This is a genomic window from Streptomyces sp. NBC_01618, assembly GCF_045209435.1.
GTDB lineage: Bacteria > Actinomycetota > Actinomycetes > Streptomycetales > Streptomycetaceae > Streptomyces.
In genome coordinates this window covers 5,836,416-6,067,101 of sequence record NZ_CP109297.1, presented here as the reverse complement: position 1 = coordinate 6,067,101, position 230,686 = coordinate 5,836,416, and the positions used below count along the sequence as shown (strand labels likewise).

The 230,686-nt window shown below is 69.6% G+C and carries 191 protein-coding genes, 1 tRNA gene, 3 rRNA genes, 6 pseudogenes and 1 riboswitch (2 of these 202 only partly in view); of the genes and pseudogenes, 65 read left to right on the top strand and 136 right to left on the bottom strand.

All coding sequences use genetic code 11. From position 1 onward, the window contains the following. A pseudogene (locus OH735_RS28165) lies at window positions 1-335 on the top strand (transposase) (its annotated part extends 29 nt beyond the left edge of the window); the annotation flags it as partial. A gap of 96 nt (window positions 336-431) precedes the next feature. Then, window positions 432-806 carry a hypothetical protein gene (locus OH735_RS28160; RefSeq protein ID WP_406384424.1) on the top strand — a complete coding sequence of 125 codons (375 nt, stop codon included), beginning with the start codon at window positions 432-434 and terminating at the stop codon, window positions 804-806. 35 nt (window positions 807-841) lie between these two features. Here OH735_RS28160 and OH735_RS28155 read toward each other — a convergent pair whose 3' ends face one another. Next, window positions 842-1,816 carry a DUF6602 domain-containing protein gene (locus OH735_RS28155; protein WP_406384423.1) on the bottom strand — a complete coding sequence of 325 codons (975 nt, stop codon included), beginning with the start codon at window positions 1,814-1,816 and terminating at the stop codon, window positions 842-844. Window positions 1,817-2,561: 745 nt separating this feature from the next. Then, complete coding sequence (miaA, locus tag OH735_RS28150) at window positions 2,562-3,500, bottom strand: tRNA (adenosine(37)-N6)-dimethylallyltransferase MiaA (RefSeq protein WP_406384422.1); 939 nt, start codon at window positions 3,498-3,500, stop codon at window positions 2,562-2,564. A 272-nt stretch (window positions 3,501-3,772) separates the two neighbouring features. Here miaA and OH735_RS28145 point away from each other — a divergent pair, with 272 nt between their 5' ends. After that, window positions 3,773-4,033, top strand: a complete 261-nt coding sequence (locus OH735_RS28145) for an antitoxin (RefSeq protein WP_406384421.1) — start codon at window positions 3,773-3,775, stop codon at window positions 4,031-4,033. Window positions 4,034-4,127: 94 nt separating this feature from the next. Here OH735_RS28145 and OH735_RS28140 read toward each other — a convergent pair whose 3' ends face one another. Both OH735_RS28140 and miaB read right to left on the bottom strand, forming a co-directional pair. Next, window positions 4,128-4,841, bottom strand: a complete 714-nt coding sequence (locus OH735_RS28140) for a class III extradiol dioxygenase subunit B-like domain-containing protein (protein ID WP_406384419.1) — start codon at window positions 4,839-4,841, stop codon at window positions 4,128-4,130. 85 nt (window positions 4,842-4,926) lie between these two features. Beyond that, window positions 4,927-6,420: a tRNA (N6-isopentenyl adenosine(37)-C2)-methylthiotransferase MiaB gene (gene miaB / locus OH735_RS28135; protein WP_406386774.1), complete on the bottom strand. Its 1,494-nt coding sequence runs from the start codon at window positions 6,418-6,420 to the stop codon at window positions 4,927-4,929. A gap of 183 nt (window positions 6,421-6,603) precedes the next feature. Here miaB and OH735_RS28130 point away from each other — a divergent pair, with 183 nt between their 5' ends. Next, entirely contained in the window at window positions 6,604-7,602 is a 999-nt protein-coding gene (locus tag OH735_RS28130) for a TAXI family TRAP transporter solute-binding subunit (RefSeq protein WP_406384418.1), read from the top strand. Window positions 7,603-7,713: 111 nt separating this feature from the next. Here OH735_RS28130 and OH735_RS28125 read toward each other — a convergent pair whose 3' ends face one another. Then, window positions 7,714-9,108: a sensor histidine kinase gene (locus OH735_RS28125; RefSeq protein WP_406384417.1), complete on the bottom strand. Its 1,395-nt coding sequence runs from the start codon at window positions 9,106-9,108 to the stop codon at window positions 7,714-7,716. Between the two features lie 15 nt (window positions 9,109-9,123). Then, a complete protein-coding gene (locus OH735_RS28120) occupies window positions 9,124-9,816 on the bottom strand; it encodes a response regulator transcription factor (protein ID WP_406384415.1) in 693 nt (230 codons plus the stop codon). A 318-nt stretch (window positions 9,817-10,134) separates the two neighbouring features. Here OH735_RS28120 and OH735_RS28115 point away from each other — a divergent pair, with 318 nt between their 5' ends. The 9 genes from OH735_RS28115 to OH735_RS28075 all read left to right on the top strand — a co-directional run bounded on the left by OH735_RS28115 (window position 10,135) and on the right by OH735_RS28075 (window position 17,471). Then, entirely contained in the window at window positions 10,135-10,920 is a 786-nt protein-coding gene (locus OH735_RS28115) for an amino acid ABC transporter ATP-binding protein (protein ID WP_406384414.1), read from the top strand. Between the two features lie 69 nt (window positions 10,921-10,989). Beyond that, entirely contained in the window at window positions 10,990-11,835 is an 846-nt protein-coding gene (locus tag OH735_RS28110) for a glutamate ABC transporter substrate-binding protein (RefSeq protein ID WP_406384412.1), read from the top strand. Between the two features lie 75 nt (window positions 11,836-11,910). Then, complete coding sequence (locus tag OH735_RS28105; protein WP_406384410.1) at window positions 11,911-12,576, top strand: amino acid ABC transporter permease; 666 nt, start codon at window positions 11,911-11,913, stop codon at window positions 12,574-12,576. Next, window positions 12,573-13,472 (top strand): amino acid ABC transporter permease, encoded by a 900-nt coding sequence (locus OH735_RS28100; RefSeq protein ID WP_406384409.1) that lies wholly within the window; start codon window positions 12,573-12,575, stop codon window positions 13,470-13,472. Before OH735_RS28105 ends, OH735_RS28100 begins: the two co-directional genes overlap by 4 nt. A 209-nt stretch (window positions 13,473-13,681) precedes the next feature. Next, window positions 13,682-15,295, top strand: a complete 1,614-nt coding sequence (locus tag OH735_RS28095) for an FAD-dependent monooxygenase (RefSeq protein WP_406384408.1) — start codon at window positions 13,682-13,684, stop codon at window positions 15,293-15,295. An 11-nt stretch (window positions 15,296-15,306) separates the two neighbouring features. Then, on the top strand, window positions 15,307-15,414 hold the full coding sequence (locus OH735_RS28090; RefSeq protein WP_406384407.1) for a putative leader peptide: 108 nt from the start codon (window positions 15,307-15,309) through the stop codon (window positions 15,412-15,414). A 103-nt stretch (window positions 15,415-15,517) separates the two neighbouring features. Next, the gene (locus OH735_RS28085; protein WP_406384406.1) at window positions 15,518-16,039 is read left to right on the top strand and encodes a cysteine dioxygenase; all 522 of its coding nucleotides are present in this window, start codon (window positions 15,518-15,520) and stop codon (window positions 16,037-16,039) included. Further along, window positions 16,036-16,443 (top strand): rhodanese-like domain-containing protein, encoded by a 408-nt coding sequence (locus tag OH735_RS28080; protein ID WP_406384405.1) that lies wholly within the window; start codon window positions 16,036-16,038, stop codon window positions 16,441-16,443. Before OH735_RS28085 ends, OH735_RS28080 begins: the two co-directional genes overlap by 4 nt. Window positions 16,444-16,829: 386 nt before the next feature. Further along, complete coding sequence (locus OH735_RS28075) at window positions 16,830-17,471, top strand: hypothetical protein (protein ID WP_406384404.1); 642 nt, start codon at window positions 16,830-16,832, stop codon at window positions 17,469-17,471. 93 nt (window positions 17,472-17,564) lie between these two features. Here the strand turns inward: OH735_RS28075 and OH735_RS28070 are convergent, their stop codons facing one another. After that, the gene (locus OH735_RS28070) at window positions 17,565-18,212 is read right to left on the bottom strand and encodes a TetR/AcrR family transcriptional regulator (protein WP_406384403.1); all 648 of its coding nucleotides are present in this window, start codon (window positions 18,210-18,212) and stop codon (window positions 17,565-17,567) included. A gap of 195 nt (window positions 18,213-18,407) precedes the next feature. On the opposite strand from OH735_RS28070, the gene OH735_RS28065 reads away from it, so the two are divergent. From OH735_RS28065 to OH735_RS28055, 3 genes are all read left to right on the top strand, one after another. Beyond that, on the top strand, window positions 18,408-19,835 hold the full coding sequence (locus tag OH735_RS28065) for an MFS transporter (protein ID WP_406384402.1): 1,428 nt from the start codon (window positions 18,408-18,410) through the stop codon (window positions 19,833-19,835). A gap of 165 nt (window positions 19,836-20,000) precedes the next feature. Continuing rightward, a complete protein-coding gene (locus OH735_RS28060; protein ID WP_406384401.1) occupies window positions 20,001-20,480 on the top strand; it encodes a MarR family winged helix-turn-helix transcriptional regulator in 480 nt (159 codons plus the stop codon). Window positions 20,481-20,702: 222 nt separating this feature from the next. Continuing rightward, window positions 20,703-22,295 (top strand): MFS transporter, encoded by a 1,593-nt coding sequence (locus OH735_RS28055; RefSeq protein WP_406384400.1) that lies wholly within the window; start codon window positions 20,703-20,705, stop codon window positions 22,293-22,295. Here OH735_RS28055 and OH735_RS28050 read toward each other — a convergent pair. From OH735_RS28050 to OH735_RS28030, 5 genes are all read right to left on the bottom strand, one after another. Continuing rightward, on the bottom strand, window positions 22,246-22,635 hold the full coding sequence (locus OH735_RS28050; protein WP_406384399.1) for a hypothetical protein: 390 nt from the start codon (window positions 22,633-22,635) through the stop codon (window positions 22,246-22,248). The two genes, OH735_RS28055 and OH735_RS28050, sit on opposite strands and share 50 nt — an antisense overlap. A 101-nt stretch (window positions 22,636-22,736) precedes the next feature. Continuing rightward, a complete protein-coding gene (recX, locus tag OH735_RS28045) occupies window positions 22,737-23,468 on the bottom strand; it encodes a recombination regulator RecX (protein WP_406384398.1) in 732 nt (243 codons plus the stop codon). A gap of 3 nt (window positions 23,469-23,471) precedes the next feature. Beyond that, window positions 23,472-24,599 carry a recombinase RecA gene (gene recA / locus OH735_RS28040; protein WP_406384397.1) on the bottom strand — a complete coding sequence of 376 codons (1,128 nt, stop codon included), beginning with the start codon at window positions 24,597-24,599 and terminating at the stop codon, window positions 23,472-23,474. A 368-nt stretch (window positions 24,600-24,967) separates the two neighbouring features. Next, window positions 24,968-26,140: an AI-2E family transporter gene (locus OH735_RS28035; RefSeq protein WP_406386772.1), complete on the bottom strand. Its 1,173-nt coding sequence runs from the start codon at window positions 26,138-26,140 to the stop codon at window positions 24,968-24,970. A gap of 181 nt (window positions 26,141-26,321) precedes the next feature. Beyond that, window positions 26,322-26,516 carry a DUF3046 domain-containing protein gene (locus OH735_RS28030; RefSeq protein ID WP_406384396.1) on the bottom strand — a complete coding sequence of 65 codons (195 nt, stop codon included), beginning with the start codon at window positions 26,514-26,516 and terminating at the stop codon, window positions 26,322-26,324. Window positions 26,517-26,595: 79 nt separating this feature from the next. On the opposite strand from OH735_RS28030, the gene OH735_RS28025 reads away from it, so the two are divergent. Then, a complete protein-coding gene (locus OH735_RS28025) occupies window positions 26,596-27,510 on the top strand; it encodes a hypothetical protein (protein ID WP_406384395.1) in 915 nt (304 codons plus the stop codon). A gap of 225 nt (window positions 27,511-27,735) precedes the next feature. Here the strand turns inward: OH735_RS28025 and OH735_RS28020 are convergent, their stop codons facing one another. The 3 genes from OH735_RS28020 to OH735_RS28010 all read right to left on the bottom strand — a co-directional run bounded on the left by OH735_RS28020 (window position 27,736) and on the right by OH735_RS28010 (window position 29,820). Then, window positions 27,736-28,041: an AzlD domain-containing protein gene (locus OH735_RS28020; protein WP_406384394.1), complete on the bottom strand. Its 306-nt coding sequence runs from the start codon at window positions 28,039-28,041 to the stop codon at window positions 27,736-27,738. Then, window positions 28,038-28,838, bottom strand: coding sequence for an AzlC family ABC transporter permease (locus tag OH735_RS28015; protein WP_406386771.1), 801 nt, complete (start codon window positions 28,836-28,838; stop codon window positions 28,038-28,040). Before OH735_RS28015 ends, OH735_RS28020 begins: the two co-directional genes overlap by 4 nt. Before the next feature lie 112 nt (window positions 28,839-28,950). Then, window positions 28,951-29,820 carry an AraC family transcriptional regulator gene (locus OH735_RS28010; protein WP_406384393.1) on the bottom strand — a complete coding sequence of 290 codons (870 nt, stop codon included), beginning with the start codon at window positions 29,818-29,820 and terminating at the stop codon, window positions 28,951-28,953. 91 nt (window positions 29,821-29,911) lie between these two features. Here OH735_RS28010 and OH735_RS28005 point away from each other — a divergent pair, with 91 nt between their 5' ends. From OH735_RS28005 to OH735_RS27995, 3 genes are all read left to right on the top strand, one after another. Next, on the top strand, window positions 29,912-34,594 hold the full coding sequence (locus OH735_RS28005) for a DEAD/DEAH box helicase (RefSeq protein ID WP_406384392.1): 4,683 nt from the start codon (window positions 29,912-29,914) through the stop codon (window positions 34,592-34,594). 105 nt (window positions 34,595-34,699) lie between these two features. After that, window positions 34,700-35,500 carry a DNA-formamidopyrimidine glycosylase family protein gene (locus tag OH735_RS28000; protein ID WP_406384391.1) on the top strand — a complete coding sequence of 267 codons (801 nt, stop codon included), beginning with the start codon at window positions 34,700-34,702 and terminating at the stop codon, window positions 35,498-35,500. 36 nt (window positions 35,501-35,536) lie between these two features. Next, window positions 35,537-36,301: an SDR family NAD(P)-dependent oxidoreductase gene (locus tag OH735_RS27995; RefSeq protein WP_406384389.1), complete on the top strand. Its 765-nt coding sequence runs from the start codon at window positions 35,537-35,539 to the stop codon at window positions 36,299-36,301. A gap of 942 nt (window positions 36,302-37,243) precedes the next feature. On the opposite strand, the gene OH735_RS27990 is transcribed toward OH735_RS27995, so the two are convergent. From OH735_RS27990 to OH735_RS27955, 8 genes are all read right to left on the bottom strand, one after another. Continuing rightward, entirely contained in the window at window positions 37,244-37,627 is a 384-nt protein-coding gene (locus OH735_RS27990; RefSeq protein ID WP_018105285.1) for a helix-turn-helix domain-containing protein, read from the bottom strand. Between the two features lie 109 nt (window positions 37,628-37,736). Beyond that, entirely contained in the window at window positions 37,737-38,246 is a 510-nt protein-coding gene (locus OH735_RS27985) for a CinA family protein (RefSeq protein ID WP_406384388.1), read from the bottom strand. Then, window positions 38,243-38,914, bottom strand: a complete 672-nt coding sequence (gene pgsA / locus OH735_RS27980; protein ID WP_406384386.1) for a CDP-diacylglycerol--glycerol-3-phosphate 3-phosphatidyltransferase — start codon at window positions 38,912-38,914, stop codon at window positions 38,243-38,245. Before pgsA ends, OH735_RS27985 begins: the two co-directional genes overlap by 4 nt. After that, a complete protein-coding gene (gene rimO / locus OH735_RS27975; protein WP_406384385.1) occupies window positions 38,911-40,389 on the bottom strand; it encodes a 30S ribosomal protein S12 methylthiotransferase RimO in 1,479 nt (492 codons plus the stop codon). The genes pgsA and rimO overlap by 4 nt, the downstream gene beginning before the upstream one ends. A 155-nt stretch (window positions 40,390-40,544) precedes the next feature. Beyond that, window positions 40,545-41,345, bottom strand: coding sequence for a helix-turn-helix domain-containing protein (locus OH735_RS27970; protein ID WP_406384384.1), 801 nt, complete (start codon window positions 41,343-41,345; stop codon window positions 40,545-40,547). 203 nt (window positions 41,346-41,548) lie between these two features. Continuing rightward, on the bottom strand, window positions 41,549-44,332 hold the full coding sequence (locus tag OH735_RS27965) for a DNA translocase FtsK (protein ID WP_406384383.1): 2,784 nt from the start codon (window positions 44,330-44,332) through the stop codon (window positions 41,549-41,551). Window positions 44,333-44,626: 294 nt separating this feature from the next. Next, window positions 44,627-45,301, bottom strand: a complete 675-nt coding sequence (locus OH735_RS27960) for a two-component system response regulator (RefSeq protein WP_406384381.1) — start codon at window positions 45,299-45,301, stop codon at window positions 44,627-44,629. Between the two features lie 247 nt (window positions 45,302-45,548). Beyond that, on the bottom strand, window positions 45,549-51,014 hold the full coding sequence (locus OH735_RS27955) for a HAMP domain-containing protein (protein WP_406384380.1): 5,466 nt from the start codon (window positions 51,012-51,014) through the stop codon (window positions 45,549-45,551). Window positions 51,015-51,427: 413 nt separating this feature from the next. Here OH735_RS27955 and OH735_RS27950 point away from each other — a divergent pair, with 413 nt between their 5' ends. After that, a complete protein-coding gene (locus OH735_RS27950) occupies window positions 51,428-54,043 on the top strand; it encodes a SpoIIE family protein phosphatase (RefSeq protein WP_406384379.1) in 2,616 nt (871 codons plus the stop codon). 58 nt (window positions 54,044-54,101) lie between these two features. Here OH735_RS27950 and OH735_RS27945 read toward each other — a convergent pair whose 3' ends face one another. The 3 genes from OH735_RS27945 to OH735_RS27935 all read right to left on the bottom strand — a co-directional run bounded on the left by OH735_RS27945 (window position 54,102) and on the right by OH735_RS27935 (window position 56,611). Continuing rightward, window positions 54,102-54,287 carry a hypothetical protein gene (locus tag OH735_RS27945; RefSeq protein ID WP_266905223.1) on the bottom strand — a complete coding sequence of 62 codons (186 nt, stop codon included), beginning with the start codon at window positions 54,285-54,287 and terminating at the stop codon, window positions 54,102-54,104. A 183-nt stretch (window positions 54,288-54,470) separates the two neighbouring features. Beyond that, on the bottom strand, window positions 54,471-55,736 hold the full coding sequence (locus OH735_RS27940) for an FAD-dependent monooxygenase (protein WP_406384378.1): 1,266 nt from the start codon (window positions 55,734-55,736) through the stop codon (window positions 54,471-54,473). Between the two features lie 17 nt (window positions 55,737-55,753). Next, window positions 55,754-56,611, bottom strand: a complete 858-nt coding sequence (locus tag OH735_RS27935; RefSeq protein WP_266749058.1) for an alpha/beta fold hydrolase — start codon at window positions 56,609-56,611, stop codon at window positions 55,754-55,756. Between the two features lie 77 nt (window positions 56,612-56,688). Between OH735_RS27935 and OH735_RS27930 the strand changes: the two genes are divergently transcribed. Continuing rightward, window positions 56,689-57,594 carry a helix-turn-helix domain-containing protein gene (locus tag OH735_RS27930; RefSeq protein ID WP_266749056.1) on the top strand — a complete coding sequence of 302 codons (906 nt, stop codon included), beginning with the start codon at window positions 56,689-56,691 and terminating at the stop codon, window positions 57,592-57,594. A gap of 205 nt (window positions 57,595-57,799) precedes the next feature. Here the strand turns inward: OH735_RS27930 and OH735_RS27925 are convergent, their stop codons facing one another. The 10 genes from OH735_RS27925 to thyX all read right to left on the bottom strand — a co-directional run bounded on the left by OH735_RS27925 (window position 57,800) and on the right by thyX (window position 68,648). Continuing rightward, window positions 57,800-58,129, bottom strand: coding sequence for a hypothetical protein (locus tag OH735_RS27925; protein ID WP_266749055.1), 330 nt, complete (start codon window positions 58,127-58,129; stop codon window positions 57,800-57,802). 4 nt (window positions 58,130-58,133) lie between these two features. Next, window positions 58,134-58,598 (bottom strand): Tn3 family transposase, encoded by a 465-nt coding sequence (locus OH735_RS27920; RefSeq protein WP_266749054.1) that lies wholly within the window; start codon window positions 58,596-58,598, stop codon window positions 58,134-58,136. A gap of 18 nt (window positions 58,599-58,616) precedes the next feature. Then, window positions 58,617-58,778, bottom strand: coding sequence for a hypothetical protein (locus tag OH735_RS27915; RefSeq protein ID WP_266749052.1), 162 nt, complete (start codon window positions 58,776-58,778; stop codon window positions 58,617-58,619). A 190-nt stretch (window positions 58,779-58,968) separates the two neighbouring features. Further along, window positions 58,969-59,041, bottom strand: a tRNA-Thr gene (locus OH735_RS27910). Between the two features lie 232 nt (window positions 59,042-59,273). Next, window positions 59,274-59,390, bottom strand: a 5S ribosomal RNA gene (gene rrf / locus OH735_RS27905). 77 nt (window positions 59,391-59,467) lie between these two features. Beyond that, a 23S ribosomal RNA gene (locus OH735_RS27900) occupies window positions 59,468-62,591 on the bottom strand. Window positions 62,592-62,890: 299 nt separating this feature from the next. Beyond that, window positions 62,891-64,416 (bottom strand): 16S ribosomal RNA (locus OH735_RS27895). The 16S, 23S and 5S rRNA genes sit together here with 1 tRNA gene alongside, the layout of an rRNA operon. Window positions 64,417-65,043: 627 nt before the next feature. Further along, complete coding sequence (locus OH735_RS27890; RefSeq protein WP_406384377.1) at window positions 65,044-66,729, bottom strand: ribonuclease J; 1,686 nt, start codon at window positions 66,727-66,729, stop codon at window positions 65,044-65,046. Between the two features lie 129 nt (window positions 66,730-66,858). Further along, on the bottom strand, window positions 66,859-67,758 hold the full coding sequence (gene dapA / locus OH735_RS27885) for a 4-hydroxy-tetrahydrodipicolinate synthase (protein WP_406384376.1): 900 nt from the start codon (window positions 67,756-67,758) through the stop codon (window positions 66,859-66,861). A gap of 152 nt (window positions 67,759-67,910) precedes the next feature. Further along, window positions 67,911-68,648, bottom strand: a complete 738-nt coding sequence (gene thyX / locus OH735_RS27880; protein WP_406384375.1) for an FAD-dependent thymidylate synthase — start codon at window positions 68,646-68,648, stop codon at window positions 67,911-67,913. Window positions 68,649-68,835: 187 nt separating this feature from the next. On the opposite strand from thyX, the gene OH735_RS27875 reads away from it, so the two are divergent. Together OH735_RS27875 and OH735_RS27870 are read left to right on the top strand one after the other, a co-directional pair. Next, a complete protein-coding gene (locus OH735_RS27875; RefSeq protein WP_406384373.1) occupies window positions 68,836-69,075 on the top strand; it encodes a hypothetical protein in 240 nt (79 codons plus the stop codon). Between the two features lie 94 nt (window positions 69,076-69,169). Next, window positions 69,170-69,721 carry a hypothetical protein gene (locus OH735_RS27870; protein ID WP_406384372.1) on the top strand — a complete coding sequence of 184 codons (552 nt, stop codon included), beginning with the start codon at window positions 69,170-69,172 and terminating at the stop codon, window positions 69,719-69,721. Between the two features lie 44 nt (window positions 69,722-69,765). Here the strand turns inward: OH735_RS27870 and OH735_RS27865 are convergent, their stop codons facing one another. The 6 genes from OH735_RS27865 to eccD form a co-directional block, all read right to left on the bottom strand. Beyond that, entirely contained in the window at window positions 69,766-70,251 is a 486-nt protein-coding gene (locus tag OH735_RS27865; RefSeq protein WP_406384371.1) for a hypothetical protein, read from the bottom strand. Between the two features lie 13 nt (window positions 70,252-70,264). Beyond that, window positions 70,265-71,017: a 4-hydroxy-tetrahydrodipicolinate reductase gene (gene dapB / locus OH735_RS27860; protein WP_406384370.1), complete on the bottom strand. Its 753-nt coding sequence runs from the start codon at window positions 71,015-71,017 to the stop codon at window positions 70,265-70,267. A 23-nt stretch (window positions 71,018-71,040) separates the two neighbouring features. Continuing rightward, window positions 71,041-72,420, bottom strand: coding sequence for a M16 family metallopeptidase (locus OH735_RS27855; protein WP_406384369.1), 1,380 nt, complete (start codon window positions 72,418-72,420; stop codon window positions 71,041-71,043). Beyond that, the gene (locus tag OH735_RS27850; RefSeq protein ID WP_406384368.1) at window positions 72,417-74,630 is read right to left on the bottom strand and encodes a polyribonucleotide nucleotidyltransferase; all 2,214 of its coding nucleotides are present in this window, start codon (window positions 74,628-74,630) and stop codon (window positions 72,417-72,419) included. The genes OH735_RS27855 and OH735_RS27850 overlap by 4 nt, the downstream gene beginning before the upstream one ends. Before the next feature lie 346 nt (window positions 74,631-74,976). After that, the gene (gene rpsO / locus OH735_RS27845) at window positions 74,977-75,267 is read right to left on the bottom strand and encodes a 30S ribosomal protein S15 (protein ID WP_189546018.1); all 291 of its coding nucleotides are present in this window, start codon (window positions 75,265-75,267) and stop codon (window positions 74,977-74,979) included. Window positions 75,268-75,546: 279 nt separating this feature from the next. Further along, window positions 75,547-77,049 (bottom strand): type VII secretion integral membrane protein EccD, encoded by a 1,503-nt coding sequence (gene eccD / locus OH735_RS27840; RefSeq protein ID WP_406386769.1) that lies wholly within the window; start codon window positions 77,047-77,049, stop codon window positions 75,547-75,549. 235 nt (window positions 77,050-77,284) lie between these two features. On the opposite strand from eccD, the gene eccCa reads away from it, so the two are divergent. The 4 genes and pseudogenes from eccCa to OH735_RS27820 all read left to right on the top strand — a co-directional run bounded on the left by eccCa (window position 77,285) and on the right by OH735_RS27820 (window position 84,603). Then, a complete protein-coding gene (gene eccCa, locus OH735_RS27835) occupies window positions 77,285-81,259 on the top strand; it encodes a type VII secretion protein EccCa (protein ID WP_406384367.1) in 3,975 nt (1,324 codons plus the stop codon). A 269-nt stretch (window positions 81,260-81,528) separates the two neighbouring features. After that, window positions 81,529-81,974, top strand: a pseudogene (locus tag OH735_RS27830) (hypothetical protein). Then, window positions 81,974-84,055 (top strand): hypothetical protein, encoded by a 2,082-nt coding sequence (locus OH735_RS27825; RefSeq protein ID WP_406384366.1) that lies wholly within the window; start codon window positions 81,974-81,976, stop codon window positions 84,053-84,055. The pseudogene OH735_RS27830 and the gene OH735_RS27825 overlap by 1 nt, the downstream one beginning before the upstream one ends. Before the next feature lie 119 nt (window positions 84,056-84,174). Further along, window positions 84,175-84,603, top strand: coding sequence for a hypothetical protein (locus OH735_RS27820; RefSeq protein WP_406384365.1), 429 nt, complete (start codon window positions 84,175-84,177; stop codon window positions 84,601-84,603). Window positions 84,604-84,723: 120 nt separating this feature from the next. Here the strand turns inward: OH735_RS27820 and OH735_RS27815 are convergent, their stop codons facing one another. The 6 genes from OH735_RS27815 to eccB form a co-directional block, all read right to left on the bottom strand. Beyond that, window positions 84,724-85,026 (bottom strand): WXG100 family type VII secretion target, encoded by a 303-nt coding sequence (locus OH735_RS27815; protein ID WP_406384364.1) that lies wholly within the window; start codon window positions 85,024-85,026, stop codon window positions 84,724-84,726. 64 nt (window positions 85,027-85,090) lie between these two features. Then, window positions 85,091-85,450 carry a WXG100 family type VII secretion target gene (locus tag OH735_RS27810; RefSeq protein ID WP_406384363.1) on the bottom strand — a complete coding sequence of 120 codons (360 nt, stop codon included), beginning with the start codon at window positions 85,448-85,450 and terminating at the stop codon, window positions 85,091-85,093. A gap of 79 nt (window positions 85,451-85,529) precedes the next feature. Beyond that, window positions 85,530-86,786, bottom strand: coding sequence for a S8 family serine peptidase (locus OH735_RS27805; RefSeq protein ID WP_406384362.1), 1,257 nt, complete (start codon window positions 86,784-86,786; stop codon window positions 85,530-85,532). Between the two features lie 1,767 nt (window positions 86,787-88,553). After that, window positions 88,554-89,015, bottom strand: a complete 462-nt coding sequence (locus tag OH735_RS27800) for a hypothetical protein (protein WP_406384361.1) — start codon at window positions 89,013-89,015, stop codon at window positions 88,554-88,556. Between the two features lie 169 nt (window positions 89,016-89,184). Continuing rightward, complete coding sequence (mycP, locus tag OH735_RS27795; RefSeq protein ID WP_406384360.1) at window positions 89,185-90,441, bottom strand: type VII secretion-associated serine protease mycosin; 1,257 nt, start codon at window positions 90,439-90,441, stop codon at window positions 89,185-89,187. Between the two features lie 13 nt (window positions 90,442-90,454). Continuing rightward, window positions 90,455-91,987 carry a type VII secretion protein EccB gene (gene eccB, locus OH735_RS27790; protein ID WP_406384359.1) on the bottom strand — a complete coding sequence of 511 codons (1,533 nt, stop codon included), beginning with the start codon at window positions 91,985-91,987 and terminating at the stop codon, window positions 90,455-90,457. Between the two features lie 183 nt (window positions 91,988-92,170). Between eccB and eccE the strand changes: the two genes are divergently transcribed. From eccE to OH735_RS27745, 9 genes are all read left to right on the top strand, one after another. Then, window positions 92,171-93,511 carry a type VII secretion protein EccE gene (gene eccE, locus OH735_RS27785; protein ID WP_406384358.1) on the top strand — a complete coding sequence of 447 codons (1,341 nt, stop codon included), beginning with the start codon at window positions 92,171-92,173 and terminating at the stop codon, window positions 93,509-93,511. Further along, the gene (locus OH735_RS27780) at window positions 93,508-94,218 is read left to right on the top strand and encodes a hypothetical protein (RefSeq protein ID WP_406384357.1); all 711 of its coding nucleotides are present in this window, start codon (window positions 93,508-93,510) and stop codon (window positions 94,216-94,218) included. Before eccE ends, OH735_RS27780 begins: the two co-directional genes overlap by 4 nt. An 85-nt stretch (window positions 94,219-94,303) precedes the next feature. Then, window positions 94,304-94,537: a DUF397 domain-containing protein gene (locus OH735_RS27775; RefSeq protein ID WP_406384356.1), complete on the top strand. Its 234-nt coding sequence runs from the start codon at window positions 94,304-94,306 to the stop codon at window positions 94,535-94,537. A 329-nt stretch (window positions 94,538-94,866) separates the two neighbouring features. After that, entirely contained in the window at window positions 94,867-97,545 is a 2,679-nt protein-coding gene (locus OH735_RS27770; RefSeq protein WP_406384355.1) for an SCO5717 family growth-regulating ATPase, read from the top strand. Window positions 97,546-97,742: 197 nt separating this feature from the next. Further along, window positions 97,743-99,611, top strand: a complete 1,869-nt coding sequence (locus tag OH735_RS27765; protein WP_406384354.1) for an ABC transporter substrate-binding protein — start codon at window positions 97,743-97,745, stop codon at window positions 99,609-99,611. A 92-nt stretch (window positions 99,612-99,703) separates the two neighbouring features. Next, window positions 99,704-100,786 (top strand): ABC transporter permease, encoded by a 1,083-nt coding sequence (locus tag OH735_RS27760; protein ID WP_406384353.1) that lies wholly within the window; start codon window positions 99,704-99,706, stop codon window positions 100,784-100,786. Then, window positions 100,783-101,718 carry an ABC transporter permease gene (locus OH735_RS27755; RefSeq protein WP_406384352.1) on the top strand — a complete coding sequence of 312 codons (936 nt, stop codon included), beginning with the start codon at window positions 100,783-100,785 and terminating at the stop codon, window positions 101,716-101,718. The genes OH735_RS27760 and OH735_RS27755 overlap by 4 nt, the downstream gene beginning before the upstream one ends. Further along, window positions 101,715-102,743 carry an ABC transporter ATP-binding protein gene (locus OH735_RS27750; RefSeq protein ID WP_406384351.1) on the top strand — a complete coding sequence of 343 codons (1,029 nt, stop codon included), beginning with the start codon at window positions 101,715-101,717 and terminating at the stop codon, window positions 102,741-102,743. The genes OH735_RS27755 and OH735_RS27750 overlap by 4 nt, the downstream gene beginning before the upstream one ends. Then, window positions 102,740-103,735: an oligopeptide/dipeptide ABC transporter ATP-binding protein gene (locus tag OH735_RS27745; protein WP_406384350.1), complete on the top strand. Its 996-nt coding sequence runs from the start codon at window positions 102,740-102,742 to the stop codon at window positions 103,733-103,735. The genes OH735_RS27750 and OH735_RS27745 overlap by 4 nt, the downstream gene beginning before the upstream one ends. Before the next feature lie 96 nt (window positions 103,736-103,831). On the opposite strand, the gene OH735_RS27740 is transcribed toward OH735_RS27745, so the two are convergent. The 9 genes from OH735_RS27740 to rimP all read right to left on the bottom strand — a co-directional run bounded on the left by OH735_RS27740 (window position 103,832) and on the right by rimP (window position 115,876). Then, window positions 103,832-104,785: a bifunctional riboflavin kinase/FAD synthetase gene (locus OH735_RS27740; protein WP_406384349.1), complete on the bottom strand. Its 954-nt coding sequence runs from the start codon at window positions 104,783-104,785 to the stop codon at window positions 103,832-103,834. Between the two features lie 43 nt (window positions 104,786-104,828). Beyond that, window positions 104,829-108,596, bottom strand: coding sequence for a trypsin-like peptidase domain-containing protein (locus OH735_RS27735; protein ID WP_406384348.1), 3,768 nt, complete (start codon window positions 108,594-108,596; stop codon window positions 104,829-104,831). A gap of 198 nt (window positions 108,597-108,794) precedes the next feature. Continuing rightward, complete coding sequence (gene truB, locus OH735_RS27730; protein WP_406384347.1) at window positions 108,795-109,694, bottom strand: tRNA pseudouridine(55) synthase TruB; 900 nt, start codon at window positions 109,692-109,694, stop codon at window positions 108,795-108,797. Beyond that, the gene (gene rbfA, locus OH735_RS27725) at window positions 109,691-110,143 is read right to left on the bottom strand and encodes a 30S ribosome-binding factor RbfA (RefSeq protein ID WP_361456037.1); all 453 of its coding nucleotides are present in this window, start codon (window positions 110,141-110,143) and stop codon (window positions 109,691-109,693) included. The genes truB and rbfA overlap by 4 nt, the downstream gene beginning before the upstream one ends. Before the next feature lie 25 nt (window positions 110,144-110,168). Continuing rightward, window positions 110,169-110,465, bottom strand: a complete 297-nt coding sequence (locus OH735_RS27720) for a DUF503 domain-containing protein (RefSeq protein WP_406386768.1) — start codon at window positions 110,463-110,465, stop codon at window positions 110,169-110,171. Window positions 110,466-110,632: 167 nt separating this feature from the next. Beyond that, window positions 110,633-113,719, bottom strand: a complete 3,087-nt coding sequence (gene infB, locus OH735_RS27715) for a translation initiation factor IF-2 (RefSeq protein WP_406384346.1) — start codon at window positions 113,717-113,719, stop codon at window positions 110,633-110,635. Between the two features lie 147 nt (window positions 113,720-113,866). Further along, window positions 113,867-114,145, bottom strand: coding sequence for a YlxR family protein (locus tag OH735_RS27710; protein WP_406384345.1), 279 nt, complete (start codon window positions 114,143-114,145; stop codon window positions 113,867-113,869). Between the two features lie 190 nt (window positions 114,146-114,335). After that, window positions 114,336-115,376: a transcription termination factor NusA gene (gene nusA, locus OH735_RS27705; protein ID WP_384464155.1), complete on the bottom strand. Its 1,041-nt coding sequence runs from the start codon at window positions 115,374-115,376 to the stop codon at window positions 114,336-114,338. A 2-nt stretch (window positions 115,377-115,378) separates the two neighbouring features. Beyond that, on the bottom strand, window positions 115,379-115,876 hold the full coding sequence (gene rimP / locus OH735_RS27700) for a ribosome maturation factor RimP (protein ID WP_406384343.1): 498 nt from the start codon (window positions 115,874-115,876) through the stop codon (window positions 115,379-115,381). Between the two features lie 176 nt (window positions 115,877-116,052). On the opposite strand from rimP, the gene OH735_RS27695 reads away from it, so the two are divergent. The 3 genes from OH735_RS27695 to OH735_RS27685 are packed head-to-tail and all read left to right on the top strand — an operon-like array spanning window position 116,053 to window position 117,990. Then, window positions 116,053-116,580 (top strand): hypothetical protein, encoded by a 528-nt coding sequence (locus OH735_RS27695; RefSeq protein ID WP_406384342.1) that lies wholly within the window; start codon window positions 116,053-116,055, stop codon window positions 116,578-116,580. Continuing rightward, window positions 116,577-117,059 (top strand): ferritin-like domain-containing protein, encoded by a 483-nt coding sequence (locus tag OH735_RS27690; protein WP_406384341.1) that lies wholly within the window; start codon window positions 116,577-116,579, stop codon window positions 117,057-117,059. Before OH735_RS27695 ends, OH735_RS27690 begins: the two co-directional genes overlap by 4 nt. Before the next feature lie 28 nt (window positions 117,060-117,087). After that, window positions 117,088-117,990, top strand: coding sequence for an aminoglycoside phosphotransferase family protein (locus OH735_RS27685; RefSeq protein ID WP_406384340.1), 903 nt, complete (start codon window positions 117,088-117,090; stop codon window positions 117,988-117,990). Between the two features lie 58 nt (window positions 117,991-118,048). On the opposite strand, the gene OH735_RS27680 is transcribed toward OH735_RS27685, so the two are convergent. The 10 genes from OH735_RS27680 to OH735_RS27635 form a co-directional block, all read right to left on the bottom strand. Beyond that, on the bottom strand, window positions 118,049-119,749 hold the full coding sequence (locus tag OH735_RS27680; protein WP_406384339.1) for a proline--tRNA ligase: 1,701 nt from the start codon (window positions 119,747-119,749) through the stop codon (window positions 118,049-118,051). 36 nt (window positions 119,750-119,785) lie between these two features. Next, window positions 119,786-120,409: a GNAT family N-acetyltransferase gene (locus tag OH735_RS27675; protein ID WP_406384338.1), complete on the bottom strand. Its 624-nt coding sequence runs from the start codon at window positions 120,407-120,409 to the stop codon at window positions 119,786-119,788. A 63-nt stretch (window positions 120,410-120,472) separates the two neighbouring features. After that, a complete protein-coding gene (locus OH735_RS27670) occupies window positions 120,473-121,318 on the bottom strand; it encodes a GNAT family N-acetyltransferase (RefSeq protein WP_406384337.1) in 846 nt (281 codons plus the stop codon). 245 nt (window positions 121,319-121,563) lie between these two features. After that, window positions 121,564-122,718 (bottom strand): flavodoxin-dependent (E)-4-hydroxy-3-methylbut-2-enyl-diphosphate synthase, encoded by a 1,155-nt coding sequence (ispG, locus tag OH735_RS27665; protein WP_266752503.1) that lies wholly within the window; start codon window positions 122,716-122,718, stop codon window positions 121,564-121,566. Window positions 122,719-122,899: 181 nt separating this feature from the next. Beyond that, window positions 122,900-124,210, bottom strand: a complete 1,311-nt coding sequence (locus OH735_RS27660; RefSeq protein WP_406384336.1) for a M50 family metallopeptidase — start codon at window positions 124,208-124,210, stop codon at window positions 122,900-122,902. Beyond that, a complete protein-coding gene (gene dxr / locus OH735_RS27655) occupies window positions 124,207-125,460 on the bottom strand; it encodes a 1-deoxy-D-xylulose-5-phosphate reductoisomerase (protein ID WP_406384335.1) in 1,254 nt (417 codons plus the stop codon). The genes OH735_RS27660 and dxr overlap by 4 nt, the downstream gene beginning before the upstream one ends. A 157-nt stretch (window positions 125,461-125,617) precedes the next feature. Next, the gene (locus OH735_RS27650) at window positions 125,618-127,564 is read right to left on the bottom strand and encodes an acyl-CoA dehydrogenase family protein (RefSeq protein WP_406384334.1); all 1,947 of its coding nucleotides are present in this window, start codon (window positions 127,562-127,564) and stop codon (window positions 125,618-125,620) included. Window positions 127,565-127,931: 367 nt separating this feature from the next. Further along, complete coding sequence (locus tag OH735_RS27645) at window positions 127,932-129,377, bottom strand: aldehyde dehydrogenase family protein (RefSeq protein ID WP_266749005.1); 1,446 nt, start codon at window positions 129,375-129,377, stop codon at window positions 127,932-127,934. Between the two features lie 159 nt (window positions 129,378-129,536). Then, window positions 129,537-131,135, bottom strand: a complete 1,599-nt coding sequence (locus tag OH735_RS27640) for a PucR family transcriptional regulator (protein WP_406384333.1) — start codon at window positions 131,133-131,135, stop codon at window positions 129,537-129,539. A gap of 144 nt (window positions 131,136-131,279) precedes the next feature. Next, entirely contained in the window at window positions 131,280-133,634 is a 2,355-nt protein-coding gene (locus tag OH735_RS27635; RefSeq protein ID WP_406384332.1) for an ATP/GTP-binding protein, read from the bottom strand. Between the two features lie 301 nt (window positions 133,635-133,935). On the opposite strand from OH735_RS27635, the gene gabT reads away from it, so the two are divergent. Together gabT and OH735_RS27625 are read left to right on the top strand one after the other, a co-directional pair. Further along, window positions 133,936-135,276 (top strand): 4-aminobutyrate--2-oxoglutarate transaminase, encoded by a 1,341-nt coding sequence (gene gabT / locus OH735_RS27630; RefSeq protein ID WP_384454111.1) that lies wholly within the window; start codon window positions 133,936-133,938, stop codon window positions 135,274-135,276. A gap of 382 nt (window positions 135,277-135,658) precedes the next feature. Continuing rightward, complete coding sequence (locus OH735_RS27625; protein ID WP_406384329.1) at window positions 135,659-136,234, top strand: phosphatase PAP2 family protein; 576 nt, start codon at window positions 135,659-135,661, stop codon at window positions 136,232-136,234. A gap of 42 nt (window positions 136,235-136,276) precedes the next feature. Here the strand turns inward: OH735_RS27625 and OH735_RS27620 are convergent. From OH735_RS27620 to OH735_RS27585, 8 genes and pseudogenes are all read right to left on the bottom strand, one after another. Further along, a pseudogene (locus OH735_RS27620) lies at window positions 136,277-136,531 on the bottom strand (chitinase); the annotation flags it as partial. Between the two features lie 206 nt (window positions 136,532-136,737). Next, entirely contained in the window at window positions 136,738-137,199 is a 462-nt protein-coding gene (locus tag OH735_RS27615) for a hypothetical protein (protein WP_406384328.1), read from the bottom strand. A 135-nt stretch (window positions 137,200-137,334) separates the two neighbouring features. Further along, window positions 137,335-138,750: an NAD(P)/FAD-dependent oxidoreductase gene (locus OH735_RS27610; protein ID WP_406384327.1), complete on the bottom strand. Its 1,416-nt coding sequence runs from the start codon at window positions 138,748-138,750 to the stop codon at window positions 137,335-137,337. 22 nt (window positions 138,751-138,772) lie between these two features. Beyond that, entirely contained in the window at window positions 138,773-139,576 is an 804-nt protein-coding gene (locus OH735_RS27605; RefSeq protein ID WP_406384326.1) for an ABC transporter permease, read from the bottom strand. Next, on the bottom strand, window positions 139,576-140,502 hold the full coding sequence (locus tag OH735_RS27600; protein WP_406384325.1) for an ABC transporter permease: 927 nt from the start codon (window positions 140,500-140,502) through the stop codon (window positions 139,576-139,578). Before OH735_RS27600 ends, OH735_RS27605 begins: the two co-directional genes overlap by 1 nt. Beyond that, window positions 140,499-141,647: an ABC transporter ATP-binding protein gene (locus tag OH735_RS27595; RefSeq protein WP_406384323.1), complete on the bottom strand. Its 1,149-nt coding sequence runs from the start codon at window positions 141,645-141,647 to the stop codon at window positions 140,499-140,501. Before OH735_RS27595 ends, OH735_RS27600 begins: the two co-directional genes overlap by 4 nt. A gap of 55 nt (window positions 141,648-141,702) precedes the next feature. Next, the gene (locus OH735_RS27590; RefSeq protein ID WP_406384322.1) at window positions 141,703-142,953 is read right to left on the bottom strand and encodes a PotD/PotF family extracellular solute-binding protein; all 1,251 of its coding nucleotides are present in this window, start codon (window positions 142,951-142,953) and stop codon (window positions 141,703-141,705) included. A 42-nt stretch (window positions 142,954-142,995) separates the two neighbouring features. Then, on the bottom strand, window positions 142,996-144,510 hold the full coding sequence (locus OH735_RS27585) for a gamma-aminobutyraldehyde dehydrogenase (protein ID WP_406384321.1): 1,515 nt from the start codon (window positions 144,508-144,510) through the stop codon (window positions 142,996-142,998). A gap of 216 nt (window positions 144,511-144,726) precedes the next feature. Here OH735_RS27585 and OH735_RS27580 point away from each other — a divergent pair, with 216 nt between their 5' ends. After that, window positions 144,727-145,266 (top strand): NADAR family protein, encoded by a 540-nt coding sequence (locus OH735_RS27580; protein ID WP_406384320.1) that lies wholly within the window; start codon window positions 144,727-144,729, stop codon window positions 145,264-145,266. Between the two features lie 181 nt (window positions 145,267-145,447). Here OH735_RS27580 and OH735_RS27575 read toward each other — a convergent pair whose 3' ends face one another. Beyond that, window positions 145,448-146,197, bottom strand: a complete 750-nt coding sequence (locus OH735_RS27575; protein WP_406384319.1) for a DUF4190 domain-containing protein — start codon at window positions 146,195-146,197, stop codon at window positions 145,448-145,450. 133 nt (window positions 146,198-146,330) lie between these two features. Between OH735_RS27575 and OH735_RS27570 the strand changes: the two genes are divergently transcribed. The 5 genes and pseudogenes from OH735_RS27570 to OH735_RS27550 all read left to right on the top strand — a co-directional run bounded on the left by OH735_RS27570 (window position 146,331) and on the right by OH735_RS27550 (window position 150,356). Next, complete coding sequence (locus OH735_RS27570) at window positions 146,331-147,365, top strand: adenosine deaminase (RefSeq protein WP_406384318.1); 1,035 nt, start codon at window positions 146,331-146,333, stop codon at window positions 147,363-147,365. A 24-nt stretch (window positions 147,366-147,389) separates the two neighbouring features. Then, window positions 147,390-148,094, top strand: a complete 705-nt coding sequence (locus OH735_RS27565; protein ID WP_406384317.1) for a glycerophosphodiester phosphodiesterase — start codon at window positions 147,390-147,392, stop codon at window positions 148,092-148,094. A 66-nt stretch (window positions 148,095-148,160) separates the two neighbouring features. Beyond that, window positions 148,161-148,964 (top strand): SAM-dependent methyltransferase, encoded by an 804-nt coding sequence (locus OH735_RS27560; RefSeq protein ID WP_406384316.1) that lies wholly within the window; start codon window positions 148,161-148,163, stop codon window positions 148,962-148,964. Between the two features lie 10 nt (window positions 148,965-148,974). Continuing rightward, window positions 148,975-149,166, top strand: coding sequence for a hypothetical protein (locus tag OH735_RS27555; RefSeq protein WP_406384315.1), 192 nt, complete (start codon window positions 148,975-148,977; stop codon window positions 149,164-149,166). After that, window positions 149,163-150,356 (top strand): annotated as a pseudogene (locus OH735_RS27550) (serine hydrolase domain-containing protein). Before OH735_RS27555 ends, OH735_RS27550 begins: the two are co-directional and overlap by 4 nt. A 1-nt stretch (window position 150,357) precedes the next feature. Here the strand turns inward: OH735_RS27550 and OH735_RS27545 are convergent. From OH735_RS27545 to OH735_RS27535, 3 genes are all read right to left on the bottom strand, one after another. Next, complete coding sequence (locus OH735_RS27545; RefSeq protein WP_406384314.1) at window positions 150,358-150,903, bottom strand: hypothetical protein; 546 nt, start codon at window positions 150,901-150,903, stop codon at window positions 150,358-150,360. A 54-nt stretch (window positions 150,904-150,957) separates the two neighbouring features. After that, the gene (locus OH735_RS27540; protein ID WP_406386766.1) at window positions 150,958-152,118 is read right to left on the bottom strand and encodes a PotD/PotF family extracellular solute-binding protein; all 1,161 of its coding nucleotides are present in this window, start codon (window positions 152,116-152,118) and stop codon (window positions 150,958-150,960) included. Window positions 152,119-152,289: 171 nt separating this feature from the next. Next, a complete protein-coding gene (locus OH735_RS27535; RefSeq protein WP_406384313.1) occupies window positions 152,290-153,729 on the bottom strand; it encodes a gamma-aminobutyraldehyde dehydrogenase in 1,440 nt (479 codons plus the stop codon). Between the two features lie 163 nt (window positions 153,730-153,892). Here OH735_RS27535 and OH735_RS27530 point away from each other — a divergent pair, with 163 nt between their 5' ends. The 5 genes from OH735_RS27530 (at window position 153,893) to OH735_RS27510 (ending at window position 159,388) form a co-directional block, all read left to right on the top strand. Next, the gene (locus OH735_RS27530; RefSeq protein WP_406384312.1) at window positions 153,893-154,399 is read left to right on the top strand and encodes an Lrp/AsnC family transcriptional regulator; all 507 of its coding nucleotides are present in this window, start codon (window positions 153,893-153,895) and stop codon (window positions 154,397-154,399) included. Beyond that, window positions 154,384-155,763 (top strand): aspartate aminotransferase family protein, encoded by a 1,380-nt coding sequence (locus OH735_RS27525; protein ID WP_406384311.1) that lies wholly within the window; start codon window positions 154,384-154,386, stop codon window positions 155,761-155,763. Before OH735_RS27530 ends, OH735_RS27525 begins: the two co-directional genes overlap by 16 nt. 334 nt (window positions 155,764-156,097) lie before the next feature. Continuing rightward, window positions 156,098-156,835, top strand: a complete 738-nt coding sequence (locus OH735_RS27520) for an ABC transporter ATP-binding protein (protein ID WP_406384310.1) — start codon at window positions 156,098-156,100, stop codon at window positions 156,833-156,835. Beyond that, complete coding sequence (locus OH735_RS27515; protein WP_406384308.1) at window positions 156,817-158,019, top strand: hypothetical protein; 1,203 nt, start codon at window positions 156,817-156,819, stop codon at window positions 158,017-158,019. Before OH735_RS27520 ends, OH735_RS27515 begins: the two co-directional genes overlap by 19 nt. 268 nt (window positions 158,020-158,287) lie before the next feature. After that, window positions 158,288-159,388, top strand: coding sequence for an LOG family protein (locus tag OH735_RS27510; protein ID WP_406386765.1), 1,101 nt, complete (start codon window positions 158,288-158,290; stop codon window positions 159,386-159,388). A gap of 23 nt (window positions 159,389-159,411) precedes the next feature. Here the strand turns inward: OH735_RS27510 and OH735_RS27505 are convergent, their stop codons facing one another. From OH735_RS27505 to rpsB, 10 genes are all read right to left on the bottom strand, one after another. Then, window positions 159,412-159,864: an SRPBCC domain-containing protein gene (locus OH735_RS27505; RefSeq protein WP_406384307.1), complete on the bottom strand. Its 453-nt coding sequence runs from the start codon at window positions 159,862-159,864 to the stop codon at window positions 159,412-159,414. A 146-nt stretch (window positions 159,865-160,010) separates the two neighbouring features. After that, a complete protein-coding gene (locus tag OH735_RS27500; RefSeq protein WP_406384306.1) occupies window positions 160,011-161,036 on the bottom strand; it encodes an ABC transporter ATP-binding protein in 1,026 nt (341 codons plus the stop codon). A gap of 2 nt (window positions 161,037-161,038) precedes the next feature. Continuing rightward, window positions 161,039-162,652, bottom strand: a complete 1,614-nt coding sequence (locus tag OH735_RS27495; RefSeq protein ID WP_406386763.1) for an ABC transporter permease — start codon at window positions 162,650-162,652, stop codon at window positions 161,039-161,041. 161 nt (window positions 162,653-162,813) lie between these two features. Further along, window positions 162,814-163,926, bottom strand: a complete 1,113-nt coding sequence (locus OH735_RS27490; protein WP_406384305.1) for a thiamine ABC transporter substrate binding subunit — start codon at window positions 163,924-163,926, stop codon at window positions 162,814-162,816. A 73-nt stretch (window positions 163,927-163,999) separates the two neighbouring features. Next, a riboswitch (TPP riboswitch) is annotated at window positions 164,000-164,116 on the bottom strand. A 55-nt stretch (window positions 164,117-164,171) separates the two neighbouring features. Continuing rightward, window positions 164,172-165,278, bottom strand: coding sequence for a 23S rRNA (adenine(2503)-C(2))-methyltransferase RlmN (gene rlmN, locus OH735_RS27485; protein WP_406384304.1), 1,107 nt, complete (start codon window positions 165,276-165,278; stop codon window positions 164,172-164,174). Window positions 165,279-165,380: 102 nt separating this feature from the next. Further along, a complete protein-coding gene (locus OH735_RS27480) occupies window positions 165,381-166,466 on the bottom strand; it encodes a phosphatidate cytidylyltransferase (RefSeq protein ID WP_406384303.1) in 1,086 nt (361 codons plus the stop codon). Continuing rightward, entirely contained in the window at window positions 166,466-167,023 is a 558-nt protein-coding gene (gene frr / locus OH735_RS27475) for a ribosome recycling factor (RefSeq protein ID WP_384459900.1), read from the bottom strand. The genes OH735_RS27480 and frr overlap by 1 nt, the downstream gene beginning before the upstream one ends. A 180-nt stretch (window positions 167,024-167,203) precedes the next feature. Further along, window positions 167,204-167,980 (bottom strand): UMP kinase, encoded by a 777-nt coding sequence (gene pyrH / locus OH735_RS27470; RefSeq protein WP_406384302.1) that lies wholly within the window; start codon window positions 167,978-167,980, stop codon window positions 167,204-167,206. A gap of 159 nt (window positions 167,981-168,139) precedes the next feature. Beyond that, window positions 168,140-168,976 (bottom strand): translation elongation factor Ts, encoded by an 837-nt coding sequence (gene tsf, locus OH735_RS27465; protein ID WP_406384301.1) that lies wholly within the window; start codon window positions 168,974-168,976, stop codon window positions 168,140-168,142. Window positions 168,977-169,077: 101 nt separating this feature from the next. Further along, on the bottom strand, window positions 169,078-169,986 hold the full coding sequence (rpsB, locus tag OH735_RS27460) for a 30S ribosomal protein S2 (protein ID WP_406384300.1): 909 nt from the start codon (window positions 169,984-169,986) through the stop codon (window positions 169,078-169,080). Between the two features lie 277 nt (window positions 169,987-170,263). Between rpsB and OH735_RS27455 the strand changes: the two are divergent. After that, window positions 170,264-170,749, top strand: a pseudogene (locus OH735_RS27455) (peptidoglycan DD-metalloendopeptidase family protein); the annotation flags it as partial. 215 nt (window positions 170,750-170,964) lie between these two features. Here OH735_RS27455 and OH735_RS27450 read toward each other — a convergent pair. From OH735_RS27450 to proS, 18 genes are all read right to left on the bottom strand, one after another. Beyond that, window positions 170,965-171,531, bottom strand: a complete 567-nt coding sequence (locus OH735_RS27450; protein ID WP_406386761.1) for a TetR/AcrR family transcriptional regulator — start codon at window positions 171,529-171,531, stop codon at window positions 170,965-170,967. 118 nt (window positions 171,532-171,649) lie between these two features. Further along, window positions 171,650-172,486, bottom strand: coding sequence for an RNA polymerase sigma factor WhiG (gene whiG, locus OH735_RS27445; protein WP_266748964.1), 837 nt, complete (start codon window positions 172,484-172,486; stop codon window positions 171,650-171,652). 242 nt (window positions 172,487-172,728) lie between these two features. Further along, window positions 172,729-173,883 carry a DNA-processing protein DprA gene (gene dprA / locus OH735_RS27440; protein ID WP_406386759.1) on the bottom strand — a complete coding sequence of 385 codons (1,155 nt, stop codon included), beginning with the start codon at window positions 173,881-173,883 and terminating at the stop codon, window positions 172,729-172,731. 110 nt (window positions 173,884-173,993) lie between these two features. Continuing rightward, on the bottom strand, window positions 173,994-175,619 hold the full coding sequence (locus OH735_RS27435; protein WP_406384299.1) for a YifB family Mg chelatase-like AAA ATPase: 1,626 nt from the start codon (window positions 175,617-175,619) through the stop codon (window positions 173,994-173,996). Beyond that, the gene (locus tag OH735_RS27430) at window positions 175,619-175,978 is read right to left on the bottom strand and encodes a YraN family protein (RefSeq protein ID WP_406384298.1); all 360 of its coding nucleotides are present in this window, start codon (window positions 175,976-175,978) and stop codon (window positions 175,619-175,621) included. Before OH735_RS27430 ends, OH735_RS27435 begins: the two co-directional genes overlap by 1 nt. A 244-nt stretch (window positions 175,979-176,222) precedes the next feature. Continuing rightward, window positions 176,223-176,531, bottom strand: a complete 309-nt coding sequence (locus OH735_RS27425) for a DUF2469 domain-containing protein (RefSeq protein ID WP_003965949.1) — start codon at window positions 176,529-176,531, stop codon at window positions 176,223-176,225. Window positions 176,532-176,595: 64 nt separating this feature from the next. Next, window positions 176,596-177,084: an NUDIX hydrolase gene (locus OH735_RS27420; RefSeq protein ID WP_406384297.1), complete on the bottom strand. Its 489-nt coding sequence runs from the start codon at window positions 177,082-177,084 to the stop codon at window positions 176,596-176,598. Next, complete coding sequence (lepB, locus tag OH735_RS27415) at window positions 177,074-177,829, bottom strand: signal peptidase I (RefSeq protein WP_406384296.1); 756 nt, start codon at window positions 177,827-177,829, stop codon at window positions 177,074-177,076. The genes OH735_RS27420 and lepB (OH735_RS27415) overlap by 11 nt, the downstream gene beginning before the upstream one ends. 50 nt (window positions 177,830-177,879) lie before the next feature. Beyond that, window positions 177,880-178,776: a signal peptidase I gene (lepB, locus tag OH735_RS27410; protein WP_406386758.1), complete on the bottom strand. Its 897-nt coding sequence runs from the start codon at window positions 178,774-178,776 to the stop codon at window positions 177,880-177,882. Continuing rightward, on the bottom strand, window positions 178,727-179,749 hold the full coding sequence (gene lepB, locus OH735_RS27405; protein WP_406384294.1) for a signal peptidase I: 1,023 nt from the start codon (window positions 179,747-179,749) through the stop codon (window positions 178,727-178,729). Before lepB (OH735_RS27405) ends, lepB (OH735_RS27410) begins: the two co-directional genes overlap by 50 nt. After that, the gene (lepB, locus tag OH735_RS27400) at window positions 179,742-180,512 is read right to left on the bottom strand and encodes a signal peptidase I (RefSeq protein ID WP_406384293.1); all 771 of its coding nucleotides are present in this window, start codon (window positions 180,510-180,512) and stop codon (window positions 179,742-179,744) included. Before lepB (OH735_RS27400) ends, lepB (OH735_RS27405) begins: the two co-directional genes overlap by 8 nt. A 45-nt stretch (window positions 180,513-180,557) precedes the next feature. Continuing rightward, window positions 180,558-180,908: a 50S ribosomal protein L19 gene (rplS, locus tag OH735_RS27395; protein ID WP_093899094.1), complete on the bottom strand. Its 351-nt coding sequence runs from the start codon at window positions 180,906-180,908 to the stop codon at window positions 180,558-180,560. Between the two features lie 165 nt (window positions 180,909-181,073). Then, the gene (gene trmD, locus OH735_RS27390) at window positions 181,074-181,895 is read right to left on the bottom strand and encodes a tRNA (guanosine(37)-N1)-methyltransferase TrmD (protein WP_406384292.1); all 822 of its coding nucleotides are present in this window, start codon (window positions 181,893-181,895) and stop codon (window positions 181,074-181,076) included. Next, window positions 181,895-182,491 (bottom strand): ribosome maturation factor RimM, encoded by a 597-nt coding sequence (gene rimM, locus OH735_RS27385; protein WP_406384291.1) that lies wholly within the window; start codon window positions 182,489-182,491, stop codon window positions 181,895-181,897. Before rimM ends, trmD begins: the two co-directional genes overlap by 1 nt. A gap of 92 nt (window positions 182,492-182,583) precedes the next feature. Next, window positions 182,584-182,823, bottom strand: a complete 240-nt coding sequence (locus OH735_RS27380) for an RNA-binding protein (protein ID WP_005311361.1) — start codon at window positions 182,821-182,823, stop codon at window positions 182,584-182,586. A 2-nt stretch (window positions 182,824-182,825) separates the two neighbouring features. Then, window positions 182,826-183,269: a 30S ribosomal protein S16 gene (gene rpsP / locus OH735_RS27375; protein WP_406384290.1), complete on the bottom strand. Its 444-nt coding sequence runs from the start codon at window positions 183,267-183,269 to the stop codon at window positions 182,826-182,828. Window positions 183,270-183,426: 157 nt separating this feature from the next. Further along, window positions 183,427-184,020 carry a hypothetical protein gene (locus OH735_RS27370; RefSeq protein WP_030928573.1) on the bottom strand — a complete coding sequence of 198 codons (594 nt, stop codon included), beginning with the start codon at window positions 184,018-184,020 and terminating at the stop codon, window positions 183,427-183,429. 228 nt (window positions 184,021-184,248) lie between these two features. Continuing rightward, window positions 184,249-185,664 (bottom strand): proline--tRNA ligase, encoded by a 1,416-nt coding sequence (gene proS, locus OH735_RS27365; RefSeq protein ID WP_406384289.1) that lies wholly within the window; start codon window positions 185,662-185,664, stop codon window positions 184,249-184,251. A gap of 239 nt (window positions 185,665-185,903) precedes the next feature. Here proS and OH735_RS27360 point away from each other — a divergent pair, with 239 nt between their 5' ends. Continuing rightward, on the top strand, window positions 185,904-186,764 hold the full coding sequence (locus OH735_RS27360; RefSeq protein WP_406384288.1) for a methyltransferase domain-containing protein: 861 nt from the start codon (window positions 185,904-185,906) through the stop codon (window positions 186,762-186,764). Window positions 186,765-186,795: 31 nt separating this feature from the next. Here the strand turns inward: OH735_RS27360 and ftsH are convergent, their stop codons facing one another. From ftsH to OH735_RS27330, 6 genes are all read right to left on the bottom strand, one after another. Then, window positions 186,796-188,709 carry an ATP-dependent zinc metalloprotease FtsH gene (gene ftsH / locus OH735_RS27355; RefSeq protein ID WP_406384287.1) on the bottom strand — a complete coding sequence of 638 codons (1,914 nt, stop codon included), beginning with the start codon at window positions 188,707-188,709 and terminating at the stop codon, window positions 186,796-186,798. A gap of 199 nt (window positions 188,710-188,908) precedes the next feature. Continuing rightward, complete coding sequence (gene ffh / locus OH735_RS27350) at window positions 188,909-190,459, bottom strand: signal recognition particle protein (protein ID WP_406384286.1); 1,551 nt, start codon at window positions 190,457-190,459, stop codon at window positions 188,909-188,911. 240 nt (window positions 190,460-190,699) lie between these two features. Then, window positions 190,700-193,159: a [protein-PII] uridylyltransferase gene (locus OH735_RS27345; protein ID WP_406384285.1), complete on the bottom strand. Its 2,460-nt coding sequence runs from the start codon at window positions 193,157-193,159 to the stop codon at window positions 190,700-190,702. 417 nt (window positions 193,160-193,576) lie between these two features. Next, the gene (locus OH735_RS27340) at window positions 193,577-193,915 is read right to left on the bottom strand and encodes a P-II family nitrogen regulator (RefSeq protein WP_406384284.1); all 339 of its coding nucleotides are present in this window, start codon (window positions 193,913-193,915) and stop codon (window positions 193,577-193,579) included. Continuing rightward, on the bottom strand, window positions 193,912-195,267 hold the full coding sequence (locus OH735_RS27335; protein ID WP_406386756.1) for an ammonium transporter: 1,356 nt from the start codon (window positions 195,265-195,267) through the stop codon (window positions 193,912-193,914). Before OH735_RS27335 ends, OH735_RS27340 begins: the two co-directional genes overlap by 4 nt. A gap of 384 nt (window positions 195,268-195,651) precedes the next feature. After that, window positions 195,652-197,127: a hypothetical protein gene (locus OH735_RS27330; RefSeq protein ID WP_406384283.1), complete on the bottom strand. Its 1,476-nt coding sequence runs from the start codon at window positions 197,125-197,127 to the stop codon at window positions 195,652-195,654. Between the two features lie 442 nt (window positions 197,128-197,569). On the opposite strand from OH735_RS27330, the gene OH735_RS27325 reads away from it, so the two are divergent. Then, window positions 197,570-198,229 carry a bifunctional DNA primase/polymerase gene (locus tag OH735_RS27325; protein WP_406384282.1) on the top strand — a complete coding sequence of 220 codons (660 nt, stop codon included), beginning with the start codon at window positions 197,570-197,572 and terminating at the stop codon, window positions 198,227-198,229. 127 nt (window positions 198,230-198,356) lie between these two features. On the opposite strand, the gene ftsY is transcribed toward OH735_RS27325, so the two are convergent. Beyond that, entirely contained in the window at window positions 198,357-199,565 is a 1,209-nt protein-coding gene (gene ftsY / locus OH735_RS27320) for a signal recognition particle-docking protein FtsY (protein ID WP_406384281.1), read from the bottom strand. A gap of 31 nt (window positions 199,566-199,596) precedes the next feature. Between ftsY and OH735_RS27315 the strand changes: the two are divergent. After that, window positions 199,597-201,079 (top strand): annotated as a pseudogene (locus tag OH735_RS27315) (purine-cytosine permease family protein). 58 nt (window positions 201,080-201,137) lie between these two features. After that, the gene (locus tag OH735_RS27310; protein WP_406384280.1) at window positions 201,138-202,112 is read left to right on the top strand and encodes an LLM class flavin-dependent oxidoreductase; all 975 of its coding nucleotides are present in this window, start codon (window positions 201,138-201,140) and stop codon (window positions 202,110-202,112) included. A gap of 10 nt (window positions 202,113-202,122) precedes the next feature. Here OH735_RS27310 and OH735_RS27305 read toward each other — a convergent pair whose 3' ends face one another. The 4 genes from OH735_RS27305 to OH735_RS27290 all read right to left on the bottom strand — a co-directional run bounded on the left by OH735_RS27305 (window position 202,123) and on the right by OH735_RS27290 (window position 208,673). After that, on the bottom strand, window positions 202,123-203,541 hold the full coding sequence (locus OH735_RS27305; RefSeq protein ID WP_406384279.1) for a sugar porter family MFS transporter: 1,419 nt from the start codon (window positions 203,539-203,541) through the stop codon (window positions 202,123-202,125). Window positions 203,542-203,766: 225 nt separating this feature from the next. Beyond that, window positions 203,767-207,411, bottom strand: coding sequence for an AAA family ATPase (locus OH735_RS27300; protein ID WP_406384278.1), 3,645 nt, complete (start codon window positions 207,409-207,411; stop codon window positions 203,767-203,769). A 327-nt stretch (window positions 207,412-207,738) separates the two neighbouring features. Next, a complete protein-coding gene (locus OH735_RS27295) occupies window positions 207,739-207,951 on the bottom strand; it encodes a hypothetical protein (protein ID WP_018551753.1) in 213 nt (70 codons plus the stop codon). A 440-nt stretch (window positions 207,952-208,391) separates the two neighbouring features. After that, entirely contained in the window at window positions 208,392-208,673 is a 282-nt protein-coding gene (locus OH735_RS27290) for an acylphosphatase (RefSeq protein WP_406384277.1), read from the bottom strand. A 144-nt stretch (window positions 208,674-208,817) separates the two neighbouring features. Between OH735_RS27290 and OH735_RS27285 the strand changes: the two genes are divergently transcribed. Continuing rightward, window positions 208,818-209,759 (top strand): CAP domain-containing protein, encoded by a 942-nt coding sequence (locus OH735_RS27285; RefSeq protein WP_406384276.1) that lies wholly within the window; start codon window positions 208,818-208,820, stop codon window positions 209,757-209,759. 62 nt (window positions 209,760-209,821) lie between these two features. Then, on the top strand, window positions 209,822-210,226 hold the full coding sequence (locus OH735_RS27280) for a winged helix-turn-helix transcriptional regulator (protein ID WP_406384275.1): 405 nt from the start codon (window positions 209,822-209,824) through the stop codon (window positions 210,224-210,226). On the opposite strand, the gene mutM is transcribed toward OH735_RS27280, so the two are convergent. The 9 genes from mutM to OH735_RS27235 all read right to left on the bottom strand — a co-directional run bounded on the left by mutM (window position 210,223) and on the right by OH735_RS27235 (window position 220,625). After that, window positions 210,223-211,092, bottom strand: coding sequence for a bifunctional DNA-formamidopyrimidine glycosylase/DNA-(apurinic or apyrimidinic site) lyase (gene mutM / locus OH735_RS27275; RefSeq protein ID WP_406384274.1), 870 nt, complete (start codon window positions 211,090-211,092; stop codon window positions 210,223-210,225). The genes OH735_RS27280 and mutM overlap by 4 nt on opposite strands. 81 nt (window positions 211,093-211,173) lie before the next feature. Continuing rightward, entirely contained in the window at window positions 211,174-211,998 is an 825-nt protein-coding gene (gene rnc / locus OH735_RS27270; RefSeq protein WP_406384273.1) for a ribonuclease III, read from the bottom strand. A gap of 19 nt (window positions 211,999-212,017) precedes the next feature. Then, the gene (rpmF, locus tag OH735_RS27265; RefSeq protein WP_003965982.1) at window positions 212,018-212,191 is read right to left on the bottom strand and encodes a 50S ribosomal protein L32; all 174 of its coding nucleotides are present in this window, start codon (window positions 212,189-212,191) and stop codon (window positions 212,018-212,020) included. A 2-nt stretch (window positions 212,192-212,193) separates the two neighbouring features. Further along, complete coding sequence (locus tag OH735_RS27260) at window positions 212,194-212,865, bottom strand: YceD family protein (RefSeq protein WP_384451508.1); 672 nt, start codon at window positions 212,863-212,865, stop codon at window positions 212,194-212,196. A 181-nt stretch (window positions 212,866-213,046) separates the two neighbouring features. Then, complete coding sequence (locus OH735_RS27255; protein ID WP_406384272.1) at window positions 213,047-214,126, bottom strand: cell division initiation protein; 1,080 nt, start codon at window positions 214,124-214,126, stop codon at window positions 213,047-213,049. 109 nt (window positions 214,127-214,235) lie between these two features. Then, window positions 214,236-214,715 carry a pantetheine-phosphate adenylyltransferase gene (gene coaD, locus OH735_RS27250; protein WP_266752491.1) on the bottom strand — a complete coding sequence of 160 codons (480 nt, stop codon included), beginning with the start codon at window positions 214,713-214,715 and terminating at the stop codon, window positions 214,236-214,238. 26 nt (window positions 214,716-214,741) lie between these two features. After that, window positions 214,742-215,326, bottom strand: coding sequence for a 16S rRNA (guanine(966)-N(2))-methyltransferase RsmD (rsmD, locus tag OH735_RS27245; RefSeq protein WP_406384271.1), 585 nt, complete (start codon window positions 215,324-215,326; stop codon window positions 214,742-214,744). Window positions 215,327-215,599: 273 nt separating this feature from the next. Beyond that, window positions 215,600-218,830, bottom strand: coding sequence for a helicase-related protein (locus tag OH735_RS27240; protein WP_406384270.1), 3,231 nt, complete (start codon window positions 218,828-218,830; stop codon window positions 215,600-215,602). A 169-nt stretch (window positions 218,831-218,999) separates the two neighbouring features. Next, complete coding sequence (locus OH735_RS27235; protein ID WP_406384268.1) at window positions 219,000-220,625, bottom strand: DAK2 domain-containing protein; 1,626 nt, start codon at window positions 220,623-220,625, stop codon at window positions 219,000-219,002. 260 nt (window positions 220,626-220,885) lie between these two features. Here OH735_RS27235 and rpmB point away from each other — a divergent pair, with 260 nt between their 5' ends. Continuing rightward, window positions 220,886-221,071 carry a 50S ribosomal protein L28 gene (gene rpmB, locus OH735_RS27230; protein ID WP_030928661.1) on the top strand — a complete coding sequence of 62 codons (186 nt, stop codon included), beginning with the start codon at window positions 220,886-220,888 and terminating at the stop codon, window positions 221,069-221,071. A gap of 86 nt (window positions 221,072-221,157) precedes the next feature. Here rpmB and thiD read toward each other — a convergent pair whose 3' ends face one another. Continuing rightward, window positions 221,158-221,964, bottom strand: coding sequence for a bifunctional hydroxymethylpyrimidine kinase/phosphomethylpyrimidine kinase (gene thiD, locus OH735_RS27225; protein WP_406384267.1), 807 nt, complete (start codon window positions 221,962-221,964; stop codon window positions 221,158-221,160). Between the two features lie 9 nt (window positions 221,965-221,973). After that, complete coding sequence (locus tag OH735_RS27220) at window positions 221,974-222,945, bottom strand: thiamine-phosphate kinase (RefSeq protein ID WP_383751448.1); 972 nt, start codon at window positions 222,943-222,945, stop codon at window positions 221,974-221,976. Between the two features lie 325 nt (window positions 222,946-223,270). Between OH735_RS27220 and OH735_RS27215 the strand changes: the two genes are divergently transcribed. After that, window positions 223,271-223,504: an Lrp/AsnC family transcriptional regulator gene (locus OH735_RS27215; protein ID WP_093899132.1), complete on the top strand. Its 234-nt coding sequence runs from the start codon at window positions 223,271-223,273 to the stop codon at window positions 223,502-223,504. 20 nt (window positions 223,505-223,524) lie between these two features. Continuing rightward, the gene (locus OH735_RS27210) at window positions 223,525-224,013 is read left to right on the top strand and encodes a DUF3515 domain-containing protein (RefSeq protein ID WP_406384266.1); all 489 of its coding nucleotides are present in this window, start codon (window positions 223,525-223,527) and stop codon (window positions 224,011-224,013) included. Window positions 224,014-224,062: 49 nt separating this feature from the next. Here OH735_RS27210 and OH735_RS27205 read toward each other — a convergent pair whose 3' ends face one another. From OH735_RS27205 to OH735_RS27195, 3 genes are all read right to left on the bottom strand, one after another. Then, a complete protein-coding gene (locus tag OH735_RS27205) occupies window positions 224,063-225,220 on the bottom strand; it encodes a D-alanine--D-alanine ligase family protein (RefSeq protein ID WP_406384265.1) in 1,158 nt (385 codons plus the stop codon). A 104-nt stretch (window positions 225,221-225,324) separates the two neighbouring features. Further along, complete coding sequence (locus OH735_RS27200; protein ID WP_406384264.1) at window positions 225,325-226,335, bottom strand: NAD(P)H-dependent glycerol-3-phosphate dehydrogenase; 1,011 nt, start codon at window positions 226,333-226,335, stop codon at window positions 225,325-225,327. Beyond that, a complete protein-coding gene (locus OH735_RS27195) occupies window positions 226,332-227,084 on the bottom strand; it encodes a lysophospholipid acyltransferase family protein (RefSeq protein WP_406384263.1) in 753 nt (250 codons plus the stop codon). The genes OH735_RS27200 and OH735_RS27195 overlap by 4 nt, the downstream gene beginning before the upstream one ends. A 149-nt stretch (window positions 227,085-227,233) precedes the next feature. On the opposite strand from OH735_RS27195, the gene cofC reads away from it, so the two are divergent. Continuing rightward, entirely contained in the window at window positions 227,234-227,917 is a 684-nt protein-coding gene (cofC, locus tag OH735_RS27190) for a 2-phospho-L-lactate guanylyltransferase (protein WP_406384262.1), read from the top strand. Between the two features lie 10 nt (window positions 227,918-227,927). Continuing rightward, window positions 227,928-228,131, top strand: coding sequence for a hypothetical protein (locus OH735_RS27185; RefSeq protein ID WP_406384261.1), 204 nt, complete (start codon window positions 227,928-227,930; stop codon window positions 228,129-228,131). A gap of 95 nt (window positions 228,132-228,226) precedes the next feature. Here the strand turns inward: OH735_RS27185 and OH735_RS27180 are convergent, their stop codons facing one another. The 4 genes from OH735_RS27180 to leuC all read right to left on the bottom strand — a co-directional run. After that, window positions 228,227-228,880: an HU family DNA-binding protein gene (locus tag OH735_RS27180; RefSeq protein WP_406384260.1), complete on the bottom strand. Its 654-nt coding sequence runs from the start codon at window positions 228,878-228,880 to the stop codon at window positions 228,227-228,229. A 143-nt stretch (window positions 228,881-229,023) separates the two neighbouring features. Further along, window positions 229,024-229,251 (bottom strand): hypothetical protein, encoded by a 228-nt coding sequence (locus OH735_RS27175; RefSeq protein ID WP_093545158.1) that lies wholly within the window; start codon window positions 229,249-229,251, stop codon window positions 229,024-229,026. Window positions 229,252-229,355: 104 nt separating this feature from the next. Further along, entirely contained in the window at window positions 229,356-229,949 is a 594-nt protein-coding gene (leuD, locus tag OH735_RS27170) for a 3-isopropylmalate dehydratase small subunit (protein ID WP_406384259.1), read from the bottom strand. A 5-nt stretch (window positions 229,950-229,954) separates the two neighbouring features. Further along, window positions 229,955-230,686, bottom strand: the 3' portion of a protein-coding gene (leuC, locus tag OH735_RS27165) for a 3-isopropylmalate dehydratase large subunit (RefSeq protein ID WP_406384258.1). The gene runs 693 nt beyond the window's last position; the window shows 732 of its 1,425 coding nt (coding positions 694-1,425); its start codon lies off the right edge, out of view; its stop codon occupies window positions 229,955-229,957.

Here is a 230,686-nt window from a genome sequence, read left to right as displayed (position 1 = left end):
AGAATCCGTTTGCGGGACTGTCACGCTTCCGGGGTGAGTTCTACTCTTGTCTGACCAGGCGTGCGGACGCGCTGTTCGAACTCGCCGACGCGGTGTTGCGCGCGGACGGTCCGGTCCGGTCGCTGGTGGAACTGTCGCTGGTCGGTGAACCCCGTCGCGGGCACGGCGGGCTCTACGACGCCCTGTCAGCAGGCCGGGTCGATGTGGCCCGACTGCGACGGGCCCTGGCCGCGGTGCCTCTGCCGCGGGCGGCGGACGGCCGGCTGGTCCTGGCCGCCGACCTCACCTGCTGGCTGCGGCCAAACGCTCACACCTCACCGCAGCGGATCCTGTGCGTCGGGAACAAGGTTCTTGGTCACGCTGCTGAACGCTGCTGAAGCCTGCCAGAGAATCCGGTTGAGCCCTCCGGGCCAGCTCGACACACTCCCCGCATGACCAGCAACGGGACCGAAGCCGCTGAGCAGGGATGGGACGCTCCCTGGTATCGCGTCCGAACAGAACGGTTCCAGGCATCATTCCTGCCCAGCGCGAACGAGCCCCTGGACGCCGTCTGCAACGTCGACGTCGAGGTCCGGCTGACAGCGGACGAGTCACGCTGGAGCGCGACCGTCTTCACACTTGCTGAGGTCGAACGCCTCATGGAAAAAGACTCCCGAACCGGTGAGTCCCTGAACGGCCGCTACTTCTGGTGCTCTGACGGCCTCATCGTCCGAGACCCAGGCATCGACAACATCACGCACGTGCTGACCGGTCTGCTCGATTGTGGTGACTTCACGCAGGTCCTTCAGCGGCTCGACGACGACTGACCGTCCGCCCCATTCTGAAACGATCAGTTAGTCCTCTAGAATATGATCCGTGCCCACTCATCGCCGGTACGCCAGCGCCTGTCGTCAACTATCCAACTGGGACCGGTAATTACCTTCCGGACGCCCTCGCTGTAGATCTCTTCCCCCCAAAGCCTCCCCGACCCGTTACCGCCGAGTGGGGCCACCTCATGAAAATAGTTGGCGATCGGCAGCAGTCTCGGCTCCTCCCACGCCAGGCGTCGCATGAGGCCGGTCATGAAGGCCATTAGAGGCGTTGCCCTCGTCTGCCGAAGCATATGTGTCAGCGCATAAGCCGCAGGAATCTTTATGTGTTCATCGATCTGGCTCCAGTCGCCTCTCCGCGCCTCGCGGGTTACCCACGGCACCTTCACGGGCAACCAGGTGCCAAGGTCCGCCACGCACACCATATCCAGCATCTCCCGCGGGTGACCCAGCCCTTGGATGCCCTTGTACAGGGCATTCTCCACGTTGCGAATCGGGTCGGAATTCTCCTCCTTCCAGTCGTGCGAATGCGCCAGGACGCCGTAGATAGGCGTACCGAACAGCTCTCGATATGGAGTCCCGGTCCTCGGCGCCGTGATCCTCCGCACGATGGCGGCTGTGCGTGCAGCCTCGGCTAGATGCTTGGCCTTCAGAGTGTTCTTGCACTCGAAGGCCGCTACCACGCCGTCGGCAAGGTAGGTCTTCACCTCGCTGTCAACCAGGAACTTCGGGTAGTAGGGCGAGAGGATCAAAACGTCGATCTGCGGACTGATCTCGGGCGAGCCGTGCGGGTCCCCTCCACGATGCTTGGCGCTCAGGATTCGCCCCTTGGTCACGACGCGATAGCCCTCGGGAAGCCAGTGTTCCAGCACAACGCGAGCCCAGTTGGCCTCACCCTCATCGCCGGACGTTCCGTGGTCGTCGTTTCGCTTGCGGATGCGCTGATACTCGGACGCCAACCGGGCTGCGGTCTGTTCGAAGAAGTCTTCCAGGTCGTGAGTGCCCACGAAGTGCCCCCTAACGTCATCTCGGCTCGCTGTTCCTTCAAGTGGTTCCGGCCCTCCCCCATACAAGACGGTCGGCCCCGGCGGTACTACCCATGGGGACCCTCGTGTAGCGGGCCTGACCCACGCACGCCATATCGGCGCGGGCTGACACCAACCCTAACGAGTTGGTACGTGATGGACTGACGACATGCGACCTGGTCGTATGCACGACGCCAGCGGACGAGCCTCCTACGGGCCGACCTTCAGCCGCCCCGACGGCCCCTGGGTCTGGGAAGGCGACGTGCCCTGACGATCGCAGCGCCCGTGGGCTGCTCCCCTCCGAACGCTCCGCCGGCCTTCACACGCGGGGCCCCATCGCGCGAGGGTCTGTGCACTTCACCAGCGCCATGGCCGGCCCCCGCCGCCAGCCGCATAGGCTGACCACCCATACCTCAGAGCGGGGCAACATAGCGCGGGATCCCCGGTTAGCCAAACCGGCGATCCCGCGCACCATCGTTAATGCACCGCCACAACCCAGGGCTGAGAGTCACAGTCAGATCGCACAGCTATGTCCAGGACCCCACCCGCAGCCAACCCCGCCCAACTGATTGCCCATCAGAAAAGTCAGCAAGAGGTCAGCACCCATCCGCAAGGGCTGCTCCAGATTGTCGAAGCCTGATAAAGCCCCGCAACCCAGGACTCTCTCTGAGCTGCGTCGATGCAGCACTGAAGGTTCCAGCTACACGTCGTTCTCCTGGTCATGCGATCAGGCTGTAACCGCTCGTTCGACCAACGCCAGCGCCTGCTGCGGGAGTTCCCCGCGGTGCTCCGCGGCGCCATTGAGCCAGTGGACCCGCGGGTCGCGGCGAAACCATGAGTCCTGGCGGCGCGCGAATCGCTTGGTGGCGCGAATGGTCTCGGCGCGTGCCTCGTCCTCGGTGCACTCCTGGGCCAGTGCGGCCAGCACCTGCTGGTAGCCGAGCGCCCTGGACGCGGTTCGTCCCTCGCGCAGGCCATGCGCCTCCAGGGCGCGCACCTCGTCCACGAGTCCGGCAGCCCACATCCGGTCGACTCGCAGGGCGATCCGTTCGTCGAGTTCGGGGCGGGCCACGTCGACGCCGATCTGGACGGTGTCGTACACCGCATCGTTACCGGGGAGGTTTGCGGTGAAGGGCTTGCCGGTGATCTCGATGACTTCGAGGGCCCTGACGATGCGGCGGCCGTTGCTCGGCAGGATGGCCCGGCCCGCTTCGGGGTCGGCGGCGGCGAGCCGGGCGTGCAGGGCCCCGGAGCCGCCGTCGACCAGTTCCTCCTCCAGCCGGGCCCTGACGTCCGGGTCCGTGCCGGGGAACTCCAGGGCGTCGATGGCGCCCTTCACGTAGAGCCCGGAACCGCCGACCAGGATGGGGGTGCGGCCCGCGGCGAGCAGCCGGTCGATCTCCGCCCGGGCCAGCCGCTGGTACTCGGCGACGCTGGCGGTCTCGGTGACGTCCCAGATGTCCAGCAGGTGATGCGGAACGTTTCCGCGCTCGGAGAGCGTCAGCTTCGCGGTGCCGATATCCATCCCCCGGTAGAGCTGCATGGAGTCGGCGTTGACCACTTCGCCGTCGAGCTGCTGAGCAAGAAATACCCCCAGATCGGACTTTCCGGCTGCAGTGGGACCGACGACGGTGATGACCCGCGGTGCGGGAGCTGAACTTCTCACCGCCCCAGTCTCGCAAACCTCCGGGCCTCTTCTCGAATGAGTGACGTGACCGGCCGCGAACGGGGGTCGTCCGGCCTTCCCGCTTCTGCTCCACCCCCGCCCCGTCTCCGCTCCGGACGGCGCGGATCTCCGGCGGTACCAGTAGAATTCGTAAGTGAATACGGGCGTTATCTCACGGTTTGCCGTTCGCCCCCAGGGCTGCCCTACGAGGCGGCCGGCAGCGAGGCCGCAGGAGGACGCCCGACCAAGTCCCCCAGCAGGGAAGGTGCCCGATGGGCTTCCTGGACAATTTGAAGGCCAAGCTGAGCCCCGCCAAGGAAAAGGTCGGCGACCTCGCGCATCAGCACGGGGGCAAGATCGACCAGGGGCTCGACAAGGCCGCACGGACCGTCGACCAAAAGACCAAGGGCAAGTACAGCGACAAGATCGAGTCCGGCACGAAGAAGGCCAAGGACGTGGTCGAGCGCCTGTCCCACAAGCACGACGAGGGTGGCGCCAAGAACGACGAAGGCGGCACGCCGCCCGCCTCGTGAACACGAACCGAATCAAGTCCGACGGACGGCCGTGGAGCGACGACGCTGCACGGCCGTCGTCCGTATCCGCCCGGATTCGAGTCCGGGCGGGCGGTCAGGACCAGGTGGCGACCAGGTAGCCCACGCCGTACGGGGCGTTCTCGTACAGCAGCTGTCCGCGCAGGCCCGCTCCCTCGCCCGCCCCCGCAAGCACCTGCCAGGGTGCCCGGCCCGCCGCTTTCAGCTCGTACGCCAGCAATTCGTCGAGCGCGATCAGCGCGCCGGGATCGGCGGTGCCCAGCGCGTGAGCGGCCGCCGCGTCGAACGCCTCGGCGCGGTCGTCCAGATAGCCCGGGGCCTTGACCGTGCGACAGGCACTGCCGTCGCCCATCACCAGCAGCGCCACCCGTTCCGCCCTGGCTGCCAGGTCCTGTCCCGTACTCGTACAGCGGTCGGTTTCGAGCGGCTCCCCCACACCGAGACCTGCGACCGGCGCCTCGGCCCATTGCGCACGGGCGAGCAGCCAGGCACCGACGGCCAGGGACGGCGGAAGGGGGCGGTCCGCCACGGTTCCGAGGTCGCGCCCGAGCCGTACGTCGAGGTCGACTCCGAAGCCCTTGAAGGAGCCGGTGGCCCCCTCGGGGTGCGGCCCTCGGCCCGCGAGGTCCGCGGGCCCGATCACCAGCAGCACATCGGGCCGGGCCGCGGCGAGCACGCCGAGGGCGTCGGCGCAGGCGTCCCGCAGCGCGTCGAGCTCGGGCGCGGCACCGGCGGCGACCTCGGGTACCAGCAGGGGCGGACAGGGGCAGACAGCGGCGGCGACAAGCATGGTGGGCAGCGTACTGGTTGAGCGCGACGCGCCCGTCTCCCGCAGGCGCCCGTCCTGCCGCCGCGGCCCGTTCCCTCCGCCGGTGTCAGTCGCAGCCGCAGCCGGGGGCCGCCGCGGCCGGCAGGGGCGCCGGGGCGCCGATACCGGGCAGGCCCAGCATCACTCCGGCCGGCTTGGCGGCCTCGGTGGTGGTGCGCTTCTCCCACGCGTCCCCGGCCCTGGTCCGCCGTACGCCCAGCGGGGCGCCCTCGGCGAGCAGGTGGTGCGGGGCTGCGTAGCTGATCTCGACGGTGACCACATCGCCGGGACGCACGTTCTCGTCCGGCTTGGTGAAGTGGACCAGGCGGTTGTCGGGGGCGCGGCCGGAGAGGCGGTGGGTGGCGCCGTCCTTGCGGCCCTCGCCCTCCGCGACCATGATCTCCAGCGTCCGGCCGACCTGCTTCTTGTTCTCCTCCCAGGAGATCTCCTCCTGGAGGGCGGACAGGCGCATGTACCGCTCCTGGACGACCTCCTTGGGGATCTGCCCCGCCATCTCGGCCGCCGGGGTTCCGGGGCGCTTGGAGTACTGGAAGGTGAAGGCGTTGGCGAAGCGCGCCTCGCGGACCGTGTGCATCGTCTGCTCGAAGTCCTCCTCGGTCTCGCCGGGGAAGCCCACGATGATGTCGGTGGAGATGGCGGCGTCCGGCATCGCGGCGCGCACCTTCTCGATGATGCCGAGGAAGCGCTCCTGCCGGTACGAACGCCGCATCGCCTTGAGGACGGTGTCCGAGCCCGACTGCAGCGGCATGTGCAGCTGAGGCATCACGTTGGGCGTCTCGGCCATGGCCGCGATCACGTCGTCCGTGAAGTCGCGGGGGTGCGGCGAGGTGAAGCGGACCCGCTCCAGGCCCTCGATCCTCCCGCAGGCGCGCAGCAGCTTGGAGAAGGCCTCGCGGTCGCCGATGTCGGCACCGTACGCGTTCACGTTCTGGCCGAGCAGGGTGATCTCCGAGACGCCCTCGGCGACCAGGGCCTCGATCTCGGCGAGGATGTCGCCGGTGCGGCGGTCCTTCTCCTTGCCGCGGAGCGCCGGGACGATGCAGAAGGTGCAGGTGTTGTTGCAGCCGACGGAGATGGAGACCCACGCCGCGTAGGCGGACTCGCGACGGGTGGGGAGCGTGGAGGGGAAGGCCTCCAGGGATTCGGCGATCTCGATCTGCGCCTCTTCCTGGACGCGGGCGCGCTCCAGCAGCACGGGCAGCTTGCCGATGTTGTGCGTACCGAAGACGACATCCACCCAGGGGGCCCGCTGGACGATGGTGTCGCGGTCCTTCTGCGCCAGGCAGCCGCCGACGGCGATCTGCATGCCGGGGCGCTTGGTCTTCATCGGGGCGAGCCGGCCGAGGTTGCCGTAGAGCTTGTTGTCGGCGTTCTCCCGGACCGCGCAGGTGTTGAAGACGACGACGTCGGCGTCGCCGTCGCAGCCCTCCGCGGCACGTACGTAACCCGCGTCCTCCAGCAGCCCGGACAGCCGCTCCGAGTCGTGGACGTTCATCTGGCACCCGTAGGTGCGCACCTCGTACGTTTTCAAACCGTCCACTACTCCACCAGCCACGTCGTTGCCGCTCACCCGTCCAGGGTAAGGGCTCCGGCCGGGCCGCAATGATGAGTACCTCAGCGGCCGGGGGCACGGCCTCCCAGGCGATGTTACGGAGGCCGCGGCCCGGGACCGCCGGGGGGCCTGCCCTGGTCATCGCCGGGACGGGCTGGCAGGATCGCCGCCATGCTCCAGGCACTGTCCCGTATCGGCCGACGGCGCGCCCTGCAGGCGTGCGCCGCCCTCGTCGTCGTGCTCGGGCTGCTGCTGTGGTGGCTGCTCCCGCTCGGGAAGCCCGCGCCGAGCGGCACGCTGACCTTCAGCACCGGCGTACGCAGCGGGGTCTACCAGCGCTACGGCGAGCGGCTCAAGGGGGACCTGGCCAAGGACCTGCCCCATGTGTCGATAAGGCTGCAGACCAGCGAGGGCTCGCAGCAGAACATCGCACGGGTGGCGACCGGGAAGGCCGACTTCACCATCGCCACCGCCGATGCCCTCGCCACCTATCTGCACGGCGGCGGGCCCGGCGCCGACCGGCTGCGGGGCTGTGTGCGGCTGTACGACGACTACATACAGCTGGTCGTGCCCCGCGGCTCGAAGGTGCGGAAGGTCTCGGACCTGGCCGGCCAGCGCGTCGGCGTGGGGCAGCCGGGTTCCGGCGTACGGCTGGTCGCCGACCGGCTGATGACAGCCGCCGGTCTCGATCCTGCGAACGATGTGACGCCGGTTCCCAACGGTATCGACACCACGCCGCAGCAGTTGGAGAACGGCCTGCTCGACGCCTTCTTCTGGTCCGGCGGACTGCCCACTTCCGCCGTGCAGGAGTTGTCGGACCGGTTCGCGATCCGGCTGGTCCCGCTGGAGGCCGCGCTGATCAAGGAGCTGCAGGCCGTGGGCGGGTCCGCCCGCTACTACCGGTCGGCCATGATGCCCGCCGACGCGTACCACGGGACACAGCAGGGACAGGCGGTGCCGACGGTCGCGATCGCCAACGTGCTGGTGACCACCGACCGTACGGATCCGGCGATGACCGAGGCGTTCACCCGGACCGTGATCGACAGCCGGGACCGGATCGGGCGCGAGGTGCACGCGGCCCAGCTGGTGGATCTGCGCACGGCGATCTACACCGATCCGCTGCCGCTGCACGAGGGGGCCAAGCGCTACTACCGCTCGGTCAAGCCCTGATCCGCACGCCCAAGCCCTGATCCGCACGCCCAAGCCCTGATCCGCACGCCCAAGCCCTGATCCCCACGCCCAAGCCCTGATCCCCACGCCGCCGGCCGCTTCCCCGCCCGCTCAGCCCTGTGGGCCCCGGCGCGGCACCGACACCGTCACCCGCAGCCCGTGCGGCTCGTGGGCGGCATAGCCGATGGAGCCACCGCCCGCCGCCAGGAGGGCCTGGGAGATGGAGAGCCCGAGGCCGGAACCCTGCACGTTCTGATGCTGGGCGCTGCGCCAGAAACGGTCGCCGACGCGCTCCATTTCCTGTGCGGTCAGGCCCGGGCCCCGGTCGGCGACGACGACCGTGACGTCATCACGACCGGCGGCGACCGTGACGAGGACCTCTTCGTCGGCCGGGGTGAACTTCAGGGCGTTGTCGATGATGGCGTCGAGGGAGCTCGACAGTGCGATGGGGTCCGCCCAGGCCGTCACGGCGGACGAGCCGTCCGCCCTGAGCCGTACTCCTTTCTCCTCGGCGACCAGCCGCCAGGACGCGACGCGTTCCGCGGTGAGCGCGCCTATGTCCGTGAGCTGCAGGTCTGCCGCGGCGTGTTCGGCCAGCGCCAGGTCGAGCAGGTCGTCCAGAACCTGCGCGAGGCGTTTGCCCTCCGTGCGTACGGAGGCGATCTCCTCGTTGCCCTCGGGGAGTTCGAGCGCGAGGAGCTCGATCCGCAGCAGCAGCGCGGCAAGGGGGTTGCGCAGCTGATGCGAGGCGTCGGCGACGAAGGCGCGCTGCTGCTCCAGCACATCCTCGACGTTGTCGGCCATCTCGTTGAACGAACGGGCCAGGCGCCTGAGTTCCGGCGGTCCCCCGGAGGCCACGACCCGGGATCTCATCCGGCCGCTGGCGATGTCGTGGGTGGCCGCGTCGAGGGTCCGTACGGGCAGCAGTACCCAGCCGGTGAGCCGGATCGCCGCGCCGACCGCCACCAGCATCGCGACCGCTTCGCCGGCCGCGATGAGCAACCAGCCGCGCAGCGTACGCGCACGCATTTCGTCGGTGGGCGAGTCGATGACCACGACGGCGACGACATCGCCGTCCCGTACGACGGGTGAGGCGACGACGACCCTGCCCCGCTGCCAGGGCCAGACCTGCGGCGGATCGTGGCTGCGCCGCCCCAGGAGCGCCTCCTTGAAGGCCTCTCGCCCCTCTCCCTCGATCGGGAGCTGCCAGGTGGCCGGGGCCTTCGCCATGGCGCTGTTGTCGCGGTAGAAGACACCGGCGCGGATGCCGTACACCGATGCGTACGTGTCGAGTTCGCCGCGCAGGATGCGGCGCCGCTCCTCGTGACCGGGGGTCCGCTCGGCGATGAACTGGGCGAGCGCGGCGAAGCGCGCCGTGTCGTCGATGCGGTCGATGACGACGCTCTGCTGCCGGGCGGCGGCGACGCTGACGGCCAGCGGGAAGCCGAGGGCGAGCAGCACGCTCGCCATGAGAATGATGAGCAGGGGAAGCAGCCGGGTGCGCACCTGGGACGTACGCCTCTACGAGGACGGGGCGACGAGGCGGTAGCCGACCCCGCGCACCGTCTCGATCAGTGCGGGCAGCCGCAGTTTGGAACGCAGGGACGCGACGTGCACTTCGAGCGTGCGCCCCGTCCCCTCCCAGTTCGTGCGCCACACCTCGCTGATGATCTGCTCCCGGCGGAAGACCACACCGGGGCGCTGGGCGAGCAGCGCGAGCAGGTCGAACTCCTTGCGGGTGAGTTGGACTTCCGATCCGTCGACGCTGACCCGGCGGGTGGGCAGCTCGATGTGGACGTGTCCGAGGCGCAGCGCGGCGGCGGGCGTGGGTGCGGTGTCCTCGCCGGCCGATTTGCGGCGGCTGACGGCATGGATCCGGGCGAGGAGCTCGCCGGTGTCGTACGGCTTGACCACGTAGTCGTCGGCCCCGAGGTTGAGACCGTGGATCCGCGACCGGACATCGGCGCGCGCGGTCACCATGATCACCGGGATCGAGGCGCGCTTGCGGATCTTCCCACACACCTCGTAGCCGTCCTGGTCGGGCAGCCCGAGGTCGAGGAGCACGACGCCGAAGGGCTCCGTGTCCGCGGGCAGCAGGGCCTGCAGCGCCTCCTCGCCGCTGCGGGCGTGCACCACCTGGAAGCCGTGCCGGGCAAGGATCGCGGACAGGGCGGCCGCGACGTGGTTGTCGTCCTCGACGAGCAGCAGTCTCATGACCCCCCTTTCCGAAGGTGCGATGTCGGTGCGGTTTCTCGTACGCCGTTCGTCACTTCCCCGTTCCGAGGTGTTTCACGTCATGACGTACCAGGGCATCCACTCCGATGACGGGTACATCAGTCAAGGGCCCGCCCTTGCATCGAGCCATCTGTTATCCACCCGGTACGCCCCGGGTATCTCACCTGCCGCCCCCTTCACACGGAGTGTCCGGTTGCCGCCGGATCGTTATGCTCAATTTCCGCTCAGATGTAATGACGCTGGTCGCACTGCGTGACTATGGTCCTTCCCAACCGAGGAGGACGGAGCAAGAAGCCGATGAGCGCAGTTTCAGTAACCAAGGGCGCCGAGGACGCCGCACCTGCGGCGAACGACCTTGTCGTACTGAGCAACGTCAACAAGCACTTCGGCGCGCTGCATGTGCTCCAGGACATCGACCTGACCATCGCCCGTGGCGAGGTCGTGGTCGTCATCGGGCCCTCCGGGTCCGGGAAGTCCACGCTGTGCCGCACGATCAACCGCTTGGAGACGATCGACTCGGGCGCCATATCGATCGACGGCAAGCCGCTGCCCCAGGAGGGCAGGGAGCTGGCCAGGCTGCGTGCTGATGTCGGCATGGTCTTCCAGTCGTTCAATCTTTTCGCGCACAAGACGGTGCTCGAAAACGTGATGCTGGGCCAGCTCAAGGTCCGCAGGACGGACAAGAAGGCCGCCGAGGACAAGGCCCGTTCGCTGCTGGACCGGGTGGGCGTGGCGACGCAGGCCGACAAGTACCCCGCCCAGCTCTCCGGCGGTCAGCAGCAACGCGTGGCCATCGCCCGCGCGTTGGCCATGGACCCCAAGGTGATGCTCTTCGACGAGCCGACCTCCGCGCTCGACCCGGAGATGATCAACGAGGTGCTGGAGGTCATGCAGCAGCTCGCCCGGGACGGCATGACGATGGTCGTCGTCACCCACGAGATGGGCTTTGCTCGCTCGGCGGCGAACCGCGTCGTCTTCATGGCGGACGGAAAGATCGTCGAAGAGGCCACGCCCGACCAGTTCTTCAGCAACCCGCGCAGTGACCGGGCCAAGGACTTCCTGTCGAAGATCCTTCACCACTGACTGATCCTTCACCGCCGGTCCTCGGACCGGTCGATCACTCACATCGCGTCAATTCTAGGGAATTTCACCATGCAGCTTCGTAAGGTCACCGCCGCCTCGGCCGCCGTGCTCGCCCTCGCCCTGACCGCCACCGCCTGTGGTTCCGACAAGAAGGACGGCGGCTCGGACAGTGCGGGCGGCGGCAAGAAGATCACGATCGGCATCAAGATCGACCAGCCGGGCATCGGCCTGAAGACCCCCGACGGCAAGTACACCGGCTTCGACGTCGATGTCGCCACGTACGTCGCCAAGGAACTCGGCTACGACGCCAAGGACATCGTCTTCAAGGAGACCAAGAGCGCCGACCGCGAGACGGCGATCGAGCGCGGCGACGTGAAGTTCATCGCCGCCTCCTACTCGATCAACGACGAGCGACAGCAGAAGGTCGACTTCGCGGGCCCGTACCTGCTGGCGCACCAGGACATCCTCGTCCGCGCCGACGACGACTCGATCAAGTCGCCGGAGGACCTGAACAAGAAGAAGCTGTGTTCGGTCACCGGCTCGACCTCGGCTCAGAACGTCCACGACAAGCTGGCACCGAAGGCGCAGCTCCAGGAGTACGGCGGCTACTCGGAGTGTCTGACCGGCCTGGAGAACAAGGTCATCGACGCGCTGACCACCGACGACTCCATCCTCGCCGGCTACGCGTCGCAGCAGCAGTTCCAGGGCAAGTTCAAGCTGGCCGGCCTCAAGATGACCAACGAGAACTACGGCATCGGCCTGAAGAAGGGCGACGCCGATCTCAAGAAGAAGATCAACGACGCGCTCACCAAGATGGTCTCGGACGGTTCCTGGGACAAGGCCGTGAAGGACAACTTCGGCCCGGCGAACTACAAGAACGACCCCGCCCCGAAGATCGGCAACATCGTCAAGTGAAGCAGGGCCGACCCGGCGCGCCGTCCATGAACGGCGGCGCGCCCTGCCCTCCTACACGCGGAAGCGCGGGAGATCGTGTTCGACTTTCTTGAAGGTTACGACCTGTTGGGGGCCTTCTGGGTGACGGTGCGGCTCACCGTCTACTCGGCCCTCGGCTCCCTCATATGGGGAACGCTGTTGGCCGGCATGAAGGTCAGCCCGGTCCCCCTGATGCGTGGCTTCGCCACCGCTTATGTGAACGTGGTCCGGAACATTCCGCTGACCGTGATCATCGTGTTCTCGTCGTTGGGCCTCTTCCAGACGCTGGACGTCAAGCTCGGCGCCAGCGATTTCACCGACATCAACTTCCGCCTGGCGGTGCTCGCCCTGATCGCCTACACCGCCGCCTTCGTGTGCGAGGCCGTGCGCTCCGGCATCAACACCGTCCCCGTGGGCCAGGCAGAGGCGGCGCGTGCCCTCGGGCTGAGCTTCACTCAGGTGCTGCGGCTGATCGTCCTCCCACAGGCGTTCCGCGCGGTGGTCAACCCGCTGTCCAACGTGCTGATCGCGTTGACGAAGAACACCACGGTCGCCTCGGCGATCGGGGTCGCCGAGGCCGCGTACCTGATGAAGGGCATGATCGAGGCCCAGGCCCAGCTGATCCTGATCGCGTTGGTCTTCGCGTTCGGCTTCATCGTTCTGACCCTCCCGACCGGCCTGATCCTCGGCTGGGTGAGCAAGAAGGTGGCGGTGAAGCGATGACTTCCGTCCTCTACGACGCCCAGGGACCGCGCGCCAAGCAGCGCAACATCCTGTACACGGTGCTGTTCGTCCTGTGCGCCGCGGCCGTGGTGTGGTGGGTGTACGCCGGCCTCGCCGAGAAGCACCAGCTCGACTGGATCAAGTGGGAGCCCTTCTTCACCAGCCCCCAGCCCTGGCAGACGTACATCTGGCCGGGCCTCCAGAACACGCTCAAGGCGGCGTTCTTCGCCCTGATCATCGCGCTGCCGCTCGGGGCGCTGTTCGGCATCGGCAGGCTGTCGGACCACCGGTGGATGCGGGTTCCGTCCGGCGTCGTCGTGGAGTTCTTCCGCGCCATCCCCGTGCTGATCCTGATGATCGTCGCGAACGCGGTGTACTCGGAGTACACCGACATCAGCACCGATGTCCGCCCCCTGTACGCCGTGGTGACCGGTCTGGTGCTGTACAACGCCTCCGTGCTCGCCGAGATCGTGCGGGCCGGAATCGAGTCCCTGCCGAAGGGCCAGGCGGAGGCGGCCAAGGCGCTCGGCATGCGCAAGAGCCAGATCATGGTGTCCGTGCTGCTGCCGCAGGCGGTGACGGCCATGCTGCCGGCGATCGTCAGCCAGCTCGTCGTCATCATGAAGGACACCGCACTCGGTGGCGCCATGATGACCTTCCCCGAGCTGCTGGCCTCGATCCGCCCGATGAGTGCGAACTACGGCGCGAACACCATTGCATGCTTCACCATCGTGGCCGTGATCTTCGTCGCGCTGAACTTCACGCTCACCTCGTTCGCGAGCTGGCTGGAGCGGTATCTCCGGCGCACCAAGAAGAGCAAGGGCACCGCGCCCGGGGGCGCACCGGAGACCGTCGGTGAGCCGGCGCTCGTCGTTGACGACGGACGCGCCGTCTGACGGCTCGTCGCATCGTGTGCCCGAGGGGCGGTGGCACATCCGCCACCGCCCCTCGCCGCGTTCCGGGGGCGCTTGACGCAAGCACCGGCAGTAGGTTGCATACGTTCTGTGATCGCGCACCGAGCCCCCGCCGCCACACCTCCTCCGCCCCCTGAGCCCGTTTCGCTCCCTTCGCCTGCATTGCCTGCACGCATTCGAGGAGCCTCGTCGTGGATCCGGTGATCGTCGTCGGCGCCGGGCCCGTCGGCCTGACGCTGTCGCTCGCCCTCGCGGCGCAGGGCGTCCCCTCCGTCCTTCTCGACGAGGATCCGGCCAGGGACGAGACGCGTCCGGCCCGTACGGTGGTGCTGCGCGAGGACACCGCCGCCCTGGTGGAACGGCTCGGCTGCAAGGCGCTGCGGAACGAGGGCATCCGGTGGTCCGGCTGGCGGTCCATGCGGCGCAAGCAGTTGGTGCGTGAGCTGACGCTCGGCGGGGACTCCCCCGACGGCGATCCGTTGCCTGCCCCGATTCATCTGCCGCAGCACGCCCTGACGCGCGGGCTGCGGGACGCGGTGGCCGCTCAGGAACTGGTGCAGGTGGCCCCGTACAGCCGGATCGACACGCTGGAGCAGGATCCGGCCGGGGTCACGGTGCACACCAGGGAGCCGAACCCGACCTGGTGGCGCGGGAGTTACCTGGTGGGCTGCGACGGTGCCAGATCCACCGTGCGCAAGCTCCTCGACATCCGTTTCCCCGGGCGTACGGCGGTGGAGCGGCATGCCGTCGCGGCGCTGCGCACCGAGCTCCCCTGGCCGGGACAGGCCGTGCTGCACCGGCTGCCGCCGTGGCGGACCGGCGGCGCCGAGGTGACCGCACGGCCGCTGCCGGACGGCGCCTGGCGACTGGACTGGCTGCTGCCGCCGCGCGGCGAGCTCGTCACGCCGGACGCCCTGATCGCCCGGATCCGGGACACCCTGGCGGGCTGGTGCGGCGAGACACCGCCGTACGAACTGCTGGACACGGGTGTGTACACGCTGCACCACCGGCTCGCCCTGCGCTGGCGGGCCGACCGGGCCTTCCTGGCCGGGGACGCCGCCCATCTGCTGGGCGCGCTCGGCACCCAGGGGCTCGACGAGGGGCTGCGGGACGCCGAGAACCTGGCCTGGAAACTCGCCCACGCCTGGCACCACGGCGCCTCCGACGTACTGCTCGACAGCTACCAGGCCGAGCGCCGGGCCGCGGTCGCCGCACGGCTGCGCGCCGCGGACCAGTCGCTGCCGATACTGCGGGGCGGCGGAGGTCTGCGGGCCCTCGTCCCGGGGAGCGCACGGGGGCACGACTCACTGCTCACCGACGGACATCTGGGCTGTGGCCCCCTCGGTGCGCCCCCCTCGTACTCGCACTCGCCCCTTGCGCCCCCACGCGCCGAGGCGCACACCTCCGTGAGTACGCCCCCCGGTGCGCCGGTCACCGATGTGCGGGTGACGGCTCCGGACGGCACGACCGTGCGGCTGCGCGAACGGCTGGGTCAGGGGCATCTGCTGGTGGTCCTGGTGGCGCCCGGTACGGGCGTGTGGGACCGGCGTCACTGGATGAGCGCCGGGGTCATGCCGCGGCTGGTCGCGGCTGTCGACACACTGCCGGTGAAGGGCGAGCTGCTGGTGACCGAGAGCTATCCGGGGGCGTCGGCCCACACCGTGCTGCTGATCAGGCCGGACGGTCACCTTGTGGCGTCGTTCGGCGGGGTACGGCCGCGGGAGCTCTTCGCGGCGGCGGACGCGGTGCGGGGCGGGGCGGCGCGCGCCTCCGTACGCTCCGACCGGACTGCGGGCATCAATTGACCGATGCGGACGTGCATGGTCTACTCCGGAACGTGATCGACACCGATGTGCGCCTGTGGCGGAGGGTCCACATGGACCTCGTCCGCTATGCGGGCTGCGTGTGTCGCCCGTCCCGCTGAATCGCCTTTTCCTGCCACGCCGTGCGCTCTGCCGCACGGTCGTGCGTCCGCGCGAACCCTCAGGACGGTCTCTGTGTCTGCCCCTTCGTCACCCTCTGTACGCATGTCCTCCTCCGCCGCCGATGGTGCTTCCGGTCCGACGGCCGCGGAGCTGCTCGTTTTCGTCCGCCGCGTCGCCGCCGACGCCGAAATCATCGCCTCGCTCCCGCTCGATCCCGAAGGCCGCACCTGGGTCCAGCTCGAAGGGCCGAGCGGCAGCGAGGCCTGGTTGATCGGCTGGCCGCCGGGTACCGGCACCGGCTGGCACGACCACGCCGACTCGATCGGCGCCTTCACCACCGCGGCCGGCGCCCTCAAGGAACTGTCGCTCGCCGCCCGGCTGCCCACCGACGGCTGGAAGACGCTCGAACTCACCGAAGGCATCGACCGTTCCCGGGAGTTGGCCACCGGCCAGGGCAGGGCGTTCGGCCGCCACCACGTCCACGAGGTGCTGAACGAATCGGGCACGGAACACGCCGTCTCCGTCCATGCGTACTACCCGCCGCTGCCGCAGATCCGGCGCTACAGCCGCATCGGTGCGGTGCTCCGTCTCGAACAAGTCGAACGGCCGGAGGACTGGCAGTGAGCGACGGCCCTCGGCGCGGTACGGCACCGGTCGGGATCGACGAACTGCTGGAACGGGTCCGGGCCGGGTTCGTCCGGGTCGGCCCGCGGGAAGCGCTCGCCGCCACCGCGGACGGGGCGCTTCTCGTGGACATCCGCTACGCGGAGCTGCGAGAACGGGACGGACTGATTCCGGGGGCGCTGGTCGTCGAACGCAACGAGCTGGAGTGGCGGCTCGACCCGCAGGGCAGCCACCGGGCTCCGGAGGCGGTCAGCCACGACCTCCAGGTCGTGGTGGTCTGCAACGAGGGCTACGCGTCGAGCCTCGCCGTCGCGTCCCTGCAGCGACTGGGGCTGCACCGGGCGACCGATGTGATCGGCGGGTTCCAGGCGTGGCGTGCGGCCGGGCTCCCGGTCGAGGCCTGACGGACGGGGCCGACGGCGGGACGGACGGGGCCGGCCTCGGACGGACGGAGGACGGACTTGGCCGGCGGCGGAGCATCCGGCTGAGAACGGCCCCTTCCGGCGCCGGGAATGGCCCCTCCGGCTATGGGCGTACCCGGACTGCACGCGTCGTACGGAAGCATCCGCTCGGGTTGCGAGTGGGCGCACCGTCGCAGAGCAGGCCTGCCGCTTCATGAACTCGGTGCCAGCGGGCTCCGGGGTGCGATGGCCAGCCCCCGCCTGCCCGCTCGCCGGTGCCCCGCATCCGCCCCGAAACACCCGAACGCCACGCTCCGGTGGAGCAATCTCCGCACCCGACGGACATTCGGCTCAACGCCAAGGACCGACGTGACGGAGACTTCGCACCCATGCCGACGCCCGCCTTGACCCCCGACCAGCTCGATGCCCAGGCAGTTCGCCTCCACGACACCGAGGCCTGGCAGCAGATCGTCACCGGCTGGGACCTCACCGCCGCCGAACCCGTCCCCCCGTCCTCCTCCCCCGGCGCCGCGGATCGGCAGGCGGGCCGTCAGCCGGCCGACTGGCGCGATCTGCTGTCCGTACCGGTCGATCAGCTCATCGCCGAGTCCGTGCGCGCCCTGCCGGCCACCGCGCCGCGCGAGCGGCCCCTTCCCGGGCGGCTCGGCGCGATCCTCCCCGACCGGCTCCACTCCTGGCGGCGCATCGGTCAGCCCGAAGTGCAGCCCTCCACCCATCTCGCCTACGCACGGCAGATCCTGACCGAGTGGGGCTGGCAGAACACCCCGTATCGGCTCCGCAACGCCCGCGGCGCCCGGTGCGTCTGCGGCGCTCTGCTCACCGCCCACCGGCTGGGCTACGGCTCCCTCGACACCGTGGACCGGGCGGGCGCCTGGCTCGTCGCAGAACTCCGGTCCCGGGGCTGGACCGGTCTGATCGGACCGTGGAACCGCTGCCCCGGCCGCACCGCCGAGGATGCGCTCGCGCTGATCGACGCCACCATCGCCCGCGCCGCCCGCGCCGGGCAGTGAGGCGCCCCCGGAAACGCCCCGGGCGTGGCATTCGATGAGGGAGTGAGGGGGCTGTGGCCCGGCCCGTGACCGGGACGGACGCGGCGCCGCGCCTCAGTGGCGGGTGAGCAGCGCGTCGACCAGATCGCGCAGTGGGCCCGTGAGGTCCTGCGACGTGGCCGACGCGAGCGGCTCCAGACCCGGAGAGGCGCGCAGCACCGTGATGCCGAAGGCCACGGACAGAACGAGTTGGGCCCGCAGGAGGAGCCCGTCACCGTCGGAGTCCTCGGACCGCCAGCCGGCCGCCGAGGCGAGCCGCTCGCTGAACGTGCGCAGCAGGCCGGTGCGCATCTGCTCGGTGCGCTCGTCGCCGGAGGAACGCAGCAGCAGCAGGAGGGCGCCCCTGGGGCCGTCGGTGGCGAGCACACCCGCGGTGTGACTGACGATGATCTCCGGAATCTGTTCCAGGTCGGCCACCGTGCCCGCCGCGTGGACGAGTTCGTCGATGACCGCCCTCAGACAGGCTTCGAAGAGGCCTTCCTTGGACTGGAAGTAACGGTTGATGAGCGCGACGTTGACACCGGCGTCATCGGCGATGTCGCGCACGGTCGTGGCCGCGTATCCGTCATACGCGAAGCGCCGGCGGGCCGAGTCGAGCAAGAGCCCACGGGTCCTGGCGCCGGCACCTCGCCGGGAGGGCGGCGGGCTGTTGTCCGTCGGCGCCAGGGGCGCGGGAGCTGCCTGGGAACTGCTGGCTTTCATGGCTGTCCTCTCTCTGCTCGAACGGTACCGCCCGGGCCGCGGTGTAAACAGATGTTGACCTCACTCTCCCGACTGCCCTAGCGTCTGGGTAAGCACATGTTTACCTTTGGCTCCGGGCGAGCGAATGATGCCCGGCAGCCCCTCACTTACGGAGTCCCGAATGGACGCCCCCAGCCCACGGCCCGCACCGGTGGCGTGGTCGCCACGCTGGCCCTCGCCGGCATCACTGCCGCGATCATGCAGACACTGGTCACGCCGCTCATCGCGGAGCTGCCCCAGATCCTGCACACCTCGCCGTCGAACGCGGCATGGGTGATCACCGTCACCCTGCTGGCGGGGGCGATCTGCGTACCGATCTCCGGCCGCCTCGGCGACCTGATCGGCAAGCGCCGCATGCTCCTGGCGTGCTCGGTGCCGCTCGTGGCCGGCTCGCTGGTCTGCGCCCTCGCCTCCTCCGTCGTCCCCATGATCATCGGGCGTGGACTGCAGGGCATGGGCATGGGCATGGGCATGGTGCCGCTGGGCATCGCCCTGCTGCGCGATGTCGTCCCGGCGGAGAAGCTCAGCTCCTCCATCGCGCTGGTGAGCGCCTCCATGGGCATCGGCGGCGGGCTCGGCCTGCCGATCGCCGCGGCAGTCGCCCAGTACGCCAACTGGCGGGTGCTGTTCTGGGGCTCCACCGTCCTGGCCGTGGTGATCGCCCTCGCGATCTGGTTCGTCATCCCCGACGTCCCGGCCGGCGCCAAGGGTCAGCGCTTCGACGCCCTCGGCGCGGTCGGGCTCGGCGCCGGACTGGTCTGCCTGCTGCTCGCCGTGTCGAAGGGCGCCAACTGGGGCTGGTCCTCGGCGACGACCCTCGGACTCTTCGCCGCCGCCGTCGTGACCCTGCTGGCCTGGGGCGCCTGGGAGCTGCGCATGCGGGATCCGCTGATCGACCTGCGCACCACGGCCCGCCCCCGGGTGCTGCTCACCAACGTCGCCTCGATCTTCGTCGGCTTCGGCATGTACGCGAGCATGCTGGTCGTGCCGCAGTTGCTCCAGTTCCCGGAGGCCACCGGCTACGGCCTGGGCCAGTCGATGCTCGCCGCCGGCCTGTGGATGGCACCCGGCGGCATCATGATGATGATCGTCTCGCCGCTCGGCGGAAAGCTCACGGACGCCCGCGGCCCGAAGCTCACCCTGATCAGCGGTGTCCTGGTGCTGGCCGCCGGGTACGGCCTGTCGCTCGCCCTCATGGGCTCCGCGTGGGGCCTCATGCTGGCCCTCATGGTCATCAACAGCGGCGTGGGCCTCGCCTACGGATCGATGCCCGCGCTGATCATGAGCTCGGTACCGCTCTCCGAGACCGCCGCCGCCAACGGGTTCAACACCCTCATGCGTTCACTGGGCACCTCGGTCGGCGCCGCCGTGATGGGCGTGGTCCTCTCCCAGATGACGGTCACCATGGGCGGACACAGCTTCACCTCCGAGAGCGGCTTCCGCACGGGCCTGATGATCGGCTGCGGCATCGCGCTGGTCGCCGCGGTCATCGCGAGCGTCATCCCGGCCGCCCGCGCCGCCTCGGGCGCCGACGGCAGGAGCAAGACCGCCGCCGCACCCGAGCAGGCCGCGGCCGAAGTCTGATCCGGCGGGCCGACGCCGCCCCGGGGGACGACGCCCGCCGGGGCGGCGTCTGCCGCCCCGCATCACCCGCCGCACCGGGAAAGGTTTCCGTTCGTCGCCGTGCGTGGGCTGCCCGACAGAAACATCCTTTGACATACCTATATTTTCAGATCTACCATTCGGGCCATGCCCGATTCCCGCGCGTCCGCCCAGGACCTCGACCGTGTGGCCGCCGCGCTCACGGCGTGCCTGCCCGCGCTGAACCGGGCTCTCGACCGGCGGGTCGCCCAGGACTTCGCGCGGCCCAAGCCGCCCGAGGGGCAACTCGCGCTGCTGCGCTTCGTATCGCAGCAGGAAGGCGCCACCGTGCGCCAGGCCGCCGACGCCCTGCTGATGCGGCCGAACAACGTCAGCGCCCTCGTCTCCCAGCTCACCGAGCAGGGACTGCTGGAGCGCCGGCAGGACGCCGGGGACAAGCGGATCGCCCATCTGTATCCGACCTCAAGGGCACGGCGGGAGCTGGCCGAGGTCCGGCGCCTGGAGGGCGCCCACATGTCCCAGGCTCTCCAGTCCCTCACCGATGGTGAGTTGGACGCACTGGGTTCGGCACTCGGCGCGCTGACGTCTCTCACGCGCCATCTGCGCCCCGTGCCCGCCGCCGAGTAACCCCGCGATCCCCCTGTCGGGGGACGCGACCGAGCGCGCGCACGGCTGTCTCCGTGCCCGGAGGGATCTCCCGTGCCCGGAGACAGATCCGCTCCGTCCGGCCCGGCGGGCCGGATGGAGCGCGTTCCGGTTCCTTCCCTGTTTCCCGGAGCACTCCGGATCCTTCCCTGTTTCCCGTAGCGCTCCGGATCCCACCGCACTCCCGACAGACAAGGCACCTCCATGCCGTCCACCACCGTGGATCACTCGTCCCTGCCCGCCGCCTCCCCACCGGAGTTGTCGCAGCCCCGCAGCAGGCGCTCCAACCCCTGGCTGACCCTCCTCGCGGTCGCCTTCGGCCTCTTCATGGTCCAACTCGACGCGTCCGTCGTGGCGATCGCCAACCCGGAGATCGGCCGCGCGCTCAAGGCGTCCACCCCGGACCTGCAGTGGGTGACCAACGCCTATCTGCTCGCCCTGGCGGCCTCGCTGATTCTGGGCGGCAAGCTCGGCGACCGCTTCGGGCGGCGTACGTACTACGTGGCCGGTGTCGTCGGGTTCACCCTGGCATCGGTCGCCATCGGTCTGTCCGGCTCCGTCGAGGGCGTCATCACCTTCCGGGCGGCACAGGGCTTCTTCGGAGGTCTGCTGATGCCCAACACGCTGGGCCTGCTGCGTGCGGTGTTCCCGCCGCGCAAGTTCGGCATGGCGGTGGGCATCTGGGCCATGGTCTCGGCGGTCTCGACGGCGCTCGGGCCGATCGTCGGGGGCCTGCTGATCGAGCACGTCAACTGGGAGTCCGTGTTCTACATCAACGCCCCCATCGGCGTGATCACGGTGCTGGTCAGCGCCGCTGTGCTGCCGCAGAGCAAGAACTCGACCGGCCGACACCGCTTCGACATCGCCGGTGTCATCCTCCTGGCACTGGGACTGCTCTGCGTGATCTTCGGCGTCGTCAAGGGCGAGACGTGGGGCTGGTCCTCGGCGGGCACCCTGGGGTCGGTCGTGGCGGGTGTGCTGATCCTGGTCGCCTTCGGCTGGTACGAGACCCGTGTCGCGCACCCGTTGCTGCCGATGCGGCTGTTCCGCAGCCGCGCGCTGACCACCGGTACGGTCGTCGCCGCGCTCAACTTCTTCGTGATGCTCGGCCTGATCTTCTTCGTGATGCTCTACCTGCAGAACGTACGAGGCTTCACCCCCGTCGAGGCCGGTGTGCGCACACTGCCGCTCAGCCTCGCCTCCCTGGTGGCCTCTCCCTTCGGGGCTGCGCTGACCGCCCGTTTCGGACCGCGGCTCTCCATGCCGCTGGGCATGCTGCTCCAGGCCGCCGCCGCCTTCACCATGCTGACCTGGGACACCGGCTCCTCCTACGCCACGATGTGGCCGCCGTTCGTCGCGCTCGGCCTCGGTGTCGGCATGGTGATGTCCGCCTCCTCCGCCGCCATCGTCGGCCAGGCCCCTGTCGAGGACGGCGGCGTGGCGGGCGGCATCCAGGCCACCGCCCTGCAGATCGGCGGCGCGCTGGGGACGTCCGTACTCGTCTCGCTGATCAGCAGCCGGGTCGGCTCGACGCTGACCGGGGAACTGACCGGGGCGGGCGTCCCGGCGGGTGTGGCTGCCGGGATGGCGGAGGCCAAGGACGCGGTGGCGATGGGCGTCGCTCCGGTCTCGCCCGACATGCCTGACCGGCTCCGGGCAGCTGTCGTGGAAGGCAGCGGCCAGGCGTTCATGAACGGTGTGCACACGGCCGTCACCGTCACCGGTGTGCTCTGCCTGCTGGGCGCCGTCATCGCTGCCGTCGGCCTCCGGCGTGCCTCGCTGGCTCCGCAGCACTGAACGCCGACGTACGGTGCCCGGCCCGCGCGGGCACCGTACTTTCCTCGGGCGGCCACTGTCCGGCCGGCCGGCGCCGACGGGTCGTCGAGCACCCCCGGCAGCGCGGTGAGGATGCCGTCGATCGACTCGGCCGCCAGTGCGTCGATCGCGGCCGTCGCGTCCGGGCCCAGAGTCCGTCGACCGCATGGGCCAGGGCGTTCAGCGAACTCGTCAGGGTGAGTCCCCCGTGGCATCGTCGACGCGTCAACTCCGGGTCGTACACCACGGTCCGGGGCGCGATCGACGCATCGCAGCGCGTCGTCTTCCCCCCGTCCTCCGTCTCGCCCAGGACCGGTGTCACCTCGGATCCGGCGTATGCGGTCCGCCCTGCGCAAACGCCTCTCGCACGAACGCCACCCCATGCGTCCGCCACCCCGCGCGAGCGTCCGTCGGAACCGCCGGTCAGAAGGGGACGTCCAGGCCTTCCGTGTCCTCGCCCTCCTCTTCCAGCGCCCGCCGCACCACGCGCAGGGCCATTCCCTCCCCGTACCCCTTGCGGGCGAGCATGCCCGCGAGGCGGCGCAGCCGCTTGTCGCGGTCCAGGCCGCGCGTGGACCGCAGCTTGCGCGCGACCAGCTCGCGGGCGGTCGCCTCCTCCTGATCGGAGTCGAGCTGCCCGACAGCCTCGTCGATCACTGCGGAGTCCACCCCCTTGGTGCGCAGCTCACGGACGAGAGCGCGGCGGGCCAGCCCTCGGCCGTGATGCCGGGACTCCACCCAGGCGTCCGCGAAAGCGGCGTCGTCGATCAGCCCGACGTCCTCGAAGCGCGACAGCACTTCTTCGGCCGCCTCATCCGGGATCTCCCGCTTGCGCAGGGCGTCCGCGAGCTGCTTTCGGGTGCGCGGTGTCCCGGTGAGCAGCCGCAGGCAGATGTTGCGCGCCTGCTCGACCGGGTCTCGCGGCTCCCCCTTCTCGGCCCTCGACGAGAAAGGGGAGCCGCTGCTCCTGGAGCGGGAACGGGCACGACCACCCGCCCCCTCGCCGAATCCGGCGTCCGAGCCGCCGTGACCGGGCCCACCGGCCTCCGGCTCGTACGCGCCCTCGGACCCGGCCGTGTGTCCGGCGACGAATTCGGGACCGGGACCGGCGCCATGTTCGTCGGCGCTGACCGGCCACTCCGTACGACGCGTCACGGTCTAGCTCTTGGCCGCCGCGGCCTTGGCCGGCTTGCTCTTGCCGGCCGGAGCGGGCACCGACTTCGCGCTGTCGGCCGCAGCCATGGCGCCACCCGCCGCATCCGCACCGGCCTCGGTGGCATCGGCATCCGGCCTGACTCCGACGCCCAGCTTCTCAAGGATCTTCTTCTCGATCTCATTGGCGAGATCGGGGTTGTCCTTGAGGAAGTTGCGAGCGTTCTCCTTGCCCTGGCCGAGCTGGTCGCCCTCGTACGTGTACCAGGCGCCCGCCTTGCGGACGAAGCCGTGCTCCACGCCCATGTCGATCAGACCGCCCTCGCGGCTGATGCCCTGGCCATAGAGGATGTCGAACTCGGCCTGCTTGAAGGGCGGCGCGACCTTGTTCTTCACGACCTTGACGCGGGTGCGGTTTCCGACGGCGTCGGTGCCGTCCTTCAGCGTCTCGATCCGGCGGATGTCGAGGCGCACCGAGGCGTAGAACTTGAGCGCCCGGCCACCGGTCGTGGTCTCCGGCGAGCCGAACATCACACCGATCTTCTCGCGGAGCTGGTTGATGAAGATCGCGGTGGTCTTGGACTGGTTGAGCGCGCTGGTGATCTTGCGGAGTGCCTGGCTCATCAGGCGGGCCTGCAGACCCACGTGCGAGTCGCCCATCTCGCCCTCGATCTCCGCGCGCGGCACGAGCGCCGCGACGGAGTCGATGACGATCAGGTCGAGGGCGCCGGAGCGGACCAGCATGTCCACGATTTCGAGCGCCTGCTCACCGTTGTCCGGCTGGGACAGGATGAGGCTGTCGATGTCGACGCCGAGCTTCTTCGCGTACTCGGGATCGAGGGCGTGCTCCGCGTCGATGAAGGCCACCGAACCGCCGAGCTTCTGCGCGTTCGCCACGGCGTGCAGCGTCAGAGTCGTCTTACCGGAGGACTCCGGTCCGTAGACCTCCACCACACGGCCGCGCGGCAGGCCGCCGACGCCGAGGGCCACGTCGAGGGCAGTCGACCCGGTGGGGATCACCTCAATGGGCTCGTTCGGCCGCTCACCGAGGCGCATCACCGCGCCCTTGCCGAATTGCCGTTCAATCTGTGCGAGTGCGGCGTCCAACGCCTTCTCGCGGTCGGTTCCTGCCATGGGTTCCACCCGATTTGCTTGAGTCGATCGCTTCACGTCAAAGACGCTAACCCCTGCCACTGACAATGGGCCTCGACGTCCTCCCGGCCTGTGGACAACTCCACGGTCGGGCCCGGGAAAACCCGGCCAGGATCCCATGAGAATAGATGTTCGATTTTGCTGTCAAGCGCACCGTGCCGGGCCGGTCGACCCTGAAGGATTCCGAACCGGCACGCCCCTGCGACCGGCATGCCCCTGCGACCTGAGAGGGGATGAGAGGGCCACTGCGGCGGCGGCGCGGAGGGGAACAGGTCCGTCCACAGATCCAGGACCCGGGCGGCCCGCCGGCGTGATGGGCTGTCGCCGAGGCGACCCCACCGGTGAGGTGGTCAGGCGCGTTCCGGAGTCTCCGGCTCAGGAGTCCTGCCCTGTCCGCCGCGGGCCCCACTGCTCTCGTCGGTCCGCCAGGACCGGCGCAGCCGAGCGAACGCCGACTCGCCACGCTGCTGGTGGCGGCCGTGCACCCGCGGGTCGTCCGTCACGTCGTACCGCTTCACGTAGGCGACGAGGAACGCCTGGAGCGTGGCGACGGCCGGGATCGCGATCAGCGCTCCCACGGCGCCCATGAACGCCGTACCCGCAATCACCGATCCGAAGGCGACCGCCGGATGGATGTCGACGGTCTTGGAGGTGAGCTTGGGCTGCAGCGCATAGTTCTCGAACTGCTGGTAGATCACGACGAAGCCGAGCACCCATAGCGCGTACCAGGGGTCGACGGTGAACGCGATCAGCATCGGCAGTGCGCCCGCAAGGTACGTACCTATCGTGGGGATGAACTGGGAGACCAGGCCGACCCAGATGGCGAGCGCGGGCGCGTACGGCACGCCGAGGATCACCAGCAGGATGTAGTGCGCGATCCCGGAGATGAGTGCCATCAGGGTGCGCGAGTAGAGGTAGCCACCCGTCTTGTCGACCGCGATCTCCCAGGCCCGCAGCACCTCGGCCTGTCTGGCGGGCGGCAGTACGGAACACAGGGCCCGCCGCAGCCGGGGGCCGTCGGCGGCGAAGTAGAACGAGAACAGGAAGATCGTCAGGAGACGGAACAGCCCGCCGAGCACAGTGGTGGAGATGGCGAGCACTCCCGTCGCACTGTTCTGGACGTACTTCTGCAGCCAGTCGGAGTGCAGCAGACTGTCCTGTACCTCGACCCGGGAGAGCTCGGTGTGGAAGTTCTGGTTGACCCAGTTGATCACCGAGTCCAGATACTTCGGGAACTCCTCGACCATGTCGACGATCTGGCCCGCGAGCATCGAGCCGAGCAGCACGACGAAACCGGCTGCGGCTATCAACACCACGAGGAAGACCAGGAAGGTGGCGAGGCCGCGGCGCATGCCGCGCGCCGACATCCGGCTCACCGCGGGCTCGATGGCGAGCGCCAGGAAGAACGCGATCAGCACGTTGATCAGCAGCGCGATGAGCTGGTCGAACGCCCAGCTGCCGAGCCTGAAACAGGCGTAGAGCGCCAGTGCGAGCACCATCGCGCGCGGCAGCCAGGCCGGCATTCGGGCAGGCCCGGTGCCGGACGGCGCGGCCGACGGGGCGGCCGGGGTGGGCTGGGTGAGCGGCGTCCGGGTCTGGTCTGTCTCGTCTGTCGGTGACACCGCTCCAGTCTCGCCTACGGCTGTGACAAGCAGCCGCCCGCCCCGGACAACAGCACAGGTCCGGCCGCTGACGAGCCGGGGGTCAGCGCTTGTCTGCGGGGATGTCGACTGCCGTGCAGACTGCTCGCCAGACGTCCTTGGCGTCCCAGCCGGTGGCCAGCGCCTGGTGCACCGTCTGCCCGCCGAGCTCGGCCATCACATGATCGCGCGCGAAGGAATCGGAGTACCCCGCGCCGAAGTGGTCCGCCATCCGTTCCCAGAAAATCGTCAACCGCATGACCTCAGTATCCCGCTCCTGAGAGTGCAGCCGGGCCGCTACGTCCTGCCGAGAGCGCTTACCGCCCTACGGTCGGTCCATGGCTGGAACCGGAGCAAGTCCCCTCAACCGTGCCGAGCAGTTCATCTGGCTCACGGCCCGTGTCCTAGAACAGCGGCGGTTCGCGCATCACTTCCTGAAAGGAAGTGCGGACGCCGTGGAGACCGCACTCGCCGCCTATCTGAATGAGGACGGCGGATACGGGCATGCTCTAGAACCCGATCTGCGTGGCCCCGTAAGTCAGCCACTGCACACCGCCCACGCGCTCAGTGTCCTCGACTCCATCGGCCGCTGCGACGGGCCGCGGGTGGAGCGGATCTGCCGCTTCCTGACCGAGGTGTCCACGAAGGAGGGGGCGCTGCCCGCTCTCCTGCCGTCACAGCGCGGCTATCCGGCCGCACCGTTCATCCCGATCGTCGACGACCCGCCAGCGGAACTGTTGGCCACCGGTCCCGTCGTCGGGCTCCTGCACCGCAACGCGGTGTGGCATGCCTGGCTGTTCCGGGCGACCGACTTCTGCTGGGCGGCGGTCGACGCCCTGGAGCGGTCGCATCCGTACGAGATCGAGGCGGCGCTCGCCTTCCTGGACGGCGCCCCCGACCGGGCCCGTGCGGAGGCGGCGGCCGACCGGCTCGGGCGGCTGGTGCGGGAGCAGCGGCTCGCCGTGCTGGATCCGGAGCGGCGCGCGGAGTACCCGGTGGCTGCCGGATACGCACCGGGTGAGCAGCACTTCCCGTACGACTACGCCCGCACACCCGATTCGCTCGCCCGCAACTGGTTCACCGACGAGGAGCTGGCCCGCTCGCTCGACCATCTCGCGGCCGAGCAGCAGGCGGACGGCGGTTGGCCGGTGACCTGGCGGCAGTGGGCGCCGGGGACGGCGCTGGAAGGGCGGCCCATCGTGACGCTCAAGGCGCTCCTGACGCTGCGGGCCCATGGACGCAGCGTGGACTGAGAACGTGCGCCTTCCGCGTCCATGCCCGTATCCCTGCCCATGTCGGTGTCGGTGTCGGTGCCGGTGTCAGCACGGCGGGCTACAACGCCTGGATCAACCGCAGGCACGGCTGGACGTGGCCGAGGCCGCGCCGATGGGCCTCGCAGTGCACTGAGCCGGCCGACGGGATCTGTTCACGTCGCACAGAGGGACCTCAGACGTGCCTCAGACGGACCTCAGCGGAGTCTAACCGAGGGCGCGTACCCCTGCTGTGACGAGCACGGCGGCCCCGACGACCACGAGGAAGGGCGCGCGCAGGACCAGTGCGAGCGCCGCCGCTGCCAGCCCCGCGCCCCTGGCGTCCAGCACCAGGTGCTGGCCGTCGCCGAATGTCTGCTGGGCGGTGAGAGCGGCCAGGAGCGCCACGGGCAGGAGCGCGGCAAGTCGCTGAGCGAGCGGGCGTTCCAGCACACCGTCCGGCACCAGCAGGCCGATCAGTTTGGCGAGGTAACAGCCAATGGCGGTCAGTCCGATGGCGATCCAGATGTTCATCGGTTCTCCTCCGTCGCGGCCGTACACCGACTCGTTTCCGCGTCCCGGCTCGTCTCCGCGTCCCGGTGCGTTCCCTTCCGGCGTCCGCTCAGAAACAGAACAGCGGGTGCGGCGAGCGCGGACACCAGGACGGGGACGCCTGCGGGCAGTACGGGCAGCAGTCCGAGCGCGAGCAGGACCGCGATTCCGGCGGTGATGCGCTCCGTGGTGCTCTTCAGCATCGGCGCGAGCAGGGCGAGGAAGACCGCGGGCGACGCCGCGTCCAGGCCCCAGGCGTCGGTGTCGCCGAGCGCCTTGGCGCCGAGGGCCCCCAGCAGCGTGGTCAGGTTCCACAGCACGTAGAGGGTGAGCCCGGTGACGGCGAAACCGATCCGCGCGGCCCGCCGGGTGGGCTGCGGCAGTGTCACGGCGGTGGTCTCGTCGATGACCCACTGGGCGGCGAAGGGACGGAGTGCGCGCGGAAGCGCGAGGAGCTGTGAGAGCCGCAGGCCGTAGAACGAGTTGCGTACGCCGAGGAAGAAGGCCCCGGCAGCCGCGGTGTACGGATTGCCGCCCGCCGCGAGAGCGCCGACGAGGGCGAACTGCGAGGCGCCGGTGAAGACGGCGAGGCTGAGCACACAGGTCTGCAACAGGCTCAGTCCGGAGCCGGCCGAGGTCACGCCGAAGGCGAAGCCGGAAAGCCCGACGGCTATACCGACACCGAGCGCGTCGCGCACGACGGCCGCGTCCGACTTCTCAGTGCCGGCCCCCGACTTCGCCGCGGCCTCGTCCGATGTCGCCCCGGCAGCCTCCGACATTGTTTCTGCCGCTTCCTGCCGCACTGCGGGGACGGTCGTGCTGCCGTCGGGTGCGCCGGCCGCTTCGCCGACGCCCTCTGGGAGTGTTATCTGTTCTGCCACGACCGGAACGCTACGTGAGCAGATCCCGACCGGTCTTGTACGTTCTTGCACGTTCGCGCTGGTACGCGCCCGGCGGCACTCCCACGATCCGGGTGAAGTGACGATTGAGATGCGGCTGATCGGTGAAACCGACCTCGGCGGCCGCCTCAGCGGGCGCCGTCCCCGCATCGAGCATCCGTCGTGCGGCCCGCACCCGGGCATCGGTGAGCCAGGCGTGCGGCGGCATCCCGTACTGCTTCTTGAAGGCCCTCAGCAGCGCGAACGGGCTGGTGCCGAGTTCCGCGGCCAACGCGTCCAGCGTGGGCGGCTGCGCGAGGCTGCCCTCCAGTACCGCGCGGGCCCGCGCCGCGTCCCGTGCACCCGCCGAGCGGGGCTCCCGGAGGCTGAGCACACTGCCGTGCCGGCTGAGCAGCCGCGCGACCATGACCCGCAGGACGGTGTCGGCGGCGAGTGCGTTGCCCTCCTCGGCGGCCCTATGGACCTCGCCGATCAGCCGGGCCGCGTACGGGTCCACGACGCTGGTCTCGGTGAAACCGACCGTGCCACGCAGACTCGTCGTATCCGCCGCGATGTCGTTGATCACCCGCGCGGACGGGTACAGCGTGGCGTACACCCAGCCCTCGGGAACCCCCGCGCGGGCGGTGTGCGGCACCTCCGGATTGATCATGACGACGTCGCCGGGGCCCGCGTGGACGGTGCCTCCCGGCAGCCCGACGTCCTCCACCCCGCGGGTGATGGTGCCGAAGACATAGCCCTCGTGGCTGTGGCGCGGAAAGGTGTGGCGAACGTACCGGGCACGCAGCAGGTCGAGGTCGGGCAGCTCCGCGTGCTGCCAGTGCCTCGCCCACTCCCCCGATCCCGACTCCGGTATGGCCACCATGGCCGAATTCTCGCAGCTCCGGAACGTGGTCGCCGCCGGTCTCCACCGGCCGTCACGGCCGTTGTCAGTGGTGGGGTGCACGATGGGGGACATGGCCGGCTCTGCGCTCGACTCGTTCTCCCCTGCGACCCGCAGCTGGTTCGCGGGTGCCTTCAGCGCACCCACGGCCGCGCAGGAAGGCGCCTGGCGCGCCATCGGCGAGGGTTCGGACGTGCTGGTCGTCGCGCCGACCGGTTCCGGCAAGACCCTGGCCGCGTTCCTCGCCGCGCTGGACGGGCTGGCGTCCGTCCCGCCGCCCGCCGAGGCGAAGAGGCGCTGCCGCGTGCTCTACGTCTCGCCCCTCAAGGCCCTCGCGGTCGACGTCGAGCGTAACCTCCGCTCACCACTGACCGGCATCCGCCAGGAGTCGGTGCGTCTGGGACTGCCCGAGCCCGAGGTCCGGGTGGGAATCCGCTCCGGCGACACCCCGCCCGCCGAGCGCCGCTCGATGGCGACCCGGCCGCCGGACATCCTGATCACCACACCCGAATCACTGTTCCTGATGCTGACCTCATCGGCCAGGGAAGCACTGTCCGGCATCGAGACGGTGATTCTCGACGAAGTGCATGCCGTGGCGGGTACGAAGCGGGGCGCCCACCTCGCCGTATCGCTGGAGCGTCTCGACGAACTGCTGCCCCGCCCCGCACGACGGATCGGCCTGTCGGCGACGGTCCGGCCGGTCGACGAGGTGGCGCGCTTCCTCTCGCCGCAGCGGAAGGTGGAGATCGTCCAGCCGCCGTCCACCAAGCAGTTCGACCTGTCGGTGGTCGTGCCGGTTGAGGATCTGGGCGAGCTCGGCGGATCCCCCGCCACCGACCCCGACCAGGCAGGCCAGGCGGACAAGCCGTCGATCTGGCCCCATGTCGAGGAACGCATCGTCGATCTCATCCAGGAGCACCGCTCCACCATCGTCTTCGCCAACTCCCGCCGCCTCGCGGAGCGGCTGTGCAACCGGCTCAACGAGATCGCGTACGAGCGGGCCACCGGCACCGTGCTCGACGAGCACACCTCCGACCCGTCGCTGCCGGAGGCACACTCCCCGGCCGAGATCATGGCCCAGTCGGGCTCGGCGAAGGGCGCCCCCGCGCTGCTCGCCCGCGCCCACCACGGTTCGGTCTCCAAGGAGCAGCGCGCCCAGGTCGAGGAGGACCTCAAGGCGGGGCGGCTGCCCGCCGTGGTCGCCACCTCCAGTCTGGAGCTGGGCATCGACATGGGGGCGGTCGACCTGGTGGTCCAGGTCGAGTCGCCGCCGTCGGTGGCCTCCGGGCTGCAACGGGTCGGCCGGGCCGGGCACCAGGTCGGTGCGGTCTCCACCGGAGTGGTCTTTCCGAAGTACCGGGGCGATCTGGTGCAGGCGGCCGTGGTCACCGAGCGGATGCGCGAGGGCTCCATCGAGGCGCTCCGGATCCCGTCCAACCCTCTCGATGTGCTGGCCCAGCAGCTCGTCGCCATGGTCGCCCTGGACAGCTGGCAGGTGGACGATCTGCTGGCCGTGACCCGCCGCGCGGCCCCCTTCGCCTCCCTGCCCGAGTCGGCGTTCACCGCCGTGCTCGACATGCTCGCCGGCCGATATCCGTCCGACGCCTTCGCCGAGCTGCGCCCGCGTGTGGTCTGGGACCGCGTGGCCGGTACGGTCACGGGCCGCCCCGGCGCCCAGCGGCTCGCCGTCACATCCGGGGGCACCATCCCCGACCGCGGGCTCTTCGGGGTCTTCCTCGCCGGCGCCGACCCCAAGAAGGGCGGCGGCCGGGTAGGTGAGCTGGACGAGGAGATGGTGTACGAGTCCCGGGTCGGCGACGTCTTCACGCTGGGCACCACGTCCTGGCGGATCGAGAACATCACCCGCGACCGGGTCCTGGTGTCGCCCGCACCCGGGGTTCCCGGCCGGCTGCCGTTCTGGAAGGGCGACCAACTGGGCCGTCCACTGGAGCTGGGGCGTGCGCTGGGTGCGTTCCTCCGCGAGATCGGCGGGCTGTCGCCGGAGGACGCCCGACAGCGTCTGCTCGCCGCGGGGCTCGACACCTGGGCCGCCGACAACACCCTGTCGTACATCGACGAACAGCGCCGCGCCTGCGGTCACGTGCCGGACGACCGGACCATCCTCGTCGAGCGTTTCCGTGACGAGCTGGGTGACTGGCGCGTCGTCGTCCACTCCCCGTTCGGCGCACAGGTGCACGCCCCGTGGGCGCTGGCACTGAACGCCCGCCTCGCCGAGCGGTACGGCATGGACGCCCAGGTGATGCATGCCGACGACGGCATAGTGCTGCGGCTGCCCGACGCCGATCTGATGGGCCTGGACCTCCTGGACTTCGATCCGGCGCAGGACCCCGCCCAGGATCCGGCACCGCTGCCGGGCACCTCGTACGACAGCGGGCAACCACCCGTCGGCGCCGCGGATGTGACGTTCGACCAGGGCGAGATCAGTCAGATCGTCACCGACCAGGTGGGCGGTTCAGCCCTGTTCGCCTCCCGGTTCCGCGAGTGCGCGGCGCGCGCCCTGCTGCTGCCCCGGCGCAGCCCCGGGAAACGCACCCCGCTCTGGCAGCAGCGCCAGCGCGCCGCTCAACTTCTCCAGGTCGCATCCGAGTTCGGCTCGTTCCCGATCGTCCTGGAAGCGGTCCGCGAGTGCCTCCAGGACGTCTTCGACGTCCCGGGGCTCGCGGAACTCATGGGCGACCTCGAAGCACGCCGCGTCCGGCTGGTCGAGGTGACCACGCCGGAGCCCTCGCCCTTCGCCCGCTCCCTCCTGTTCGGCTACGTCGCCCAGTTCCTGTACGAGGGTGACTCGCCCCTCGCCGAGCGGCGGGCCGCCGCTCTCTCCCTCGACTCCCACCTGCTGGCCGAGCTCCTCGGCCAGGCAGAACTGCGCGAGCTGCTCGACGCCGACGTCCTGTCCGAGCTGGAACAGGAACTCCAGTGGCTGACCGAGGACCGCCGGATCAAGGACGTCGAAGGGGTCGCGGATCTTCTCCGGGTTCTCGGACCGCTCACCGAACGGGAGTTGGTCGCGCGCGGCGCCCGGCCGCCCTGGGCTTCGGAGCTGTCCGCCACCCGCCGCGCCATCCGGGTCCGGATCGGCGGAGCGGACCACTGGGCCGCGATCGAGGACGCGGGACGGCTGCGCGACGCGCTGGGCACCGCCCTCCCGGTCGGCGTCCCCGAGGCGTTCACCGAACCGGTGAAGGACCCCCTCGGCGACCTCCTCGCGCGATACGCCCGTACGCACGGCCCGTTCACCTCCACCGAGGCCGCCGGCCGTTTCGGCCTCGGCACCGCTGTCACGGACGGGGCACTGCAGCGGCTCGCCGCGACCGGTCGGCTCGTCCAGGGCGAGTTCCACCCCGCCGGCATCGGCCAGGAGTGGTGCGACGCCACCGTGCTGCGCCGGCTGCGCCGCCGTTCCCTCGCCGCGCTCCGCCATGAGCTGGAGCCGGTGCCGCCCGCCGCCCTCGCCGGTTTCCTTCCCCAGTGGCAGCACATGGGCAACAACAGCCTGCGCGGAATCGACGGACTGGCCCGCGCCATCGAACAGTTGCAGGGGGCGCCGGTCCCGGCCTCGGCCCTGGAGAAACTGATCCTGCCCGGCCGGGTCACCGGCTACACCCCCGCGTTGCTGGACGAGCTGACGACCACCGGCGAGGTCGTCTGGGCCGGCGCGGGTGCCCTGCCCGGCAAGGACGGCTGGCTGTCCCTCTACCTCGCCGACAGCGCGCCCCTGCTCCTCCCGCCCCCGCACCCGCTCGAACTCAGCGCGTTGCACGAATCCGTCCTGACGGCCCTGAGCGGCGGGTACGGACTCTTCTTCCGGCAGATCGCCGACCAGGTCCGTGCCACCACGCACCCTGACTGCACCGATCCACAACTGGCCGATGCCGTCTGGGACCTGGCCTGGTCCGGCCGACTCACCAATGACACGCTCGCCCCGCTGCGTTCACTCCTCGGATCCGGGCGCACGGCAGGGTCGACCGCCCACCGCGCCAAGCGGAGCGTTCCGCGAGGGCGTTACGGCTCGCTCACCGCCGCCGCCCGGCCCGCGTCCCGCACCGGCCCGCCCACCGTCTCGGGCCGCTGGTCCCTGCTGCCCGCCACCGAACCCGACCCCACGCACCGCGCGCACGCCCTGGCGCGCACGCTCCTCGACCGCCACGGGGTGGTGACCCGCGGTGCGGTCCAGGCCGAGGGCGTCGAGGGCGGCTTCTCCGCCACGTACCGCGTCCTCTCCGCCTTCGAGGACAACGGGCAGGCCCGGCGCGGCTACGTCGTCGAGGGCCTGGGAGCGGCGCAGTTCGCGATGGACGGCGCAGTGGACCGGCTGCGTGCCACGTCCACCGCCCGCGACCGTACGGAACCGGGCGCCGCACCCCATGCCCTGGTCCTCGCGGCTGCGGACCCGGCCAACGCCTATGGTGCGGCGCTGCCCTGGCCGGAGCCGCCGGACGGCGCCGGGCACAAACCCGGCCGCAAAGCGGGCGCACTGGTGGTGCTGGTCGACGGCGAACTGGCGATGTACATGGAGCGCGGCGGCAAGACGCTGGTGGCGTGGCCCACCGACCCGGAGGACCCGGCGCTCCTCGCGGCGGCCGGGGCCCTGGCGACAGCCGCCCGCGCGGGAGCACTCGGTACGGTCACGGTGGAGCGCACCAACGGCGCCTCGTCCCTGACCTCCCCGCTCGGCCGCACGCTGGAAGCGGCCGGCTTCCTGGCCACCCCGAGGGGACTCCGTCTACGCGCCTGACCACCAACGCGCCCGGCCCCCGTACACCGCACCGCACCACCACACCACGCCGCACCACCCACGCCCACCACCCACACTCCCCACCCAACCCCCCATCATGGAGGCATGCCCGAGGGAGACACCGTCCGGCAGACCGCCAATCGTCTGCACAGCGCACTCTCGAGCCGGGTCCTCACCCGCTCCGACCTGCGCGTACCCCGTTTCGCCACCGCCGACCTCACCGGCCGGACGGTTCTGGACGTCATCTCGCGCGGCAAGCACCTCCTCACCCGCATCGAGGGCGGCCTGACCCTCCACAGCCATCTGCAGATGGAGGGCGCCTGGCGCGTCTACGCCCCGGGTGAGCGCTGGCGCGGCGGCCCCGCACACCAGATCCGCGCCGTCCTCGCCAACGCAAAGCACACGGCCGTCGGCTACCGGCTCCCCGTCCTCGAACTCCTCCGCACCCGGGACGAGGAGCAGGCGGTCGGCCATCTGGGCCCCGATCTGCTGGGCCCCGACTGGAACGCCGACACCGCTCTGCACAATCTGCTCAGCGACCCCGCCCGCCCCCTCGGCGAAGCCCTCCTGGACCAGCGCAATCTGGCCGGAATCGGCAACATCTACAAGGCCGAGCTGTGCTTCCTCGCCCGCGCCACCCCCTGGCTGCCCGTCGGCGACCTGGCCTCCCCCACCGTCGCGCGCCTCATCACCACGGCCAAGCAGCTCCTCGAAGCCAACCGCGACCGCCCGATGCGCACGACCACCGGCGCCGTGCCCCGCAGATACGGCCCGAGCGAACGGCTCTGGGTATACGGCAGGGCCAACCGTCCCTGCCTGCGCTGCGGCACGCCCATCCGCACAGCGGACCAGGACGAGCGCCCGGCCTACTGGTGTCCGCGCTGCCAATCGGGCCCCACAAGCTAGTTGACGGTTCGTCAGATCCGGTCGTACCGTCCGGTCATGTCCCTCACCGCGTACGACCTCACCGGCCGCTCCGCGTTCATCACCGGCGCCGCGGGCGGCATCGGCCGCGCGAGCGCCGTCCTGCTCGCGGCGGCGGGCGCGACCGTTCACTGCGCGGACCGCGACGAGAAGGGCCTGTTGGAGACCCGGGACCTGATCGCCGAAGCGGGTGGAACGTCCCACGTCCACACCCTTGATGTCACCGACCGCGGTCAGGTCGGGGCTGCGGTGGCCGCCGCGGGCGACCTCGACATCCTGGCCGCCATCGCCGGAATCATGCACACGAGCAGCGTCCTGGAGACCACGGACGACGATCTCGATCGCGTGCTCTCCGTCAATTTCAAGGGCGTCTTGTACGCCTGTCAGGAAGTGGCCCGCACCATGATCGCGCGCGGCGCACCCGGCTCACTGATCACCATGGCCTCGGGAGCGGTCGACGCCGCGAGCCCGGGACTGCTCTGCTACAGCACGGCCAAAGCGGCGGTCGTCCAGTTGACGAAGACCCTCGCGGCCGAGTTGGGACCGCGTTCCATCCGCGTCAACGCCATCGCTCCTGGCTGGATCCGTACGCCCATGACTGCCCGCCACGACGCGGACCGGCAACACCGGGCAGAGACCACGATGGCGCGGATGTCCCCGCTCGGCCGGGTCGGCGAGCCCGAAGACATCGCCCACACCGTGCTCCATCTCGCTTCCGATGCCTCGGCCTTCATGACCGGCCAGATCCTCCGCCCGAACGGCGGCGTATCCATGCCCTGGTAGTAGCCCGGACCCGGCCCACGTACGGCATCAGGACGGCGGACCACCGGCTCACGCGCAGCATCCCGAGAGCGAACCACCGCCCCAGCCACCGCCTCCCGGCCCCGGACCACCAACCCGCACACCGCAACGCCGGAACAGACCACCGCCCCGCCCCCGCATCCCCATCCGCCCCGCTCGCCCCCGTCGGCCCAGTGGTCGCGGCGACATGCACGGGCAGGAGACTCAGCCCCCATCCGCCCGCCGCCACCGCGCCCTCGACAAGCCCCGCATGGGCCGGTTCCAGCACGAGCCGCAGCACGGCCCACCACCACACCCCGCCGAGAACAAGCGCCGGCACCCATCGCCGTACCATGGCTGCCTCCTCCGGCCGAACCTAGTCCGGCGTGCTCGCCCGGCGGGAGGGCGCACCGGTGCACCACCGGCGCGCAATGCGCAGCCGCAGACCGTTGTGCGCTCTCCACCTGACAGATCCGGGCTTGCTCCGGATCACGGCTCCGCCTGAGCCAGAGGCACTCGGGCACCCCGGTACAGGACAGTGCGGCCCGCATCAGGCCGCTCAAGAGACTTCAGGTGAGTCACGACAGGCTGTTGTCGGACCATCTCCGACCGTGCAAGGCCACCTCGGGCCGTGTGAAACCACCTCGGACCATGCGAACCCACCTCAGATCATGCAAGGCCGTACGGTGTCGGACCACCCGGAACCGTGTCGGACCACCCGGAACCGTGTCGGACCACCGCGATCCTCCTGACCTCCTGACCTCCTGATCCGGGCCTCTTGTTCGCAGTCTCGCCCAGACACTCCCGGGCCGCATCCAGAACGGACCGTGCCCCCTTCCAGAGCACGCACCGGAGTACATCCGGAGCACAACCAGGGCACGCAAAAGCCCCGGCCACCCGCTGAGGGGCCGACCGGGGCTTCCGCTTCACACCGGACCGCGAGGGTCAGGCGGCGACCACATCCACCGCTTCCGCAGGCGCCTTGATGGTCACCCGTCCCGTCGGCACACCTGCCACCGACGTCACGGAGACGGAATTGAGCATGGGGCGTACCGGCACTGGCACCGGATCGCTGGCTGCTGCCGACTCGGCCAGTTCGGCCAGCGACAGCTCATCGCTCACTTCACGCATGAGCTCGGACATCCGTACGTCAAGCGCGTCGCAAATGGCGGAGAGCAGTTCGGAGGATGCCTCCTTCTGCCCCCGCTCCACCTCGGAGAGATAGCCGAGCGAGACTCGGGCGGACGAGGAGACTTCGCGCAGAGTACGGCCTTGGCGCTGGCGCTGCCGACGCAGCACGTCACCAAGCAGGCGACGGAGCAGAATCATCGGTGGCTCCCTCCTCGGACCGCGTAGCCGCATCCTTCACGCCCCACCGTACCGCCTTGCGCCGCGGCCGTGCGGGGAGCGATGTCGTGTTCACTCAGGGCTGCAAACATCAATTCCCCCCGTTCCGTTCCGTATCCTGTGCCCTTGCATTCTTGCCGAGTTCGGCACAGAGCAGTGCGAGTACGCTCCGTACACTCTCACTACGGATGTCCGCGCGCCCGCCGTTCAACCGCAACGCAGTCACATTCTCCGCGCCGTCCGGCCCGGCCACCGCAACATAGACGGTGCCCACGGGCTTGCCGTCCTGCGGCTCGGGGCCGGCGACCCCCGTGGTGGCCAATCCCCAGTCTGCCCCGAGAACGCGGCGCACACCTGTCGCCATCTGCCGCGCCACATCGGGATCGACCGCGCCGCGCGCCGCCAGCAGGGCGCCGTCCACACCCAGCAATTCGCGCTTCAAGGGCGTTGCGTACGCCGTCACAGACCCGCGGAAGGAGTGCGAAGCACCTGGTACGGACGTCAGCTCCGCCGCGACCAGACCGCCGGTCAGTGACTCGGCAACGGCAAGAGTCTCACCGCGCTCCACGAGCAGCTCCAGCACCCGGGCCGCGGCCGTCACCGCTCGACCTCCGCAGCAGCGGCCCGCTCCGCCGCGAGCCCCTTGCGCCGCAGCACGACAGCCTGGCGCACATAGTCGAGCCCGGTGACGACCGTCAGCACCACAGCCACCGCCATCACCCAGAAGCGCAGGGTGGCAAGTGGACCGGTCAGTGCCAGGACGTACATCCCGACGGCCGTCCCCTGCGCCAGAGTCTTCATCTTCCCGCCGCGACTGGCCGGAATCACCGCATGCCGTATCACCCAGAACCGCATCAGCGTGATGCCGATCTCGCGGAAGAGGATCACGCCCGTGACCCACCAGGGCAGATCACCGAGATACGACAGGGAGACCAGCGCCGCACCCATGATCGCCTTGTCCGCGATCGGGTCGGCGATCTTCCCGAAGTCGGTGACCAGGTTGTATGTGCGTGCGAGATGACCGTCGAACAGATCGGTGATCATCGCGATGGCGAACGCGGCCCAGGCGAACGACCGCCAGGCCGGGTCGTAGCCACCGTTGTGCAGCAGCAACAGCACGAAGCCGGGCACCAGCACCAGCCGCAGCATGGTGAGCAGATTGGCGATGTTCCACAAGCTGGCCTGGTTGACGGCCGCAGTGCCCAGCTTGCCGCCGCGGACCGGCTTCGCGCCGGAGCCACCTGCCGCGGATGCCGGGACTCCCGTCATCTGGCCGCCTCCACAAGTTCGGAACACTCGGCCACCAGGTCCACCCCTTCGGTCCCCACCACCTTTGCCTCGACCATACGGCCGGGCACGAGGCCCTCGCGTGCGGTGAACAGCACCTGGCCGTCCGTTTCGGGGGCCTGGTGCGCCGCGCGCCCCACCGCCCGAGGCTCGTCCTCGGTGGAGTCGACGGACTCGACCAGCACCTGAAGGGTCTCCCCGAGGCGCTCCTCCGCACGCTGCGAGGTCAGCTCCTCGGCCAGCTGGGAGATGTGCGCGAGCCGCTCCGCGATGACGTCGGCGTCCAGCTTGTTCTCGTAGCCGACCGCCTCTGTCCCCTCCTCGTCGGAGTAGCCGAAGACGCCGATGGCGTCGAGCCGGGCACCGGTGAGGAAGCGTTCCAGCTCCGCCAGGTCGGCCTCGGTCTCGCCGGGGAAGCCCACGATGAAGTTGGAGCGGGCACCGGCCTGCGGCGCCTTGCCCCGGATGGTGTCCAGCAGTTCCAGGAAGCGGTCGGTGTCTCCGAAGCGGCGCATCGCCCGCAGCACACCGGGGGCCGAGTGCTGGAAGGACAGGTCGAAGTACGGCGCGACCTTCGGGGTCGAGGTCAGTACGTCGATGAGGCCCGGCCGCATCTCCGCAGGCTGCAGATAGCTGACCCGGATCCGTTCGATCCCCTCGACGTCGGCGAGCTCCGGCAGCAGCGTCTCCAGGAGCCGGATGTCGCCGAGGTCCTTGCCGTACGAGGTGTTGTTCTCGGAGACCAGCATGACTTCCTTCACGCCCTGCTCGGCCAGCCAGCGGGTCTCCCCCAGCACGTCCGAGGGGCGCCGCGAGATGAAGGAGCCGCGGAAGGACGGGATGGCGCAGAAGGAGCAGCGGCGGTCGCAGCCGGAGGCGAGCTTCACCGAGGCGACGGGGCTGGTGCCCAGCCGGCGGCGCAGCGGTGCGCGCGGCCCGGAGACCGGAGCGACACCTTCGGGAAGGTCCTCGGGGGCGGGCGCGGCCTCCTGCGCGTGTCCCGGCAGCGCCACGGCGGCGTCCTGCCGCTCGGCGGGGCTGATCGGCAGCAGCTTTCGGCGGTCGCGCGGGGTGTGCGAGGCGTGGATGCCGCCGTTGAGGATGGTCTGGAGGCGGTCGGAGATGTCGGCGTAGTCGTCGAATCCGAGAACGCCGTCCGCCTCGGGCAGGGCCTCGGCGAGGTCCTTGCCGTAACGCTCGGCCATGCAGCCGACGGCGACCACGGCCTGTGTTCTGCCGTGGTCCTTCAGATCATTGGCTTCGAGCAGGGCATCGACGGAGTCCTTCTTAGCGGCCTCGACGAATCCACAGGTGTTGACGACGGCGACGTCCGCGTCGGAGGCGTCCTCGACGAGCTCCCAGCCGTCCGCTGCCAAGCGGCCTGCGAGCTCCTCCGAGTCCACCTCGTTACGGGCGCAGCCAAGAGTGACAAGGGCGACGGTACGGCGTTCGGGCATGGGCTCAAGACTACTTTGTCCCGGCACCCGCCCCGGCGTGCAGGGTTCCACCGTTACACCGAGTAACAAAGACGGCGAGCGCCCGGCAGATCGCCGGGCGCTCGCCGTGTTGCTGATACCGCTGCCGGTACCGCTCGGGAATGTGTGTATACGGGTCAGCCGACCGCCGGGTCGCCCTTCGTGTACGAGAGCCGCTCGACCTGACCGGGCTGGAACTTCTCCTCGACCTTCTTGCCGTTCACGAAGAGCTCGATGGCCCCGGCGTTGCCCAGGACGAGGTCGACCCGCTCCTGGTCCTGGAAGGTCTTGGACTGGCCCCGGGCGAGCAGGCCGTCGAAGAGCAGCCGCCCGTTGTGGTCCTTGGCGGAGATCCAGCTCTTGCCCTGACTGGCGCTGAGCTTCACCGTCACCTTGTCCCGGGGCGCCGCGGCGATGGCACCGTCGGAAGGCACCGACTTGGGATCGACGGGCTTGCTGGTCTTCTGCTCGGGGCTCTTCGTATTGGGCGTCGAACCCTCCGCGACCTGTGTGGTCGAGGGGCCGTCGTCGCCGCCCTTGAAGAAGGTGAAGCCGACGAAACCTACGACGGCGACGATCGCCGCGACCATGGCCGCCGTCCAGTTGGGCCGACGGGGTTCGGAACGGATTCTCTCGGCCTCGAACAGCGGCGCCGCGGGCGTGGGTGCCGGACGGCCGCCGTGCTCGGCGTCGTACTGCGAAACCAGCGGTTCCGGATCGATGCCGACGGCACGCGCCAAGGTACGGATATGACCGCGCGCGTACACGTCGCCGCCACAGCGGGAGAAGTCGTCCTCTTCGATCGCGTGCACGATGGGGATGCGCACCCGGGTTGACGAACTGATCTCTTCGACCGTGAGACCTGCGGCGATACGAGCCTGCTGAAGCACTCGACCGATCGAAGGCCGGTCGTCTTCGGGGGAGTTGCCGATGGACACGGGGGCGCCTTTCGAGCGTGAGCCACCTGCTGGGTATTCAGTCTAGGGGGGGTACGAAAGGGTGAGGCAACCGGGAGGAAGGACTTTGTACGCCATCGGACTCGAACGCTTTCCGATGTTCCGGGCCACCCCTGGAAGGACAATCCTGCCGTCCCTCCCTCCAACTTGACGTACGACCCGGCGAAACGGTTGCCCGACTTCACCTACGAAGCGGTTTCCCCGCGGATCAGTGCCAACACCCCGTCGAGCTCGTCCGGTTTCACCATGACGTCGCGCGCCTTGGATCCCTCGCTCGGCCCGACGATGTTCCGCGACTCCATCAGGTCCATCAGCCGACCGGCCTTGGCGAAGCCGACCCGCAGCTTGCGCTGGAGCATCGAGGTGGATCCGAACTGGGTGGAGACGACCAGCTCGGCGGCCTGGCAGAGCAGATCCAGGTCGTCGCCGATGTCCTCGTCGATCTCCTTCTTCTTGGCGGTGCCGGCCACCACGTCCTCGCGGAAGACCGGCGCCATCTGATCCTTGCAGTGCTGGACGATGGCCGCCACCTCGTCCTCGGTGACGAAGGCGCCCTGCATACGGGTGGGCTTGTTGGCGCCCATCGGCAGGAACAGACCGTCACCCTTTCCGATGAGCTTCTCGGCGCCTGGCTGGTCGAGGATGACCCGGCTGTCGGCCAGCGAGGACGTGGCGAAGGCGAGCCGGGAGGGCACGTTCGCCTTGATCAGGCCGGTGACGACGTCGACCGAGGGACGCTGGGTCGCGAGCACAAGGTGGATACCGGCGGCGCGGGCCAGTTGGGTGATGCGGACGATGGCGTCCTCCACATCGCGCGGAGCGACCATCATCAGGTCGGCGAGCTCGTCGACGATCACCAGCAAATACGGGTACGGCGAGAGCTCGCGCTCGCTGCCCTCCGGCGGTTTGACCTTGCCATTGCGGACGGCCTGGTTGAAGTCGTCGATGTGCCGGTACCCGAACGCAGCCAGGTCGTCGTACCGCAGGTCCATCTCCCGTACAACCCACTGGAGCGCCTCGGCGGCACGCTTGGGGTTGGTGATGATCGGCGTGATCAGGTGCGGGATGCCCTCGTACGCGGTCAGCTCGACCCGCTTGGGGTCGACCAGCACCATCCGGACATCGTCCGGCGTCGCCCGCACCATGACCGAGGTGATCAGGCAGTTGATGCAGGACGACTTGCCGGAACCCGTCGCGCCGGCCACCAGCACGTGCGGCATCTTCGCCAGGTTGGCCATCACATAGCCGCCCTCGACGTCCTTGCCGAGCGCGACCAGCATCGGGTGGTCGTCCTCGGCGGCGTCCGCGAGGCGCAGCACATCGCCGAGGTTGACCATCTCCCGGTCGGTGTTGGGGATCTCGATGCCGACCGCCGACTTGCCCGGGATCGGGGAGATGATCCGGACGTCGGGACTGGCGACGGCGTACGCGATGTTCTTGGCGAGCGCGGTGATCCGCTCGACCTTCACCGCGGGGCCGAGCTCCACCTCGTACCGGGTGACCGTCGGTCCGCGGGTGAAGCCGGTGACGGCGGCGTCGACCTTGAACTCGGTGAAGACGTTCGTCAGGGCCGCGACGATCGCGTCGTTGGCGGCGCTGCGGGTCTTGCCCGGCCCGCCGCGTTCCAGCAGGTCGAGTGAGGGCAGCGCATAGGTGATGTCGCCGGACAGCTGCAGCTGTTCGGCGCGAGCCGGCAGCGGCTGGGACTGCGAGCGGTCGGGGGCGGGCTTCGTCAGATCGGGTACGCCGCCCGAGGGCGCCGCCGCCTTCTCCGGCTTCCCTCCCCCAGTGGCGGGCTCGCCCTCCCGGGCGCCCGGCACCGGCGAGCCCGGGCGTTCGCGCTCGACGGAGACGCCCTGGGTGAGGTCGGCGACGATCGGCGAGGGCGGCATGCCGTTGAGCACGGCCCCGTCGAGCGCGGCGGCTGCGGCCGCCGCGACGTCCACCGCGTCCATGGTCCGGTTCATCGCGGGCTGCACGGAGGGCCTGCGCGGCCGGCGGCGCTTGGAGAGCGCGTCGGTCTCCGCCTCGTCGGGGTCGTACTCCGCGGGTGCTTCAAAGCGGCGTGCGGAGGAGCGGCGGGAGCGGGCGGGCAGCGCCTCGCGCCACTGCTCGTCGTAGCGCTCGTCGTCGTTCTCCTCGTCCGCCTCGGGGTCGTACACCGGGTCGAGGATGCCCAGCTTGGTGCCGAGCAGCCGGAGCCGTTGCGGAATGGCGTTCACCGGGGTCGCCGTGACGACGAGCAGCCCGAAGACAGTGAGCAGCAAGAGCAGCGGTACGGCGAGGACCTCGCCCATGGTGTAGATCAGCGGTTTGGAGGCCGCCCAGCCGATGAGCCCGCCCGCGTCCTGCATCGCCGTGGTGCCGTCGCCCCGGCCGGGCGATCCGCACGCGATGTGGACCTGTCCGAGCACCCCGATGACGAGGGCGGAGAGTCCGATGACGATGCGTCCGTTGGCCTCGGGCTTCTCCGGGTAGCGGATCAGCCGTACGGCGATGGCGCCGAGCAGTATCGGCACGAGCAGATCGAGCCGGCCGAAGGCTCCGGTGACGAGCATCTCGACGAGATCGCCGACGGGGCCGCGCAGATTCGACCAGGTGCCCGCGGCGACGACCAGCGCGAGACCGAGCAGCAGCAGTGCGACTCCGTCCTTGCGGTGTGCTGGGTCGAGTCCCTTGGCGCCGCGCCCTATGCCGCGGAACATCGCGCCGACGGCGTGGGCCGCGCCGAGCCAGACGGCGCGCGCCAGGCGGTACACACCGCCGGTGGGCGACGGTGCCGGTTTGGGCGCGGCCGCCTTCTTGGCGGGGGCCTTCTTCGCGGGCGCGGTCTTCTTCGCGGCGGTCTTCCTGGCAGGCGCGCTCTTCTTGGCGGGCGCGGCTTTCCTGGCCGGCCCCGCGGTACCGCCGACGCGCTTCGCGGTGCCCGCCGTGCCCTGGGAACCCTTGCCGGACGTACGTGAGGCCATGGTGCCGAGGTTACCGGTGTCGGCGGCCGTGAACACGTGCGCCTGCCGCTTCACCCGACCGTGTCGCTGGACAGAGGCCGGAAACTGACGCGCCCTCACGCCTCCACGCCACCGGACGCCCTGACCGGCCCACCGAGCCGCCAGAACATGAACCCACCAAACCGACGAACCGTCAAACCGCCGAACGCCACGGACAGCGGGACAGTTGGGCCGAGATCCGGGCAACCACCCTTACCCCGCCGGAGGTCGGACCGTCGGGACCGCTCCCGTGGTGGAGTCGCGCGCGGTACGACGTTACGAGGGAAGCACCGTCGCGCCGCTCCCGGTACCGGGCTCCAGTGCGTCGAGTGCCCGGCGCAGGCCGGTCAGTTTGCGTTCCAAGTGGGCGGCGGTGGCCACGGCCGCGGCGTCCGCCGACTCGTCGTCGAGCTGCTTGGAGAGCGCTTCGGCCTGCTCCTCGACGGCCGCGAGCCGCGCCGAGAGTTCGGCCAGCAGCCCTGCGGGCTCCTTCTCGTGGCCCGCGCCGCCGTTGCTGTCGCCCTCCAGCTGGAGCCGCAGCAGCGCCGCCTGCTCACGCAGCTTGCAGTTCTTCGAGTACAGCTCGACGAAGACCGAGACCTTGGCCCGCAGTACCCACGGGTCGAACGGCTTCGAGATGTAGTCCACCGCGCCCGCCGCGTAACCCCTGAAGGTGTGATGCGGGCCGTGATTGATCGCGGTGAGAAAGATGATCGGGATGTCCCGCGTCCGTTCCCGCCGCTTGATGTGCGCGGCGGTTTCGAAACCGTCCATTCCCGGCATCTGGACGTCCAGCAGAATGACCGCAAAGTCGTCCGTGAGCAGCGCTTTGAGCGCTTCCTCCCCTGACGATGCCCGTACCAGTGTCTGATCGAGCGCAGAGAGGATGGCCTCCAGCGCCAGCAGATTCTCCGGCCGGTCATCGACCAGGAGGATCTTGGCCTTCTGCATCCTGGCCCGCCCTCCTCGCCCCGGAATTGCACCGGGCGCCGCCCCAGGGGACGACTCCCTTACGCCGTCCGTCCTTGTGCCGGTCATGGTAGCCGCACCCCGCCCGTCACCACACCCTGTCACCGCGATGTCACTGTGCACACAGCAGAAACGCGGCGGGGGACGAGAAGGTTCCCCGTACAGCGCGTTCTCACACTCCTGTGAGCACAGTCGATCAACGACTCATGGCGATTCTCGCAACTAATGATCACTCTCCGCGCATCCACTGCTCCATTACGGAAAGGAGGTGATCAGGATCGACGGGCTTGGTCACGTAATCGGAAGCGCCTGATTCGATCGCCTTCTCCCGGTCGCCCTTCATGGCCTTCGCGGTCAGCGCGACGATCGGCAGACCGGCGAACTGCGGCATCCGGCGGATCGCCGTCGTCGTGGCATAGCCGTCCATCTCCGGCATCATGATGTCCATAAGTACGACCGTCACATCGTCGTGCTGCTCCAGGACTTCGATGCCGACGCGTCCGTTCTCCGCGTACAGCACCGAAAGACCGTGCTGCTCCAGCACGCTGGTGAGCGCGAAGACGTTACGGATGTCGTCGTCGACGATCAGCACCTTCTCGCCGTGGAACCGGAACGCCCTGCGGACCTCCGGTTCCTCCTGCCCGCCGAGCGCCCACGGCTCCTGCGGATCGGCGGCGCGGGACGGCAGCACGGGCCATCGCTCCGCGCCCCCCAGGGTCATGCGGCGTCGCCGCATCAGCCCGGCGGCACCAGCGGCACCGGCGCCACCAACGGCATCGGAGCCACCCGGCGCACCGGCGGAATCCTGCGCGACGGCCGTCGGGTCAGCACTCGGACCAGCCTCCGCTAGCAGACCCTCCTCGGCTGCGGCAGCATGTGCCTCACCCGGCCCCGGGCCGATCTGCGGATACCCCTGGGGCGGCAACTCGCTCGGGTGCAGCGGCAGATACAGCGTGAACGTCGAGCCGCGGCCCGGCTCGCTCGCCGCGTGGATCTCGCCGCCCAGCAGCCGGGCGATCTCCCGGCTGATGGACAGGCCGAGCCCCGTACCCCCGTACTTGCGACTGGTCGTACCGTCCGCCTGCTTGAACGCCTCGAAGATCACCAGCATCTTGCTGGACGCGATCCCGATACCGGTGTCGGTGACCGAGAAGGCGATCAGATCGGCGTCGGCGTCACGCAGCGAGCCTGCCTCCAGGAGCTGTTCGCGAATGGCGTTCGGCACATCCTCGCCCGCCGGCCTGATCACCAGCTCGACCGCCCCGCTGTCGGTGAACTTCACCGCGTTGGAAAGGAGATTGCGCAGCACCTGGAGCAGCCGCTGCTCGTCCGTGTGCAGGGTTGCGGGAAGCTCCGGCGAGACCCGTACGGAGAAATCGAGCCCCTTCTCCGCGGTGAGCGGCCGGAAGGTCGCCTCCACGTAATCGACGAGCTGGACCAGCGCGATCCGGGTCGGGCTGACATCCATCTTGCCCGCCTCGACCTTCGTCAGATCGAGGATGTCATTGATCAGCTGAAGCAGATCGGAACCAGCCCCGTGGATCGTCTCGGCGAACTCCACCTGCTTCGGCGAGAGATTTCCCTCGGCGTTGTCCGCGAGCAGTTTGGCGAGAATGAGCAGCGAGTTGAGCGGTGTACGCAACTCGTGCGACATGTTCGCCAGGAACTCCGACTTGTACCGCATCGAGACCGCGAGCTGCTCAGCGCGCTCCTCCAGGACCTGCCGGGCATCCTCGATCTCGGTGTTCTTGACCTCGATGTCCCGGTTCTGCTGGGCCAGCAGCTCGGCCTTCTCCTCCAGTTCGGCGTTTGAGGCCTGGAGCGCCTTCTGCCGGTTCTCCAATTCCTGTGACCGGTCCCGCAATTGCGCGGCCAGCTCCTGCGACTGCTCGAGGAGTTTCTCGGTCTTCGTATTGACGCTGATGGTGTTGACGCTCGTCGCGATCATCTCGGCGAGCTGGTTGAGGAAGTCCCGCTGAATATGCGTGAACGGCTGGAACGAGGCCAGCTCGATCACACCGAGAACCTTCCCCTCGAACAGCACCGGCAGCACGATCACATGCGCGGGCGGCGCCTCGCCGAGCCCGGAGGAAATCTTCAGATAGCCCGGTGGAACGTTGTCCACCTGGATGGTCCGCTTCTCCTCCGCCGCCGTGCCGATGAGGGTCTCACCGGGCCGGAAGGATGTCGGCATCGATCCCGCCGAATATCCGTAGCTGCCCCTCATACGGAGTTCGTACGCGCTGTCCTTGTCGCTGTCCGATCCCACCGCGTCGGTGTCACCGGTCGGCAAGGCCAGGAAGAACGCACCGTGCTGCGCGGAGACGACCGGGGTCAGCTCGCTCATGATCAGCGAGGCCACGTCGTCGAGATCGCGCCGCCCCTGCATCAGGCCTGAGATCCGGGCGAGGTTGCCCTTCAGCCAGTCCTGCTCCTTGTTGGTGGCCGTGGTGTCGCGCAGGTTGGCGATCATCGTATTGATGTTGTCCTGCAGGGCCTGGATCTCGCCGGCCGCGTCCACATCGATCTTGAGGTTGAGATCGCCGCGAGTCACCGCGGTGGCGACGGCCGCGATCGCCCGCACCTGACGGGTGAGGTTCCCGGCCATCTCGTTCACGGACTCGGTGAGGTCGCGCCAGGTACCGTCGACGTCCCGGACCCGGGCCTGGCCGCCCAGCTGGCCCTCCGTACCCACCTCGCGCGCCACTCGGGTCACCTGCTCGGCGAACGAGGACAGCTGGTCGACCATCGTGTTGATGGTGTTCTTCAGCTCCTGGATCTCGCCGCGCGCGTCGATGTCGATCTTCTTGGTGAGGTCGCCCTTGGCGATGGCCGTGGTGACCGTGGCGATCTGCCGCACCTGCCCCGTCAGATTGGACGCCATCGAGTTCACGGACTCGGTGAGGTCCTTCCACGTACCGGAGACCCCCGGAACGCGTGCCTGGCCACCCAGCTCACCTTCCGTACCCACCTCGCGGGCGACCCGCGTCACCTCGTCGGCGAACGACGACAGCGTCGTCACCATCGTGTTGACGGTGTCGGCGAGCTCGGCGACCTCGCCGCGCGCCTCGACGGTGACCTTCTTCGTCAGATCGCCGTTGGCGACGGCGGACGAGACCCGGGAGATGTTCCGCACCTGGCTGGTCAGGTTGTTGGCCATCAGGTTGACGTTGTCGCTGAGGTCCTTCCAGATACCGGTCGCACCGCGCACCCTGGCCTGGCCGCCGAGGATGCCCTCGGTACCCACCTCGCGGGCGACCCGCGTCACCTCGTCGGCGAAGTTGAGCAGCTGGTCCACCATCGTGTTGACGGTCGTGACCAGTTCGAGGATCTCACCCTTGGCATCGACCGTGATCTTCTTGGAGAGATCGCCGTTGGCGACCGCTGTGGTGACCTCGGCGATGTTGCGGACCTGCAGGGTCAGGTTGTTCGCCATGCCGTTGACGGACTGGGTGAGGTCCTTCCACGTACCGGACACCCCCTGCACCTCGGCCTGGCCGCCGAGGATGCCTTCCGTACCCACCTCGCGGGCGACCCGCGTCACCTGCTCGGCGAAGTTCGAGAGCTGGTCCACCATCGTGTTGAGGGTGTTCTTCAGTTCCAGGATCTCGCCGCGCGCGTCCACATCGATCTTCTGCGACAGGTCACCGCGGGCCACCGCCGTGGCGACCTGCGCGATGTTACGGACCTGAGCGGTGAGGTTCCCCGCCATGCCGTTGACCGAATCGGTCAGATCACGCCACACACCGGCCACACCCGGCACCTGCGCCTGGCCGCCGAGCCGCCCGTCGGTGCCCACCTCACGGGCCACCCGGGTCACCTGGTCGGCGAACGCGGAGAGCTGGTCGACCATCGTGTTGATGGTGTTCTTCAGCTCCAGGATCTCGCCGCGCGCGTCCACATCGATCTTCTGCGACAGATCGCCCCGCGCCACCGCCGTGGTCACCTGCGCGATCTGGCGCACCTGGGAGGTCAGGTTCCCCGCCATGAAGTTGACGGAGTCGGTGAGCTCCTTCCACGTACCGGAGACGCCGTCGACCCGCGCCTGGCCGCCGAGCCGGCCCTCCGTGCCCACGTCACGTGCCATCCGCGTCACCTGATCGGCGAACGACGACAGTTGCGCCACCATCGTGTTGACGGTGTTCTTCAGCTCCAGCATCTCGCCCGCGACATCGACGGTGACCTTCTGCGAGAGATCACCGTTGGCGACCGCCGTCGTCACCTGCGCGATGTCGCGCACCTGCCCCGTCAGGTTCCGGAACGCCGTGTTCACCGAGTCCGTGAGGTCCTTCCAGGTCCCCGCGGCCCCCGGCACCTCCGCCTGACCACCGAGCCGGCCCTCGACGCCGACCTCCCGGGCCACCCGGGTCACTTCCGAACCGAAGGACTGGAGCTGGTCCACCATCGTGTTGACGGTGTTCTTCAGCTCCAGCATCTCGCCGGCCACGTCGACGGTGACCTTCTGCGTCATGTCACCGCTGGCCACCGCCGTGGTCACCTGCGCGATGTCGCGCACCTGGGTCGTCAGGTTCCGGAAGACCGTGTTCACCGAGTCCGTGAGGTCCTTCCAGGTCCCGGCGGCCCCCGGCACCTGTGCCTGGCCGCCGAGCAGCCCCTCGCCACCGACCTCGCTGGCCACGCGGGTCACTTCGTCCGCGAAGGTGCGCAGCGTCTCGGTCATCTGGTTGATGGTCTCGGCCAGCTGCGCGACCTCGCCCCGGGCACTCACCGTCACCTTCTGTGACAGGTCGCCGTTGGCGACGGCCGTGGTCACCTCGGCGATCCCGCGCACCTGGGAGGTCAGGTTGCCGGCCATCGTGTTGACGGAGTCGGTGAGGTCCTTCCACACCCCGGCCACACCGGGCACGGTCGCCTGCCCGCCCAGCTCGCCCTCCGTGCCCACCTCCCGGGCGACCCGGGTCACCTCGGAGGAGAACGACGACAGCTGGTCGACCATCGTGTTGACGGTGTTCTTGAGCTGCAGCATCTCGCCGGCCACATGGACGGTGACCTTCCGCGACAGGTCCCCCTTGGCGACCGCCGTCGTCACCAGGGCGATGTCCCGCACCTGCGCCGTGAGCCGGTACGCCATGGTGTTCACGGAGTCCGTGAGGTCCTTCCACGACCCGGACATCCCGCGCACCTGGGCCTGCCCGCCCAGCTTGCCCTCGGTACCCACCTCGACGGCGACCCGCGTCACCTGCTCGGTGAACGCCGACAGTTGGTCGACCAGGTTGTTGACCGTACGGGCGACCTTCAGGAACTCGCCGCGCAGCGGCCGCACCGTCTCGTCGGCCGTGTGCGACCGCAGCTCCATGCGCTGATCGAGATCACCGTCGGCGACCGCCGACAGCACCCGGCCGACCTCCGAGACCGGCCGGGCCAGATCGTCGACCAGCTCGTTGGAGGCGTCGATGGCGGCGGCCCAGGAACCCTCGCAGGCGCCCGTTTCCAACCGCTCGGTGAGTTTCCCCTCACGTCCGACCACCCGCCGCACCCGGGCCAGCTCGCCGGTGAGGTGGAGGTTGCGGTCGGCGACTTCGTTGAAGACCGCCGCGATCTCCGCCATCACTCCGTCGCCCGAGACGGTCAGTCGCCTGCGGAAGTTCCCGTCGCGCATCGCCACCAGACCCGCCAGGAGTCTGTTGAGCGCCGCGGCGTCGACGTCCATGGTTCCATTGCGCTGTTTCTTCACGGACTGTCCGCCTTTTGTGCGCGTGCCTGTTCCCCGCGCCGCCACGCCAGACTCCACCGTGATCCCTCCCGCAGGGGTTGACCGTATCGTTCGGGCCTTGTCTGGGACCCTGCCCAGTTCCTCATTGACTACCGCCACTGCCCACCGTCGACGGGTGACTATGCAGACGTCAAATCGTTGAAACGTACCAGGCCCGGCCCGATCGGAGTGCAGCCTCCAACGGTTGTTCCACATACCCCTGTTGGGAAGCCCACACTTGTACAGTCCCGTGACAGTTCCTGGTCGTTGCTGCCCGAAGTCGGCCCTCGTGTACCCGGTACCGAGACCGAGCGTCTAGCCTGGCAAGCGAATCGAAGCGGCGAGAAACGGGCACAGGACTCGGGGAAGCGACGAGACACCATATGGGGAGTGCTGTGATCACCGCGCGCGCGGCTGCCACCTTCGACCCGGTCGGGCGCTCCGTCGCGACCGCCCGCGCCTTCGTCCGTGACACCCTCCAGGGCTGGGGATACACGGACGTCGTCGACGACGCCGTCGTCCTCACCAGCGAACTCGTGACCAACGCCGTGGTGCACGCGGGCACGGCAGCGGACGTCCTGTGCCTGCGCACGGAGGACGGCGTGCGGGTCGAGGTCTCCGACCACTATCCGGAACGCGAGATCCCGCTCCAGAGCACAGGCCTGGACTTCGGCAGCCCGGACCGCGAGAACGGCCGCGGGCTGCTGCTCTGCGCGGCGCTCGCCTCCCGGTGGGGCGTCGAGTACTCGCCCATCCACAAACACGTCTGGTTCCAGCTCGATCTTCCCGAACGCCCGGTGGGCATCCGCTCCGCCGGCCCGCTGCTCCCCGTCGGGCTGCTCCCGGTCGCGGACGAGCGCGTACGGGTGGCCGTCGTCCAGATCGACAGCACCGGTTCCATCGCCGCGTGGAACGAGGACGCCGCGTTCCTCTTCGGATACACCGCCGACCAGGTCACCGGGAAACAGCTCACCGACTTCACCGCCTGGCCGCAGACGCCCGGCACCAACACCGGAATCGTCGAGGCCCTGCGGCTCTCGCGCTGGGAGGGCAGTTACGGAATCCGGGGCGCCGACGGCCGCACCATCCCCGTCTACGCCTCACACCTCCGGGTCCGCGACACCCGCGGCGAACCGTCCACGGTCTGTCTGCTCGTCCGCGACTACGAACGCGCCGTGCTCCAGTCCCCGGTCCGCGCACCGGTGTCCGACACCAACGCCGACAGCCACAAGACGGATCCGTTCGAGATCTTCATCGGCTCCCCGGCCCCCGACGACCTCGACGGTCTGCTCCAGCGCACCGTCGAGCGGGCCCGCGACATGCTCGACGCCGATTCGGCCTTCCTGCTGCTGGCGACGGACGACGAAACGGAACTCGAGGTACGGGCCACGACCGGCCTGCCCTCCGCCCGCCAGCGTTTCGCCCGGGTCCCGGTGGAGGCAGGCACAGGACGTTACGGCTCCGCCCGGATGCCCGCCGTCCACGAAGACCTCGACAACGTTCCCGGCGCCGTCCCCCTGCTCAGCGGGACCGGGATGCGCTCCGTCGTCACCGTCCCGCTGAAGGTCGAGGGGCGCCTCACGGGCTCGCTGGGCATCGCCGCGGAAGCGTCCGGCCGCTACTCCAACGAGGAGGCCCTGCGCCTCCAGTTCGCCGCGGACCGCATCGCGCTGGCCGTCGAGTCGGCCCGCCTGGGCGAGCTGGAGCGTCTGCGCCGCGGTTCCCTGTCGTTCCTCGTCGAGGCCTCCGACCTGCTCGCGGGCACCCTCGACCGGGACCAGACCCTGGCCCTGATGGCCCAGATGACGGTCCCCACCCTGGCCACCTGGTGCGCCGTCTACACGATCGCCGACCAGTCCTCGGAGCCGTACCTCTCCTACGTGCTGCACGAGGACGAGGAACGCATCGACGGCCTCAAGGCCCTGCTCTCGAAGATCGCTCCTCCCGACCCGGTCCCGACCCCGGGAGCCCGCGTCTGGGCGGCCCCGTCCGAGGCCGCCCACCAGGCTGCCCTGCGTACCTCGATGCGTACGCTCGGCCTCGGCGAACCCGGCGGGCTCGGCACCGGCATCCATACGACGCTCGCCACCGCAGCCGCGGTGGGCGGAGAGACCGTGGTCCTGCCGCTCGTCGCCCGAAACCGCGTCATCGGCATGCTCACGCTCGGGAAGCCCTCCGACGACCACTTCCGGCAGGAGATCCTGGAACTGGCCGAGGACCTCTCCCGACGCGCCGCCCTCGCACTCGACAACGCCCGCCTCTACTCGGAACGCATGGCGATCAGTCAGTCCCTCCAGCGCAGCCTGCTGCCGCCGGGGCTGCCCGATGTCCCCAATGTCGAGATCGAGGTCATCTACCGCGCGGCAGGCGAGGGCAACGAGGTCGGCGGCGACTTCTACGACGTCTTCCCGATCCGCGACGGCGCCTACGGATTCGCCATCGGTGACGTCTGCGGTACGGGTCCGGAGGCCGCGGCCGTCACGGGTCTCGCCCGCCACGCCCTGCGCCTCCTCGCCCGCGAGGGCTTCGGCGGCCCGGCCGTTCTGGAGCGCCTCAATGCCGCCATCCTGGACGAGGGCGCCCGCAGCCGCTTCCTGACCCTCCTGTACGGGGAGTTGTGGCCGCAGGAGGACGGCAGCGCGCTGCTGAAGGTAGTCTGCGCGGGGCACCCCCTGCCGCTGCGCCTGCGCCAGGACGGCTCGGTCGAGGCAGCCGCCGAACCTCAGCCGCTGCTGGGCGTCATCGAGGACCTCGAACTGTACGAGCAGACGGTCACCCTGGCGCCGGGCGATGTCCTGCTGTGCGTGACCGACGGCGTCACGGAACGCCGTGAGGGCACCCGCATGCTCGGCGACGACGGCCTGGCGGACGTGCTGGCCACCTGTACGGGGCTCACGGCCGGTGCGGTGGCAGCACGCATCCTGCGCGCGGTCGAACGCTTCGCAGCCGAGCCGGCCTCCGACGACATGGCCATCCTCGCCATGCGCGTCCCCGAACCGCCCACCGCCTGACCGCACTTCATGGCCCTGGTGTCCTAGCTCAGACACCAGCCGCAAAGTAGCGGTGTGATCACGCGCTCACCGCCGTGTTGGTCTGTTCGTCGTGTTCGCGCAGCATCCGCATGACGGCGGCGGGTGCGGGGCGCTGGCCCTTCTTCGCGCCCGTGGCGATGACGAGCCGCTTGGCGATGTCGCGCAGGCTCATCTCCTGGTCGCGCTGCTGGAGGGCCATGGACAGCATGGAGTCATCGGTCACGCCCGCGCCGCCGATGGTCTCGCCGCGCTTGCGGGCGGACTCTTGGCCCTCCGGAGTGAGGTCGCGGATTTACCCGCGGTCCATGCCGGACATGGCCGCCGGCACGGTGAACACGATGCCGGACGGATCGTGTGAGCCCTGGAGTTCGTCGGTGAGGAACTCCCCGGCCGACATCGTTCGCCTTCAGCTCCTCGGCCGGCCGCCTCCGGGGTCGCCCGCGAGGCCGCCCCGACCTCCTGATGCGGCTGGCGACGGCGGGTAGTCGTCGACGGTCACGGAGTTGTAGAAACGTGCGCTCTTTGTGGCGAGGCGAACGATGGCGCGGCTGGGGCCCGCGGGCAGGGCGGAGATCAGGCGGGCGCCCTGGGCCAGTCCCCACACGCCGAGGCGGGACGTGGGGATCAGGGTCTTCGCCGCGCTCAGCGCGACCGCGCGGCTGCCGCGCACGTGCTGCGCCATCACGCGCTCGTAGGCGGGGAAGGCGCGCTCATGGTCGCCGCCCGCCCGTGCCAGCTCTCCGGCGAGGACGTACGCGCCGACGACGGCCAGGCTGGTGCTGCCGCCGACGGCCGGACCGGAACAGTAGCCCGCGTCGCCGACGAGCGTCACCCTCCCCTGCGACCAGGTGTCCATGCGGAGCTGGGTGATCGAGTCGAAGTAGAACGCCGGGGTGCGGTCGAGCTCGTCCAGCCAGCGGTCCACATGGGCGTGCATGCCGGCGAACGCACCGCGCAGCAGCTCCTTCTGCCGGGGCACGTCGCGGTGGTGGTAGTCGAGCTCGCACTCGCTCCGGAACAGGAACAACGCCCGCGCGTCGCCGAGGTGCCGCGCGCCGTACATGCCGGCAGTCCGGCCGACGCCGACGTGGATGAGGAGCTCGCCGTCGAGGTCGGAGACATTCGGCAGGGTCAGCACCCCGAGGTAGGCCCCGATGAAGGCGTTGAAGCGGGACTCCTCGTCGAAGACGAGGCGGCGCACGTTGGAGTGCAGCCCGTCCGCACCGACGACGAGGTCGAAGCGGCGCGGCGCGGCGTTTTCGAACCGCACCTCGCCGTCGGGCGAGATCGCGGTGATCGAGTCGCCGAAGACGTACTCGACGTCGTCGCGTGCGGCGTCGTAGTAGATTTCGCTCAGGTCGTCGCGCATGATCTCGACGTGCCTGTCGGAGGTGGCGCTGAAGATCTTGGAGAGGTCCGCCCGGATGGGATGCCGTGAGCCCTCCCGGTAGACGGTCATTCGGTTCGTGCCGGTGGCCCGCTCCTCGACACGCGGGAGCACGCCCATCTTCTCCGAGATGTTCATCGCGGGCCGAAACAGGTCGACCGCGTGGCCGCCAGTCTTGCGTAGAGTCGGCGCGCGCTCGACGACGGTGACGGAGAAGCCGTGCCTGGTGAGCCAGTAGGCCAGAACCGGACCGGCGACGCTGGCGCCGGAGACGAGAATCCGCATGGCACCCCTTCTTTTCATCAGTCCACCCGTACGGCGTGGATCGTGGTGAAGGCCAGCAGGGGGGTGGCGGTCCGCGGCGGATCCTCGAGCAGGGGCGAGTGCCCGAGTCCGGGTAGCAACTCGACCTCCGCGCCCGGAACGGCGCGGTAATCGGAGGCGGATGAGGATCGCCATCTGCGGTCGTCCTCGCCGAAGATCACCAGTAGCGGCTTGCCCAGGACCGTCAGCCGATCCGGCAGCACTTGCTGCTCCAGGTAGGAGCGGGTGGCCCGCATCGTCGTGGTGAACGTGTGGTGAGTCATAGCGCGCACGTCGTCCAGGAGCTCTTCCGGGATCTGGTAGCCCGCGCGGCTGAAACCCGTGCTCGCGAACCGCCGGAGCTGCTCGTCGGTCGGCGGCCACTGCGAGGGGCCGGTTGCGGCGGACTCCGGTGCGATGAAGGCGTCCAGGCTGGGTCCGGTGTTGACGAGCGCGAGCGCGGTCACGAGGTCGGGCCGCTGTTCGGCGAGGGCGGTGGCGACCACGCCACCGCTGGAATGACCGACGACCACGGCGTGCTCGACGCCGAGCCGGTCCAGTGCCACGCCGGCCCGACGTGCCTGGTCCGGGATCGCGTAGCTGCGGTCGGCCGGTTTGGCCGACCGGCCGTGCCCGAGCAGGTCGATCCGGATGACGCGGTGAGTTCCGGTCAGCAGTGGAACCATCGAGTTCCACGAGCGGGTCGAGGACGCGGACCCGTGGATGAGCAGGAGTACGGGGGCGTCGCGGGGGCCGTCCTGGCACACGTAGATGTCGCCGTCGTCCAGCGACAGGGTGGAACTCTCGGTGGCCTCGGCGCCGCCGTTCACGTAGGGATCGCCGTCAGAAACAGTCATGAGCCCACTGTCTCCGCGGGTACGCGCCGGTGGATTGGACGAATGTTCCCCTTAGCCGGCTCACGTAGCATGGGGTGATGCGGACCTTCGTGCGCGGTGCGGCCATGTGGGGCGTTGAGTGCCCGCGGCGGCCCAGCCGGGTGGCCGGTGTCACCATGGCCGGGTTCCGTGCCCGTGACCTGGAAGCGCTCCGGATAGTCCCGTACCCGGCCGTGACGCTGCTCCTGGAGTTCGGCGCCGGTTCGCCCGTCCTTGAGTGCGCCGCAGGACGGCAGCAGCGGGGAAGCTTCGTCGCCGGGCCCGGGCTCGGGTCCGGAGGCGCGGTCCGGGCACGGGGGGAGAACGTCGAGTGCGTGCAGGTGCGCCTGTCCCCGGTGATCGCACGCGCGATTCTGGGCGCCTCCCCCGCCGACCTCGACGGCGCCGTCGTTTCGCTGGGCGACCTGTGGGGCCGGGAGGCGTCACGGATCCGCGAGCAACTCGGCGATCTCTCGTCGTGGCAGGATCGCTTCGTGTTGACGGACGCTCTGCTCGCCCGCCGACATGAGGCGGGGCCGCTGGTGGACCCGGAGGTGGCCTGGGCCTGGCGCCGGATCGTCGTCAGCCGTGGCCTGGCCCGGGTCGACGGACTCGCGGCCGAGGTCGGGTGGAGCCGTAAACGGCTGTGGTCCCGGTTCCGGTCGCAGCTCGGCCTGCCGCCCAAGCGCGCCGTGAAGCTGGTCCGCTTCGACCATGCCGCCCACCGCCTGGTCGCGGGTGAAGGCGCGGCCCAAGTCGCAGCCGAAACCGGCTACGCCGACCAGTCCCACCTGCATCGGGACGTCATGGCGTTCACCGGGGCAACCCCCGCGACCGTGGCCGGCGAGCCGTTTCTCGCCGTTGACGACATCGCATGGCCCAGCCGCGGAACAACCGCCATACCTCACGTCTCCAAGGAGCTCCGGCTCGGTCGTCGGCCGGAGGTGAGACGGCTACCGCTGTGAACGTCGCCGGCCGCCGGACTTCTGCAGCTGCGCGTCGTGAAGCTCACTTTCACCGCCGACACCTGGTAGAGCCGCAGGATCACCGGCGTTTGTGGCCTGGTGACACGGAGCAGTGATCACAGGAGCCGCGCTGCTCGGCCCGGCGGTGGTGACCGGGACGGCGGCGATGGTGGCGGCAGTGATCTCGCGCCGAGGACGCGGCGGCTCATGACGCTGAGTCAGCCAGGCGGGCGGCCGATGTCCCCCGCCACGCGGCCTCGTTGATACCGGGGTCGGTGAGGTTCTGGAAGTCCTTCATCGCGCCTCCATGGTTGATCGGTTGGCGGTGTCCGCCGGGTGCGGAGGCGACCAGCCCTAGGTCGAGGCGCTTGTCCATGTCCAGACGGAAGGTTCCGTACGGGTTGACGTTCGACCAGAACAGGGCGGTCAGCCCGCGCCGGTCCTCGTCGGTGAGCTTCTTCGCCCACGCCGGTTCGACCAGGACCTGCTGCACCAGCAGGGTCTCGAGCCGTAGCGCGGTGGCGTACCTGACCATCTGGTCATGCTGCTGCTCGATCAGGTCCCAGCGGGTCGGCCGGGGCAGTGAGCCGACGAGCGCGGGCCAGCCGGGCGGCGCTTCGTCGGGGCCGTACAGGCGGAAAGCTGCCGATGTTCTTCAACCGGGGCAGCCGACGGAAGTTGAGCAGCTCGGTGAAGGCGAACCGGACCACGCTCGCGCCGTGCGTGTCGACGTAGTTCGACTCGATCGCGGCGCCCGTGCAGTGCCACAGCAGGCCCTCGATCACCGCCACGCCCTTCGACGACGAACAGGACTTCAGCTGCGAGTAAATGCAGACGTTCTTCCGCTGGACGTGCCAGTAGAACACCACGCCGTTGCCGCCGTAGCCGCCGTGGTACTCGGTCATGGAGTTCGAGGACCAGGACCCGAACTTCTTCGAGTCCGAAGCGCACGCGATGCCTTGGCCCCACCATGCGGCGTCCCGGGCGGCACAGGTACCGTTCACCAGCTTGGTGGCGGCGGCTCACAGGTTGTCCACGGTGATGAAGTGCCGACGCACGTGCCGCAGCGCGGCCTCGCGCTCGCCGTGCTCGCCGGTTGCCATGATCGCGCGGATGCCCAGGTCGGTGCCCCAGCGCGAACAGCGCGAGCAGCAGGCGCCGCCAGCAACTCCTCCAGCGACCACTCTTGGCGCACGCCCAGCCCCTTCGCCCGCTGATCATTCGACCAGACCAACGACGGGCGCCGGGCCCAGGAAATGGTGGGCCCCTGCTCCCCCGCACCTACTTTGCGGCTGATGTCTGGGCTAGGACTCCAGAGCCTTCATCACATGCGAAAGGCCCTCACCGGATGGTGAGGGCCTTTCATCTTGCCTGAGCCCCAATGCGGAATCGAACCGCAGACCTTCTCCTTACCATGGAGACGCTCTACCGACTGAGCTATTGGGGCCTGCTGCGCTGTGGCAACGAGGTAAAGCATACCCTGAGATCAGGGGTGCTCAGAACCACTGCCCACACATGTTTCTGACGGAGTCCCACTGTTCCAGCCGCCTCTCTCCCTTCGACGCAGGCCGGCCAGGCCGGCCTTGCCGAGTCGGGCGCGACGATGCGGATCGAGCCTAGACGCTCCGAACGCAGAAAAGCCCCGTGCCACAAGGGCACGGGGCTTTCCCGTAAAAGGAGTTCGGCGGCGTCCTACTCTCCCACAGGGTCCCCCCTGCAGTACCATCGGCGCTGAAAGGCTTAGCTTCCGGGTTCGGAATGTAACCGGGCGTTTCCCTAACGCAATGACCACCGAAACACTATGAAATTAACCAACACCGGAACAACACGGCCGTTCGTTATTTCAGAACAAACACAGTGGACGCGAGCAACTGAGGACAAGCCCTCGGCCTATTAGTACCAGTCAGCTTCACCCGTTACCGGGCTTCCACATCTGGCCTATCAACCCAGTCGTCTACTGGGAGCCTTAACCAATCAAGTTGGTGGGAATACTCATCTCGAAGCAGGCTTCCCGCTTAGATGCTTTCAGCGGTTATCCTTTCCGAACGTAGCCAACCAGCCATGCCCTTGGCAGAACAACTGGCACACCAGAGGTTCGTCCGTCCCGGTCCTCTCGTACTAGGGACAGCCCTTCTCAATATTCCTACGCGCGCAGCGGATAGGGACCGAACTGTCTCACGACGTTCTAAACCCAGCTCGCGTACCGCTTTAATGGGCGAACAGCCCAACCCTTGGGACCGACTCCAGCCCCAGGATGCGACGAGCCGACATCGAGGTGCCAAACCATCCCGTCGATATGGACTCTTGGGGAAGATCAGCCTGTTATCCCCGGGGTACCTTTTATCCGTTGAGCGACAGCGCTTCCACAAGCCACTGCCGGATCACTAGTCCCGACTTTCGTCCCTGCTCGACCCGTCGGTCTCACAGTCAAGCTCCCTTGTGCACTTACACTCAACACCTGATTGCCAACCAGGCTGAGGGAACCTTTGGGCGCCTCCGTTACTCTTTAGGAGGCAACCGCCCCAGTTAAACTACCCATCAGACACTGTCCCTGATCCGGATCACGGACCGAGGTTAGACATCCAGCACGACCAGAGTGGTATTTCAACGACGACTCCACAACCACTGGCGTGGCCGCTTCAAAGTCTCCCACCTATCCTACACAAGCCGAACCGAACACCAATATCAAACTGTAGTAAAGGTCCCGGGGTCTTTCCGTCCTGCTGCGCGAAACGAGCATCTTTACTCGTAGTGCAATTTCACCGGGCCTATGGTTGAGACAGTCGAGAAGTCGTTACGCCATTCGTGCAGGTCGGAACTTACCCGACAAGGAATTTCGCTACCTTAGGATGGTTATAGTTACCACCGCCGTTTACTGGCGCTTAAGTTCTCAGCTTCGCCGACCCGAAAGTCGGCTAACCGGTCCCCTTAACGTTCCAGCACCGGGCAGGCGTCAGTCCGTATACATCGCCTTACGGCTTCGCACGGACCTGTGTTTTTAGTAAACAGTCGCTTCTCGCTGGTCTCTGCGGCCACCCCCAGCTCGGAGAGCAAGTCTCCTCACCAGTGATGGCCCCCTTCTCCCGAAGTTACGGGGGCATTTTGCCGAGTTCCTTAACCATAGTTCACCCGAACGCCTCGGTATTCTCTACCTGACTACCTGAGTCGGTTTAGGGTACGGGCCGCCATGAAACTCGCTAGAGGCTTTTCTCGACAGCATAGGATCATCCACTTCACCACAATCGGCTCGGCATCAGGTCTCAGCCTTAACGTGTGACGGATTTACCTACCACACGGCCTACACCCTTACCCCGGGACTACCACCGCCCGGGCTGGACTACCTTCCTGCGTCACCCCATCGCTTACCTAGTACAAGTCTGGTTCGTCGGCTCCACCACTACCCTCAACTCCGAAGAGATCGGGCCGGCTTCACGGACTTAGCATCGCCTGATTCAGTATTGGGCGTTTCAAAGCGGGTACCGGAATATCAACCGGTTGTCCATCGACTACGCCTGTCGGCCTCGCCTTAGGTCCCGACTTACCCTGGGCAGATCAGCTTGACCCAGGAACCCTTAGTCAATCGGCGCACACGTTTCTCACGTGTGTATCGCTACTCATGCCTGCATTCTCACTCGTGAACCGTCCACAACTCGCTTCCGCGGCTGCTTCACCCGGCACACGACGCTCCCCTACCCATCCCAGCAGGCGTTGGCCCTATACGCTGGAATGACACGACTTCGGCGGTACGCTTGAGCCCCGCTACATTGTCGGCGCGGAATCACTTGACCAGTGAGCTATTACGCACTCTTTCAAGGGTGGCTGCTTCTAAGCCAACCTCCTGGTTGTCTCTGCGACTCCACATCCTTTCCCACTTAGCGTACGCTTAGGGGCCTTAGTCGATGCTCTGGGCTGTTTCCCTCTCGACCATGGAGCTTATCCCCCACAGTCTCACTGCCGTGCTCTCACTTACCGGCATTCGGAGTTTGGCTAAGGTCAGTAACCCGGTAGGGCCCATCGCCTATCCAGTGCTCTACCTCCGGCAAGAAACACACGACGCTGCACCTAAATGCATTTCGGGGAGAACCAGCTATCACGGAGTTTGATTGGCCTTTCACCCCTAACCACAGGTCATCCCCCAGGTTTTCAACCCTGGTGGGTTCGGTCCTCCACGAAGTCTTACCTCCGCTTCAACCTGCCCATGGCTAGATCACTCCGCTTCGGGTCTTGAGCGTGCTACTAAAACGCCCTATTCGGACTCGCTTTCGCTACGGCTTCCCCACACGGGTTAACCTCGCAACACACCGCAAACTCGCAGGCTCATTCTTCAAAAGGCACGCAGTCACGACTGTTGCTCCGAAGAACAACAGCGACGCTCCCACGGCTTGTAGGCACACGGTTTCAGGTACTATTTCACTCCGCTCCCGCGGTACTTTTCACCATTCCCTCACGGTACTATCCGCTATCGGTCACCAGGGAATATTTAGGCTTAGCGGGTGGTCCCGCCAGATTCACACGGGATTTCTCGGGCCCCGTGCTACTTGGGAAATTCTCAAACGAGCCGTTAATGTTTCAGCTACGGGGGTCTTACCCTCTACGCCGGACCTTTCGCATGTCCTTCGCCTACATCAACGGTTTCTGACTCGCCGACCAATCGGCAGATTGATCAAGAGAACTCCCGCAACCCCGCATGCGCAACCCCTGCCGGGTATCACACACATACGGTTTGGCCTCATCCAGTTTCGCTCGCCACTACTCCCGGAATCACGGTTGTTTTCTCTTCCTGAGGGTACTGAGATGTTTCACTTCCCCTCGTTCCCTCCACACTGCCTATGTGTTCAGCAGCGGGTGACAGCCCATGACGACTGCCGGGTTTCCCCATTCGGACACCCCCGGATCAAAGCTCGGTTGACAGCTCCCCGGGGCCTATCGTGGCCTCCCACGTCCTTCATCGGTTCCTGGTGCCAAGGCATCCACCGTGCGCCCTTAAAAACTTGGCCACAGATGCTCGCGTCCACTGTGCAGTTCTCAAACAACGACCAGCCACCCACCACCCCGCCCAAACAGACGAGTTCACTGGGGCCGGCAACTGAAGGCGACCTCACGGCCGTACCCTCAGATACCCAACAACGTGCCCGACCCGACAAGCCATCACCCACGTTCCACGCCGAAGCAGTACTAGTGAACAACAACCCATCGTGCCGAATAGTCAACGTTCCACCCATGAGCAACCACCGTCGGACATTTGCCGACGTAGTGGCCTCTGACCAGGCAAAGCCCGGTAAGAAGTGCTCCTTAGAAAGGAGGTGATCCAGCCGCACCTTCCGGTACGGCTACCTTGTTACGACTTCGTCCCAATCGCCAGTCCCACCTTCGACAGCTCCCTCCCACAAGGGGTTGGGCCACCGGCTTCGGGTGTTACCGACTTTCGTGACGTGACGGGCGGTGTGTACAAGGCCCGGGAACGTATTCACCGCAGCAATGCTGATCTGCGATTACTAGCAACTCCGACTTCATGGGGTCGAGTTGCAGACCCCAATCCGAACTGAGACCGGCTTTTTGAGATTCGCTCCGCCTCGCGGCATCGCAGCTCATTGTACCGGCCATTGTAGCACGTGTGCAGCCCAAGACATAAGGGGCATGATGACTTGACGTCGTCCCCACCTTCCTCCGAGTTGACCCCGGCAGTCTCCTGTGAGTCCCCATCACCCCGAAGGGCATGCTGGCAACACAGAACAAGGGTTGCGCTCGTTGCGGGACTTAACCCAACATCTCACGACACGAGCTGACGACAGCCATGCACCACCTGTACACCGACCACAAGGGGGGCACCATCTCTGATGCTTTCCGGTGTATGTCAAGCCTTGGTAAGGTTCTTCGCGTTGCGTCGAATTAAGCCACATGCTCCGCTGCTTGTGCGGGCCCCCGTCAATTCCTTTGAGTTTTAGCCTTGCGGCCGTACTCCCCAGGCGGGGAACTTAATGCGTTAGCTGCGGCACCGACGACGTGGAATGTCGCCAACACCTAGTTCCCAACGTTTACGGCGTGGACTACCAGGGTATCTAATCCTGTTCGCTCCCCACGCTTTCGCTCCTCAGCGTCAGTAATGGCCCAGAGATCCGCCTTCGCCACCGGTGTTCCTCCTGATATCTGCGCATTTCACCGCTACACCAGGAATTCCGATCTCCCCTACCACACTCTAGCCTGCCCGTATCGACTGCAGACCCGGGGTTAAGCCCCGGGCTTTCACAACCGACGCAACAAGCCGCCTACGAGCTCTTTACGCCCAATAATTCCGGACAACGCTTGCGCCCTACGTATTACCGCGGCTGCTGGCACGTAGTTAGCCGGCGCTTCTTCTGCAGGTACCGTCACTTTCGCTTCTTCCCTGCTGAAAGAGGTTTACAACCCGAAGGCCGTCATCCCTCACGCGGCGTCGCTGCATCAGGCTTTCGCCCATTGTGCAATATTCCCCACTGCTGCCTCCCGTAGGAGTCTGGGCCGTGTCTCAGTCCCAGTGTGGCCGGTCGCCCTCTCAGGCCGGCTACCCGTCGTCGCCTTGGTAGGCCATCACCCCACCAACAAGCTGATAGGCCGCGGGCTCATCCTTCACCGCCGGAGCTTTCAACCCCGTCCCATGCGGGACAGAGTGTTATCCGGTATTAGACCCCGTTTCCAGGGCTTGTCCCAGAGTGAAGGGCAGATTGCCCACGTGTTACTCACCCGTTCGCCACTAATCCACCCCGAAGGGCTTCATCGTTCGACTTGCATGTGTTAAGCACGCCGCCAGCGTTCGTCCTGAGCCAGGATCAAACTCTCCGTGAATGTTTTCCCGTAATCGGGACAACACAACACGAGAGCGGAACGATCAGCCGGAATAAGACCGATCGTTCACAGCGTCCTCGCTGTGTAATTGCCTACCGGAACCGTGAGGCCCGGCAGGACTTTCAAAGGAACCACCAACCTGCCGAAGCAGGCCGGGGTATCAACATATCTGGCGTTGACTTTTGGCACGCTGTTGAGTTCTCAAGGAACGGACGCTTCCTTTGTACTCACCCGCAGAACATTTTCTGGGGCTTTCCTCCGGGCTTTCCCTTCGGTCTTGCTTTTCCGACTCTATCAGACTCTTTCGTGTCCGATTCCCGGCCGAAGCGGGTTTGCTTTCCAGTTCTTCGCTTTCGCGTTTCCCTTTCCGGCGGTTCCAACCTTACCAGACTCTTTTCCGTTCCGTTTCCGGTTCGAATTTGAATTCTGATGGCCTTTGGAGTGACCTTGCCTTTCGGCGGATCCGACTTTATCAGAAGTTCTGAGTCGGAATTCCCGCCCCTATCGGGGTGGCCACGACGCACGAGTGCGCGGGATCGTTCCCCGTCAGGCGGAGCCGTAAACGTACTGGAGCGGGGCGCCCGATGCAAATCGGGGGCCCCGCTCCGCAGTTCACGCCTGTCGGGGTCAGACCTCGACGACGACCGGAAGGATCATCGGGCGTCGGCGGTAGGTGTCGGAGACCCACTTGCCCACCGTGCGGCGGACCAGCTGCTGGAGCTGGTGGGGCTCCAGCACACCGTCCTGGGCGGACCTGTTGATCGCTTCCTCGATCTTCGGCACGACGGCGCTGAACGCCGAGTCGTCGATGCCGGAGCCGCGGGCATGGATGTCCGGGCCGCCCGTGATCTTGCCGGAGGAGCTGTCGACCACGATGAAGACGGAGATGATGCCCTCCTCACCGAGGATCCGGCGGTCCTTGAGGGAGGTTTCGGTGACGTCCCCGACCGAGAGGCCGTCGACGTACACGTAACCGGCCTGGACCTTGCCGACGATCTTGGCCTTGCCGTCGATGAGGTCGACCACGACGCCGTCCTCGGCAATGACGATGTGGTCCTTAGGAACACCGGTGAGGGCGCCTAGTTCGGCATTGGCCCTGAGGTGGCGCCACTCGCCGTGGACCGGCATCAGGTTCTTCGGCTTGCAGATGTTGTAGAAGTACAGCAGCTCGCCGGCCGAGGCGTGGCCCGAGACGTGGACCTTGGCGTTGCCCTTGTGGACGACGTTGGCGCCCCAGCGCGTCAGCCCGTTGATCACGCGGTAGACCGCGTTCTCATTGCCCGGGATCAGGGAGGACGCCAGGATCACCGTGTCGCCCTGGACGATCCGGATCTGGTGGTCGCGGTTGGCCATACGGGACAGTGCGGCCATCGGCTCGCCCTGGGATCCCGTACAGACCAGCACCACCTCGTCGTCCGGCAGGTCGTCGAGGGTCTTGACGTCGACCACCAGGCCCGCGGGGACCTTCAGATAGCCCAGATCACGGGCGATGCCCATGTTGCGGACCATCGAGCGGCCGACGAAGGCGACCCGGCGGCCGTACTCGTGAGCCGCGTCGAGGATCTGCTGGATGCGATGCACGTGGCTGGCGAAGCTCGCCACGATGATGCGCTTCTGGGCGTTGGCGAAGACCGTACGCAGGACGTTGGAGATGTCCCGCTCGGGCGGTACGAAGCCGGGGACCTCCGCGTTGGTGGAGTCGGAGAGAAGAAGGTCGATGCCTTCCTCGCTCAGCCGGGCGAACGCGTGCAGGTCGGTGAGCCGGCCGTCCAGCGGGAGCTGGTCCATCTTGAAGTCACCGGTCGCGACGGCCATGCCCGCAGGCGTGCGGATGGCGACCGCGAGTGCGTCCGGGATCGAGTGGTTGACCGCGACGAACTCGCAGTCGAAGACTCCGATGCGCTCGCGCTGGCCCTCCGCGACTTCGAGGGTGTACGGGCGGATGCGGTGCTCCTGGAGCTTCGCCTCGATCAGCGCGAGGGTCAGCTTGGAGCCGATGAGGGGGATGTCCGGCTTCAGGCGCAGCAGGTAGGGGACACCACCGATGTGGTCCTCGTGGCCGTGCGTGAGGACGATGCCCTCGATGTCGTCGAGACGGTCCCGGATCGTGGTGAAGTCCGGCAGGATCAGGTCGATTCCGGGCTGCTCCTCCTCCGGGAAGAGAACCCCGCAGTCGACGACGAGCAGGCGGCCGCCGTACTCGAAGACCGTCATGTTGCGGCCGATTTCGCCGAGGCCGCCGAGCGGGGTGACCCGGAGGCCGCCCTTCGGGAGCTTCGGCGGGGTGCCGAGTTCGGGATGCGGATGACTCAAAAGACTCTCCTTACCACACGCGCCACGTACCGCTTGGGCACGTGGCGCGCATGTCATTCGTGCACTTGCTGTTGTCTGTGTTGTCGCTCTTGCGAGTGTTCTTCGCATATTCAGTTGTGAAGTCTGTGGTTACAGCTGTACCCCACCGGCGGCGAGATCGATCTTGAGCTGCGCCGTTTCCTGTGCGGTGAGTTCCACCAGGGGGAGGCGCAGCGGGCCTGCGGGGAGGCCCTGGAGGGCCAGTGCCGCCTTGGTGGTGATCACGCCCTGAGTGCGGAACATGCCGGTGAAGACCGGCAGGAGCTTCTGGTGGATCTCCGTGGCCTTCTGGACGTCGCCGCCGAGGTACGCCTCGATGAGGGCGCGCAGGTCGGGGGTGACGACGTGGCCGACGACGGAGACGAAGCCGATGGCGCCGACCGAGAGGAGCGGCAGGTTCAGCATGTCGTCGCCGGAGTACCAGGCCAGGCCGGACCGGGTGATGGCCCAGCTTGCGCGGCCGAGGTCGCCCTTGGCGTCCTTGTTGGCGACGATACGCGGGTGCTCGGCGAGCCGTACCAGCGTCTCAGTGTCGATCGGCACACCGCTGCGCCCGGGAATGTCGTAGAGCATCACCGGCAGCCCGGTGGCGTCGGCGATGGCCGTGAAGTGACGGAAGATACCTTCCTGCGGCGGCTTGTTGTAGTAGGGCGTCACCGCGAGGAGGCCGTGGGCACCGGAGCGCTCGGCCGTGCGGGCGAGCTCGATGCTGTGCCGGGTGTCATTGGTGCCGATGCCGGCGACGACGTGGGCCCTGTCCCCCACTGCTTCCAGTACAGCCTTGACGAGCTGGTCTTTCTCCGCGTCGCTGGTGGTCGGGGACTCGCCGGTGGTGCCGTTGATGATCAGGCCGTCATTGCCTGCGTCGACCAGATGGGTGGCGAGCCGCTGGGCACCTTCGAGGTCGAGTGCGCCGTCCGCCGTGAAGGGCGTGACCATAGCGGTGAGGACCCGCCCGAAGGGGGTCTGCGGAGTGGAGATCGGAGCCATGGGTAACACGCTACTCGTTGCTCAGCGCCCAATGCCCCCTCGGGGGGACACGCGGTAGGAGCCCGGCACTGCCTGCTCGGGGGTTCAAGCAGTGCCGGGTCCGTTTGATCAGCCTAGATGAACTTCACGAAAGGCCGCAATACGGACACCGCTTACGGGGCTACGCGTCCGTTTTTGTTGAAGGCTGCATGGGTGAGCGGCATGAGACGGGCCCAGTGCTCCTCCATCTGCTGGCCGACCATCTCGATCTCCCGCTGCGGGAACGAGGGCACCTTGGCCAGCTCGTGCTGGGTGCGCAGGCCGAGGAAGTGCATCAGCGACCGGGCGTTGCACGTGGCGTACATCGAGGAGAACAGGCCGACGGGGAGCACCGCGCGGGCGACCTCGCGGGCCACTCCTGCGGCGAGCATCTCCTGGTAGGCCTCGTACGCCTGGCGGTACGAGTCCTCCATGACGCGGCCGGTGAGCTCCTGCTGGGCCTGGGTGCCCTCGACGAACTCATACTTCCCCGGGCGCCCCTGCTGGACGAGCTTGCGGGACTCCCCCGGGACGTAGAAGACCGGTTCCAGCTCCCTGTAGCGGCCCGATTCCTCGTTGTACGACCAGCCGACGCGGTGGCGCATGAACTCGCGGAACACGAAGATCGGGGCGCTGATGAAAAAGGTCATCGAGTTGTGCTCGAACGGGCTGCCGTGCCGGTCGCGCATCAGGAAGTTGATGAGCCCCTTGGAGCGCTCGGGGTCCTTCGTGACCTCCTCCAGGGACTGTTCACCGGCCGTGGAGACACGGGCCGCGAACAGGACGTCGGAGTCGCCTGCGGCATGTTTCACCAGCTCAACGGTGACATCGCTGCGGAAGCTGGGCTTTGCGGGCTCGGGGGTCTCGGTCACCGGCGGGGTCCTTCCAATTGCGTCGCTCGGGCGGCGCCCACTCTACGGGCCGCCACTGACAACGAGGGCTGGAAGGGCCGTGCCGGGATTTCTTCGACCAATTCGGCGATTCGGGGCACCGAACGGGTCTGTCGAGCGTCTGACTCAGTAGGAGCATCCGCACCAAGGTTCTAAGGAGAGTTTCCTCATGTTCCGCCGGCGTGAATCCGTCCCGTTCGCGTTCGTAGCCGAGGCCGACCGATTCCGCAGTAACGTCACCCCGCCCCCGCGTGAGCGCACCAGCGTCTCGCAGCTGGCCGACCGTACCCTCGTCGGGCTGACGGTCGTCGCAGGTCTCGTAGGGTCGCTGATCCTCGGCCTGCCCGCGCTGAGCACCGCCCAGGACCCGTCGCACTCCCAGCAGACGGAGGCCGCCCACGAGCACTGACTCGTACAGGCCCCCTGGGGTGGTCGGGGCGGTGACCTCCTCGGTAGCCTCACCGAGCACAGCAATCGAGCGTGCTTGTGAGTGAGGATCAGTCGTGCCCCTGCCCTTTCTGACGGCCGACCGCGCGTTTGACGCGAGCGCTGAGGACATCGCGCTGCCGTACGACGACCACGACAAGTGGCGGCGTCCGTACCGCCCCGGGCCCTGGCGGGTCGCGGCTGCGGCCTCCATGCTGCTGCTCGCGTCGTTCATCCTGCTCGCGGGGATGGTCATCGCGTTCGCCGGGGAGATGCCGGGGGCCGCCGCGTGTCTGGGACTCGCGCTCGTGGTCATCGCCTGTGCCCTGCGCCTGCTGCGGCTCGGTGCCTGGGTGAGCAGGCACGGCGTGCGGCGGGTGGGCTTCTTCACGACGTCGACCGTGCCGTGGAATCGGGTCACGGCCGTCCGTACCGTGCAGCAGCCGGTGAAGTGGCTCGGGTTCCCGCGCACAGTGCAGGGGCAGGCGCTGATCGTCGTACGGCAGGGCGGCGAGGCGATTCCGCCCCTGCTCACCGACAGCAATGCGGATTTTCTGGCGCGGGGCGAGGCGTTCGACCGCGCCGCGGACACGGTCGAGGCGTGGGGGGACGAGTATCGGCGGCGCTGAGGTCGGAGACGGTTACCGGGCGGGCCCGGTAACCGTCTCCGACCTCAGTCGCCGGCCGGACCCGATCCGGCCGGTGTGACCCGTCCGGGGACGCGCCTCGTGTGCAGGGCGATGGCGCGTTGCATGGCCTTGCGGGCCCGAGGGGTGTCCCTGGCGTCCTGGTAGGCGACGGCCAGGCGGAACCAGCAGCGCCAGTCGTCCGGGGCGTCCTCGGCCTCCTCGCGGCGCCGTGCGAACACGGCGTCGGCCGAGGCGCGGTCGATGCGGCCGGACGGGGTACGGACCAGTTCATCGACCGGCAGGCCGCCCTCCGCGTCGAGTTCCGCGGCCAGCGCGTTGGCCCGCGCCACGAACTGGGTGTTCTTCCAGAGGAACCAGACCCCGATCAACGGCAGGATCAGCACCGCGACCCCGAAGGTGACCGTCAGCAGGGTGCCGTGCTTGATGAGCAGGACGCCACGGCTGCCGACCAGGACGAAGTAGAAGACCAGGACGGCAGCGGTGACGAAGTAAGTGATCTTTGCGCGCATGGCGGGGGCTCAGTCAGTTCAGGTCGAGGAAGTTTTCCAGGCCGAACGTCAGGCCGGGAGTGGTCACCACGCGGCGCGCGCCGAGCAGGATGCCCGGCATGAAGCTGCTGTGGTGCAGGGAATCGTGGCGGATGGTGAGGGTCTCCCCCTCGCCGCCGAGCAGCACTTCCTGGTGGGCGAGGAGACCGCGGAGCCGGATCGCGTGGACGGGGACCCCGTCGACGTCCGCGCCGCGGGCCCCGTCCAGGGCCGTGGTGGTGGCGTCCGGCTGCGGGGCGCAGCCGGCCTTGCGCCGGGCGTCGGCGATCAGCTGGGCGGTGCGGGTGGCGGTGCCCGAGGGCGCGTCGACCTTGTTGGGGTGGTGGAGTTCGATGACCTCGACGGACTCGAAGTAGCGGGCGGCCTGCTCCGCGAACTTCATCGTGAGGACGGCGCCGATGGAGAAGTTCGGCGCGATGAGCACACCGGTCTCCGGGGAGCCGGAGAGCCAGGTGTTCAGCTGCGCAAGCCGTTCGTCGGTCCAGCCCGTCGTACCGACGACGGCGTGGATGCCGTGCCGTACGCAGAAGTCGAGGTTGCCCATCACCGACGCGGGGGTGGTGAGCTCAACGACGACCTGGGCGCCGGTTTCCGCGAGGGTCTCCAGCTTGTCGCCGCGGCCCAGGGTGGCCACCAGCTCCATGTCGTCGGCGGCCTCGACGGCTCGTACCGCTTCGGATCCGATCCGGCCCTTGGCGCCGAGAACGGCCACACGCAGCTTGCTCATTGCTCTGCTTCCTTACGGGTGGGTTAGGAGACCGCTTCGTCGAGGCGGTCGGCCTGCTTGTCCTTGAGCGGGCCGATGACGGAGAGCGAGGGGCGGTGTCCGAGGACCTCGCCCGCGACCGCGCGGACGTCATCGGGGGTGACCTGCGCTATCCGGGCCAGCATGTCGTCGACCGACATCTGGTCGCCCCAGCACAGTTCGCTCTTGCCGATGCGGTTCATCAGCGCGCCGGTGTCCTCCAGGCCCAGGACCGTGGAACCGGAGAGCTGCCCGATGGCGCGGCCGATCTCCTCGTCGTTCAGTCCTTCGGACGCTACCCGGTCGAGCTCGTCCCGGCAGATCTTGAGGACGTCGTGGACCTGGCTGGGCCGGCAGCCCGCGTACACGCCGAAGAGTCCGCAGTCGGCGAAGCCCGAGGTGTACGAGTAGACGCTGTAGGCGAGACCGCGCTTCTCCCGTACCTCCTGGAAGAGGCGTGAGCTCATGCCGCCGCCGAGGGCGGTGTTGAGGACGCCGAGCGCCCAGCGCCGGTCGTCGGTACGGGCCAGGCCCGGCACGCCGAGGACGACATGGGCCTGCTCGGTCCGGCGGTTCAGCAGCTCGACGCGGCCGGCGGTGCGCACCGTGCGGGAGCCCGCGCGCGGGCCGACCGGGACGGCGTCGGTGCGGGACAGGGCGCCCGCGCGCTCGAAGGCCTTGCGGACCTGGCGTACGACCGTGGCGTGGTCGATGTTGCCCGCGGCGGCGACGACCAGGTGTGTGGGGTCGTAGTGCTTCTTGTAGAAGCGGGTGATCCGGCCGCGGTCGAGCGCGTTGATGGTGTCGACGGTGCCGAGGACCGGGCGGCCGAGGGGGGTGTCGCCGAGCAGTGTGTGCGCGAACAGGTCGTGCACGCAGTCGCCCGGGTCGTCCTCGGTCATGGCGATCTCTTCGAGGATGACGCCGCGCTCGGCGTCGACGTCCTCGGCGGTGATCAGCGAGCCGGTCAGCATGTCGCAGACGATGTCGATGGCCAGCGGCAGGTCGGTGTCGAGGACCCGCGCGTAGTAGCAGGTGTACTCCTTCGCCGTGAAGGCGTTCATCTCGCCGCCGACCGCGTCGATGGCGGCGGAGATGTCGAGGGCGCTGCGCTTGGCGGTGCCCTTGAAGAGGAGGTGTTCGAGGTAGTGCGTCGCGCCGTTCAGGGTGGGGGTCTCGTCGCGTGATCCGACGCTGGCCCAGATCCCGAAGGTGGCGGAGCGGACGGAGGGCAGGGTCTCGGTGACGACGCGGAGGCCGCCCGGAAGGACGGTCCGCCGGACCGTACCGATGCCGTTGGTGCCCTTGAGAAGCGTTTGGGTACGGGCGACGGCCCGCGCCTCGGAAGAGGCGCGGGCCGTCGTCACGGAACTACGGGACGTCACTTGGAGGCGTCGTCCTTCTTCTCGTCTTCTTCACCCTCGATGACCGGGATCAGGGAGAGCTTGCCACGGGAGTCGATCTCGGCGATCTCGACCTGGACCTTGGCGCCGACGCCGAGCACGTCCTCGACGTTCTCCACGCGCTTGCCACCGGCGAGCTTGCGGATCTGCGAGATGTGCAGCAGGCCGTCCTTGCCCGGCATGAGGGACACGAACGCACCGAAGGTGGTGGTCTTGACGACCGTACCCAGGTAGCGCTCGCCGACCTCCGGCATGGTCGGGTTGGCGATCGAGTTGATCGTGGCGCGGGCGGCCTCGGCGGCCGGTCCGTCGGCGGCACCGATGTAGATGGTGCCGTCGTCCTCGATCGTGATGTCGGCGCCGGTGTCCTCCTGGATCTGGTTGATCATCTTGCCCTTGGGGCCGATGACCTCACCGATCTTGTCCACCGGGATCTTGACGGTGATGATCCGCGGGGCGTTCGGGGACATCTCGTCCGGGACGTCGATGGCCTCGTTCATCACGTCGAGGATGTGGAGGCGGGCGTCGCGGGCCTGCTTCAGCGCGGCGGCCAGGACCGAGGCGGGGATGCCGTCGAGCTTGGTGTCGAGCTGGAGCGCGGTGACGAACTGCTTCGTACCGGCGACCTTGAAGTCCATGTCGCCGAAAGCGTCCTCCGCACCGAGGATGTCGGTGAGGGCGACGTAGTGGGTCTTGCCGTCGATCTCCTGGGAGATCAGGCCCATGGCGATACCGGCGACGGCGGCCTTGAGCGGCACACCGGCGTTCAGCAGCGACATGGTGGAGGCGCAGACCGAGCCCATGGACGTCGAGCCGTTGGAGCCCAGCGCCTCGGAGACCTGGCGGATCGCGTAGGGGAACTCCTCGCGCGTCGGCAGCACCGGCACGATGGCGCGCTCGGCGAGCGCGCCGTGGCCGATCTCGCGGCGCTTGGGCGAGCCCACGCGGCCGGTCTCACCGACGGAGTACGGCGGGAAGTTGTAGTTGTGCATGTAGCGCTTGCGGGTCACCGGGGAGAGGGTGTCCAGCTGCTGCTCCATACGGAGCATGTTGAGGGTGGTGACGCCCAGGATCTGGGTCTCGCCACGCTCGAACAGCGCCGAGCCGTGCACGCGCGGGATGGCCTCGACCTCGGCGGCGAGCGTACGGATATCCGTGACGCCACGGCCGTCGATGCGGACCTTGTCCTTGATGACGCGCTCGCGGACCAGCTTCTTGGTCAGCGAACGGTACGCGGCGGAGATCTCCTTCTCGCGGCCTTCGAAGGCCGGGAGCAGCTTCTCGGCGGCGATCTCCTTGACGCGGTCCAGCTCGGCCTCGCGGTCCTGCTTGCCGGCGATGGTGAGCGCCTGGGCCAGCTCGGACGTCACGGCGGCGGCGAGCGCCTCGAAGACGTCGTCCTGGTAGTCCAGGAAGACCGGGAAGTCACCGGTGGGCTTGGCGGCCTTGGCGGCGAGGTCCGACTGGGCCTTGCAGAGCGCCTTGATGAAGGGCTTCGCGGCTTCGAGACCGGCGGCGACGACCTCTTCGGTCGGGGCCTCGGCGCCGTCCTTGACGAGCTGGATGGTCTTCTCGGTGGCCTCGGCCTCGACCATCATGATCGCGACGTCGCCGTCCTCCAGGACGCGACCGGCGACGACCATGTCGAAGACAGCGTCCTCGAGCTCGGTGTGCGTCGGGAAGGCGACCCACTGGCCCTTGATCAGGGCGACACGGGTGCCGCCGACCGGGCCGGAGAAGGGCAGGCCGGCCAGCTGCGTGGAGCAGGAGGCGGCGTTGATCGCGACCACGTCGTAGAGGTGGTCGGGGTTGAGCGCCATGATCGTCTCGACGATCTGGATCTCGTTGCGCAGGCCCTTCTTGAAGGAGGGGCGCAGCGGGCGGTCGATCAGGCGGCAGGTGAGGATCGCGTCCTCGGAGGGCCGGCCCTCACGACGGAAGAAGGAACCGGGGATCTTGCCGGCGGCGTACTGCCGCTCCTCGACGTCCACCGTGAGGGGGAAGAAGTCGAGCTGGTCCTTGGGCTTCTTGGACGCGGTGGTGGCCGACAGCACCATGGTGTCGTCGTCCAGGTACGCGACGGCGGAGCCGGCGGCCTGCTTGGCCAGGCGGCCCGTCTCGAAGCGGATGGTGCGGGTGCCGAAGGTTCCGTTGTCGATAACGGCCTCGGCGTAGTGGGTCTCGTTCTCCACTAGCGTTTTCTCCGATACATATCGTCTTCTCGCCCCCACGCCCGTGTGGCGGGGGACGGTAGCGGAGAAGCCCTCCATCGGCGGGCCGGTCTTCGATCGAAGCACCCGGGTCGATGAGTCCGGGGGCCACTACCGAGGACCGGCGGCGGGGAGGTCTGCTTCTCGCTCGTCCGTGGTTCGTTCTGCTGGTCGTTCTACGACCAGGTTACTGAGATTCGGCTCAGCTTGGCATTCCGGGCGTGCGGGCGGACCCGGCACGTCCCGTACATGCGTACGTACGCACAATCGTACGTACAACAAAGGGAGCGGTCCCCTCAGTAGTGGGAACCGCTCCCTTCACGGCGTTTTACTTGGCGCCGCCGGCCGCACCGCGGCGGATGCCGAGGCGGTCGACCAGGGCGCGGAAGCGCTGGATGTCCTTCTTGGCCAGGTACTGCAGAAGGCGGCGACGCTGGCCGACCAGGATCAGCAGACCACGGCGGGAGTGGTGGTCGTGCTTGTGCGTCTTGAGGTGCTCCGTCAGGTCCGAGATCCGGCGAGAGAGCATCGCGACCTGGACCTCGGGGGAACCGGTGTCACCCTCCTTGGTGGCGAACTCGGCCATGATCTGCTTCTTCGTAGCGGCGTCGAGCGACACGCGGTACTCCTCTTTGATGTTCGATGCGTCCGCGAGTGCCCCTGGTCTGTTCTCAGGGGGGCTTCCGTTACTCGGGGGCGAAGGTCCGATGAGCGCAGCTCCCAGGATGATCCGGGAGGGCGTACACAAACGGCCGTCACACAGCGTACCAGTCCAGCGGAGCCGGTTCGGTCGGGGGTGAGGCGGCCCCTGGCGCCGGGGCACGACCTCGTCCCCAATCGCAGGACGGGCTTGATTCTGCCCGGCCGAGCTCGGGTTTCGCCGGGTGGGCCCGCCGGGTCAGCTGGTGAGCGCGCGGATCGAGTGGTAGACATCGAAAACGGCGAGGCACAGGGGCATCAGCGTCAGGAGCACACACGCTTCGGCGATCTCCAGGAAGCGCCCCCAGAACGGGGTGACCCCCTTGCGCGGCACGATCAGCCCGATGGCGGTGATCAGGGCGGCGGCGCCCGCAACGGCTGCGGTGAGCCAGATCGTACGGATGTCGAGCGCGGTGCTGTCCCCCGCGACGGCCTCGCGCACCATCTCGACCGGCGGATTGAGGGACAGGCCGAGGCCCAGGAGCACGAGTGCGCCGAGACCCGCCGCCAGCGCGCAGCCGACCTGGGCCGTGTACCGGAACAGGTGGGAACGCATCAGCATGGCGACTCCGGTGGAGAGCGCCAACAGCTGGCCCCAGATGTTGTCCGAGAACCCCAGGACGGCCGCGGCGCCCACGGCCACCAGCGCGCACCCGCCGACCAGGCCGACGAGCAGTTCGTGGCCGCGGCGCGCCTGGGCGGCGATGCGGTCGGCGTCGACCGGGCCCTGCGGCGCCGGTTCGGACGTCCCGTAGTCACCGGCGGTGGTGCGGGGCGGCTCGAAGCCGATGGGAAGGCGGGCGAAACGGGTGGAGAGACCGGGCAGGAAGGCGAGGACACCCACGGAGAGCGGGGCGCACACCGCCGCGGTCTCGGCAGGCGCCATGCCGGTCATGATCGCGACGAAGGTCACCAGCAGGCCGATGGCGGCGGCGAACACGAACGCGACGAAGACACCGTCCCCGCCCGGTGCGGCGATCATGAGGATCACCGCCGCCACCAGCACGGCGGCGCAGGCGAGCAGGAACTGGAGCCTGCCGATGCCCTGCCCCTCGCCGAGCGGCAGCAGCCCGGCACCGGAGACCGCGGCGTTCGCGAGCGCACCGATCCCCAGAGCCGTGGACGATCCCCGGTCGTCGTACACGCGCGCACGTACGCACGCGAGTGCCAGAGCGAGTACGGCGATGATCGCGGCAAGGACGCCCGGCAGGCCGTGCATGTCGTGCCGGGGGCCGGAGGTCCACAGCACGAAACCGAGCAGGACCAGCAGGAGCGACCCTCCGAAGAGCCCGGCTCCGCGCATGAGGCTGTCGCCCCAGAGGGTGCGGTCCCGGGCGACGGCGGTCGCGACCGCGTCGGAGACGTCGTCGAAGACCGCGGGGGGCAGCGACTCGGAGAAGGGGCGCAGGGAAAGCAGTTCACCGTCGAGGATGCGCTGACCGGCCAGAGTGCGCCCGCTGTCGAGGACCGTGCCGTCGCGACGTACCAGGTGATAGCCGACCGGAGCGCCCTGGGCGGGACTCTGTCCCGACAGCCGGAGGATCTCCGGGTACAGGTCGGCGACGGGGATGTCCTCGGGCAGCGCCACGTCGACGCGGCTGTCGGGCGCGACGACCGTGACCCGGCAGAAACCGGTTCCGCTGCCGGCCGGAACTCCGGGACCCGGCCGACCTTGTCCGGTGGCCGCCGCTTGGGCCGTCATAGTCACCTGCTGCTCCCCCTCATCGTTCTCCTGAAACGATCTCCGGGATCGCGGGCCTCGCTCGCGCCCCGAATGACCGTTTCCTTGCGGTAGTTAGCGAATGCTTACACGCGTCGCGACACCCTACCGCTCTCGGTGTCCTTCCATACGCCAGTAGGATCCTCCCGCGGATGGAGCCCGTCGCCACGGGGGCGCCGATACGAACAGTTCTGTCCGGCAAGGGAATTGGTGAGCTGTGAGCCAGATCGTCGTCAAGCGCCCACCGCGGGCCCTGCCCTCCGAAGTACCGGACGAGCAGGTGCAGTTGCAACCGCCGCCCGAGCTGCCTCGCGGTCAGCAGGAGGGGGTGATGATGCAGCTGCTGCCGATGCTCGGCATGGGTGGTTCCGTCGTCTTCTTCTTCATGACCCCGAACCCGATCATGCGGATCATGGGCGTGATCATGATCGCGTCGACGGTCGCCATGGCCATTGCGATGATGGTCCGCTTCCGGCGGGGCACCCAGGGGCAGCTCGCCGACATGCGGCGTGACTATCTGCGGTATCTGACGCAAACCAGGCGCGCCGTACTGAAGACGGCCCGCAAGCAGCGCGACGCACAGTTCTATCTCCACCCGTCCCCGGACCAGCTGTGGGCGCTTGTCGCCGAGGGCAGCCGCGTGTGGGAGCGCCGCGTCGGCGACGCCGACTTCGCGCAGGTACGCATCGGCCTGGGCAGTCAGGAACTCGCCACGCCGCTCATCGCGCCCGAGACCGCGCCGCTCGACGAGCTGGAGCCGTTGACCGCGGGGGCGATGCAGCAGTTCCTGACGACCCACAGCACGCTGGACGGCCTGCCCATGGCGGTCTCGCTGCGCGCCTTCTACCACCTGACGATCAGCGGCGAAGCGGAGTCCGTCCGTTCCACGGCCCGCGCGATGGTCGGTGCGCTCGCCTCGCTGCACTCCCCCGAGGACCTGATCATCGCCGTCGCGACGGGCCGGGACGCCGCCCCGCACTGGGAATGGGCGAAGTGGCTCCCGCACGTCCAGGCCGCGGGCTTCATCGACGGTGCCGGCGTCCGCCGTCTGATCACCACGAGCACCGGGGAGCTGGAGGAAATGCTCGCGGGCCGGCTCGAGGGCCGGCCGCGCTTCCAGCCCGATGGCCAGCCGCTCATGGACCAGCCTCATGTCGTCGTCGTGCTCGACGGCCAGTCCGTGTCGCCGGTGTCGGCGCTCGCCGCGGCCGAGGGCCTGCAGGGCGTGACGGTCGTCGAGGTCGTACCGGGTGAGGTCAACGGGGCCCGCGGCGGCCTTTCCGTCGTGGTGCACCCCCATTCGCTGCAGCTGGAGTCCGGGCACGGGCTGGTCTACGACGGCCTTCCCGACCTGCTCAGTCATGAGGCCGCCGAAGCACTGGCCCGGCAACTGGCGCCGCTCCACGTGGCCACGGGCGGGGACGACGACGAGCCGCTGCTCGCCAATCTCGAATTCACCGATCTGCTGAACCTCGGTGACGCGGCCTCGATCGACGTCAGCAGGACCTGGCGGGCCCGCTCCCAGGCGGAGCGGCTGCGTGTCCCGATCGGCGTCGGCGAGGACGGCGCCCCGGTGATGCTGGACCTCAAGGAGGCGGCGCAGGAGGGCATGGGGCCGCATGGCCTGTGCGTCGGCGCCACCGGTTCCGGCAAGTCCGAACTGCTGCGTACGCTCGTACTCGGCCTGGCCGTCACCCACACCTCGGAGACGCTCAACTTCGTCCTCGCGGACTTCAAGGGCGGTGCCACCTTCGCCGGTATGGCGCAGATGCCCCACGTCGCAGCGGTGATCACCAACCTCGCGGACGATCTGACGCTGGTCGACCGGATGGGCGACTCCATCAGCGGTGAGCTCAACCGCCGCCAGGAGATGCTGCGCGACGCGGGCAATTACGCCAACATCCATGACTACGAGAAGGCGCGTGCCGCGGGGGCCCCGCTGCAGCCCATTCCCTCGCTCGTTCTGGTCATCGACGAGTTCAGTGAACTGCTGACCGCCAAGCCCGACTTCATCGAGATGTTCGTACAGATCGGGCGGATCGGCCGTTCGCTGGGCGTCCATCTGCTGCTGGCCTCGCAGCGCTTGGAGGAAGGGCGGCTGCGCGGGCTGGAGACCTATCTGTCGTACCGGATCGGCCTGCGTACGTTCTCCGCGGGCGAGTCCCGGGCGGCGCTGGGTGTGCCCGACGCCTACCACCTGCCCAACGTCCCCGGTTCCGGATACCTCAAGTACGGCACGGACGAGATGGTGCGCTTCAAGGCCGCCTACGTCTCCGGGGTGTACCGCTCGGGCGCCCAGCCGGCCGTGTCCTCCGGCCCCCTGCCGGTGGACCGCAGGCCGGTGGTGTTCACGGCGGCTCCGGTGCCGGTGCAGTACGTACAGCCGAGCCCGCGGACCGGGGCCTTGGTGCCCGACGCGCGTACGCCGGAGGACGACGCCCTGGCGGACACGGTGCTCGATGTGATCGTGCGCAGGCTGGAGGGCCGGGGGGCCTCCGCGCACCAGGTGTGGCTTCCTCCGCTGGACAACCCGCCGTCGCTGGACGAGCTGCTTCCGGGGCTCTCCGCGGTCGAGGGCCGTGGGCTGACCCAGCCCGGATTCGAGGGTTCGGGCCGCCTCGTCGTACCGCTCGGCGTGGTCGACAAGCCGTACGAGCAGCGGCGCGACACGCTCTACCGGGACTTCTCCGGTGCCGCGGGCCACATGCAGATCACCGGTGGTCCGCAGTCCGGCAAGTCCACGCTGCTGCGCACACTCATCGCGGGCTTCGCACTCACCCACACGCCGCAGGAGGTCCAGTTCTACGGACTCGACTTCGGTGGCGGCGGCATGGCCTCGGTCTCCGGTCTGCCGCACGTCGGCGGGATCGCCTCCCGGCTCGACCCGGAGCGGGTGCGGCGCACGGTCTCCGAGGTGTACGGGATCATGGCGCGGCGCGAGGAGTACTTCCGCAGCGCGGGCATCGACTCCATCGCCACCTTCCGCAGGCTGCGGGCGCGCGGCGACATCTCGGCCACGGACCAGCCGTGGGGCGACGTCTTCCTGATCATCGACGGCTGGGGCAACTTCCGTACGGACTACGAGGGACTGGAACCGGCGGCCGTGGACATCGCGGCGCGCGGCCTCGGATACGGCATCCACCTGATCGTCACGGCGTCGCGCTCCATGGAGGTCCGGGCCAACCTCAAGGACCATCTGATGAACCGGCTCGAACTGCGGCTCGGCGACGTGATGGACTCCGAACTGGACCGCAAGGCCGCGGTCAACGTGCCGCCCGGCGTGCCCGGTCGTGGTCTCACTCCGGAGAAGCTGCACTTCATGGCCGCGGTACCGCGGATCGACGGCATCAACTCCGACAGCGACCTCTCCGAGGCCACGGCGGCCATGAACCAGGAGGTCGCCCGGCACTGGACCGCGGCTCCCGCCCCGGCGGTCCGGCTGCTGCCCCGCGAACTCCCGGTGCGCGAACTGCCCGCGGGCCACGCGCACCCGGAGCGGGGCATCGCGTTCGGTATCGACGAGAACAACCTGGAGCCGGTCTTCCTCGACTTCGAGCGCGACCCGTTCTTCCTGGTGTTCGGCGAGAGCGAGTCCGGCAAGTCCAATCTGCTGCGGCTGCTCATCAAGCAGTTGACCGAGAGGTACGACGCAAACGCCTGCAAGTTCTTCGTCATCGACAACCGGCGAGCGCTCCTGGACGTCACCCCCGCGACGCACCTGGCGGAGTACGTGCCCATGTCCAACAACATGGAGCACCACGTGGACGCGCTGTACGACCTGATGAAGCGCCGTACGCCGTCGCCCGACGTCACGGCGCAGGAACTGCGCGAACGCAGCTGGTGGAGCGGCCCGACGGTGTACGTGGTCGTCGACGACTACGACCTGGTCTCCACGTCCAGCGGGAACCCGATGGCCAAGCTCACGGAGATGCTGCCGTTCTCACGTGACGTCGGCGTCCGGTTCATCATCGCCCGTAGCACGGCGGGGGCCGGACGGGCCCTGTACGAGCCGTTCATGCAGCGCGTCATGGAGCTGGGCGCGCAGGGCGTGATGCTCTCGGGCGACCCCATCGAGGGGGACGTCCTCGGCAACGTACGCCCGCGACCGATGCCCCCGGGGCGCGGTGTCTTCGTCACACGGCGGCGCGGGAATCCGCTGGTGCAGTCGGGGCTCATGGACGGGGAGCGGTAGCGGCGTCGCGTGCGCGGCGGGCGGGGCAGCGGCGGGGCAGGCCCCCGTGTGGCTGCTCCCGCCTGCCGCGTACTCCGCGCCGTCGGTCACCGGTCACCGGTCGCCGGGGCCAACAGGACTGACGGGACTGGCACAGTATGAAGATCGGATGGCTGCGAGGCGGGCACTGAACTCGCGTCAAGTTCGATTGACAGGCCGATTTTTCGAGTGAAGGATCGAAGTCTTCTCATCCATCTCGGCGGAAAAGACTGCACGGGGAAAGGGGTCTGATGACCTGGGACGAGTGGGAGCAGCTCAAGACGGCGGCTGTCGAGAATCGCTCCGCGGCGATGCAGCTGAACCGTGTACCGGACGAGGGCGGCGCGCCCGCTCCCGAGGCGACCTGAAGGTCGATCAGCAAGACCTTGCGGCCGTCGGTGACGCCGCGTTCAAGCTCTTCGACAATCTGGGCAAATACGGCCGCGATGCCTGGTCCATCAGCCAGACGGCCGCAAAGGATCTGAGCACCCAGGGCTTTGCGCTGGGCGGCGCGCTCGACCACGTACAGGAGCGCTGGGAGAACCAACTCAAGACCCTGCTGGACGCCTGCGCGCACATTTCCAATCACATGGATTTCACCAAGGGTGCACACGCCGGTGACGAGTACTACATCTACGGCGTCGTGAGCAGCATATCGACGCTGGACGACGGATTCACGGAGAGGACGCAGCGCTGATGGACTTCGAAACGCTGCGCCAGGGCAGCTTCAGCCAGCTCGGCCAGGCCATCACTGCCTGGAAGGGGGTGGTGGACAAACTCGAAACACTGGAATCGGACGCACGGGACGATTTGAAGGCGAAGGCGGACAAGGCCAACTGGGCCAGCATGAATGCCATGGTCTCTCGTGAGTTCATCACCAAGACGGCGGGTGAGTTCTCCGACGCCCACACTCAGGCGAAGACCATCCACGACATCCTCAAGGACACCCACGACGAGCTGGTCAGCTACAAGGAGCAGTTGGATCAGGCCTTGGAGCGGGGCCGCAAGAAGAACGGCACGGTGACCCAGACCGGCGGTGGCGGCTTCACCGTGACGATGCTCATCCACCCGGACCGCGCCGCCAAGGGCCACGAGGTTCCGGACCACTCTCCGCAGGACGCGGAGCACCTGCGGGACGACGTGCAGCGCATCCTGAACCGGGCGACGGAGAGCGACACGACGGCGGCGACCGTCCTGCGCACCATCGTCGACCAGGCCGAGGTCGGCTTCTCGGGCGCCTCGTACAGTGACCGTGACACCGCGATCGACGCCATACGCAAGGCGGAGGAAGCGGCCAAGCTGATCAAGGAGAAGGGCGACGAGATGTCGCCCGAGGAGTTCCAGAAGCTGAACGGTCTGCTTGCCTCGTACAAGAACGACCCGTTGTTCCAGGAGAAGTTCGCCACGCAGCTGGGTCCGAAGGCGACGTTGGAGTTCTGGGCGGACCTTTCGAGCCCGGACAGCCCGAATGACCTGACCCGGACGCAGCTCAACCAGCTCGGTGACTTCCAGAAGAACCTGGGCGATGTCCTCGGTGGCGCCACCCAGTCGGACAGCCCTGCCATGCGGCAGTGGGAGAACAACATGGTGAAGCTCGCGGGCGAGCGGTACTCCACCCGCCAGGGTGACGTCTGGGGCTTCCAGATCATGAGCAACCTCATGCGCACGGGCGACTACGACGACCAGTTCCTCAACGAGTACGGCAACGAACTGGTCGCCAGGGAGAAGGAGATGAGGCTTCCGGACCACTTCTGGAACAAGCTTCCGAAGCCGAAGCTGAACTTCATCGGTGACGAGGAGTTCGGCCGCGACCCGATGACGGGCTTTCTCACGGCACTCTCCAACAGCCCGGACGCCTCGACGGACTTCTTCAACACGAAGGAACCGCAGGACAACGCGCAGTGGGTGCTGAAGGACCGCCCGTACTTCGACGACACGCCGCTGAATGACGGCCCGAACCCGGCCAAGGACGCGGCGGGCAAGGCCATGTTCGCGGCGGTGTCGGGCGTGTCCAGCCCAGACGCTCCGAAATCGGAGTTCCTGCCACACACTCCCGAGCAAGATGAGGCCATGAAGCGGTCCCTGAAGTTCCTCGCGGCGACGGGCAACGACTTCCCGCCGGAGATACGCGACGACATGGCGTACGCCATGGGCAGCTACAGCAAGACCGTGCACGAGGCGATGAGCGATCCCTTGGGATCGCATGGGCTGGACGGCGACCAGCTCATGGAGGTCAGCAAGCAGATCTCCCGCAACAAGGACTCCTACGCCGAACTCGTGACGCAGATGCACGGCGCGATCGTCGCCGACATCAACACGGAGACAAAGCATCCGGAAGACAGCTTGGACAAGGCCGGCCGCACGATCGGCTTCCTGGAGGAGGCGCGGTACCAAGCGACGAACGACAAGAAGGACGGCGACCTGACTGACGCCTCGTGGAAGAAGATGTGGACATACCACGTTGTCGGTGGCCTACTCACTCCCTGGCATCCAGCCGGCGACGCGGTGCAGCGCGGCGTGGACGCGATTACCGCGGCCTGGCTCGAGGACAAGCAGAACGAGATCAACGCCACGGCCAATGCCAACCACAAGGACACCTACGAGGCCCGCAACGACGAGCTACGCGCCCTGGCGGACATCTGGTACGCGAAGAACGAGAATTGGGCTGAGGATCCGGCGCACGAGGGGTACTCCAAGGGGCACGGTGTGTACTCCTCCATCGGCGCCTCAGCCAATGACGGAAACAAGAAGGCCGAAGGCGTCGCGGGGGACCAGTGATGAGAACGAGTACGCGAAGCCTCGCTGCCTCGGTGCTCACCTGCTGCCTCGCGCTGTCCCTCATGGCGTGTGGCGGCGGACGGGCGTACACCGTTCCGAAAGAGGCCTGCGGGGTCCCGTTGAACAAAAAGAAGCTCGACCCGTTCCTCGTCGACGGCGAGGAACTCAAGGTCGTGGGTGATTCCCTCATCGATACCAAGGGGAAGAGCCAGGGACGCTGTGAGATTTCGGTGGACGACTGGCTGGTGGCAAACCTCGAAGTGGACAAGGTGGACAAGCTCTACGACCCCATGGGAGACCTGGACAGCTTCCGATTCCGGAACCGGGAGGAGATCAAGGACCTGCCGTTCAAGGGCCTGGGAGCAGTGGGCGACTATAACGCCATGGTCAGTACGGGCTGCGAGGCGCCGACGGCGGACCACCTCATCGTACTGGTCACCATCAGCCTCAAGGCGGGTGGCGACGTTGCCGAACGCCGTAAGCACATCCAGGACCTCACCCTCGACTTCGTACCGAAGGTGAAAAAGGCTCTCGGCTGCACTGCCTGACACCCGCGTCCATAGCCGTCTCCCGAGAGACGGCTATGGACGCGGGTCAGGGTGTTCAGGGCACAGGTCAGGGTGGGCACCTCCCGTGCGTGCCCACCCTGACCTGTGTTCTGCCGAGTCCTACTCGAAGTTGGCCCTCGCCCGCTTGTCGCCGGCATGGTAAGCGGCACCAGCTTCGCGCACCTTGCGGGAGATCTCGCTCAGCGCGGTGTGAATCTGCCTGGCGTCCTCGTCCCAGCCGGCCTGAGCGGTGTCATAGGCACTCTTGGCTTCGCCCACCCAGAGCTCGGACACATTGGCGATCATCCGCTTGATGGCCGCGAGGTCCTCCTGGAGCTGCTTGCTCTGCCGGTCAATGGCACCGGCTGCGAGATCCAGGCTCGAATAAGTGACAACCATCGTGCCGTCGTTGTTGTTCGGCATGCGGTCCTCCCGTGTTATCTAGGTTTGGTATGAAGGCCTCGTACGTGGTACGGGCGCGGCAGGGTCAGAATTTGTTGAGGTTCGAGGTCCTGGCCTCTGCGGTCGCGTCACCCGAGTAACCGTCGACGACGTCGATGCCCTGGAGGGCCTGCCTGACTTCGTCTTCGGTGTTGCCCGAAATGGTTCGCGCCGCCTTGATGGCCTCCTGGTAATTGAGGAGCCGACGGGCGATGCTGACCATCCTCCGGTTGATCTGTTCCTGCTTCGTGTTGAAGGCGCCGGCGCCGATGCCCTTCCAGGCGCCTTCCAGGCTGTCGATCGTCGCCTGTAGCGTCTTCAACTGGCCCTTCACGGAGTCGAACCGTGTGGAGAGCTCACCCTCCAGCTTGAGGAGAGCGGCATCTGAGAGCTTTTGATCGGCCATGGTTTCGGCTTCCTTCCTGGTGCTCTTATTCGGTCCGGCTTTACTCGCCGGTGGGTACGGGTGAAAAACTTACGGTCGGTCAGGTGGTGCGGCGCTTACGGACGAGCGCGAAGGCTCCGCCGCCGAGCACGACTACCGCTGCCGCTCCGCCGATGATCAGGCCGAGCGGACTGCCGTCGCCCTTCTCCTTGCTGGAGCCTGCCATGACGGCGTCGTCAGCCTTTTCTTTCTGCTCGGGCTGTGACGAAGCTGGTGCAGACGGGGCGGGGGAGGCCGAGGAGCCGGACGTCTTTTCCTTGGTTAGGGGGCTGATGTCCGGGGCGCCGGGGTCTCCCTTGCCCTTGAGGATGTTCATGGAAGGGCGGATCAGGCCGTGGCCGAGGTACTTGCTGAGCGTGCCCTTCCCCCAGTCACGGCTAGCAGTGTCGAAGAGAACGTTGAGGACCTGGTTCGCAGTCCAGTCAGGATGGGCGGACCACACCAAGGCTGCGGAGGCGGATGCGATGGCTGTGGCTGCGCTGGTGCCGCCATCGCCGTCGCAGTAGCTTCGAAATGTGGTGTCGCACCAGCGCGGAACGTCATTCCCGGGAGCAGCGATATCTACGATGTTCCCGTTCTGAGAATACTCAGCCACCTTGCCCTCGCGGTCAGCCGAGGAGACACCTACGACCTGTGGGTATGCGGCAGGATATTGTTCCTTATTGCCCTCTTTTGCATCATTTCCGACAGCCGCGAAGAACAATTTCCCCTTGCTCTGGGCGTACTTCACGGCCTCCCGCTCCTCCCGTCCCGGGAATTCACTACCAAATGACATGCTGATAATCCGTGCATCACTGTCCGCTGCGGCCCGGATGGCGTCTTCAGAGTCATGAGCGTTCACCGAATGCTCATTCTGGAACTCCGTATCGGTGATCCGCAACGGGATGATCTTTGCGCCTGGGGCGAGGCCTTTCAGGCCCCCGCCCTCGCCCGTTCCGGCAATCAGCTCAGCCATGGTTGTGCCATGCCCACGATAATCGTCGTACTCATCGCCGTCGGCACCTGTGGCGTCAAGCCCCTTCAGGACCTGTCCCTTCAGAGAGGGCGTGGACGCGTTGACACCGGTGTCGATGACAGCAACCTTGATGCCTTCGCCCGTGGTGACCTTCCACATCTCCTCCGCCTGCATCGCGCTGAGGTACCACTGCTTCGATTGCACATCTGCGGCGAGCACGGAGGGAGCAGCCCCTGTGAATCCCACACTCAAGGCAGCGGCCACAGCCATCGTGCCGAGCAGGCGTCCTCGAAATCCGAGAGGCATGCGGCGCTTCCGGGTCTGGCTCATTCCTGCTGTCATCCTGACTTCCGAACCTTCCCTGTACCTATTCGATCACCGGCGGTGCGGCTCCACGCCGTCCGGCCTCCCACGTCTCTCTGTCTTCCGTCAGGTAGTCCGGGCGCGGCGTGCCACCGTCCTGCTCCTCGTCGTCAAAGTCCCGTCGGCCTGCGGGCCCACGCACGAGACCTGCGCCCCCAGCAGTGAAGCCCCTTGCGCCGCCGGATCCGGCAGCACCGCCACGAGGCGTACCCACGACTCCGTTCGAACTGGGAGTGCCTCGCCCACCAGGACGGAGCGCGCTGCTGGTTCCTCCGGCCCCGATGACTCCCCGCTGCCCGGCACCTCCAGCAGAGCCGCCCGTTTGTGCCGCTCCTCCGGCTCCGATGGCTGTGCCGCGCGGCATACCACGAGCCCCTCCGGACGTACCCGCGCCCGGAACAGCGCGCTGCGGGGTCCCACCTACGATGCCGCTTCCTCGACCGGCAAGCGGCCCTGATGTTCCGGGCCTACCCGCATGGCCTCCTGCTATGGGCCTGCCGCCAGTCACACCGGATCGACCGGCAACAGGGGACTGACCGCCCCCGCGTCCAGATGTGCCTGAGGCCGAACCTCCGCCCGTCGGAGCCGGACGCCCCACCGGGGCTCCGGCGCGACCATTCGTCGCAGGACCACTCCCAGTGGAACCGCCGGCTCTAAGCCCGCCGCCCCCGGGCTGCCCGACTGCCCTGGGTGCGCCTGTTGGTCCCTGAGCCCACCGCGAGCGAGCTGTCACGGGGTTCACAAAGCCATTCGCCATGGGCGGAGTCCACCCTCCCCCTGGACCGGTGGGACCTGTGGCCGAAGGGCTGGGAGATGTACCAGGAGCGGTCACGGGAGCCGACGGCGTGGCCACACTGTTGATCTCCGTCGAGGTGCTCTTGTCCAGCACGGGTGCAGTTCCGAGCGCCTCGATCGCAGCTTGCCCACCAGTGCCCGTGGCGCCCATGGTGGCTGTACTGCCCGACGCAGCGTGCTGCGAGCTCTCTCGTGGCGTACTGTTCCCCACCGCATCAGAGCCTGCTGATGAGTTCCCGGAGCCGAGAGGCGTTTCTCTGCGGCCCCGCGGCCGCGGCATCGCAACATCAAGTTTCTTGTCGAATCGCGGCGGCTCCTGCGCCGCCAGCGTCTCCTCCGAAACCGAGTAGTACGAAGCCAGTCGGTTCGCCTGGTTGATGGCCTCCTGGCGGTTCTTCTCGACCTTCACCGCGGCGACGTACTCCGGGTTGCCCTCGATCCGCTTCGGGGCCTCGATGTCCTCGACGGACTTGCGGTTCAGGCGGTTGTCGCGCGGCGGCAGGGATTTGCGCACCGATGCGAGGCCCGTGCCCGCGACCGTGATCTGTGTCCCGGCCGCCTCCGCGAATTCGCCCAGCTTCGTGGCGTGGGCGACCAGGCCGTTGCCCCAGTCGCGGAAGGCGATTCCGGACTCGCCCTCCCAGTCGACAGCCTTGATGAAGTCGCCCAACTCATCCGCGGCCTTGTTGATGGCCCACTTTGCCTTCAGGAGCGCCTCACCCGTGTCTTCCAGGTGCTCCGGGTTGGAGTTCTCGATCAAGTCGATCATCGTGTTGAGTTCGTGGCCCTCGAACGAAGTCCGTCCTGAGGATCCCGAACGTCCGAAGCCGAAAGACTCCATGACGTTCTGGACCTGCCGGTTGACATCCGTGACGATCAACTGGGCCTGGACTCGTTGCTGGTCCTGCGCCTGCTGTTCCTTGGGGGTCAGTTCCGGCTTCTTCGGATCACTCATTCGGCTGCCCACCCCGAGTCACTCTGCTTGTCGGCGTTGCGAGGCTCAGGCTTGTCGGTCCTTTCCGCCTGCGCCTTCTCCTGCTCCTTGTCCAGGCGCGTCTGGATCTCATAGAACCGGCGCCGCACCTCGTCGTCCACGTTGTCGAAGCCGACGGCCGCCGCGTGTACGCCCAGGCTCAAGTACTCGATCTGGTCGCCGAGGGACTTGGAGAGCGAGACGAGTGCCTCGTGGACGCGGCTGTACTGCGCGTACAGCCCGTCTGCCTCCGCGAAGCACGCGTTCTGGCCACTCAGGGCAGCGCGTGACACCGTCTGCGCCGCGATCTTCGACTTACCGGCTGCCGAGCCCTCGAGCTCCGCGAGCAGCGTGTTGACACGCCCCCTGAACGTCTCCAACGCGCCTACGCCACGCCGGAGGTTACCCGAGCCGCCCCCGCCACCGACTGGATCGGTCACGATCCTGCCCTCCCCGATTCCCCGTTTGCTCAGACTGCCACGCGTTGCTATCGCACCCGCGTGAACAAGTCTGACCTCATTCCACAAACTCTAGCCACAGGCTACGAGAGGACCAACCTTCTTATCCATCACGTAACTTCCGCAGACCGTTTCCCGGTTGACGGCCTCGTCAGGCATGGCCCGCTCTTCCCAGGCGCCCGGACCGCCGTCGGGTGTCGCGCACGGCCACGGCGACGCCCGCTATCGCAGCGACCAGTACTGCCCCGCCCACCACCACGTAGGTCGCCAGGCGGGCGTTGCGTTCGTCCGCCGTTTCGCCCAGGTGGAGTTCAGCCGGTGTCGGCGCTTCGCCCTTGCTCACACCTTCGTTCGCCACCGGGCGTTCGATGGGCTTGTCGTCCTCCGTCAGGGCACGCACCGGGTCGACGACGCCCCAGCCCACCAGACGGTCGTGGCCCGCGATCGAGCGTTCCGCCGTCTGCTGGATCTGGGCGACGATCTGTTTCTGCGTCCAGCCCCGGTGCTTGGCCTTGATGAGGGCGGCGACTCCTGCGACGTACGGGGCCGAGAAGCTGGTGCCGTTGTCGGCGCAGTGTCCGCCGCCGGGGACCGTCGAGATCATGTCCACGCCGGGGGCGGCCACGCCCACGAACTCGCCGGACTGGGAGAAGGCCGCCCGCTCGTTGTTGCGGTCCGACGCGGCGACGGCCAGGACACCGTCGTACGAGGCCGGGTAGGTCTCCTTGACGTTGCCGCCGAGCCCGTCGTTGCCGGCGGAGGCGACGATCACGATCTCCTTGGCCAGGGCGGCGTCCACCGCCTGCTTCAGAACGCCCGTGGGCTTCACCGCGTTGGCCGTGTCCTGGGAGATGTTGATGACGTCCGCGTGAGCGACGTCGGCTGCGTAGCGGATGGAGGCGGCCAGCGAATCGGCTGTTCCGTGGCCCTCGGCGTCGTTCTGCTGGATCGGAATGATCGTCGCGTCCGGAGCCAGGCCGGTGAAGCCGGTGCCCTTCACCTCTCGCGCTGCGATGATTCCGGCGACCTTGGTGCCGTGACCGACCGTGTCGGTGGTGCCGTTCTCCTTGCCGCGCTCGATCTTGTTGCCGTTCTCGTCCTTGAGGTTCTTCTGCAGGAAATTGCGGCCGCTTGCGGTGTCCACGGCCCCCTTGAGCTGAGGGTTCTTGACGTCCACGCCCGTGTCGATGACGGCCACCCGTACCCCCTTGCCGGTGGACTGCTTCCACAGCTCGTCCATCAGGACGCGCTGCAACGCCCAGGGGCGGCCCGCGTACTTCTTCGAGGGGAAGGTGCACTGGGTGGAGTCGTCCGCGGCGGCGGGCAGTACCGGCAGCGTGACGAAGAGGACGGCGGTGGCGGCTGCGGCTGTCAGCGGACGCCGGTACCGAGAGGAGTGCGTCGTCATGTGGATGCGCTCCTCAGGAACCCTGCGGCTGGCGGGCCGCGCCGGTCGACAGGCGTGGTCCCGTGGGCAGGAACGAGGACCAGGCGGCCGGGATGGGCGCGGGCACGACGTCCTTGTATCCGAGCCGGTTCTGCGCTTGTTGCGCCTCCTGCTGCCGCTGCGCGCGCTCCTCCTTCGTACCTGATTCGCCGATGCCGGAGTCGTCCTGCACGCTGTCGCCGTTGGACTGCATGGCATAGCGCAGACCGGTGTCGGTGACCAGGAAGAGGGGACCGGAGTCGGCGCTGGACCCCTTGAACTGCCGGAAGAGCTGTCCGGATCCGGGGGTGACGTAGGCGCTGCTGGAGCCGGTGGGGAGCGTTGCGGGGAAACTCGTGCCCGCCCAGGTGCTGAGCGTGCTGGCCCCGTTCTTCGTGGCGACACCCCGCAGGACGTTGCACACGGTGTTACGGCTGCCGGCCGCGGTGCTCGCGGAGTTGACGGGCGTCGGCTCGCTCGTGGGCCAGTCCAGGTCCTGCCCGAAGGGCTCGCCGGGCTCGAACGCTCCGGCGCTGACATGCCTTTCCTTGCCGTCCTGGCCAAGGTTGACCAGGGCCCGGCTGCTGAGCAGGAGCTTCGCCACGAAGTCCGATACGGGGGCGACCCGGCCGGGCAGGACCACGTACTGCTGGGTCCTGGTGCCGGATGTCGCCGCGAGGACCATGCCCACCTTGTTCGCCTCGGGCGGCAGCTCCCCCGGGATGCCCGCGTCGACGCCAGGGGTTTCGGAGACGGTCGGGAAGTCGATCGCGTCTCCCGTGTGCAGGGTGTCCAGCCACGCGGCGGAGACCCGCTGGGGGGCGCGGCGGTCGCCGACCAGGGTGCGCAGCAGCAGTTCGTCCTTCTTCACCTTGTACGCCTTGCCGGCGGCGTCCACGATGTATCGGGCTCTGTCCGGTCCCGGTCCCTCGACGTACATCAGCTCACCGCCGTGCAGCCGGCCCGCGCCCTCGGTCTTCTTCTGTTCGCGCTCCGCGAAGACGAAGGCCGCCTTCTGGATGGCCCTGCCGCCCTCGCCGGGCCGCTCGCAGACGGCCCACCGCTTCTTCGAGCCGGCTTCGTCCTTGTCCGGCAGCCGGTCGGGGGCATAGGGGATGCCGAGCGTGGCGCCGTGCGGGATCTTGCCGTTGTCGAGGACCGATTCGTCGACGTTGATGACCTTGCCCTTGTCCGGGGCGAGGAGGAGCTTGGCGGACGACATGTTCAGCACGGGATGGAGCTGCGTCTTGCCATCGGTTTTCAACACCACATAACGCGTGGTGGATTTGCTGGCGATGATGACGTTCTCGTAGGGGGTGTCCCATTTCTGGGGTGCTACGGGCTTGAACATCCCCCAGGCTCCGAACGCCGCGAGGATGACGACGCCGACGACCGCTCCGGGCACCACCGCGCGCAGGGGGCGCGGTGCGCCCTCCTCCGAGCCGGTCGGGTTGGGTTGCAGGAACTGTGCGACCAACCTCCGCTTCGCGAAGGTGTAGGCGTTGAGTTCGTCCCGCCGTGATGCCATCTGTCCGCTGCCCCTTTTCCCCAGTGGGCGACCAGGTTCCCACACACGCCGTGGGCCACTGTCGTCGACTGGGCCCCCTACTATGCCTGTTGGCACTTGACCGGCGCTGCTCAGGTAGGGTGATCGCCCGGTCAATACCCGTGAAAAAAACGGTACATACGGATACGAGGGGGCAACGCGGCGATGGGTGCAGCGACTCGCGAGCGCACGGGGCGGGCTACCCATCGAACGTCCGGCCCTTCCCGACGGCAACGTGGCAACGATCCGGCCGGCGAAGCTCCCGCCCCGTCGGCGAACGCCCCTGCGGCGACGACTCTGCGGTCGATCTCGAGGACCGGTCGCCTCGGTCCCCTGCTGCGGCAGATGGTGCTCGCCGAGGCGGCCCTGGCGGTGGCCGCGGTGGGTGCCGCGCTCGGCGGTCCCTGGCTGGTGCCCGCGGTCGCGGTCGCCTGCCTGCTGGTGCTTCTCGCGGTGGTACGTCGCCGGGGCCGCGCCGTACAGGACTGGCTGTCGACGGCGCTCTCCCTCCGCGACCGCCGGCGAACGGCCGTGGCGTCCGCCGTGGATGCGGAGCCACAGCTGGCGCCGGTGGCGGAGAGTGTGCCGGGCTTCGCTCCGTACATCTATGTCGACCGGGACCGCCGCACGGTGGGCATGGTCGGGGACGGCACGTTCCTGACCGCTGTCGTACGGGTCGAGGCCAGCGGTGAATCGCTCCGCCAGGCGCGCGGTGCGCGGGCGCTTCCGCTGTCCCTCCTGGGCGATGCCCTCTCGGTGGACGACATCGTGCTGGAGTCCGCGCAGCTCGTGCAGCAGGTGCGCCCCGCTCCGGCGCAGCATCTGCCGCAGCAGTCGGCGGCACGACTCTCCTACGCCCCCCTTCAGGAACAGACCGGGGCGCCCGCGCTGCGGATGACCTGGGTGGCTGTGAAGCTTGATCCGGAGCTGTGCCGGGAGGCGATCGAGGCGCGCGGGGGCGGAATCGGCGGAGCTCAGCGCTGTCTGGTCCGGGTCGCGGACCATGTGGCGAGCCGGATCACCGGCGCCGGATTCCGGGCCGTGGTTTTGGACCAGGAGGAGCTGCACTCCGCCGTGGCCACGTCCGCGTGCGCCAATCCCATGCTCTCGGCCCGCGCCGGACGCCCGGATGTCGCGCCGCAGCGGCGGACGATGGAGACGTCGAGGGTCTGGCGGTGCGACGATCGTTGGCACACCGCCTATGCGGTGGACCGCTGGCCCGAGTTGGGCCGGGGGGCGACTCCTCTCCCGCGCCTCGTCTCGCTGTTGACCTCGGTCCCCGCGTATGCGACGACCTTCAGCCTGACGGTGCGACGCGGTTCGCGCCAGGGCGATGTTTCCGTGTCCGGTCACGTACGGATCACGGGTGGATCCGATACCGAACTGGTCGGGGTACGAAGGACATTGGAGCAAGCCGCACGGCACGCCAAGGTCGGCCTGGTGCGGCTGGACCGCGAGCAGCTGCCGGGCGTGCTGGCGACGCTCCCGCTGGGAGGCGCACAGTGACGAATCGCACCGAGCCGAGGCGGGGACTGCGCGGTCCTCGCCATGCGGGGCACACTCTGGCCACGGAGCACCTGGGCGCGCTGTCGTTGCCGGTCGGGGACGACGGCGTGATCATCGGCACCGATGCCGAGGGGCGCCCGCAGCTGATCGGGTTCCACCGCCCGGCACCGTACGACGTCCTGTTGATCGGCGGCCTGTGGACCGCGCAGGTACTGGCCCTGCGTGCGGCGGCCACGGGGGCTCGGGTAGCGGTCGAGACCGGGCGCACGCAGGCGTGGACCACTCTGGCGCAGGCCGCGGGTGCCGGTCTCGAATGCGTCTCCCTCCATGACGTGGGCCGGGTTCCGCCGACCGGAGCGACCGTGGGCAGCCCGGTGGTGGTGGTGCGGGACTGTGGAATGCGCCCGCCCCGTGGCCGGGTGGTGTCCTCACCCTGGCAGTCGGTGTTGACGCTGCTGCCCTATCTGAGCCCCGTGGCGCCCCGGTTGATGCGGGCGTCGACGCTCGTGGGTATCCAGCGGGTCTCGCCCGCCGAGGCGGAGCAGATCGGCCGGATCCTGGGGCTCGCGCGGGCCGAGAGCGAGGCTCTGCCCACCCTGGCGGACGGTGTCACGCTCTGGGTGGCGGGCCGCGAACGCCACTGGGTGATGACCAGTGCGACGGATGTCGAGACCGGCCTGCTGGGCACTGCTCGCCGGATGGATTGAATACTGTTCCGTTCGCAACCCCGGGCCTGCCGCTTCCAGGGAGGATGGCCGGGCAACGACACGGTTCGATCGAAGGGACGCCGACATGGGCACCCAGCAGGAAAAGGAAGAGCTCTACGCTCTCGACATCTCGGATGTGGAGTGGCTGAGCGCACCGGGTACCGAGGACGTCGAGGAACGGGTCGAGATCGCGCATCTGCCGGGCGGCGCGGTCGCCATGCGCTCGTCGCTGGACCCGGAGACCGTGTTGCGGTACACGGAGGCCGAGTGGCGCGCCTTCGTACTGGGCGCACGGGACGGTGAGTTCGACCTCACGTAGGCATGGGCCTGGTGAAAGGGTGGCTGTCCGAACACGGCGGCCACCCTTTCACCACGCCTGAATATGTGGCGAATTGACCACTTCCGTCTGTGTGCTCCGCCGTACTCGGGGCACTTGAGGGCGGTGCGTGACCTACTGGACAGTTTCTGCCGTGCGGTACGGCCTGCCGCAGTGAGCCCGATGGCGATTAGGGTGGGTCGGGGGGCAGCAGAAGAACCTGCGGGCAGGCGATGCGCGTCCCCAGGGGGAGAGCCGGGCGGATCGGACAACGGGAACGGTCGCCCCCACCCACCACGGCACAAGGGTGCTCGACCACACCAGGAGGCAAAGTGAACGGCGATCGGGACGAGATCCGCGGGGGCTGGAACAAGCCCGTCGACGAGTCGTCCGACGCGGAGCCCGCCGAGATGACGGGTGAGTTCACCATCGACTACACCCCGCCCGCCTGGTACACGCAGAATGCGCCGGGGGACTCGTCGGGCGGTGCCGGATCGCACCTGGCGCCGCCTCCGCCGCCCAGCGGGGCGCCGGTGTCCGTACCCGCGCCGCCGGCCGGGGGCGGTTTCGACCCCAACTGGACTCCGGCGCCGCCCGCGCCGGTTCACTCCGCCGCGGGTGACCCCGTTCCTTCGCCTGCTCCCACTCCTGCGGAGGGAGCGGGAGCGGTGACTTCCGGCGGGATGACGGACCCGTTCGGGGGCGGTGATGTGGAGAGCGGCGCGACCATGCGGTTCTCGCCCGCCGCGCTGAAGCGGGAGATCGCGGAGCGTGAGGGGGCGGCGAAGAGCGCGGAGGGGGACGGAGACGGGGACGGGAACGGCTCGGCTGCGGACCCGGGTTCCGCGGAAGACGGTGCCGGGGTTGGTGCTGGTGCTGGTGCTGGTGCTGGTGCTGGTGCTGGTGCTGGTGCTGGTGCTGGTGCTGGTGACGACCGTACGGATGAGGGCAAGGCCCCCGGCTCCGGTTCCGGCTCCGTTTCCGCTGAGGCCGCGGATGCACCCGCGGAGTTGCCCGCCGATGAGCCCGACGGCGCTGCCGCCGCGGACCCCGGTGCCGACGTCGCGGCGCCCGCCGATCCTCCGGCCGGCGACTTGACGAGCGGTGCCGCGGACGGGCCGGAGGGTGCAACCGCGCCCTCAAACGCCGTCGCGGACGCGGTGCCCCAGGACGCCCCGGCGCCCGCCGCGCCGGCCCCCTGGACGCCGGCACCGCCGCAGGGTGCTCTGCCGCCGCTGCCGCCCGCCTTCCAGCCCGCCGCGCCGCAGCCCAGCGCACCCCAGGCGGCGCCGCAGTGGCCCGCTCCGGCTCCGGCCGGCCAGGGGCCCGGCGGCTACGGATTCCCGCAGGCCGGCACGGTCCAGCCGCCGCAGGTACCCCACCAGCCGCAGGGCGGTTACGGCTTCCCGCAGCCGCCTCAGGCGCCCCAACAGCCGCAAGTACCCCAACAGCCGCAAGTACCCCAGCAGCCCCAGTGGCCCGCGCAGCAGGGCGCGCCCCTCCCCCCGCAGGTCCCTCAGCAGCCGGTCCAGGGCTCGCCCAATCTGCCCGCGCAGGTCGCCCCGCAGCAGTCCGTGCCCCAGCAGCCGGCCCACCCCCAGCAGCAACAGCAACAGCCGCCACAGCAGCAGCCCCACGGACAGCCCGTCGACCCGCGCACCGGGGCCGCCTGGCCCACCCCGGTCACCCACGACCAGCGCGAGCGTTCCGTGCCCGGCGCCCCGCTCGGGTACACGGCGGCGGTGGAGCTCTCCTCCGACCGGCTCGTCCGGGGCAAGCAGAAGGCGAAGAGCAGCCGCAATCCGTCCGGCGCGGCCCGCTTCAAGCTCGGTGGCAAGAAGGAGGAGGCCGAGCGGCAGCGCAAGCTCGACCTGATCCGTACGCCCGTGCTGTCCTGCTACCGGATCGCGGTCATCAGCCTCAAGGGCGGCGTCGGCAAGACCACGACGACCACCGCCCTCGGCGCGACCCTGGCCACCGAGCGGCAGGACAAGATCCTCGCCATCGACGCCAACCCGGACGCGGGCACGCTCGGCCGCCGGGTGCGCCGGGAGACCGGGGCCACCATCCGTGACCTGGTCCAGGCGATCCCGTACCTCAACTCGTACATGGACATCCGCCGCTTCACCTCGCAGGCGCCCTCCGGTCTGGAGATCATCGCCAACGACGTGGACCCGGCGGTCTCCACGACGTTCAACGACGAGGACTATCGGCGCGCCATCGATGTGCTGGGCAAGCAGTACCCGATCATCCTCACCGACTCGGGTACCGGTCTGCTCTACAGCGCGATGCGCGGAGTGCTGGACCTCGCCGACCAGTTGATCATCATCTCGACGCCGTCGGTCGACGGTGCGTCCAGTGCGTCCACCACGCTGGACTGGCTGTCGGCGCACGGGTACGCGGAACTCGTACAGCGTTCCCTCACCGTCATCTCCGGAGTTCGCGAGACCGGCAAGATGATCAAGGTCGATGACATCGTGCAGCACTTCGAGACGCGCTGCCGCGGCGTGGTCGTCGTACCGTTCGACGAGCATCTGGCGGCCGGCGCGGAGGTCGACCTCGACATGATGCGCCCCAAGACCCGCGAGGCGTACTTCAACCTCTCCGCGTTGGTGGCCGAGGACTTCGCGCGCGCTCAGCAGCAGCAGGGGCTCTGGACGTCGCACGGCTCCAATCCGCCTCCGCAGTACGCCCCGCCGCTGCCCGGCCAGCAGTACGCCCCGCAGCAGCCGTACCCGCCGCAGCAACAGCCGTACGGCGGCGGCCAGCAGCCCCCGCAGTCGTACCCCCCGCAGCCCGGCCCCGGAGTGCAACAGCACGGCTGGCAGCAGTCGTTGCCCTCCCAGGCCCAGTCCGCGGCGAGCCCGGCCGGTCCGCCGCCCCACCAGCAGCAGCAGCCCGGCCTGCCGGCCGGTCAGCCGGGGCAACCCGGTCAGCAGGTCCCGCCCGAACTGCAGGGCCCCGTACCACCCGTGGGCTGGCAGCAGCCGCCGCCAGCGCCTCAGCAGTAAGGCGACAGAGGTCTAAACCAATGAGGGCCCGCACCGTCTCCACGGTGCGGGCCCTCCGCGTATTCCCGCAGACCACACGCCGTTTCGATGACCGTTGACGTGGCTCGACCACCGCTGATAAACCTTCGCTTCACCAGCTGGCGAACCACAGATCAACCCGCCTTCTCCGTGCGAGTCATGACGCGAGGTCCTTGACCATGGTCGAAAGAGTTTCACCACTGACTGCCCAGCCACGCTCACGTCTGCGTGTCCTGCTGGCCTCCGGCGCCGCCGCTCTGGCGCTGACCGCCGGTTCCGTCGTCGGCGTGCCCCTCGGTGCCGCGCCGCAGCAGGCGCAGGCCGCCGACAGCGGCAAGTCGACGCTGACCGTCGCCGTCGCACAGAGCGTCGACTCTCTGAGCCCGTTCCTCGCTCAGAAGCTGATGAGTACGAGCATCAGCCGGCTCATGTACGACTTCCTGACGAACTACGACCCCAAGGACAACCACGCGGTCCCCGCTCTCGCCACCAAGTGGGAGCCGTCCGCGGACAAGTTGACCTGGACGTACACCATCCGGTCCGACTCCAAGTGGTCGGACGGCCAGCAGGCCACCGCCGAGGACGCGGCGTGGACGTTCAACAAGATGATGACCGACGAGGGCGCCGCGCAGGCCAACGGCAACTTCGTCGCGAACTTCAAGAAGGTGACGGCTCCGAGCCCGACGCAGTTGGTCATCGAGCTCAAGGAGCCGCAGGCCACCATGGCCGCGCTCGACGTGCCGATAGTCCCGAAGCACGTCTGGGAGAAGGTCGGTGACTTCTCCAAGTTCAATAACGACACGAAGTTCCCGATCGTCGGCAACGGGCCGTTCATCCTGACGGACTACAAGGTCGACCAGTACGTGAAGCTCAAGGCCAACAAGAGCTTCTGGCGCGGTACACCGAAGTTCGACGAAGTGGTCTTCAAGACGTACAAGGACCAGGACGCCGCGGTCGCCGCGCTGCGCAAGGGTGAGGTCTCCTTCGTCGCCGGCTCCCCCGCCCTGACGCCCGCCCAGGCCGCGTCCCTCAAGGGCGACAAGAACATCAAGGTCAACGAGGGTCCGGGCCGCCGCTTCTTCGCGCTCGCCACCAACCCGGGCGCGCAGACCAAGGACGGCAAGAAGTTCGGCGACGGCAACAAGGCCCTTCTCGACCAGAAGGTGCGCCAGGCCCTCTTCCTGTCCATCGACCGCAAGACCATCATCGACAAGGTCTTCCAGGGCCACGCCGTCGAGGGTCAGGGCTACATCCCGCCGCGCTTCTCCGCGTACTTCTGGCAGCCCTCCGCCGACCAGAGCCTCGCGTACGACCCGGCCAAGGCCGCCAAGCTCCTCGACGAGGCGGGCTACCCGCTCAAGGGCGACCAGCGCGTCGGCAAGGACGGCAAGCCGCTCGACCTGCGCATCCTCTGCCACGCCACGGACCCGAACGACAAGGCGATCGGCAAGTACCTCAAGGAGTGGTGGGGCAAGCTCGGCATCGGGCTCAAGGTCGACTGTCTCGACGACGTCTCGGTGCCGTGGTACGCCGGTGAGTACGACCTCGCCTTCGACGGCTGGTCGGTCAACCCGGACCCGGACTTCATCCTCGGCATCCACACCTGTGGCGCTCTGCCGGCGAAGGCCAAGGACAGCGCCACCACCGACAACTTCATCTGCGACAAGACGTACGACGAGCTCTACAAGAAGCAACTCGCCGAGTACGACCCGGCCAAGCGCGCGGACATCGTCAAGCAGATGCAGTCGTGGCTGTACGACTCGGGGTACATGAACATCATCGCGTACCCGAACGCGGTCGAGGCCTACCGCACCGACCAGATCAAGTCGATCAAGACCATGCCCGAGGCGGCGGGCAACATCTACGGCCAGGACGGGTACTGGAGCTGGTGGTCGGCCGTTCCGGCGGGCAGCAGCAGTTCGGACAGCTCCGGCGGGTCCGGCTCCACCGGAGTCGTCGTAGGCATCATCGTGGTCGTCGTGGTACTCGCCGGTGGCGGACTGTTCATCGCGATGCGCCGCCGCACCACCGCGGACGACCGCGAGTAGTCACGCGGACGGGTTGAGAGGGGCCGGCCGGGGCGGCGCGCAGCCGCCCCGCCGGTTCCCTCTAAGTGCAGCACGAGTAACGAGAGTTCCCCATGACAGCTGAAAGCACTCCGGCGCTCGTGCAGATCGCGGACGCGGACACCGAAGGTCCGGCTCAGGCCGGCCCGGCGGCCGCCCGCGGTCCACGGGCGCGTAACACCAAGGCCTATCTCCAGTACGTCGCGGCCAAGATCGCGGGCGCGGTCGTCTCGCTGTTCGCCGTGCTCGTCACCAGCTTCTTCCTCTTCCGGCTCATTCCCAGCGACCCGGTGAAGCAGATGACGGGCGGCCGTCCCGTCTCCGCCGAACAGCTCCAGTCGCTGCGTCATCAGTTCGGCCTCGACCAGCCGATGTGGCGGCAGTTCACCAGCTACGTCGGCGACGCCCTCACGGGCGACTTCGGCACTTCGTTCCAGTTCCACGCGCCGGTCATCGACAAGATCACCGAGGCGCTCCCCGCGACCCTGCTCCTCACCGGCACGTCGTACGTCCTGTACACCGCGCTCGGCATCTGGCTCGGCACCCGTACCGCGTGGCGCAACGGCTCCACGAGCGACCGCTTCAACACCGCCTTCGCGCTGACGCTCTACTCGGTGCCGTCGTTCTGGCTGGGCCTGCTCCTGATCATCGTCTTCTCGGTGGGCATCGGACCGATCCCCGGGATGTTCCCGACCGGCGGAATGCAATCGGGCGGCGAGAGCGGATTCGCCTACATCCTCGATGTGGCCCATCACCTGGTCCTCCCGGTGATCACGCTGGTCGCGGTCGGGTACGCGCAGACGCTGCTGGTGATGCGCTCCTCGCTGCTGGACGAGATGGGCAGCGACTATCTGACGACGGCCCGCGCGAAGGGGTTGCGGGACGATGTCGTACGCCGCAAGCACGCCGTGCCGAACGCGATGCTGCCGACGTTCACGCTGATGTTCGTGAACCTCGGCCATGTGGTCGCCGGGCAGATCCTGGTCGAGACGGTGTTCTCCTGGCCGGGCCTCGGCGGTCTCTTCTACCAGGCGCTGAGCGTGCCCGATCTTCCCCTCGTGCAAGGGCTGTTCTTCACCTTCGCCACTGCGGTGATCCTGGCGAACACCCTCGCCGACGTGCTGTATCCGCTGCTCGATCCCCGGGTGGGCCGATGACGACCGAATCCATGCCCACGCCGACGAAGGCCGAACCGGCCGGGAATCCACGCACGCTCGCCCGCGCCCGCAAGCGGCAGTCCGCCGCCCGGTTCTGGCGGGAGTACCGCAAGCACAGGAGCGGGCTGTGGGGTCTGGGCGCGCTCGTCCTGATCGCGCTGATCGCCTTCTTCGCGCCGCAGCTCGTCGGCGCCGATTCGCAGAGCGTCACCGGCGCACCCGGTGGCGCGCTGGAGTCGCCGAGCGGTGAATTCCCGCTCGGTACGGACCAGTTCGGACGCAGTGTGCTGGCCCTGCTGGTGTGGGGCGCCCGGGTCTCATTGACGGTCGGTCTGCTCGCGGCGTTCCTGTGCGTCGCCATCGGCACGGTCGTCGGCATCGTCGCGGGGCACTTCCACGGCTGGTACTCGACGGTCCTGATGCGGATCACCGACTGGTTCCTGGTGATGCCGACCCTGGTCCTCGCGATCGCGCTCGCCACCGTGATGGACCGCTCGATGTGGACGGTCATCATCGCGATCGGCGTCACGACCTGGCCGACCACGGCCCGGCTGGTCCGCGCCCAGACCCTGGCCGTGGAGTCCCGCCCGTACATCGAGCGGGCCCGTGCCCTGGGCGGCGGCCACGGACACGTCATGGTCCGGCACGTCCTGCCGAACGTGATGCCGCTGGTCCTCGCGCAGACGACGCTGGTGATCTCCAGCGCGATCCTCACCGAGGCCACCCTGGCGTTCCTCGGCCTGAGCGATCCGACCATCACCTCCTGGGGCGGCATGCTCCAGGACGCCCGCGAGGCGGGCGCGGTGAGCGCGGGCGACTGGTGGTACCTGGCACCGCCCGGCATCGCCATCGCCGTGGTGGCCCTGGCGTTCACGCTGTGCGGCCGCGCCATCGAGTCCGTCCTCAATCCCAAGCTGGGGGTGGCCCGTTGAGTACGACGAGCATCCGTAGGACGCCGCTTCTCGACGTACGGGACCTCACGGTGACGTACGCGGGTGGGGCGCAGGCCGTCCGCGGGGTGAACCTCACCGTCGTCGCGGGGCAGAAGCTCGGCATCGCCGGTGAGTCGGGCTGCGGGAAGTCGACGCTGGCGCTCGCGCTGCTGCGGCTGCTGCCCGCCGGGGCGAAGGTCTCCGGCGAGATCCTGCTGAACGGCGAGGACGTCCTCGCCATGAAGTGGGGCCAGGTCAGGGCGGTGCGCTGGGCGGGGGCGTCGATCGTGTTCCAGGGCGCGATGCACTCGCTCAACGCGGTGCACCGCATCGGCGACCAGATCGCCGAGCCGATCCTGCTGCACCACAAGGCGACGCAGGCGGCGGCCGCGAAGAGGGCCGGCGAACTCCTGGAGCAGGTGGGGCTGCCGGCCGCCCGCGCGAACGCCTATCCGCACGAGCTCTCCGGCGGACAGCGGCAGCGCGTGATGATCGCGATGGCGCTCGCCTGCGATCCGGGGCTGATCATCGCGGACGAGCCGACCACGGCTCTCGACGTGATGATCCAGGCCCAGATCCTGCGGCTGATCGAGCGGCTGGTGTCCGAGCAGGACCTCGGCCTGATCATGATCAGCCATGACCTGGCGGTGCTCTCGGACACCTGTGACCGGCTCGCGGTGATGTACGCGGGCCGGGTCGTGGAGGAGGGCCCGGCGTCCGAGGTCTACGAGAACGCGCACCACCCGTACGGCAAGGCCCTGTCCGGCGCCTTTCCGCGCATCGGCGACCCGGCCTCCCGGTTCGCGCCCCGCGGGCTGCCCGGCGACCCGCCGGACCCGTCGGCGCTGCCCGGCGGCTGTACGTTCCACCCGCGCTGTCCGGTGGCCCTGGACTCCTGCACGACGCAGGACCAAATGCTGCGGGAGGCGGGGGCGGAGCGGCGGGCGGCCTGTGTGCTGGTGGAGCCGGGGGCCGCCGCGGCGCCGGCCCTGCCGGGTGCCGAGGAAGCAAGGAGCACATCATGAGCACCACCACTCCCCTGCTCAGCGCCGAGGGGCTGAAGGTCACCTTCCCCGGCCGGCGCGGAGCCGCCCCGGCGCGTGCCGTGGACAGCGTCGACCTGGACATCCGGCCCGGCGAGATCGTCGCGCTGGTCGGCGAATCGGGCTGCGGCAAGACGACACTGGCGCGTTCGCTGCTGGGCCTGGTACCGCCGACGTCCGGGCGGGTGACCTTCGACGGGCAGCCGCTCGACTACGCGAGCCGGGCGCTGAAGGCGTACCGCAAGCGGGTCCAGCTGGTGCTCCAGGACCCCAGTGGTTCGCTCAATCCACGGCACACGGTGTACGACGCCGTCGCCGAGGGTCTGCGGATCCACGGGTACGCGGGCGACGAGCGGACGGCGGTGGCCGAGGCGCTGGCACGGGCGGGGCTGCGGCCGCCGGAGCGGTTCTTCCTGCGCTATCCGCACGAGCTGTCGGGCGGTCAGCGCCAGCGGGTCGTGATCGCGGGCGCGCTCGTCCTGGAGCCGGAACTCATCGTGGCCGACGAACCGGTGGCGTCGCTGGACGCTTCGGTGCGCGGCGAGATCCTGGCCCTGCTGCTGCGGCTGCGGGACGAGCTGGGCCTGTCCGCGCTGGTGGTCACGCACGACCTCGGGCTGGCGTGGAACATCGCGGACCGGGTCGCGGTGATGTACCTCGGCCGGATCGTGGAGACGGGCGAGGTGGAGCAGATCCTGACCGCCCCGCAACACCCGTACACCCAGGCGCTGTTGTCGGTGCTCCCGGAGGCCGGGGGCGATCCGGTGATTCTGACCGGTGAGCCGCCGGACCCGTCCAGGGTGCCGTCCGGGTGCCGGTTCCACGCCCGTTGCCAGGTGCTGGCCTCGGGCGAGGCGGAGCGGGCGGGCGTCGCGGACGCGTGCCGTACACAGGATCTGCCGGTGCTCGCGGGCGGCGGGCAGACCCAGGTGGCGTGCCACTGGGCGAACGCGGCCGCAAAGGCACTGGCGTAACGCGGGGGCAAAGGGCCCGTCCGGCGGGCACCCTGTCACGGCCGGGGCCGGGACCGTTCTCGACGGTCCCGGCCCCGGCCGGATACGCGGAGGGAGTCAGCCGCGCTCGTACGCGGCGACCAGCTCGCTGCACCGCTTCACATCGGCGGCCATCGCCACGAGCAGGTCGTCGATCGAGTCGAACTTCAGCATTCCGCGTACGTACGCGAGGAAGTCCACCGAGACGTGCAGCCCGTACAGGTCGAGGTCGACGCGGTCGATCGCGTACGCCTCCACCGTCCGCTCGGTGCCGTCGAACTGCGGGTTCGTGCCGACGGAGATGGCGGCGGGCATCGCCTCGTCGTTCACGTTGAGCCAGCCGGCATAGACGCCGTCGGCGGGGATCGCGGTGTGCGGCAGGGTCTCCACGTTGGCCGTGGGGAAGCCCATGTCGCGGCCGCGCTGTGCGCCTCGGACCACGATGCCCTCGACGCGGTGCGGATGGCCCAGGATCTCGGCGGCGCCCGCGACATCGCCCTCGGCGACCAGCCGTCGGGTGAGGGTGGAGGAGAACGGTTCGCCGCCGCCCGCCTCGCCGCTCACATACAGGTCGACGACCTCGACGTCGTAGTCGTAGGTCTCGCCGAACTCGGTGAGCAGCTGCACATTGCCGGCCGCCTTGTGCCCGAAGCGGAAGTTCGGGCCCTCGATGACCAGCTGCGCGTGCAGCTTGTCGACGAGCACCTTCACGATGAAGTCGGCGGGTGCCAGCTTGGAGAACTCGGTGGTGAACGGCAGGATCAGCACCGCGTCCACGTCCAGTTCCGCCATCAGCTCGGCACGCCGGTGGTGCGGGGCGAGCAGCGGCGGGTGGCTGCCGGGCCGTACGACCTCGCTGGGGTGCGGGTCGAAGGTCACCACGACCGACGGCACACCCAGCTCGCGGGCCCGCTCCACGGCCCGCCCGATGATCAGCTGGTGCCCGCGGTGCACCCCGTCGTAGGAACCGATGGTGACGACGCTGCGTCCCCAGTCCTCGGGGATGTCCTCCAAGCCACGCCAGCGCTGCACTGTGACCGCTCCTCGCCCGAACCCGTGTACGTGAGATTGCTTGTTACGCAGGTCTAAGACTGCCATGCTCACGCCCCTCGGCCCGCATCGGCATCGTTTTCCGGCCCGCCAGCGCCTCCACCGTCCGCCGCGCGCTGGGGCCGACGAGCGCCGCCCACTCCTGCGGGGCGTCGGCCAGCCACCCGGTGACCAGTGCGGCGAACCCGGGTAGGTCACGGGCCAGTTCGACCAGTCCGCGGTCGAAGCGGACCGCGCCTTCGGGGGTACGGACCAGCAGCATCCCGGTGCGGTGGACCAGGGCGCGGGTACGGGCCGGTGCGCGGGCTCCGGAGCCGGTCGCGGCGGCCCGCAGCAGCGCGTCGAGCACGGCCGGATCGCGGTGGGCGTCCTGCTCGAAATCCAGCAGGACCTCCAGCAGCTCGCCCCGCAGCTGCCCGGAGGCGGGGCTGCCCGGCGCGGCGAGCACCCCGGCGAGCGCGCCACGCACCGGCGGTGGCACGGGGCGGTCCCGCAGCAGCCCGGTCACCAGAGGCAGCAGCAGGGCGCGGGCGGCCGGTCCTTGCTCCAGCCTCCGGTCGAGGTACGCGGCGGCGTGCACGGCGTCGTCCGGGTGGCTGTCGATGTACGCCCGCACGAGCCCGGCGGTGTGCAGGGCCAGCTCGGGGGCGTCGATCCCGGCGAGCGAGCACAGCAGCTCGCCCGCGCCGTCGTCGGGCCGGGTGAGCCGCTCCCGGAACGCGGTGAGGACCTGCTGCGGATGGGAGGGCAGCATGCGGGCGAGCGCCTCGGCGGACAGCTGCGGCCCGCCCGCGACGAAGGCCCGCAGCGCCTGCGGGAAATAGCGGTCCCTGGTCTTCGGATCCTGTACGAGGAAGGTGAGCGCGGCCCCGTGCAACGCGGCGTCGGCCGGGCGGGCCAGCAGGGCGAGGGCGGCCCGGTGCAGCAGCCCGCGGTCGGCGTCGAGGGTGGCGTGCGCCGCGGCGACCAGCGCGTACGAGGCCGCGGCGGCCCGGCGGGCGGGCCGGTCCTCGTCGCGGGCCCAGCGGTAGACGGCGCGGCACAGCGCGGCGGGCTCGTCCTCGGCCAGCGTGGCGAGGAGCTCCTCGGCCCGGGGGTGGGCGGTCGCGACGAGGGCGTCGGTCAGCTCGTCGACGGCCAGGTCGCGGCGGGCGTAGAGCAGCGCCTGCGCCGCGTCGGCCACCGTCGGGCGCAGCGCGAGCCCCTCTTCGGCGGGCAGCGGGCGCTCGTCGGTGAACCAGCCGCAGAGCAGTGGCTGCACGGTCCGGGGCCGGTCGCCGAGCCGCCGCGCGACGGCGTCCAGAAACCGCTCGCCGCTGTCGCCGTCCCGGTCTCCGCGGGGTTCGCCCCGGCGCGGGCCGTCGGCGGGGACGAGGCGGCGGAGCAGATCGATCCGGTCCGCCTCGGGCAGCCGCAGCCGCCGCCAGAACCACGGCCCGAACTCGGCGTACAGCCCCGGCCCGCCGACGGCCGCCCGCCGGACGGTCCGGTCGGCGAGCAGCCGCGCCACCCCGAGCTGGGGCCGGGCATCGGGCATCCGGAGCAGGGTCTGCGAGAGCAGGTGGACCGCCCACCAGCGGGCGTCGTGCCCGGCCCCGGCGCGCGCCCCGGTCCCGGGCTCCGGCGACAGCCGGTCCAGGGCCTCGACGAGATCGGCCAGCCGCTGCGCCAGCGCGGCGGGCCCCCGGCGGCGCCCCAGGAGCAGCAGGGCCTGGATCAACGGACCGGACCGATGACGCGGCACGGGCAGAACGCGCGGCCGGACCGCCACCCCGGCCTCCGACCCGGCCGCCCGGCAGAGCTCCGCACGCGGCTCGGGTGCCCGGCGGGTTCCCTTTCCCCGTGCGTCCGCCGCAGCCCCCCGGCCGCGCCCCGCACGCGGCCTCCTCGGCTCCGGAACGCGAGGTTCCGTCACCTCGGCCGCCACCGTCGGCTCGGCCCCCGCCACCGCCTCGGCCCCCGCCGTTGTCGCTGTCGCCCCCTCCGCCGCGTGCCACCGGTGGATCAGCGCGTGCAGCGCCGCGTCCAGGTCCAGATGGGCGCCCTGCACCCAGTCGCCCAGCTCCTCGTGCGCGAAGCGGTAGCCCGCGCCCGCCGGGACGAGCAGGCCCTCCGTGAGGACCGCCGACGCCCAGCCCGTGCGCCAGGGGAACACCTCCTCGAAGGCCGCCCCGTCCAGCTTTCCCTGGCCGGGGCCCAGACAGCGGCGCGCCGCCTCGTGGACCTGCCCGGCCACCCGCGTGGCCAGGCGGCGGACCGCGGTGCCCCCGGGCGCCGGGCCCGATGCGGCTGCGATACGGACCGCGATGCGCAGGCACATCAGGTCCAGGTGGGCGCCGAAGACGTCCTCCGTGTCGGGCTGCCCCAGGACGTCGCCGGGCAGCGCCGCGCGCACCTCCGCGAGGAGGCGCAGGGTGAGCGGGTGCCGGTCGTGGCCGGGGGCGAGCGCGTCCGGCGGGATGGCGTACCGCTCCCGGGCCCGTTCGGCCTGGCTCGCGGTGAGGTCGCCGAGGCGGACCGCGGGCGGCAGCCGCCCGGCCGGCCGGGCGGGGCGGTGCAGGGCATCGGGCGGGCAGAGCGCACCGGCCGTCTCCCAGTGCTCGGGGGTGCAGGCGACCACGAGCCGCGCCCCGTTCCCGCGCAGCCAGTCGACGGTGCCGGCGATCCACCGGGCCGGTCCGGGGGCCGGCATGGGAGGCATCTCCTCGGGGCTGTCCAGCAGCACGAGGAGCGGGTTCCCGGACTCCTCGGCCAGCCGGGCCACCCGCTCGGGGGTGGCGGTCGCCATGTCGCCCCGCGCACCGGCGGCGGTGACGATCCGACAGGACCGCCGGAGCGCACGGCCGATCGCATCGGCGACCGAGGTGTCGTCGGCCAGCAGGTCGGCGCCGCGCAGCCAGAGCGTGGGGGCGGGTACGGAGCCGCGGGCCCGGCGGGCGGCGAGCGCGGCCAGTTCGGTGGTACGGCCAGTGCCCAGCGCTCCGACGAGGCCCAGGACCACGGCGGGCCCGCGCGGCGCGGACGAGGGGCCGCCGGGGGCCGAGAAGGCGCTGAACTCCGCGAGGACGTCGGGGCGTTCGACCGGATCGGGGCAGGCGTCCGGCCCACCCGCCGAGCCGAGCGAGGTCGCGGTGAGGTGCAGGGCACCCGCGAGATTCAGGTCGCGTCCGTATCCGGGAACGCCCGTCGCGTTGCGCCTCAGCAGCGCGCCCAGCGGACCGTCGGCCGCCGCGCCGTGCAGCGGCACCGCCAGCGCGGCGGCGGGATGCCCGGCACGCAGCGCGGTACCGAGCACGGCGATGACCGCGCCGCTCTCCGGGTCGACGACGGGCCCGCCCACGGCCGCGCCGCCGAACAGCAGCGCGTCCCGGCCGTCCGTACCGAGCGCGAGCTCCATCGCCGCGGCGATCCGATGGGTGCGGCCGTTCGCCGTGTACGTCACCGGGGTCGTGCCGAGCACGCGCGCCTCGCGCCGGCCGTGGGCGGCGATCGTCACATACGCACCAGCGTCGATCCGGTCCCGCGATGCGATCGGCATCGGCTCCACGCCGAGCGCGGACAGCCCTCCGGTGCGCAGCAGGGCGAGGTCGAGGCCGGGCAGCGCGGTGACATCGGCGGCCTCGACGCAGCAGCTGCGATCGTCCGTTCCGTACAGGACGAGCCGGGTGCGACCGTCGACCGCTTCATGGCTGGTCACCACCGTGCCCCGGTCGTCGGCGACGAATCCGGTCCCCCGCGGCCGGCCGGCCGGATCGCAGATACGTACCAGCGCTGCCCGGTCCCCGCTTCCCATGGTCCGACGTTAGGTCGGCGGTGATCAGTACGTACCGATCGGAGTAAAAGCGCCCCCGAATGCACCCCTGATTCACTCCGAGCGCCTGCCCGTTGGGGTGAATTCATCGCGTCCGGTGGACAGAAACCTGTGGGGAATCGTGGAGCGGGCACCGGGCCCGCCCGCTCCACGATGGGGCCCTTGGGGCCGGGACACCGGTCAGGCGAAGACTGCGAGGCTCTTGGCCTTGCCCTTCTGCTCCTCGACGAGCACCAGGAACCGTCCGTCGGGCCCGAAGACTCCGACCGGTCCCGGCGGGAAGGCCGGCATGTCCAGCCGCACCCCGTTCAGCAGCAGCCTGGCGCGCTTCTCGTCCACGTCCCAGCGGGGGAACGCCGAGGCCGCGGCCTCGGCCATCGGCATCACGGTCAGCTCCTGCTGGTGCTGGTCGAGCGTCCGCGCCACGTCGAGTCCGTACGGCCCGACCCGGGTCCGCCGCAGCGCGGTCAGATGCCCGCCGACGCCGAGCCCGGCGCCGAGGTCGCGGGCGATCGCGCGGATGTACGTACCGGAGGAGCAGACGACGGAGACGACCAGGTCGACGACCGGCGTCCCGTCCTCGGCGACCGCCTCGCGGACGTCGTAGACGTTGAAGGACGAGATCGTGAGCGGCCGGGCCGGGATCTCGAACTCCTCGCCGCCGCGCACCCGGGCGTAGGACCGCTTGCCGTCGATCTTGATGGCGCTGACCTTGGACGGCACCTGCATGATCGGTCCGGTCAGGGCCGCGACCCCGGCGTCGATGCCCTCACGGGTCACCCCGGACGCGTCGGTGGACGAGGTGATCTCGCCCTCCGCGTCGTCCGTGACGGTGTCCTGACCGAGCCGGATCGTGCCGAGGTACTCCTTCTCGGTCAGTGCGAGATGGCCCAGCAGCTTGGTGGCCTTCTCGACACCGAGCACGAGAACGCCCGTCGCCATCGGGTCCAGCGTGCCGGCGTGGCCGACGCGGCGGGTCCGGGCGATGCCGCGCATCTTGGCGACGACGTCGTGCGAAGTGAAGCCGGACGGCTTGTCGACAATGACAAGACCATCCGGCGTCCTGTTCTGCGGTGTCATTCGGAGGCGGTGTCCTCGTCGTTCTCGTCGTCCGCCTTGCGGTACGGGTCCGCGCCACCGGCGTACGTGGCGCCCGAGGACGCCTCGCGCACCCGCGCGTCCGAGGCACGCGCCCGGTCGAGGAGGTCCTCGATCGCCTTGGCGTTCTCCGGAAGGGCGTCGGCCACGAAGGCCAGCGTGGGGGTGAACTTCGTCCCCGCCGCCGCTCCGACCGCGGAACGCAGGATGCCCTTGGCGCTCTCCAGGCCGGCCGCGGCGCTCGCCCGCTCCTCGTCGTCCCCGTAGACCGTGTAGAAGACCGTGGCCTCCCGCAGGTCACCGGTGACCCGGGTGTCCGTGATGGTCACGTGCGTACCCAGACGCGGGTCCTTGATACCGCGCTGCAGTTTCTCGGCCACCACCTCCTGGATGAGGTCCGCCAGCTTTTTCGCCCGCGCGTTGTCGGCCACTGGTCCGTCTCCTTCTTTGCCTTGCTCAATCGTCTTCGTCGCTGTGCAGCCGTCGTCGTACGGACAACAGCTCGACCTCGGGCCGGGCAGCGATCAGTCGCTCGCACCGGTCGAGTACGTCTGTGAGGTGTCTGGTGTCCCCGGAGACCACGGCGAGGCCGATCTCGGCCCTGCGGTGGAGATCCTGATCGCCCACCTCCGCCACGCTCACCGCGTACTTGCGCTGGAGCTCGGCGACGATCGGGCGGACGACGGAGCGTTTCTCCTTCAACGACCGTACGTCGCCGAGAAGCAGATCGAAGGACAGTGTCCCCACATACATGTATGTCCGGATGTCCCGCCGGTTCGGGTTCGCGCCCTGCGCGTTTGGCAGGGACACAAGAACCGTACACGGAACGGCCGGGGCCGATCGACGGATATATGACCCGTCGACCGGCCCCGACTGTTGATGCGGGGTCTGGGGGGTGTCCCCCCAGACATCCCTGCGGGTCAGCCTCGCGGCTTCTCGCGCATCTCGTACGTCGCGATGACGTCGTCGATCTTGATGTCGTTGAAGTTTCCGAGGTTGATACCGCCCTCGAAGCCTTCGCGGATCTCGGTGACGTCGTCCTTGAAGCGGCGCAGACCGGAGATGTTGAGGTTCTCCGCGATGACCTTGCCATCGCGCAGCAGGCGCGCCTTGGTGTTGCGCTTGACCTCGCCGGACCGGACCAGCACACCGGCGATGTTGCCCAGCTTGGACGAGCGGAAGATCTCGCGGATCTCCGCCGTACCGAGCTCGACCTCTTCGTACTCCGGCTTGAGCATGCCCTTGAGGGCCGCCTCGATCTCCTCGATGGCCTGGTAGATCACCGAGTAGTAGCGGACGTCGACACCCTCGCGCTCCGCCATCTGCTGGGCACGCCCGGCAGCGCGGACGTTGAAGCCGATGACGATGGCGTCGGAGCCGGTCGCCAGGTCGATGTCCGACTCGGTGACCGCACCCACACCGCGGTGCAGGACCCGGATGTCGACCTCGTCGCCGACGTCGAGCTGGAGCAGCGAGGACTCGAGAGCCTCCACCGAACCGGACGCGTCGCCCTTGATGATGAGGTTGAGTTCCTGGACCAGACCGGCCTTGAGCGCCTCGTCCAGGTTCTCCAGGGAGAACCGGACGCCCTTGCGGGCGAAGTTGGCGTTGCGCTCACGGGCGGCACGCTTCTCGGCAATCTGACGGGCCGTACGGTCCTCGTCGACCACCAGGAAGTTGTCGCCGGCACCCGGGACGTTGGTGAGACCGAGCACGAGGACGGGGGTCGACGGACCCGCTTCCTCGACGTTGTTGCCGTTGTCGTCGAGCATCGCCCGGACACGGCCGTACGCGTCGCCGACCACCATCGTGTCGCCGATGCGCAGCGTGCCGCGCTGGACCAGGACGGTCGAAACGGCACCGCGGCCGCGGTCGAGGTGGGACTCGATCGCAATACCCTGCGCGTCCTGCTCCGGGTTGGCCCGCAGGTCGAGCGAGGCGTCCGCGGTCAGGACCACGGCCTCCAGCAGCTGGTCGATGTGCAGACCCTGCTTGGCGGAGATGTCGACGAACATCGTGTCGCCGCCGTACTCCTCGGCCACCAGACCGAACTCGGTGAGCTGGCCGCGCACCTTGGTCGGGTCCGCGCCCTCGACGTCGATCTTGTTGACCGCGACCACGATCGGCACGTCGGCCGCCTTGGCGTGGTTCAGCGCCTCGATCGTCTGGGGCATCACACCGTCGTTCGCCGCCACCACGAGGATCGCGATGTCGGTGGACTTCGCACCACGGGCACGCATGGCGGTGAACGCCTCGTGACCCGGGGTGTCGATGAAGGTGATCCTGCGGTCCTCGCCGTTGACCTCGGAGGAGACCTGGTACGCACCGATGTGCTGCGTGATCCCGCCGGCCTCGCCCGCGACGACGTTCGTCTTGCGGATCGCGTCCAGCAGTCGGGTCTTGCCGTGGTCGACGTGACCCATGACGGTCACGACCGGCGGACGCGAGACCAGAGCCTCTTCGCCGCCCTCGTCCTCGCCGAACTCGATGTCGAAGGACTCGAGCAGCTCGCGGTCCTCCTCCTCCGGGCTGACGATCTCCAGGACGTAGTTCATCTCGTCGGCGAGCAGCTTCAGCGTCTCGTCGGAGACCGACTGCGTCGCCGTGACCATCTCGCCGAGGTTCATCATCACGGCGACGAGCGACGCCGGGTTGGCGTTGATCTTCTCCGCGAAGTCGGTGAGGGAGGCACCGCGCGACAGCCGGACGGACTGTCCGTTGCCGCGAGGCAGCATGACGCCGCCCACCGACGGGGCCTGCATGGCCTCGTACTCCTGGCGCCTCTGCCGCTTCGACTTGCGACCACGACGCGCGGGACCGCCGGGACGGCCGAACGCACCCTGCGTGCCACCACGGCCACCGGGGCCGCCGGGACGCCCACCGAAGCCGGGACGACCGCCGAAGCCGCCGCCACCGCCGGGACGACCCGCGCCGCCACCGCCGCCACCGGGACGACCGGCGAAACCGCCGCCGCCACCACCGGGACCGGCCGGACGGCCTGCGAAGCCGCCGCCGCCACCGGGACGACCTGCGCCGCCGCCACCGCCGGGACGACCGCCACCGCCGGGACCACGGCCACCGCCGGGGCCACCACCGGGACGCGGGCCGGCAGCGGGACGCTGCGGCATCATGCCCGGGTTCGGACGGTTACCACCGGGGGCACCGCCCGGACGGGGAGCCTGCGGACGCGGCATGCCGCCCGGAGTGGGACGGGCACCGCCCTGGCCCTGCGGGCGCGGGGCGCCGCCGGGGCCGCCCTGCGGACGCGGGGCGCCCGGACGGTCCTGACCGCCACCGGGACGCGGGGCGCCACCGGGACGGGGAGCCTGCGGACGGGCCATGCCCGTCGAGCCACCGGAGGTGAAGGGGTTGTTGCCCGGACGGGGACCGGCCGGACGGGAGCCTCCGGGTCGCGGAGCGCCCTGGCCCGCGGGACGTGCGGGGCGCTCGCCACGCTCGCCACCACGGCCACCGTCACGCTGACCCCCGGCCGGGGCCGGACGTGCACCGGCAGGACGGGGTCCGGGGGTGGCACCCGCGGGACGCGGGGCCTGCTGCGGGGCAGCGGGCTGGGCCGGAGCCGGGGCCGAGAACTCCGCGGCGGGGACCGGAGTCACCGGAGCGGGCTTGGGCGCGGGCTTCGGACCCGGACGCGGGCCCGCGGACGGCGCGGAAGGCGCCGCGGGGGTGCTGCTCGCCGAGGGTGCGGCGGCCGGCTTGGGGGCCGGGGCGCCGGGCTTCGGGGCAGCCGGACGTGCCGCAGCGGCCGGGGAGGGCGCTGCGGGCTTTGCGGGCGTCGCCTTACGGGGCGCGCCAGGCTTCGCAGCGGACTTGCCGGCGTTGCCGCCGGGCCCCTGCAGTGCGTCAGTCAACTTGCGTACAACCGGCGCCTCGATCGTCGAGGACGCCGAACGGACGAATTCACCGAGTTCTTGGAGCTTGGCCATGACGACCTTGCTCTCGACGCCGAACTCCTTGGCGAGTTCGTATACCCGGACCTTAGCCACTTCGCTCCTTTTAGGTCCGGGTTACCGCCGGACCGTCGCTACTTCATGGGCGTACTCATCGCGTACTCATCGAGTGCTCATCGCAATCTCGACCTACTTCCAACTCGCGAGGTACCTGACCGCACGGGGTCCCGTGCCGTTCATTTCTTACGGTGTCGCCCGCTCGACGAACCGCTGCACTGCGGCGGTGTCGAACGGCCCCTTGGCCTTGAAGGCCCGGGGGAATGCCCGGCGGCGAACCGCCAGGTCCAGACAGACGGAGACCGGGTGTACGTAGGCACCCCGGCCGGGCAGCGTACCGCGAGGATCAGGGACGCAGGCGTCCTCGTCCGCGACGATGCGCAGCAGCTCGCTCTTGGCCGCCCGCTCCCGGCATCCCACACAGGTTCGCTCAGGGCAAGCGCGGGCTTGCGTCCGGCCAGACACGTTTAAGTCTACCTCCCCGCACCGACCTCACCCCTTTGGGGCAAAAATCGAACGGATGTTGTCGTGATCTCAGCGCCCTGTCGCCCCGATGTATTCCCCGGGCCCGGCGCGACCGGCCCCGGGAACCTCTGTTCCGGGGCGGCGCCCGGCGGTCCGGCGCGGGCCGCCCGCCCGGGACCGCCGGGTCGGGTCAGCCGCGCTCGGAACGCTCGCGGGCCCGCTCGGCCCGCTCGCGGTCGGCGATGTCGCGCTCGGCGTCGGTCTCGGTGTCCGGGCGGATGTCGATGCGCCAGCCGGTGAGGCGGGCGGCGAGGCGGGCATTCTGCCCCTCCTTGCCGATCGCGAGCGACAGCTGGTAGTCCGGGACGGTGACCCGGGCGGACCTCGCACCGAGGTCCACGACCTCGACCTTGCTCACCCGTGCGGGGGACAGCGCGTTGGCGACCATCTCGGCCGGGTCGTCCGACCAGTCCACGATGTCGATCTTCTCGCCGTGCAGCTCGGCCATGACATTGCGCACCCGGCCGCCCATCGGGCCGATGCAGGCACCCTTGGCGTTCAGCCCGGAGCGGGTCGAACGGACCGCGATCTTGGTGCGGTGACCGGCCTCGCGGGCGATCGCGCAGATCTCGACGGAACCGTCCGCGATCTCCGGGACCTCCAGCGCGAAGAGCTTCTTCACCAGGTTGGGGTGGGTCCGCGACAGCGTCACGGACGGACCGCGCACGCCCTTGGCGACCCGTACGACGTACGTCCGCAGGCGCAGGCCGTGGGTGTACTCCTCGCCCGGCACCTGCTCCTGCACCGGAAGGATGGCTTCCAGCTTGCCGATGTCGACCAGGACGTTCTTCGGGTCCTTGCCCTGCTGGACGACACCGGTGACGACATCGCCCTCGTGGCCCGCGTACTCCCCGAACGTCCGGTCGTCCTCGGCGTCGCGCAGCCGCTGCAGGATGACCTGCTTGGCGGTGGTCGCGGCGATCCGGCCGAAACCGGACGGGGTGTCGTCGAATTCCTTGGGCTCCTGGCCCGGTTCGAGGTCGGCCGGGTCCTCCTTCGCCCACACCGTCACGTGGCCGCGCGCATCGAGCTCCACGCGCGCGCGGCGGTGGCTTCCGTCCGTACGGTGGTAGGCGATGAGGAGGGCCGACTCGATCGCCTCGACGAGCACGTCGAAGGGGATCTCCTTGTCCTGTGCCAAGCCCTTCAAGAGCTTCACATCGATGTCCACGGCTACGCCTCCTCTTCCTTCTTGTCCTTGCGGCTGAATTCGATCTCCACGCGCGCCTTGGCGATGTCGGCGAAGGCGACCCGGCGGGACGTGGGCTTGCGGCCCTTGACGCCCGGCACTTCGAGGTCGAGCCCCTCTTCGTCCACGGCGAGGATGCGGGCCACCAGGTCGCCGCCCTCGCGCAGCTGCAGCTTGGCCAGGCGGCCCGTGGCACGTACGTAGTGGCGGTGCTCCGTCAGCGGACGGTCGGCACCGGGGGAACTGACTTCGAGGACGTACTCGCCCTCGCCCATCGCGTCGGTCTCGTCGAGCTTCTCGGAGATCGCACGGCTCAGCTCGGCGCAGGCGTCCAGCTCCACGCCCTCGTCGGAATCCACGATGATCCGCAGCACCCGGCGGCGGCCCGCCCGGGACACCTCGATCTCTTCGAGATCCAGCTGTTCGGCGCTGACGAGCGGTTCGAGCAGTCCGCGCAGCCTCTCGCTCTGGGTCGTGCTCATCCGGGTGACTCCTCGGCCGCGTGTGCTGTTGTGGGGATCTCGCGTGTCAGGTCAAAGGGTATCCGGTCCCGAGGGGTGTTGGCGTCCGCCGGCTCCGCGGCCGCGGGTACGCTCGCCTGCGTTGATCACTTCAGGACAGATCCAGTCACAACAGGTCCAAGCCCGGAGGAGAACAAGTGCGGCGCACGGGGACGACGCGCAGAGGTGCGTTCACCGCGACGGGAGCGATCGCCATGGGGGCGGTGCTGGCCGGCTGCGGTGACGGGTCCGGGCCCCGGGAGGGCTCCGCCGGTACCGACGCGGCGACTGCGGCCGCGCAGGCGCCGGCCGCGCGGACGGAGAGGACGTTCCGGGCGAGCTCCGCCCGGACCAGCAGGGAACTGCTCGCCCGGTACGAACACGTGGTCAGGGCCTATCCGGCGACCGCCGCCGGGCTCTCGCCGCTGCGGGACGCCGTACGGGCCCATGCCGAGGCACTGGCGCCCGACGGCGGCGGGACGCTCGTGTTCTCGCGGACACGCGCGACCGACGCCGCGGCCGCCGTCAAGGAGCTGGCCGCGGCGGAGCGCCTTGCCGCGGACGCCCATACGGCGACGCTGCTGACGGCCCCGCCGGAGCTGGCCCGGCTGCTGGCGTCCATCGCGGCGGCGGGCGCGGCCCACGCCTACCTGCTGACCGAACTGGCCAAGGAGACCTCGTCATGAGCGCCGGGACACAGAAGGCGGCGCAGGCCGCCCTGGCCGCCGAGCACGCGGCGGTGTACGGGTACGGGGTGGTCGGCGCCCGGGTCGCCGACGGCCGCCGGGCCGAGGCCACGGCGGCCTACCACGCGCACCGGGCCCGGCGCGACGCCCTGGTGCGGACCGTCCGTGACCTGGGCGGCGAGCCGGTGGCGGCCCAGGCGGCGTACGCTCTGCCGTTCGCGGTGCCGGACCCCGCCGCGGCGGTCCGGCTGGCCGCCCTGCTGGAGGACCGGGTCGCGGGCGTCTACTCGGATCTCGTACGGGCCGCCGACGGGCCGCTCCGGCGGGAGGCGGCGGACGCGCTGCGGGAGGCCGCGGTGCGCGCGGTCCGCTGGCGGGGCAGCGGCGTACCCTTTCCCGGGCTCGCCGAGCGGATCGCCGACGGGACCGGCGCGACGGACGGGACCGCTGCGAAGCACGGGTCCGGCGCGACGCGCTGAAGAAGCTCTGAAAGGGAACAAAGCACGCATGGGTTTCGAACCGCCGCAGCGTCTGGTGCGAGCGCTCGGCGAGTCGTACGGGGATGACGCCGCCGACTGGCTCGCGCGGATCGGCGCACTGACCGAGGAAGCGCTGTCCTCGACCGGGCAGAAGGCGACCGTGGACCGGGTCGCCACCCCCGGCGGCCGCAGCAGTCTGGTCCTGCTGGTGACGTGCTCGGACGGCACTCCGGCCGCGCTGAAGCTCGCGCCGTCCGGGGCCGCGCCCGAACTGGAACGGGCGGCGCTCGCCCACTGGAACGGCTGGGGCGCGGTACGGCTTCTCGCCTCCGGCCCCGGCGCCCTGCTGCTGGAGCGGTTGCACCCCGAGATGTCGCTGCGCTCGCTGCCGGAGGCGAAGGCGCTGCTGGAGGCGGCGGGGACGGTGCGGCGGCTGTGGGTCGAGCCGCCGGCCGGCCATGGATTCGAGACGGTCGCGGAACGGACCGGACGCTGTGCTGAGCCGATGCGCGCCTGCGCCGCGGCCGAACCGAGCCTGGCCCCGCTGGTCTCCGCGGCGCTCGCGGCGCGCGAGGAGCTGGTCGCCCACTCCCCCGAATCCCTGCTGCTGCACGGGAACTTCCGCCAGAGCAAGGTGCTCGCGGGTGAACGGGTGCCCTGGCTGACGGTCGGGCCGGAGCCGCTGGTCGGCGAGCGGGCCTACGATCTGGCGCGCCTGGTGCGCGACCGCGTCGAGGATCTGATCGCCTCCCCGGGCGGTCCGGCGACGGCCCGTCGCCGGATCAACAAGCTCGCCGATTCGCTGGACGTGGACCGGGAACGGCTGCACGGCTGGACGCTGTTCCGCGCGGTGGAGTCGGGCACCCGGGCGCTGTCGGTGGGCCGTCGCCAGGAGGGTGAGCTGACGCTGGAGTTCGCCGGCTGGCTGTAGCGGCCCGCGAACGCAGGAGGCCCCCGTGCGCGGGGGGGGCCTCCTGTCCGTTCGGGGATCAGCCCTGGGCGGTGAGGCGGGCGATCGCCTCGTCGACCGTGAGCTCCTCGCGCTCGCCGGTGCGGCGGTCCTTGAGCTCCAGGACGCCCTCGGCCGAGCGGCGGCCGGCGACCAGGATCTTCGGGACGCCGATCAGCTCGGCGTCGGTGAACTTCACACCGGGCGAGACGCCCGCACGGTCGTCGACCATGACCCGCACACCGGCGGCGGCGAGCTTCTCGGAAACGTCCAGGGCCAGCTCCGTCTGGAGCGCCTTGCCCGCCGCGACGACGTGGACATCGGCCGGGGCGATCTCGCGGGGCCAGCAGAGCCCCTGCTCGTCGGCGGTCTGCTCGGCGAGCGCGGCGACGGCGCGGGAGACGCCGATGCCGTACGAGCCCATCGTGACCCGGACCGGCTTGCCGTTCTGGCCGAGCACATCGAGCTGGAAGGCGTCGGCGAACTTGCGGCCGAGCTGGAAGATGTGGCCGATCTCGATGGCGCGGTCCAGCTTGAGGCCGGTGCCGCACTTGGGGCAGGGGTCGCCCTCCTCGACGACGACGACGTCGAGGTAGTCGTCGACCTCGAAGTCACGGCCGGCGACGACGTTCTTCGCGTGGGTGCCGGGCTTGTTCGCGCCGGTGATCCAGGCGGTGCCGGCGGCGATGCGCGGGTCGGCGATGTAGCGGACCTTCTCCAGACCCTGCGGCCCGACGTAGCCGCGCACCAGGTCGGCACGGCCCTCGAAGTCCTCCGCGGTGACCAGCTCGACGACGGCGGGCGCGAGGTGCTCGCCGAGCTTGCCGAGGTCGACCTCGCGGTCGCCGGGCACGCCCACGGCGACGATCTCGCCGTCGACCTTGACCAGCAGGTTCTTCAGGGTCGCGGAGGCCGGGACGCCGAGGTGCGCGGCGAGCGTCTCGATGGTCGGGGTGTCGGGGGTGTCCAGCTCCTCGACGGGGCCGTGCGCCGAGCCGTCCGCGGGGGTGGCCTTGAAGGTCACGGCCTCCGTGTTGGCGGCGTAGTCGCAGGCGGGGCAGTCGACGAAGGTGTCCTCACCGGCCGGGGCGGGGGCCAGGAACTCCTCGGAGGCCGAGCCGCCCATCGCGCCGGAGACGGCGGAGACGATGCGGTGGTCGAGGCCGAGCCGCTCGAAGATCCGGATGTAGGCGGCGCGGTGCAGCTGGTACGCCTCGACGAGCCCCTCGTCCGTGGTGTCGAAGGAGTACGAGTCCTTCATCTGGAACTCGCGGCCGCGCAGCACACCGGCGCGGGGGCGGGCCTCGTCCCGGTACTTCGTCTGGATCTGGTAGAGGATCACGGGCAGGTCCTTGTAGGACGTGATCTGATCCTTGACGACCTGGGTGAAGATCTCTTCGTGGGTGGGGCCGAGGAGGTACTCGGCGCCCTTGCGGTCCTTGAGCTTGAACAGCAGATCGCCGTACTCGTCGTAACGGCCGCTGGCGTCGTACGACTCCTTGGGGAGCAGCGCGGGAAGCAGCACTTCCTGGCCGCCGATGGCGTCCATCTCCTCGCGCACGACGCGGGTGATGTTCTCCAGGACCTTCTTGCCGAGCGGCAGCCAGGTCCAGATTCCGGCCGCCGTGCGACGTACGTAACCGGCCCGGACGAGCAGCTTGTGGTTGAGCGTCTCGGCGTCCGCCGGGTCGTCACGCAGTGTCTTGATCATCAATCGGGACATGCGCTGGACCTGGACCATGGTGAACTCCTGCTCGGAAGGGTGATGTGCAGGAGGTTAGCCGGGTGGTACGGGTGGGCGGAAATCGATTGGCTGTCGGTCCGTACGCGTCTGTCCCTTGCGACGCAGCGGGAGCGGGGCTCCCATCACCGCATACGGCTTGGGGGCGCTGGGGAAGAGCACCTGGCGGGCCAGGTCCCGGTAGCCGAGACTGCGGTACAGGCCACGTGCCGGACTGTCCGTGTCGATCGCGGAGAGGATGGACCGGGGCTGGTCGACGGCGTCCGTGATGGCGGTGATCAGCATGCGGCCGATGCCGCGGTTCTGGAACGCCGGGTGGACGTGCAGTTCGGTGATGACGAACGAGTCGTCGAGCCAGTGCGCGGAGCCGGCGGCGCGGAGGTAGGGCTCGACGACGGTCGACCACCACTGGCCGCGTTCGTTCGGCATGCCGTAGACGAAGCCGACGAGCCGGCCGTCGGGGGTGGTGGCGCCCAGGGCGCGGGCGCAGGGGTGGTCGAGGTGTTTGAGGACGATGTGGCGCCGTACTTCGATCTCGTCCGGGCCCAGGCCGAAGGCGACGGCCTGCACGGCGAGCGCATCGTCCACGCGCGCGGCGAGATCGATCGGTCCGATCCGGACGCTGGGAGTGTGGGGGCCGCCCCCGGAAACTGCTGCCATGGGCCGACCCTACTGGCCCGGGCGGGGTGGGCGGTACGGGGCGGTCGCACCGGCCGCCGCCGGTCAGAACAGCACGCTCATGAACGCGCCGGTCTCGCGGAAGCCGACCCTGGCGTACGCCCTGCGGGCGGGGGTGTTGTAGTCGTTCACGTACAGGCTGACGACGGGTGCGATGTCGGTCAGTGCGTAGCGCAGGACCGCCGCCATGCCGGTCTCGGAGAGTCCTCGGCCGCGGTGTTCGGGGGCGACCCAGACGCCCTGGATCTGGCAGGCCTGCGGGGTGGCCGCGCCGATCTCCGCCTTGAAGAGGACCTTGCCGTCCTCGATCCGGGCGAACGAGCGGCCGGCGCCGATGAGTTCGGCGACGCGTGCCTGGTAGAGGAGACCGCCGTCGCCCGCGAGCGGGGAGATGCCGACCTCCTCGGTGAACATCGCCACACAGGCCGGCATCAGGACGTCCATCTCGTCCTTGCGGATCCGGCGGACCAGGGGGTCGGGGGTGACCTCGGCGGACAGGTTCTCGGTGACCATGAGCGGCTGATGGGCCCGGACCTCGCGGGCGGGGCCCCAGCCGGGTTCGAGCAGCCGCCACAGCTGGGCGGTGGGCTCCACGGGGCCGACGATCGAGGAGCAGCGGCGGCCGGCCCGGCGGGCGCGGTCGGCGAAGGCCCTGACGGCTTCGGGGGTGGCGCAGATCGGTACGAGGTTGGCGCCCGAGTAGCACAACGAGCGCAGCCGTCCGTCGGCGTACCAGCCCCACATCTCGCCGCCGAGGCGCCAGGGATCGAGACCTGCGATCCGGACCCGGGCGGTCACGAAGGCATTGGCCACGGGGTCGCTCTCCAGGATGGCGAGAGCGGCGCCGAGGTCGCTGGGTTCGAGGACCCGGGTGGTGGTCTGCGTCAACACGAGGGGGCCTCACCATGCGGTCTGCTGATTTCCGCACTGTACCCAAAGAGCCCCATCTGCGCCGCCCCGTGCCCGGACAACGACCTGGCGCACTCTCTGTCGTGCACCGGATCGTCCCGTCGTGCACCGGGTCGTCGGCGTCCGGGCCGCTCCGTGGGGCCGCTCACGGCTGCGCCCCGCCGGGCGGTGTTCCTCCGGCGGGGCGCGGTCGTGACGGTCGGTCTTGGCTGACGGAGACCTCGGGCTCAGCTGACGGAGACCTCGGGCTCGCCCGAGGCGATACCGTCCTTCTCCATCTGCTCGGCAATCTTCATGGCTTCTTCGATCAGCGTCTCGACGATCTTCGACTCGGGCACGGTCTTGATGACCTCGCCCTTCACGAAGATCTGCCCCTTGCCATTGCCCGACGCGACACCCAGATCCGCCTCACGCGCCTCACCCGGACCATTGACGACACAGCCCATCACGGCCACCCGCAACGGCACCTCCATGCCCTCAAGACCCGCACTGACCTGATCCGCCAGCTTGTACACATCAACCTGCGCCCGCCCGCACGACGGACACGACACGATCTCCAGCCGACGCTGCTTCAGATTCAACGACTCCAGAATCTGCAGACCGACCTTGACCTCCTCCGCCGGCGGCGCCGACAACGACACCCGGATCGTGTCCCCGATCCCCTCCGACAGCAACGCACCAAAAGCCACAGCCGACTTGATCGTCCCCTGGAAAGCCGGACCCGCCTCCGTCACCCCCAGATGCAACGGATAATCACACCGAGCCGCCAGCTGACGGTACGCATTCACCATCACCACCGGATCGTTGTGCTTCACCGAGATCTTGATCTCCCGGAAGTCATGCTCCTCGAAGAGCGACGCCTCCCACAGCGCCGACTCCACCAACGCCTCCGGAGTCGCCTTCCCGTACTTCTTCAGCAACCGCGCATCCAGCGAACCCGCGTTCACACCGATCCGGATCGGCGTACCCGCATCCTTCGCCGCCCGCGCGATCTCCTTCACCTTGTCGTCGAACTGCTTGATGTTCCCCGGATTCACCCGCACCGCCGCACAGCCCGCATCGATCGCCGCGAACACATACTTCGGCTGGAAATGAATATCCGCGATCACCGGAATCTGCGACTTCTTCGCGATCGTCGCCAACGCATCCGCGTCATCCTGCGTCGGACACGCCACCCGCACGATCTGACAGCCCGACGCCGTCAACTCCGCGATCTGCTGCAACGTCGCACCGATGTCCGACGTACGCGTCGTCGTCATCGACTGCACCGACACCGGCGCATCCCCGCCCACCGCAACCGACCCGACCTGGATCTTGCGGCTGACCCGCCGGTCGGCGAGCTTGGTCGGAACGGACGGAATTCCGAGAGAAATCGCAGTCATGCGCTGAGCATCCCCAAGGTGTGGATCGAGGTCCCGAGATCGGCGGGCTCCGGGTTCCGAGGTTACGTCACCGGCGGCGGCCCGGAGTACACCGCGTGCGGGAGCGCCGCACGCGGGGGACGGCCCGGACACACACTGTGTGCCGGGCCGTCACCCTTCGTACACCGGACCGTCCGGGAGGTCAGGAGATCTTGACCGGATTGACGATGTCGGCCACCAGCACCAGCAGGGTGAAGCAGATGAAGACACCTGCGACGACATAGGCGACCGGCATCAGCTTGGCCACGTCGAAGGGGCCCGGGTCGGGGCGCTTGAAGACGCGCGCCACGTTGCGGCGCAGGGCCTCCCAGAGCGCTCCGGCGATGTGTCCGCCGTCGAGCGGGAGCAGGGGCAGCATGTTGAAGAGGAACAGCGAGAGGTTGAAGGCCGCCAGCAGGAACAGCATCATCGCCATCTGGTTCTGCGCCGGTACGTCGAGCGTCATCACCTCGCCGCCGATCCTGGCCGCGCCGACGACACCCACCGGGGAGTCGGCCGCTCGCGGGCCGTCACCGAAGGCGGCGTCCCACAGGCCGGGGATCTTGGACGGGAGGGCGATGACCGAGTGGACGCCGTTCTCGATCATGTCTCCCATGCGGACGACGGAATCGCCGAAGGAGAGCGGGACGATCTCGGTCTGGGCGGCGAAGCCGAGGTAGCCGGCCGTCACGTACTGACCGGCGATCACCTCTCCGTTGGAGTCCTTCTTCGCCACGGCGTTCTTCTTCAGCACGGCGTGGAGGGTCTGCTCCTGGCCGTCGCGCTGGACGGTGATGGTGGCGGGGCCGATGGTCCCGCGGATCTTCTCGGAGAGCGTCGCCCAGTCGTCGACCTTCTGGCCGTCGAAGGCGACGATCTTGTCGCCCTTCTTGAGTCCCGCTGCCTGTGCGGGCGAGACGGCGTCGGACTTCTTGCAGGTTTCGCGGTTCTCGCTCTGCGGGATCACGCACTTCTGGACGCCCGCGACCTCGGTGGTCTGGGTCTGGAAGCCGAAGGACATCGCCACCCCGAGGAAGATCGCGACGGCGAGAACCAGGTTCATGAACGGTCCGGCGAACATCACGATGACGCGCTTCCACGGCTTGCGCGTGTAGAAGAGGCGCTTCTCGTCGCCCGGTTCGATCTCTTCGAAGGCCGCGGACCTGGCGTCCTCGATCATGCTGCGCCACGGTGATGTGGACCGCGCCTCCAGGCGCCCGTCCGGTCCCGGCGGGAACATGCCGATCATGCGGATATAGCCGCCGGCCGGGATGGCCTTGATCCCGTACTCGGTGTCGCCCCTCTTCCGCGACCAGATCGTCGGTCCGAAGCCGACCATGTACTGGGGGACTCGGATACCGAAGAGCTTCGCGGTCGACAGGTGCCCCAGCTCGTGCCAGGCGATCGAGAACAGCAGGCCGATGACGAAGACGACGATGCCCAGAATCGTCAACAGGACCGTCGAAATACTCATGCGCGCGCCTCCGCTGTCGCTTTCGCCGAGAGTTCACGGGCCCGGGCGCGTGCCCAGGTCTCCGCTTCGAGGACGTCTGCGACCGTGAGCGAAGTTCCCGTGGCGGGGGTGCCGTGTTCGGCCACCACCGCGGTGACCGTATCCATGATTCCGTTGAACGGCAGCTGTCCCGTCAGGAACGCGTCGACGCATTCCTCGTTCGCGGCGTTGAACACGGCGGGGGCGGTGGCGCCGAGCGTGCCCACGTGCCGGGCCAGTCCCACGGACGGGAAGGCCTCGTTGTCGAGGGGGAAGAACTCCCAGCTGGACGCCTTCGACCAGTCGAAGGCGGGGGCGGCGTCCGGGATGCGCTGGGGCCAGCCGAGGCCGATGGCGATCGGGCCCCTCATGTCCGGGGGTGTGGCCTGGGCGAGGGTGGAGCCGTCGGTGAACTCGACCATGGAGTGGACGTAGGACTGGGGGTGGACCACGACCTCGATCCGGTCGAACGGGATGTCGTAGAGCAGATGCGCCTCGATGACCTCCAGTCCCTTGTTGACGAGGGTGGCGGAGTTGATCGTGATGACCGGTCCCATGGCCCAGGTCGGGTGCGCGAGGGCCTCCTCGCGGGTGACGTTCACGAGTTCGCTCCTGGTACGTCCCCGGAAGGGGCCGCCGGACGCCGTGACGACGAGCTTGCGCACGTCGGCGCGGGTGCCCGCGCCGAGCGCCTGGAAAAGGGCGGCGTGCTCGGAGTCGACCGGGATGATCTGGCCGGGCTTCGCCAGCGCCTTCACCAGCGGGCCGCCGACGATCAGCGATTCCTTGTTGGCCAGGGCGAGCGTGCGGCCCGCTTCGAGCGCGGCGAGCGTGGGGGCGAGACCGATCGAGCCGGTGATGCCGTTGAGCACGGTGTGGCAGTCGGCGGCGGCGAGCTGGGAGGCGGCCTCGGGGCCGGCCAGGATCTCGGGGAGCGGTTCGCCCGTCCCGTACTGCGCGCGCAGCGCCTCGCGGAGGGCCGGTACGGCGTCCGGCGCGGCGACGGCCACGGTACGCACCCGCAGCTGCCGGGCCTGTTCGGCGAGGAGGGCGACCCGTCCGCCCGCGGCACAGAGCCCGGTGACGCGGAAGCGGTCGGGGTTGCGCAGCACCAGGTCGATGGCCTGGGTACCGACGGAACCGGTGGAGCCGAGGATGACGAGATCCCGGCGGCCTTCCGCGGCGTCGAAGACGAGGTGCGGGTCGGCGAGGGGGGCAGGGCTGTCGCTCATGCCCCCCATTGTTGCGGCATCGGCTGTGCGTGTGGACAGTGCGTCCCCCCTCACCGCCCCGAGCGGTGCGGCGGGGCGACTCAGCCCCTGGCGGCGCCGCCCGGCCGGGCGGGGTACGTCCGACGAGTGGACGCGCGGCCGCCCGGTGGGGCGCGGGTCAGCGAATGGGCCGGTGGACGTCGTCCCGGACGGACGGCCCCGGGGTGGCGTCGGCGATCCACGGTCCTTCGCCGCTCGGGTCGATGATGCCGTCCTCCAGCCAGGTGTACGTACCGGACAGGACGCCGTCCACCACGCGCCGGTCCAGGTCGTCGGTGTTGGACCACAGGCGGGTGAAGAGTTCCTCGACCCGGACGCGGGACTGGCGGCAGAACGCGTCGGCGAGCTGGTAGGCCTCGCGACCGTGGTCGTCGCAGGAGCGCAGCAGTTCGGCGCGGACACAGGCGGCGCTCATCGCGAAGAGTTCCGCGCCGATGTCGACGATCCGGCCGAGGAAGCCCTGCTTGGTCTCCATCCGGCCCTGCCAGCGCGACATGGCGTAGAACGTGGAGCGCGCGAGTTTGCGGGCACAGCGCTCGACGTAGCGCAGGTGGGTGGACAGGTCCGGGTGGCCGGGCGGGTTGAACTCTCCGTACGTACGCGGGAGTTGTCCCGGTCCCGCGACGAGTTTGGGGAGCCAGCGGGCGTAGAAGCCGGCTGCGTTCGCGCCCGCTTTCGCCTTGGCGGAGAGGGGTTTGTCGGGGTCGATGATGTCTCCGGCGACCTTCAGGTGGGCGTCGACGGCCTCACGGGCGATCAGCAGGTGCATGATCTCGGTGGAGCCCTCGAAGATCCGGTTGATCCGCAGATCGCGCAGGAGTTGCTCGGCGGGGACGGCCCGTTCGCCCCGGGCCGCGAGCGACTCGGCGGTCTCGAAGCCCCGGCCGCCGCGGATCTGGACCAGCTCGTCGGCCATCAGGCAGCCCATCTCGGAGCCGTAGAGCTTGGCGAGCGCCGCCTCGATCCGGATGTCGTTGCGGTTCTCGTCGGCCATCTGGGAGGAGAGTTCGACCACCGCCTCGAGCGCGAACGTGGTCGCGGCGATGAAGGAGATCTTGGCGCCGACGGCCTCGTGCCGGGCGACCGGCCTGCCCCACTGCTCGCGCACCGCCGACCACTCACGGGCGATCTTCAGGCACCACTTCCCGGCGCCGACGCACATCGCGGGCAGCGAGAGCCGTCCCGTGTTGAGCGTGGTCAGGGCGATCTTGAGCCCCGCGCCTTCGGGGCCGATGCGGTTCGCGGCGGGGACCCGGACGCGGTGGAAGCGGGTGACGCCGTTCTCGATGCCGCGCAGGCCCATGAAAGCGTTGCGGTTCTCCACGGTGATGCCCGGGGAGTCCGCCTCCACGACGAACGCGGTGATGCCGCCCCGGTGGCCCTCCGACTTCGGGACACGGGCCATCACGACGAGCAGGTCGGCGACGACACCGTTGGTCGTCCACAGCTTCACACCATCGAGGATGTAGTCCGATCCGTCCGGAACGGCCGAGGTGGCGAGCCGGGCCGGGTCGGAGCCGACGTCCGGCTCGGTGAGCAGGAACGCCGAGATGTCGGTGGTGGCCAGCCGGGGCAGGAAGGCGTCCTTCTGCTCCTGGCTGCCGAAGAGCTTCAGCGGCTGCGGTACGCCGATGGACTGGTGGGCGGAGAGCAGCGCGCCGATCGCGGGGCTGGCGGAGCCGACCAGGGAGAGGGCCTTGTTGTAGTAGACCTGGGTCAGCCCCAGGCCGCCGTACTTCGGTTCGATCTTCATCCCGAGCGCGCCGAGTTCCTTGAGGCCGTTGATCACCTCGTCGGGGATCCTCGCCTCACGCTCGATCAGGGCGCTGTCGATCCTGGTTTCGCAGAAGTCGCGCAGCCGGGCGAGGAACGCCTCGCCTCGCCGGACGTCGTCCACGGGCGGCAGCGGATGCGGATGGATCAGGTCGAGACGGAAGCGCCCGAGGAAGAGTTCCTTGGCGAAACTGGGCTTGTGCCAGTCCTGTTCGCGCGCGGCCTCGGCCACTTGGCGCGCTTCACGCTCGGTGACCTTGGGCGTGTTCTTCGGTGCGGATGGTGCGGACATGAGGAGCTCACCTCGCCGCGTTGTGGGGTGGGCGGACGCGGCCGGTCCGCCCGGAGCGCAGGGGCGCGTGCCGAGCCGTACCAACCGGTGTACTTGTCCTGATGTACCCGATTCCGGGGACTCCCACCATCCCCCGGACGCCGATCGGGTCGGGAGCCACTCCACTGGACAGCCCCGTGGTGACAGGGCTGTCGGGCCGTGAGCGGGGCGGGTGAAGCAGAGACGGCCGGAGCCCCCGCACAGTGGGCTCCGGCCGTCTCTCTGCCGCCTGCTGTCGTGCTGTCGTGCTGTCGTGCTGTCGTGCTGTCGTGCTGTCCAGGCGGATCACAGGCGACGTCTGGTGGATCGGTTCGATCCTGTTCGTGGACTACAGGGCGAGGCCGGTGAGGACCAGCACGCGCTCGTAGGTGTAGTCGTCCATGGCGTAACGGACGCCCTCGCGGCCGACGCCGGACTGCTTGGCGCCGCCGTACGGCATCTGGTCCGCGCGGTAGGAGGGGACGTCACCGATGATCACGCCGCCGACCTCGAGGGCGCGGTGGGCGCGGAAGGCGGTCTGCAGGTCGTGCGTGAACACGCCTGCCTGCAGGCCGTACTTGGAGGAGTTGACCGCGGCGAACGCCTCGGCCTCGCCGTCCACCTTCTGCACGGACAGCACCGGCCCGAAGACCTCCTCGCAGGAGAGGGTGACGTTGTCCGGGAGCTCGGCGAGCACGGTCGGGGCGTACGTGGCACCGTCCCGCTTGCCGCCGGTGAGCAGCTGGGCGCCGGCCTGCACGGCCTCGTCGACCCAGGACTCGACGCGCTTGGCGGCGTCCTCGCTGACCAGCGGGCCGACGTCGGTGGCGGCGTCGGACGGGTCGCCGGTGACCTGGGCCTCGACGGCCGCGACGATCTTCGGGAGGAGCCGGTCGTAGACCTGGGCGTCCGCGATGACGCGCTGCACCGAGATGCAGGACTGGCCGCCCTGGTAGTTGGAGAAGGTCGCGATACGGGTCGCGGCCCAGTCCAGGTCCTCGTCGGAGGCGTAGTCGCCGAGCACGACCGCGGCGCCGTTGCCGCCGAGCTCCAGGGTGCAGTGCTTGCGCGGCACCGACTCCATGATCGAGTAGCCGACGGGACCGGAACCGGTGAAGGAGATCACCGGCAGGCGCTCGTCCTGGACCAGGGCGGGCATCCGGTCGTTGGGGACCGTCAGCACGGACCACGAACCGGCCGGCAGGTCGGTCTCGGCCAGCAGCTCGCCCAGGATCAGCGAGGAGATCGGGGTGGCCGGGGCGGGCTTCAGGATGATCGGGGCACCGACGGCGATGGCCGGGGCGACCTTGTGGGCGCTCAGGTTCAGCGGGAAGTTGAACGGTGCGATGCCGAGGACCGTGCCGCGCGGGAAGCGCCGGGTCAGGCCGAGGCGGCCGGTGCCACCGGCGTCGGTGTCGAGGCGCTGGGCGTCACCGCCGTTGAAGCGGCGGGCCTCCTCGGAGGCGAACCGGAACACGGAGACGGCGCGGCCGACCTCGCCACGGGCCCACTTGATCGGCTTGCCGTTCTCTGCGGAGATCAGCTGGGCGATCTCCTCGGTGCGCTCCACCAGGCGCCGTACGACGTGGTCGAGTGCGGCGGCCCGGACATGGGCCGGGGTCGCGGCGAACTCCTCGCGCACGGCGTGCGCGGCCGCGACGGCCTCCTCGATCTGGGCGTCGGTCGGCACGCTGACGGTGCCGACGAGACGGCCGTCCCAGGGGTTGGTGACGTCGAAGCTGTCCTCGCCGGTGGCCTGGCGGCCGGCGAGCCAGAAGGCGTGGGTGGAAGTCATGGAGGTTCCGGCCCTTCGGAGACGTGGGGTGTGTCGCCCCCACCGTAGGGCCGCGCGGCCGCCCTGGCGTTTGTCCGGCGTGGAGCAGTGCGCGGCGGGGGTGCGCCGGTTTGTCGGATGCGTGTACGTCGACGGGGGCACCGGGCCCGGCCGCGCCTGCTACGCCTCCGGCACCAGCGGGGAGCTCGTGGCCTTCAGTGCCAGCCACAGCTCCATCCGGACGTCCGGATCGTCCAGGGAACGGCCCAGGATCTCCTCGACCCGGCGCATCCGGTAGCGCAGGGTGTGGCGGTGCACGCCCAGGTCGGACGCGGCCGCGTCCCACTGGCCGTGGTGGGCGAGCCAGGCCTGCAGGGAGGCGACCAGGTCACCGCGGCCCTTGGCATCGTGCTCGTGCAGGGCGCGGAGCATTCCGTCGGCGAAGGCCCGTACGGCGTCGTCCGCGAGGAGCGGCAGCACCGAGCCGGTCGCCAGCTCCTCGTGCTCGACCAGTGCCCTGCCCCGGCGGCGGGCCACCGACAGGGCCTGTTCCGCCTGCTTGTACGCGGCGGAGACGGCGATGGGGCCCGCCGGTGCGGAGAGGCCCACGACCACCTTGCCCTGGCCCTCCTCCGCCGCCGGTTCGCGCGACGGCCGTGCCACATGGGCCTCGTGGACCTCCTGCGCCTCCGCGAACGCCGTGCAGGCGGCGACCGCGGCTCCGCCGTCCGCGGCCAGCACCACGAGCCGTTCGCCCTCGGGCACGGCCAGCAGCGCCTCGCCGGTCCGGAAGGCCGCCGCGTCCATCGCATCGCCCAGCGCCGCCGATGTCGCGGGCCCGGACGCCTCCGCGATGAGCAGCCGGAACGGGGCGTCGAGCAGCCCTCCGTACAGATCCCCGGCCACGGCCCGCGCGTGGTCCGGCTGGCCGGCCAGCAGCATCCGCAGCACCGCCGCGCCCAGCCGCTGTTCGGCGCCCTGGAGGGACCGGGAGCGGGCGGTGGTCAGGGTCAGCAGGGCGACCGCGGAGTGCACGGCGTACCGCTCGGCGGTGCCGAGTGCCGCCCCCGTGCCGACGGCCAGGGCGCCCCGGACCCGACGGCCGGTGCCGAGGGACTGGAGCTCGACCCGGTCGTCGGTGCCGCCGACGACCACGCTGGCCGGGGCGGGGCGCTCCCGCAGCCGTTCCACATCGGGGGTGAGCCGGGCGGCCCGGCGGGCGGCCCACTCGGGGGCGGCGGCGACCACCGCGCCGGAGGCGTCGTACAGCGCGGCCCAGCCGTCGACATGGGCCGCGAGCCGGCCCAGGAGCTCGCCGGGGCCGTCGCCCGCGAGTGCGGCCTTCGTCAGCTCCCGCTGGGCCTCGAACCCCGCCGTCACGGCCCGGTACTGATCGGCGGCGATCGCCGACGACACCGCCTTGGCGATGGCGAGGAACGGGGTGCGGCGCGGCACTTCGAGGAGCGGCAGACCCGTCTCCTGCGCGGCGTCGATCAGGGCCTGCGGTACGTCGTCGTAGTTGACGCCGACGGCGAAGCCCAGGCCGACGACTCCGGCCCCGGCCAGCCGTCGCACGTACCGCCGCATCGCCTCGGGGTTCTCGGCGTCGAGGTTGGTGGCGGTGACGAGCAGGAGCTCACCGCCCTCCATGTACGGCACGGGGTCGGTCAGCTCGCTGGCGTGTGCCCAGCGGACGGGCGCATCGAGCCGGTCCGCCCCCGCACGCACCGTGAGTTTGAGCGCCGAATGCTGGAGGAGCGAGGCGAGAGTGGGGGGCATGGGGACCGTGGGACCTCAGGGAGTGGATGAGGGAATCGAGCAGAACCGATTTCGCCGTCCCGTATGAACGGCTCCCCTCGATTCTGCCAGGGCGGCAGGGTTTGCCGTAACCGCTCCCGCACCACCGGCCCCGCCCCGTTCCGCTCAGCCGTTCAGGTCCACCAGGAGCGGCGGTGCGTGCTCGCCCTTGACGGTGGTCAGGGAGAGCACCGCGTGCCCGGCGGGCACCCGGTGGGCCAGTTCGGAGGCCGACCAGCGCTCGCGCTCCACTTGGCGCACGGTCACCGCGTCCGTGGTGACCGCCTTGCCGGTGACCAGTTTGCGCAGGGCGTGCACGGCCCGGGTGAGCGGCTGGTCGGCGAAGACCGTGTGCTTGGCGACCTCGGTGGTCTCCACCCATTCGGTGCCCCAGGCCTGCGCGAAGAGCCGTCCGTCCCAGGTCGTGACCCCGGAGAAGGTCATGTGGCAGCCGACCGAGCCGAGCAGCGCGGTGTGCAGGCTCTCCGGCGCGTCGGCCAGCCCGCGCAGGGTGAGCAGGACTCCGGCGTTGCAGTTCCGCAGCCGCTGCACGGCCCGTACGGACTCGGCGGTGACGGTGTGCGTGGCGTCGTCCAGGGCGAGGAAGGCGAACAGCGAGCGGTCCGTGCGGGCGGCCGCCCCGGAGGTGAACTGGGCGAGCACCAGCCGGGCGATCAGGCGCGCGGCCTCGGGGTGGGCGCGTTCCGGCAGGTCGATGCGGACGCGCAGCGGGTGTTCGAGGGTGCGTACCGAGAAGGGCCGGGTCGTGCCGGTGGTGTCGAAGAACCCCGCGAAGGCCGGCCGGTCCAGGGCGGCGAGCCGGTCGGCGAGCAGGACTCCCGGATCGCCGGGGCTGCCCGCCTGCCGCGCCCTGGTGTCGAGTTCACGGAGGTAGGAGGGGTGCGCGTCGCTGTCGAGCCGGGCCCGGAGCTCGGCGAGGGCGCCGGGAGAGCCGTCGAGCAGCTCGCGCAGCACCGGGACGGACGGGAAGCGGTCGTGGACCGCCCGGTACGGGCCGAGCAGCTGGGCGAGTGCGGTCGTGGCCCGCCGCGCGTCGATGTCGGGCAGGTCGCCGGCGACCGCCTCGGCAAGCAGAGCGGCGGCCTCGTCGGCGTCGTCGGTTCCGCTGTACAGGTCGAGGTCGTGCGCGCAGGACGGGTCACCCGGCTTGATCACCACGTCGTAGCCCTCGTCGGGTCCGAGCGGGGTGCCCGTCGCGCAGACGGCCACGACCACTGCCTTCCCGGCGAGGGCCTGCAGGGCGAGCGACTCCACGACGGGCCGCACCAGGTGCTGGGTCTTGCCCGACCCGAAGGGGCCGACGGCCAGCAGCGAGGAGCCCAGGGACGCCGGGTCGACGGCGGCCCCGGCGCCCCGCCGGGCCGCGGGGTTGCGGTCGAAGTCCGTGTACCGGCCGAGCCGCACCTGTGAGGTGAGCAGGTCGTGGGTGGCGGCACGGGCCGGCAGGTCCCGGTCGCCCGAAGGGTGCGGGCAGGCCCGTGCGCCCTTGCCGAGCACGGCGTCGGTGAACGGGCCGACGCGCGAGGGGTCGGCCTCCACGGAGGCCCAGGCACGCCGGATCCGTACGCAGTCGACGTCGTTCATCCGCCCGGCCCGCTCGTCCGCCACCAGCCGGTCGGCGGCCGCGTGCCGGCCCGCGGCGCGCAGCTGCGGCCAGTCGGCGGGGCTCTCGCCGGGTGCCCTCTCCGGTTCCGGCCCGCTCTTCGCGCCGCGGCGCAGCTCCCGTACGAGGGTGAACCAGCCGCCGGCCCGGGCGACCGGCAGGAGGATCGCTGCGGCGCCCACCAAGTGGTACACGGTCTTGAAGGTCTCCACGCGGTCCCGGGTCTGCACGGCTGTGCCGCCGTACAGCCAGGAGTACGGCGTCAGGCCCAGGGCCAGGTCGTCGAAGGGCAGCAGGTCGTCGGAGTTCACGAAGCACCAGACCAGGACGGCCCCGACCAGCGCGGTGCGCAGCGCCCGGCCCGGCTGGGGGTGGTCGACGGCGTACCGGCGGAACACCTCGCGCCAGTTGCCCAGCCGCCCGAAGCCCCAGATCACCAGGACGGCGACCAGGCTGTTGTAGACGGCGAGGGCGGTCAGGGCCGCCGCGGGGCGTTCGAGCCCCCACCAGTCGGACGGGGTGACCACTTCGAGGAGGATCCGGCTGTGCGGCACATATCCGTTGCGCCACAGCGACCACACCAGCAGGGCGGCGAGCAGCGCCACGACCGCACCGCCGATCAGTGCCCGGTCGGGAACCCGGTCGGGGTCGGTGTCGGGCCGGGGGGTGTGGCCGAATCGCCACAGGCCGGGCTCGGCCGCCGCGCGCGGGGTACGGAGCCACTCCCCCAGCGAAGGGCCGGACGCGGGGGCGTGTCCCGGCCTCGGTGGCAGCTCGGGTGGTGGCGGGCCCGCCGGGCGCGGCACCGGACGACCGGAGCGGGTGTCGCGCGAGCCGTACGTGCCCTCGGTGTCCATCTGCTGTCCCTCGTCCCCTGACCAGCGCCGACCGGTAACTCCGGGCGCACGCGCCCGAAGTCATCAATCTAGTGCCCCGAACCACCCCGTCGGACGCGGTCCGGCCGGATGTCTCCGCCCGCGCCCCGGGGGTCTGCGGACTCGTCCGCGCGCCGCCGCGGCCCTGCCCCGTACCCCCTCGCTATGTCCGTCACGGACAACCGCGCCCGGTCACCACTCCCGAACGGAACATGCCGGACTCCGGGCCCCGCCCATAGCCTGCGGAGAGAGAAGCGTCCGAAACACCCCACAGGAGCCCCTCATGACCGCAATTCCGCAGGAGCGCCGCGTCGTCACTGCCATTCCCGGCCCGAAGTCGGTGGAGCTGCAGGCCCGCCGTCTCGCGACGGTGGCCGCAGGTGTGGGCTCCACCCTGCCGGTGTTCACCGCCCGGGCCGGTGGCGGGATCATCGAGGACGTGGACGGCAACCGTCTGATCGACCTCGGTTCCGGTATCGCCGTGACGTCGGTCGGCGCCTCGGCCGAGGCCGTCGTACGCCGTGCGTCCGCGCAGCTCGCCGACTTCACCCACACCTGTTTCATGGTCACGCCGTACGAGGGGTACGTCGAGGTCTGTGAGCAGCTCGCCGAGCTGACGCCGGGCGACCACGCCAAGAAGTCCGCGCTGTTCAACTCGGGTGCCGAGGCCGTCGAGAACGCGGTGAAGATCGCCCGCATCTACACCAAGCGCTCCGCCGTCGTCGTCTTCGACCACGGCTACCACGGCCGCACCAACCTCACGATGGCGCTGACCTCGAAGAACATGCCGTACAAGCAGGGCTTCGGCCCGTTCGCGCCCGAGGTCTACCGGGTGCCGGTGGCGTACGGCTACCGCTGGCCGACCGGTGCCGAGAACGCCGGCGCGGAGGCATCCGCCCAGGCCATCGACCAGATCACCAAGCAGATCGGCGCGGACAACGTCGCCGCGATCATCATCGAGCCGGTGCTCGGCGAGGGCGGCTTCATCGAGCCCGCCAAGGGCTTCCTCCCGGCGATCGCCCAGTTCGCCAAGGACAACGGCATCGTCTTCGTCGCCGACGAGATCCAGTCCGGCTTCTGCCGTACCGGCCAGTGGTTCGCCTGCGAGGACGAGGGCATCGTCCCCGACCTGATCACCACCGCCAAGGGCATCGCGGGCGGCCTTCCGCTGTCCGCCGTGACGGGCCGCGCCGAGATCATGGACGCCGCCCACGCCGGTGGCCTCGGTGGTACCTACGGCGGAAACCCGGTGGCCTGCGCGGGTGCGCTCGGCGCCATCGAGACGATGCGCGAGCTGGACCTGAACGGCAAGGCGAAGCGCATCGAGGAGATCATGAAGGGCCGCCTCGCCGAGATGCAGGCGAAGCTGCCGAACGGCGATGTCATCGGTGACATCCGCGGCCGCGGCGCGATGATCGCGATCGAGCTGGTGAAGTCCGGCACGAAGGACCCGAACCCGGAGGCCACCGCGAAGCTCGCCAAGGCCTGCCACGCGGAGGGTGTGCTGGTCCTCACCTGCGGCACGTACGGCAACGTCCTGCGCTTCCTCCCGCCGCTGGTGATCGGCGAGGACCTGCTGAACGAGGCCCTCGACGTCATCGAGCAGGCTTTCGGCCAGATCTGACCTGTGCGAAATCCCCGACGGTGCCGGACGGCGTTTTCGCCGGGGATGCAGGGCCCGCGTGAGGGCCTGTGAAGAAGGTGTGGGGGGCCGATGGCGGGATCCGTTTCCGTCTGTCGGTCCCCCATCCGCTGACGTACGGTTTCTGCAGATGAGAGAAACACCCCGCCCGCAGGGGACTGCCGGCGACGCCGGGTCGGAGCTTCCCCAGCACCGTCCTGGCCGTGCCTTCGCGCACACCACTGGAGCCTCTGGCTCCGGAACTCCTCACCGATCGGATGGCCGCTCGCCCCAAACCCCCCGGGGCGCGCGGCAAACCGATCCGACCGGCCGCCCCGGAGCCACCCCCCCTGCTCCCGGGCGGTCGGCTCTTCTCATTTCCCTGGTGTCGTCCTTCCTGGCGCTCCTCGCGCTCACCACTTGGCAGGTCGCGGCCGACGGTCCGCTTCGCTCGCTCGACGAGCGGACCGGCTGGGCCGTCGTCGGACACGGCCCCGCCCGACTGACCGAATTCCTCGCCGATCTCGGCAACATGCAGGTCGCGCTCCCGGTACTGGGCTGCGCCCTCGTATGGGCGCTGGTGCACGGTCAGCGCCGTGAGCCATTGTGCGCGGCGCTCACCATGGCGGCGGTGCCCCTCCTCGTCGTCCCGCTGAAGGCATGGATCGCCCGTCCGGGACCGCTGACCGAAGCCACCGGCTACTACCCCTCCGGCCATGCGGCGACGGCAATGGTGGCGTACGGCGCCGCGGCGCTGCTGACCGCGCGGTACACGAGGCGGGCATGGATGATGCCCGTCGCCGCTTCCGTATTGACAACGGCAACGGGCATCGGCCTGGTGCTGCGCGGTTATCACTGGCCGCTGGATGTGCTGGGCAGCTGGTTCCTGTGTGGGCTGCTGCTCCTGCCACTGTGCCTCGGCCGCGGCGCGGGACGCCGACTGCGTCACCCACCGAAGTAGGCGTCGAAGTTCTTCGAGAACTCCCCCGTTGTTGAAACGGTCTCAGTTGATCGACCGCGTCATCAGTCCGCGCAGCCCCGGCCATGTCCCGTGAGTGGTGTACGAGCCGCGGTCGGTCTTCTTCGTCAGGCAGTTCAGCGTCCTGGTGATCCCGGCAGGCGAGGTGTAGCCGTTGCCGGCCCGGGTGGAAGCGGGCAGTCCGATGGCGACATGGTCGGGACGCAGCCCATGGAAGGTCTTGGTCCGGTCGCCCGCCACCGGGAATCCGGTGAGCAGCATGCCGGTCACGGCGTTGTGGGGGCGGCGAGACCGCCGGCGGCGAGCAGGGCAGCCGAGAAGGCAGCCAGAAGTCCGGCAGATCGGGCGGGGGTCCCGTGCGTTCTACAACGGCTTCCGTGCGTGGGGGAATTGAGCGCGGCGGCCACAAAATGGTCCAGGCCGATCAGGTTGTCCAGACCTCTGGCAGCACCCCGGCCGCGCCGGGGTGCTGTCGTCACTTCCCGTCAACTCCCGTCGTTGTCCGCCCTGCCGGCCGCCGCCTCGTGCATCGCGAGCTCCAGAAGCGTCGCGTCGGTGAGCGTTCCCGCACCGTCCGGCGGGATCAGCCGGCGCACTCCGCCCGCGGCCTCCCGCCCCGGGTACGGCACGACGATCCACGTTCCGCGCCCCGCTCCGCGTACGCCGGTGCCGACCCAGCGGGTGGCGGTGCCCGGCGGCACGAAGAAGCCCATCCGGGCGTCGCCGTAATCGGAGAGGACCGGGCCGGGCCGGTCGATGAGCCGGGTGAGCACATCGAGCGTGGGACAGCCCGGCCCCCCCGGAAGAATCAGTACGTCCCAACACCGGCCGGCGGGCAGGAGCGCGACCCCTCGGGGGTTGCGCTCCCACTCCCGCCGGAAGGCGTCCGGATCCGGCGCCACCGATGCGAGCCACTCGACTGCTGCCTTGACCCCCGCGCCGGCCATGACCGGCCTTCCGTTCCGTGTGCACCGGCCGTGCGTGGCCGGTGTGTTCACACGGGAGACAGGGATGGCGCCGATCCATTACGCGGGTTCGGGTTACCAGTTGGTAGTGAACTGGTAACCCGCGCCCGGCATCGCTCAGCTGTCGAAGCCGAGCCCCAGCCGGTCCATCGTCCGCAGCCACAGATTGCGGTGCCCGCCGTTGCTGTCCGCCCTGGCCAGGGACCGCTTGGTGAGTTCGATCCCGGCCCAGGCGAAGGGCTCGGGCGGGAACGGCATCGGCTTGCGGCGGACCATTTCCAGAGCGGTCCGTTCATTGCGTTCGCCGGCCAGCAGATCGAGCATCACATCGGCCCCGAACCGGGCGGCTCCGACGCCGAGTCCGGTATATCCGGCGGCATAGGCGACCCGGCCCTGATGGGCCGTACCGAAGAATGCGGAAAAGCGGGAACAGGTGTCGATCGCCCCGCCCCAGGCATGGCTGAAACGGACCCCGGCGAGCTGCGGGAAACAGTCGAAGAACTGGCCCGCGAGTTTGAGGAAGGTCTCCGGACGCTGGTCGAGATCGGCGCTCAGCCGGCCTCCGTACGGATAGATCGCGTCATAGCCGCCCCACAGGATCCGGTTGTCGGCCGACATCCGGAAGTAGTGGAACTGATTGGCGCTGTCGCCCAGCCCCTGCCGGTTCTTCCAGCCGATGGAGGCGAGCTGGTCGGCGGTGAGGGGTTCGGTCATCAGCGCGTAGTCGTAGACCGGCACGGTGTACGGCCGCACCCGCTTGACCAGGGACGGGAAGATGTTCGTCCCCAGCGCGACGCGGCGCGCGAAGACCCTTCCGTACGGTGTGCGGACCGCCATCGCGGCGGGGGTCCCGGCCAGTTCGAGACCCCGGGTGTGCTCGTACACCCGGACCCCGAGGTCGAGACAGGCCCGCTTCAGGCCCCAGGCCAGCTTGGCGGGGTGCAGCATGGCGACCCCGCGCCGGTCCCAGAGTCCGCCCAGGAAGGTCGGTGAGTCGACTTCGGCGCGCACCGCGTCCCGGTCCAGGAATTCCATTCCGGTGAAGCCGAGCTTCTCCGCTTCCTGGTGCCATGCGTGGAGCTCTTCGAGCTGGTGGGGTTCGGTGGCGACGTCGATTTCGCCGGTCCGCTCGAATTCGCAGTCGATGGAGTAGCGGGCGACGGCCGCCTCGATGGCGTCGAGGTTCTTCTCGCCCAGCTCCTCCAGTTTGTTGATCTCGTCGGGCCACCGCTCCAGGCCGTTGGGCAGGCCGTGGGTGAGGGAGGCGGCGCAGAATCCGCCGTTGCGGCCCGAGGCGGCCCAGCCCACCTCGTGCCCCTCGATCAGTACGACGTCCCGCTCCGGGTCGCGTTCCTTCGCGATCAGCGCGGTCCACAGTCCGCTGTAGCCGCCGCCGACGACGAGGAGATCGCAGTGCTCGTCGCCCGTGAGCGCGGGCAGTGCTTCGGGCCTGCCGGGGTCGTCCAGCCAGAACGAGACCGGCTTGGCGCCGGAGAGTGATTGTGCTGCAGTACGCATGGCACCTGGGGCCATGGTTTCCAACTCCTTCAGGAACTCACGGTCGTGCGCTGTTCTTCCGCCGGTTCGCGATCAGCTGGCCGACGACGACCACCATGACGGCAATGATGAACATCGCCGTACCGATGACGTTGATCTGCACGGGCGTGCCGCGCTGTGCCGATCCCCAGACGAACATGGGGAAGGTCACGGTGGAGCCCGCGTTGAAATTGGTGATGATGAAATCGTCGAAGGAGAGCGCAAAGGCGAGCAGCGCTCCCGCCGCGATTCCGGGGGCTGCGATCGGCAGCGTCACCCGCAGGAAGGTCTGCACGGGGCCCGCGTACAGATCGCGGGCCGCCTCCTCCAGTCGCGGGTCCATCGACATGACGCGCGCCTTGACGGCGGTCACGACGAAGCTCAGGCAGAACATGATGTGTGCGATGAGGATCGTCCAGAAGCCCAGCTGCGCGCCCATGTTGAGGAAGAGCGTGAGCAGCGAGGCGGCCATGACGACCTCGGGCATCGCCATCGGCAGGAAGATCAGCGAGTTGATCGCGCCGCGCGCCCGGAAGCGGTAGCGCACCAGGGCGAAGGCGATCATCGTGCCCAGGGCCGTCGCGCCGACGGTGGCCCAGGCGGCGATCTGCAGGGACAGGGAGAGCGAGCCGCACATGTCGGCGACGCCGCAGGGGTCCTTCCAGGCGTCCAGGGAGAAGCGCTGCCAGGCGTAGTTGAAGCGCCCGTTCGGCTTGTTGAACGAGAACACCATCACGACGATGTTCGGCAGGATCAGGTAGGCGAGGGTCAGCAGACCCGCGATGACGATCAGATTCCGGCGGAGCCAGCGCAGTACGGGCATCAGACCAGGTCCTCCGTCCCGGAGCGGCGGATGTAGACGGTGACCACGACCAGGACGACCGCCATGAGGATGAAGGAGAGCGCGGCCGCCGTCGGGTAGTCGAGGACGCGCAGGAACTGGGTCTGGATGACGCTGCCGACCATCTTGGTGTCGGTGGAGCCGAGCAGTTCCGCGTTGACGTAATCACCGCTGGCCGGGATGAAGGTCAGCAGCGTTCCGGAGACGACACCCGGCATGGAGAGCGGGAAGGTCACCTTGCGGAAGGTGGTGGCGGGGGTGGCGTACAGATCGCCGGACGCCTCGTGCAGCCTGCCGTCGATCCGCTCCAGCGAGGTGTAGAGCGGCAGGATCATGAACGGCAGGAAGTTGTACGTGAGACCGCAGACCACCGCCATCGGCGTGGCCAGCACCCGGTTGGACTCGGTCCAGCCGAGCCAGCTGGTGACGTCCAGGACGTGCAGGGTGTTCAGTACGTCGACGACCGCGCCGCCGTCCGCGAGGATCGTCTTCCAGGCGAGCGTACGGATCAGGAAGCTGGTGAAGAACGGCGCGATGACCAGCACCAGGACGACATTGCGCCAGCGCCCGGCCTTGAAGGCGATGAGGTACGCCAGCGGGTAGCCGAGCAGCAGGCACAGGATGGTGGCGGTGCCGGCGTACAGCAGCGACCGGATGAACTGCGGGTAGTAGTCCCGAAGCGCGTCCCAGTACGTCTGGAAGTGCCAGGTGACCTCGAAGCCCTTCTCCAGGGAGCCGGTCTGCACGGAGGTCGACGCCTGGTAGACCAGCGGCAGCGCGAAGAAGACGACGAGCCACAGGATGCCGGGGAGCAGCAGCCAGTACGGGACGAGGCGCTTGCGGGTGGAGGCCCTGCGGACCTTCAGCTCCGTGACGGGCGCGGGTGGCGCCTCCTTGGTGACGGTCACGCCGCGTCCTCCACCGTCTCCACACCGGCGTCGATGTCCTGGGAGGCGTCCAGACCGAAGGTGTGTGCCGGGTTCCAGTGCAGAACGACCTCGGCGCCGGCCGTGAGTCCCGCGCGCCCCTCGACGTTCTGCTCGTAGACCTGGAGCGCCTTGCCCGCCGGGCTCTCCACCACGTACTGCGTGGACACGCCGATGAAGCTGGAGTCGACGATCCGGCCGGTGACCTGGTTGCGCCCGTCGGCTATCGCGTCCGCGTCGTCGGCGAGCGCGAGCGAGATCTTCTCCGGGCGTACGCCGAGCAGCAGCTTGCCGCCGTTCGCGGTCGGGGCCGTACACCGGTCGGTGGGCAGCCGCAGCTTCCCACCGCCCGCGGCCACGACGATGTCCGTGCCGGCGGAGACGATCTCGCCCTCGATGAGGTTCGAGGTGCCGAGGAAGTTGGCGACGAAGGTCGTCCTCGGGTTCTCGTACAGGTCGGCGGGGGCGCCGAGCTGCTCGACCCGGCCCCCGTTCATCACCGCGACGGTGTCGGCCATGGTCATGGCCTCCTCCTGGTCGTGGGTGACATGGATGAACGTGATGCCGACCTCGGTCTGGATGCGCTTGAGCTCCAGCTGCATCTGGCGGCGCAACTTGAGGTCGAGGGCGCCGAGCGGCTCGTCGAGGAGGAGCACCTGCGGGTGGTTGATCAGGGCGCGGGCGACGGCGACGCGCTGCTGCTGGCCGCCGGAGAGCTGGTGCGGTTTGCGCTTGGCGAAGTCGCCGAGCTGGACGAGCTCCAGCATCTCGTCGACTTGTTTCTTCACCGACTTGATGCCGCGCCGGCGCAGACCGAAGGCGACGTTCTCGGCGATGTCGAGGTGCGGGAAGAGCGCGTAGCTCTGGAAGACCGTGTTGACGGGCCGCTTGTACGGGGGCAGGCCGGTGATGTCGCGGCCGCCGAGGAAGACCGTGCCGGTGGTCGCCTCCTCCAGGCCCGCGATCATCCGCAGGGTGGTGGTCTTTCCGCAGCCGGACGCGCCGAGCAGGGCGAAGAACGAGCCCTGCGGGACGGTCAGATCGAGCGGCTTGACGGCGGCGAAGGAGCCGTACGTCTTGCTGATCCCGGTGAGGCGGACATCGCCGCCTGTCTGCTGCTGTGTCATGGATCGGAGTCCCAGTGGTGTCAGGGGAGATCGGGGGAAGGGGAGGGCTCGGCGGTCAGGCGCCGATAAGCTTGGCGAACTTCTCTTCGTACGCCGTCTCTTCCTCGGCTGTCAGGGAGCGGAAGGCGTGCGACCGGGCCACCATCTCCTTGTCCGGAAGGATCAGCGGGTTGTCGGCCATCGATCGGTCGATCTTCGCGAGTTCGTCACGGACCCCGTCGACCGGGCAGACGAAGTTGATGTACGCGGCAAGCCGGGCGGCGACCGGCGGCTCGTAGTAGTAGTCGATGAGTTTCTCGGCGTTGGTCTTGTGCCGGGCCTTCACCGGGACGAGCATGTTGTCGCTGGAAATGAGGTAACCGGCGGCCGGGATGGCGTACTTGACGTCCGGGTTTCCGGCCTGGAGCTGGATGACGTCGCCGGCCCAGGCGACACAGGCGGCGATGTCGCCCTTGTCGAGGTCGGCCGTGTAGTCGTTGCCGGTGAAGCGCCGGATCTGCTTCTTGTCGACGCCCTTCTGGAGCCGGCCGAGCGCGGCGTCGTAGTCGGCGTCGGTGAAGGTGCTGGGGTCCTTGCCCATGTCGAGCAGGGTCATGCCGACGGAGTCGCGCATCTCCGAGAGGAAGCTGACCCGGCCCTTGAGCTTCGGGTCGTCGAGCAGCTGGCTGACGGAGTCGACCTTGCGGCCGCCGGTCGCCTTCGAGTTGTAGGCGATGACGGTGGGGGCGCACGCCCAGGGGTACGAGTGGGCGCGGCCGGGATCCCAGTCCGGGGAGCGGAACTGGGCCGAAAGGTTGGCGTAGGCGTGCGGCATGTTCGACGGGTCGAGCTTCTGCGCCCAGCCGAGTCGGACGATGCGGGCGGCCAGCCAGTCGGTGACGCAGATGATGTCGCGGCCGGTGTCCTGGCCGGCCGCGAGCTGCGGCTTGATCTTGCCGAAGAACTCGACGTTGTCGTTGATGTCCTCGGTGTACTTGACCTTGATCCCGGTGCGCTTGGTGAACGTCTCCAGCGTGGGCCGGTGCTTGCCGTCCTCGGTGACGTCCCCGTACTCGGTCCAGTTGGAGAAGTTGACCTGCTTCTCCTCGGCCGAGTGGTCGTCCGAGGCCGCCGCGGCGTCCCCTTCCCGCTTCGCGGGCGGGATGCCGCAGGCGCTCAGCGTCCCCAGCCCGCCGATCGCGAGCGCCCCCATGCCGGAGGCACGAAGTAGCGAGCGGCGGGTCAGGGCGCCCCGGCCACTGGTCAGACTGCGTCGCATCGCGGCCAGTTGGGCCGTGGAGAGGCGCTCGGGCTCGTACTGCTCCATGCGCGTTGCCCTTTCGGGTGTGTGTGGCCGGGGGCGGCCGGGTTATCGGTCCCCGAAGATCGTGCGGTGCCAGTCCTTCCGGGCAACCGCGGTGTTGTCGTACATGACGTGCTTGACCTGCGTGTACTCCTCGAAGGAGTACGACGACATGTCCTTACCGAAGCCACTGGCCTTGTATCCGCCGTGCGGCATCTCGCTGATGATCGGAATGTGGTCGTTGACCCAGACGCAGCCCGCCTTGATCTCGCGGGTGGCGCGGTTCGCCCGGTACAGGTCGCGGGTCCAGGCGGAGGCGGCGAGTCCGTACGGAGTGTCGTTGGCGAGGCGGATGCCCTCGTCATCGGTGTCGAAGGGCAGCACGACGAGGACCGGGCCGAAGATCTCCGACTGGACGATCTCGCTGTCCTGGGCGGCGCCGGCGACCAGGGTCGGCCGGTAGTAGGCGCCGTCGGCCAGTTCGCCGCCGGGGGCCTCGCCGCCGGTGACGACGGTGGCATACGCGCGGGCGCGCTCGACGAATCCGGCGACCCGGTCCCGCTGGGCGTGGCTGATCAGCGGGCCGAGGTCGGTCGACGCGTCGAAGGGGTCGCCGAGCCGGACGGTCTCCATCAGTTCGGCGACGCCCTGCACGAAGGCGTCGTACAGGGGGCGCTGGACGTAGGCGCGGGTGGCGGCGGTGCAGTCCTGGCCGGTGTTGATGAGCGCTCCGGCGACCGCGCCGTTGACCGCGGCTTCGAGGTCGGCGTCGTCGAAGACGACGAAGGGTGCCTTGCCGCCGAGTTCGAGGTGCAGGCGCTTGACGGTGGAGGTGGCGATCTCCGCGACCCGCTTGCCGACGGCGGTGGAGCCGGTGAAGGAGGTCATGACGACGTCCGGGTGGCCGACGAGGTGCTCCCCGGCGTCCTTGCCCGCGCCGGTGACGATGTTGATCACACCGTCCGGGATGCCGGCCTCGGTGGCCGCCTGGGCGAACATCAACGAGGTGAGCGGGGTGATCTCGGCGGGCTTCAGCACGATCGTGTTGCCTGCGGCGATGGCCGGGAGGACCTTCCAGGCGGCCATCTGGAGCGGGTAGTTCCAGGGCGCGATGGAGCCGACGACGCCGATCGCCTCACGGCGTACGTACGAAGTGTGGTCGCCGTCGTACTCGGCGGCCGACTTGCCCTCCAGGTGGCGGGCGGCGCCCGCGAAGAAGGAGGTGTTGTCCACGGTGCCGGGCACGTCGAACTCGGTGGAGAGCTTGATCGGCTTGCCGCACTGGAGGGACTCGACGTACGCGAAGTCGTCGGCCTGCTCGGCGAGGACGGCGGCGAAGCGGTGCATCGCCTCGGCCCGCTCGGCGGGAGTCGCGCCCGACCAGCCGGGGAACGCCTCGCGGGCGGCCGCCACGGCCGCGTCGACGTCGCCGGTGCCCGCCAATTCGAAGGTGTAAACGGTCTCGCCCGTCGCCGGGTTCACCACGTCGTGGTGCCGTCCCGATGTGCCGGACCGCAACTTTCCGCCGATGTACTGTGCGCCGTCCGCGAAGCGGTCCCGCACCTGGATGCCGTTGCCCATGACGTTCTCCTCCGCCGCACGCCCCGGAGTGCGATGGCGGCGTAGCTTCTGTTCGATTTAAGTGCCGATCCTGACAGAGGAGAGCAACCCCAACAAGTGATTCCGTTGTTGCCTTTTGGTTACGCGACGGAATCTGTCGACCATGTGTCGCGTCGGTGCGGAATTCCCCGTACGGAGTGTCAGTGGCGGATGCCAGACTCGCGTGCCATGGAACACATGGACGATCTCCTGGCGCGGACCCGGCGCGGCGAGAAGGTGAAGTACCTGCGTTTCTGGGGTCACCGCCCGCGGCCCGACGGCCGCGTCGGTGCGAGCTGCCTCAGTCAGTGGTGGCCGGCGCCCTTCACGGTCGACGGCGTGACGTACGCGTCGGCCGAGCACTGGATGATGGCCGCGAAGGCCCGGCTGTTCGGTGACGCGGAGGCGCAGGAGCGGGCGGTGTCGGCGAAGAGCCCGGCCCAGGCGAAGAAGGCGGGCCGGCTGGTCCGCGGTTTCGACGAGGCGGTGTGGGAGCGCGAGCGGTACGCACTGGTGGTGTCCGGCAGCGTCCACAAGTTCGGCCACCACCCGGAGCTGCGGGAGTTCCTGCTGAATACGGGGGACCGGGTCCTGGTCGAGGCGAGTCCCGTGGACCGTGTCTGGGGCATCGGGCTGGCGGCGGACGACCCGCGCGCGGAGGATCCGGCGACCTGGCGGGGGCTGAATCTGCTGGGGTTCGCGCTGATGGACGCGCGGGCGGAGCTGCGCGCGCGATGAGGCGGGCCGGAGCCCGATGGCCGGGCGGGCCGGAGCCCGGCCCGCCCGGCCATCGGGAGGGATACGGTGCCGGTGCCCGCGGCGGGCCTGGCACCGGCGTTCGACGTCCGCTAGTGCCCTGACCGGCGATGTTTGCCCGGAAGGAGCGTCGTCCAGTGGGCAAAGCTTGCCGGGAGGGGCACTAGCGGCTGACGTCGACGACCAGGGACGTGGAGTACGGGTCGTCGTTGTAGGTGTTGTTGTCGAACTCGTCGGCGTGGGTGACGAACAGCCAGATGAAGAAGCTGATGATCGCCACACCGAACGCGATGCCGATGGACCCCAGGATGATCCCGGCGAGTGCCTGACCGTTGTTGGTGGCCTCGCCGCGCTGCACCCGCTTACGGCCCAGGATGCCGAAGATCAGGGCGAGTGCGCCCAGGATCAGGCTGGGTATGCCGTAGATGCAGAACAGGCAGACGGCCAGGATGCCGAGCACCATGGCTGCGACACCCAGGCCGTTGGACGGCGTGGACCCGGCCCACGGTGCCTGGCCATAACCGGAGTACCCCGGGTAACCGCCGTACTGCGGGGCGGGCGCGGCCGGGTAGCCGTACTGTCCCGCGGCCGGCGGGACCTGCTGACCCGGTCCGTTCGGTGCGATCGGCGGCGGCGGTATCTCCGCGGAGCCGAACCCGGGACCGAAGCCGGCTCCGGGACCGAATCCGGCTCCGGCGCCCGGCACCGGCCCGGCCGGCGCTCCGGTACCGGGCCCCGTGGCGGGTGCGGGGCCGTCCCCGGCCCCCGGCATCGAGGTCACGGTCGGCTGATCATGCACAGCAGGCGGCCGGGGATCGCCGGCCGGCTTCTCCAGCGGCACCCTGCTGTCCGGCGGAGCCCACGGATCGCGCGGCGCGCCCCCGCCCGCGGGCTGCTCTGTGTTGTCTGACATGGGCCTCCCCCATCGTGATCCCGTCATGCTACGGCCCGGCCCCGCACGGCAGGACCCGGCCTACGATGATCCCCGTCCCCTGCCCGGCCGACCGCGCCCGGCACCCCCGTCGTTCCACGCCCCGGAGAGTCCAATGCCCGATCTGCACCTCTTCATCGCAGGGCTGCCCAAGGCGGAGCTGCATGTCCACCATGTCGGGTCCGCCTCGCCCCGTATCGTCGCCGAACTGGCCGCACACCACCCGGACTCGAAGGTCCCCACCGATCCCGAGGCGCTGGCCGACTACTTCACCTTCACCGACTTCGGGCACTTCGTCGACGTGTACCTCTCCGTCGTGGACCTGATCCGCACCCCGGAGGACGTCCGGCTGCTGACCTTCGAGGTCGCCCGTGACATGGCCCGGCAGAACATCCGGTACGCGGAGCTGACCGTCACCCCGTTCAGCTCGACCCGGCGCGGCATCCCGGAGCAGGGGTTCATGGAGGCGATAGAGGACGCCCGCAAGGCCGCGGAGAAGGAGCTCGGGGTCGTCCTGCGCTGGTGCTTCGACATTCCCGGTGAGGCCGGGCTCGAAGCGGCCGAGGAGACCACCCGGCTCGCCGTGGACCTGCGGCCCGAGGGACTCGTCTCGTTCGGGCTCGGCGGTCCGGAGATCGGTGTGGAGCGCCCGCAGTTCAAGCCCTACTTCGACCGGGCGATCGCCGAGGGCCTGCACTCCGTGCCGCACGCCGGGGAGACCACCGGGCCGCAGACCGTCTGGGACGCGCTGACCCATCTGCGCGCCGAGCGCATCGGCCACGGCACCCACTCCGTCCAGGACCCGGAGCTGCTGGCCCACCTCGCCGAGCACCGCATCCCACTGGAGGTCTGCCCGACGTCGAACATCGCGACCCGCGCGGTGGCGGACATCGAGAAGCACCCGGTCAAGGAGATGGTGCAGGCGGGCGTCCTGGTCACCATCAACAGCGACGACCCGCCGATGTTCGGCACCGACCTCAACAACGAGTACGGGGTGGCCGCCCGTCTGCTCGGCCTGGACGAGCAGGGCCTCGCCGCGCTGGCGAAGAACGCGGTCGACGCGTCGTACCTCGACGCGGCCGGCAAGCGGGCGCTGGCCGCCGAGATCGACGCGTACACGACGGACTGGCTGGAGCCCACGGGCCGCTGACCCCACGGCGGCGACAATGGCCCCATGGCCACCACTGTCACCGCCGTCGCCCACCGCGGCGATCCGTACCGGGTCCGCGAGAACACTCTCCCCTCGATCCGCTCCGCGCTCGAACAGGGGGCGGACGCGGTCGAGATCGATGTGCGGGTCACCCGCGACGGCGTACCGGTCCTGCTGCACGACGCGACGCTGGACCGGCTGTGGGGCCATGACCGGCGTCTGGACCGGCTGACCCACCAGGAGCTCACCGAACTGACCGGCGGCGGTGTGCCCACCCTGCGCGAGGCGCTGCTCGCCGCCGGGGCGCACCGCGTCATGATCGATCTGCCCGGCTGCACGGACGGTTCGGTACGGAAGACAGTCGGCGTGGTGCGCGAGTGCGGGGCCGGTGAGCGCGTGTACTACTGCGCGGGCTCCGAGGCCATGCTGCGGGTGCGGGCCGCCGACCCGTCCGCCGAGATCGCCCTGACCTGGACGACGCTCGCACCACCGCGCGCCGCGCTGCTCGACGCGGTGCGGCCGCGGTGGCTGAACTACCGGTTCGGTCTGGTGGACAAGGAGCTGACGGACCGGCTCCACCGGGACGGGCTGCTGGTCTCCGCCTGGACCGCCGACACCAAGCGCACCATGCGCCGCCTGATCCGGCACGGGGTGGACTCGATCACCACCAACCGGGTGGACGCCCTGCGCGGCATCCTCACCGACTCCCCGTCCACCGGCTCTTCTTGATCGATCCGGCATCATGGGACAGCGCCACATCAGCCGTGATGCCCCGGAGCCGGAGGAGCCAGAGAAGTGACCGAAGCCACCGCCCCTCTCGACGACCGCATCCGTTCCGGCATCGCCCACAACGCGCGGGTCTGGAACCACTGGCTCGGCGGCACGAACAACTACCCCGTGGACCGCGCGGTCGGCGACCGGGTCACCGCCATGTATCCGAGCATCGGCGAAGTGGCGCGCGCCGACCGGGCGTTCCTGGGGCGGGCCGTCCGGTATCTCGCCGGTGACGCGATGATCGGCCAGTTCCTGGACATCGGCAGCGGCCTGCCGACCGCCGACAACACGCACGAGGTCGCCCAGCACACCGCCCCCGACTCCCGGGTCGTGTACGTCGACAACGACCCGATCGTGCTGACGCACGCCCGTGCGCTGCTCACCAGTTCGCCGGAGGGCGCGACCCGGTACATCGACGCGGACGCCCGCCACCCGGAGCAGATCCTGCGGGCCGTCGAACCGACGCTGGACCTGACGAAGCCGGTCGCCGTCATACTGCTCGGCATCCTCAACTTCGTCCTCGACACGGACGAGGCGCAGGCAATCGTCCGTACCCTGATGGACGCGATGCCGTCCGGCAGCCATCTGGTGCTCACCCACCCCACGCTGGAGCTGGGCGGCGAGGGAAACGAGGCGGCGATGCGGTTCTGGAACGAGAACGCCACCCCGCCGATCACCGCGCGCAGCCGTGCCGAGTTCGCCGCCTTCCTGACGGGACTCGATCTCGTCGATCCGGGCATCGTGTCGTGTGCGCGATGGCGGACCGACCCCGGAACCACGGCGCCCGTCGTCGCCCAGTTCGGCGCGGTCGCCCGGAAGCCCTGACAGCGCCACCATGCACATACGAGACCTGACCCCGAAGGCGCTGGGGGCCGGCCCCCGGGCCGTCGACCTCAGCGTCGCGCTGCTGGTGCAGGCCGCTGTGACCATGCCGTTCGTCGGCCGGGTGATCCGCCGGGGTTCGCGTATCAACAGGATGGAGTCCAGCAGCAGTTACGGATTCCATGCCCAGGAGGCCCCTGCATGAACGCCCGCACCTCCCTCACAGTCGTCGCAGCCGCCGTGGTCCTCGGCATCGCCGCCGGTCCGGCCGGACCGGCGCTCGCGGCAGCCCATGCCCCCGCGGCCGCCGCCGCAACCACCCGGCAGGCCCCCGACGCAGAGGCTCTGCGAGCCGCGATCGCCGGGCTCCCGAAGGCCGATGCCACGGCCGCACTGGTACGGGTCGCATGCACCGCGTGAAGCTGGCGGGGAAGTTCCGGTGTGCACGACCTGGCGTCGGGCCGTCCGGCGGACCCGGACGGCCGCTTCCGGGCCGGTTCGGTCACCAAGATCTTCACGGCGGCCGTCGTGCTGCAGCTGGCCGGTGAGGGGAAGCTCGACCTGAACCGACCGGTCCGGCACTATCTGCCGGCGCTGATCCCGGCGACGTACAAGAAGGTCACGGTGCGCCAGCTGTTGAACCACACCAGCGGCATCCCGTCCGTCGGATCCGGCGGCGACACCCTCGACGAGTGGTACGCGCACCGCTTCGATCTGCACGACGCGGCGGACACGGTCCGCGAAGCCACCTCCCAGCGGCCGGACTTCGCGCCGGGTGCGCAGCAGCACTACGGCAACATCGGCTACACCGTGGCGGGCCTGTTGATCGAGAAGCTCACGGACCACACGTACGAGTCGGAGGTGTCCCGCCGCATCCTGAAACCCCTGGGTCTGAAGGGCACCGGCTTCCCCGGCACCGACCCGACGATCCGCGGCCCGCACAACCACGGTTACCAGGTCTTCACCGGGGCCGATGGAACCAGCGAACTGCGCGATGTGACGGTGTGGGGAGCGACGGACGCCTGGGCGGCGGGCGACCTGATCTCCACCACCGCGGATCTGGAGCGCTTCGTCCGGGCCCTGTTCCGCGGGCAGGTGGTGCGCGGGCCGCTGCTGGAGGAGATGTTCACGCTGCCCGGGGCATCGGTGCGCGAGTACGGCACGGGCGGCCCGGCCGCGTACAGCGCGGGTCTGTCGGTGATGAGGCTGGGCGGGCGCGAGGTATGGGGCAAGACGGGTGGCCGGTGGGGCTACAACACGGCCGTCGCGGCCACCCGTGATCTCTCCCGGACCGTCGTCTACAGCGTCAACGCGACGGACGCGAAGGGTGCGGGCATGAACGCCACGGCGATGAACATCGTGGTGGCCGCCTTCGGCGCCCCGTCGGCCGGGTGACTCAGCCCGCTGCCGCGGCCGCGGGCCCGGCCACCGGGTCCGGCGTCCGCGGCAGCGCCTCCAGCCGTTTGATCATGCGGCGCACGACGAGCAGCGGGATCACCCCGAAGACCCCGAACGACATGTCGATGACGGACCACCAGAAGGGAATGTCCCGGATCGGTCCGCAGATCAGGGCGAGCGGGATGATCCCGGCGCAGGCGATCATGCCGAACTCGATCACCCAGATGTTGCGGACCGGGTCGCGGTAGGGGCCGTAGAACGCGACCGCGATGACGAGGTGCGCGAAGGCCAGCCAGTCGGTGCCGTACAGCACGAAGGGATACCTCGCGTCGGCCTCGTCGAGGCCGGTCCGGACCCGGGTGATCCACTCCATGAGGGCCGGGAAGTGTTCGGGCACGGGAGAGGCCGAGGACCTCAGCAGATCCTCGGCCCAGTGGAGTTCATGGACGAGCGGGAAGGCGGTCAGCCCGCTCAACACCAGACAGACGATAAAGACGACCAACCACACGCGTATGCGCCTCAGCAGGGCTCTTCGCTCGCTCATGTCCGCAGCGTACGCCCATGTTTACGCGCCTTTTACGCCACCCCGAGGCCGGTTTCACAACCCGACGATGGAGTTCCACTTCTTCGCGAACTCGGTGCGCTCCCCGGACGTGATGTCACGGGCGATCGCCAGCCGCTTGCGCATCGCCTCGTCGGGGAAGATCAACGGTTCCTCGGCGAGCGCGGCGGTCTCCTCGTCCTTGGAGGAGGCCAGCACCTCGCGGGCGGCGGGGACGGGGCAGACGTAGTTGACCCAGGTCGCCAGCTCCGCGGCGACCTCGGGCTCGTAGTAGTAGTCGATCAGCTTCTCGGCGTTGCGCTTGTGGCGGGCGAGGTTGGGGATCATGAGGGACTCCGCCCAGAGTTCGGCACCCTCCTCGGGGACCACGAACTCGATCTCCGGGTTGTCGGCCTGGAGCTGGATGACATCGCCGGAGTAGGCCTGGCAGGCGAGTACATCGCCGGTCGACAGGTCCTTGATGTAGTCGTTGCCGGTGAAACGGCGGATGTGCTTCTTCTTCACCAGCTTCTCCACCTGGTCGCACACCTCGTAGAAGTCGTCGCGCTTCCAGCGGGTGACGTCGACGCCGTTGCCCTGCATCAGAAGGGCCAAGGACTCGTCGAGCCCGGACAGCAGTGTCACCTTGCCGCTCAGGTCGTCCGCCCACAGATCGCTCAGGCTCCTTATCTCGCGACCGAGCTTCTTGCGGTTGTAAGCGATGCCGGTGATCCCGGACTGCCAGGGGACGCTTTGCGTCCGGCCCTTGTCGAAGGCGGGTGAACGCAGCTGCGGATCGAGGTACTTGACCACGTTGGGCTGCTTGGCCCGGTCCATCTCCTGCACCCAGCCGAGCCGTACGAACCGGGCGGCCATCCAGTCGCTGACGACGATCAGGTCCCGGCCGGTCTCCTGGTGGTTCATCAGCGCCGGGCTGATCTTCCCGAAGAACTCGTCGTTGTCGTTGATCTCCTCGGTGTACGTGACGGAGATCCCGGTGCGCCTGCCGAAGGCGTTGAGGGTGGGCCGCTTCGACGTGTTGTCGTCGGTGTCGATGTAGAGGGGCCAGTTCGCGAAGTGCAGGGAGTGGTCGCGCGCAGAGGTGTCGCGTCCGGCCCGGTCACCGGGCTCCACATAGGCGGCGGGCACTCCGCAGCCGGCCAGCGTGACTCCGGCGCCTGTGGCCCCGAAGGCGCGCAGCAGGGACCGGCGGGACATGGGGTTCTTCGGGGTTGCTCGCACCTGCGCAGGATGCCGGTCGGGCGATGGTGCGGGCAATGGACCAACCGTCCAGCGGAACCCGGTCCGTCCGCACACCCTGTCGATGCCCGGGGAACGGAGACGGCCCCGGGCTCGCACCCGGGGCCGTACGCGAGAACGGACGAGGCGTCAGTCGTCGAGCGAGGTCATGACGTGCTTGATCCGGGTGTAGTCCTCGAAGCCGTACGCGGAGAGGTCCTTGCCGTAGCCGGACTTCTTGAATCCGCCGTGCGGCATCTCGGCGACGAGCGGAATGTGGGTGTTGATCCACACGCAGCCGAAGTCGAGGTTCTTGGACATCCGCATGGCGCGGGCGTGGTCCTTGGTCCATACCGAGGACGCGAGGGCGTAGTCGACGCCGTTGGCGTACGCGACGGCCTGGGCCTCGTCGGTGAACTTCTGGACGGTGATGACGGGGCCGAAGACCTCGTTCTGGATGATCTCGTCGTCCTGCTGGAGGCCGGAGACGACGGTCGGGGCGTAGAAGTAGCCCTTCTCGCCGACCCGGTGGCCGCCCGCCTCGACCTTGGCGTGGGCGGGGAGGCGGTCGATGAAGCCGCTGACCTGCTTCAGCTGGTTGGCGTTGTTGAGCGGGCCGTACAGCACGTCCTCGTCGTCCGGCTGCCCCGTCTTCGTGTCGGCGGCGGCCTTGGCCAGGGCGGTGACGAACTCGTCGTGGACGGACTCGTGGACCAGGACGCGGGTCGCGGCCGTACAGTCCTGGCCCGCGTTGAAGAAGCCCGCGACGGAGATGCCCTCGACGGCCTTGGCGATGTCGGTGTCCTCGAACACGACGACCGGGGCCTTGCCGCCGAGCTCCAGGTGGACCCGCTTGACGTCCTTGGCGGCGGACTCGGCGACCTGCATGCCGGCCCGTACCGAACCGGTGATGGAGGCCATCGCCGGAGTCGGGTGCTCGACCATCGCGCGACCCGTCTCGCGGTCGCCGCAGATGACGTTGAAGACGCCCTTGGGGAGGATCTGGCCGATGATCTCGGCGATCAGCACGGTCGACGCCGGGGTGGTGTCGGACGGCTTGAGGACGACGGTGTTGCCCGCGGCGAGCGCCGGGGCGAACTTCCACACGGCCATCATCATCGGGTAGTTCCACGGCGCGACCTGCGCGCAGACACCGACCGGCTCACGGCGGATGATCGAGGTGAGACCCTCCATGTACTCACCGGCCGAGCGGCCCTCGAGCAGCCGCGCGGCGCCCGCGAAGAAGCGGATCTGGTCCACCATCGGCGGGATCTCTTCGGTGCGGGTGAGCTCGATCGGCTTGCCCGTGTTCTCCGACTCGGCCGCGATGAGGTCCTCGGCGCGCTCCTCGAAGGCGTCCGCGATCTTCAGCAGGGCCTTCTGGCGCTCGGCGGGCGTGGCGTCGCGCCAGGCGGGGAAAGCGGCCGCGGCGGCTTCCATCGCGGCATCGACATCGGCCTGGCCGGAGAGCGGCGAAGTCGCGTAGACCTCTTCGGTCGCCGGGTTGACCACGTCGATGGTCCGCCCGTCAGCGGCGTCCCGGAACTCTCCGTTGATGTAGTTGCGCAGACGGCGCACCTCGGTGGTCACAACCACCCCTCCTGTCGACACGTCCAGTGGATGAGATGCCCAGCCTAGTCGCTCAGGTGTCGCTTTCGACATGCCCAACCGCCATGAACTTCGGATTCAGTGAGATCCAGACCCACAGACAACGAATTTCATCGATCCAGGGTTGCCAGACAGACGAGTCCCGGTGCACAGTGGATGCGTGGCCAGTCGCAGCGCAGACTCCAGGACCGGGAGCGGATCGTCCCCAACGGTCGATGCCGTGTCCCTCGCAATCATCGAGCAGCTCCAGGAGGACGGACGTCGTCCGTACGCCGCGATCGGCAAGGCCGTCGGCCTCTCCGAGGCGGCCGTACGACAGCGTGTGCAGAAGCTGCTCGACCAGGGCGTGATGCAGATCGTCGCCGTCACGGACCCGCTCACCGTGGGCTTCCGGCGGCAGGCGATGGTCGGGATCAATGTCGAGGGAGACCTCGATCCCGTCGCGGAAGCCCTGTCGGCCATGGCCGAATGCGAGTACGTGGTGATGACCGCGGGCTCCTTCGACCTGATGGTGGAGATCGTCTGCGAGGACGACGACCACCTGCTGGAAACGATCAACAAACGCATCCGGGCCATCCCCGGCGTGCGCTCCACCGAGAGCTTTGTGTACCTGAAGCTCAAGAAGCAGACCTATATGTGGGGAACCCGATAGCCGTGAGCAAGGACCTCAGCCGAACCGCGTACGACCACCTGTGGATGCATTTCACCCGCATGTCGGACTACGAGAACGCGCCCGTTCCCACCATCGTGCGTGGCGAGGGCACCTACATCTACGACGACCAGGGCAAGCGCTACCTCGACGGCCTCTCCGGCCTGTTCGTGGTCAACGCCGGTCACGGCCGGCACGAGCTCGCCGAGGCGGCCTACAAGCAGGGCCAGGAGCTCGCCTTCTTCCCGGTGTGGTCCTACGCCCACCCGAAGGCCGTCGAACTGGCCGAGCGGCTCGCCGACTACGCGCCGGGCGACCTCAACAAGGTCTTCTTCACCACCGGCGGCGGCGAGGCCGTCGAGACCGCCTGGAAGCTGGCCAAGCAGTACTTCAAGCTCCAGGGCAAGCCGACCAAGTACAAGGTCATCTCCCGTGCGGTCGCCTACCACGGCACCCCGCAGGGCGCCCTGTCCATCACCGGCCTGCCGGCTCTGAAGGCCCCCTTCGAGCCGCTGGTCCCCGGCGCGCACAAGGTGCCGAACACCAACATCTACCGTGCCCCGATCCACGGCGACGACCCCGAGGCCTTCGGCCGCTGGGCCGCCGACCAGATCGAGCAGGAGATCCTCTTCGAGGGCCCGGAGACCGTCGCCGCGGTCTTCCTGGAGCCGGTACAGAACGCCGGTGGCTGCTTCCCGCCGCCGCCCGGGTACTTCCAGCGGGTCCGCGAGATCTGTGACAAGTACGACGTGCTGCTCGTCTCCGACGAGGTCATCTGCGCCTTCGGCCGTCTCGGCACGATGTTCGCCTGCGACAAGTTCGGCTACGTGCCGGACATGATCACCTGTGCCAAGGGCATGACGTCGGGCTACTCCCCGATCGGCGCCTGCATCGTCTCGGACCGCATCGCCGAGCCGTTCTACGAGGGCGGCAACACCTTCCTGCACGGCTACACCTTCGGTGGCCACCCGGTCTCCGCGGCGGTCGGTCTCGCCAACCTCGACATCTTCGAGCGCGAGGGCCTCAACCAGCACGTCCTGGACAACGAGAACGCCTTCTTCACGACGCTGCAGAAGCTGCTCGACCTGCCGATCGTCGGCGACGTCCGCGGCAACGGCTTCTTCTACGGCATCGAGCTGGTGAAGGACAAGGCCACCAAGGAGACCTTCACCGACGAGGAGACCGAGCGCGTCCTGTACGGGTTCCTCTCCAAGGCGCTGTACGACAACGGCCTGTACTGCCGGGCCGACGACCGCGGCGACCCGGTCGTCCAGCTCGCGCCGCCGCTGGTCTCCGACCAGTCGACGTTCGACGAGATAGAGGGCATTCTGCGGACCGTCCTCACCGAGGCGTGGACCAAGCTCTGACAGCGGTCCGACCGGCAGGCAGACCACGGATCGGCCGTCCGGTCGCCCCTGTCCGCCCGCCGGCCCGGCGGGCCGGGTTCCGTCCTGCGGTGATCCACCGGACGGAACCCGCTGCTTGACCCTCGCTTGACCACCACATGACCGGCTGGCAGCGGTCATTTCATACGGTCCACACGGCCCGGATGCCCCCATTCGAGTGGGAAGGGGTGCACCCGGGCCGTGTGCTGTGCCCACACCGCGGTTCGAATCCCTACGGTGCCGAGTGACCGATCGGCCCCCTCTTCGTTCCCCCGTACGGGGGAACGAAATTACGATCTGAACCGAGGTGTACGCCATGGTGGCCCCGCCGGACAACGACGTGATCTGGGCGCGTTCCCTGCAGCACTCCCACAATGGCTCACCCGCCCTCGCCGGTGTGTCCGTGGGCGTCCGCGACGGCGAGATCCTCGCCGTGACCGGCCCCAGGGGCAGCGGCAAGACGACCCTGCTGCACTGCCTGTCCGGCCAACTGGTGCCCCAGCAGGGCGAGGTGTGGTTCAACAGCGTCCCCGTCCACACCATGGGCCCCCGGCTGCGCGAACGGCTGCGCCGCGACAAGTTCGGCTGGATCGCCCCCGAGCCCCAGCTCGTGCCGGAGCTGAACGCCTGGGAGAACGTGGCCCTTCCGCTGCTGCTGCGCGGTGGCTCGCACCGGGAGGCGAAGAAGACCGGCCTGGACTGGCTGGAGCGGCTCGACATCGGCGCGTGTGCCAGGAAACGACCGCACGTGCTGCCCCAGGGGCAGCGCCAGCGGATCGCCGTGGCCCGCGCACTGGCCGCCTCACCCGCGGTGATCTTCGCCGACGAGCCGACCGCGACCCTGCACCGCACCGACCGGTCGCACGTGCTGCGCACGCTCACCAGCGCGGCGCGTTCGCACGGCATCACCGTCGTGCTGGCCACCCACGACGCGGAGGTCGCCGCCCTCGCCGACCGTACGGTCCCGCTGCTGGACGGACGCCGCGTCGCCACCGTCGCCCTGCCCGCCGTATCCGATGCGGAGGGCCACGCGGCGTGCTCGCTCTCCGTCTAGCCCGGGGTTCCCATCCGCTGGTCCTGATGCGGCGGCTGCTGGTCGCGGCCGCGTCCGCCGGGGTCGGCTTCCTGCTGCTGTGCGCCCTGGGCTACGCGTCGGGGCACCCGGCGCACTCCACCGAGGCCGTGCTGCGCCTGCTGTGGTGCTTCGTGCCGCTCGCCGCCACCGTGCAGTTCGCGGTCGCGGTGGCCCGTACGGACCCGAGTACCCGGTCGCGTTCCGGGCTGTCCGCCGTGGGCCTCGGGCCGGTGAGGCTCGCGGTGCTCGCCGCGGTCTCCACCGCCGTCTCCTGCACCCTCGGATCGATGGTGGCGCTGCTGTTCTTCCTCCATCTGCGCGGTGATCTGTCCGGGCTGCCGTTCGACGGTGCGGCGGCCGGGCTGCTCGACGCGGACGCCCCGCTGCCGCTCGCGGCGGTGCTCGTGCTGCTGGCCCTCGTCCCGGTGTCCGCGGCGGCGGCGAGCGCGCTGGCGCTGCGTGCCCGGCCGGTCGCGACGGCGTCTGGGGGCTCGGCGACGGCGAAGGACGACGACTCCGTGGACGCCCTGCCACAGGATCTGCCACCGGCGCCGGCCGCACCTCCGACGGGGCTGCCGTGGGGGGTGGCGCTGACCGCGGTCGGCCTCGCCGTCGAGGCGTACATGAGCGGCGGCGACGGGCACAGCCTGCTCCCGCTCCCCGGCAGGCTCGATGCCACCCCGGCCGGAGTGCTGGCGGGCTGGACGCTGACGGCGATCGGCCTGGCCATGGCAGGCCCCGGCCTGGCGTATCTGTGCGGGCGGCTGCTGCAGGCGGTGCGCCCCGGTGCCGTACGCCTGTTGGCCGGCCGGGTGCTGATGAGCGAGGCGCGCCGGATCGGCGGGCCGCTCGGTGTGGTCTGCGCGGTGCTCTCGGCGGCGGCCGCCGCCTACGCGCTGTACGGGACGGGGCCGCGCCCCTTCGGCCCGCTCACGGAACTGGGCGCGGTGCTCGTCCTCGGCTGCACGACGGCGACGCTGCTGACCTCTGCGCTGGAGGCCCGGCAGGACCGCACCCGGACGGCGCAGGCGCTGCTGCGGCTCGGCGCCCCCGCCTCGGCGCTGCGCGCCGCGACAGCGCTGCGCGCCGCCGCGCTGCTGATCGTCTTCGCCCCGCTGACCTGGCTGATCGCCCAGCTTGCGGCGCTGCCGCTGACGGCCTGAGGACGCTGCCTCCCGGTGGCGCCCGCGCACCTCGGCCGCTACGTAGCATGACACCGTGGAAAGCCCGGACTGCAGCACACCCGTACCCGGCCCATCGGGACCGACGGGTCCGACCGGCCCGTCGGGTCCGTCCGGTCCATCCGGCCCGTCGGGTCCGTCCGGTCCATCCGGTCCGTCGGGTCCGTCGCGTCCGTCCGGTCCATCCGGTCCATCCGGTCCGTCGGGTCCATCCGGTCCGTCCGGTCCGTCGGGTCCATCCGGTCCGGAAATCGAGTCGCTCGCCGCGTTCGATTCGGCGGTCGCCGCCGGAACGCTGGCCGGACAGCGGGTCCAGTCCGTCGACCTCACGGACCGCAGCGACGCTCTGCTGGCCGCCGATGCGTCCGGCACGGTCTTCCTCGGCTGCCGGATGGCGTCCGAGGCGGCGGCGAAGGTCCGGGCCGACGGCGCGATCGTCTTCCCGCCGGTGCCCGGGCTGCCCTTCGATCCGTACCGGGGCCTGCTCTACTCCCCCGACGCGCTCTACGAAGGGCTGACGGACGGCGGCTACACGGCGACGCCCGATGCCCGCGCGTACCGCTGGTTCCAGGAGACCCGGGCGAGCGGCGACTCCTTCGCGTCGATGCTGCGCGCGCTCCACGACGACGCGGTCTCCGACGCGCTGGACGAACACCTCGTCGGGGCCCGCGTCGTCGGGGTGATGGGCGGCCACGCCACCGCTCGCGGCAGCGCGCGGTACGCGGCGGCGGCCCGGCTGGGCCGGACGCTGGCCCGGGGCGGCCTGACCGTGGCGACCGGCGGCGGGCCCGGCGCGATGGAGGCCGCGAACCTCGGTGCGTACGCGGCGCCGCACCCCGATCCGATGCTGGAGGCGGCCTGCGGGATGCTGGCCGCGACCCCCTCGTTCCTCCCGTCGGTCACCGCGTGGGCGCTGGCCGCCTTCGCCGTACGGGAACGCTGGCCGGGCGGCGGCGGCTCGGTGTCGATCCCCACCTGGTTCTACGGACACGAGCCGCCGAACCCGTTCGCCGACCACATCGCCAAGTACTTCGCCAACGCCCTGCGCGAGGACGGGCTGCTCGCCCGCTCCACGGCGGGCGTGATCTTCCTACCGGGCGCGGCCGGCACCGTACAGGAGATATTCGACAACGCGACGCCGAACTACTACGGCTCGCGCGGCGGACCGACCCCGATGGTGCTGGTCGGCCGCACGCACTGGACCCGGGAGCTGCCTGCCTGGCCGCTGCTGCGCGCGCTGGCCGACGGCCGGACGATGGGGTCCCGAATCGCGCTCGTCGACACGGTGGACGAGGCACCCGAGGCACTCGCCCGGTTGTCGGCGGACCCGTGGCCGGGAGCCGGCCAGTAACCGGAGTCCGAACCGGTCCCGGATCAGCGGGAGGCGAGACGGGCCACCAGCGCGTCGAAGAAGGCCTCCCAGCCGTCCTCGGCCGCAGCGTACTGCTCGGCCGTGAGGTTGCCGCCGCGCTGTGTGAAGACCATTTCGGTGGTCTTGGCGCCGCGGTCGGCGAACGTGACGGTAACGGTCTCGCCCTCGATGTCGGCGGGCGCGGTGGCATCCTTCAGCGTGAACACCAGCCGCTCGGGCGCGACCACCTCGCGGTAGACCCCGTGGAACGGCATCTCGGTGCCCGGCACCACGATGACCAGGCTCCAGGCACCGCCCGGCCTGACGTCCATCGAGACCCGGTCGAGCGGAACCTCGGCGTCCCCGCCGTACCAGGCGGCGAAGTGCTCGGGGGTCGTCCACGCCTCGAAGACGCGTTCCCGCGGAGCGTCGAGGATACGGGTGATGTCGATGCCCTCGCGTGCTGAACCGGTCATTGTTCCGTCCTTCGATGAGTCGTTCTGGACCTTCCGTGTGTCCCCTCCAGCTTGCACGGACACCACGGGAAACGGCGGGCGGGACCGGCGGACGCCGCTCGGCCGGTCCAGTGAGCCGCGGCCGCCGCCGGGCCGCGCTCGTCCGGTCAGAAGGCGGCGGGCAGGACGACGGTCTCCGCCGCGTCGAAGCCGGCCCCGACCACCGCGCCCACCTCCGGCGCGTCCCGCAGCGCGCACTCCGCCTCCAGCACCGCACCGCCCTCCGGGATCAGCTGTACGGCGACGTGGTTGCCCCGGAACGTACGCGTCCCGACCATGCAGCGCAGCCCGTCGTCCGGGGCACCGATCCGGACCCCGGCCGGGCGCACCAGCAGATCGCACGCCCCCTGCGGCGAGCCCTCGGGCACCGGCACCGTGCCCCACACCGTGTCGGCGGCCGTGCCGGTCACCGTCGCCTCGACCACGTTGTCGAAGCCGAGGAACCGGGCGACGAAGGCGGAGGCGGGCCGCTGCCAGACCTCCAACGGGGTGCCCACCTGGGCGATCCGCCCGTCGCGCATCACCACCACCCGGTCGGCGAGGGCGAACGCCTCGCCCTGGTCGTGGGTGACGGCGAGCACCGTCGTGCCCAACCGTCCGAAGAGTGTGCGCAGTTCGACGACGAGCCGTTCACGCAGGCCGCGGTCGAGCTGGCCGAGCGGCTCGTCCAGCATCAGCAGCTTGGGGCGCGGAGCGAGCGCCCGCGCGAGGGCGACACGCTGCTGCTCGCCGCCGGACAGCGCGGCGACGGCCCGCCGTTCGGCGCCGGGCAGGCCCACCAGGTCGAGGAGTTCGCCGACCCGGTGCTCCTGATCGCGCCGCGACACCCCGCGCATCCGCAGCCCGAAGGCGACGTTGGCGCCGACGTCCCGGTGCGGGAACAACTGGTGGTCCTGGAACATCAGGCCGAGACCGCGCCGGTGCACCGGCACCCCCGCCTGGTCCGCGCCGTCCAGCAGCACCCGGCCGCCGTCCGGCGGACGCAGTCCGGCAACCACCCGCAGCAGCGTCGACTTGCCGCTGCCGCTCGGTCCCAGCACGCACACGATCTCGTGCTCGGCGACCTCCAGGTCCACCCGGTCGAGCGCCGCACGCTCGCCGAAGCGAACCGTGGCCGATTCCAGTGTCAGCATCTCTAGAACTCCCCGGACCGGTCCGTGCGAATACGTTCGAGCAGCAGCAGCGACACCGCGCAGACCACCATCAGAAGGGTGCTGAGGGCCATCGCCTGGCCGTAGTTGAGCTCCCCGGCCCGCCCCAGCAGCCGGGCCACGGCGACCGGCAGCGTCGGGCGGTCGGGCCGCGCGATGAACACCGTCGCACCGAACTCACCGAGCGACACCGCGAACGCGAAGCCGGCCGCGACCAGCAACGCCCGTCGTACCAGTGGCAGATCGACCTCCCGCCAGGCCCGCAGGGGTGACGCGCCGAGCACCGCGGCCGCCTCCCTCAGCCGGCCGTCCACCGCGCGCAGGACCGGCAGCATGGTCCGTACGACGAAGGGCACACCGACCAGCGCCTGGGCGAGCGGCACCAGAATCCACGAAGTCCGCAGATCCAGCGGGGGCTTGTCCAGGGTGATCAGGAAACCGAAGCCGACGGTGACCGCGGACACCCCGAGCGGCAGCATCAGCAGGGCGTCGAAGCCGCGCACGAGCCGGCCCGTGCGCCGGGTCAGCGCCGCGGCGGCGAGCCCGCCGACGACCAGCGCGATGGCCGTCGCGACCAGTGCGTACTGGACCGAGTTCCGGACCGCTTCGAGCGGCGCGACCAGGAACGTACCGCCGCCCGCGTCCACGGACCCCAGGGCGCGGTAGTAGTCGAGGCCGTGGCCGCCGGGCGTGGCCAGCGAGCGCTCCACCAGCACCCCGAGCGGCAGCAGGATCAGCACCAGCACGGACAGCAGCACCCCGCAGAGCAGCGCCCACTGCCCGGCGCCGCGCGGCCTGCGAGCGGTCTGCGCGGGGTCGACCAGTTTCAGCGCGGTCTCCCTGCGCCGTACGGTCCACGCGTGCACGGCGAGGATCGCGCCGACCGCGGCGAACTGCACCAGCGTCAGCACGGCGGCCGTCGGCAGGGCGAGCAGTTGGGCGGTCTGCCGATAGATCTCCACCTCCAGCGTGGCGTATCCCGGACCGCCGAGGATCTGCACGACGCCGAAGGAGGTGAAGGTGAAGAGGAAGACCATCAACGCGGCAGCGGCCACTGCGGGCGCGAGGGCCGGCAGGGTGACCCGCCGCCAGGCGGCGAACCGTCCGGCGCCCAGCACCCGGGCGGCCTCCTCCTGCCGCGGGTCGAGCTGTGACCACAGCCCGCCCACGGTCCGTACGACCACCGCGTAGTTGAAGAAGACATGGGCGAGCAGAATCGCCCAGACGGTGGTGTCGAGGCGTACACCCCAGAGCTCGTCCATGAACCCGCCGCGCCCCACCATCGCCAGGAAGGCCGTACCGACGACGACGGTCGGCAGGACGAACGGCACGGTGACGACCGCCCGCAGCAGCTGTTTGCCGGGGAAGTCGTAGCGGGCGAAGACATAGGCGCCGGGCAGCGCGATCAGCAGGGTCAGCGCGGTCGAGGCGAGCGCCTGCCAGGTGGTGAACCACAGGACGTCGCGAATGTCCGGCCGGGTCAGCACCTCGCCGATCCGGCCGAACTGCCAGACGCCGTCCGCCTTCAGGCCGCGGCCGACGATCGCGGTGACCGGATAGGCGAAGAACAGCGCGAAGAACGCGACGGGCACGGCCATCAGGCCGAGCCGCACCGCGCTCCCGCGCCGCGCCTTCGCGCGCGTGACATCCGCGTGCCCACAGCGGCGGAGCGGGTCCGCACCACGCGGCCCGTCCTGGTGCGCGCCCGTCCCGCCCGAGCCCTTCCCGCCCGCGTCCGTTCCGCGGACGGGTGTCTTCGCTACTTCACTACGAGCGAGGACCACGACTGGACCCACTGCTCACGGTTCTTGGCGATCGCGTCCGGGGCAACGGTCGTCGGCCGGTCCACAGTCGCGCCGAACTTCGTGAAGAGCTCCGGCAGTTTCGCGCCCTCGGTGACCGGGTTCACGAACATGTTGAGCGGCATGTCCTCCTGGAACCTCTTGCTGATCAGGAAGTCCAGCAGGGCCTTGCCGCCGGCCTCGTTCTTCGCGCCGTTCAGCAGCCCCGCGAACTCGATCTGGCGGAAGCAGGTCCCGGTGGCCACCCCGGTCGGGGCCGTCGCGGGCTGCGGCTTCGCGTAGAGCACCTCGACGGGCGGGCTGGAGGCGTACGAGACGACGAGCGGTCGGTCGGCCTTGGCCTTCTTGCCGCCCGCGGAGCCTGAGAACTCCTCGTTGTACGCCTGCTCCCAACTGTCGACGACCTTGACGCCGTTGCTCTTCAGCTTCTTCCAGTAGTCCTGGTAGCCCTTCTCGCCGTAGGTGGCAACCGTGCCGAGGAGGAAGCCGAGGCCGGGCGAGGAGGTCTGGGCGTTCTCGGTGACGAGGAGGTTCTTGTACGCGGGCTTCGTCAGGTCCTCGAAGGACTGCGGCGGTGCGAGCTTCTTGTCGGCGAAGTACTTCTTGTCGTAGTTGACGCAGATGTCACCGGTGTCGATCGGGGTGACCCGGTGCTCGGCGGCGTCGAGTTGGGCATCGGACGCCACCTGGTCGACGCCCTTCGCCTCGTACGGCGTGAAGAGGCCGCTGTCGAGGGCGCGGGAGAGCAGGGTGTTGTCGACGCCGAAGAACACGTCACCACGCGGCGATCCCTTGGTCAGGATCTCCTGGTTGAGGGCGACACCCGCATCGCCACTCTTCAGAACCTTGACGGTGTAGCCGGTCTGTTCGGTGAACTCCTTCAGCACGTCCTTGGAGGCGTTGAAGGAGTCATGGCTGACGAGCGTCACGGTCTTCGAGCCCGAGCTCTTCGTGGAGCCGGAACCGGAGCCCGACGTACCGGAACTCCCGCATCCGGCAAGTGCGGTGACGCCGAGCGCGGCGGCAACGGCCGTCGCCGCGAGCTGCTTGGTCCTGCGCGTGGTGCTCATTGTGGATTCCTCCTGGGTTTTGGCCAGGAAGAGACGCGGCCCTGCCCACGGGAGGCGGGCAGGGCGCAACAGCATGAGTTGATGACCGAACTTCCTACCCGGAATGACCCGGGCGAGGTTCAGAGGGTCTGCGGCCGACCTGTCCTCGGTGCCGCACTCTCAGCGCTGTGGCGCTCCCCTGTCGGAATATGAAGTTGATTCTATGAAGTTGATTTCAGGCCCAGGTTACACGGGCCGTTCCGACCTCAGCGCTCGGCCGCCGCCAGCTGCCCGCAGGCCCCGTCGATCTCCTGGCCACGGGTGTCCCGCACGGTCACCGGCACCCCGTGTGCCGCGATCGCCTCGACGAACGCCTTCTCGTCCTCGGGACGCGACGCGGTCCACTTGGACCCGGGCGTGGGGTTCAGCGGGATCAGGTTGACGTGCACCCGCTTCCCCTTGAGGAGCCGGCCGAGCCGATCGCCGCGCCACGCCTGGTCGTTGATGTCCCGGATCAGCGCGTACTCGATGGAGATGCGACGACCGGACTTCTCCGCGTACTCCCACGCGGCGTCCAGCACCTCACCCACCTTCCACCGCGTGTTCACGGGGACGAGCGTGTCGCGCAGCTCGTCGTCCGGGGCGTGCAGCGAGACGGCGAGACGGCACTTGAAGCCCTCGTCGGCGAAGCGGAGCATCGCGGGCACCAGGCCGACGGTGGAAACGGTGATCCCGCGCTGCGAGAGCCCCAGCCCGTCCGGCTCCGGGTCGGTCAGCCGGCGGATCGCGCCGACCACCCGCTTGTAGTTGGCGAGCGGCTCGCCCATGCCCATGAAGACGATGTTGGAGAGCCGCGCCGGGCCCCCCGGGACCTCCCCGTCGCGCAGCGCCCGCATGCCGTCCACGATCTGGTGGACGATCTCGGCGGTCGACAGATTGCGGTCGAGACCGGCCTGTCCCGTGGCGCAGAACGGGCAGTTCATCCCGCATCCCGCCTGTGACGAGATACACATCGTCACCCGCTCCGGGTAGCGCATCAGGACGGATTCGACGAGCGTCCCGTCATGCAGCTTCCACAGCGTCTTACGGGTGGTGTCGTCGTCACAGCTGATGTGGCGGACCACGGACATCAGGTCGGGGAACATCGCTTCGGCGAGCTTGTCCCGCGAACCGGCCGGGATGTTGGTCCACTCCGCCGGGTCGTGCGCGTACCGCGCGAAGTAGTGCTGCGAGAGCTGCTGGGCGCGGAACGGCTTCTCGCCGATCGCGGCAACGGCTTCCTTGCGCTCGGCGGGCGTGAGGTCGGCGAGATGCCGCGGCGGCTTCTTGGCTCCGCGGGGCGCGACGAAAGTGAGTTCTCCGGGATTAGGCATGGTCCATCCAGTGTCGCAGACAGAACAGTGAGGGCCCGCCGCCCTGTGGACAACGGACCCTCACTCGTAAAAGCCCAGGTCAGGAAGGTAGAGCGCGGGGGATCAACCGGAGCCCACAAACAGCACCAGCAGCAGCCAGACCACCGGGGCGGTCGGCAGCAGCGAGTCCAGCCGGTCCATGATGCCGCCGTGCCCCGGCAGCAGCGTGCCCATGTCCTTGATGCCGAGGTCCCGCTTGATCATCGACTCAGCCAGGTCACCGAGGGTGGCGGTGGCCGCGACCGCGAGCCCCAGCAGCAGCCCCTGCCACCAGGTACCGCCGTCGATCAGGAACTGCATGCACAGCGCACCGGCGGCCATCGCGAAGGCGACGGCCCCGAACAGGCCCTCGCGGGTCTTCCCGGGACTGATGCGCGGCGCGAGCTTGTGCTTCCCGAAGCGCCAGCCGACGGCGTACGCGCCCGTGTCACTGACCACGGTCAGCAGCAGGAAGGTGAGCACCCGCTGCGGTCCGTCGTCCGCGGTCAGGAGCATGGCAACGAAGGTGGCCAGGAACGGTACGTAGAACGCGGCGAACACTCCCGCCGTGACGTCCTTGAGGTAGCCCTCCGGAGGCTCGGTCATCCGCCAGACGAGCACCGCGAGCGCGGTCAGCGCCATCGCCACCCAGGCGCCCTCGGCACCCCGCGCGTATCCGGCCACGACCATCGCCGCGCCACCGACCGCCAGCGGGATGAGCGGCGCCTTGATGCCCTTGCGCTCCTCCAGCCGGGAGGTGAGCTCCCACAGGCCCACGACGACGGCGACGGCGATCACACCGACGAAGACGGCCTTCACGATGAACAGCGAGGCGACGATGACGGCGCCGAGCCCCACACCGACCCCTATGGCGGCTCGCAGATCACGGCCCGCACGTTTCTTCTGCGGGGGAGGCGGCGCGGTGGACATGGGCTCCTGCGGCTTCTCGTCGCGGAACAGGGGGCCGCCGCTCAGGCGTGCGGCCCCCTGGTCCCGGTCATCATGGTCGTCAGCGTCTCTACCTGTGTCGGACGCGTCCGGCACGATGGGCATGGGCCGAGTCTGCTGGGCGTCATGCACATCGTATGCAGGACCCGCCGGAGCTGCCTGCATCTCGGGCGGACCCCAGTGGCCGGCTCTCTGCGGGGCGCCCCAGGAAGAGTCGTTCATCAGACTTCGAGCAGCTCGGCTTCCTTGTGCTTGAGCAGCTCGTCGACCTGTGCGACGTACTTCGCGGTGGTGTCGTCCAGTTCCTTCTCGGCGCGACGCACCTCGTCCTCGCCGGTCTCCTTGTCCTTGACCAGCTTGTCGAGCGTCTCCTTGGCCTTGCGGCGCACGGCCCGGATGGAGATCTTGGAGTCCTCGGCCTTCGTCTTCGCGACCTTGATGTACTCGCGACGACGCTCCTCGGTGAGGTCCGGGAAGGTCACTCGGATGATATTGCCGTCGTTGCTCGGGTTGACGCCGAGGTCCGAGTCGCGGATGGCCTGTTCGATGTTGCGCAGCGCGCTCTTGTCGAACGGCGTCACGACGGCCATGCGCGGCTCGGGCACCGAGAACGAGGCGAGCTGGTTGATCGGGGTCAGCGCGCCGTAGTAGTCGGCGACGATCTTGTTGAACATCGCCGGGTGGGCACGGCCGGTACGGATCGCGGCGAAGTCCTCCTTCGCTACGACGACGGCCTTCTCCATCTTCTCCTCGGCCTCAAGGAGGGTTTCTTCGATCACCACGTGCTCCTGCGTGTCTTGAGTGGGCCCGGCGTGCTCGGGCCCGGCGGGTCCTGGGTCGCGTCCTCACCTGCACGGTGTCCGACCGGCAGGCCGTTGTCCATCCTTCGGGACCTGTCCCGGGGTGTTCCCCGCAGGCCCCGGGCCCTCCCACGGCTTGCCGGGAAGGCCCCCCGGTTCTCAGGCCCGGGTGCCCTGGTCACTCACGAGCGTGCCGATCTTCTCACCCTTGACCGCGCGGGCGATATTGCCCGCGGCCGTCAGTTCGAAGACAAGGATCGGCAGCTGGTTGTCACGGCAGAGCGTGATGGCGGTGGCGTCGGCGACCTTGAGATCGCGGGCGAGCACCTCGCTGTACTCGAGGGCGTCGAACTTCACCGCGTCGGGGTTGGTCTTCGGGTCGGAGTCGTAGACCCCGTCCACGCCGTTCTTGCCCATGAGCAGCGCCTGGGCGTCGATCTCCAGGGCGCGCTGGGCAGCGGTGGTGTCGGTGGAGAAGTACGGCATCCCCATACCGGCGCCGAAGATGACGACGCGGCCCTTCTCCAGGTGGCGCACGGCGCGCAGCGGGATGTACGGCTCCGCGACCTGTCCCATGGTGATGGCGGTCTGGACCCGGGAGTCGATGCCCTCCTTCTCCAGGAAGTCCTGGAGAGCCAGGCAGTTCATGACCGTGCCGAGCATGCCCATGTAGTCGGACCGGGCCCGGTCCATGCCGCGTTGCTGGAGTTCGGCACCGCGGAAGAAGTTGCCGCCGCCGATGACAACCGCGATTTCCGCGCCGTCGCGGACGACTGCCGCGATTTCCCGGGCGATGGCGTGTACGACGTCGGGGTCTACACCGAGACCTCCGCCGCCGGCGAACGCTTCTCCGGACAGCTTCAGCATGAAGCGTCCGGGCACCTTGCCGTCCTCGCGCTTGTGGTCACCTTTGGCGGCGTCCGCGCCCTTGTTCATGGAGATTCTCCTCGTGCACATACGAAGAAGGCCATTGCCGGTGGGTCTGGTGTCCCTCAGCGGCAATGGCCTCCTCGTCAGATCTGCGGTCGTACGGCATGAGTGCGGCCGACGACTGCACTGGACCCTAACGGGGTCCACCGTTGTTCGCGGACAGACTCAGATGCCGACCTTGATGCGCGAGAAGCGCTTCAGGGTGACACCGGCCTCGTCCAGAACCTTCTGGACGGACTTCTTGTTGTCCTTGGCGAACGCCTGCTCCAGGACGACGACTTCCTTGAAGAAACCGTTGACGCGACCCTCGACGATCTTCGGAAGGGCGGCCTCCGGCTTGCCCTCCTCGCGAGAGGTGGCCTCGGCGACACGACGCTCGTTCTCGACCGTCTCGGCCGGGACCTCGTCGCGGTTGAGGTACTTCGGGGCGAAGGCGGCGATGTGCTGCGCGACGTCCTTGGCGGCCTCGGCATTCTCCTTGTCGAGCTCGACCAGCACACCGACCTGCGGCGGGAGGTCGGGCATCGTGCGGTGCATGTACGCAGCCACGTAACCGCCGGTGAACTGCGCGAAGCGGTCCAGGACGATCTTCTCGCCGAGGTTGGCGTTGGCCTCGTCGACGTACGCCTGGACGGTCTTGCCGGCCTCGATCTCGGAGGCGAGCAGCGCGGCCAGGTCGGCCGGGGAGGTCGCGGCGACGTGGGCGGCGAGCGTGTTGGCGACGGTCTGGAACTTCTCGCCCTTGGCGACGAAGTCCGTCTCGCACTTCAGCTCGAGCAGAACGCCGGAGGTCTTGTCCTCGGAGATGAGGGAGACGACGGCGCCGTTCTCGGCAGAACGGCCCTCGCGCTTGGCGACGCCCTTCTGACCCTTGATACGGAGCGCCTCGACGGCCTTGTCGACGTTACCGTCGGCCTCGTCGAGCGCCTTCTTGCAGTCCATCATGCCGGCGCCGGTCAGCTCGCGGAGCTTCTTGACGTCAGCGGCGGTGTAGTTCGCCATGAGTCTGTGTTTCTCTCTCGAAGTCTGAAAGATCTACGGGTGAACGGCGGGGGCGGTGCTCGTGGCACCGGCCCCCGCCGTCATCAGCCGTGACGGAGGTGTCAGGCCTGCTCGGCGTCCGCGGCCGGGGCCTCGGCGGCGGGGGCCTCGGCAGCAGCCTCGGCCGGCGTCTCGGCAGCGTCCGCGACCTTCTCGGTCTCGGCGGAGGTCTGCACCTCGGCGTCGGCCTTCTTGTCGCCCTCGAGCAGGTCGCGCTCCCACTCGGCGAGCGGCTCGCCGGCAGCCTTCTCGCCCGGCTTCGAGTCACCGGTGGCGGCACCGGAACGGGCGATGAGGCCCTCGGCGACGGCATCGGCGATCACGCGGGTGAGCAGGGTGACGGAGCGGATCGCGTCGTCGTTGCCCGGAATCTTGTAGTCGACCTCGTCGGGGTCACAGTTGGTGTCGAGGATCGCGACGACCGGGATGTGGAGCTTGCGCGCCTCACCGACGGCGATGTGCTCCTTCTTGGTGTCGACGATCCAGACGGCGCTCGGCACCTTCTGCATCTCGCGGATACCACCGAGGGTCTTCTCCAGCTTGGCCTTCTCGCGGGAGAGGACCAGGAGCTCCTTCTTGGTGAGGCCGGAGGCGGCCACATCCTCGAAGTCGATGAGCTCGAGCTCCTTCAGACGCTGAAGGCGCTTGTAGACGGTGGAGAAGTTGGTGAGCATGCCACCGAGCCAACGTTGGTTGACGTACGGCATGCCGACGCGCGTCGCCTGCTCGGCGATGGCTTCCTGGGCCTGCTTCTTGGTACCGACGAACATGATGGAGCCGCCGTGGGCGACGGTCTCCTTGACGAACTCGTAGGCGCGGTCGATGTACGACAGCGACTGGAGCAGGTCGATGATGTAGATGCCGTTGCGCTCGGTGAAGATGAAGCGCTTCATCTTCGGGTTCCAGCGACGGGTCTGGTGACCGAAGTGGACGCCGCTTTCCAGCAGCTCCCGCATCGTGACGACGGCCATGGCCGTACTCCTTGAGGTGCTCGGTTGCCGCGACCGCAGGATTGCTGTCGCGCCTGACGCCCCGACGCGCCGTGCCACAAGGGACCGAGGAGCGCGTCCACCATCCGCAGAGAGGGAGGTGGCGGGGCGTGCGAAGTCGACCCGGTGACCCGGATCGCCATAGGAAGTGTACGGGACGGGCCGGGTGCCGGGTGACGGCGTTGTCCACAACCGGTCGGTAGTCCACAGATCCGGACCATGATCCCCGCGAATCCGCGCGGCGCGGGACCGTTCTGCCATGCGATGCACACCTGATCCGACCGTTTCCCTTCCCCTCCTCGTGCACGGACTCCGGCCCGTGCGCGGACTCCGGTTCCGCGAGGCCGTGCTCGTACTCGTGCTCGTGGCGGTGACCCTGCTCGCGACGCTGTGCGGTGCGCCGGTCGCAACAGCGGCAGGGGCGCGGGCCGCGCCTGGCGCCGTGTGGCCGCTGGCCGGACGGCCCGTGGTCGTACGGGGATGGGAGCCGCCGGCCGACGCCTACGGGCGGGGCCACCGCGGGGTGGATCTCGCCGCGGAGTCGGGCACGGCGGTGCTCGCCGCGGCCTCGGGCCGGGTCTCGTTCGCAGGACGTGTGGCGGGGCGCGGAGTGCTGGCGATCGAGGTGGCCGGGACGGGTGATCCGCCGCAGCGGACCACGTACGAGCCGGTGCGCGCGCTGGTCACGAAGGATGAGGAGGTGGTGGCGGGACAGGTCGTGGCGGTCCTGGAGGCGGGGCCCTTCCACTGCGCGTCGGGCTGTCTTCACTGGGGGCTGCGGCGCGGTGACGCGTATCTGGATCCGTTGTCGCTACTGCCGCCCGGGCTGCTGCGGCGGGGGCCGTCCCGGCTGCTGCCGGTGTTCGGCGTACCGGAGCCGCGGCCCTCGGCTGAGGGAGCCGGGGACGGACTCGCCGCCCCCGGCGTTCTGCTCGTCGTCGCCGCCGTGCGGCCCCGACGTCAGTCCGGTACGCCCTGGACGCCGCGCAGGACCATGGCGACAGCGGTGTCCGCGATCACGCCCGGCTCCTCCGCCACACCGAGTTCGATACGCCGCACCGCGGCGTCCACCGAGCCCTGCAGCAGCATCGCCGCCAGCCTCGGCTGTTCATGGCCGAGGTCGCCGAGCGCCTCGACGATCATGGCGATCAGCCCGCCGTGCGCGGCCCTGATCTTCTCGCGTGCGCCCGCGTCCAGTTCGCTCGCCGAGATCGCGACGACCGCCCGGTGGCGGCGGTCCCCGACGAGGTCGAGCTGCCGCCGCACGTAGGCCTCGATCTTCGCCTCCGGCGTGGTGGCCTGCTCCATCGCGCCTTCGACCTCGGCCGCCCAGACGGGGAAGTCGACGGCGCAGAGCTCTTCGACGACGGCTGCACGCGAGCGGAAGTACTCATAGACGGAGGACCGGGCAAGGCCCGTGCGTTCGGCGAGGGCGGGGAAGGTCAGCGCCTCCGTACCGCCCTCGGACAGCAGGGAGCGGGCGGCGTCCAGGAGGGCGCCGCGCTGCATGGTCCGGTGCTCGGCCACCGAGGCCGCTCGAATCCTGGGCACCCGTCCACTCTACGGCGGCCGGTGTGCGAGGGAGCGCGTAAGGCCCCGATCGGTGGCCGAAGAAGCCACGAACGCGACGGCCACCGGGAGGGTCTCAGCGGCCGGCGTCGGCCAGTTTCGCGCGCAGCTGCAGCACCGATTTGGTGTGGATCTGGCTGACACGGCTCTCGGTGACCCCGAGCACGTTGCCGATCTCGGCGAGGGTGAGGCCCTCGTAGTAGTAGAGCGTGACGACCGTCTTCTCGCGCTCCGGAAGCGTATTGATCGCCCGGGCGAGCAACCGTCTGAGCTCACGGTCCTCGGCGACCTCCACCGGATCGTCGGCGGCGGTGTCCTCGAGCGTGTCCATCAGGCTCAGCCGGTCACCGCCCTCGCCGCCGACGTGCAGCAGCTCTTCCAGCGCGACCACGTTCGCGAGGGACAACTGGCTGAAAACCGCGTGCAGTTCCTCCAGCGCGATGCCCATTTCCGCAGCGACCTCCGGCTCGGAAGGGGTGCGTCGCAGCTGCGCCTCCAGCGTGGCGTAGGCGCGTTCCACGGCCCGCGCCTTCTGGCGCACCGAGCGGGGGATCCAGTCCAGCGCCCGGAGTTCGTCGATCATCGCGCCCCGGATGCGGGTGATCGCGTACGTCTCGAACTTGATCGCGCGTTCGATGTCGAACTTCTCGATCGCGTCGATCAGTCCGAAGACGCCCGAGGAGACGAAGTCCGCCTGCTCGACGTTGGAAGGCAGGCCCACACTCACCCGGCCCGCGACGTACTTCACCAGCGGTGAGTAGTGCAGGATCAGCTGCTCCCGCAGCCGCTCGTCGCCCGTGGACTTGTAGGAACGCCACAACTCGTCGAGCGAGGAGGGGGCAGGGGGGCGCACAGTGCCACGCGCAGCCGGTGGTACTGCCGCGCGGTCAGACCCGGAGGTGTGCTGGGGCATGTGGTGCCTTGAGCCGTTCTGCTGTGAAGTGCTGGGGGACTTGTGTCTGAGTCGGAATCCTTGTGAGCGTAGCGTGACTGAGGCGTCGCGGTCCGCGCAGGACGGTGGATCGGCGCTGTGCCATTCCGGTCGATCGAACATGCCTGAGGCCCGGGGCCGTCGCCGGATACGCCGGCCCCGGCAGCGTCGCTGAAGGATCCGCCGAGGTCATCGGCATCACCTTTTCACCCGAATGCTCCAGGTCAAGTACCGCCTCGCCGCGCGTCGCCATCGCAGATACGCCGCGGCGTCAACCGCCATCCGTCGCCATCGCGTTCGACGAACCCCAGTGAGTGCAGTTCGTACAGCCTGCCGAGCGCTTCGTCGGCGCTCGTTCCCGCCGTGCGGGCCACCTCGCGCCCGCTGACGGCGCCGCGCGGCGGCAGCGCGTCGAGGACCCTGGCGGAGACGGCGTCCAGCAGGTCCCTGGGGTGTACGGGGCCGCGCCTGGCCGGAGCCAGCTCGCCGATGTCCCCCACCAGTTCGGCCACTTCTGCGGCGTCCGTGACCAGGATGCCCTCCCCGCGGAGCAGTTCGTGGACCCCTGCCGACAACCCGCTGGTGGCGGGGCCCGGCACGCCCATGGTGAAGCGGCCGAGCCGCTGCGCGCTGCGTGCGGTGACCAGCGAACCGCTGCGGTATTCGGCCTCGACCACCACCGTCCCGCGCGTCAACGCGGCGATGACCCGGTTCCGGAGAATGAATCTGCTGCGGGTCGGATGATCGGACGGTGGCAATTCGCCGATGACGAGCCCCTGTTCCACCATGCGTCCGATCAACTCGGCATGTCCCCGGGGATAGGCGACGTCCACCCCGCAGGCCAGGACCGCCATCGTCGCCCCGTCGACAGCGAGCGCGCCACGATGAGCTGCCCCGTCCACCCCGAACGCCGCTCCCGAGACCACCACCCACCCGAGCTCGGCGAGCCCCGCGCCGAGGCTCGCCGCCATGTGGGAGCCGTACGGCGTGCAGGCACGGGCGCCGACCACGGCGACCGAGCGCAGCGCCCAGAGCCGCAGATCGCGCGGTCCCCGCACCCACAGGCCGGTCGGCCTGGCGTCACCCAGGTCGTCGAGCTGGCTGGGCCACTCCCGCTCGCCGGGGCAGACGAACCGCCCGCCGATCGCTGCGACTGCCGCGAGGTCCTGCTCGGGCTCGGCTTTCTCGGCCCGCAACCGGTAGCCGTCGAGACGTTTCGGAGTCATTCCGGTCAGTTGCTCGGCGGCCCCGTCCCTGGTAGTGATCCGCCGTATCAGCTCGACGGCGCCGAGTTCGCGCAGCCATCGGCCGCCGCGCTCGTCCCCCGGCTCCAGGACTCGGGTCAGCGCGGCCCGTGCCAGGCGCTCCCGATCGCCCACCGCCACTCCCGGCTCCTCCTCCGGCCCTGGCTCGGGCCCCGCGCCGCGCTCCCGCTCCGGCCCCGGTGTCCGCCCAGGGTGCTCCCCCTGATCATGGTCCGCCCGCACTGTCATGACACTCCGGCCTCCATCAGGGTGCCCCGGGGGATCCCGGTCCGCAGTTCCAGCGCCACCGCGATGTCGGAGGCCTCCGGCCGGTCGGCACCGCGCAGATCGGCGACGGTCCACGCCACCCTGAGCACCCGGTCCAGGCCCCGAGCCGTGAGCATGCCGCGTTCCATGTCCCGTTCGGCTTCCAAGAGCGCGCCCGGTGCCGCGACCAGCCGGGTCCGCAGCTCATGGCCGGGCACCTCGCTGTTGGTCGTCCACGCGGTGCCGGCCAACCGCTCCGCCGCCCGCGCCCTCGCCTCCCGGACCCGGGCCGCGACGGTGGCCGTCGACTCAGCTCTGCCGCCCTTCCCCATCAGATCCTCGCGCCTGACGGGATCGACGACCACCCGCAGATCGACCCGGTCGAGCAGGGGCCCGGAAAGCCGCGACATATAGCGGCGGACCGTCGACGGCGCGCACTCGCAGCCGGCGCCGCTGAGTGTGTGCCGGCCGCACGGGCAGGGATTGGCGGCCAGCACCATCAGGAATCTGGCGGGCAGCCGCACCACCCCAGCGCTGCGCGCCACCACCACATGCCCCGACTCCAGTGGCTGGCGCAGCGCGTCCAGCACCCGCATGGAGAATTCCGGTGCCTCGTCCAGAAAGAGAATCCCTCGATGGGCCAGGGAGACCGCACCGGGCCTCGGCAGCCCGTTGCCACCGCCGACCAGCGACTGCATCGTCGCCGAGTGGTGCGGTGCGCAGTACGGCGCCCGGGTGACCAGCGGTTCCCCCGGCGGCAGAATGCCGGCCACCGAATGCACCGCGGTGACTTCCAGGGACTCCTTCCTCGTCAACGCCGGCAGGATCGCCGGCAATCGCTCGGCCAGCATGGTCTTGCCGGCGCCCGGCGGCCCGGAGAGCAGCAGATGGTGGCCGCCCGCCGCGGCGACCTCCAGCGCCTTGCGGGGCCGCAGCTGCCCCGTCACGTCAGCGAGATCCGGTGGGTTGCCGTCGCCCTGCCCGGGCCCCCGGGCGAGCCCGGTACCGATCCCCGCGCCGGGCACCATCAGCCCGGCGAGCATGGTGTCGGGCCGCCCCTCGTCGTGGGCCTGCCGCTCGTCCGGCACCGGCTCGTCGCAGAGCACCGCGATCAGCTGCCGCAGGCTCCGCACCCCGAGGACCGAGACCCCGGGCACCAGCGCCGCCTCCCCTGCGGTCTGCTCGGGCACGACGACCTGGCGGTACCCGGCCTCCGCCGCGGCGAGCACGGCGGGCAGCACTCCGCGCACCGGCCGCACCCGACCGTCGAGCCCCAGCTCACCGATCATCACCACATCGGCGATGGACGCCGGATCGATCCGCTCGGCCGCGCCCAGCACCGCACAGGCCACCGCCAGATCGAATCCGGAGCCGCCCTTCGGTACGGAAGCCGGTGACAGGCCCACCGTGAGTTTCTTCTGCGGCCACTCGGCCCCGGAGTTCGCCACCGCGGCCCTGACCCGGTCCCGGCTCTCCACCAGGCTCTTGTCCGGCAGCCCCACCAGGGTGAACGCGGCCACCCCCGCCTCCAGGTCCGCCTGAACCTCCACCACCACGCCCTCGACGCCGACGAGCGCCACTGAACACGCCCGCGCGAACCCCATCAGGCCACCCCGCGCGCATGCTCGACGACGGGCGCTCCACGCCTGGGCAGCACCACGCCGACCAGGTCGATCCGGACCCCGCCGGGCGGCGCGCCGCCGTGCCGGTGGAGCCAGATCCCGGCCAGCCGTCGCAGCCTCTCCGCCTTGACCGGGGTGACCGCCGCCATCGGATGTTCGAAGGCACCCTCCCTGCGGGTCTTCACCTCGCAGACCACGAGTGCGTCGCCGTCCATCGCGACGATGTCGATCTCACCGGCACGACAGCGCCAGTTCCGTTCCAGTACGGACATGCCGGCTTCGGTCAGCAGCCGCGCCGCCAGATCCTCGCCGAACCGCCCGAGTGCCCCCCGTGCGTTCATATCGGCACCACCTCCGGGACCGACTCTGACGCGTTCGGCCCCGGCTTGTGGATCTTGGTGGACAACTCCTGGATTGTGGACAACTCGGCCACCCGGAGGAGGGAATCGATCCCCCGAAGCCGGGGATCACCCGAAGGTGGGGGTCAGTCCCCCGGAGGCTACGAGCGATCCCCTTCGGACCTCCCCCCCTCGAATCCCCCTCAAATCCCCCTCGGGCCCCCTGGGACTCCCCCGGAGAGCGGGCTCAGCCGCCCGGAAGTTCGAGATCGCTCTTGTTGAGCTCCTCGATGTTGACGTCCTTGAACGTCAACACGCGTACCTGCTTGACGAAGCGTGCGGGCCGGTACATGTCCCAGACCCAGGCGTCCGCCATGGATACTTCGAAGAACACCTCGCCCTGAACCGAGTGCACCTGCATCTCGTAGTCGTTGGTGAGGTAGAAGCGCCGTTCGGTCTCGATCACATATTTGAACAGACCGACGACATCTCGGTACTCCCGGTAGAGCTTGAGCTCCATCTCGGTCTCGTACTTTTCGAGGTCCTCGGCGCTCATTGGCATGTTCCCCTTCAGCCGTGCGTGCCCCCATTGTGCGCCAGGCCCCGGCGTCCCCGGGCGCTTAGGCGATTTCGGGGGCCAGAACCATCGGCGTACGCGGAGGACCCTCGTCGAGCAGCGTGCGCAGCAACTCGGCGAGCCTGGTCGGGTACACCGTCTCACGCGCCGCCGACAGTTCGGCGGAGGTCCACCACCTCAGACCCGCGACGCTGCGCTGCTCCAGCCCCGTCATCCTGCTGGTGTCGGTGGCGGTCTGCGTCGTGCGTGCCAGGAAGTACCACTCGTCCTGGTTCCAGCGGCGCCCGTCGAACGGGAACGAGCACAGCCGCTGCCAGAGCAGCGGTCCCAGCTCGACACCGGTGATCCCGGTCTCCTCGGCGAGCTCGCGCAGCGCGGCCTGTTCCCGGGTCTCCGCGCCCTCCAGGCCGCCACCAGGGGTGAACCACCAGGTGCTCTCGGGGTCCTCCGGTTCGAACCCGTGTATCAGGAGAATGCGGTCGTCGGGGTCCAGGAGTACCACCCGGGCGACCTTCCGGTTCTCAGTGTGCACCGGCCGTCGCCCTTTCCCTCTTGTTCCGCGCACGGGCCGATCGCGCGGACCGTGCCGCGATCGGGCCGTACGCGGCACCGCCGAGGATAAGCACGACACCGGCCACCATGGCGCCGAGCTGCAGCCGCAACGGCCCGGGCGACGACACCCCGCCCGGGAGGGACGCGAAGCCCTGCGGCCGCGCGACCATGCCGTTCATCGGCCAGGCAATGGCATCCACCCGGGCCCGCACCGCGCTGCGCGGCACGGAGCCCTGCCCCGGGTCCTTCAGATGGACCCGGGAGTCCAGTGAGGAACTGCGCTCGTCACCGAGCAGGAAGAGCCGCCCCTTGGGCACATCCGCCGTGAAGTTCTCCATTGAGGCGAGGCCCTCGGTCTGCAGATACGGTTCTTCAACGGCCTTGCCGTTGATCGTGAGCCGGCCCTTGTCACAGCAGGCGATCGTGTCGCCGCCGATCCCGACGACCCGCTTCACCATGGGCACGTTGTCGCCCCACGCCGGATCGGTGAAGACCACCACGTCGCCCCGGTGCACCTCGCTGCCGTCGATCCGCTCGGCGAGCACCCGGTCACCGGCACGCACCGTCGGTGTCATCGACCCGGTTGGCACCGTATAGGGCCGGTACACCACGGCCCCCCAGACGAACCCGCCGAGAAAGAGCACACAGCCGACGGCCACGGCCAGCCCCGACAGCATGCTGCCGAGCCGGCCGTGGCCGTCACCCGTACGTCCTATTGCACTCATCCCAGCGCCCCCACCTCGGAGATCGACAACCGCTGATCCGAGTGGGCACACTACCCGGCGGTACGCCCGCTGGTCAGCTTCCTGCGACGCCACAGCACGATGGGCAGCGCACCGGCCACACCGAGTGCTCCGGGGGCCATGCCCATCGCCGCGTTGATCCCCGGCTGGTCGAAGGTCTTCGGGACGGGCAGGGTCGCCCAGCGGTTGATCGGCCAGGCCACGACGATGGCGCGGCCGACGACTTCGTCGTTGGAGACCGTGCCGCCGCCCGGGAGCTCCTGGTGATAGCGGGAGTCGAGGGAGTTCTGGCGGTGGTCGCCCATCACCCAGATCCGGCCCTGGGGAACCTTGATCGGGCCGAACGGCTCGTCGTTGCAGGGCGTGTTCCCAGGGAAGATGTACGACTTGTCGTCCAGGGCCTTGCCATTGACCACGACAGGGCCGTCCTTCTTGCACTCCACCGTGTCGCCGCCGACCGCGATGACCCGCTTGATCAGGTCCTTCTCCTCGGCGGACGGCATCAGTCCGATGAAGCTGAGGAACTTCTGCACCACATTGGGATTGGCCGCCTGGGTGTTCTCCAGCCAGCCGCCCGGGTCGTGGAAGACCACGACCTCGCCACGCTTGGGATCCGCGCCGAACCACGGGGTCAGCTTGTCGACCAGCACCCGGTCGCCCCGCTGGAGCGTGTTCTGCATCGAGTCCGAGGGGATCGAGAACGCCTGCACCAGAAACGTCTTGATCAGCAGCGCGAGAACCAGCGCGATGCCGATGAGCAGGGGCAGCTCCTTCCAGAAGGAGCGCGGCTTCTTCAGGGCCGTACCACCGCCGTCCGGAGAGTCGCCGGCACTCTCCGCGCGGTCCGTCGCCCCGGCGGACTCGACATTCTCCGGATTGTCAGGCCGGTCCTCGGGTTCCTCGTGTCCGGATCGCGCGCCGACCGCCAAATCCCCCACATCCACTCCTTACTCCGTGCCACCGCCTGCGCCATAGCCGGTGCAGGCCCACCACTCCCATAACGAGCGGGAGTTCCGCAGGGGTCGGGAGAGGGATCATTCCGTTGGGATCCTTGGACACCACACTATTCGACGGGCCCGAGGCAGCAGCCGTCCCGGCGCGCGCGTCAGGGACCGAGTCGAAAGTCGCCGGTTCCTCCAGTTTTCGCCAGTGGCCGAAGGGCCAGGCGATGACAACAGCACGTCCGACGACCTCGTCCTCGGAAACCGTGCCGTGTCCGGGCTCGTCCAGGTGGTAGCGCGAATCGGCCGAATCCGACCGGTGATCGCCCATCACGAAGATCCGTCCGGCCGGAACCTTTACCTCGAATTTGATGAGGGAGGGCGGATTGCCGGGATGGAGATAGGGCTCGTCGAGCGGTACGCCGTTGACGGTGATCCGGCCGTTCTTGTCGCAGCACTTCACCGTGTCGCCGCCGACCGCGACCACCCGCTTGATCAGATCCTGCTCATTGTCCGACGGCAGCAGCCCGATGAAGGTCAGCGCTTCCTTCGCCTGCTTGACGACGACGGGCGGATCCTTCTTGGCGGTGTTCTCCTGCTTGAGCCAGTGGTCCGGGTCGTTGAAGACGACGACGTCGCCCCGCTGGGGCCTGGAGCCGAACCACGGCGTCAGTTTGTCCACGAGCACCCGGTCGCCGATCCGGATGGTCTGCTCCATCGATCCGGACGGGATCACGAAGGCCTGCACCAGGAAGGTCTTGAGCACGAGCGCGATCAACAGCGCCACGACGATGAGAAGGGGGATCTCCCGGATGGCCGACCTGCGCCGCCGCCGCTTGACCTTGCGGGCGAGTTTGCGCCGCTCCGCCCTGGTCGGCAGCGAGCGCGCGGGCGTCGGCCCGGCGCCGGACGCCGGTATCTCCGGATCGCCCCCGCCCTGCCCCCGCCGTCGGCTACCCATGGGCCCCGCCCGGCACCCGTGGACCGGCGAAGGCCGCGCTGTCCGGCAGCGAGCCCAGCCGGCCCAGCGGCCAGCCGATCCAGTCCACCCTGCCGATCACCATGTCGACCGGAACCATGCCACCGCCCGGCTCTCCCAGGTGGTCGCGCGAGTCGCGGGAATTGCTGCGGTGGTCGCCCATCATCCACAGCGTGCCGTCGGGGACGACGATGTCGAAGCGCACCCGGGACGGCGCATCGCCCGGGTACAGGTAGTCCTCGCCGATCGGACTGCCGTTCACCTCGATGCGTCCCCGCTTGTCGCAGCAGACCACCCGGTCGCCCCCCACGCCCACCACCCGCTTCACGTAGTCGGTCTCGGCGGGCTCCGCCAGGCCCATGGACGCCGCCGCGCCGTGCAGCAGTCCGGTGACGGGATTCTCCCGGGGCGGCTCCTGCACAAAGGAACCGGTGCCGTCGAAGACCACGACATCGCCGCGCTGCGGTACGGAGCCGAAACGGTACGCCAACTTGTTCACCAGCACCCGGTCCCCCACCCGCAGGGTGGGCTCCATCGAGCCGCTGGGAATCAGGAAGGGCTGCACCACGAGGGCGCTGACGAGCAGCACGAATACCGAGCAGACGGCACCGAGCACGGCGGTCCGCCGCCATGACATCGAGGCGGTCAGCCGGTCCGGGATACGCGAAGAGCGCGACCCCGCCTCCGACCCTGCTGCGGGTGCGGAGGAGCGGTCGCGCTCCGAGGGCTTGGCTTCCGTGTCCATCGGGGCCAGAGTTTATCCGGCTGTCCTGTGGACCTGGGAGTCAGCTCAGTTGTCGCGCTTCTCCTTGATCTTCGCGGCCTTGCCGCGCAGCTCACGGAGGTAGTACAGCTTGGCGCGACGGACGTCACCGCGGGTGACGAGCTCGATCTTCTCGAAGATCGGGCTGTGCACCGGGAAGGTGCGCTCGACGCCGACGCTGAAGGAGACCTTGCGGACCGTGAAGGTCTCGCTGACGCCCGAGCCCTGGCGGCGGATGACTACGCCCTTGAACTGCTGGATACGGGAGCGGTTGCCCTCGATCACTCGCACGTGGACGTTGACGGTGTCGCCGGGGCGGAAGGCCGGGACGTCAGTACGCAGCGAGGCGGCGTTGACGCCATCGAGCAGGGAAGCCATGTTGTCTGCTTTCTTCGCCGATGCCACAGGTCATCGACGGGAGAGTGATGAATTCGGGGTGCTGATCACGTCGGGCGGGCGTCGGGACCATCCCCATGTCCATGGGGAACACAACGGTCGCTTTCCCCCTGTGGCAGGGGCGCACGTCGGACGGACAGCAGCGGCCTATTCTTCCACGGCCTCGGGCCTGCGCCAAAATCGGCCCCCGGGCTCCGGTGACCAGCCGAGAATCGAGAGGATCTCGCGGTCCTTCTTGTCGAAGGCGCTCGCCTCGCAGCGCTCGATCAGATCGGGCCGGTTGAGGGCGGTGCGACGGAACGCCTCGTCCCGCCGCCAGCGCGCGATCTTCCCGTGGTGCCCGCTGAGCAGGACGTCCGGGACGCCCCTGCCGCGCCACTCGGGCGGCTTGGTGTAGACGGGCCCCTCCAGCAGATTGGCCATCGCGCCGGGGGCGAAGGAGTCGTCCCGGTGCGATTCGGCATTGCCGAGCACTCCGGGCAGCAGCCGGGCCACCGCCTCTGTGATCACGAGTACCGCGGCTTCCCCGCCGGCCAGCACGTAGTCCCCGATGGACACCTCGACGACCGGCATACGGGTCGCGTACTCGTCCGTCACCCGCCGGTCGATGCCCTCGTAGCGGGCCGGGGTGAAGATCAGCCACGGCTGCTCGGAGAGCTCGACGGCGAGCTCCTGGGTGAACGGGCGGCCGCTGGGTGTGGGCACCACGAGCACCGGGGAGTGCGCCCCGGCCTCGTACCCGGCCGCCAGCGCGTCGTCCAGCGCCTCGCCCCACGGCTCGGTCTTCATGACCATGCCGGGGCCGCCGCCGTACGGGGTGTCGTCGACCGTGTTGTGCCGGTCGTACGTCCAGTCGCGCAGGTCGTGCACGTGCACGTCGAGACGGCCGCGCGCGCGGGCCTTGCCGACGAGGGAGACGTTCAGCGGCTCCAGGTACTCGGGGAAGATCGTGACGACGTCGAGGCGCATCAGGCGTCCTTCCCGGCCCCGGGCGCCTCGTCCCCGTCGTCCTCTGTTTCGCGGTCCTCGTCCCGCGAGGAGTCGATCACGGCCTGGCTCTCGTCGATCAGACCGGGCGGCGGGGTGATCACGGCGCGCTGCGCTTCGAGATCGATCTCGGAGACGATCTCCTCCACGAACGGGATCATCACCTCGCTGCCGTCCGGCCGCTCGACGATGAAGAGGTCCTGGGACGGCAGATGCGTGATCTCGGTGATCCGGCCGACCCCGGTGCCGTCGGCGAGGACCACGTCGAGGTCCATGAGCTGATGGTCGTAGAACTCCTCGGGGTCCTCGGGGAGTTCCGCCGGGTCGACCTCGGCGATCAGGAGCGTGTTGCGCAGGGCCTCGGCAGCCGTACGGTCGCGTACGCCCTCGAAGCGCAGCAGCAGCCGTCCGCTGTGCACCCGGCCGGTCTCGATCGTCAGCGGTCCGGCGCCGGCCGGTTCGGTGGCGAGCACGGCCCCGGGCGCGAGCCGCAGCTCGGGCTCGTCCGTACGCACCTCGACGGTGACCTCGCCCTTGATGCCGTGGGCACGGCCGATCCGCGCGACTACCAACTGCACCTTGTGTTTCTCCTGTCCTGCGACCCTGTCGTACGACGACGGGCCGGGGTGGGCGCATGGCCCTCCCCGGCCCGTGCCGGTGTTCAACTCTGTCAGCGAACCTGATCCACGTCGACGAGGTCGACGCGGATGCCACGGCCGCCGATGGCGCCCACGACGGTACGCAGCGCGCGTGCGGTGCGACCGTTGCGGCCGATCACCTTGCCGAGGTCGTCGGGGTGGACCCGGACCTCCAGCACGCGACCACGGCGCAGGTTGCGCGAGGCGACCTGCACATCGTCAGGGTTGTCGACGATGCCCTTCACGAGGTGCTCGAGAGCCTCCTCGAGCATGATCAGGCCTCGGTCGACTCGGCGGGCGCAGCCGCGTCAGCAGCCTCGTCCGCCTTCTTGTCGGACTTCTTCGCCTTCTGCGTGATGGCCTCGCCCTTGGACTCCTCGCCGGTGTCCTTGGCCAGGGCCTCGAACAGGGCGCGCTTGTCGGCCTTGGGCTCCGGCTGCAGCAGCGGCGCGGGGGCCGGGAGACCCTTGTGGGCCTGCCAGTCACCGGTGAGCTTCAGGATCGCGAGAACCGGCTCGGTCGGCTGGGCGCCGACGGACAGCCAGTACCGCGCACGCTCCGAGTTGACCTCGATGCGCGAGGGGTTCTGCACCGGGTGGTACAGGCCGATCTCCTCGATGGCCCGGCCGTCACGGCGGGTACGGGAGTCGGCGACGACGATGCGGTAGTGAGGCGAACGGATCTTGCCCAGACGCTTCAGCTTGATCTTGACTGCCACGGAAGTGGTGTCTCCTGGTCTATGACGTGGTTGGGCACAACGAAGATGCCACGTGGGGTTGCGGTACTCGGGTGCCCGATGGACGCGTCAGCCGGAGGAGAGAGGGGTCCTGTGCGACTGTCGAGTACAGCTAGCCATTGTGCCACACCGCTTCGGGTCACCCCACCGCAACCGCGGCTTCGGGGATACGGAACGGCTTTCCGCAGCCACCGCAGACGATCGGCGCCTGCGCCAGCACCGACGGGACGACCCGCACGTTGCGTCCGCAGTCGCAGACGGCCTTGACGCGGACGCCTCCACCGGAGGAGCCGTGCCGGGCGGCCGGCCCGCGGAAGGAACGCTTGGTGTCGGCGGCGGTGGCGACCGTATGCGCCTTGAGGGCGCGCTGCAGCCGCTCGATCGTCGGGCGGTACCTCCGCTTGGCCTCGGGGTTGAGCGTGACCAGCGAGAAGCCGCTGCTGGGGTGGGGCTCCTCGGCGTGGTCGAGGCCCAACTCCTCGGCGATCGCGAGGAATCGTCGGTTGTGGTAGCGGCCGGCCCGCGAGGTGTCGCGGACACCTCTCGCGGCGGCGATGCCGTGGACTGCCTCGTGGAGCAGTCGCTCGAAGGAGAGTTCGGCGCCACAGGCGGACGAGGACTCTCCGATCAGGGACTCTGGCGCGGCTAGATCGGGCAGCTCGGGGTGGTACCGCTGAATGTCGGCCCACGCCTGCGCCAGCTCTGCGGCAAGTACAGGTGGTGTCGTGCTCACGTCGTGACAACGAGCACGGGTGCCCCAGTGTTCCGATTCCGGGCCATCCCAAATAATTTGCACGTACCAGTCAGTTGCCGCTGATGCGTCCTGACGAGGGCGGGTGCGCTGATCTGCGGAGAAGTCGCACAGCTCACACCAAGGTGGTACGTAGCGCCCCGTACGCCCGGGCGTAGACGGCAACCGTACGCCGGTCCGTCGGACGGCCCCGGAGGCGGGTGGGGCGCGTCAGTAGGCGCGGGCCACCAGGGCGACAGTACCTGGGGCGTCGTCCGCGTCCGGCACGGACCCGTCCCCGGCGACCAGGCACCGTACGGACACCCCGTGCTCCGCGAGCCGGGCCTCCCCCGCCGGGCCGAGGGCCGACCAGGCGATACGCGCCCAGCCGCCCGCGGCCGCCGCCTCCACGGCCTCCTCGACGGTCGCGACCTCGCTGGTGGCCGACTCGCGCCGGCTCCGGGACTCCCGCAGCAGAGCTGCCTGGTCCTCCTCCAGGACCGTCGGGAGCAGCGCGGGCAGGGCGTCGATGGCCACCGGTTCCTTTCCGCCGGGGACCCGCCGGGCGAGCATCGCGGTGCCGTCCGCCAGATCGCGCGGGCCGATCTCGACCCGTACCGGCACGCCCTTGAGTTCCCAGTCGACGACGCGGCGGCCGAACGGGGTGTCGGTGCGGTCGTCGACCTCGGCCCTGATCCCCGCGGCACGCAGCCGCTCCCCGACCGACCGGACCGCGGCGAGTACCGCGTCGTCGTCCTTGACCGCGACCACGACGGCCTGGACGGGGGCGAGGCGCGGCGGCACCCGGAGGCCGTGGTCGTCGCCGTGCGCCATGATCAGACCGCCGACCATGCGGGTCGACGAGCCCCAGGAGGTCTGCCAGACAAGCTCCTGCCTGCCTTCCCTGGACAGGTAGCTGGTGTGGAAGGCCCGGGCGAAGTTGGTGCCGAGTTCGTGGCTCGTGCCCAGTTGCAGGGCCTTGCCGTCCCGCATCATTCCTTCGAGCGTCAGGGTGTTGACGGCCCCGGCGAACCGCTCGGCCGGGGTCTTGCGGCCCAGGACCACGTCGATGCCGAGGACGTTGACCATGAAGTCCGCGTAGACCTCCCGGTGGATGTACGCGGCGTAGTCCCGGGCCTCCTCGTAGGTGGCGTGGGCGGTGTGGCCCTCCTGCCAGAGGAATTCCGTCGTGCGGAGAAAGACCCGCGGGCGCATCTCCCAGCGCACGACGTTCGCCCACTGGTTGATCAGCAGCGGCAGATCCCGGTAGCTCTGGACCCATTTCGAGAAGTACTCGTTGATGATCGTTTCGGACGTCGGCCGCACCACCACGGGCTCCTCGAGGTCTTTTCCACCGGCGTGGGTCACGATCGCGAGCTCCGGTTCGAAGCCCTCGACGTGCTCGGCTTCGCGTGTCAGGTAAGACTGGGGGATGAAGAGTGGGAAGTAGGCGTTTTGGGCGCCCGCCTGTTTGATCCGGGCATCCATCTCCTGCTGCATCCGCTCCCACAGGCCGTATCCGTACGGCCGGATGACCATGGTGCCGCGCACCGGACCGTTGTCCGCGAGTTCGGCCTTGTTGATCAGATCCTGGTACCAGCGGGGAAAGTCCTCGGCCTGGGGCGTGAGAACGGGTGCCTTTGCCATGGCGCGCATCGTACGGCGACACCGCCCACCACACGGAGCGACTGGCCCTGCCTCCACGGGCCGTACGCACGGGCGCAGCACCGGAGCACACAACCATTGCCATCAGACCTCTGGACGTGGGCGCGGATGCGCAGTTCTCTGACATACGGGGGGAGCGGACGCAGACGCGCAGGGGGGAACAGCCACTCGGGCACGACCGATCGGACACGACCGACCTCTCGGCGGATTGGGGCGCTTCCATGACACCAACGCTCGTCCGGCACCACAGCTACGCGGACACGGACACCCCGGTGGATCCGGGTACCCGTGCCCGGGACTGGGCCGAGATCCAGGAGCGGATGCTCGCACCGCTGTACGAGGCGGTGTACGAGCGGCTCGAAGTAGGAACCGGCACCCGGCTGCTCTCCCTCGGCTGCGGCTCCGGTCTCGCGCTGCTGATCGCGGCCGCACGCGGCGCGCGCGTCACCGGCGTCGACACCGATTCCGAACGGCTGGCGCTCGCCCGCGCCCGGCTGCTGCCCGATCCGGCGAGCGATGCGGGGACTCCGCCCGGGCACGCCCGGCTGGTCGACGGTGATCCGTCCGCGGCCGCCCCGGCCGACGGGGCGCCGTACGGCCTGATCACCGCGTTCAGTCCGATCGGCTGCTCGTCCGGTGACGGCGAACGGCTCGTGGACGCGCTGCGGTCGGCCGTGCCGCTGGCGGCCCGGGGCAGCACAGTCGTGCTGACCGGGTGGGGTCCACCGGAGCGGTGTGCGACGGCGCCGGTGCTGCGGGTGGCGGGGCGGCTCTCCGACGGGGCCCGGGCGCCGCGCACCGGTGGCTGGCGGCCGTGGGAGCGGGACGATCTGGAGGAAGTGGCGTTCCGGGCCGGGCTGAGCCCGGACGGTTCCGGCCGGGTGGCGTGCCCGTTCGGGTACGCGGACATGGACAGCGCGGTGCGGGGGTTGCTGTCGACGCGGCTCTTCGACGCGGCGGTTCTGGCGACGGACCAGGACCAGGTGGCGAAGGAGGTCGCGGATGCTCTGCATCCGCATCTGCGCCGGGACGGCACGATCTGGATGCCGAACGTCTTCCGCTATCTCGTGTGCACGACCTGAAGTTCCGTGTGCACCGTCCGGGCCGCGGCGGTTACTTGGCCAGGCGGGCGATCCCGGCCGCCCGATAGGCCGCGGCCTCGTCCAGCGTCTCGTGCTCCAGCAGTGCCGCGGCCAGCGAGTCCAGCCTGTGCCGGTTCTCCCGCAGGAGCCGGCACGCGTCCTCGTAGCACTCGTCGACGATGCGCCGCATCTCGCCGTCCACCGCGTCGAGTGTCGCGGGGGCCGCGGAGAGACCATACGCCTGCTGGGCATCGCTCGGGATCGCCGTCAGCCGGCCCACCTTGTGGCTCATGCCCCAGCGGCCGACCATGCCGCGGGCCAGGTTGGTGACCTGCTCCAGGTCGCTCTCCGCGCCGGTGGTGACCATGTCGAAGACCACCTGCTCGGCGGCCATCCCGCCGAGCGCGCCGATGATGCGGCCGCGCAGATACTCCTCGGTGTAGGCGTACTTGTCGGCTTCCGGCGTCGAGAGGGTGACGCCCAGGGCCCGGCCGCGCGGCACGATGGTGACCTTGCGGACCGGGTCGGCGCCCGGCTGGACCATGCCGAGCAGGGCGTGCCCGCTCTCGTGGTACGCGGTCCTGCGGCGTTCCTCGTCCGACATGACGAGCGAGCGTTCCGCGCCCAGCTGGACCTTCTCCAGGGCGTCCGAGAGATCGGACTGGCTGACCTCGGACTGCCGGCGTTTGACGGCGAGCAGCGCGGCCTCGTTGGCGAGGTTGGCGAGGTCGGCGCCGGTCATACCGGGGGTCGTACCGGCCACCTGGGCCAGGTTCACGTCGTCGGAGAGCGGGATCTGCCGGGTGTGGATCTCCAGGATCGCCTCCCGGCCGCGCCGGTCCGGCGGGCTGACCTGGACGATCCGGTCGAAGCGGCCGGGCCGGGTGAGGGCGGGGTCGAGGACGTCGGCGCGGTTGGTCGCGGCGAGGACGACGACGCCCTCCGAACCGGAGAAGCCGTCCATCTCGGTGAGGATCTGGTTGAGGGTCTGCTCACGTTCGTCGTGGCCGCCCATGCCGGAGCCGCCGCCGCGGGCCCGGCCGATGGTGTCGATCTCGTCGATGAAGACGATGGCCGGGGCGACCTTGCGCGCCTCCGCGAAGAGTTCCCGCACCCGGCTCGCGCCGACGCCGACGATCATCTCGATGAACTCGGAGGCCGATGCCGAGAAGAACGGCACCCCGGCCTCACCCGCGACGGCCCGGGCGAGCAGCGTCTTGCCGGTGCCGGGCGGTCCCGCGAGGAGCACTCCCCCGGGCATCCGGGCGCCCATCCTCCGGTACGCCTGCGGGTTCTTCAGGAAGTCCACGACGTCGTTGAGCTCGCCCTCGACCTCGTCGATCCCGGCCACGTCCTGGAAGGTGGTGCGCCGGCCGGCCTCCAGCTCGACGGGCTTGGGCGGGGCTTTGCGTCCGAAGCCGCCCATCCCGCCGCCCATGCCCTTGGCCATCCGGCGGGCGACGAACACCCAGAGCAGGACGAGCAGCAGCATCGGGGCCAGCGAGATCAGCAGGTTGGCGAGGAAGCTGCGCTGCTGGACGACGGGCTCGGCGGTGACCGCGACATCGTCCTTGACCAGTTCGGCCCAGAGCTTGTCGTCCGCGAACGCGGGCCGCTGCGTGACGAACTTGGTGTACTTCTTGTCGGTTCCCGGGACCTTCGCCTCCTTCTTGAGCTGTCCCTGGATGGCGTCGCCCTTGGAGTAGATCTTGGAGACATTGCCCGAGGTGACCTGCTTGCTGAACTCCGTGTAGGCGATCGTGGGCTCTTCCTGCCCGTTGAAGAAGGACAGCACCAGGTTGGCGATCAGATAGACGGCGAGCGCGGTGAGCAGCAGTCCGCCCCAGCCTCCCGGCATCTTCCGGCCCGGTGGCGGGGGCGGCGGGGCGCCCTCGGAGCGCCAGGGCTGATCGGGCCGGTCGCGGGGAGGTACGGGGTTGGTCACGCGCGCTCCTCTGCCGACAGCCAGTGAATGTGACATTAAAGGAGAAATCGACCTATAGCCCCTCGTGGGCCCTTCCAATGGGCCCGGAGAGGGAAGCGCGGCCCCCGGCCGGGACGGCACGCAGCACAGAACCACGCGGCGCATGCGTGAGGGGCGCCCACCGCCGGTGGGCGCCCCTCACGCATGCGCAGTCGGGCGATCAGCCCATGAACTTCTTGAACTCGTCCGGCAGCTCGAAGTTCTTGTCGTCCTGCGTCGGCAGACCGAACGCGCCGCCCTGCGCCGCCGCCTGCTCGCGACGGGCCGCCGCGGCCTGCTCCTCGGCCTTGCGCTTCATCGGGTTGCCGCTCTTGCGCTTGCCCTTGGCCTGCTTGACCTGCTTCTTCTGCCGGCCGGGGCCGCCGCCCATGCCCGGCATCCCGGGCATCCCCGGCATGCCGCCGCCCTGCGCCATCTTCGACATCATCTTGCGCGCTTCGAAGAACCGCTCCACCAGGTTTTTCACCGCGCTGACCTCGACACCGGAGCCCTTGGCGATCCGGGCCCGGCGCGAGCCGTTGATGATCGTCGGCTCGGCGCGCTCCTTCGGGGTCATCGACTTGATGATCGCGGCGGTACGGTCCACGTCGCGCTCGTCGATGTTGTTGATCTGGTCCTTGATCTGCCCCATGCCGGGCAGCATCCCGAGCAGCTTGGAGATGGAGCCCATCTTCCTGACCTGCTCCATCTGGGCCAGGAAGTCGTCGAGCGTGAAGTCCTTGCCCTTGCTGGACGCCAGCTTGGAGGCCATTTTGGCGGCCTCTTCCTGGCTGAAGGTCTTCTCCGCCTGCTCGATCAGGGTGAGCAGGTCACCCATGTCGAGGATGCGGGACGCCATGCGGTCGGGGTGGAAGGCGTCGAAGTCCTCGAGCTTCTCACCGTTCGACGCGAACATGATCTGCTTGCCCGTGACGTGGGCGATCGACAGGGCCGCACCACCGCGGGCGTCACCGTCGAGCTTGGAGAGCACCACGCCGTCGAAGCCGACGCCGTCGCGGAAGGCCTCGGCGGTGTTGACCGCGTCCTGGCCGATCATCGCGTCGACGACGAAGAGGATCTCGTCGGGGCTGACGGCGTCGCGGATGTCCGCGGCCTGCTGCATCAGCTCCTGGTCGATGCCGAGACGGCCGGCGGTGTCGACGATGACAATGTCGTGGACCTTGGTCGTGGCGAACTCGATCGAGTCCTTGGCTACCTGGACCGGGTCACCGACGCCATTGCCCGGCTCGGGGGCGTACACCGCCACGCCCGCGCGGTCGGCGACGACGCTGAGCTGGTTGACGGCGTTGGGGCGCTGGAGGTCACAGGCCACGAGCAGCGGGGAGTGGCCCTGGCCCTTGAGCCAGAGGCCGAGCTTTCCGGCGAGGGTGGTCTTACCGGCACCCTGGAGACCCGCGAGCATGATCACGGTGGGCGGGTTCTTGGCGAACCGCAGCCGCCGGGTCTCGCCGCCGAGGATGCCTACGAGCTCCTCGTTGACGATCTTGATCATCTGTTGCGCCGGATTCAGCGCCTGGGAGACCTCGGAGCCGCGCGCCCGCTCCTTGACCTTGGCGATGAAGGCGCGGACGACGGGCAGCGCGACATCTGCTTCGAGCAGGGCGATACGGATCTCGCGGGCCGTGGCGTCGATGTCCGCCTCGGACAAGCGGCCCTTGCCCCGGAGGTTCTTGAAAGTCGCGGCAAGGCGGTCGGAGAGAGTATCGAACACGGCGCTCGTCGGTCCTCAGGGTCGGGGGCAAAGTGGATTCGGTACCCCAGGGTATCCGGCTCGGGAGAAACGATGACCCCTGCCGGGGGAAATCCCGGGCAGCGGACACGGTCGCACGACTCCCCGCGAGTGCCGGGAGCCGGTCCACGCCGGGCGCGAACGCGGTGGATGCCGGAACATCCCCGGCCGATGGGGAGCATCCTCATTCGTCCGCCGCCGGCGAGGACGGCCCCCCATGCCTCACCGCAAGGCATCCTCCAGGGCCTTTGCCAGTGCCGCCGCCGCCGCACCCGGCAGCACCGAGCCGTCCTCACGTGTGACGTAGACCGTATCCACCGCGTTCGCCCCCAGCGTCGACACATGCGCGCTGCGTACCCGTACCCCGCTCTGTTCCAGCGCCCGGCCGATCCGGTGCAGCAGCCCCGGGGCGTCCTGGGCCCGTACCTCGATCACCGTCGCAAGCTGTGAGCCGGCCGCCGCGACCGTCACCCTCGGCGGCGGGGCCTTCACCCCGCGCCGCCTGGGGTAGGCCGCCTCGCGTTCGGCGAGGCGGGCGCGGATGTCGAGGGAGCCGTCCAGGGCGCGTACGAGGTCGGCGCGGAGCCGGGAGGCCTGCGGCAGGGAGCCGTATTCGGCCGCGACCCGCCAGCTGAGCAGCAGCAGGCCGGCGGCGTCGCCCGCGCCGAGTTCGGTGGGGAGTTCCGCGGCACGCAGATCGGCGGCCCGCACGGTGAGACGGTGCAGGGCGAGGACGCCCGCCACGGCGGGCAGCACGCCGGGGCGGTCGGGCAGGGCGATGAGGAGTTCGACGCCGACGGGTTCCGGTTCGCCGTCCTCGTTCGGGGTCTCGGCCTGGGCGTGCAGGGCGAGGACGGGCTCGCCGGTGCGCAGGGCCTCGATGGCGAGGCGTTCCTGTTCGGCGCTGGGCGCGACGGGTTCCGGTTCTTCCGGGGCCCGGCCGGCGAGCACGGCGGCGACGCGTTCGACGAGGTCGGCGACGAGTGAGGCGCGCCAGGTGGACCAGGCTGCGGGCCCGGTGGCGAGAGCGTCGGCCTCGGTGAGGGCGTGCAGCAGTTCCAGCGTGGCGGTGCTGCCCACGGCGGTGGCGACGGAGCGGACGGTCGCGGGGTCGTCGAGGTCGCGCCGGGTGGCGGTCTCGATGAGCAGCAGATGGTGGCGTACGAGGGTGGCGATGACGCCCACGTCGTGCTGGTCGAAGCCGATCCGGGCGGCCATGTCGCGGGCGATGACCTCACCGGCGACGGAGTGGTCGCCGGGCCAGCCCTTGCCGATGTCGTGCAGGAGCGCGGCGACGAGGAGGAGGTCGGGGCGGCCGACGCGGCGGGTGAGGGAGGAGGCGCGTACGGCCGCTTCGACGAGGTGGCGGTCGACGGTCCAGGTGTGGACGGGGTTGCGCTGGGGGCGGCAGTGGACGCGTTCCCAGTCGGGGAGCAGCCGGGTGATCAGCCCTTCGGCTTCGAGTGCTTCCCAGACGGGGACGGTCGCCTCGCCCGCGCCGAGGAGGGTGACGAGTTCCTCGCGGGCCTCGGCGGGCCAGGGCACCGGCAGCGGGCGCGCGGTGGTGGCGAGGTGGCGTACGACGTGGCGGGAGAGCGGGAGTTCGGACTGGGCGGCCGCGGCGGCGGCGCGCAGGACGAGCACGGGGTCGCGTTCGGGGCGGGCGGTACGGGCGAGGACGACTTCGCCGTCGGCCTCGACGACGCCTTCGGCGAGCGGGGTGCGCTCGGTCGCGGCGGTCCTGCCGCCGCCCAGCATGGCGCGCAGCCGGGGGCGTACGGACCGGGCGCGCAGGACGCGGTGGACCTCGCGCCAGGTGACGTCGGTGGCGTACGAGACGGTGCGGGCGGCCTCGTACAGCTGGCGGAGCAGGGCGTCCGCGTCGAGGAGGCCGAGGGCGGTGGCGACCTGGTCCTGTTCCTGGAGGCCGAGGCGGTCGGTGGCGCGGCCGGTGGTGAGGTGGAGGGCGTCGCGGGCGTCGAGGAGGGCGCGGCGGGCTTCGGCGAGGCCCTCGCGGGGGGCGTCGGCGACCCAGGAGGCGGCGACGGCGCGCAGGGCGGTGGTGTCGCGCAGTCCGCCGTGGGCCTCCTTGAGGTCGGGTTCGAGGAGGAACTGGAGCTCGCCCTGGCGTTCGGCTCGTTCCCGGCAGAGTTCGTCGAGGGCGGGAAGGCGTTTGGGGGCCTGGTTGCGCCAGTCGGCGAGGATCGTGGTGCGCAGGGCGGCGACGAGGCCGAGGTTTCCTGCGACGGGGCGGGCGTCGAGCAGTCCGAGCTGGACCTTGAGGTCCTCGCCGGCCGTTCTGCGGGCTTCGGCGGGGGTGCGTACGGAGTGGTCGAGGGCGAGGCCGAGGTCCCAGACGGGGTACCAGATGCGGTCGGCGAGGGAGGCGATGGCCCCGGCGTCGTCGGTGCCGTCGTGCAGGAGCAGGAGGTCGAGGTCGCTGCGCGGGGAGAGTTCGCCGCGCCCGTAGCCGCCGACGGCGACGAGGGCGGCGCCGCGGATGCCGGTCTGCTCGGCGGCGGTGGTGAACAGCGCGGTGAGCCAGTCGTCGGTGAGCGCGGCTAGGGCCGCACGGCGCGGCGGCCCGGGCTGCGCCTTCTCCTGGAGGAGGCGCAGCCGGGCCGCCGCGTAGCCGCTGGGCTTCGAGTCGTCGGATTCGGTGGTCACTTCGGTGCTCGTCACCCGGCTGCCTTTCGTTTCGGGGCCGTAAGCCTTCGACGGCCGTCGGTCCTCGGAGCCCGTAAGACCGACCGGCAAATGGGGAGCGGGAGAAGGAGCGGGGCTGGGTGCGTGCAGCTGCAAGGCGGAGGATTGAGGCAACGCGGAGCGTTGGTGATTGACGACAACGCCGCAGATGCGCGTGCCCAGCCCCGCGACGCCGCCCCCCATTTGCCGGTCGGTCTAAGCCTTCGGGGCCCATCGGCCTCCGGAGCCGTCACCCTTCGAGACCGTCGGTCTTCGGGGCCGTCAGCCCTCGGGGCCGTCACCCTTCGAGCCCATCGGCCTCCGGAGCCGTCAGCCCTCGAGGCCGTCGGTCTTCGAGGCCGTCGGTCTTCGAGGCCGTCGGTCTTCGAGGCCGTCGGTCTTCGGCGCCGTCGGTCAGAGGGCGTCCGGGCCGCGTTCGCCCGTCCGTACGCGAACCGCGGTGTCGACCGGCACGCTCCAGACCTTGCCGTCACCGATCTTGCCGGTTCGGGCGGCCTTCACCACAACGTCGATGAGCTGTTCGGCGTCCTCGTCCTCGACGAGGACCTCGATGCGGATCTTGGGGACGAGGTCGACGGTGTACTCCGCACCCCGGTAGACCTCGGTGTGGCCGCGCTGACGCCCGTATCCGCTGGCCTCCGTGACCGTGAGGCCCTGGATGCCGAAGGCTTGGAGGGCTTCCTTGATCTCGTCGAGCCGGTGGGGCTTGACGACTGCGGTGATGAGCTTCATACGTCCACCTTCTTGGTCTTCGGTGCTGCCGTCGTGCCCGGTGCCGCGGAGGCCGTGGTGCGCGGGGCCGCGCCGCCGCCCGCTCCGCTGAAGTCGTACGCCGTCTCCGCGTGTTCGACCTGATCGATTCCGGAGATCTCGTCGTCCTCGTCGACCCGCATCCCGATGGTTTTGTCGAGGAGGAGGGCGAGGAGGGCGGAAACGACCAGAGAGTACGCCAGGACGGCGAAGACTCCGACGGCCTGCTTGCCGAGCTGGTCGAGGCCGCCGCCGTAGAAGAGGCCCTTGGCGTCGGACTGGACGCCGCCGGTGGCGAAGAGGCCGACGAGGAGGGAGCCCGCGATACCGCCGACGAGGTGGACGCCGACGACGTCCAGGGAGTCGTCGTAGCCGAACTTGTACTTCAGGCCGACGGCCATGGCGCACAGGACACCGGCGATGGCGCCGACCGCGATGGCGCCGAGCGGGCTGACCGCGCCGCCGGCCGGGGTGATGGCGACGAGGCCCGCGACCGCGCCGGAGGCCGCGCCGAGTGTCGTGAAGGAGCCGTGGCGGAGCCTCTCGTAGCCGAGCCAGGCGAGCATCGCGGCGGCGGTGGCGACCTGGGTGTTGACGAACATGACCGCGCCGACGCCGTCGTCGTTGCCGAGCCACGAGCCGGCGTTGAAGCCGAACCAGCCGAACCAGAGCAGTCCGGCGCCGAGCATGACGAGCGGCAGGCTGTGCGGCCGCATCGGGTCATTCTTGAAGCCGACGCGCTTGCCGATGACGAGGATCACGCCGAGCGCCGCGGCTCCCGCGTTGATGTGGACGGCCGTACCACCGGCGAAGTCGATGACGCCGAGCTCGAAGAGCCAGCCGCCCGCGCTCCAGACCCAGTGGGCCACGGGGAAGTAGACGACGGTGACCCAGAGCGTGATGAACAGGGCCCACGAGGTGAACTTGACCCGGTCGGCGAGGGCGCCGCTGATCAGCGCCGGGGTGAGGACGGCGAACATCAGCTGGAAGACGGCGAAAACGTAGACGGGGATCGTGTAGCCGTCCCAGAGCTGGGTGATGCCGATTCCGCTGAGACCGACGTAGTCCGAACTCCAGCCGAGTACGGAACCGATGTCGGTCCCGAAGGCGACGCTGAATCCGTAGAGCACCCATAGGATCGTGACGATCCCGAGGCTGATGAAGCTCATCATCAGCATGTTGAGGGTGCTCTTGACGCGGACCATGCCTCCGTAGAAGAAGGCCAGAGCCGGGGTCATGAGCATCACCAGAGCGGAGCAGATGAGCATGAACCCGGTGTTGGCGGCAGACAGCGTCGGGGCGTCTGCGGCAAGCGTCGTGATGCCTGGGGGCATCGGCGTCTCCTCGTCGTCGGTGCGGCCGCGTGCGGGCGGGATGAGCGGCACCACGTGCGGGACCACTGGGGAAAAGGTGCGAGCCGGTTATGAGCCATGAGATTCGCCCAGCACGGTTTCCGCCGATGCCGCACGGTGTTTCGCGGCAGTGACGAAGAGGTCCGGTGTGTTACGGCCCCATGAACCGGCGGTGGCGCACCCGGTGCCGGGCCCGCTCTGCCGCCGCGGCCGCATACGGTGCGGTGACGACTCTCCTGCACGGAACTCTCCCGTACGGGCACGGCAAGGTGAACCGGCCACGCCGACCACCCTCTGACCTGGCGATGGGGGAGCCGAAGTCGGTCTGTACGGGATGGTCGTCGTGGCCGGGGCCCGTGGGGCCGCTCAGACCGCTGCGGCGGTTTCTGGCAGCTGCTCGGTGAGGAGGTCGGTGAGCCTGGCGACTTCGGGAATGTCCCCGAAGTCCCTGGCAGCGGTGTCGACGGTCTTGCGGAGCCGGGTGTTGACGCGTTCGGAGCGTATCTTCTTGGCGACCAGCAGCGCCTTCTCGGCCAGCACCGTGGACTGTTCGGGCTCGCGCTGGAGGAGGTGGACGGTGGCGAGGCCGATCAGGTTGAGTGCGTACGACCGCTGGTGCTCGTCGTCCTTGCCGAAGAGCCGGACGGCCTTCTTCATGAGGGGTTCGGCGAGCGTGGCGTACGTGGGGCTGCGGCCCGCGACGTAGGCGAGATCGCGGTACGAGTGGGAGTTCTCGCCGTTGAGCTCGGCCTCGGAGAAGAAACGGATCCAGTCGGGCTCGGGCTCGCCGTCGATCCCGACGTCGTCGAAGGTGTCCTCGGCCATCCGGACGGCTCGTTTGCACTTGCTGGGCTGGCCCATGTTGGCGTACGCGCGGGCCTCCATCGCATACAGCATGGCCTGGGTGCGCGGGGTGGCGCAGTCCCGGCTGCCGTACTGCGCGAGATGGATCAGTTCGAGGGCGTCGTCGGGCCGTCCGAGGTGGATCATCTGACGGCTCATGCTGGACAGAACATACGAACCGAGCGGTTTGTCACCGGCCTCTTTCGAGGCGTGGAGCGCGAGCACGAAGTACTTCTGGGCGGTGGGCTGGAGGCCGACGTCGTAGCTCATCCAGCCGGCCAGCTCCGCCAGTTCGGCCGCACAGCGGAACAGCCGCTTGGCGGTGGCCGCCGGCTGCGACTCCTGCAACAGGTCGGTGACCTCGTGGAGTTGGCCGACGACGGCCTTGCGGCGCAGCCCGCCACCGCACTGCGCGTCCCACTGGCGGAACATCGCGGTGGTGGACTCCAGCAGATCGAGCTCGGGGCCGGAGAGCCGGGAGGGCCTGCGGGCCGCGGCGGGCGACTCCGGCTCCTCGCGTTCGTTGGCGGTGACGGGCACCAGCCAGCGCTGCATGGGCTCGATCAGGGCGGGCCCCGCGGCCAGCGCGAGCGAGGAGCCGAGGAACCCGCGGCGGGCGAGCATGAGATCGCTGCGGGAGAACTCGCTGAGCAGGACGACGGTCTGCGGGCCCGCCCAGGGCAGGTCGACGCCGGACACGGACGGTGACTGATGCGCCGAGCGCAGTCCGAGGTCCTCGACGGCGACGACGGAGCCGAAGCGCTCCGAGAAGAGCTCGGAGAGGATGCGCGGGATCGGTTCGCGCGGCTGCTCACCATCGAGCCAGCGCCGGACCCGGGAGGTGTCGGTGCTGATGTGGTGGGCGCCCATCTGGCGCGCCCGGCGGTTCACCTGCCGTGCCAGCTCGCCCTTCGACCAGCCGCTGCGCACGAACCATGAGCCCAATTGCCCGTTGGGGCGCTTACCGGCATTCGAATCGCCTGCGCCGCTGCCGCTCACTGGAACGCCCCCATCCGCCGAATGCTGTCGCGCGAACCATTACCAGAATGCCCTGATCCGATACCAGAATGCCCTGATCCGATGCTGCCCATACGGAGGTTGCGCACGATCGAACTTGAAATCGGGTTGCCTCGGGCATACCCACGAGCGCACATACTTCCATGGTTCGCGTACCGACGGTAATCCTACGATCACCCGCTCGGCGAGCGCGATTACAGAATCGCCACCATTCGCCACCCCTTCGAATGAACACCGTCCCCGCCGGGCGCGATTCACTTGACACACGGCGATCAGCAGTGGGCGCAGTGATACACGGCGAGGCGCGCGAACCATCTCGCACCACCCCAGCGCACCGGCGCACCACGGATCGGCACCAATGACGGAGTGTCACGAATGCGCTCCGCGTCGTAACCACCGGCGAGCCGGACCCGTTGGAGGGGGCATGGGCTTCACGATCGGCGGCATCCGTGAGATGCGCACCGGCTCACGGCGTCGCGGCCGCGCGGCCGAGTGCACCGCAGTGGCCGAGTACACAGGGCTGTGGGGCTGGGCCGTCGCGCCGGGGGCGCGGGCCGCGGTCGGCCGCTGCTCGTGCGGGGATGCGCGGTGCCCCTCCCCCGGCGCCCATCCGCTGGACTTCGCCCCCGAGGTCCCCGCGGGCGCCTCGCTCGACACGGCTGCGGATGCCTGGGCCCGGGTGCCGGGCGCCTCGATGCTGCTGCCGGTGGGCCGCACCTTCGACATCCTCGACGTCGCCGAGGCGGCCGGGCGCCGGGCCCTGGTGCGCCTGGAGCGGATGGGGCTGCCGCTCGGCCCGGTCGCGGTGACACCGGCCGGGCGGGCGCAGTTCTTCGTCGCCCCGGGGGCGGCCGCCGAGCTCCCGCAGCTGCTGTACCGGATGGGCTGGGACGACGCGGGCCTGGACCTGCGGGCGCTGGGGCCCGGCTGCCACATCACCGCCCCGCCGTCCGACGAGGGCGGCCTCGGCCCCGTCCGGTGGCTGCGCCCGCCGGTGCTGGACACGGCGGCCTCGCCGCCGCAGGCCCGGCTGCTGCTGGGCACGCTGGCGTACAGCTGCCATCGCGCGCCCCTCTGCGGCTGAACCACCACCGCCGCTTGTGCAAAGGGGGCTCATCGACGGCTGCCGCGCACAGCACAAGAGCCCGACCGCGGCTGCATCCCGCGGCCGGGCTCTTCGCCTACACGTACGTGTACGCGCGAGGTTGGCGTCAGTCTCCGATCAGGGCGTCCACGAACGCCTCGGGCTCGAACGGGGCCAGATCGTCCGGTCCCTCACCGAGACCGATGAGCTTCACCGGTACGCCCAGTTCACGCTGGACGGCGACGACGATGCCGCCCTTGGCCGTGCCGTCCAGCTTGGTGAGGACGATGCCGGTGATGTCGACGACCTCGGCGAACACCCGGGCCTGCACCAGGCCGTTCTGTCCGGTCGTGGCGTCGAGGACGAGGAGGATCTCGTCGAGCGGCCCGTGCTTCTCGACGACCCGCTTGACCTTGCCGAGCTCGTCCATGAGCCCGGTCTTGGTGTGCAGCCGGCCCGCGGTGTCGATGAGGACGACATCGGCACCTTCGGCGATGCCTTCCTTCACCGCGTCGAAGGCGATCGACGCGGGGTCGCCGCCCTCGGGTCCGCGCACGGTGCGGGCGCCGACGCGCTCACCCCAGGTCTGGAGCTGATCTGCGGCAGCGGCCCGGAAGGTGTCCGCCGCGCCGAGCACGACGCTGCGGCCGTCGGCGACGAGCACCCGCGCCAGCTTGCCGGTGGTGGTGGTCTTGCCGGTTCCGTTGACGCCGACGACCATCACGACACCGGGGGTGTCGACGCCGCTCTCCGTCTTGACCGCACGGTCGAAGTCGGTACCGAGCAGGGTGATGAGCTCCTCGCGCAGCAGCGCGCGCAGCCCTTCGGGGGTACGGGTACCGAGGACACGGACACGTTCGCGGAGCCGCTCCACCAGTTCCTGGGTGGGCGCGACGCCGACGTCGGCGGTGAGGAGGGTGTCCTCGATCTCCTCCCAGGTGTCCTCGTCGAGGTTGTCGCGGGACAGGAGCGTGAGCAGCCCCTTGCCGAGGGAGTTCTGTGAGCGGGCGAGCCGGGCACGCAGCCGGACCAGCCGGCCGGCGGTGGGCTCGGGCACCTCGATGGCGGGGGCGGCGGGCGCCTCCGGCTCGACGGCCTCGGGGGCTTCCTCGACGGGAGCCTCGGCCGCCGGGGGGACGACCTCCTCGATGGTACGGCGCGGTTCCTCGCGCGGCACTTCGGCTTCCTCGCCGACATGGGGCTCGGGAGGAGTGATGGTCGGCGCACTCGACGGTGCCGGGGGCAGCTGCTTCTTCTTGCGGCTGCTGACCACGAGCCCGCTGATCACGCCGACCGCGACCAGGGCGATGACTACAGCAAGGATGACGAATTCCATAACCCCCCCAGTATCAGTCACCGCCGCCCGCATGGGCCGCCCCGAAGGACCACCCCAGCATCACCATGGGCGTTATGCACCTTTTGGGGGTAACGGTACGATCCCGTCCGCGGAGACCCGTGGCCTGGAACCCGTCCCCGAGAGCGAGCGCACCGGCCGGGTCCGGACCCTCTTCCCCACCTGAGTCGGCGCGAACCTGACCGTGCTGCTGCTCACCATGGGTGCGGGGCTCATCGTCCTCGACGGACTGAATTTCTGGCAGGTGCCGGCCGTCGCGATCGCCGGGCCGGCCGTCAGTTTCGGACTGGTGGGCCTGGTGTCGATCGCGGGCAAGGAGGGCGGGGCTCCGGGCATGGCGCTCTCCCGGGCCGTCTTCGGCCAGCGCGGCAATCTGCTGCCCGGCACGCTGATCTGGATCGCCCGCTGGGGCTGGGAAACGGTGAACGCGGTCACCGGCACCTACGCCGTGCTCGCCGTACTGAATCTGCTCTTCGGCATCGTGAGCAGCAACACCCTGATCATGGTGACCCTGGTCGCCTTCGTGGGGATCAGCTTCCCGGTGTCCGGGCTGGGCGTGCGCGCACTGCGGGTGTGCTGCACCTGGTCGACGTATCTCTTCGGCTGCTTCAGCGTCCTCGTGCTGATCCACCTGATCGTCAGCACCGCCTGGCACGACGTCCTGAGCAGGCCCGCCGGACCGACCGCGATGGTGGTCAACGGGGTCGGCACCCTGGTGGGCGGCGTGATCAGCTGCATTCCGGCGGGCCCCGACTTCGCCCACTATCTGCCGCGCACCGCGTCCGGCCCGGCGGTGGTCGGGGCGACCGTGGCCGGCGCCGGGATCGCCTGCCTGCCGTTGGTGCTGATGGGTGCCGTGATGGCGGTCGCCGGGGCCGGCCGTCACCGACGACCCCGTCTCGTTCATCGGCGCCCTGCTGCCCGGCCGGCTCTCGGTGCCTTATCTGCTGATGGCGCTGGTCGACATGCTGATGATCAACGCGATGTCGCTGTATTCGGGCGGTTTCACCGCACAGACGCTGGGATTCACGATCCCCCGCGCGTGGGCGGTCGGGGTGAATGCCGTCATCAGCCTGTTCCTGGGCGCGTTGCTGATGATGACGGCGGCGGGCTTCATGGATTCCTTCGTCTCCTTTCCTGACGCTGCTCGCGGTGACGTTCTCGGCCCGGATCGGCGTCTTCGGCGTGGATCAGCTGCGAGGACGTACGTACGACCCGGCGGCACTCCTGGACACCACTCCTTCCAGCGCCTACTGGTACACGGGAGGCTTCGCCGTCGCGGCGGTGGCCGCGTGGACGGCGGGCCTGGTGCGGGCCTGCTCTTCACCGGCGTCGAGTGGTTCTCCGGCCCGCTCGCAGACGGCTGGATCGGGCACCACGGGCTGGGCTGGACGGTCACGATCGCCGTCTCCGCCGCGCTGTACGCGATCCTGCCGCGGCCCGCCGACCGGGGCCGCAGGGGCGAGCCCCGACGTGACGCACCCCTACACTTCTGACGGTACGTCAACTAGTGTCCCGCCTCGCCGAGTCCGCCCGACGAAGGGGCCAAGTGCCATGGCGTTCACCGTGGTCAGGTTCAATCTGGTCGATCCCGCCGCCACCCCCGAGTCGCTCTCGGCCCGCTACCGCGCAGCGCTGGAGATGGCCGCGTACGCCGACGAGCACGGCGTCGACACCGTACAGACCGAGGAGCACCACGGCGCCGCCAACTCCTGGCTGCCCTCCCCCTTCGTCTTCGCGGGCTCGGTCTTCGGCGCCACCCGCCGGATCGCGGTCACCGTCTCGGCGATCATCGGCCCACTGCACGACCCGCTGCGGCTGGCCGAGGACATCGCGGTCCTGGATCTGCTGAGCACGGGCCGGCTGGTCACGGTGGCGGGGATCGGCTACCGGCCCGAGGAGTACGAACAGGCGGGCGTCGAATGGGGCAGGCGCGGCAGGCTCCAGGACGAGCTCCTGGAGACCCTGTTGCGGGCGTGGACCGGGGAGCCGTTCCCGTACCGGGGCCGTACGGTCCGGGTCACGCCGCGCCCGTACACCCAGCCACATCCGCTGCTGCTGGTGGGCGGCAGTTCGCGGGCGGCGGCCCGGCGGGCGGCCCGGTTCGGGCTGCCGCTCTTCCCGAGCGCGCATCTGCCGGAGCTGGAGGCGTACTACCACGAGCGGCGTGCGGAGTTCGGGACGGACGGCTTCTGCATGATGCCGTCCGCCGTGACACCGCTGCTGCATGTGTCCGAGGACCCGGACCGGACCTGGGCCAAGTACGGCGGGCACTTCCTGCACGAGGCGTGTACGTACGCCTCCTGGCAGTCCAAGGACATCCGCTCGGCGGTGCGTTCGGCGGCGACGACGGTAGCGGAACTGCGGGACGAAGGAGTCTACCGGGTCGTCACACCGGACGAGTGTGCCGGGGCGGCCGGGGAACTGGACAGCCTGGTGCTGCATCCGCTGTGCGGCGGGATGCCGGTCGAGGAGGGATGGCGCAGTCTGCGGCTGTTCTGCCAGGCGATCGCGCCCGACCGCCCCTGACCAGCTGGGATCAGCCCATCTCCTCCAGCGCCTTGCCCTTGGTCTCCTTCACGAACCTGAGCACGAAGGGGATCGAGAGCGTGGCGAAGCATGCGTAGATGATGTACGTGCCCGACAGGTTCCAGTCGGCCAGGCTCGGGAAGCTCGCGGTGATCGCCCAGTTGGCGATCCACTGCGCGGACGCGGCGACGCCGAGCGCGGCGGCGCGGATCCTGTTCGGGAACATCTCGCCGAGGAAGACCCAGACGATGACGCCCCACGACAGGGCGAAGAAGAGCACGAACACATGGGCGGCGACGAGTGCCACGATGCCCTGGGTGTGGGGCAGTTTGCCGCCGACCAGAGGGGCGGAGAAGGCCCATGCCTCGAAGGCGAGGGCGACGGCCATGCCGGAGGAGCCGACCAGCGCGAGCGGTTTGCGGCCCACCCGGTCCACCAGCACCATCGCGATGACGGTACCGATGATGTTGATGATCGACGTGGTGAACGAGTACAGGAACGAGGCCGACGGGTCGATGCCGACGGACTGCCAGAGCGTCGCCGAGTAGTAGAACGCCACGTTGATGCCGACGAGTTGCTGGAAGACCGACAGGCCGATACCGACCCAGACGATCGGCAGGAAGCCGAAGCGGCCGCCGAGCAGGTCCGTGAATTTGGACTTGTGCTCCCGGTGCATGGCGGTCTCGATCTCGGTCACCCGGGCGTCGAGGTCGACGTTCGTGCCCTCGACCTCCGCCAGGATCTTCCGGGCCCGGTCCTTCTTGCCGACCGAGATCAGGAACCGCGGCGACTCGGGGATCGCCAGCGAGAGGAGCCCGTACAGAACGGCGGGGACGACCATCACACCGAGCATCCACTGCCAGGCCTCGATACCGCCGATCCTGCCGCGCTGGTCCCCGTCGGCGAGCTGCAGAATGCCGTAGTTGACCAGCTGGGAGATGGCGATGCCGATGACGATCGCGGCCTGCTGGAAGGAGCCGAGCCGGCCTCGGTAGGCGGGCGGCGAGACCTCGGCGATGTACGCCGGGCCGATCACCGAGGCCATACCGATGGCGAAGCCGCCGATGATGCGCCACATCGCCAGGTCCCAGAGCGCGAACGGGAGCGCGGAGCCGACGGCGCTGATGGTGAAGAGCACGGAGGCGATCTGCATGCAGTGGATGCGGCCGATGCGGTCGGCGATGCGGCCCGCCGTGGCCGCGCCGATCGCACAGCCGATCAGCGCGATGGCGATGACCTGGGCGAGCGTCGCCGAGCCGATGTCGTACCGGCTGCGGATCGCCTCGACGGCGCCGTTGATGACGGAGCTGTCGTAGCCGAACAGGAAGCCGCCCATCGCCGCGGCCGCCGTGATGAAGATGACATGGCCCAGGTGGTCCGGGTGGGCCCCTCGGGCTCCGGACGCCGGTCCCTGCGCTGTGCTGGTCACGTGAACTCCTGATGCCTGGCCGCATCGTCAGGTGTGGGGACGAGCTCCGACTGAGGGGGATGAGCTCCTCCAAGTGGCGCATACCTTCACGCCTGCCACCACTTGAAGACACGGGCGAAGCAGCAGAGACTATTCATTCAAGCTTCGAAGTCAAGGTTGGTTTCTGCCCGCCTTCGCCGAGGATCACCCAAGGGGGCGTTGGAGTCTTGAAGGCTGAGGAAAGCGTCAGCGCAGCCGCTGGCTGATGACCTTGGAGACCCCGTCGCCCTGCATCGAGACGCCGTACAGCGCGTCCGCGACCTCCATCGTCCGCTTCTGATGCGTGATCACGATCAGCTGGGAGCTCTCCTGGAGCTCCTCCATGATCCGGATCAGCCGCTGCAGATTGGTGTCGTCGAGCGCCGCCTCGACCTCGTCCATCACATAGAACGGGCTGGGCCTGGCCTTGAAGATCGAGACCAGCAACGCCACCGCCGTGAGCGAGCGTTCCCCGCCGGACAGCAGCGAGAGCCGCTTGACCTTCTTGCCCGGCGGCCGGGCCTCGACGTCCACACCGGTCGCGAGCATGTTGTCCGGGTCTGTCAGGACGAGCCGCCCCTCGCCACCGGGGAAGAGCCGCGAGAAGACGCCCTCGAACTCACGGGCCGTGTCCCGGTACGCCTCGGTGAACACCTGCTCGACCCGCTCGTCGACCTCCTTGATGACCTGCATCAGGTCGGCCCGGGTCTTCTTCAGGTCTTCGAGCTGCTCGGAGAGGAACTTGTGCCGCTCCTCCAGCGCCGAGAACTCCTCCAGGGCGAGCGGATTCACCTTCCCGAGCTGCTGATACGCCCGTTCGGCCGACCTCAGCCGCTTCTCCTGTTCGACCCGGACGAACGGCTTCGGCTGGTTGCGCGGGTGCTCGGGGTCCTCCGGCAGTTCCTCGCCCTCGGCGGGCGGTGACGGCGGTACGAGCTGGTCGGGGCCGTACTCGGCGGTCAGCCCGGCCGGCTCGACGCCCAGTTCGTCCAGCGCCTTCGTCTCCACCTGCTCAATCCGCAGCCGCTTCTCGGCACCGAGCACCTCGCCGCGGTGGACGGAGTCGGTGAGCTTGTCCAGCTCGCTCTTGAGCTCGCGGCCCTGGTTGCGCTCGGCCGCCAGCTCCCGTTCCCGCTCCGCCTTCGCCGCCTCGGCCGCGACCCGCTCCTGCTCAGCCCGTACGACGGACACCTCGACGTGGGCCAGCAGCTGACGGGCGCCCGACGCGACGGCCGAGGCCACCGCCGCCTCATGCCGCAGCCGGGCGCGGCGCTGCTCGGCGCGGGCCCGGGCCTCGCGTTCGGCGCGGGCGCCCCGGTCGAGGGCGTCCGCGCGGCCCGCGAGTCCCTTGACCCGCTCCTCGTGGGTACGGACCTGGAGGCGGGCCTCCATCTCGGTCTGGCGGGCGTTGGCACCGTCGGCGGCGAGCCGGTCGCGTACGGAGGTGTCCGGCTCCTCCTCGACCGGCATCTCCTCGGCGACGAGCAGCCGCTCGGCCAGCTCCTCGGCCTCCTCCGTCGCCCGTTCGAGGGCCTCCTGGGCACGGGCGGCGGACGCCGTCGTCCGTTCGGCCTCGCCCGCGGCTCCGCGGGCCTGCCCGGCGAGCCGGCCGAGCTGCTGGGCCACCCCGGACTTCTCCCGCTCGGCGGCCCGGCGCCGCTCCCCCAGCTCCTCGACGAGCTCGGCACACGCGCCCCGCCGCTCCCCGGCGATCCGCTGCGCCTCGGTCAACTCCGCGCACCGCACGGCCAGTTCCTCCAGCTGGGCGGCGGCCTCGTCGACCGACGCCTGCACTTCGAGGAGGCTCGGCGCTCCGGCGGAACCGCCGTGCGCGAAGTGGGCCGAGAGGATGTCCCCCTCGGCGGTGACGGCCGTCAGCTCCGGGCGTGCGGCTACGAGGTCCTCGGCGTCCTCCAGGGTGCCGACGACCACCATGTCCCGCACCAGCCTCCGCACGGCGCCCACCAGTTCGGCCGGCCCACCGACGAGGCCGGCGACGGCGGGCGGAGTTCCGGCGGACACTGCGGTCACATCGCCCCCACCGGTGCCAGAGGCGACGCCCGCACCCGAGCCGTCAGAGCCACCAAAAGCAGCAGCGCCACCGCCGCCCCCGCCGCGATCACGCACCCCGCCCAGCAACAGCGCCGCCCGCCCCGCGTCCTGCTTGCGCAGCAGCCGGATCGCGTCCGCCGCCGTGGCCGGGTCCGTCACCGCGACCGCGTCCGCCGCCGCGCCCAGCGCCGCCGCCACGGCCACCTCGTACCCCGGCTCCACCGTCAGGAGTTCCGCAGCCGGTCCGAGCAGGCCCGACAGACGGTCCCGCGCGCCGAGCAGAGCACCGGTGCCGTCCTTGCGGCGCAGGCCGAGGGCCAGCGCCTCATGGCGGGCCGCGACCGCCGCCCGCTTCCGTTCGGCGGCGGTGGCCGCCTCCCGGGCCGCGGCGAGCGCCGCCTCCGCCTCCGCGAGTTCCCGCTTGGCGGCGTCGTACCGCGCACCCAGCTCCGCATCGCCCGCGTCCAGGCCCTCGACCTCGGCCTTGAGCTGTTCGTACTCCTCCTGAGCGGCCGCCGCCCGCTCCCGCGCCTCGTCGCGGGAGGCGGCCAGCCGGTCGATCTCGGCCTGCGCCGAACCGGCCCGGCTGCGGGCCGCGTTGACCTGCCCGTGCAGCCGGGCGAGTCCTTCGCGGCGGTCCGCGATGGCCCGCGCGGCGTCCTTGAGCCTGCGCTCCTCGGCCGCCAACTCCCGTTCCAGATCGGCACGATGGGCAGCGGTGTCCTCCAACGCGTGTTCCGCCGCCTCCAGCGCGGCCGCCAGCTCCGCCTCCTGCTCACGGATGCGGGCGGCCTCCCGCTCCATGCTGTCAGGGTCCCTGAATCCCGTACCGCGCCGCTCCTCCTCGGGGGCGGCCGAGGCGCTCTTCACCCGGGCGTCGGCCAGCGAGATCGTGCCGCGCACCCGCTCGGCCAGCTGCGACAGCTCGTACCAGGTCTGCTGAGCCCGCTGGAGCCGCGGCGCCAGCCGTCGCACCTCGTCCTCCAGCTCCGCCTCGCGCGCCAGCGCCGCCTTCAGCTCCGCCTCCGCGGCCTCCCGACGCTGCTTGAGCGCCGCTTCGTCGGCGATCTCGCTGCGCAGCGCGGTGTGCAGCCGCACCAGGTCGTCGGCGAGCAGCCGCAGCCTGGCATCGCGCAGATCGGCCTGGATGACGGCGGCCCGGCGCGCCACGGCCGCCTGCCGGCCCAGCGGTTTCAGCTGCCGTCGCAGCTCGTCGGTCAGGTCCTGGACACGGGCCAGATTGGCTCCCATCGCGTCCAGTTTCCGCAGCGCCTTCTCTTTCCGCTTGCGGTGCTTGAGCACGCCCGAGGCTTCCTCGATGAATGCGCGCCGCCCCATCGGATCGGCGTGGAGTACGGAGTCCAGCTGGCCCTGGCCGACGATGACGTGCATCTCCCGGCCGATACCGGAGTCCGAGAGGAGTTCCTGGATGTCCAGGAGCCGGCAGGTGTCGCCATTGATCTGGTATTCGCTGCCGCCGTTGCGGAACATGATCCGAGTGATCGTCACTTCGGCGTACTCGATGGGCAGTGCGCCATCGGAATTGTCGATGGTCAGCGATACTTCCGCCCGGCCGAGCGGCGGCCGCCCGGTGGTGCCGGCGAAGATCACGTCTTCCATCTTGCCGCCGCGCAGGGATTTGGCACCCTGCTCCCCCATGACCCAGGAGAGCGCGTCCACCACATTGGACTTGCCCGACCCATTGGGGCCGACGACACACGTGATACCGGGTTCGAACCGCAGCGTCGTGGCGGAGGCGAACGATTTGAAACCACGCAGGGTCAGGGCCTTGAGGTGCACGCCGCCGGACTCTACCTTTCGCTCTCGGTTTCGCCGATGAAGGTGCAGGGCACATCAGACGGTAAGGGAAGGGGTGTACGTCCGGGGCGGGTACCGCACAGGTCCGCGCGGAGAGGTCCGCAAAAGAAAGAAGGGACGCCGAGGCGCCCCTTGTAAATCTTGTGCGGTGTTGCGTGCGGTGTTACTGGTGCAGCGGCATTGACGGATCAAGGATGTGTCACGAAGGTGACAGATCAAGAGCAGTGATCTTCAATGATCCGGCGACAATCCGGGTGATGATCTCGGACGGCTGACGCGTACGGCCCGACCGGCCTCGAGGGCCATCGGTCAGGTTAGCGCCGGCTCCGCCTGAGGTACGTCGATGTCGATGCTGTCGAGCAGCGACTCTTGGTGCTGGGCGGCGGCATTGAGCGCGTCGTTCTCGTCCTGAATCCGTACGAGCTCGGATTCGAGATCCTGGACGCGTTGCTGGAGCCGTCGCATCTCGGCGAGGAGTCGCGGGTCGGAACCGCCGACGTAACCGAGAAGCGCCTTTGCCATGATGGATGGTCCTCCACACTGAGTGACCGACCGATGCGGTGTGGGTCGTGAGGGAATCGCACCCGCGGTGCTCGGCAGTGCTCTGTATTCACTGCTGTTCTGCTGCCAAACAGCTCTGCCGAACAGCTGCGGTGCGCGGGGATTTCAGCGTCTCACCAAAAAGTTTGACGGTCAACACGATCACGCCCTGTAGAGGCGGGCAGCCCTGGGGCGCGCGGCTTGACGATCATGCGGCGCGACTCTCCTGAGGGGCCCTCGAGGGCGTGGAGATCATCCTTACTGCCGCAGCCTGGCATGCCAACCGAATCTTGGCAACCACCGGGTCATTCCGCAGGTCATTTCATGTGTACGCAGATGAGCACCCCGCCGCCTCACCCCACGCCATCTTTCGAACACGGTCCGAACACGGCCAATCCGTCCGGAGCCGGACCGGGCCCGGATCAGCGGATTGCGAAGCCGTCGTAACCGCCGCGCGGGGTGTCCCATATCTCAGTGACTCCGTCAACGCGCCCGGGTGTGTCGTCCGACCGCAGCCAGTCCAGCAGGCGGTGGCAATTCTCACGTCGCCCCTCGGCTACGACCTGCACCCTGCCGTCGTCGAGATTGACTGCGAAACCGGTGAGACCGCCGATCTCCAGAGCATTTGCCCTGGTGAACCAGCGGAACCCTACTTGCTGTACTCCGCCGCGCACCCAGGCTGTGAGCCGTACATCTTCGTTCATGCCTGAACGCTAACCGGCCGATTGCTCGCGGAGCACTTCCTGCCGAGAAGCCATGGCGTACAGTCCGGTCGCAATAACCTCACCCGATCGGGTGAGTCATGTTGACGCCGAGACGGCGTCCAGACCGTCAGAAGGGCTCAGTAGATGGGACGCCATCGTCGCTCCGCCGCAACTCCTGCCGTTCGGGACCGCGCGGCGGGGGACTCGGGGCGCCGCCGCAGTGCGCGCCACGGGAAGCGGACCCGGACACCTGTTCGTACCGGACTGATCGGCGTCTCCGCCGCCCTCGCCGTGGGGGCCGTTGCGGTCGCCTCCGGCCTGCTGCCGGGCGGCGACACCTACTCGGTCGGCGGTGGCCCGGTCGCGGACCAGGTCCGTACCGAAGTGGGCCGGGGCGGCTCGACCACTGCGCCTGACGACCGCGCCAGTGCGTCCGCCCAGGCCAGTCGCGGTGTCCGGCGGGCCGACGGCCCGACGAAGGCGAAGTCCCCCGCCGGATCCCCGTCGTCCGCCACGCCGTCGAGGACGTCCGAGCCGACCGGGCGGACGGAGCCGTCCCCGTCGCCCACCTCTGCGACATCGTCGAAGGCCGCCGCGCCGGAAGCCTCGAAGAGCACCGCGCCGGCCACGGCCGAGAAGTCGTCGGCCGCTCCGCAGGCCCCCGCCTCCTCCGCTCCGGCCGCCCGCAGGTCCGCGGCGCCGGCCGCCGCCACCTCCGCCCAGGCCGCCGTGCTCGCCCTGGTCAATCAGGAACGCTCGAAGGTCGACTGCAGCCCGGTGACGGCCAGCGCCTCACTGGCCTCGCTCGCCCAGAACTTCAGCGACGACATGGCTGCCCGAGGCTTCTTCGACCACACCGACCCCGATGGCCGGACCCCCTGGGACCGCGCCTTGGACGCCGGGGTGCAGGGGCTCGGCGGCGAGAACATCGCCCGCGGCCAGGCCGACGCACAGGCCGTGATGGACACCTGGATGAACAGCGCCGGCCACCGGGCAAACATTCTCAACTGCGACTACAAGACGCTCGGCGTCGGCGTGCACTTCGGCGCGGGCGGCCCCTGGTGGACCCAGGACTTCGGCTTCTGACGGCCGCTCACCGGGAGAAAGCGCACCCCGGCAGTGAGCGCTGTGCGGCGTAGGCTGTCGGCATGGACGAGAAGACCCGTCTGGACGCGCTCGCCTTCGACGTGTTCTCCCGGCAGTGCCCCTCGCGCGGCACCCTGGAGCATGTCACCGGGCGTTGGGGCAGTCTGACGCTGGGAGCCCTGTACGACGGCGGTTTCCGCTTCAACGAGCTCCGTCGCCGGGTCGACGGGGTGAGCGAGAAGATGCTCTCGCAGACGCTCCACGCCCTGGAGCGGGACGGTCTGGTCCACCGCGAGGCCCAGCCGACCAATCCGCCGCGCGTCGACTACGAACTGACGCCCCTGGGCCGGCAGGTCGCCGAACGACTGCTCGCGCTGATCGAACTCGTCGAGGGCCGGATGCCCGAGGTGCTCCGGGCCCGTGACCGGTACGACGAGACCCACCCGCGCCCGGAGGTCCGGACCTAGGAAACGGTGCGCGGCGGCCGCTGGCAGCGCGGGCAGAAGTAGCTGGAGCGGTTCATCCACGCCCGGCGGCGTATCGGCGTACCGCAGCGGTGGCAGGGCTCGCCCTCCCGCCCGTACGCGTCGAGGGAGCGGTCGAAGTAGCCGGACTCGCCGTTCACGTTGACGTAGAGGCTGTCGAAGCTGGTGCCGCCCTGGTCGAGCGCCGCGTTCATCACGTCGCGGGCATGGCCCAGCAGCTCGGCCGACTTGGGGCGGGTGAGGGTCGAGGTCGGGCGGTCGTAGTGCAGCTTGGCGCGCCAGAGCGCCTCGTCGGCGTAGATGTTGCCGACTCCGCTGATCAGCGACTGGTCGAGCAGGGCGCGCTTGATCGTCGTACGGCGCAGTCGCAGGGCCGCGTGGAACGCCGCGTCGTCGAAGGCCGGGTCCAGGGGGTCGCGGGCGATGTGTGCGATGGTGTCGGGCAGCCCGTCCGTGCTGTCGGCGGCGCATTCGTGGAGCGAGAGCCCCCCGAACGTCCGCTGGTCGACGAAGCGCAGCTCGGTGCCGAGCGAGTCCTGGAAGCGGATCCGGATGCGCAGATGCTTCTCGTCGGGGGCGTCCTGCGGCTGTACGAGCAGTTGGCCGCTCATGCCGAGGTGGCCGAGCAGTGAGCTGGACGCGTCGTCCAGCGGCACCCAGAGGTATTTGCCGCGCCGCATGGCCGGGCCGAGGCGGGCACCGCCCAGCCGGGCAGCGAAGTCCACACCGCCCGCGGGGTGGCGACGGACGGCACGCGGATGCAGCACCTTCACGTCTGAGACGGTCCGGCCGGTGACCCAGCGCTCAAGACCCCGCCGTACGACTTCGACCTCGGGCAGCTCGGGCACGGTGTGGCTCCTCAGGGACGTTTCCAGGGTATCCGGGCAGCGAAAACCCCCCGGTGCGCTGGGCACCAGGGGGATTCGGGGTCAGGCCGGAGCGACGTCCGCGGACGGCGACGGGTCGGTCGGGGTGCCGGCGGCCCCTCCGTCGGCAGCGGCCTTCGCCGCGGCCTCCCGCGCTTCCGCGGCGGCGCTGATCTCACGCCAGGCGGACTCGGCCGCCTGCTGCTCCGCTTCCTTCTTGCTACGGCCGGTGCCGGTGCCGTACGAGACACCACCGACGCGAGCAGCAGCAGTAAAGGTCTTCTCGTGGTCCGGGCCGGTCTCCGTGACGAGGTACTCGGGGACGCCGAGGCTCTCGCTCGCGGTGAGTTCCTGGAGGCTGGTCTTCCAGTCCAGGCCGGCGCCGAGGTTGGAGGACCTGTCGATCAGCGGGTCGAAGAGCCGGTGAACCAGCTCCGAGGCCGCGCTGAGGCCCTGGTCGAGATAGACCGCGCCGATCACCGCTTCAAGGGTGTCGGCGAGGATGGACGCCTTGTCCCTGCCGCCCGTGCCCTCTTCACCGCGGCCGAGCCGAATGAAGGAGCCGAGTTCGAGGCCGCGGCCCACTTCCGCAAGTGCACGCGAGTTGACCACCGCGGCCCGCAACTTGGCCAGCTGGCCTTCGGGCAGATCGGGGTGGGTGCGGTACAGCGTGTCCGTGACGACCAGGCCGAGCACCGAATCCCCGAGGAATTCGAGCCGCTCGTTGGTCGGCAGACCGCCGTTCTCGTATGCGTACGAACGATGGGTCAGCGCACGCACCAGAAGGGCGGACTCGAGGTGATACCCGAGCCGCCCTTCCAGAAGCGTGTGGGACGAGGCTGTGTTGACGTTGTCTGCCTGCTTCTTGGCGTTGGACAACTCAGACATCGGGCCTCTCACCAGCCGCTCAGACCTCGAGGACCTGGCGCTTGTTGTACGTGCCGCAGCTGGGGCACGCGATGTGCTGCAGCTTCGGCTCCTGGCAACGCTCGCACGAAACCAGGGTGGGGACCGCAGCCTTCCACTGCGACCGGCGGTGGCGCGTGTTGCTGCGCGACATCTTCCGCTTCGGAACGGCCACGGCTACTTCTCCTGCTTCTCGTCGACGCCCGCTTCGGCGCCGCCCATGTTGTCCTTCTCGCCGTCCTGAACGGTGTCGGCGAGTCCTTGCAATGCCGCCCAACGGATGTCGACGGCATCGTGGTGATGACCGGGATTCTCGTCCAGCCTGATTCCGCATTCGGAACACAGACCGGCACAGGACTCCCGGCACACCGGCTGCATCGGCAGTGCGAGCACCACCGCATCGCGCAGCACTGGTTCGAGGTCGAACAGGCCGTCCTCGATGAAGAGCCTGTCCTCGTCGTCCTCGGCGTCGTCGGCCGGTTCCGCCTTGTGGCTGCGGCCCCGGTCATCGGCGTCAGGGTACGAGAACATCTCCTGGAAGTCCGCCGCAACCTCGAGGCGCAGCGGCTCCAGACACCTTACGCACTCCCCCTCGGCCGACGCACGGGCGGTACCCGTGACGAGCACCCCCTCCATGACCGATTCGAGACGGAGCTCCAGCTCCACGGGGGCGCCTTCCGGCACACCGATGACCTCGTCGATGCCGAGGGGCGGTGAGCCGGGTGCGTCCACCGTGCGGGTCAGCCGCTGGAGGGCACCAGGACGCCGGCCCAACTCGTGCGTATCGAACACGAGAGGGTTTCGGTGGTCGAGGTGGCCGTTCAGGGCTTTTCCTGCTTTCGAAATCATGTGCATCACACAGCGTGGGGAGGGCCGCCCGGATTTCGGATGCGAAGCGGGCAGCTTGAATCGCGGACATACGCGACCGGAGAGCCAGGATACTGGACACGCCGCCCAGCTCCCAATCCGGTCCGCCGGGCCCCTGTACGGCCCGGACGCCGTGGCGACCGGGCCGCCGTAAGGCGACCGGTCAGCGTTCCTGCTCGTACCGGTGCAGCTGGTCCAGGTCGATCATGCTGGTGTCGAACAGGCTGGTCTCGTCGAGGGCGCTCTCGCCCTGCGGCTGGAACGCCTGCTGGGGCTGCATGGGCTGCTGCTGCCAGCCGTCGTACCCCTGGACCGGGGTCTGGGCCTGGGCCTGGCTCTGGTCGTAGCCCTGCTGCTGGTACGCGGCGTACGGGTCGAGCTGCTGCTGGTACCCGTAGACGTCCTGCTGCGGCTGCTCCTGGTACGCGTACGGCTCCGCGTAGTCCGGCCGGTCCTGGGCGGGGAAGTGCGGCTGGAGCTGCTGGTGCACCGGCTGCGGCTCAGGGGTGGCGAGTTCGGCGAGGCCGGCCCAGTGGTCCTCGTCACTCATGCGGACCTGGTTGCCCGCCGCGTCCTGGGCGGCCATGTGCGCGCCGAGTTCGTCGGTGGCGACCCGGCCGTGCAGCTTCTGCCGGCCGCGGCCGACCGCCTCCAGGGTCTTGGCGAGCACGGCCTCGAAGGCGCCGAGCTTCGTGTCGACGTACTCGTCGGCGCGGCGCTGGAGCGTGGCCGGGTCGGTGCTGCGCTCGGGGGCCTCGGCGAAGTCCGGGTCCTCGTATCCCTGCTCGTCGAAGGCCTGGCCGCGGCCGAGGAGCTTCTCGCGGCCCCGGTCGACGGAGCCGATGGTCTTGGTGAGGACGACCTCGAAGTTGGCGAGCTTGCTGTCGACGTACTCGTCGGCCTCGGCGCGGACCTCCTCGGCCTCCCGGCGGGCCTCACCGAGGATCCGGTCGGCCTCGCTGCGGGACTGCATGGCGACCTCGGTCCCGGAGATCAGCGAGGCGCGTTCGGCGTGTGCGGCCTCGATGATCCGCTCGGCCTCCTGCCGGGCCTGCTCGACCATCTGCTCCCGCCCGCCGATGAGCTCCCGGGCGTGGGCGAGCGAGCCGGGCAGGGCCTCGCGCACCTCTTCGAGCATCGCGAGCAGCTCGGCGCGGTTGACCACGCACGAAGCCGACATGGGCATGGACCGGGCGCTCCCGACCGCCTCGACGATCTCGTCGAGCTTCTTCTGCACGTCCACCGTGTGCTCGCCACTCTCTACAGCTGATTGGAGACGGACGGGACGACTGTACGGCCAGTCGGCGCCCGCCCGACACCTGGTGACGGTTCGCCAGATACTCGGCGCCGGATCAGCGCTCTCCCAGACGCTCCACGAGGGCTGCGTGGACCACCGGGGGCAGCAGGTGGGAGACGTCGCCGCCCCAGGTGGCGACCTCCTTGACCAGGGAGGACGACAGGAAGCTGTAGGTGGGATTGGTCGGCACGAAGAGCGTCTCGACGCCGGAGAGGCCGTTGTTCATCTGGGCCATCTGCAGCTCGTAGTCGAAGTCGCTGACGGCCCGCAGGCCCTTCACGATCGCCGGGATGTCGCGCTGCTTGCAGAAGTCGACCAGGAGGCCGTGGAAGGACTCGACCTGGACGTTGCCGAAGTCCGCGGTGACCTGGCGGATCAGATCGATGCGCTCATCGACCGTGAAGAGGCCCTTCTTGGACTGGTTGATCATCACCGCGACATGTACGACGTCGTACAGCTTGGAGGCGCGGCCAATGATGTCGAGGTGTCCATTGGTGATGGGGTCGAACGACCCCGGGCAGACGGCGCGGCGCAACTTGATTCCCTCGCTCTCCGGTCCGGTCATCGTGCGTCTTCGCACGTAGAGGCGGCGCGACCGTACCAAAGCGTTCCCTCGCCGTAGCGACGGGCCCGCAGTGGCTCGAATCCCTTGGGCCAGTTGAATTCTCCGCCTCTGGTGCTGCGTTCCACGGTGACGAGCGCATCGGCTGCGAGCCACCCCTGGGTACGGAGTGTGAGCAGTATCTCGGCGAGATCGTCGTCGGTCACGGCGTACGGCGGGTCCAGGAACACCACGTCGTAGGGCTCCGCGGGCGCCGCCCCCGTCACGATCTGTTCTGCTTTGCCGGTGCGGACTTCGGCGCCGGGCAGTCCGAGCGTGCGGACGTTGTCCCGGACGGTGCGGACGGCCCTGGGGTCGGTCTCGACGAGCAGGGCGTGGACGGCGCCGCGCGAGAGCGCTTCCAGGCCGACGGCGCCGGAGCCCGCGTACAGATCCGCGATGCGGGTGCCGTGGAGGCTGCCCAGGAGGGCTTCCCAGGTGGAGAAGAGGCCCTCGCGTGCTCGGTCGGAGGTGGGGCGGGTGCCGGTGCCGGGCGGGACGGCCAGGCGGCGTCCGCCGGCCGAGCCGGCGATCACGCGGGTCATGGGTGTCTGGTCCTCGGTTCGTGGGTGGCCCGCAGAATGCTGCGGCGCCGTGGCATCCACGATATGGCGTCGCGGCGGATCGGGCCCGCGGGCGTGTGTCGGAAGTCCCGCCTGCCCCGCGACGCCTGGCACGCACGCTCGCTGCGTTGTCGGGCTCGTCCAAGTACGTCCAGTACGAGGACGACCCTCCGCCTTGCGATCGCACGCACCGGACGCCGCCGGGCCCGTCCTTCGGGCGGACGGCGGGACTTTCGACACACGCCCGCGCACCCGTCACCCCTTGTCGAGGTACTGTTCGCGCTCCTTGTCGAGCAGCGCGTCCAGCGCGGTCCGCAGCTCCGGCAGGTGTTCCAGCTCCGGGTCGGCGGCGACGATCGCCGCGGCCTCCTCGCGGGCTGCGGCGATGACCTCCTCGTCGTCGATGACGGTGAGCATCCGCAGCGAGGAGCGGACCCCGGACTGGGCCTGGCCGAGGACATCGCCCTCACGGCGCTGTTCGAGGTCGATCCGGGACAGTTCGAAGCCGTCGAGGGTCGCGGCGACGGCGGACAGGCGGGCGCGGGCCGGACTCGCCTCGTGGGCCTCGCTGACCAGCAGGCAGAGTCCGGGGGCCGAGCCGCGGCCGACCCGGCCGCGCAGCTGGTGCAGCTGGGAGACCCCGAACCGGTCGGCGTCCATGATGACCATCACGGTGGCGTTGGGGACGTTGACCCCGACCTCGATGACGGTGGTGGCGACGAGGACGTCGACCTGGCCCGCGGCGAAGCGGCGCATCACGTCGTCCTTGTCGTCGGGGTTCATCCTGCCGTGCAGCACCTCGACGCGCAGCCCGGTGAGCGGGCCCTTGGCGAGCTGTTCGGCGATCTCCAGGACGGCGAGCGGGGGGCGCTTCTCGCCGTCGTCCTCGGGGGCCTTCTTCTTCCCCTTCTTCCCTGCCGCCTCGTCCTCGGCGTCGTCGCCGATGCGGGGGCAGACCACGTAGGCCTGGTGCCCGCTCTCCACCTCCTCCCGGACCCGTTCCCAGGCGCGGCTGAGGAAGTGCGGTTTGTCCTTGGCGGGGACGACGTGGCTGGCGATCGGCGAGCGGCCGGCGGGCAGCTGGTCCAGTACGGAGGTCTCCAGGTCGCCGAAGACGGTCATGGCGACCGTACGGGGAATGGGGGTGGCTGTCATGACCAGCAGGTGCGGCGGCTGTTTCCCCTTGGACCGGAGCGCGTCGCGCTGTTCCACCCCGAAGCGGTGCTGTTCGTCGACGACGACCAGGCCCAGGTCGTGGAACTGCACCTTGTCCTCGATCAGCGCGTGCGTGCCGATCACGATCCCGGCCTCGCCGGTGACGAGGTCGAGCAGCGCCTGACGGCGGGCCGCGACGCCCATGGAGCCGGTGAGCAGCACGACCTTGGTGCCCTGCTCGGAGCCGCCCAGCATTCCGCCCTCGGCCAGCTCGCCCATCATTTCCGTGATGGAACGGTGGTGCTGCTGGGCGAGCACCTCGGTGGGCGCGAGCATGGCGGCCTGTCCGCCCGCGTCGACGACGCCGAGCATCGCGCGCAGCGCGACCATCGTGTTGTGCGTCACGGTGAAGTGGTCCGTGACATAGGCGTGGCTCGGGTGAGCGACGCTGATGCACTGGACCGGTTTCCGGCCTACGTGCTCCACGCTACGAATTCCCCGCCGGAATGTGTTGCATTTCGGTCGCGGGCGTACCCGCTCAGCCTTGCGTGACAGCCTGAACGGGGCGTATTCGTCAGGCAGCGCGACCGAGACATTGAAGGCGGCCTTTCTTGGCAGCACTCGCGCGCGCCCGCCGAGCGAGCGCACGAGCCACGCTACGTCCTCCGCGAGCCTGAGCGAGGCAGAGCAGAGAGAAGCTCCCATGCCGTCTGCGTGGATCGTGCCATCAGTGTCCAGCAACCCCTGCAGGAGAGACAGCCGATTCTTGATCGAAGTGTTCTTGAACGCGTCTGGAACGAACTTGTCGTGGGATGTCACACCCCACAGGTCCAGGTCACGCAGCGCTTGGATGACGGGATTCCGTACGCCTCCGGGGCGATGGACCAGCTGAATCGTGTAGTCACACCGAGACCCGGTCACAGGAACCAAGTGGCAATCCGGGGCGACTGCTGCTGCCGCCGCGTCACGGATCTCGTCGTCGATCGTGGACAGACGCAGGTTGTGCCGGAACGACCCGTCACCCAGCAGCAGCCCGAAGAGGTAGGGATCGAGCGGCAGACCGCAGTCGCCTCCGAGGTCGACGGGTGTCGCCGCCGGGATGTACCACTTCGACGACCCATTGGCCTTGAATGTGTCGAGGCGGATCTCCCGTGCCGTCATCACCTTGGGGGGCTGGCCCCGATGCCACCCACAGCTCGTGCCGACGATCCACAGATGCTCGTCATCGCACTCGACAGAGCTGCCGTCGGAGAGAACCATGCGCCACACCTCACGCTCACCTTGAGGAAAGACTCCGTCGACGAGGGCGATTTCTCCGGTGGGCACCACAACTTCGTCCCCCACCTGCAGGTCTCCCATCAGCTGGAAACCCCTGGGCGTGAGGATCAAGGAGTCAAGAGGTTGCGCCTTGCCCGAACCGACCTCTCCTTGCAGCAGCCGGTGCATCGGATGCTCGGTCGCCAGGTCGTCGAAGATCTCCTGGGAGACCTTCCGCTGCCCCTCGGTGAGGGTGAATGGCAGCTTGGCGTCGAAGGCGTCGAGCAGTCCGCCGTGGGCGGGTTTCCGGGCGACCGCCGGGAGCTGGGTGTCCGCGTATCTGCGGCGGGCCAGCGCGACTTGGAGGACGAATGCCTCGTCCCACTTCAGCCGGTCCCTGGCCTGGGCGATGTCCGCCTTGGTCTGCGGGCGGTGCACCTTCAGCAGCGCCTCCGGGAGCGGGGTGAGCCCGCGGCCCTCGCGCAGATTCGGCGGCAGCGGGTCGACGGCCTCCCGCGCGCTGGGCAGCACGGTGTCGACGGCCTTGGCGATCCGCCACGAGTCCAGTTGCTTGCAGGCCGGGTAGATCGGCAGCAGCCGCCCGGCGAAGGCGTCCACCGCTTCCGTGGCCTCGGCCCCGTCGATGGACTCGGCTTCCAGCAGCTGGTACGTGGGGTGGGCCAGCTGCATCTTGCGGTTGAAGACGGAGACCTTGCCCGCGAACATCGCCCGCCGCCCGGGCAGCAGTTCCTTGTGCGGCTTGTGGACGCCATGGCCGAAGAAGACGAGCTGGAGGCGGCCGCTGCCGTCGGTGAGGGTCACTTCGAGGCGCTTGCCGCGGCCGTTGTTGAACATCATGATGCGGGCGTCGGCGACCTGGGCGACCACCGTCACGTGCTCGTCCAGCGGGAGGTCGGTCAGCGCCGTGAGCCGGCCGCGCTCCTCGTACCGCCGCGGGTAGTGGTGCAGCAGATCACCGACCGTGTGCAGGTCGAGATGGTCGGCCATCACCTTCGCGGTGGCTCCGCCGAGCAGCTTCTTGAGGGGTTCATCGAACGCAGACACGCGATCCATTGCACACCACACCACTGACAGATGTCCGGCGGGCACCGCCCGGAACGCCGGAATCCCCTGGTCGGAACTGTCCCCGCAGGCGGCCGGGAACGGGCCCGGAGGGGCCTTGAGGTTGTACGGAGGCGGCGGTCCGGACGAGAGAGCGCGTCGGCGGCGCGGCCGCGCTGCCCTACTCCACCCCGATCAGCAGCGGAGCGCACTGGTGACCGCCGCGGTACATCACCGTGTCGACCGCCAGATAGCCCTCGCGTACGTGCTCCTCCAGCGCGTCCGCGAGGCTGTCGGGGACGTCCTCGCCGAGGACCAGGGTGACCAGTTCGCCGCCCGCCGCCAGCATGCGGTCCAGCACGTTGCGGGCCGTTTCGGGTACGTCCTCGCCGATGACCGCGACGTCGCCGTCGATCAGGCCGAGGATGTCGCCGGCCTGGCAGATGCCCGCCATGGTCCAGGACTGCCGCTCGGCGACGGCCAGTTCGGCGTAGCGGGTGGCGCCGGCCGCGGCGGTCATCGCGACCACGTCCTCGTCGAAGCTGCGGTCGGGTTCGTGGACGGCGAGGGCCGCGATGCCCTGGACGGCGGCCCGGGTCGGGATCAGGGCGACCCTGACCCCCTCCGCGCGGGCCTGTTCGGCGGCCGCGGCGGCGGTGTGGCGCAACTCGGCGTCGTTGGGCAGCAGGACCACCTCGCGGGCGTGCGCCCGGCGGATCGCGTCGACGAGTTCGCCGCTGGCGGGGGGCTCCCCGGGGCGCGCCAGGACCGTCGTCGCCCCGGCCTCCTCGCACAGGCCGCGGAGCCCGTCGCCGGGCACCACCACGACGACCGCGCGCTGCACGGGTTCGGCGTGGGGATGCGCCCGGTCCGCGCCGAAGTGGGTGATCCGGATGCGATACGGCCGCCCCGCCTCGACGCCGGCCTCCACCGCCGCACCCGCGTCGTCGACGTGCACGTGGACGTTCCACAGTCCGTCGCCGCCCACCACGACGAGCGAGTCGCCGAGTCCGTCGAGCCGGGTCCGCAGCCGGTCCACGGCGCCGTCCGTGGCCTCCAGCAGGTAGATGACCTCGAAGGCCGGTCCGCCCTCCGCATCGGCCACCGCGCAGTCGTCCGGCACCAAAAGCGCGGGTGCGGGCGCGGCGACGTACGTCCGCTCGGGCGCCCGACCGGAGACCGCTTCGACGAGCGCGCCGAGCACGGTCAGCAGGCCACGTCCACCGGCGTCCACGACGCCCGCACGCCCGAGGACGGCGAGTTGTCCGGGGGTCGCTTCCAGGGCCGTCCGCGCCCCCTCGTACGCCGCCGCCGCCACCGCCGCGGTTCCGGCGTCGTCCGCCGTGCTCCCGGCGGCCTCGGCGGCGACGGTGGCCACGGTGAGCACGGTGCCCTCGACGGGGTGGGCGACGGCCTGCCGGGCGGCAACCGCGGCGCTCGTGAGCGCCCGGCGCAGGTGGTCCGCGTCGTGCCCGCCGGCCAGCACCCCGGCCATCCCGCGCAGCAACTGGGCCAGGATCGTGCCGGAGTTCCCGCGGGCACCGATCAGGGCCCCGTGCGCCATGGCCCGTACCACGTCGGCGGCGACGGGCACGGTCGTGCCGGTCTCGTGGGCGGCGAAGACCGCTTCGACGGCCTGGTTCGCGGACTCGACGGTCAGATAGAGGTTCGTACCGGTGTCCCCGTCCGCGACGGGGTACACATTGATCGCGTCGATCGCCTCGCGCTCGCGGCCCAGCGCCTCCAGCGCCAGTGAGCACCAGGTACGCACCGCGACGGCGTCCATCTCGTCGGCGGTCTGCGGCACCTGTCGGTCCTCCTCGAAGATCGGCCGTGGGTGGCCGGCTGCACCGCAGAGTAGCCCCCGCGCGCCGGGTCCGGCGGTGACAGGGGCGGGACGGGGGGCGGCGGAACCCATGGTAGTTTCGTTCTACCGACGCGGCCGTTGTATGCTGCTTCGGTTGCCCGATGAAAGTCGGGCCATTCCCCCGGTGCCGCCACTTCAGTCAAATGATTCCGGCGCTCCGGAATTCACTGTAAGTGCACCTGAAGTCTTTGGAGTGACCCGTGGCTGCCAACTGCGACGTCTGCGGCAAGGGGCCGGGCTTCGGCAACAACATTTCGCACTCGCACCGCCGTACGTCCCGTCGCTGGAATCCCAACATCCAGCGCGTGCGTGCCGTGGTCGGTCGGACGCCGAAGCGGCTCAACGTCTGCACCTCGTGCATCAAGGCCGGCAAGGTCGCGCGCTGACGTTCCCGTCGTAGCGCAGCCTTCCGGTTGCCCAAAAAGCCGGTCCACCTCGGTGGACCGGCTTTTTGCTGTGCTGCCGGGCTTCCTCACCCGGTGCGCGTCCGCCAGCCGTGGTCGACGGGGCCGATCCCGGCGCCCAGCGGGAATCCGGCCGCGATCGCCCCGGTGACGTACGCCTTCGCGTCTCGTACGGCCGTGGGCACGTCCTGGCCCAGGGCCAGTCCGCAGGCGATCGCCGAGGCGAGCGTGCAGCCGGTGCCGTGGGTGTGCCGGTTGTCGTGCCTGGGTGCGCGCAGCCAGTGCTCCGCGGTGCCGTCCGTCAGCAGATCGACGGGTTCGCCGGGCAGATGCCCGCCCTTGATGACGACCCAGCGCGGACCGAAGGCCAGTATCCCGGTGGCGGCGTGCCGCATTCCGGTCTCGTCCGTGACGTTCACGCCGGTGAGCTGCGCCACTTCGTCCAGGTTCGGGGTGGCGACCGTGGCGACCGGCAGGAGTTTCGTCCGTACGGAATCGAGCGCTTCGGCGGCCAGCAGCGGATCTCCGTGCTTGGAGACCCCGACCGGGTCCACGATGACCGGGGCCGCGGTGCCCGCGAGGAGTTCGGCCACGGTCTCCACGACGGCGGCCGACGCCAGCATGCCGGTCTTCACCGCCTGCACACCGATGTCGTCCACCACGCTGCGGTACTGGGCGCGTACGGCCTCGGCGGGCAGTTCCCAGGCGCCCTGTACGCCCAGCGAGTTCTGGGCGGTGACGGCGGTCAGCACGCTCATTGCGTGCACGCCGAACGCGAACATCGTCTTCAGATCGGCCTGGATGCCCGCACCACCGCCGGAATCGGATCCGGCGACGGTGAGCACACGGGCGGGTACGGCAGCAGCTATGGGCACACGCCGAATCTACTGGGCGTCCTCGATGCCGCCGAAATGGTCCCAGCCGCCCTTGCTGGTCCAGGGCGCTCCGTCGACCGTCACCTGCGGCAGCGCCGAGGGGTTGAGGACTTCGCCGATCACCTTCCAGCGGGCGGGCAGTTTCACGTCCGGCGGGAAGGTGGCGACGATCGCGTGGTCCTCTCCCCCGGTGAGTACCCACTGCAGCGGGTCCACGCCGACGGCCTGCCCGATGTCGGACATCTGCGAGGGGATGTCGATGAGTCCGGAGCGCAGATCGATCCGGACCTTGCTGGCCTCGGCAATGTGCCCGAGATCGGCGACGAGTCCGTCGCTGACGTCCGTCATCGCGGTGGCGCCGAGCCCGGCGGCCGCCGGGCCCGCGTGGTAGGGCGGTTCGGGGCGCCGGTGGGCCTCGACGAAGGCGCGGGGCGAACGGAAGCCGCGGGAGAGCACGGCGTAACCGGCGGCGGACCAGCCGAGCCAGCCGGTGACGGCGACGACGTCGCCGGGCTGGGCGCCGGACCGGGTGACCGGTTCGTGGTTGCGCAGATCGCCGAGTGCGGTGATCGAGACGGTGATCGTCTCACCGCGCACCACATCGCCGCCGACCACGGCCGCGCCGGCGACCTGGCACTCGTCACGGATGCCGTCCATCAGCTCGCCGGCCCAGGTCACCGGGAGTTCGGCGGGGACGACCAGGCCGAGCAGCAGCGCGGTGGGCACGGCGCCCATGGCGGCGATGTCGGCGAGGTTCTGGGCGGCGGCCTTGCGGCCGACGTCGTACGCGGTCGACCAGTCGCGGCGGAAGTGCCGTCCCTCCAGCAGGATGTCCGTGCTGGCCACGACCCTGCGGTCGGGAGCGGACACGACCGCGGCGTCGTCGCCCGGGCCGAGCCGTACCGCCGGAGTGGTGGTGAGCCGGGAAGTCAGCTCCCTGATGAGCCCGAACTCCCCCAACTCGCCCACGGTTCCCTTCACCGAGTCTCACCTCTCATCTATCGCGCCGGACGTCCGTCCGGGCTGCTTCGGCGGCCGGGGGTCCAGGCCGTGGACAGGCCGCCGCAGATCGCAGTCTGCACCGGTTCCCGTCACCATGCCCGTCCCCCCTTTCGCCCCGTCGCGCTTGCGGTCGCGGGCCGTCTCTGCTGTCGGTACTGTCAAGAGATACGTCAACTTGTGCTGTGTGCGCGCCACGCTGTGGACGTCAACCGCCCCGGAGATCTCCCCGCGGCCCTCGGCAACGCGATACCGTGGCGTCCCTTTCCCATCCCCACACGATCCTCGTGGCCGCCCTGGAGGTTCCGTGGTACAGGCGTACATCCTTATTCAGACCGAGGTGGGCAAGGCGTCGACCGTCGCCGAGACCATCGCCAAAGTTCCGGGAGTGATCCAGGCAGAGGACGTCACCGGCCCCTACGACGTGATCGTGCGCGCCCAGGCCGACACGGTCGATGAACTCGGCCGCATGGTGGTCGCCAAGGTCCAGCAAGTGGAAGGCATCACGCGAACCCTGACCTGCCCGGTCGTTCATCTGTAGTCCCCGTCTACGCTGGGCCGGTGACATCATCGCGCCGCCGCTTCCGCCATCCCGTGCTTCTCGGTCCGTCCGTTGCCGCGCTGCTGCTCGCCGCGGCCGGCTGCTCCTCGACGGACGCCACGGAGTCGATCACGGTTCCCAACCCGTCTCCGGAAGCCGCAGCCTACTGCCGCGCACTGCACAAGGAGCTGCCGAGGACCGTTGCCGGACTCGGCCGCGGTGACACCGGGACGGAGTCCGAACTGATCGCCGAGTGGGGGGACGGAGCGATCGTACTGCGCTGCGGTGTCCCCCGGCCCGCGAAGATGGACGACCCCATGGCGAAGGCCACCGAGGCGGACGGCGTCAACTGGCTGCTGGAGCAGCCGGAAGACGCCGGTCCGCGTTTTACGACCACCTTCCGCAAGGCGTACGTCGAGGTGAGTCTCTCGACGGCGTACGCGCATGACGCGAGCCCGTTGGCCGCGTTCGGCCCGGTGATCACGAAGACGGTGCCCAGCAGCCTGTAGGGCGTGCCCTCCGCGACGGGAGTGCACGCCCTACGGCGCGGGACTCGTCTCAGCGCAGGCCGGTCGGCCGGTTCAACGCGGCCTGGATCAGCCGGTCCACCAGTTCCTGGTAACTCACACCGCTCTCCTGCCACATCCGCGGGTACATGGAGATCGGGGTGAAGCCCGGCAGGGTGTTGATCTCGTTGATCACGAAGCCGCCGTCCTCGGTGAGGAAGAAGTCGGCGCGCACCAGGCCCTCGCAGGACACGGCATCGAAGGCCGCGACCGCCAGCCGCTGGACCTCGGCGGTCTGCTCCTCGGTGAGCGGGGCGGGCACGATCCCGGAGGCCGAGTCGATGTACTTGGCCTCGAAGTCGTAGAAGTCGTGCGAGGTGACCGGCGGGATCTCGGCGGGCACGCTGGCGCGCGGACCGTCCTCGAACTCCAGCACCCCGCACTCGATCTCGCGGCCCCGCAGCAGCGACTCGACGAGGAACTTGGGGTCGTGGCGGCGGGCCTCCTCGATCGCCTCATCGAGACCGGAGAGGTCGTCGACCTTGGTGATGCCGATGGACGAACCGGCCCGGGCGGGCTTGACGAAGAGCGGCCAGCCGTGGTCCCCGGCGAAGTCCACGATGCGCTTGCGGGCAGCGGACGGGTCCGTGTCCCATTCGCGGGCGCGCACCACGACGTACGGGCCGACCGGCAGCCCGAACGAGGTGAAGACCCGCTTCATGTACTCCTTGTCCTGGCCGACCGCCGAGGCGAGCACCCCGGCGCCGACGTACGGCACCCCGGAGAGCTCCAGGAGCCCCTGAAGGGTGCCGTCCTCGCCGTACGGGCCGTGCAGTACGGGGAAGACGACGTCGACCTCGCCGAGCGCCTTGGGAACCGAGCCGGGCTCGCTGTACACCACTTCACGGCTGCCGGGGTCGACGGAGAGGACCACGCCGCCCTCGGTGGACTCGGCCAGCTGGGCCACATCGGGCATCTTGCGGTCCGTGATGGCCATGCGTTCGGGCTCGTCGGCGGTGAGCGCCCAGCGGCCGTCCGTCGTGATGCCGATCGGCAGGACGTCGTACTTCGTCCGGTCGATGGCGTTCAGGACGGCGCCGGCCGTGACGACGGAGATGCCGTGTTCGGAGCTGCGGCCGCCGAACACGACGGCCACGCGCGGCTTGCGGAGCTGCTGCTCCGGGCTCTGGGGGAGGTTCTCGCTGCTCATATCGCGTCGAGCGTACCTGCTGGTATCCCTCGCGTCAGCGTGGCCGGGGCCGCTGGAGCGGTGAGCGTGAACGTTCACCGCCCTGCGCAGCCCCGTGCCCGTCGTCAGCGGCGCTCGGGCTTCGCGCTGCGCGACATCAGCTCGCTCAGCGCGACCATCGGCGGCTTGCCCTCGTGGACGATGCCGACGACCGTCTCGGTGATCGGCATGTCGACGCCGTGCCTGCGCGCCAGATCGAGCACCGATTCACAGGACTTGACGCCCTCGGCGGTCTGCCTGGTGACCGCGATCGTCTCCTGGAGCGTCATTCCGCGGCCGAGGTTGGTGCCGAAGGTGTGGTTGCGCGAGAGCGGAGAAGAGCACGTCGCCACCAGGTCGCCGAGGCCGGCGAGACCGGAGAAGGTCAGCGGGTCGGCGCCCATGGCGAGGCCGAGCCGGGTCGTCTCGGCGAGACCGCGGGTGATGAGCGAGCCCTTCGCGTTGTCGCCGAGGCCCATGCCATCGGCGATGCCCACGGCGAGACCGATGACGTTCTTGACCGCGCCGCCGAGTTCGCAGCCGACCACATCGGTGTTGGTGTACGGGCGGAAGTACGAGGTGTGGCAGGCGCTCTGGAGGCGCTGGGCCACGGACTCGTCCTGGCAGGCGACGACGGCGGCGGCGGGGCGGCGTTCGGCGATCTCCTTGGCCAGGTTGGGGCCGGTGATGACGGCGACGCGGTCCGGGGTGACCTTCGTGACGTCCTCGATGACCTCGCTCATCCGCTTCGCGGTGCCGAGTTCGACCCCCTTCATCAGGGAGACGAGGACGGTGTCGGAGCCGAGGTGCGGGGCCCAGTCGGCGAGGTTGGCGCGCAGGGTCTGCGAAGGCACCACGAGGACGGCGTAGTCGGCGCCGTGCAGCGCCTCGGCGGCGTCGGTGGTCGCCCGGATCGACGCGGGGAGTTCAATTCCTGGCAGGTAGTCCGGGTTGGTACGGGTCGTGTTGACGGCTTCGGCGACTTCGGCTCGGCGGCCCCAGAGGGTGACTTCGCAGCCGGCGTCGGCGAGAACCATGCCGAAGGCCGTACCCCATGAGCCGGTTCCGAAGACGGCTGCCTTTGCGGGGTGCGTCACTTGGGTCCCTTTCCTTCGGCCTTGCGCCGCTGTTCTGCACGGGCCTTGCGGTGGTCGTACGGCTCCGTGGGGGCCTTCTCGCCCCGTACGATCTCCAGCTGCGCGGTCACCGCGGCCATGATGACCTCGGTCGCCTCGCGCAGGACGTCGGACGTCGGCTCCTCGTCGTAGAAGCGGGAGAGGTCGACGGGCGGTCCGGCCTGCACCTGGAGGGTCCTGCGGGGGAAGAGCCGGAGCTTGTTCTCCTTGGCGTACGGCGGCATCACGAGGTTGGCGCCCCACTGGGCGACCGGGATCACCGGTGCCTTCGTCATCAACGCGACGCGGGCGGCGCCGGTCTTGCCGGCCATCGGCCACATGCCGGGGTCGCGGGTGAGGGTGCCCTCCGGGTAGAAGGCGACGCATTCACCGCGCTCGATGGCGTCGACGGCGGCCCGGAAGGCGTCCAGCGCGTTGGTCGTCTCGCGGTACACGGGAATCTGTCCGGTGCCGCGCAGCATCATTCCGACAAAGGGGGTCTTGAAGAGGCCGGCCTTCGCGAGAAGCCGCGGCACGCGTCCGGTGTTGTACTGGAAGTGACCGTAGGAAAGCGGGTCCAGATACGAGTTGTGATTGACCGCAGTGATGAATCCGCCGTCGGCCGGAATGTTTTCCATTCCCCGCCAGTCACGCTTGAACAGAACCACCAACGGCGGTTTTGCGATCACCGCCGCCAGGCGGTACCAGAAGCCGATTCTGCGGCGGGACACTCGGACACCTTCCTCTATGGAGCTGAACTCTGCCTGGCTACCGACGGTCAAGTCTCGCCCCAGGCCCCTGCTCTGTCGAGAACACCGTACGCCCCGTTTTCGGGGCCGACCCTCCGGGTTCTCGCACCGGCAGGCGAGAATAAGCGGCGATGTGCACCGAGGGGGAGATCGCCACGAACACCGACCCGGCCGGTCCTTGGACCCTGGTCGTCCCGTTGAAGCCCTTGGCGCGGGCCAAGAGCAGGCTCGCGCCCGCGACGGGCGCCGCACTGCGCCCACGGCTCGCCCTCGCGTTCGCCCGGGACACCGTGGCCGCCGCCCTGTCCTGCCGGGCGGTCCGGGATGTGGTGGTCGTCACGGACGACACGGAGGCGGGGGCGGCTCTCGCGGCCCTCGGGGCGCGGATCGTGCCCGACGAGCCGGATCGCGGGCTCAACGCCGCCCTGGCACACGGTGAACGGACCGCGCGGGCCGGGCGGCCCGGGGCGGCGGTCGCCGCTCTCAACGCGGACCTGCCCGCGCTGCGTCCCGCGGAACTGGCCCGGGTCCTCGATTTTTCCGCCGCTTTTCCTCGCGCATTTGTCACCGATGCGGCAGGAATCGGAACAACATTTCTTTCGGCAGCGCCGGGAGTGGAATTGCGCCCGGCTTTCGGCGGCCCTTCCCGGGCCCGGCACCTGGACTCCGGCGCGGTGGAAATCACGCTGACCGGCATCGATTCGGTCCGCCAGGACGTGGACACCGGCGACGATCTGCGGGCGGCGCTGGCCCTGGGCACCGGCCCGCACTCCGCGGCGCACTGGGCCGCGGGACTCTCCCCGCTGGACCGATAGGCTTCCGTACATGCAGGCGACCTCGTACACGTACGACCCCGAGACCCGCACCGGCAGCGTGCTGCTCGACGACGGGACCCCGGTGGCGTTCGACGCCCGGGCCTTCGACGCGGGCGGGCTGCGGCTGCTGCGTCCGGGACAGCGGGTGCGGATCGAAGGCATCGGCGAGGGGGCGGATCTGCGGATCACCCTGGTGACCCTGCAGACGTTCTGAACGGCCGCGCGCACCCGGCCCACAACAGCCCGCGGGCCGGGCTCCCCGAGGGGAGCCCGGCCCGGCGCGTGTGAGCAGCTGTGCGCCGCTCGGCCTCACTTCTTGCGTGCGGTGGCCTTCTTCGCCGTGGTCTTGCGCGCCGTGGTCTTCTTCGCGGGCGCCTTCTTCGCCGTGACCTTCTTGGCGGGCGCGGTCTTCTTGGCGGCCGTCGTCGTCTTCTTCGCCGCCGCGGCCGTGGTCTTCTTCGCCGCCGCCGTGGTCTTCTTGGCGGCCGGAGCAGCCTTCTTCGCGGTGGTCTTCTTCGCCGCGGTGGTCTTCGCGGCGGTCACGGCCTTCTTGGCGGTGACCTTCTTCGCCACGGCCTTCTTCGCCGTGGCCTTCTTGGCCGCGGCCTTGGCCGTCGTACGGGCGACACCGCCCGTGAGGCTGCCCTTGGGCGCCTTCTTCACGGCCACCTCGCCCTTGGGGAGCTTCTTCGAGCCGCTCACCAGGTCCTTGAAGCCCTGTCCCGCGCGGAAACGGGGAACCGAGGTCTTCTTGACCCGCACCCGCTCACCCGTCTGCGGGTTACGGGCGTAGCGGGCGGGACGGTCGACCTTCTCGAACGAGCCGAAGCCGGTGACCGAAACTCGGTCCCCCGCGACAACCGCACGGACGATCGCGTCGAGTACCGCGTCAACGGCGTCCGCGGCCTGCTGACGGCCGCCGACCTTGTCGGCAATCGCTTCTACGAGCTGCGCCTTGTTCACGTCTTCCCCTTCGGAGACATTGCCAGAACGAAAGTGTTCAAGCGTTTTCGCACGTTAGGCAGATATATACCGCAAATCAAACACGAAACGGGCTAATCACCCTAGTGCCGCAACGAAGTCGACCGCTGCGCAGTTCCGCAGAGTCAGTCACCTTCGGGGAATCGGCCCTCATCGAGGTCCTTCATCAACCGGTCCAGACGCCTTGCCGCATCCGGGAGATCGTGCTTAGCCGCGGCCGTGATGACCAACAGCTTCCGGGACAGCGCCATCCTTACGCCCTCCGGGACTTGCAGTGTGCGCACTCTTGTGTGTGCTTCCTTCAATCGGTCGGCGACTTGGCCGTAAAGCTTGAGTTGGCTGTCGCGTTCCATGCACCGATTGTGCCATCTGGGGCGAGTTGTCGCCCGACGGGGTCTCAACAAGCGGCTGCGCCCCCTACCAGAAGGCAGGGGGCGCAGTCCTGGAAACGCGCTGCTCAGGCGTTAATTGTACGCGGCTTGAAGGTCGGCCTTGCCACCTCATAAGTCGCGATGTCCGCTTCGTTCTGAAGGGTGAGGCTGATGTCGTCCAGCCCGTTCAGCAGCCGCCAGCGGGCGTTCTCGTCGAGCTCGAAGTCGGCCGTGATGCCCTCGGCACGGACCTGGCGGGCCTCCAGGTCGACGGTGATCTCGGCCGTCGGGTCGGCCTCGGTCAGCTCCCAGAGCGCGTCGACGACCTTCTGGTCGAGAACAACGGTCAACAGCCCGTTCTTCAGCGAGTTGCCGCGGAAGATGTCGGCGAACCGGGAGGAGATGACGGCCTTGAAGCCGTAGTTCTGCAGCGCCCACACGGCGTGCTCGCGGGACGATCCGGTGCCGAAGTCGGGACCGGCGACCAGCACCGTGGCGCCCTTGCGCTCCGGGCGGTTGAGGACGAAGTTCTCGTCCTTGCGCCAGGCTTCGAAGAGTCCGTCCTCGAAGCCGTCGCGGGTGACCTTCTTCAGCCAGTGGGCGGGGATGATCTGGTCGGTGTCGACGTTGCTGCGGCGCAGCGGGACGGCCCGGCCGGTGTGTGTGGTGAAAGCTTCCATGATTCTCAGACTCCGGCGGGCGTACGGGCGTCGGACAGGTCGGCCGGCGAGGCCAGGTGGCCCAGCACGGCGGTCGCGGCAGCGACCTGCGGGGAGACCAGGTGCGTGCGGCCGCCCTTGCCCTGCCGGCCCTCGAAGTTGCGGTTCGAGGTGGAGGCGGAGCGCTCGCCGGGGGCCAGCTGGTCGGGGTTCATGCCGAGACACATCGAGCAGCCCGCGTGCCGCCATTCGGCGCCCGCGGCGGTGAAGACCTTGTCCAGGCCCTCCTCGACGGCCTGCAGGGCGACCCGGACGGAGCCCGGGACGACCAGCATCCGTACGCCGCTCGCGACTTTGCGGCCGTCCAGGATCGCGGCCACGTTGCGCAGGTCCTCGATCCGGCCGTTGGTGCAGGAGCCTACGAAGACGGTGTCCACGTTGATGTCCCGCAGCGGCTGGCCGGCGGTCAACCCCATGTATTCCAGGGCCTTTTCGGCGGCGTTGCGCTCCGAGCCGTCCTCGTACGAAGCCGGGTCGGGGACGTTGGCCGACAGGGGCGCGCCCTGGCCGGGGTTGGTGCCCCAGGTGACGAACGGCGCCAGTTCGGCGGCGTCGATGACGACCTCGGCGTCGAAGACCGCGTCGTCGTCGGTGCGCAGCGTCTTCCAGTACGCGACGGCGGCGTCCCAGTCCTCGCCCTGCGGGGCGTGGTCGCGGCCCTTGAGGTAGTCGAAGGTGGTCTCGTCCGGGGCGATCAT

Excerpts from the sequence above, each read along its gene's own strand:
- OH735_RS28160 (WP_406384424.1), top strand. The coding sequence starts at position 432 with ATGACCAGCAACGGGACCGAAGCCGCTGAGCAGGGATGGGACGCTCCC.
- OH735_RS28145 (WP_406384421.1), top strand. The coding sequence starts at position 3,773 with ATGGGCTTCCTGGACAATTTGAAGGCCAAGCTGAGCCCCGCCAAGGAA.
- OH735_RS28140 (WP_406384419.1), bottom strand. The coding sequence starts at position 4,841 with ATGCTTGTCGCCGCCGCTGTCTGCCCCTGTCCGCCCCTGCTGGTACCC.
- OH735_RS28130 (WP_406384418.1), top strand. The coding sequence starts at position 6,604 with ATGCTCCAGGCACTGTCCCGTATCGGCCGACGGCGCGCCCTGCAGGCG.
- OH735_RS28120 (WP_406384415.1), bottom strand. The coding sequence starts at position 9,816 with ATGAGACTGCTGCTCGTCGAGGACGACAACCACGTCGCGGCCGCCCTG.
- OH735_RS28115 (WP_406384414.1), top strand. The coding sequence starts at position 10,135 with ATGAGCGCAGTTTCAGTAACCAAGGGCGCCGAGGACGCCGCACCTGCG.
- OH735_RS28110 (WP_406384412.1), top strand. The coding sequence starts at position 10,990 with ATGCAGCTTCGTAAGGTCACCGCCGCCTCGGCCGCCGTGCTCGCCCTC.
- OH735_RS28100 (WP_406384409.1), top strand. The coding sequence starts at position 12,573 with ATGACTTCCGTCCTCTACGACGCCCAGGGACCGCGCGCCAAGCAGCGC.
- OH735_RS28085 (WP_406384406.1), top strand. The coding sequence starts at position 15,518 with ATGTCCTCCTCCGCCGCCGATGGTGCTTCCGGTCCGACGGCCGCGGAG.
- OH735_RS28075 (WP_406384404.1), top strand. The coding sequence starts at position 16,830 with ATGCCGACGCCCGCCTTGACCCCCGACCAGCTCGATGCCCAGGCAGTT.
- OH735_RS28070 (WP_406384403.1), bottom strand. The coding sequence starts at position 18,212 with ATGAAAGCCAGCAGTTCCCAGGCAGCTCCCGCGCCCCTGGCGCCGACG.
- OH735_RS28060 (WP_406384401.1), top strand. The coding sequence starts at position 20,001 with ATGCCCGATTCCCGCGCGTCCGCCCAGGACCTCGACCGTGTGGCCGCC.
- OH735_RS28055 (WP_406384400.1), top strand. The coding sequence starts at position 20,703 with ATGCCGTCCACCACCGTGGATCACTCGTCCCTGCCCGCCGCCTCCCCA.
- recA (WP_406384397.1), bottom strand. The coding sequence starts at position 24,599 with ATGGCAGGAACCGACCGCGAGAAGGCGTTGGACGCCGCACTCGCACAG.
- OH735_RS28035 (WP_406386772.1), bottom strand. The coding sequence starts at position 26,140 with ATGCCGGCCTGGCTGCCGCGCGCGATGGTGCTCGCACTGGCGCTCTAC.
- OH735_RS28030 (WP_406384396.1), bottom strand. The coding sequence starts at position 26,516 with ATGCGGTTGACGATTTTCTGGGAACGGATGGCGGACCACTTCGGCGCG.
- OH735_RS28025 (WP_406384395.1), top strand. The coding sequence starts at position 26,596 with ATGGCTGGAACCGGAGCAAGTCCCCTCAACCGTGCCGAGCAGTTCATC.
- OH735_RS28020 (WP_406384394.1), bottom strand. The coding sequence starts at position 28,041 with ATGAACATCTGGATCGCCATCGGACTGACCGCCATTGGCTGTTACCTC.
- OH735_RS28015 (WP_406386771.1), bottom strand. The coding sequence starts at position 28,838 with ATGTCGGAGGCTGCCGGGGCGACATCGGACGAGGCCGCGGCGAAGTCG.
- OH735_RS28010 (WP_406384393.1), bottom strand. The coding sequence starts at position 29,820 with ATGGTGGCCATACCGGAGTCGGGATCGGGGGAGTGGGCGAGGCACTGG.
- OH735_RS28005 (WP_406384392.1), top strand. The coding sequence starts at position 29,912 with ATGGCCGGCTCTGCGCTCGACTCGTTCTCCCCTGCGACCCGCAGCTGG.
- OH735_RS28000 (WP_406384391.1), top strand. The coding sequence starts at position 34,700 with ATGCCCGAGGGAGACACCGTCCGGCAGACCGCCAATCGTCTGCACAGC.
- OH735_RS27995 (WP_406384389.1), top strand. The coding sequence starts at position 35,537 with ATGTCCCTCACCGCGTACGACCTCACCGGCCGCTCCGCGTTCATCACC.
- OH735_RS27990 (WP_018105285.1), bottom strand. The coding sequence starts at position 37,627 with ATGATTCTGCTCCGTCGCCTGCTTGGTGACGTGCTGCGTCGGCAGCGC.
- pgsA (WP_406384386.1), bottom strand. The coding sequence starts at position 38,914 with ATGACGGGAGTCCCGGCATCCGCGGCAGGTGGCTCCGGCGCGAAGCCG.
- rimO (WP_406384385.1), bottom strand. The coding sequence starts at position 40,389 with ATGCCCGAACGCCGTACCGTCGCCCTTGTCACTCTTGGCTGCGCCCGT.
- OH735_RS27965 (WP_406384383.1), bottom strand. The coding sequence starts at position 44,332 with ATGGCCTCACGTACGTCCGGCAAGGGTTCCCAGGGCACGGCGGGCACC.
- OH735_RS27960 (WP_406384381.1), bottom strand. The coding sequence starts at position 45,301 with ATGCAGAAGGCCAAGATCCTCCTGGTCGATGACCGGCCGGAGAATCTG.
- OH735_RS27940 (WP_406384378.1), bottom strand. The coding sequence starts at position 55,736 with ATGCGGATTCTCGTCTCCGGCGCCAGCGTCGCCGGTCCGGTTCTGGCC.
- OH735_RS27935 (WP_266749058.1), bottom strand. The coding sequence starts at position 56,611 with ATGACTGTTTCTGACGGCGATCCCTACGTGAACGGCGGCGCCGAGGCC.
- OH735_RS27930 (WP_266749056.1), top strand. The coding sequence starts at position 56,689 with ATGCGGACCTTCGTGCGCGGTGCGGCCATGTGGGGCGTTGAGTGCCCG.
- OH735_RS27925 (WP_266749055.1), bottom strand. The coding sequence starts at position 58,129 with ATGGTCAGGTACGCCACCGCGCTACGGCTCGAGACCCTGCTGGTGCAG.
- dapA (WP_406384376.1), bottom strand. The coding sequence starts at position 67,758 with ATGGCTCCGATCTCCACTCCGCAGACCCCCTTCGGGCGGGTCCTCACC.
- OH735_RS27875 (WP_406384373.1), top strand. The coding sequence starts at position 68,836 with ATGTTCCGCCGGCGTGAATCCGTCCCGTTCGCGTTCGTAGCCGAGGCC.
- OH735_RS27865 (WP_406384371.1), bottom strand. The coding sequence starts at position 70,251 with ATGCGCGCAAAGATCACTTACTTCGTCACCGCTGCCGTCCTGGTCTTC.
- dapB (WP_406384370.1), bottom strand. The coding sequence starts at position 71,017 with ATGAGCAAGCTGCGTGTGGCCGTTCTCGGCGCCAAGGGCCGGATCGGA.
- eccD (WP_406386769.1), bottom strand. The coding sequence starts at position 77,049 with ATGACGGCCCAAGCGGCGGCCACCGGACAAGGTCGGCCGGGTCCCGGA.
- OH735_RS27825 (WP_406384366.1), top strand. The coding sequence starts at position 81,974 with ATGGACTTCGAAACGCTGCGCCAGGGCAGCTTCAGCCAGCTCGGCCAG.
- OH735_RS27815 (WP_406384364.1), bottom strand. The coding sequence starts at position 85,026 with ATGCCGAACAACAACGACGGCACGATGGTTGTCACTTATTCGAGCCTG.
- OH735_RS27810 (WP_406384363.1), bottom strand. The coding sequence starts at position 85,450 with ATGGCCGATCAAAAGCTCTCAGATGCCGCTCTCCTCAAGCTGGAGGGT.
- OH735_RS27805 (WP_406384362.1), bottom strand. The coding sequence starts at position 86,786 with ATGACAGCAGGAATGAGCCAGACCCGGAAGCGCCGCATGCCTCTCGGA.
- mycP (WP_406384360.1), bottom strand. The coding sequence starts at position 90,441 with ATGACGACGCACTCCTCTCGGTACCGGCGTCCGCTGACAGCCGCAGCC.
- eccB (WP_406384359.1), bottom strand. The coding sequence starts at position 91,987 with ATGGCATCACGGCGGGACGAACTCAACGCCTACACCTTCGCGAAGCGG.
- eccE (WP_406384358.1), top strand. The coding sequence starts at position 92,171 with ATGGGTGCAGCGACTCGCGAGCGCACGGGGCGGGCTACCCATCGAACG.
- OH735_RS27775 (WP_406384356.1), top strand. The coding sequence starts at position 94,304 with ATGGGCACCCAGCAGGAAAAGGAAGAGCTCTACGCTCTCGACATCTCG.
- OH735_RS27765 (WP_406384354.1), top strand. The coding sequence starts at position 97,743 with ATGGTCGAAAGAGTTTCACCACTGACTGCCCAGCCACGCTCACGTCTG.
- OH735_RS27760 (WP_406384353.1), top strand. The coding sequence starts at position 99,704 with ATGACAGCTGAAAGCACTCCGGCGCTCGTGCAGATCGCGGACGCGGAC.
- OH735_RS27755 (WP_406384352.1), top strand. The coding sequence starts at position 100,783 with ATGACGACCGAATCCATGCCCACGCCGACGAAGGCCGAACCGGCCGGG.
- OH735_RS27745 (WP_406384350.1), top strand. The coding sequence starts at position 102,740 with ATGAGCACCACCACTCCCCTGCTCAGCGCCGAGGGGCTGAAGGTCACC.
- OH735_RS27735 (WP_406384348.1), bottom strand. The coding sequence starts at position 108,596 with ATGGGAAGCGGGGACCGGGCAGCGCTGGTACGTATCTGCGATCCGGCC.
- truB (WP_406384347.1), bottom strand. The coding sequence starts at position 109,694 with ATGACACCGCAGAACAGGACGCCGGATGGTCTTGTCATTGTCGACAAG.
- OH735_RS27720 (WP_406386768.1), bottom strand. The coding sequence starts at position 110,465 with ATGTATGTGGGGACACTGTCCTTCGATCTGCTTCTCGGCGACGTACGG.
- rimP (WP_406384343.1), bottom strand. The coding sequence starts at position 115,876 with ATGAGCACGACCCAGAGCGAGAGGCTGCGCGGACTGCTCGAACCGCTC.
- OH735_RS27690 (WP_406384341.1), top strand. The coding sequence starts at position 116,577 with ATGAGCGCCGGGACACAGAAGGCGGCGCAGGCCGCCCTGGCCGCCGAG.
- OH735_RS27685 (WP_406384340.1), top strand. The coding sequence starts at position 117,088 with ATGGGTTTCGAACCGCCGCAGCGTCTGGTGCGAGCGCTCGGCGAGTCG.
- OH735_RS27680 (WP_406384339.1), bottom strand. The coding sequence starts at position 119,749 with ATGGTCCAGGTCCAGCGCATGTCCCGATTGATGATCAAGACACTGCGT.
- OH735_RS27675 (WP_406384338.1), bottom strand. The coding sequence starts at position 120,409 with ATGGCAGCAGTTTCCGGGGGCGGCCCCCACACTCCCAGCGTCCGGATC.
- ispG (WP_266752503.1), bottom strand. The coding sequence starts at position 122,718 with ATGACTGCGATTTCTCTCGGAATTCCGTCCGTTCCGACCAAGCTCGCC.
- OH735_RS27660 (WP_406384336.1), bottom strand. The coding sequence starts at position 124,210 with ATGAGTATTTCGACGGTCCTGTTGACGATTCTGGGCATCGTCGTCTTC.
- dxr (WP_406384335.1), bottom strand. The coding sequence starts at position 125,460 with ATGAGCGACAGCCCTGCCCCCCTCGCCGACCCGCACCTCGTCTTCGAC.
- OH735_RS27650 (WP_406384334.1), bottom strand. The coding sequence starts at position 127,564 with ATGTCCGCACCATCCGCACCGAAGAACACGCCCAAGGTCACCGAGCGT.
- OH735_RS27645 (WP_266749005.1), bottom strand. The coding sequence starts at position 129,377 with ATGACTTCCACCCACGCCTTCTGGCTCGCCGGCCGCCAGGCCACCGGC.
- OH735_RS27640 (WP_406384333.1), bottom strand. The coding sequence starts at position 131,135 with ATGCCCCCCACTCTCGCCTCGCTCCTCCAGCATTCGGCGCTCAAACTC.
- OH735_RS27635 (WP_406384332.1), bottom strand. The coding sequence starts at position 133,634 with ATGGACACCGAGGGCACGTACGGCTCGCGCGACACCCGCTCCGGTCGT.
- gabT (WP_384454111.1), top strand. The coding sequence starts at position 133,936 with ATGACCGCAATTCCGCAGGAGCGCCGCGTCGTCACTGCCATTCCCGGC.
- OH735_RS27615 (WP_406384328.1), bottom strand. The coding sequence starts at position 137,199 with ATGGCCGGCGCGGGGGTCAAGGCAGCAGTCGAGTGGCTCGCATCGGTG.
- OH735_RS27610 (WP_406384327.1), bottom strand. The coding sequence starts at position 138,750 with ATGGCCCCAGGTGCCATGCGTACTGCAGCACAATCACTCTCCGGCGCC.
- OH735_RS27605 (WP_406384326.1), bottom strand. The coding sequence starts at position 139,576 with ATGCCCGTACTGCGCTGGCTCCGCCGGAATCTGATCGTCATCGCGGGT.
- OH735_RS27595 (WP_406384323.1), bottom strand. The coding sequence starts at position 141,647 with ATGACACAGCAGCAGACAGGCGGCGATGTCCGCCTCACCGGGATCAGC.
- OH735_RS27590 (WP_406384322.1), bottom strand. The coding sequence starts at position 142,953 with ATGGAGCAGTACGAGCCCGAGCGCCTCTCCACGGCCCAACTGGCCGCG.
- OH735_RS27585 (WP_406384321.1), bottom strand. The coding sequence starts at position 144,510 with ATGGGCAACGGCATCCAGGTGCGGGACCGCTTCGCGGACGGCGCACAG.
- OH735_RS27580 (WP_406384320.1), top strand. The coding sequence starts at position 144,727 with ATGGACGATCTCCTGGCGCGGACCCGGCGCGGCGAGAAGGTGAAGTAC.
- OH735_RS27575 (WP_406384319.1), bottom strand. The coding sequence starts at position 146,197 with ATGTCAGACAACACAGAGCAGCCCGCGGGCGGGGGCGCGCCGCGCGAT.
- OH735_RS27570 (WP_406384318.1), top strand. The coding sequence starts at position 146,331 with ATGCCCGATCTGCACCTCTTCATCGCAGGGCTGCCCAAGGCGGAGCTG.
- OH735_RS27565 (WP_406384317.1), top strand. The coding sequence starts at position 147,390 with ATGGCCACCACTGTCACCGCCGTCGCCCACCGCGGCGATCCGTACCGG.
- OH735_RS27555 (WP_406384315.1), top strand. The coding sequence starts at position 148,975 with ATGCACATACGAGACCTGACCCCGAAGGCGCTGGGGGCCGGCCCCCGG.
- OH735_RS27545 (WP_406384314.1), bottom strand. The coding sequence starts at position 150,903 with ATGAGCGAGCGAAGAGCCCTGCTGAGGCGCATACGCGTGTGGTTGGTC.
- OH735_RS27540 (WP_406386766.1), bottom strand. The coding sequence starts at position 152,118 with ATGTCCCGCCGGTCCCTGCTGCGCGCCTTCGGGGCCACAGGCGCCGGA.
- OH735_RS27520 (WP_406384310.1), top strand. The coding sequence starts at position 156,098 with ATGGTGGCCCCGCCGGACAACGACGTGATCTGGGCGCGTTCCCTGCAG.
- OH735_RS27505 (WP_406384307.1), bottom strand. The coding sequence starts at position 159,864 with ATGACCGGTTCAGCACGCGAGGGCATCGACATCACCCGTATCCTCGAC.
- OH735_RS27500 (WP_406384306.1), bottom strand. The coding sequence starts at position 161,036 with ATGCTGACACTGGAATCGGCCACGGTTCGCTTCGGCGAGCGTGCGGCG.
- OH735_RS27495 (WP_406386763.1), bottom strand. The coding sequence starts at position 162,652 with ATGGCCGTGCCCGTCGCGTTCTTCGCGCTGTTCTTCGCCTATCCGGTC.
- OH735_RS27490 (WP_406384305.1), bottom strand. The coding sequence starts at position 163,926 with ATGAGCACCACGCGCAGGACCAAGCAGCTCGCGGCGACGGCCGTTGCC.
- rlmN (WP_406384304.1), bottom strand. The coding sequence starts at position 165,278 with ATGCCTAATCCCGGAGAACTCACTTTCGTCGCGCCCCGCGGAGCCAAG.
- OH735_RS27480 (WP_406384303.1), bottom strand. The coding sequence starts at position 166,466 with ATGAACGACTCTTCCTGGGGCGCCCCGCAGAGAGCCGGCCACTGGGGT.
- pyrH (WP_406384302.1), bottom strand. The coding sequence starts at position 167,980 with ATGAACAAGGGCGCGGACGCCGCCAAAGGTGACCACAAGCGCGAGGAC.
- tsf (WP_406384301.1), bottom strand. The coding sequence starts at position 168,976 with ATGGCGAACTACACCGCCGCTGACGTCAAGAAGCTCCGCGAGCTGACC.
- rpsB (WP_406384300.1), bottom strand. The coding sequence starts at position 169,986 with ATGGCCGTCGTCACGATGCGGGAGCTGCTGGAAAGCGGCGTCCACTTC.
- whiG (WP_266748964.1), bottom strand. The coding sequence starts at position 172,486 with ATGCCCCAGCACACCTCCGGGTCTGACCGCGCGGCAGTACCACCGGCT.
- OH735_RS27435 (WP_406384299.1), bottom strand. The coding sequence starts at position 175,619 with ATGGGGTTCGCGCGGGCGTGTTCAGTGGCGCTCGTCGGCGTCGAGGGC.
- OH735_RS27430 (WP_406384298.1), bottom strand. The coding sequence starts at position 175,978 with ATGAACGCACGGGGGGCACTCGGGCGGTTCGGCGAGGATCTGGCGGCG.
- OH735_RS27425 (WP_003965949.1), bottom strand. The coding sequence starts at position 176,531 with ATGAGCGCCGAGGACCTCGAAAAGTACGAGACCGAGATGGAGCTCAAG.
- lepB (WP_406384296.1), bottom strand. The coding sequence starts at position 177,829 with ATGAGTGCAATAGGACGTACGGGTGACGGCCACGGCCGGCTCGGCAGC.
- lepB (WP_406384294.1), bottom strand. The coding sequence starts at position 179,749 with ATGGGTAGCCGACGGCGGGGGCAGGGCGGGGGCGATCCGGAGATACCG.
- lepB (WP_406384293.1), bottom strand. The coding sequence starts at position 180,512 with ATGGACACGGAAGCCAAGCCCTCGGAGCGCGACCGCTCCTCCGCACCC.
- rplS (WP_093899094.1), bottom strand. The coding sequence starts at position 180,908 with ATGGCTTCCCTGCTCGATGGCGTCAACGCCGCCTCGCTGCGTACTGAC.
- trmD (WP_406384292.1), bottom strand. The coding sequence starts at position 181,895 with ATGCGCCTCGACGTCGTCACGATCTTCCCCGAGTACCTGGAGCCGCTG.
- OH735_RS27380 (WP_005311361.1), bottom strand. The coding sequence starts at position 182,823 with ATGCTCGAGGAGGCTCTCGAGCACCTCGTGAAGGGCATCGTCGACAAC.
- proS (WP_406384289.1), bottom strand. The coding sequence starts at position 185,664 with ATGGCAAAGGCACCCGTTCTCACGCCCCAGGCCGAGGACTTTCCCCGC.
- OH735_RS27360 (WP_406384288.1), top strand. The coding sequence starts at position 185,904 with ATGACACCAACGCTCGTCCGGCACCACAGCTACGCGGACACGGACACC.
- OH735_RS27340 (WP_406384284.1), bottom strand. The coding sequence starts at position 193,915 with ATGAAGCTCATCACCGCAGTCGTCAAGCCCCACCGGCTCGACGAGATC.
- OH735_RS27335 (WP_406386756.1), bottom strand. The coding sequence starts at position 195,267 with ATGCCCCCAGGCATCACGACGCTTGCCGCAGACGCCCCGACGCTGTCT.
- OH735_RS27325 (WP_406384282.1), top strand. The coding sequence starts at position 197,570 with ATGGGCTTCACGATCGGCGGCATCCGTGAGATGCGCACCGGCTCACGG.
- ftsY (WP_406384281.1), bottom strand. The coding sequence starts at position 199,565 with ATGGAATTCGTCATCCTTGCTGTAGTCATCGCCCTGGTCGCGGTCGGC.
- OH735_RS27310 (WP_406384280.1), top strand. The coding sequence starts at position 201,138 with ATGGCGTTCACCGTGGTCAGGTTCAATCTGGTCGATCCCGCCGCCACC.
- OH735_RS27295 (WP_018551753.1), bottom strand. The coding sequence starts at position 207,951 with ATGGCAAAGGCGCTTCTCGGTTACGTCGGCGGTTCCGACCCGCGACTC.
- OH735_RS27290 (WP_406384277.1), bottom strand. The coding sequence starts at position 208,673 with ATGAACGAAGATGTACGGCTCACAGCCTGGGTGCGCGGCGGAGTACAG.
- OH735_RS27285 (WP_406384276.1), top strand. The coding sequence starts at position 208,818 with ATGGGACGCCATCGTCGCTCCGCCGCAACTCCTGCCGTTCGGGACCGC.
- OH735_RS27280 (WP_406384275.1), top strand. The coding sequence starts at position 209,822 with ATGGACGAGAAGACCCGTCTGGACGCGCTCGCCTTCGACGTGTTCTCC.
- rnc (WP_406384273.1), bottom strand. The coding sequence starts at position 211,998 with ATGTCTGAGTTGTCCAACGCCAAGAAGCAGGCAGACAACGTCAACACA.
- OH735_RS27260 (WP_384451508.1), bottom strand. The coding sequence starts at position 212,865 with ATGATTTCGAAAGCAGGAAAAGCCCTGAACGGCCACCTCGACCACCGA.
- rsmD (WP_406384271.1), bottom strand. The coding sequence starts at position 215,326 with ATGACCCGCGTGATCGCCGGCTCGGCCGGCGGACGCCGCCTGGCCGTC.
- OH735_RS27240 (WP_406384270.1), bottom strand. The coding sequence starts at position 218,830 with ATGGATCGCGTGTCTGCGTTCGATGAACCCCTCAAGAAGCTGCTCGGC.
- OH735_RS27205 (WP_406384265.1), bottom strand. The coding sequence starts at position 225,220 with ATGAGCAGCGAGAACCTCCCCCAGAGCCCGGAGCAGCAGCTCCGCAAG.
- cofC (WP_406384262.1), top strand. The coding sequence starts at position 227,234 with ATGTGCACCGAGGGGGAGATCGCCACGAACACCGACCCGGCCGGTCCT.
- OH735_RS27185 (WP_406384261.1), top strand. The coding sequence starts at position 227,928 with ATGCAGGCGACCTCGTACACGTACGACCCCGAGACCCGCACCGGCAGC.
- OH735_RS27175 (WP_093545158.1), bottom strand. The coding sequence starts at position 229,251 with ATGGAACGCGACAGCCAACTCAAGCTTTACGGCCAAGTCGCCGACCGA.
- leuD (WP_406384259.1), bottom strand. The coding sequence starts at position 229,949 with ATGGAAGCTTTCACCACACACACCGGCCGGGCCGTCCCGCTGCGCCGC.